The following is a 230,686-nucleotide window of genomic DNA, read 5'->3' as shown; positions in this document are numbered from 1 at the left end:
TTCGGAACCAAAATGTCTATACTACTCATTTTATATCCTTTTAAAAAAATTAATTTAGATTTAATGCATCATCAATTAATTTTTTTTGTTGTTGTTGATGAACTGAAAAATATCCTACTGCAGGCGCAGCAGAATCAGGACGCCCTATGTAATTTAATGTAATATTTGAAGGTATTACGTTATAAAGACAATTTTGTATATAATGCCAAGCTCCTTGATTTTTAGGTTCTTCTTGGCACCAAATAAAATCTTGTACATTGGAATAAGAAGAGAAAATAGCCTGTATATTTGTATAAGGAAAAGGATATAATTGTTCAATACGAATAATGGCTATGTTACATTGTTTATTTTTGCGCCGTTGACTTAACAAATCATAATATACCTTCCCAGAACATATTATCACACGATTGATTTGATTCGAAACAATATTATCATCTATTTCTCTTAAAATAGTTTTAAATGATCCATGTACCAAACTGTCTAATGAAGCAGTTACCATAGGATGCCTTAATAGAGACTTTGGTGATATCACAACTAATGGTTTTTTAAGGTCAGCACTACATGTTGCTTGTTGACGTAATATATGGTATATTTGGTCTGGAGTAGAAGGTATACAGACGCGTATATTATGTTCAGCACATAATTGTAAATATCGTTCTATGCGAGAAGAAGAATGTTCCGGTCCTTGTCCTTCATATCCATGAGGTAAAAGCATTACCAAACCGCATAATTGACCCCATTTTTGTTCGCTAGAACTAATAAATTGATCAATAACGATTTGAGCTCCATTAGAAAAATCCCCAAATTGTGCTTCCCAAATAACTAACATATTGTTCGCTAAAGTGGCATAACCATATTCAAACGCCAAAGTTGCTTCTTCAGATAGCACTGAATCCCAGACAAAAAAAGATCCTTGTTTATTTTCTTTTGTATTAAGGTGCATTAAAGGGGTATACGTCGTGCCATTGTTTTGATCATATATCACAGCATGTCTATGGAAAAACGTTCCTCGAGCGGCATCTTCTCCAGATAAACGGATAGAAATGCCTTGATCTAGCAAAGTTGCGTATGCTAACACCTCTGCAGCCCCCCAATCAAACAATCTATTACCTAGAGCCATCTCCATTCTTTCATGGTAAATCTTTTTTACTCTAGAATGCATGGCGATGCTCGATGGAATATCGTTGATGCAACAGGCTAATTTTTTTAAGTATTGGATACTCATTGTATCAGAATATAGATCGTTTTTATTGAAGTTGTTGGTATATACATGCAAGAGGGATCGAATATGAACTGGTTTCCATTTATGTAGAATGCAACATTCTTTATCTAATTTCTCACGATATGTATTAATCATTTTGTAATTTTCATCTATATTTATTATTCCATTATTACTTAAAATATTAGAATAAATATTAAGTAATGTTGGATGATTACGAATTTTTTTATACATCAGAGGTTGAGTAACACTTGGTTCGTCGGCTTCATTATGTCCATGTCTGCGATAACATATCAAATCAATTATTACGTCACGTTTAAACATTCTACGAAAATTCAATGCGATTCGAGTAACATAAGCTACTGCATCTACATTATCTGCATTAACATGAAATATAGGAGCTTGTATCATTTTTGCAATATCCGTACAATATTGTGTAGAACGCATATCATGAATATTTGATGTTGTAAATCCTACTTGATTATTAATAATAATGTGTACTGTACCCCCTACATCATAAGCATGCGTTTTGGACATATTAAAAGTTTCTTGAACGATTCCTTGGGCGCTAATTGCTGCATCTCCGTGTATTATGATTGGAAGTACTATATTATATTCTTTTTCATCATGATGAATCAATTTCTTAAACAATTGATCCATTCGTGCTCGAGCACATCCCATGACTACTGGACTAACAATTTCGAGATGAGAAGGATTGCATAACAAAGATAAATGTATGATCTCTCCATTAACTGTAATGTCTGAATAAAATCCTTGGTGATATTTTACGTCACCGCTACCACAGGTAGTATGGCGCTTATCAGAAAATTCATTAAATAAATCTTGAGGATTTTTACCTAAAATATTAATTAAAACATTTAGACGACCACGGTGAGCCATGCCTAAAAATATTTCTTTAATATTATGACAACTCACAGAGTAACGTATAATTTCTTTTAGCATAGGAATTAAAACATCGCCACCTTCTAATGAAAATCTTTTAACTCCTGGAAATTTTGTGCCTAAATAACGCTCTATTCCTTCTGCCGCTACTATTTCTTGAAGAAATTGTTTTTTCTCTTCAGCATTAAAATTGAACATTCCTGCTGTGGATTCAAAATTATTTTGAATCCACAGCATTGCATTTACATCAAGAATGTGCATATATTCAATGCCTATGGGTCCACAATAAGTTTTTTTAAGAAATTCATATATTTCCAGCAAAGTCATTGATTCTTTATTTATTCCAAAATGAACCACATCGAATTTTTTTTGAAGATTTTGTAGAGTGAAACTATAACTCTCTAAGTCTAATAGATAGTTTTTAAATGCATTGCTCCATAACTGTAAAGGATCTAGCATAGCATATTGATGCCCATATATTCTGAAAGAATTTATTAATTGCAATATTTGTATATAAGTCACATTACTACAAGTGTCAGTTTTTACGTGTGATTCATTCAATGCAATGCTGTGTTTTAATTGAGATTGAGTGCTATTTTTTAAATTATCAAAAGATTGATTTTCATAACTTTTTTCAAAAGACAATTGTTTAAAAGCCTGAATCCAACTAGAATCTATAAAATGAGGATTTTTTAAAAAATCCTCATAGATTTGTTCTATGTAAGTTTGATTATTTTTTACCAAATAAGAAGAATCTAACCAATTTTTCAGTGTATCACTATACATTGTAAAATCCTTGTATTCTATTATATTTAATTTTTTAAAACATCCAATTCCTAATCAACCGATTTAATAAATTAACATGTATATTGCAAATAAATTAATTGTATGATTTTGTCAGCTATTGTAATCATACATAGATACACACTACAACTTCATCGGACCATCATTCATATATCATTGTCAATTATGTTTTACAATTATTACTTTTGTCTTAAATGTTATCTATACCTATTGCATTTTTTGCTAGTATCCTCTTAATATGGCCTATAGCTTTGGATGGATTTAACTTTTTAGGACATACATTAACGCAATTCATAATATTATGACAACGAAAAATGCTGAAAGAATCTTTCAAATTATTTAATCGCTCTTTACTATTAGTATCACGACTATCCATTAAAAAACGATATAAGACCAATAATCCAGCAGGACCAATGAATTTATCCGGATTCCACCAAAAAGATGGGCAAGAACTAGAGCAACATGCGCACAATATACATTCATAAGATCCATCTAATTTAGAACGTTCTTCTGGAGATTGCAAGTATTCGTGAGACAACTGAGATTGTTGATTAGAATGATCATTAATTAAAAACGGTTTTATCCTTTCATATTGCAGATAAAATTGACTCATGTCCACCACTAAATCTCGGATTATTGGAAATCCAGGTAATGGACGAACTATGATTACATTCTGATGATTTCCATCATATAATTCTGTTACTGAGGTAATACATGCTAGACTATTTGTACCATTTATATTCATTCCATCGGAACCACATACGCCTTCTCTGCAGGAGCGACGAAATGCTAAGGTTGGGTCTTGTTCTTTTAATTTAATTAAAGCATCGAGTAATGTCATATTTTTTGTATGTAATACATTAAGTGTATAATTCTTCATATAAGAACGCTTGTTAACTTCAGGATTATACCGATAGATGGAAAATTTAATTTGCATATTTAAACCCCATTTTTTTAATACGCGCGGGTTTTTGGAGGAAAAGGAGGACGAAATTTTGGCTCTATATTAACATTACGGCAAATCATAATGTCATTTTTTGGTAAATATAACGTATGACATAACCAATTTTTATCATCACGCATGGGAAAATCATAACGACTGTGAGCTCCCCTACTTTCGGTTCTAAAAATCGCAGCCATAGCAGTTACGTAGGCAGTTTCTAATAAATTGTCTAATTCTAAACATTCAACACGTTGTGTATTAAATGTATGCGATTTATCAGATAAAGTAGCACAATTCAGTCGATTACGTATTTCCTTTAGCTCTTTTAAACCTTTTAACATTTTTTGTTTTTCTCTAAACACGGAAAAATTATTTTGCATACACAATTGTAAATCTTGACGTATTGTGACTGGATCTTCCGTTGCGCCCGATTTATTATTGTTCCAGCGAACATAACGGGCTAATGATATTTCTATATCAGAATCAGTAGGACCGCGAACTGGCCATTCTTCTTCTGATAAATATGTTTGTATATACGTTCCTGTTGCACGCCCAAATACGATCAAATCTAATAAAGAATTTCCACCGAGCCGATTAGCGCCGTGTACTGACACGCAAGCAGTTTCTCCAACTGCGAATAAACCTGGTACTATCTTCTCTCTCCTTCCATCTCCATTGTGTATAGTAATCACTTCTCCATGTATTGTTGTAGGAATACCACCCATCATATAATGACAGGTAGGGAATACTGGAATTAACTCTTTTACAGGATCTATATGAGAAAAAGTACGTACCAACTCTAAAATACCAGGTAATCGTAACTCTAATAATTCTTTTCCCAAATGATCTATCTTTAATTTAACGTGAGGACCGCATGTACCTGTATAACCTCGACCTCCTTGAATTTCCAGCATAATTGCTCGAGCCACCACATCACGTCCAGCTAAATCTTTTACATTAGGAGCATATCGTTCCATAAATCTTTCTCCTTTAATATTTAAAAGATATCCTCCTTCACCACGACATCCTTCGCTTACTAAAATTCCAACACCAGCTATACCAGTAGGATGAAATTGCCACATTTCCATATCCTGAGCAGGAATACCTGCACGTAATACCATGCCAATTCCATCGCCAGTATTTATATGAGCGTTAGTAGTAGATTGATAAATACGCCCTCCTCCTCCAGTTGCAAGCACTGTAGCACGTGCTTTAAAATATACTAATTCTCCTGTTTCAATAGAAAAAGCAATACAACCAAGTATTCTTCCATCTTGATTTTGTACTAAATCTAACGCGTACCATTCTGAAAATATAGTTGTTTTGTTTTTCAAATTTTGTTGATATAGAGTATGTAATAGCGCATGTCCAGTGCGATCAGCAGCTGCAGCAGTACGTGCTGCTTGTTTTTTTCCATAATACAAGGTCTGCCCTCCAAATGGTCGTTGGTAAATACGCCCATTTTTTAACCTAGAAAATGGTAAACCCATATGTTCTAATTCTAATACTGCTTGAGGGCCAGTTTTGCACATATATTCAATAGCATTTTGGTCTCCTATATAATCCGATCCTTTGACAGTGTCATACATATGCCATTGCCAATCATCTTCATGATTATTACCAAGAGCAACCGTAATCCCCCCTTGTGCAGATACTGTATGTGAACGTGTAGGAAAGACCTTAGATATTAAAGCGCAGGAAAACCCCATTTTAGAAATTTGCAGTGCAACGCGCATACCTGCACCGCCAGCTCCAATGACAACAGAAAAAAATTCTTTAATTGGTATATGATGCATCTATACGCTCCAAATAATAATCATTCCAAATAATAAGTACATGAATAATATAAAACCAGTTGTCCATATCCCTAATTGTCTTAATGCGGAGAATTTTATGTAATCTTCTAACACATGGCGCATGCCAATCCAAGTATGACTTAAAGCAGATAGCAAGGCCAGGATACTAAATATTTTAGTAGTATTTTTGCTAAAAAAATCATACCATTTGTCATAAGACAGAGCGTGATCAAAAATAATAAAAATAGAGATATACATGATGTACAATAACATCCAAACGGCCGAACAACGTACTAACAACCATTCATATACTCCATGATTTTTCAAGATTGATTTAATAATGGATACCATATCAAAATTCCACTGAAAATAGATAATAAAATAATCAGCATAAACATAACTTTTGCACTAATTTTTCCTACTAATAATGTTTGATGTATACATCCAAAATCCATTAAAATTTGACGGACCCCAGCGACTATATGATAACTAAATACTATTGTAACTATCCAAAACAAACATTGGAAAATATAATGATTCATTAATAAAAAACTACGAATTTTGCAGAATTCATTATTGGAAGATAAAGACAATTTTAATATCCAAAGCATGGGTCCAATTATTATGAATAATAAAATTCCAGATATTCTATGTAAAATAGAAGCAATAGCAGTGATAGGAAACCGTATAGTTCTGATATTTAAATGCGTTGGTCTTCGATTGTCTTTGATCATATAAACACTCTTAAGTTATATAATGACGAACATATGTTGTAGTGACACGTTCTTACATCTTAAAACGTTATACAGCAAAAAATAATTAATAATAAAAAATAATTATTGTTATATTTTATCTCACAAAATGTAATTTTTTTATATGCATTATATTTTCAATTTGATATATATCTGCAGATTACACTAATTTTATCAGCATTATAACAAATGATTAGATCGTATGTAATACCATATCCTGCATATTATTAACAATTTAATAATATTATAAAATTTAGAATTGAATTCAGTTGTTTATAATTTTTTTAAGAAAAATATATATTATGCAATAATAAGGCGGGGTAGATTATAAATCTTTTGTTTTTTATATTACGCAAAATAGATGAAAAATAATGTATTCAACATTAGTAATGTATTATTATCGTCAGTTATTAAAAATTTTTATATTTTTTAACTTAATTTGACGTTAACTAGGTTAAGGTTGTTAACCTTTGTCGGTTGAGGTAGCTATTGTTATAACTGAAGGTGCTGTTAAAATAACATAACACATAGGCAAGAAATAATATAGCATTTGAATAATAAACATTTTGAATCATAAAGGTATTCTTTTTATAAAGAATTAATATCTTTTATTAACATTATTGTAAATTAATTCATCTTATAAAAAATAAGCAAATAGGAGATTATAAATATTTTACTTGTGCTTCTGATGTCACATGTATTATTTTTATAAATCTAAAAAAAATTTTATTGTTTATGACAAAAAGATTGTTACAAAAACGAATATATAACAAGTTAATGTTGTTAGTATTTTTAGTTTTTTTCATAGAGTATTAACATTTGCATTGTGTTTCTGTGTATCATCAATATTCTAGAAATGAATTTTTTATGTATCCTCTATTTATCTTAAAAAAATTGCTTCTACACTGATATCAATCATCATACAATACTTGATTGCTTATAAAATGAATTATCTATACATTTAATTCTAAATTTCAGAAATAAATTCCATATGGTTATTTATGTATATTGTTAATGTGGTTACAAAAAAAGTTTATTATTGTTCGCACAAATGTACAGACAATTATTTAAATATAATTTAGAATATTTAAGTAGTCATTTAATTAAAGTGTTACTAAATCTGGTTAGATATACTACTAACGTTGTTAGTAAAATATATATACTTTCAATATATACATATTCTGGGTATTTTAAAATATAAACAGTTATACATAACGCAATGCGTTGACAATCACATATAAAACTGTGACTTCCTGCGCTGTAATACACCAAGCCTATCATAAAGTACTAATTAATCATATATTTTTCATATAATTTATTAAAAATGACTATCGTATTAAGATACGTCCTTTATATTATTTATATTTTATTAAACACAGCAATTTCTAATGTAGATTGCAGCTAACTAAGCATTATTTAAAAGATATGGAAATTTAAAACATCTATGTTTATTTTTATGAATGCACACATTAATTCTATGATATTTAATACCATGGTAATCAACAGCATTAATAACGATGTATGCAGTTGAATTTTCACTTAAAAAAATGGATGAAAATTTTAACTTAAAATCGTAAATGTCCACACAATAATATAAATACACATATAACGATATATGTAATAAAGATATAATTGTTATTCGTGTCCATAAGATAAATTGTATGTAAAATGTTATTCAGTGATAATGAAGACTAATAAATATAATTATTTGATAACTACTATCTGTAATTTATTATCGTACATATATTGTATTAAGATGTATTCAGTATAGTATTGATAATACCTATTATTTCCTTTTCTATTTTTTTTCTATGCGCAATATTTAAAAAGCTTTCGCAATAAATTTTATATACTAATTCAGTACCCGATAGTCGACACGCTACCCAACCATTACGAGTTACTATTTTTATACCATCCATGGATATTTGATGTCTTAATGGGGCTATATTGAATATTTTAATAATAGGATCATCTGCTAATTCTGTCATATTAATCTGATTAAATAATGTGCTGGAAATCAGGGATTTCTGTGTATCATTAACGGGGAATTGAATACGATTATAACTAGATATATCAAAATTTTGAACTAATTGATCATAATACTGCTGTAAAGATTGATTATTAATAGCAATTATTTCAGCTGCTAATAGACACATAATCAGTCCATCTTTATCAGTAGACCATGGAGAACAATAAAAATCTAAGAAAGATGCTCCTGCGCTTTCTTCGCCTACAAACCCAAAGCAACTATTAAACAATCCTTGCGCAAACCATTTAAAACCTACCGGTACTTCTAATAATTGACGCTTGAGATTGTATGCTACTCGATTTATCATAACACTTGATACATAAGTTTTTCCTAAGGACAATGAATGATTACGCCACAATGGGCGATTATTAAAAAGATAATTCGCTGCTATTACGAGATAATGATTGGGTTTGATTAAACCAAGAGGAGTAATAATTCCATGTCTATCACAATCTGGGTCATTAACTAAAAGCAAATCAAAATTATCATACGATTTTAATACTCCAGTCATTGCGAATTCAGAAGAACAGTCTATTCGGATGCAGCCGTCATAATCAAGATGTATAAAACTAAAAGTTTTATCAATTTCTTCATTGATTAAATTTAAATCTAATTGATAACATTGGGCGATATTTTGCCAATAATCTATACTTGCCCCACTTAAAGGATGTACTCCTAGTTTTAAACCAGATGTTTTTATGGCCTGCATATCGATTATTGTGGATAGTTGTTTTACATAATTTAGAATAAAATCTTGTAGATGTATATAACCACTTTTCCAAGCTTTATTTAATGTCATGCGGCGTACATTTTTTAAATTATTTGCTAAAAAATTATTGGCGGTATGTTCAATTGCACGAGTTATACTAGTAGAAGCTGGGCCGCCATATATTGAATTATATTTTATCCCACCGTCTTCAGGTGGATTATGAGAAGATGTGATAATGATACCATCAGCTTTTTTTGCATGATTATCATATTTGTTTTTATTATATTGAGTGATAGCATGAGAAATAACAGGAGTTGGAGTATAACCATTGTTTCTTTGAACAACGACATCAACAAAATTAGCTGCTAATACTTCAAGTACAGATATGAACGCTGGCTCAGAAAGTACATGTGTATCTTTTCCAATGTAACATGGTCCAGTTATGCCTTGTTGCGCACGTACTTGCGCGATCGATTGGCTAATTGCCAATACGTGTGCTTCGTTGAAACTGTATCTCTGAGAACTACCACGATGACCTGATGTACCAAATATAATATTGTGACCGTCATTACTTGGATCGGGAGACAAGGTATAATATTGTGTTATTAATCGAGACGTGTTGATAATTTCATTATAGGATGCAAGTTGTCCAGAACGAATATGATGCTTCATATAAAGATCTCCTTAAATTAATTATCTTGTGATTTAAGAATATTATTTTACTTTTTTCGTAAAGTCTAATGATATATTTTGGTTTGTAGTTTCGACTATATTCAACAATGATTGCAAAAAGTGATGGTTTCTATCAATTGATAGTATTGTCATTGTTATATATATTAAATATATGTATTATTCAATCATGATAAATAATATCTTGAAAATTACTACAATAGCACTATTATATGCAGCTTAATTACAGATTTCGAATATTTAAAAGTATATGTCGTCAAAGAACCCCAGTAATAATGATCCATGGTCTTTTCGGTGATCTTACTAATCTTGGAATAATTGCTGAAAGCTTGGTTCTATATTGTTATGTCGTGCAAGTTGATTTACGTAATCATGGTCGTTCTCCTCATGAGCAATCTATGACTTATTACATGATGGCAAAAGATATCTTAGATTTATTAGATCAATTATTAATAAAAAAATGTATAGTCATTGGGTATTCAATGGGCGGAAAAGTTGCCATGAAACTATGTACGTTGGCAGCTCATCGTATCAGCAAAGTCGTGGTTATTGACATAGCTCCAATAAAATATAATATGCATAACCATGATAATGTTTTTCGCGCAATTGAACACATTAATACATCTGGAGTAAAAAATAGAAGCGAAGCCGCACGTTTTATGCAACAGTATCGTATTCATCAAGCATTAACATTATTTTTATTAAAATCTTTTCGTCAAGGATCTTGGATTTTTAACTTTGCAGCTATCAAGAGCAATTATACTCATATCAGCGACTGGCACACATATCAAACTTGGTGGGGTCCAGCGTTGTTTATTAGAGGTGCATTATCTTCGTATCTCAATGATCGTTGTTTGCATGATATCTATCATCAATTTCCACAGGCATATATTCGTACGATACCTAACGCAGGACATTGGGTGCATTGGGATAATTCTGCACATGTATTAAGTGCAATTAATAAATTTATTATTTATTAACCTTTATAATGCAACGTTATATTATAACGTCTATTTTATTATTTTTTCAATTTATATCATTCCAAACAAATAATATTGATAATTATTGAATTGCTTAGGTATTGTATAAATGGTATTATGGGACATCATGATATCATTGATATATTGATGGATATCGTGAAATTGAATGTGTTTTAGTTGATAACAAAATATAATTTAAATTTTAAAAATATAAGGTTGGAATACTATGGGAGCAGCGTTAGTAGGTATTTTTTTTAGTAGTGATACAGGTAATACTGAAAAACTTGCTAAAATGATTCGAGCGCAGTTAGGACAAAGTATTGCAGATATTTTTGATATAGCGATGAGTTCTAAAGAAGATATAGAAAATTATGACAATTTATTGTTTGGAATTCCTACCTGGTATTATGGAGAGCCTCAATGCGATTGGGATGCTTTTTTACCCGCATTAAGAAATATCAATTTTTCTGGAAAAAAAGTTGCAATTTTTGGATGTGGAGATCAAGAAGATTATTCAGAATATTTTTGTGACGCAATGAGTATTTTATATGATATTATTTTAAAAAATGGAGCTGTTGTTATAGGATTGTGGCCCGCGACTGGTTATCATTTTGATACATCAAAAAGTTTAATTGAAACCGATAAGTTTGTAGGGTTAGCTATTGATGAAGATCGTCAACCCGAAATGACAGGGATTCGTGTACAGCATTGGGTTAATCAAATTCGCAATGAGATGAATATTAGTAATAAATAAAATAATGATATTGTCACACTGTGCATACGATTGTTATTGTTACAGATTAACTCTGAATTAAATAATGCGAGTACATACTCGCATTATTTAATTCTCTATACAATTAGAATCTATTTATGCTATAATTAATAAATAACAGGATTATTTAAACATGACTGTATAAAATAACTTGGAAATTTATTTATTTAGATTAGAATACTTAGATGTTTTTAAAGTTACTGTTCTATTAAGCACTAAGTAAGATTCTTTAGATCGATGTTTGTCTATAATAAAATATCCTTCTCGCTCGATTTGATAGGGGCCAGAATTATAGGATCGGATTATATTTTCTTCCACAACTCCTTTAGAAATTATTAAAGATTTAGGATTAATATTGGATAACAAATTATCTGTAATAGAAGGATTAGGATGAATAAATAATTTATCATACAAACGAAATTCAGCTGGTACGTTTCTTGTGGCTGATACCCAATGGATAACTCCGGTAATTTTTCTACCATCTGTTGGATTTTTATGTAAAGTATATGGATCATAATTACAATAAACACAAATGATATTCCCATCGTTGTCTTTTTCGGTGCTTATTGCTTTTATAACATAAGCGTACCTTAGTCGTATTTCCTTGCCTAAAGTTAATTTATAACGTTCATTATTATTTAATACTTCACAAAAATCAAAACGATCAATAAAAATTTTTTGACTAAAAACTACATAACGCACTCCCATATCAGAGTTATTAGGATGATTCGGCATTTCAATTTTTTCCTCATATCCTACAGGTAAATTATTAATAATAATTTTTATTGGGTTGATTACTGCCATAAGTCGTGGTGCATATTTGTTTAAATCTGCGCGAATACATGATTCTAAAAGTGACAATTTTATTTGACTTTCTTGTTTGCTAATACCAATGCGATGACAAAATTCACGAATTGATCTGGCTGTATATCCTCTGCGTCGTAATCCAGAAATAGTAGGCATACGAGGATCGTCCCATCCGTCAACTATATTGTTTGTGACTAATATATTAAGTTTACGTTTAGACGTGATTACGTATTCTAAATTAAGACGAGAAAATTCATATTGAGTAGGGTGTGTTTGTATATCAATATTGCTTAATATCCAATAATACAAAACGCGATTATCTTGAAACTCTAAAGTACATAAAGAGTGGGTAATCCCTTCTATCGCATCTGAAATACAATGACTAAAATCATATGTTGGATAAATACACCAATTTTCTCCAATACGATGATGTGGAGTATATTTAATACGATATAATACTGGATCCCGCATTACTATGGAAGAAGAGGCCATATTGATTTTAGCGCGCAAACAAGCGGCGCCTTCTGGAAAGTCTCCAGCTCGCATTTTATAAAAATAAATTAAATTTTCCTTAATACTACGAGATCGGTATGGACTATTTTTTCCGGGATTCGTTAATGTCCCGCGGTATTTTCTAATTTCATCTATAGACAATTCATCTACATACGCTAATCCCTTTTTAATCAATTTAATGGCATAATTATACAACTCTTCGACATAATCTGATGAATAATGCACATCTCCATGCCACATAAAACCTAGCCATCTAATATCATCCTTAATGGCTTCAACGTATTCTTTATGTTCTTTGTCTGGGTTGGTATCATCAAACCGTAAATTACATTGACCCTGATAGTATTGAGCAATACTAAAATTAAGACAAATAGCTTTAGCATGTCCAATATGTAAATACCCATTAGGCTCTGGAGGAAATCGTGTACGTACAATAGTATATTTTCTCGATTCTAAATCCTGATCAATAATATGGTGAATAAAATTAGGTCGATGATCTATGATCATATTCATTTGCTTATTCTTTTGTATAAATATATATTAATCGTCGTTAATATGTAGATATTATGCTATCCATTATTTCAGCAAGAAGGCTTTACTGTAATTATTGTGTAATAATATAAACAAATTTTAAAAACAATCATTTTATATTACAACTATAATATACAATTCCATAATATGTTAATAAATGCATCAAATAAAATTCAACAGCATACAATGCTATAGTAATTGTTATTTTAAATATGTATATATTATTCAGTAGTTAGTACGATAGGAATCAAAGTAATAATAAAAAAAATCTATTTTTATAATTAAAATATATTTTGTTTTTTATCAAATACATAGTATACAAATTATTTTCTTATATATAAATCACATGCAGTATATTATATGCTGACAGTCATAGCAATTACAATGCTATAGATATTTATTTTTTATAAGATTTAGAACATATATAAATTTTACTTTGTTGTTGTAAACCGCACCGTATCTGATACAATTTACTTATGTTAGTTGATTAATCATGTAATCAAATGGCTACAATATAGGTAAATAGATATAGGTGCTGATTAAATTCGGTTGTATAGCGCGAGCATAATCTAAATTATGTTAGAATGAAATATATAAGCAAATTTTGAAATAAAAATAAACACGTACGTTTTAGTAGCTAGAGAAAATAGCTGTCTGAAAAAACTATTTATATGTTGATACGTGTGTTATTTCATAGTTACCGGTTTGTGTAATGAAATGTTTTTCAAATTAAGGACGATTACTTCTCGTTGATTTGTTACTAATTTTAAATGGTACGTTATCAAATGTCTTATTGTTTAACTTTTAAAAATAACTTAAATCACATCTACCATTAAAAGTACATGTATCCATTTTCTGTTTTATTTAGTTCTTTTAAAACACTATATATAATAGAATGCTATAGACCAATTTTATTATTAACTCAATTAAACAAGGATCTACATGAGAGTTATATTTTTAGACACTTCTGACCATGTTGCTCAGTGGGTTGCGTATTACGTTGTGTGCCGTATTAATTCCTTTAATCCTACTGTTGATAATCCATTTATATTAGGCCTACCTGCAGGTAAAACCCCGATAAAAACTTATAAAAATATTATAGATATGTATCAATCTGGTCAAGTAAGTTTTAAACATGTAGTAATATTTACTATGGACGAATATCTTGGTTTGTCTCGTGAAAATCCCAAAAGTTATAATACTTTTATACATACAAATTTTATTGATTATATTGATATCTCTAAAGAAAATGTCTACGTTTTAAATGGAGATACTAATAATATCGAACATGAATGTAAACAATATGAAGAAAAAATCAAATTATATGGAGGTATTAATTTACTGATAGGAGGGGTTGGCAGTGATGGGCACCTTGCTTTCAATGAACCTGGTTCTTCCTTAACATCACGCACTAGAATTAAAAATTTAAGCAAAGAAACTCGCGCATCGAATGCTAAATTTTTTAACAATAATATTAATTCTGTCCCTAAATTTGCATTAACTATTGGGATTGCTACATTACTAGAATCACGGGAAATAATAATAATAGCAACTGGATTAGATAAAGCAGCAGCTGTACAGGCAGCAATTGAAGGTAGCGTTAATCACATGTGGACAATTAGTTGTTTGCAGTTACATTCTAAATCGATATTAGTATGTGATGATTTATCGACTATGGAATTAAAAATAAAAACAGTTAGATATTTTCAAGAATTAGAAATAAATAGTCAAACAATCATAGTGTAGTTTTTAAAAAATGTATGCTTTAATTAACAGCAAAATATATACTGGAAAAGAAATTCTCGATAATCACGCGCTTATAGTCTCCAAGGATATTATCAAAGCTATTTGCTTTACTAATGAGTTACCTAAAAATATAGACATATACGATCTATCAGGATTTTTATTAACACCTGGATTTATAGATTTACAAATTAATGGGTGCGGCGGCGTAAAATTCAATGATCATATCAATGAAATATCAATATGTACATTGAAGACCATGCAGGAAACTAACCAACTTTCAGGTTGTACCAGTTTTCTTCCAACATTGATCACTAGTAGCAATGCTTTAATGCAGCGAGCTGTTGAAGTTATGCGTGCCTTTTTATTTACAAATAAAAATCAGGCTTTAGGATTACATCTAGAAGGTCCATTTATAAATTCTGTAAAAAGAGGTATACACAATCCTATATTAATTCGTTTACCGACAGAAGAGATGATAAGTTATTTATGTGATAATAGTGACGTTATAAAAAAAATAACTCTTGCTCCTGAACAATTGGAGATGACATTTATTCAAAAATTACAAAAATCGGGAATCTGTATCTCAATCGGACATTCTAATGCTACTTACAAACAAACACGATTTAGTTTTTTGAATGGTATTACTTTTGGGACTCATTTGTTTAATGCCATGCCTCCATTAACTGCTCGTGAACCTGGTGTTATTGGAGCTATCTTTGATGCACCAGAAATATATTGCAGCGTTATAGCAGATGGGGTACATGTCCATTGGGCTAATATTAGATATGCTAAAAAAATTAAAGGTGATCGTTTAATTTTAATAACTGATGCTACTAATCCTGCAGGAGTTAATAAAATCATATCTAGTTTTATTTTTTCTAATAAAACTATATATCATAAAAATAATATATGCATGGATGGCAAAGGCGTACTTAGTGGATCTACTTTAACAATGATACAAGCAATAAAAAATACCGTTAAATACACCGGAATACCATTAGATGAAGCTGTACGTATGGCTACTCTATATCCAGCAAAAGCTATAGGAGTAGACCATTATTTAGGTAGTTTAGAGGTAAACAAAATTGCTAATCTAACTGTTTTTAATAAAGATTACCAAATAAAAAAAACCATTGTTAATGGAAGAATAATTAATACATCATTTTTATAATATAAAAATAATAAATGCATTAAATAAATAGTATTTATGAGTAAATATTTTATCGTATTATAATGCATACTTTTAACGTTATCTGCAATTTTAAATTTTTATTGCTGTAGATTATTTGTTATTCTACTGTATCTAAATAGAATGAAATGATTATGCACAACAATTTTCATAATATATGCTTTTACTACAATTATGTTCTTATTTTTTTGTTTATGATTAATCAGATTACGATTACATTGATATAATGTGCAATGTTATAAAGTAAATTTCATAATTTCTATATTTTTACAATAAAAACCACTATTACACAATAGTTGAGAATCTATATATTTAGATAAACGTAAAAGAAAGTTGACGGATATTTTATAATTACTGCATAATGTAACACCGAGTTTGTTGTGTTTAGATGCTTAACCGAGCGCATATAATATAAGACAATTAAAAAATATTGGCTACGTAGCTCAGTCGGTTAGAGCGCAGCACTCATAATGCTGAGGTCACAGGTTCAAGTCCCGTCGTAGCTATCCACACAATCAGATAGCACGCGGGAGTGGCGAAATAGGTAGACGCATCAGAATTAGGATCTGATACTGCGAAGTGTGCGAGTTCAAATCTCGCCTCCCGTATGTTGTAAATTCATATAAACAACATACACGTAATATAAAAAAAGGAAGTATAGTCAATATAAAGTGTATATGAATGAATAAATATATTTCATGATAATGGGGCATAGCCAAACGGTAAGGCAGCGGGTTTTGATCCCGCCATTCCCAGGTTCGAATCCTGGTGCCCCAGCAGATATAGAAATTAAATCATGAAAAGTTTAACAAAATATGAATAACTTCGTATTTAAAATTCAGTGTAATTGATGATTGGCAATTATTTTAAGATAAATAATTAACATATAAGATAACACTAAGCTTGTGCATTGATACGTAAATAATAATAATGTAAAAGTACTTGTTTAATATCAAAATGATTTAAATACCTAAGGCATATTTTAATATTTGTCTTTTTAAATAATAAGAACGCTCGACTGCCATAAATGCAACATTTCTCGCTATCTTTAATGGCAGGTGATCATTGTGAAAAATAACATATAACCAATCTATACATAATTGCATCAGAAAAGAATCATATTTACGGCTATTTTGATAGGATACCAGAATTTCTGAAACACTCGAATTTTCGTCAAAAACGCGTGAATTAATCAATAATTGTGATAAGCTCATAACATCACGAAGTCCTAAATTTATTCCTTGTCCCGCTAAAGGATGCAAGGAATGTGCAGCATCACCAACTAATGCTCCTCCTGGAGTCACATAGTTACGTGCACATTGACGAATCAATGGAACTACGGCTATATTATGTAATTTGATATTGCCTAGTTGTTTTTGAAAATTATTCTCAATTTCTTTTTCCAGAATTGCTGTAGGTAATCGTTGATACCTCTGAATACGTTCAGGGGTATCATACCACATTAAGGAACCCCAATGATTGTGTAAAGGTAAGAAACCTATGGGACCATAAGGAGTAAATACTTGCCAAATTGTTCCACGTTTACATTTTTCTGTTTTAATAGTGAGCAACATACAACATTGATGATATTTCCAACCAATTACTCCAATTCCTAATTTTTTTCGGATCTCAGAATAAATTCCATCAGCTCCTATTAGCAAACGACTAATAATTATGACACCATTATCAAGAATACTTCGCCAAGAAAAACCATCATAATGTGTGGAGATGAGCATAGATGGGCAGTATAGCGTTATTGTGTTAAAGTTTACAAAATTTTCCCAAAGTGCCGATTGTAAACGGTTATTTTCAATGCTACACCCCATTTTAGAGACACCTACAGATATAGCATGAAAAATTACTTTTGATGACGGCCACTCCCACGCCTCTAGATGGTGATATGGAGTACAAAAATCAGAAGGAATTTTTTTCCATACATTAATTTGTTTCAAGAATTTAATTGACGCATAATTAACAGCAGCAACTCGAATATGCGGTTTTTTTTTAATTGGAACGGGATGTTTATGATCTACTATAATTATTTTGATCCCAGACCGAGAAAGACTCAACGCTAAAGATGCGCCTATAATACCGGCGCCAAATATTAACACATCACAGAATAATTTATTCATAATATTTGATGATTTTAAAATAAGAGTTGTTCTATATACACACTTATTCTTAATGAATATGAAAATTTCTGAAAGTAAATATTAATTGTTTAAGTAATAGTATGTAACATATAAAAATGCATATTCTAATGAATATTAAAAAATTTACAGATTTAACTACAATCATATGTCCTTGACATATGATTGTATATGTTTTAACCTCAAATATATTATATATTATGTAATTATAAAAATAATTTGATTTAATTTTTATTCATTATTAATGTTTTTTATACATATCGATTCTTATACTATTATTCATTCTAAAATTGAAAGCATCTGTTTAAAAAATAGATACTTTTGAAACTTTAGCACTATAAATATGAGTCTGTTTGTTTTAAAAAATGATATTTAAATACATAATTGTTGATTTTTTAATTAAATACAATGGTGTTATAAACTATTTTTTCCGAGTAATTAGAGGTAATGTTTGAATTTAGAAACTAAAGAAATTAGATTACAACCAGTAAATAATAAACGCTTGATCAGTCTATGCGGACCTTTTGATGATAATTTAAAACAATTAGAGTCTCAATTGAATATTACCATTAATAGACGCGATAATTTTTTTAGATTAGTAGGAACATCATTATCTATTGATACCGCTGCTAATGTTTTGGTGTCTCTGTATTCAGATACAGAGACTGAATGCGGCACGATTCATGATATTAATCCAGAGCAAGTATATTTAACTATTAAACACATCCAGATATTAAAAAATCAATCAAAATACACAAAATCAGTGCATAATACTCGTATACAAATTGAAACAAAATATGGAATAATAAAACCTCGCACAGAAAATCAAGCACAATACATTTCTAATATTTTTAATCATGATATTACTTTTGGAATAGGACCTGCAGGAACTGGAAAAACATATCTGGCGATAGCTGCTGCAGTAGATTTATTAGAGCGTCAAAAAAATAAACATATTATTTTAACTCGTCCTGCGATTGAAGCTGGAGAAAAATTGGGGTTTTTACCAGGAGATCTTCATCAAAAATCCGATCCCTATGTACGCCCATTGTATGATGCTTTATTTAATATACTTGGGCATGAAAGAGTAGAACAATTAATACAAAAAAATGTAATAGAAGTGGCTCCATTAGCTTATATGCGCGGACGTACATTGAACGACTCTGTCATTATTCTTGATGAAGGGCAAAATACGACTATTACTCAAATGAAAATGTTTCTAACACGCACTGGCTTTCACTCTACAGTGATTGTTACTGGAGATATTACTCAAATTGATTTACCATCTAATCAGTCATCTGGATTAACACATGCTATTAAAGTATTACCCATAATTAAAGATATTAGCTTTAATTTTTTTACTAAAGAAGATTCAGTACGACATGCAATAGTCAGCCGCATAATAGATGCTTACGAAGAATGGAATAAAGATAAAAGCATTTTACATATACATCAAGATCAATATCAACATGGTTACAAATCAAAATTATAAATAAGATAAATAGCAGCGATAATAATATTATAATAAAAGGGATGAATTGATGAAAAATAATCAGGTGACTATTAATTTGCAATTAGCATGTAAAAATTTGCATGGATTACCCAATCGAAAAATGTTTCAATCATGGGTATATGGTATATTTTCTATATATAAAAAAAAAATAGAATTAACCGTTCGTATAGTAGATGTAAAAGAAATGTGTTATTTAAATTGGTATTATTTAAGAAAACATTATCCCACTAATGTTTTGTCGTTTCCTTTTACACCGCCATTAAGAATCAAATCACCATTACTTGGAGATATAGTACTTTGCCGCCAAGTTATAGAATATGAATCTAAACAAAGAAATGTACCTTCTAGATCACATTGGGCACATATGATGATTCATGGTTCATTGCATTTGTTAGGATATAATCATATCCTCGATGAGGATGCAACGTTAATGAAACGAATAGAAATAAGTATACTGCAGCAATGCGGATATCGAACGTGTTGTTATACTACATATAGACAATTCAAATCTTTATAAGATAGATATAATAAATAATATTATGAATAACAATAATTTGGAGGAGAATGTTAATTCTATTCGTAAAAAGAGTTTTTTTACTTTCATATTACATCATCTCTTTCATAGTAGCCCTAAAAATCGCAATGATTTATTAAATTTAATACGTGATTTTGAACAAAATTCTTTGATAGATTCAGACACTCGGGATATGTTAGAAGGAGTCATGGATATTGTTGAACAAAAAGTTAAAGATATTATGGTGCCTAGAGCGCAAATTATTTTTTTAAAAAATACTCAGTCTTGGGATGAACAACTCAATATTATTATAGAATCTGCTCATTCTAGATTCCCAGTATTACATGGCAGTCAAGATAAAATTAAAGGTGTTTTAATTGCTAAAGATTTATTGCCATTTATATTAAAAAAATCTCAATTATGCAGTATTGATAAAATTTTACGTCCAGCAATGGTAGTACCAGAACACAAAGGCGTAGATAGAATGCTGCAAGAATTTCGTCTGCAACGTTGTCATATGGCTATTGTAATAGATGAATTTGGAGGAATGTCTGGACTGATTACTATTGAAGACATATTAGAATTGATTGTTGGTGAAATTGAAGATGAATATGATAATAAAGATAGTTGTAATATTTGTCAAATAAACCAATACACTTTTATTGTTAATGCATTGACCCCTGTTATAGATTTTAATCAAATGTTTAATACTTGTTTTTATAATGAAGAAATAGATACTATTGGGGGTTTTATTATGCAATCCTTTGGGCATTTGCCTGAAAATGGAGAATCTATTAATATTTTAGGTTATAAATTTAAAGTTACACTTACAGATAGTCATCGTATTGTACAATTACTTGTACAAATTCCCAAAAACTCATTATATATACCCAAACAAAATAACCTGCAGACATGATTGCTGTCGTTACCACATATTATAAATATAAACAATATTTATGGTTTTTTATGGTGTTGTTGTTTGGAGCATTTGGTATTTTGGGATTTTCTCCATATAATTTTTGGCCAGCTAGTATTATTTCTTTAACTGTGTTATTGAAAACGATTTTAGATTCTACGTGGAAACAAGCTGCATGGTATACATTTTTTTGGGGTATTGGATTTTTTGGCAGCGGGCTGCAATGGATCTATGTAAGTATGGACCAATTTAGTAGAATGCATTGTTGTATCAATGTTTTACTAATCATTTTTTTAGTATTATACCTAATATTATATCCTGTATTATTTTCTGTGTTATTGGTAATAATTCAATCATACACAAGTATATGGTATGCGGTAAGTGTTTCTCCAATATTATGGTTAATTATTGAATATATTAGAGGACACATATTCACCGGTTTTCCATGGTTACAATTTGGGTATAGTCAAATTGATGGTCCTCTAAAAGGTATTGCCCCTATTTTTGGAGTAGAAGGTATTACGTTTACTCTTATTTTAATCAGTGGATTATTAGCCCTATCCATTAAAAAAGCACAATTATCATCAACTGTTGTATCTTTAGGAATGCTATTATTTTTATGGCCTTTAACATGGATACAATGGTATCGTTTGCAGCCACAACGTGCTGTTCATGTTTCTTTAGTGCAAGGTAATATTGATCAACATATAAAATGGAACTCTAATTATGTAGAAAAAATACTGCAGACATATATAGACCATACTTTACCCTTACTTGGAAAAACAAAAATAGTTATTTGGCCGGAATCGGCTATTCCAGGAAATGAAATAGATTACAATGAGATTTTAACATTATTAGATAAAAAATTCAGACAATACCAAACACATTTAATCACTGGAATTATTGGAGTACGTTACGTTAAAGACTGTTATCATTACTATAATACTGTTATAGTAATTGGAGAATCTAAACCCTATAAATATCCACATAACAATAGGTATGATAAACATCATTTAGTGTTATGTTCTGAAAGGTTTCTATTTCAAGGAATTTTTAAACCGCTGTTGAATTTTTTTAACGTACCTGTGCCTTTCATGCAAAAAGGCTGTTATTTGCAACCACAATTAACTGCGTCATGTATAAAAATGACTACCGCTGTTTGTTATGAAATAATTCTTGGTAAACAAATACGTGATAATTTTAAACCTGATACTGATTTTTTATTAACTGTCGCAAATAATGCATGGTTTGGTCATTCTATTGGACCATGGCAGTATTTTCAAATGGCTCGTATGCGTGCTTTAGAATTAGGAAGGCCTTTATTATGTAGCACGAATAATGGAATTACTGCAATTATTAATGCAGATGGTTCTCTACAAGCACAATTAACTCAATTTATCTCTGCAGTGCTGAGCGATGAAGTTATTCCAACTACAGGTTTGACGCCATATGCGAAATTTGGATCCTGGTTATTTTGGGGTATTGCTATATATGTTGTTCTAATTTTTAAATGTAAAAATTATACGTAATTTTAACAAAAACTGTTATCAAATCTTCAAAGTACTTATCGCTTCTAATTACATGGGAGTTTCAAAGTTACATGTCGTACTCATTTTATTAAGTGATAAACAAACGTTCCCTATAAAGTATACAAAAAAAATAATTAAGTATTATGAATTATGTATAATTATTATTATAATGCCTATTTTATTTTAATAAAAATAATTTCGTTTTAGCAGTATTGATATTTGTAATGAACTAAAATTTTTAATTACTAATTGATAATTTTCATTTAACCCGTTGAGTTTTTATGCGTAAATTATATTCTCCAAGCGAAATTGAAAACATTATTCAAAAATATTGGGATAAAAATAAAACGTTTTCAGTAATAGAAGATAATAATAAAGAAAAATATTATTGCTTATCTATGATTCCATATCCATCTGGAAATTTACATATGGGACATGTGCGTAATTACACAATTGGAGACGTGATCTCCCGATATCAACGTATGCTCGGAAAAAATGTACTACAACCTATAGGATGGGACGCTTTTGGATTGCCTGCAGAACATGCTGCAGTTACAAATAATACAGATCCAGGAATCTGGACGTTCTCTAATATTAGTTATATGAAAAACCAATTACAATCATTAGGTTTTGCTTATGACTGGAGTAGAGAACTGATAACTTGTAAGTCACAATATTATCGATGGGAACAGTGGTTTTTTACGGTATTATATAAAAAAGGTTTGGTATATAAAAAAACAGCATCAGTAAACTGGTGTCCATATCATACAACAGTTTTAGCTAATGAACAGGTTATTAATGATTGCTGTTGGCGTTGTCATACTCGTGTAAAACATAAAAAAATTCCACAATGGTTTCTAAAAATTACTAATTATGCAGATCAATTGTTATATGGGTTAGATCAATTAAAATATTGGCCTAAACAAGTAAAAATCATGCAACGAAATTGGATTGGGCGTTCAGAAGGTGTTAATGTTACTTTCGATATTGAAAATTCTAATGATACATTGATGATATATGTGACACGATTAGATATTTTTATGGGCATTACTTATTTAGTAGTATCGATAGATCATCCAATAGCATTACAAGTAGCAGAAATTGATGTAAATTTAGCTCATTTTATTGAAAAATACGATAAATATGATACTAAATTAAACAAAAACAACGTTTTTTATATTAAAAACGAGGGAATACCTACCAATATTTATGCTATACATCCGATCACTAATAGTAAATTGCCAATTTGGGTCTCTAATTCTGTAATACCTATGGAATCTGATGGAATAGGGGCGGCTATATCCGTCCCAGCTCATAATCAACAAGATTGGGAATTTGCTAATAAATATAATTTGCCAATAAAACCTGTTATAAAAAATCTAGACGAAATTACACCAAGTATTATGATGAAAGCAATGACTTCTGGCGGAATATTATTTAATTCTGGTGAATTTGATGGATTAAATTCTCAAATGGCATCTAGTACTATCGCTAAAGCGTTAATTACACGCGGTATAGCTCAATATAAAATAAATTATCGCCTAAAAGATTGGTGTGTTTCTCGTCAACGTTATTGGGGAGTCCCGGTTCCCATGGTAACATTAAAAAATGGTGCGATCAAGCCAGTACTTTTAGATCAATTACCAGTAATTCTTCCAAAAAATATATTAACTACACAGAGAAATAGCGATGAATATAGCGATAGTTCTTTAAAAATGTATTCTCACTGGATTCAAACTACTTATAAGGGGCAAACAGCTATTCGTGATACCGACACTTTTGATACTTTTATGGAATCTTCTTGGTATTATGCTCGTTATACTTGTCCTCATTATAATGAAGCTATGTTAAATACGCATGCTGCTAATTATTGGTTACCAATTGATCAATACATAGGTGGCATTGAACATGCCACCATGCATTTATTATATTTTCGTTTTTATCACAAATTAATGCGCGATGAAGGACTAGTGCTTTCCGATGAACCTGCAATACGTTTATTATGCCAGGGTATGGTATTAGCAGATTCTTTTTATTATTTATCTCCTAATAACCAACGTATATGGATAGATCCAACTGATGTTAAAGTAAAACGTGATAAAATAGGGAATATTATAAAAGCTATTGATAAAAACGGACACGATTTAATTTATGCCGGAATGTGTAAAATGTCAAAATCAAAAAATAATGGAATAGATCCCAATATAATTATTAAAAAATATGGTGCAGACGCAGTGCGTTTTTTCATAATGTTTGCTGCTCCAATCGAAGCGACATTAGAATGGAAAGAATCTGGCCTAGAAGGCGCCAAGCGTTTTCTCAGACGGATTTGGAACTTAATATATCGACACACCCAAGATGGACCCGTAGATGCATTATGTATTTTAATGCTTGATCGTACTCAAAAACTTATTCGATATAATATACATAAAACCATAGAAAAAGTTACTGATGATATTGATCGTAGGCAATCATTCAACACTGCTTTAGCCGCTATTATGAAATTAGTAAATAAATTACACAACGCTCCTAAAAAAAGTATGCAAGATAGAGCAGTGTTACAAGAGGCTTTGTTAGTGGTAGTGCGATTGTTATATCCATTTACTCCACATATTAGTTTTATTTTATGGAAAGCTTTAGGAGGCTCAGAAGATATTGATAATGTAACGTGGCCTACTGTAGATAGGCAGGCGATACAAAATGAAACAACGCTTGTTTTAGTTCAAATTAACGGAAAGATGCGACATAAAATTTTTGTGCCATTAAATAGTGATAAAAATGTGGTTTATCAACTGTTAGAAAAAGAGAGGACTTTAAATAAATACCTGATTGGAAAAAAAATAAGCAATATAATTTATATTCCAAATAAAGTAATCAATATCATCGTAAAATAAATGTTGGATATTATTTTTTATATAAAAAAAAATATTTTTTTAATGTTGGTAAGTGTTGTAACTATGATTATTTTTACAAGTTGTGGTTATCAATTATGTACAGATATAACGGAAAAAAAATTGCAAACAATTAACAATATAAAATCTATAATATTATGTAGTGATGACCCGTTTGGACCAATAACTCGATCTATAATGACTGAATTATATGCAAATCATATTAATATTTCTAACGATTTAAGTGATAATTTATTATGTAAACAAGAAATACAAATTCCTCTGTTAAAAATCGTCAATACTTCGGAAAAACACATAACCACATCCGTATTTCAGAACGGAAAAGAAGCTGGATATCAATTAATATTGTACATAAAAACTAATTTATTCGTGCCAAACAAAAATTGTTGTCCCATCAATGTTCGGGTATGTCGATCTTTTATAAGAAATCCTGAAAATGCTTTATTTAATGATACACAAGAAAAGAATATACGCAACGAAATGTATCGAGACGCAGCTCAACAATTAATATGCCAATTATTTCTAATATATGAAGATTTTTAACTAAGATATGTTATAAAATTATTTTTTACATTAATTTAAATATAAACCTCTTAATTCATCATTACAATATATCATGATTTGGATATACCCAGAACAATTATTTACAGAATTAAAGAAAGAACTGAAATTTGTTTATTTATTATTAGGAAATGATTCTTATTTTTTGCAAGATAGTTGTCTAAATATTATAAATACAGCTAGAATACTAAATTTTAATGAATTTGTTAATATAGAGTTGAATATATATTCTGATTGGAAGGACATATTTAATTTATTTAAAATGTCGAGTTTATTTACAAAACGAAAAATATTGATATTAAATTTTCCTCGAAATTATCCTATCGCTTATTTTAACAAAAACGTGCCTTTACTATTCTCATTGCTTTATGACGATTTAGTATTAATTTTATACATTCATGAATCAAATCAAATTAATAAAAATAATATTTGGTTACAATGTTCTAACAAAATAGGAACATTCATTGATTGTAGCACTCCTACACATACACGCTTAATGGTATGGATAGAAAATCAAGCTAAACATATGAAACTTGTCATAGAAAATTTAGCTAGTCAACTATTATGCTATTATTACGAAGGTAATTTAACATTATTACATCAAACATTACATAATCTCTCTTTAATCTATCCTGACGGAAATTTAAATTTCATACGTGTCAAAAAAATAGTAACTGATTCAGCATGTTTTAATATAAATCATTGGATAGAAGCAATTTTGATAGGAAACAAACAACGTGCTGATCGTATTTTGCAAAAATTAGAATATACGGGTGTTGATTTAGAAGTATTATTACGCAACATCAAATCTGAAGTATTGATACTAACTAATCTCAAATATAATATGATGCAAGGAAAATCATTATTTAATTTACTAAAACAATATAAAATATATAAAAAATATCATTTCATGTTACTGGCTAGAGCGATAAAACGACTAAGTTTATATCAATTACACCAAGCAGTAGGATTATTATCAGAAATAGAATTAGCATATAAAAAAGATTATGTGCTTTTATCTCGATCAAATTTTGAATTATTATCGCTTATATTATGCTACGATAAAAAAAACGTGCTTGATAATGGTTTTTAATTTAATACGTCGTTGCCATATGTTTCTATGTTTAGTATGTAAATTTTACTTGCTAGAATAAGTCTGATAATTATTATATTAGGTGCCAATCACTTATACATAAGATACACGCGTAAGTTCTTTATTACAATGATTTACAGTAAATATTGTAATAGATTTATGTTATTACACTAATATGTATATAAGTAATTTTTTATTTTTTAACATTAAAATATAGTTATAGGTGTATATGTCTTGATGATTGCTTTATTTAAATTGTTATCATGTCCATTTAAGTTTATGAAAATAAAAAAACACAACAACAAATTAGTAATTTATGTTTATTTTATTTGGAATATCTATAACAAACATAGATCGAACAGTTATTTTTTATTAGATATTAACAATATCTATATAATAGATCTTGTTTATTTTAAAAATTTAAAAAATTAATAAGATAATCATTGTGTTATTTAGTCAAATACCATACATTAATTGTGTAAATATAATAAAAAAGTTATATGTAGTATATATACCTGGGTATTAAATTGTGCGATCCAATACTCTGAAAGAATTTATAATTAATGTTATCAATAACGTACAGGGACAGAATATTATGTGTTTTGATGTGCATAATAAAACTCACATTACAGATATTATGATTATTTGTACTGGTATGTCTAATCGTCATGTAGTTTCTATATCTCAGGATATATTATATCAATCCCGTAATGTGGGGTTAAAACCGTATGGTATAGAAGGTATGAGTATTGGTGAATGGGTGTTAATAGACTTAGGCGATTTGGTTATACATGTAATGCAAAAAGAAATGCGTAAATTGTATGAATTAGAAAAACTTTGGAGCTGATGGAAATAACAGTTCATTTATTAAATAAGTGCATAATTATTTATATCGATTATTCATATCAGATATAAGTAAGTTTTAATTACATGAAGTTAAATGACTATCAAATTTTGCATGATTATTCAGCTGAGTCGTCGTTGTTTACACGTCGTATAACGATCGCATGCGTTTTCATTATGTTAGTCATTAGTATTTTGTTTACTCACTTATACCAGATACAGATAATTAATTTTAATGTGTATACTACTCGTGCCAACGAAAATCGTATTAAGATTATTCCTATCCCACCTAAAAGAGGGATTATTTATGATCGCAACAGAATAGCTTTAGCATTAAATCGGACTGTTTATCAATTAGAAATAATACCAGAAGATACAATTAATTTAAACCAAACGATTCATGAATTGAAATTATTATTAAATTTAAGCGATTATGATATAGCACATTTTGAAAAAGCTCGAAAACGTTCTTCTCAGTGCGTTTCATTACCTATCAAAATTGATTTGACAGAAGAACAACAAGCTCGGTTTGCTGTTAATAAATTTAAGTTTTCCGGAGTAACAATTAGAGGTTATCAGCGTCGTTATTATCCTTATGGATCCGATTTAACTCATGTTATTGGATATGTTTCCAAAATTAATGAAGAAGATATAAAACGATTAAATAAAGAAGGTATTTTGGGTAAGTATATTGCAGCTCCTAACATAGGAAAATTAGGGATTGAACGGTATTACGAAAATATTTTACATGGTACCCCAGGTTACGGAGCTGTAGAAATAAATAATCGTGGAAAAATTATTAGAGAATTATATAAAAAACCTCCAATACCGGGAAAAAATATTGTTTTGACATTAGATTTAAATTTACAACAATACATTATAAAATTATTGGTAGGAAATCGGTCTTCGGTAATAGTTATTGATCCACGAAATGGTGGCATTCAAGCTTTAGTTTCACATCCTAGTTATAATCCCAACCTATTTGTCGATGGTATTTCTAAGACAGAATATAGTATTTTATTAAAAGACAATAATCACCCTCTGCTTAACCGTGCTACCCAAGGGATATACCCTCCTGCATCTACAGTAAAACCTTATATTTCTGTATCTGCTTTAATATTAGGCGTAATTCATCAAAATTTTTTATTTTCTGATCCTGGATGGTGGCAATTACCTGGTTCAGAAAAACGTTTTCGTGATTGGAAACGATGGGGACACGGAGAACTAAATATCACAAAAGCTCTTGAAGAATCTTCTGACACTTTTTTTTATCAAATAGCCCATAAGATGGGAATAGATAACTTGTCAGAATGGATGAACAAATTTGGATATGGCAAATATACGGGTATTGATCTGTTCGAAGAATTAACTGGGATCATGCCAACTAAAGCATGGAAAATACAACGGTTTAATAAACCATGGTACCAAGGAGATACAATACCCGTAGGAATCGGACAAGGATACTGGGCTGCTACTCCGATACAAATGTCTAAAGCTTTAATTACTTTAATTAATGACGGCAACGTGCGTATTCCACATTTACTTGATAGTATTTTATTAGAAAAAGATTATATTCCATATCATCAAACAGAATATAATCAAGTAGGAGATCCGAAATCAAATGTATGGAAAATTGCTAAAGATGGGATGTTCGGAGCAGCTAATCATCCAAATGGCACAGTAAGTAGCAGTTTTTCTGGAGCTTCATATAAGGCAGCGGCAAAGTCTGGTACCGCGCAATTATTTAATTTAAAACACAATCAAAACTATGATCCAACTAAAATTTCTGAATATCTTAGGGATCACAAATTGATGACTGCCTTCGCTCCGTATGAAAATCCTACGGTAGCTGTAGTAATAATTTTAGAAAACGCCGGAATTGGAATATCAATAGGAACAATCACAAGAAAAATATTTGATTATATTTTATTGAAATAGATAAATACTTAATTGGATTATTTTTACTTATTTTATTCTCTAACTAGTTAGAGTGATGTATTCATGGATCAAATTATTAAAAAAAAATCATTATGTAATAAATACCATATTGATTTAACATTATTTTTGCTTATCATTTTTTTATTATTATATGGAACTTTCATAATGTGGAGTGCGTGCGGTCAAAATTTTGAAATAATGCGACTAAAAATATTTCAAATTATGGTAGGATTATTTATTATGTTTTTTTTAGCACAGATCCCACCTAGAGTTTATGAAGTCTGGACGCCTTACATATATTTTTTATGTCTTACATTGTTAGTGTCAGTCAACATGATTGGGCAAATTAGTAAAGGAGCTCAACGTTGGTTAGATTTTGGTATAATACGATTCCAACCATCAGAGATAGTTAAAATCTCTGTCTTGCTTATGGTAACATATTATATTGATAGAGGACAACATCCACCATCCTTAAAAAATGTTGGTATAGCGCTATTATTAACTATAACTCCTACTATACTCATGTTAAATCAACCAGATTTAGGTACAGCGATTCTAACAGTTAGTTCTGGATTTTTTGTATTATTCTTATCTGGAATTAGCTGGAAATTAATTACGTTTACGCTATTATTAATGGCTTCATTTATTCCTGTATTTTGGTTTTTTTGTATGCACGAGTACCAAAGATCTAGAATAACAACGTTATTACACCCAGAAATTGATCCACTAGGTGCTGGATATCATATCATTCAATCAAAAATTGCTATCGGTTCAGGTGGTTTAACTGGAAAAGGATGGCTACACGGGACACAGTCACAATTAGAATTTTTACCAGAATGTCATACTGATTTTATTTTTTCAGTGATAGGAGAAGAACTAGGGTTTTTTGGAATATTAGTATTATTGTTGTTGTATTTAGGGATTATATTGCGTGGACTACTTATTGCTGTTAATACACCACATATGTTTGGGCGTTTAATCATTGGTAGTTTTATGTTAGTATTATTCATGTATATTTTTGTAAATATTGGTATGGTCAGTGGTTTGTTACCGGTAGTAGGTATTCCATTGCCGTTAATAAGTTATGGTGGCTCGTCTTTATTAGTATTAATGGCAGGATTTGGTATTGTTATGTCAATGAATGGACACAAAAAAATGATTTCTAAAATTTTGTAAGTTAATAAAATGTTGCAGAATAAACAATTAATGTATTATTTTCAATAATAACTTATACATTAATAACATACAAGTAAACATAACAAAATAACAAAAAACTTTATGATATTGTTATTCACGATATATACGCAATTGTTTTTATATTACGAAAACAATAGATATAAATTTTATTATTGATAAACAATTTGTTTTGATAAACATCGGCTTTGTTTTCTATAAAATACAATAAATATACAATCGTAAAAGAATATATTTTTTAATTATTTATTTCAAGATCAATAATTTTTAATGTATAAAAAAATTATTTTAGTGTGTGTTTCTACGAATTTGCATGATACATGTAACCCCAGAAATCAATAAAAACATTCCAACTAAAATTAAAGGAGACGGCCACAATTGTCGATGTATAAACGAATATATTAAACCTGCTACAGTTTCTACCACAATCAATGGGCCTATTAATGTTGTTGGTAATCTTTGACTAGCTTCATTCCAACAAAATGTTCCTAACCAAGAGCAACAAAATCCAATTAACACCATTAATAAAATAAAAAAAATCGGTCTGGGCCCAAAGGGTAATACGAATTCGTCTTGCATAAGATCTGAGCAGTAAGTACATGAAAAAACATAAACGAGACATGACAATGGCAATGTAACTACTCCTTGTGCATTAGCCCAAGTCATAGGTTTATTATGTGGATGTGTTTTTAACCAGTATGCATTCCTTAATGCATACCACGCCCAACATAAAACAGAAATAATTGCTAAAATTATTCCGCTTACGTATTGCCATATACTGCATATGGAAAATTCAGATTTTAATTCGGAGATATTTACACATAGTACACCTGTCCCCATCAGACATAATGATATAAGCAAAATATGGTTTGGTAATTTTTGTTCATTACGAGAAATAATATGTGTCGTTATAGTTAACATCAAAGGCAATGTGCCGATAATAGCTGTTGAAATTGGCGCTCCAATTCGTTGAATGGCACTTGTTAAACATGTATAATATACTAAATGTCCTGCTAAAACTAATTTTATTGCTTCTAACCAATCTTTCAATAACAATTTACGCAAACGTGCTCTATCATACCATGATAGCGGTAACGAAATTAATCCAAACGCAATATAACGACCAGATGCTTGTAATACACTAGGATATTCTGGTATTAACAAAGGACCAATAAAGATTAATCCCCACAACAATCCCGAAATTACAGCAAAAGTAATTCCCAATATCATGACATTTTTACTATACTAATAAAATATGCTCGATACTATTATTTAGTAGAAGTCTATTTTTTATTAAATCAAAAGTACGTCTTATTAGTATACACATTTTAATTAAACAATGTTATATGATGTCTTTAATAAGACCTTGTTTATTCCTGTTGATTTAATTAATATAATTGTAGCATTTATCTACGATAATGCGCCCTATAGGATTCGAACCTATAACTTACAGCTTAGAAGGCTGTTACTCTATCCAATTGAGTTAAGGGCGCTGTTACTTATATATATTTACCAAATAATAAAGCTCTTTTTTCGAGATATCCAATTAAATCAAATATTTTCTTTTTAAGAAAGTAGATATTTAAAAGAAATATACAATTTTAGAACTAATAGTAATATATATTAATAAATAACATCATTGTGTTTATACATAACTTGTTGGATGCATTTTAAAATGATCGCTAAAGTAATTGATGGTAAATATGTTTCTGAAGAAATAAAAAAAGAAGTAGCTAAACAAGTGCGTAAAAATATGAATTCTGGAAAACGTGCGCCAGGATTAGCTATGATCCTAATAGGGCATAATCCAATTTCTAATATATATGTAACTAACAAGAAAAAAGCATGTGAACAAGTTGGTTTTATTTCATTTCTCTATACTTTACCTATTACAACAACTGAAAATGAGATTTTTCAATTAATTGAAACCTTAAATAATGATAATCGTATAGATGGCATTTTAATTCAGTTACCATTGCCAAATAAGTTAAATAACATAAATGTTTTAGAGCGTATTTCCCCTGAAAAAGATGTAGATGGTTTTCATCCGTATAATGTTGGACGTTTATGTCAAAGATCTCCTGTATTACGCCCTTGTACCTCTCGAGGTATTATAACTCTGTTGGAATGGTATAACATAGATATGTTTATACTACATGCAGTTGTGGTTGGAGCGTCAAACATTGTGGGTCGTCCTATGACGATGGAATTATTATTAGCAGGATGCACTGTATCTATTACTCACCGTTTTACTCAAAATTTAAAAATTTATATTGAAAATGCTGATTTATTAATCGTGGCAATAGGTCAAGCAAATTTTATTCCTGGTAGTTGGATAAAACGAGGATCTATAGTAATAGACGTCGGCATTAATCGTTTAAACAACGGAAATATAGTAGGCGATGTTCACTTTTCTAGTGCTTACGAACGAGCTGCATATATTACACCTGTTCCCGGTGGAGTAGGCCCAATGACAGTAGCTACGCTTATTCAAAATACTTTACAAGCTTATGAGACACACCATTTTGTGAGATGATTTGCATTTGTGCCACCGTAATTATTTTATTGTATTACTTATATTATTACAATGCCATGTTGTTATTCCTGTGGGACCGTCCTCTAATGTTATTCCCATAACGGTTAGTTTTGTCCGTATTCTATCAGCTAATTCCCATTGGTTATTTTTACGTGCAACTGCACGACGTTGGATTAATTTTTGAACTTTTTCAACATGACAATTTTTATCATTTTTCAATGCTATTTTTTTTAAAAAAATCTCCGGATTTTGATATAATAATCCAATAATATTTGCTAAATATCTTAAGGTGGCAGCTATACCTTGAGTAAGTGAATGACGTTTAATTTTTAAATCATTTAATCTATGTGCTACATCAAATAATACTGAATACGCTTCTGGTGTGTTGAAATCGTCATTCATTTTAGAGATAAATTTTGATATAAAGTATTCCCCCCCATTAGGTTTAGTTGCAGGATTAGTATCTCTCAAAGCGATATAAAGTCGCTTCAAAGAATTTTGTGCGCTTCTAAGATTATTATCGGTATATTTTAGTTGACTGCGATAATGAGCAGACAATAAAAAATATCTTATTGTTTCGGGATCATAATTTTTTAAAATATCACGTATAGTGAAAAAATTATTTAATGATTTTGACATTTTTTCATAGTTTAGTAACAACATACCAGGATGCATCCATATGTTGGCATAAGGAGCATCATTAGCACAAACAGATTGAGCAATTTCGTTGTCATGATGAGGGAAAATTAAATCTGACCCCCCACCATGAATATCTAATTGGTTACCGAAAATAGAATAATTCATAGCAGAACATTCAATATGCCATCCCGGACGTCCTGAGCCCCATGGAGACGACCAATAAGGTTCACCTAGATTAGATGTTTTCTTCCACAGCACAAAATCCATGGGATTTTTTTTTATATTTGATATTTTTAAGATATTGTGTATTTCGGGTAGATTTTTTGGATTAGATAAGATACCGTAATTGCGCATAGTTTTCACAGAAAACATTACATCTCCGTTAGGAGCAATGTATGCATGTTTTTTAGCAATCAGTAAACAAATAAATTTGATAATTATATCAATATGTTCAGTTACTTTTGGTTCATAATTTGGACGTAATATATTTAATGCATCTAAATCTAGATGCATTTCATGAATCATACGATTAGTTAATTGTTTGATAGTTTCGTTATTTTCATATGCTCTCTTTATAATTTTATCATCTATATCTGTAATATTACGAACGTAATCTACTTCATATCCACAATAACGTAAATAGCGAATAATGCTATCAAATGCTATAAATGTCCTAGCATGACCAAGATGGCATAAATCATAAACAGTAACACCACAAACATATATTTTAATTTTACCAGCAACAATAGATGTAAATTTTTCTTTTTTTCTTGTTAAAGTGTTAAAAATTTTAAGCATTTTAATTTATTCTATAATGTTATAATATGTGTTATATCTCGTATGTGATATGTAAGTATTCATAGATTTGTAGAATTCTCACATAACAATATTATATATAACTTAATCACTTAGCATTGGGAGTCATCGTCTTCATGTAAAAATATAATATATGTTATGTTAAGAATAAGTATATGGCAATGGTTATCGCATAACGAGTTTAATAGTTATAGATAATCGTATTATCTGATTGATATATAAATTTTTAATTTATATAAAAAGTTATGTTTATTCATATAAGTATTTTATTTTACCAAAACTAATTTTATTAAATGAATTTTTATTTAGTTTCTAAATTTTAATTGGATGATTTCGGTGTAAAATATCAAAAATATAATAATAACCAGTATTTTAAATTTAAAATATGTATGTCTATTTTATTTGTTTCAGATGTTCATTTATGTGCTCAATCTCCAGATATTACTAATAGATTTTTAAATTTTTTAAATTATCGTGCAATACGTGCTCAAGCTCTTTATATTTTAGGAGACTTGTTTGAAACTTGGTTAGGAGATGATGACTATAATCCGTTACATATCGATATTGCTAAAGCTTTGAAAGCACTAAATCAAAAAAAAATTTCATGTTATTTTATTCATGGAAATCATGATTTTTTATTAGGAAAAAAGTATGCTAATGCCTGCGGAATGACGTTATTATCTTCAAAGCAAGTTCTAAAATTAGCATCAGGAAAAAAAATAATTATTTTACACGGAGACATTCTGTGTGTTAATGATACTTCCTATCAATTATTTAGAAAATGTTTGCATCATATTATAGTACAACGATTATTTTTATCATTACCATTATCTATACGTTCACGTATATTTAAAGTGATACGTTCATACTGCATACAACACAAAAAATATAAGTCAAAAAAAAAATTAGATATCAACTTTAAAATAGCTACAGATATATTGATTCAGAATCATGCAGATATTATGATTCACGGACATACTCATCAACCAGCAATCCATAAAATCTACAGATCCAATAAAAATATTTTTAACATAATGGTGTTAGGATGTTGGAGTAAGTACGATTCAATAATAGAAGTGAACGAAGAGAATAACAATATATTATTTACAGAATTTTCACTAAATAAAACAATTAATTATTAAATTATACTTTTACTTTAATCATTTATATATCTATATGTAACACATATAGATTTTCTTAATAGAAAAATAAAATATTTTTTATTTGAGATAATATTTTTAAGTAATTTTTCAAGTGATGCTAAAAACACATGACTCGTTATTTTTAATATTTCTAATGTACACATAAGATTGAAAGTTTTTTATTTAAACCTATTTATTATGATTGTTTAATATATGAAGGTATAATTTTTTATTACTAAAAATATTTGAGTATAATTACTTTGAAATTTTTTCTTATAGTATTGGTTTGTTTATTTTATAATTTATAATTTTAAGGTTTACATTGTTTATTCAATTAACATTAACATCCACATATCTGTATATATAAACACTTATTTAAATGACAATATCAACTGTTGTGTTGCATAATATCTTCTTATGAAACTAACTATGTTCGTCAAAGCAATAAGTACCGTAAATAATTTTAACATACTCAAATAACTCAATATAAAAAATTAACGTTTTATGATGGGTAATTATAATTAATACCGGTGATTATTATGGGGTATTTTGTCGCTGCTACCGTGTCTACTACTATATACCTATGCAATAAAATTTTTTAGCATACCTCATGAACCAATAATATTGATTAATTCTTTATAGATTTCAAAAATTTCACGATTTCCATCAACTGAAAAATATTGTAATTCTTTATTTTTCGATGCTCGTTGATAATAATCTAACACTGGTCCAGTATGTTTATAGTAATTATTTAATCGTTTACGTATAGCTTCTTCGTGATCATCTTTTCGGATAGTCAATATTTCTCCAGTAACATCATCTAATCCATAATTTTTAGGTGGATTAAATTTAATATGATACGTTCTGCCAGAACGCATATGTATTCGTCTACCTATAATACGATCAATAATTATAGAATCTGATACAACAAATTCTATAATATAATTTATAAAAATTTTATATTGTTCCATAGATTTTACTTGTATAATTGTTCTAGGAAATCCGTCTAATAAAAATCCATTACAGCAATCATTTTGATTAATACGCGTGTTAATTAGTTGCACCATAAATTCATCATTTACTAAATCACCAGTATGCATAACATTTATTACGTTTTTATGAACTTCATAGGATTCACACGAATTTTTAATTAACGATTGACGTAACATCATGCCTGTAGAAATATTTGGGATGTTATACTTATTGGTAATAAGACGAGCTTGTGTTCCTTTTCCAGATCCAGGAGGCCCTAAAAGTACAATACGTATCAAATTTAATTCCTAATAAAATCACATAAACATTAATAGACAACGTTATAACACATCAAATATTATTTATTCAGACATAAGTGGCTATATTTATCTAAATGTATGATCATAAAGTTTCAAAATTTATATTAATCTATTTTTAAAAACTGTCATTATATTATTATATCATATTATAGTTTGTTAACTGACTACTTCATATTATAGTAATAATATTTCTATGATATTTTTTTATATTAATCAATACATATACAAACAAATTACTATTTTTATTTTATAATAAATAATGATTAATAATTAAAGTAAAATGAATAATATGTGATAAATCAAAAAATTATACACGTGTTCTGAATGAATTTTTTGTTTAATATAGCAGCGATCATTGATCGAATATTTTTTCGTGGTTTTATGATCAAATAAAATTTATATCGATTTAATAAATTGAATATCATATATTTTTAATACTTTAATATGTACAACAGTAATTAAATGATGATAGAATTACAAAATTTTATTTAAATAAATCATCATTAAATGTTAATTTTACGTTTGTTATATACAATCGAGATATAACTGAAGATAATGCATTTTATTTACTAATTCTTATAGGTTTTTATTTTAATATCAAAGCACTTGAATATCATTTTCATCTATTTCAGCATCAAAAAAAATTTTTATCATTTTAACATATGGATCATTTGAAAATTCTTCTTTTATTGATGATATTTTTTCTTTATATAAAATATGAAGATATTCCATTGGTGTTTTTATTTCATAATTATCATCTTTTTGTATATGCAATTTTATTGGTATACCCATATCATTACTGAGTGATTCTTGTATTGTATTGCGTAGTACTGTGGAATTTAAATGTTGGTATTTAGATCGAACATGTAGGCATATTGCATCTGAAGAAATTTTTTCTTTCCACGCATTCATAACTAATTTTTTGGCTAGTTTTGGTAATGATAATTGATATATTTGTGATATCCACGAGTCTTCGCTCATTGCTTTTTGGAATATTTCTTTTATGTAATTAGGAGTGTTTTTCTGGTTTTTATGGCAGTCTTCTATATCATTATTGTTATTATTAGATTCTGCATATCTTGATAAATCTTGACTAATTTTGTCAACACGATTAGAAGTATTTCTTAACGTTGTTGTATTAATATTGGAAAATCGCTCTAATATACCTTTTATTTTTTTTTGAGATTCTAAAGTTAAATTTGATCTTTTTTCTGTTGTGTTTAATTTGTTATATTGTTTATATTGTAATAATTTTGAGCGAGCTTCTAATATTTTAGAAGTAGTATCTGTAACTTCAATATTGGAGGAAGATATTGAAATTTTTGATTTGGTATTATTATCCGAACATAATTCAGATTGTTTTAAATTTAAGCGCAGTATATTACTTATATTTTTTGGTTTTTTTGTATTTAATACATTGACATTGCTATCTTGATCATGATGTATTGATTGAGAAAAATCAGTAATAATATGTTGTTTATTATTTCTATCAATCATAGAGTTGTTATCTGATTGCATAACTTTTGAAAGTATATTACCACCATTACCATTTTTTTTATTTGTTGCATCTGTATCTGCTGTATCAGGACAAAAAGCTAACGCTCTTAACATAGTCATTTCTATGCCCATACGATAATTAGGAACGTAAGGTAATTCTCGACGACCTATCAGAAATATTTGATAATATAATTGTACATTTTCTGGAGTAATACGATGATTTAACTTATGTATACGTTGATTGATGTGTTGTGTTGAATTGTTATCTTCTCGTTTTACAGAATTTGATAGAAATTGACTTATAGCTATTTTCTGAAAAATAATAATAATTTCAGTTAAAATGTAATCCCAATTAATTCCCAAAATAGACAAATTTTCAATTTGATGCATAATACTATGTATATCTCCATCAATTAAACTTTCAATTAAACATAATGGATGCTCTACATTTGATATGCCAAACATATTATTAATAACTTTATTAGTTATTTCATTATTTCCTAGAACAATGGCTTGTTCTGTTAAACTAAGCGCATCGCGCATACTTCCTTTTGATGCATAAGCTAATGATTCTACAGCGGAAAGTTCTATTTTTATATTTTCCTTATTAAAGATATATGTTAGTTGAGTTATAATTTGAGAAACATCTAAAGGTTTCAAGTAAAACTGTAAACATCGGGATAATATAGTTTCCGGTAATTTTTGATATTCAGTAGTAATTAAAATGAATTTTACATGTGCGGGTGGTTCCTCTAATGTCTTCAATAAAGCATTGAAACTATGGCGCGATAACATATGCACTTCATCTATAAGGTATACTTTGAAGCGACCTCGAGATGGCATATATTGTACATTATCTAGAAATTCCCTAGTATCTTCTACTTTAGTACGTGATGCCGCGTCTATTTCAATAAGATCAATAAAACAACCTGATTCGATATCTTGGCAACTACTACACTGCCCACACATAGTATATGTTGCGCCTTGATCACAGTTTAATCCTTTTGCAAATAATCGAGCAATAGTAGTTTTTCCTACTCCTCTCGTACCAGCTAATATATAAGCATGGTGAATTTTATTTAATTCAAAACTATGCTTAATTGCTTGGAGGATATGTTCTTGTCCTATAATATCAGAAAATTTTTTTGGACGCCATTTACGGGCAAGTACTCGATAACTCATAAGATACAACTCGTATAGTAATTTTTACAAATAAAAGAATGAATTTTTATTGATTTCGTAAATATATTCTTAATAATCAGAAAACGTTACTAAACTGTAGGAATTTATTCCTACAGTGTTTAATAATGATTTACCGCCTAAATTTTTCAAATCTATTATAAATCCAGCATGATTTACTTCTCCTCCTAATCGTCTAATTAATTTTACCACTGCCGCAATTGTTCCACCTGTTGCAAGTAAATCATCTATAATTAAAACATTATCACCTGGAGTAATAGCATCGGTGTGTATTTCTAGAAATCCACTATCATATTCTAAAATATATGGCTCGCTAATAGTATCACGCGGTAATCTTCCTGATTTACGAGCCGGAATAAAACCTAATTTTAATATTAATGCTAGTGGAGCGCTAAATAAGAATCCCCTAGCTTCTATTCCCACTATTTTAGTTAATGTATGATTTCTGTAATAATGAGCTAAAAGAGTAATACTTGCTGAATATGCTTGAGGATTTTTTAATAATCCGGTAATATCACGAAACAAAATGCCTTTTTTTGGATAATTGGGTACAAATTTAATATTTTTCTTGATCAATTCTAGTTGTTGATCCATAACATTTATCATATTTTTCCCAAAGTATAAACAAATGATTTAATTCGATCTATATACATAAATATATAGAATTGTCTTTTGCACTAAACTTTATAAGATTGATTTAGTAGTAAAATGTATGATACGGTATCTTGTGCAAAGATGTAGTGTATTGTATAAATATTCGTATTTTTAAAAAATTATTTTTCAATATCAAAATCAATATATATATATATGGCTATGTGCTAATAAAATAATTTATTACTATAAATTAGTATATTAATTTGTTAATAGTATAATAAAAATATGGCGTATATGATACATATATATATATTTAGTGAAAATTTCAAGTGTTTATTTTAAATAAATATGAATGTTTATATATGTGATTATAGACTTATTAAATTAAATATTTTAGGACAATGATATTACGAATACAATTAAAAATATATATCTAATTTATTAAATATTGTTGATAGCGTAGTATATTTAACTTTTTTATATTATAGTACGGAATACTAATAAAGTCAGTATGATATATTTTAATTTTAATAATTTATTAAATATGCATAAATTTTAAATACTGTTAAATTAATTAAATTACATTTAATTAATTTAACAACTTATAGTGAATATTTATTCTATATATATATATATGGATACGCTAAAGATTAAGATTATGAATTTTAAATGATTTTAATTTTTTAGTAAAAATGATTAAAATTGAGACTCAATGCATTTTATAAAATACGAAACTATAATTGCAAAATACATAGTTGAAAAGATAAACATTATATGAGATGGTGTATATTTGAGATTTTTTTGCTGTATTACAGCTACTATTGTTTATTCTAAAAGTTTCATAATTGATAATTATGAAAACAAATAATACTAATTCATATCTCTAATGCTATTAGCACAATACTTATTAAATATACTTATGAACTATATGTATCTTCTTAGATACACAATTAGTCAACACAAATACCATCTGTCGGGATGCTAAACAAAAAATACATTACAACTTCTTATTACGGCTGCTTCTTTCCAGATCTGACCGGTTTTTAAAAAATTACCATGAATAATTTGATAGCACCCCTTCTAAAGATTATCTATGATTATTTTAAACTTTTCAAGTAGTAATTAAACATTTAGGTGTAAATCAAAATTTAATTAAAAACATATCCTTTTTATTTGCAGCACATAGTGGCAATATTTATTTGAAATATCAAATTAATTAGTTTGTATCTCCACAAAACAAATTTAACCAGTACATATCTGTTAGATAATATGATTTTTAATATCAGTACTCTTTCTTTTAGAATAAAAGACTCAATTATTTTATAGAATCTTTTTATTAATTATTACTCGAAGCTGATAGCTGATGTTTAACAGTTTTTTATATAAGTCTTTTCTGTTATTACTATGCCTAGTATTCTTATTACCAATATAAATGAATACAATTTATTTAATATGTAATCATAAATATTCACAGTTACAAGCTGCACTATGACTGTGGTATAACCACATTGGTCAATGTTGTTATACAAATGTAGTAATCTCATTAACACAACTGCTCTATTTCTTAATCCTTATAATTGAATCAACAGCAACCTTTAAAAAAATTTTATAAATTTTTATTAAAAATAAAAAATGTTTCTATTTTTTTACCATCCTATATATAATATATTATATATTCCGCGTATTCATGTATGTATGGCGAATGTAATAAGTCCAATATACGCCTGTTCTTTATTTATTTATATATTTAATTATTATTTAAACATACAAATAAATCATGCTAATGTCGCTTTAGATATTATTTCAGAATTAAATGGAATGTTTTGTAACGCTAATATCAATACCTCATCTATTTGTTTTACTGGATAAATATCTAAATTATCAACTACAATAGCAGGCATATCTTCTAAGTCACGCTTATTTTCATATGGTATTAATACTGTTTTAATACCTCCTCGATGCGCTGCTAATAATTTTTCTTTTAATCCACCAATAGGTAATATTTGTCCTCGTAAAGTTATCTCTCCTGTCATAGCTACATTAGCTTTAACAGAATTTCCTGTTAAACAAGAAACTAAAGCAGTACACATAGCAATTCCAGCACTCGGTCCATCTTTTGGTGTAGCTCCTTCTGGTACATGTACATGAATGTCTTTTTTTTCATAAAAATTAGTATTAATACCTAGTTTGTTTGCACGCGCTCGTACTACAGTTAATGCGGCTTGAATAGATTCCTGCATAACCTCACCTAAAGAACCAGTGTAAGTTAATTTTCCTTTTCCAGGAACACAAGCAGTTTCAATAGTTAAAAGATCCCCTCCTACCTCGGTCCAAGCTAACCCAGTAACTTGTCCAACACGGTTTTCTTGATCTGCATGGGTACAATCATAACGTTGCACGCCAAGAAAATCTTTTAAGTTATTTTTATCAATAGTTATATGCTTTATTTTTTTATTCATTAATAGCATTTTTACTGTTTTACGACATAATTTAGAAATTTCGCGTTCTAAATTACGTACTCCAGCTTCACGCGTATAATGTCTAATTATACCTATTACAGCATCATCTTGAATTATTAGTTCTCCTGGTTTTAAAGCATTACGCTCTACTTGTTTAGTGAATAAATGTTGACGCGCTATATTTAATTTTTCATCCTCAGTATAACCGGACAAACGTATCACTTCCATTCGATCTAACAAAGGACTTGGAATATCCATTGAATTAGAAGTAGCCACAAACATGACATCAGATAAATCATAATCTATTTCTAAATAATGATCATTAAAAGTAGTATTTTGTTCTGGATCCAACACTTCTAGCAATGCAGCAGCTGGATCCCCTCGCATGTCTAACGACATCTTATCTATTTCATCTAAAAGGAATAACGGATTCCTTACTCCAACTTTAGACATCTTTTGTATCAGTTTGCCAGGCATAGATCCAATATAAGTACGACGGTGACCTCTAATTTCAGCTTCATCGCGCATACCACCTAAAGCCATGCGTATATATTTACGTCCAGTAGCCTTAGCAATTGATTGCCCAAGTGATGTTTTACCTACTCCAGGTGGGCCTACTAAACATAAAATAGGTCCTTTAATTTTATTTATTCTATTTTGTACTGCTAAATATTCTAAAATACGATCTTTAACACGCTCTAATCCATAATGATCCTTATCCAGACTTTCTTGGGCTTTAAGTAAATCTTTTTTCATTTTACTTCTTGCATGCCAAGGCACTGATAATATCCAATCAATGTATCCACGAACTACGGTAGCTTCAGCAGACATGGGAGACATCATTTTTAATTTTTGCCACTCCGATTCTACTTTGTTTCGTGCTTCTTTAGGCATTCTAGCTGCTTCTATCTTACGTCTAAGGGATTCATTTTCATCAATAACATCGTCTAACTCTCCTAGTTCTTTTTGTATAGCCTTCATTTGTTCGTTTAAATAATATTCACGTTGGCTTTTTTCCATTTGTTTTTTTACACGATTACGAATACGTTTTTCAATTTGCAATAATTCAATTTCTGATTCCATCATAGCCATTAGATATTCTAGCCGTTCTGTCACATTTGACATTTCTAAAATAGATTGTTTATCATTTAACTTGAGTGGCATATGAGCGGCGATAGTATCAGCAAGACGATCTGCATTATCAATATTATTCAAAGATGTTAAAACTTCAGAAGGTATTTTTTTATTAAGTTTAATATATCCTTCAAATTGATTAATAACAGCACGCATTAAAACTGCTTGTTCACGTTCGTTTAATTCTTTAGGATTCAAAAAAGAACTTGCATTCGCTTGAAAGTGGTTTCCAGTATCTGTTAATTCAGTGATACGCGCCCGCGTCAACCCCTCTACTAACACTTTAACTGTACCATCTGGTAATTTGAGCATCTGTAGTATTATAGATATTGTGCCAATTAAAAAAAGATCATTAATGCTCGGTTCATCAGTTGATGCTTCTTTTTGGGCTACTAACATTACTTTTTTATCGCTATTCATAGCAGACTCAAGACACCTAATTGACTTGTCTCGGCCAACGAATAACGGAATCACCATGTGTGGATATACCACTACATCGCGCAGAGGTAATACAGGGATTTCTATGCGCTCAAGTTGCTCAGTATTCATAGAGCTATCTCTCTTGGTTATAGCTTGTCGGATTATAGAACTTCTAATATTCAATTGCGTTATTTTCAAGTAATCAGATATTTAAAGATATGGGGACAAATTAATTATATTCAACGTTGAAAATTACGAAAAGAAAAATAAATAATTATTGATTAGTGAATTTATTTATCACTTAATATTTATTAAATTTAAATGATTTTTAGAAAAAAATATTTTTTTTGAATAAATAAAACTTTTCCTAAAATTTATTTTTTATATTTTAAAAATATTTATTATTTTCAATATTTAAATTTTATTTGAATATTTATATTTTATTTTAATAAATCTATTAACTATTTTTAATTTCTGAATATAATTATTTATTTGATTACAAGTATATTAGCATATGTAAATGTTTGCTATGTATTCAAATTTATATGTATTATATTTTTAGATTAGAATGATTAATTATTATAAAATAATATTTATTTATTAGTTAAAATAAATAACTATTATAATCAACGCTATTTTAATAACAAATAGATAATATAAATCACAGTAATATTTCAATTTGTATTGCAAATATAATGGTATAATAAAATCTGATTAAAAACTATTTTAAATAATTGCAGTCTTACCCACATAGATGTATTTAATATTTAGATTAAATCATAGCATTCATTATTAATTTCAGATATGACTATTTATGTAATAACTATATATTTTATTAAAATTTACAGTTATATATGATTATATGAGTATAAAATGTAGCATGATTTAATGTATCGATTGTAATGATTAATTTACGAGAATCTATTCATATAACCAAATTGCTCTCTACAATAGAAGATATTTCTAAAAATATATAATTACTTGTTTAATTCTGCATTAGAATTAAATAGTATTATATATAGGTCATCAATATCATGCATCTATTATAATATTTCAATATGCTTATGCTATTTATTATATTTTAATGATTCAAAAAACTACTGTGTAGTTAACATTTTTTAAACAAATAGCTTATACTTATAACGAAATATTTAAAAATAATTATTTTTTATTAATATGACATTGTTTTATTTATTACTTACTTAAATTTATAGAATATCAACATTATTATTATTTATTTTTATATAACGTCTAGACATTATTGTCTTTAAATATAAGTTCATCTAATTTGATGATTGATGATATAATAATTATTTGTTGTTTATTAATACTTAAATAACAATAAATATACGAACAGAATGATGTAAATTATTAAAATTTATAATTTACTAGCTCGGCGATATTATAAAATTTGTTTGTTATATATACTGATTTAAAAGTTGTTTTTTTACGCTTTAACATCGTTAAACAATCATTATTATACAATAATAATAATAACTTATTATTGTATATGTCTATACATAACAGAAGTTTTTATAGTTTTAAGAAAAAATATCTTTGTGGTAAATGGTAAAAAAACTTAGTTGTTATTTTACTTTACGTTCCCGCGATCTTCATAGAAGATATTAAAACGGACCCACAATGGATATGGCCTCGTGTTTCAATATCGCATCCAATAGCATCAATGTTATAAAACATTTCTTTTAAATTTCCAGCAATAGCAATTTCATTTACTGGATATTGAATATTACCGTTTTCTACCCAAAAACCAGCTGCCCCACGGGAATAATCTCCAGTGGTAACGTTAATTCCTTGTCCCATTACATTAGTAACAATAAGCCCACGATGCATATTCTTTATTAATTCTATGAAACTTAAATTTTTATAACTAATATACCAATTGTAAATGCCATCAGCGTGTCCAGTGTTTTTCAGTCCTATTTTTCGTGCAGAATAACTATTTAAAACCCAACTGTTTAATATACCATCTTCTACAATAGTGCGATCTAACGTTTGTACTCCTTCGCTATCAAATGGAGCTGATCCCAATCCTTTTAATATATGCGGCCGTTCTTTGATTGACATCCAGGAAGGAAAAATTTTTTTATTCAAATCATTTAATAAAAAAGTAGATTTACGACATACATTATTTCCGTGAATAGCACTGGCTAAGTGGTGAAATAAACTTGCAGCTACTTCAGCAGCAAATAAAACCGGAGATTTCATTGTTTTTAATTTTTTTGAATTTAAATGATCCAGCGTTCGTCGAGCACACTCTTGACCAACCCATTCTGGAGAATGTAAATCATCAAATGAACGACTTAATGTATATGCATAATTTTGTTCCATAATGCCATCACTTTCAGCAACCACACTACAGCATAAAGAATGTTGACTACTGGTATAACTTTGTAACATACCGTGACTATTGCCAAAGACCTTAGTAGTAAAATAGCTATTAAATCTACTACCTTCAGTAGAAATAATACGTTTGTCATATTTTAATGCTGTTTCTTCTGCTGTAGATGCTAAAGTCACGCCTAATTTAGTATCTAAACTAATGGGATGAAATAAGTCAAGATTCATGGAATTGAATGCTAATAACTCTTTATCGGCAATACCAGCATATGGGTCCGGAGAAGTATAAGACGCTATATCCACTGCAGCTTCAACAGTGCGAGTTATTGATCGTTCATGTAAATCATTAGAAAGAGCGTGACCTTTTCGTTGTTGACGAAATATAGTTATATCTAAGACACCGCGATTATTAAATTCTACATTCTCAAGTTTTCCGTAACGAGTGCTGACCGTAATTCCTGTGGTTTTGACCACTGAAACTTCTACTTCATTTGAATATATATGCGCTAAATTTAACGTTTGATTCACTATATTTTCTAAAAAACTAAGTTGTTGTATCATATTATGTATTTCGTTCATACTATGCTCCCGTAATAACAATTCTTATCAAAAACAGATTTGTCTAATATAGTTTATATTAATGATTTATATTACCTTATGTACTTCATTCTACAAAAAAATTAAAAATTCGTTTACATTAATTATGAATTTTCGCTAATAAAATTTCATACCACACTGTTTGTTGTCATTAATAATATGACCAAAAGTAATATTGTCAAAAATTAATATTTCTCTATGTGTAAAAAAATATAACTAAAATACGAATATGTACAATATATGCCTATTCCTGGTGTGAATATATAAAATAGTAAAAATGTTAAGCAAAACCATTACTTTTTTTTAGAAATTAATTGCATTATGTGATACGTACAAATGAGTTAATTAGTACCCCCGACAGTAATATTATTTAATTTTATTGTTGGCTGGCCAACACCAACTGGTATATTCTGACCATTTTTTATGCATGTCCCTATTCCTGTATCTAAGGATAGATCATTGCCAACCATAGAAATACTTTGCATTATTTCGATTCCTGATCCTATTAAGGTAGCTCCTTTTATAGACTTAGTGATACGACCTTTCTCTATTAAAAATGCTTCAGATGCAGAAAAAACAAATTTACCCGATGTAATATCTACTTGGCCCCCGCTAAAATTTGAAGCATACACTCCGTAATCTACGCTGTTAATAATTTCTTCCGGTGTCGATTGACCTGCAAGCATATAAGTGTTAGTCATACGGGGCATAGGCAAGGAAGCATAGGATTCTCGTCTACCGTTTCCTGTTGAAGTAGATCCCATTAGTTTAGCATTTAATTTATCTTGCATGTATCCTACAAGGATGCCATTTTGAATTAAAATATTATATTGACCAGGCATTCCCTCATCATCAATAGTCAATGACCCACGTGATCCCTGTAGTGTAGCATCATCTACTATTGTGCATAATTCAGAAGCTACTAATTTTCCAATTTTGTTAGAAAATATTGAACTACCTCGTCTATTAAAATCTCCTTCTAGACCATGTCCTACCGCTTCATGTAACAAAATACCAGGCCAGCCTGACCCTAAAACTACCGTCATAGTTCCTGCTGGTGCTGCTATAGCTTCAAGATTAATTAAACTCATTCGAACAGCATCTTTAGCCCAATAATCGACTCTTATGTCTCCTTCTATAACAGACTCTAAAAAAAAATCATATCCAAATCGACCACCACCGCCACTTATTCCTTGTTCTCTCTTCCCATGTTGTTCCACCTGTACTAATATAGATAAACGCACCAGCGGTCGAACATCTGCAGTAAAAGTACCATCTGTAGCTGCTACTAAAATTTGTTCATAAACACCCGATAAGTTAGCATTAACTTTTTGTACCCTAGAATCAGTAGTGCGCGCTATTTTATCTATTCTCATTAATAACTCAATTTTTTCTTCTTTAGATACGCTAGTCAGGGGATTCGTATAAGAATACGCAGGAGGATAAGAAGATTGATGAGTAGAATAAGCATGTTTGTGTCTTTTAGGTCCAACTCCCACTGTGGTGTTACAACAACGGCGTTCGTGTGTAATGCTAGTAGCAGCGGTCGTACTACGTATTAACGCGTCTCGGGTTAATTGATCAGTATAGGCAAATCCAGTTTGTTCACCTATGATTACTCGCACACCAGCACCTTGATCTATGGTGTGAGATCCAGATTTTATTATACTATCTTCAAGAACCCATGTTTCACAAAAACATGATTGCATATAAAGATCTGCATAATCTACTTGGAATTTTTCTGTCATATCTAATAAATACAAAAGATCATTATGTTGCAGTTTATTAGGTGTAAGTAATTGTTCACTAACAAAATCTAAGTTCATATAACCTCTATTTAGCTATGATATTAGTATGTTAAATACTATATAATTTATTGATATATTGATATCAATACATTATATATATTCTCGACAAGTTTGTGCATAGAACTTTCTTAAATGTACATTTTTAAGTTTTATACATTTAATTTAGTTGATTTAGTGCTGTTGCAGTGTTTTGATATATCGTTTTATATTAATTTGGAAATACTTAATGTAATTGAAGACACACTAATTTATTTTTAATATATTCTATTATAAATTAAACAATTTCATAACAATCTCATTTTTTTATTATGACCAATAAATACCACATGTATATGCTGATTTTTAATTAATAATTTAATAAGATGATACTTACAATGTGTTAAATCCGCTATCATTATAATATTTATTAACTTTAGAATCTACTTATTTACGGCAAGGATATAATGTAATGCAACTAAATATTAGTTATAACATTACTTCAATAGTATCGTTGATAGTAATTCAATTTATAAAGTTTAATGGATTCAAATTTATTTAATCAAAATGGTTATATAGTATCAACTAAGTCATTAGAATTTTTTACAAATTATCGGTTGCCGCAGCAATTAATTTCTATAAATTTTATGCATTAAAAGAACTAAAAATGGCCATGATCCACCATCTAATAAGCAACTCCAAAATATTTCTGGTGTATACAAAATTTTAGACATTAAAAATTTTAAAAAAAATATAATACTATGATCAATGAACGAAAAAAATGTAATAATAAAAGATTGTTGCCAAATAGGCATGTGTCTAAAAAAATAAATATTGCGTACCGCCAAATAAGCAAGTATGCTAAAGGATAAAGAGTGTGTCCCTAAAGTAGAACCGAGTATAATATCTATTATTACTCCTAAAGTAAAACCAGTGCCTATGTTTACCTGATTTGGAAGCATCGTAATCCAGTAAATCAACACTATCATTATCCAGGATGGATGTACATTCCACGTTCGTGGGAAAAGAGGACCAATCTGTAACATAAGCGCCATCACAAAAGAGCCATATACCATCCATAGATTATAACTATAGAATTTATTATACATTTTATTCAAGTTATTTTTATTTCAATATTTTGATATCAACGATATCATCATCATGTATAGTTATTTTGTTAAAAATAATGTAGCATATAAAAAATTTTTTTAATATTTAATCTTGCTACTATTTTATTCCCAAATTAACACCGCATCACATAAACATTGTAATTCCGCTGTTGGATGCGCTTGAATGATAGTACAATCTTGTTCTGAATCCACCGTTATATGAGACACTGTAGCTACTGGATATCCTTCCGGAAAGCAGCCATCTAACCCAGATGTTAACAATATATCACCGACACATATGTCTAAATATCCTGGATATTCTGCGCGCAAATTTGCATGATATCCACAACCCATCAAAATAAAACGCATATTATTGCGTTTTATTTGCACAGACAAAGCATGTTCAGGATCACAAATTAACATAACACGGCTAGTGAATGTATTAATAGCAATTACTTGTCCTATTATTCCTGCATCAGTAATAACTGGTTGACCAATGTAAACATCATTGTTCTTTCCTTGATTTATTATAACTTTGTTACTATATGGATCCGTGTTAACAAAAAGAATTCTAGCAATCAATTTTCGTTTTTTATGACATAAGGGAGAGTTAAGCAACTTACGTAATTTACAATTTTCGTGTTTATATTGATCTATTAATAATAATTCACTATTTTTTAAAAATAGTTCTTGACGCAATCTATTATTTTCTAACATCAATTTGTTATACCCTTTTAATATTTTTGAAGCATGATCTAATATATAGCACGGTCTATCGCATAAATAATAAAATAAATAAACGTAATTTTCTATATAGCTTCTTAATTGAGGAAGCAGATTCAATTTTCCATCGGCAAAAATCATAATAATGGACATCATTACGGCTAAAAATAAACGTAATTCTAAATGAAGCAATTTACCACTCGCAGCGCTACACATAGGAAGACACCTGAAACTTAATAACATTCGTTAACATGCATATTCAAAAGGAATACATTTTAATTTACGTAACTTTATTAATTAAAATATATAATCATTCTATAGCGCTTAGAAAATTATTCTTCACTAAATAAATCTCGACCATGTACATCAATCATATCAAGAGCCTTGCCTCCACCCCGCGCAACACAAGTAAGTGGGTCCTCTGCAATTGCTACAGGAATACTAGTTTCTTTTATTAATAAACGATCGATATTTTTTAGTAATGCTCCTCCTCCAGTCAATATCATACCATATTCAGAAATATCAGATGCTAATTCTGGTGGGCATTGTTCTAGGGCTGCCATCACTGCACTGACAATACCAGTTAACGGTTCTTGTAATGCTTCTAAGATTTCGTTATTGTTTAATACAAAACTCCGGGGTATTCCTTCTGCTAAATTGCGTCCACGCACCTTCATTTCACGAAGTTCATCATCTAAATACGCAGAACCTATGGTATGTTTGATTCTTTCTGAAGTTACCTCTCCAATTAAGGAACCATAATGACGTCGCACATAACTAATAATAGCTTCATCAAAACGATCTCCTCCAATCCTAACGGATGATGAATACACTACTCCATTAAGTGAAATCACTGCAACTTCAGTAGTACCACCTCCAATATCTACTACCATTGAACCAGTAGCTTCCGATACCGGCAACCCCGCCCCAATAGCTGCTGCCATAGGTTCTTCTATTAAGAAAACCTCACGCGCTCCTGCTCCTTGTGCAGATTCACGTATAGCCCTACGTTCAACTTGTGTAGCGCCCACCGGAACGCATACTAAGACTCTAGGGCTGGGTTTCATGAAACTATTACTGTGTACTTGTTTGATAAAATGTTGTAACATTTTTTCAGTAATAAAAAAATCAGCTATCACTCCGTCTTTCATAGGACGAATAGCTGCAATATTGCCTGGAGTACGTCCTAGCATCTGTTTAGCCGCATATCCAACGGCAGCTACACTTTTGGGCATTCCTCCACGATCCTGTCTAATAGCAACAACAGAGGGTTCATTTAAAACAATACCTTGTCCTTTCAAATAAATAAGAGTATTGGCAGTTCCGAGATCAATAGACAAATCGCTAGAAAATATACCACGAAATTTTTTAAACATAATAATTTAATACAATGTTATTAATTTTTTTAAATTGTCCATTCGTATGAAGTCTCCTGTAAAATAAAAACAAACAATCACACAATATTCACTGAATCTGCTTTTTCAATGTACAGATAGTACATTGCATATTATTAGTTTTTTGTACTTGTTTGATATAAAATTTAAAATAGTAACTATACCAAATCCTTATATTATATAATATAAATGTGTTTGCATGATCAATACCATTACATATGCGTATTGTAAGTTATACTGAATAATATTCACAATAGTGTAAGCTTTGTTTCATATACTTACTATAAGTATAGTAAAACTGAAACTATATATATATTGAAAACATTATAATTTAATATTACAATACTAATCCATGAAACGAAAGAAATTGTTTATTACATTTGATAATTACATAAAAGTTATTTTGATTGATAAGAAAATAAAACTAACAACACCGTGATAATGTTTTGTAAATAAAATAATAACCTACAAAAAAATTTTTTGCTATTATGTTGTGAGCATAACATGAATCAAACATTGAATGAAATATAATATATTATATTATAATGATTGTACAAATTATGATGATGTATTGTATGTTAAACTTTCTGAGGGTATGTGGATATCGTGGTCAATACATTTCGTATTTTATTAATAAATGGTCCTAACTTAAATTTATTAGGCACGCGTGAAACACATATATATGGAAACGAAACCTTATCCGATGTTGTAGAGAGTTTATATAAGACATCTGAGTCTTTGGATATGCATCTGGATTATTTTCAATCCAATGCAGAACATAAGTTAATTAATTGTGTTCACAAAAATTGCAATGATACGGATTTTATCATAATTAACCCCGCGGCTTTCACCCATACTAGCATAGCATTGCGAGATGCGTTTTTAGCTGTGAAAATTTCTTTTATAGAAATTCACCTTTCTAATATATATACAAGGGAAAAATTTAGATATCGTTCATATTTATCTGATATCGCTCTTGGTGTGATCTGTGGATTTGGAATACACGGATACCATTGTGCTTTACATCTAGCGCATAAATATTTATCCGAAAAAAAATTAATGAGTAATAGATAAACATAGGTTTTTGATATGGATATTCGTAAAATAAAAAAATTAATTACATTAGTTGAAGAATCTAATATTTCTAAGTTAGAAATTTCTGAAGGCAATAAAATAGTACGTATTACTCGTTCTGCATATAAACAATCGTCTTCTTCGACATATCCGTCTATAACCAAAGAGTCGGCAATGCCAGTATGTCATTCAAATACAGAAAAAAATTATGACAATACTAAATTAATAGACAGCGGACATGTTATACGATCTCCAATGGTAGGTATTTTTTACCTAGCTCCTAGTTCAGATACTAATCCATTTATATCAATAGGTCAAACAGTTGGAGTTGGAGATACTTTATGTATTGTTGAAGCTATGAAAGTTATGAATCAAATTCAATCAGATAAATCAGGTATAATAAAATCAATTTTACTTGATAACGGCCAACCAGTTGAATTTAACGAGCCGTTAATTATCATCGAATAACGAGAACAAAATGTTAGATAAAATTGTCATCGCAAATCGAGGGGAAATAGCATTGCGTATTTTACGTGCATGTAAAGAATTAGGAATAAAGACAGTTGCTGTGCATTCAACCATAGATCGCGACTTAAAACATGTACTGCTAGCCGATGAAACCGTTTGTATAGGACCTCCACCTGCAATACATAGTTATTTAAATATTCCAGCTATTATCGCAGCTGCAGAAATCACTGGATCATCAGGAATTCATCCTGGTTATGGATTTCTGTCAGAAGATGCTAACTTCGCAGAACAAGTGGAACGTTCTGGTTTTATTTTTATTGGGCCATTTTCAGAAACAATTCGTTTAATGGGAAATAAAATATCTGCTATAGCCGTTATAAAAGATTCAGGAATAATGCCTGTTCCAGGTTGGAATTATGAACTGAATAAAAATATAAATAACAACTTTTGTAATTTTTCATATCAAAATTTACACATTAATTATCCAATTATCATAAAATCTGCTCATGGAGGAGGAGGGCGCGGCATGTGTGTAGTTAAAAAGGAATCAGATTTACAAGATGCTGTACGAACGATGCGATCAGAAGCAAAAAACATATTTAATAATGACACTATTTATATAGAACAATATTTGACAAACCCAAGACATATAGAAGTACAGGTTTTATCTGACGGAAAAGGAAATATAATTTATTTGACAGAACGCGATTGTTCTATACAACGGAGATACCAAAAAATAGTAGAGGAGACTCCTGCGTTAGGTATCAGCTCCGAAATGCGGCGACATATAGGAGAAAGTTGCGTCAAGGTTTGTTATAATATTGGATATCGCGGCGTAGGTACGTTTGAATTTTTATATGAAAATAATGAATTCTTTTTCATAGAAATGAATACTCGGATTCAAGTAGAACATCCGATTACAGAAATGGTTACCGGAATAGATCTCGTTAGAGAACAATTAAGAATTGCTTCCGGATATACGCTAGATATTAAACAAGATTCGGTTAAATCTACAGGACATGCTATAGAATGTCGCATCAATGCTGAGGATTCTCATAATTTTATACCTAGTTCAGGACGTATTACTAGATTTCATGCTCCTGGAGGATTAGGTGTACGTTGGGAATCTCATATTTATTCCGGATATTCGGTACCGCCTTATTATGACGCAATGATAGGAAAATTAATTTGTTTTGGAGAAACACGTGATATAGCTATTGCTCGTATGAAAAACGCATTATCGGAGTTAATCATTGATGGGATTAGTACCAATATTGACTTACAATTAAAAATTGTTACTGATGAAACGTTTCAAACCGGTAATAAAATTAATATTCATTATTTAGAAAATAAACTCAATATGTGACTAACAGAGATACATAATTTAGATTATATTATGTATCTAACTAATATATGGAATTATCATTCTTCGATCAAGAGAGCAACATATATTTTCCTTTAATTATAAAATAATTATTGATTTTATCAGTTAATAGAATAAAACGTTAAGAATAAAAAAAATACACAACATTTGTATACTTTTGTGTAATTATGTATTCTTATCATGTTTGGTAAAAATGCTAAACTTTCTATAATCCAGTTTGCTGTATTTTTAGTTTTTTTTGTGATTTTTTTTCCGCTACATACTAGCACTTTAGTTCCAATACCTGCTGATTGACCTGCTAACATGTCATGTTCGGTATCTCCTACCATATAAGAAGCATCCATGTTAATATTAAAACGTTGTTTTGCATCTAATAACATTCCTGGATTAGGTTTACGGCATAAACAGGTTTGTTGAAATTGTTTCACTGTTCCTTGTATATGATGCGGACAAAAATAAATAGCATCTATATGTACATGACATGATGCTAAATAAGCGATCATCCATTTTGTTAATAACAAAAATTCGTGTTGAGTAAACAAACCCCGTGCTATTCCAGACTGATTGGTAACTATGATCAAAAAAAAATTCATTTTTTTCAAAGCTATCATTGCATCTATAACATTGTCAATGAAAAAAAAATTATCAATATTATATACGTAATTCTTATCTACATTAATAGTACCATCCCGATCTATAAATACAGCATTATTCACACTCATGGCTTGCATTTATTCTTATATTTAAGAAATGTTAATTATCACTTAATAATGTTAATAATAAAATTTTTTATTTTTTCATAAAAATAGAATATAATTGCCGGTTTTGTGTCTACTAATAGATCACATCATGACAAATATATTATTACCAGCAGACTAATTAGTCATATATTAAAAAATAGGAAAATTTTTATAAGCAATTATTATATTACATAAAATAATAATAAACTAAAATTAAAGAATTGTATTATTTTACAAAAAATCAATGTACAGTGTTGAATATAATAAATTTAATTTTTTAATTTCAAATATATATATTAAACAATAAAAATTTTTATAATCATTATTAACTATTCTACCTTTCAGAACGGGCAATAATAATGCGTACCAGTCAATATTTGTTAGCTACCCTTAAAGAGGTGCCTAAGAACTGCAAAGCAATTAGTCATCAACTAATGTTACAGGCTGGTTTAATTCGTCAAGTATCATCTGGTCTTTATATTTGGTTACCAACTGGGCTACGTGTACTACGGAAAATAGAAAATATTATTCGAGAAGAAATGAGTAAAATAGGTGCAATTGAAATATCTATGCCGATAGTTCAACCTGCAAAATTGTGGAAGAAAAGTGGTCGTTGGACAGAATATGGTACAGAATTATTACGTTTTAAAAATCGTAATAATCAAGAATTTGTATTAGGACCAACTCATGAAGAAATAATTTCTGAAATTATTTGTAAAGAAACAATGTTTTATAAACAGTTGCCATTAACTGTGTATCAAATTCATACTAAATATCGTGACGAAGCACGTCCTAGAGCTGGAATAATGCGCGCTAAAGAATTTATCATGAAAGATGGATATTCTTTTCATACAAACCAAGAATCTCTTCAGAATACATATAATAATATGTATCACACATATCATACTATTTTTAATCGCATTGGATTAAATTTTTGTGTTGTTCAGTCTGAACCTGGTAAAATAGGAGGCATATTATCTCATGAGTTTCAAGCATATTCTGAAAATGGTGAGGATAATATCGCAATTCCCATAATACCTAGCAATCATTCAAATAACTTTAAGTTCTTGAATAATACTACTCCCATTAAAATACAACCAAAAATGGCTGCAGAAACTATGCGATTAACAGAGGCTCCTCATGTTAAATCGATAGAAGAATTAATCACCCAATTTAATCTATCTATACATCAAGTTGTAAAAACAATAATTGTACGCGCTAATAATAAATATATAAATAATTCTTATTCTTTATTAGGATTAGTAGTTCGAGCCGATCATCAGATTAGTTTAAAAAAAATTGCGATGATTCCACAAATATACACCCCTTTATCTTATATAGATCCAGAGGAAATACGCATAACTACCGGAGCGCAACCCAATTTGTTGGGTCCTATTAATCTAGCCATACCATTAATTGTGGACTACAATGTAGCTATAATGAATGATTTTGTTGCTGGATCTAATATAAGCAACAAATATTTTTTTGGAGTTAACTGGAACCGCGATATACCGATTTCAAAAATAGCAGATTTACATGAAGTGTTACATCAGAATCTACATCTTCCTAATAATGAAAGTATTTTTTCAATTCATAACTGTATTGAAATAGGACACATATTTCAATTAGGACAAAAATATACAAACTTAAGTAATAATTATATACAAAAAAATAATAATCATAATTTAGTAATAGAAATGGGTTGTTATGGTATAGGTATTACTCGTATTGTTGCAGCTATTATTGAGCAAAATTATGATAAAAATGGCATTTTATGGCCAGATGTGATCGCTCCATTCAAATTAGCTATCATACCGATTGATATGTATCGTTCTATTAACGTAAGAAATATTACAGAAAAGATTTATAAACAACTTCTATCTGTTATAGGTATAGATATATTAATTGATGATCGTAAAGAATATCCAGGCACGATGTTTGCTGACATAGATTTAATCGGAATACCACATGTTCTGATTATTAGTGATCGTAATTTAGCTAACCAAGAGGTAGAGTACAAATATCGCAAAAAAAATAAAATAAAAAAAATAAAACTTAAAATATTAATACGATATTTAGTAAAAAAAATTATTTCCTCATGAGATTTTCTAACTAATTTTAAATAAGAAAATGGTATTAGTTAATATTACAATAATATGGAAGAGACACGTATACGATAATTATCGTTGGTTGTAATTATATCAGATAATCCTTGTTTCTATTAAAAATAGTAAATTTTATATATTACAGTTTAGAGTATAACTATTTTTATTTAATGTTTAATCAAATAAAAAAATCATTTTAAATGATAGCGAACATTATTTTTAAAGATTTTATAAGATAAAATATCTTGTAACCAAGATATTTTCCATGCTGTGTTTTCTTTGTCTATAATTTTACCATTTTGAGTAATGAATACCCCTACAGCAGCAATTAATGTGTTATTATAAAAAAGTAAAGGTATACGACTTCTTAACCACGGAGGTATACTTTGTTCTTGCCAAATTTTTTTTAAATGACGACCACGATTTCTACCTAAAATGTATAATAATCCATCCACGTTCCCAAAAATAATTGATATTTTTTCATCAAATTTTGGGGCTCGCACGAAACAATATGTTAATATATTTTTTGGTTTTTTAAAAAAAATAGGAGACATATTCAATAAAAAATTTATATTTAAGTTTGAAGTCAATAGATCTTCAGATAAAGATTCACTCGTACTTAATGGTTCATACATTAACATTCCTAAATTATACGGTAGCATAATTACGTTGTGTATTATTTCCCAAGATAATTTTGTTCTATTTAAAGAAGATCTCATATTTACAGGTAAAATATACAACTTTTCACGAAAACGACGACATAGACACTTATCTAATTGTAATATTGGAGTAGCATCTTTCCTGCTCAATACTACTTCTTGCCAAATACGATTTATAAGTTGATAAGACGGCATTTTTATAGAAAAGTTAGCTAACCAACGACGTAGTAAAGCCTGTCTTTTTGGTATACTGTATTGGAATAATGGTTTGAATAATAAAGAACCATCGGATGTATCAACTAATTTCTGCAAAGATTCTGACAAACATTCATTTAATAAATTTTCTTGATCTCTGCATAATTGCGCGGTACGCACTACAACTTGATTAAAACAAGGCCAACGTCGACATATTAGTGGTAAAATTTTTATACGTAAAAAATTACGATCAAAACGCATATCTGTATTCGTATCATCTTCAATCCAAGTAAGCTTTTTTTTATGAGCATATATTTCTAATTGTTCTCGCGAACAACCTAATAAAGGCCTTAAAAGCCTATATTTATTAGCATATAGTACATCTTGACCCATTCCAGCTAATCCAGCTGGACCGCTTCCTCTTTTCAAAGCAAGAAATAAACTCTCTACTTGATCCTCCATATGATGAGCAGTCAAAAGTATTTCTTCTGAATTTAAATGATTATATAATCTTTGATAACGAAGCTTTCGTGCTAATGCTTCTACATTACGTAGTTTATTTTCTACGTTATAACAATTAATATAAATTACTGAAAAAGGTATATCTCGCATTTTACATTGATCAGAACAATGATTAGCCCATTGATCAGCACGATTACTTAAACCATGATGTACATAAATCGCACGCAAAATTACTGGAGATGACATTAAATTATTAACGTTACTTCTCAATGTTGTTAAGATATCTAGAAGCACTGTAGAATCAAGTCCCCCACTGAAAGATAGCAGTAATTTTTTGTATCCAACAAGACAATGTGTTACTGTATTATATAAATCTATATTTCCTGATGACATATTGATGGTAATCATGTTTTCAATAATATTAGATAAGTAAAATCCATAATGATTTAATAGCATAGTAATATGGATATATAAATATTTTGTATTTGATTAACGAGTTACACGATTTACATGCCATATCAATTTTTTACAAGTAATGTATACATATTATTTTAAAGTTAACAATACCCATAATGCATCAATCTGTGATACCGCCTATTTAATAAATCTCTTTCATCAAAAGAATCTAATTCTGTTAAATCTAGTAATAACTGTGTTTTTAATGAAATAGATGTAGTTAAAACATCCCTATGCGCCCCTCCTAATGGTTCAGAAATTACACTATCAACTAATCTAAGTTCTTTTAATCGAAAAGCAGTAATACCCATTGCTTCAGCAGCAATAGGAGCCTTTTTAACGCTTTTCCATAAAATCGATGCACATCCTTCTGGAGAAATTACAGAATATGTACTGTACTCCAACATATTGACTTTATCACCAATACTTATAGCTAAAGCTCCTCCAGACCCGCCTTCTCCTATTACAGTACATATAATTGGTATCTTTAATATTGACATTGTACGTAAATTTTTAGCAATCGCTGCAGATTGTCCACGTTTTTCTGCGCCTATCCCAGGATAGGCGCCTGGAGTATCTATAAAAGTAATAAGTGGTATTTTAAATCGTTCTGCCATTTTCATAAGACGCAATGCCTTTCGATACCCTTCTGGCGCAGGCATTCCAAAATTTCTTTTAATTTTTTCCTTAGTGTCACGTCCTTTCTGATGGCCAATAATCATAACTGGACGGGAATTGAGTCTTGCTGTTCCTCCTACAATAGCCTTATCGTCAGCATACATTCGATCACCAAATAATTCGTCAAAATCACTAAATATATGTTCTATATAATCTAAAGTATATGGCCGCCCAGGATGTCGTGCTAATTGAGCGATTTGCCAAGCATTTAAATTAGAAAAAATTTTTTGAGTCAAACTGATGCTTTTCAAACGAAGACGATTAATTTCTTCATTAATACCTGTTTCTAATTCCTTATCTAAGTGCATTATCGATGTTAGAGAATTAATTTTTTCTTCTAAATCTAGAATAGGTTTTTCAAAATCAAGAAAATTTAAACCCATAAAATTCCTGTTATTAAATTAATGCAATTCTAATTTGACCTGTTCATCTCCAACAAGACTACGCAGATTGGTCAATAACTGATCAGTGAGGGTAATATACCATTTTTTTCCGCAATGTAATTTGATTTGCATGCCATTTTTTTGATAAAAAAAATAAACCGGTAAAGTTCCAAGTTGATTTTTTTCTAGAAAAAAACGAATATTAGTTAATAATTGATCATCAATTTTTTTATCATCTAACGTAATAGATAAACTATGTGCGTGTTTTTTATGGATATCGTTTATATCTTTTAATTCTCGTGCAATTATTTTGTAATGTCCGTGTATCTTATCGAGATGAATTATGCCTGTAACAACCACGAAATTATTTTCTCTTAAACAATATTGATATTTATTAAGCAATCTCTCAAAAATCACTATTTCTAATCGACCGGAACAATCTTCTAAAATACAAAATACAATATGTTTCCCTTGTTTGTTTAATTTTGTTCGCAACGACACAATCAAGCCAAAAATGTGTACCACATGATCACTTTTCTCTAGTATAGCATCTTTTATGTTAATGATGTTAGGTATATAGTATTTTATTTTTTTTACATACTGGACAGTAGGATGATTAGTTAAATACAATCCAAGGACTTCTTTTTCTTTTGCTAATAACAGTTGATTAGACCATCGTGGCACGGTGTGATCCCAATCAGGCGCTGCAATAGTGCATGTATCCAAATGCATTTCAAATATATCTGTTTGTTGGCTATATTTATTTTTAATATACTGATTAGCACGTTTTAGTGTATCATCAAGTGATGCTATTAATTTTGCACGATGTATTCCAAATGAATCACAAGCCCCAGAAAGAATTAATTTTGAAATCATACTATAATTAATTTTTGCACTGTCAATGCGAATACAGAAATCAAACAATTCTCTAAAATTACCATCTTGATTACGAGATGCTATTATAGCTTCTATAGAAGTTTTCCCTATTCCTTTTATAGCTCCAAATCCATAAACAATTTCTTTATTTGCATTAACATAAAAATGATATTGGCTAGTGTTAATATTTGGAGATAAAACTGTAAGTTTCATTTTTTGACATTCACCTATTAAGTAGACTACTTTATTTAAATTATCCATATCAGAACTTAAAGCTGCCGCCATAAATTCAGCAGGATAATGCGTTTTTAACCATAATGTTTGATAAGATATTAATGCATATGCAGCAGAATGAGATTTATTAAAACCATAACCGGCAAATTTTTCTACAAGATCAAAAATCTTCATTGATAATGTAGCATCGATCCCATTTTTTATGGAACCTGAATTAAAAAAAGCACGTTGTTTAGCCATGTCTTCTGGTTTTTTTTTGCCGATAGCACGTCTTAATATATCTGCCTGTCCAAGTGTATAACCTGCTAGTACTTGAGCTATTTGCATAACTTGTTCTTGATATAGAATAATTCCATAAGTTGATTCTAATACTGGACGTAAAAATTCGTGCTGCCATTTAGCATCAGGATAAGAAATAATTTCATAACCATGCTTTCTATTAATGAAGTTATCTACCATGCCTGATTGTAACGGTCCAGGACGAAATAACGCAATCAATGCTATCAAATCTTCAAAACAATCTGGTTTTAAACGTTTAATTAATTCCTTTATACCACGTGATTCTAATTGAAATACTGCAGTAGTTTCTGAAGATTGGAGTGCGTGAAAACATTGTTGATCATGTAACGATATAGAGTGTATATCAATAACCGTGGAAGTATGTTTACATAACGTATTGTTAATCATTTTTAATGCACGATTAATAGTAGTCAAAGTACGCAAACCAAGAAAATCAAATTTTATTAAACCAATACGTTCAATATCATCCTTATCAAATTGGGTCATTGAATGGACACTGTCGTTATCATAATACAAAGGAGAAAAATCGGTAATTTTTATAGGCGCAATCACTACTCCTCCTGCATGTTTGCTGACATTTCTCACAATACCTTCCAATTGACGGGCCATATCAATTAATATTGTAATATCTTCATCATTTTTATAAAGTAATTTGAGTTGAGGTTCTATAGAAAAAGCTTTTTCTAATGTTATGCCCAATTCTGATGGAATTAATTTAGCAATACGATTAATGAGTGTATAAGGATGACCTAATGCACGCCCCACATCACGAATTACCGCTTTAGCCGCCATAGTCCCGAATGTAATAATTTGAGATACAGCATCTGACCCGTAAGTTTTAGCGACATGGTTGATTACTAAATCACGTTGCTCCATGCAAAAATCAATATCTAAATCAGGCATAGATATACGCTCTGGATTAAGAAAACGTTCAAATAACAAATCAAATTTCAACGGATCAAGTTCCGTGATTTTTAAAGCATAAGCCACTAGGGAACTGGCGCCAGAACCTCTTCCTGGTCCAACTGGAATGTTATTATTTTTAGCCCATTTAATAAATTCCATAACTATTAAAAAATAACTAGGAAAATTCATGTTGTTGATTACCTGTAATTCATGCTTCAATCGCAAATCATATGGTTTTCGCTTAATAAAACGTTCTGCAGTTTTTGGAAATAAAAAAATTAAGCGCTCTTCTAATCCTTTTTCTGCGCATATAACCAGAAAATCTTTAGCAGACATACACCCAGTAGGAAATTGTGGTAAAAAAGATCCACCTAAATCGATAGTGAGGTTACATCTATAAGCAATTTCTACACTATTTATCAAAGATTCTGGTATATCAGCAAATAATTCACACATTTCTTGTTCGCTTTTCATAAACTGTTGTGAGCTATACTTGCATAATTGTTTAGTATTATTTAGTGTAGTGCCATTATGTATAGCTACACGAACTTCATGTGCTAAAAAATCTGTTTTATTAATAAAACGCACATCGTTGGTAGCTACTACTGGTAATCCTTTGATTATTGATAATTCTATTGCTAATTGTAAATAAGATTCTTCATGTTGACGGCCAGTTCGTATCAATTCTAAATAATATCTATCTGGAAAATATTTTGAATAAAAACATAAACATTGTTCTATTTTTGATTTTTCATTGCTTAGTAAATATCTACCAATATCTCCGTTACGTCCCCCAGAAAGTATAATTAAACCTTTGTTGTATTCCATGAGCCAATGGCGCTGAATCATAGGAACGATATTATTATCTTTATTTTTATATGCTTTTGACATTAACATAATTAAATGATAATAACCTTGTTTATCGGAAACCAGGCATGTTAACTCGCTAGGTTTGTTGCCAACAGCGATATCTTGCACTAAAAAATCTGCCCCAATAATTGGTTTGATTCCCGCTTTATGAGCAGCATCATAAAATTTAATGAATCCAAATAAATTATTAAAATCAGTAAGAGCCAACGCAGGCATTTTAAAAAATGCTGCTCTTTTTATCAATTTATTTACTGTAGCTAATCCATCGATCATGGAGTAATCACTATGTACGTGCAAATGAACAAAATTCGGTTTTTTCATAATTAAAAGAAATTATAACTAATAATATATCCCTGGAAAGATTAATACAGAGCAGAGTTATCTACTGACATCAGAAATTATATGTTTTATGGGAGCAAAGCTTTTTCGATGATGCGAGATAGGACCGTACAATGCTAGTTGTTTTAGGTGAAAAGAGGTAGGGTATCCTTTGTTTTGAGCAAATCCATATTCTGGATGTTGCATGTCTAATATTATCATATCTTGATCACGAGTAACTTTAGCTATAATGGAAGCTGCGCCTATAATCGTTATTCGAGCGTCTCCTTTGATAAAACATTGATAAGGTATTTCTGTAAATCCTGGAGAATGATTTCCATCTATTAAAATTAAATCTGGTGTAACAGATAAATTCTGTACTGCTCGTTGCATTGCTAATAAACGAGCCTGTAAAATATTAAAACGATCAATTTCTGCAACGTTGGCGCAGCCAATACTCCAAGCTAATGCATTTTTAACAATATTTTTATATAAATTAAATCGTTTATTTTTATTTAATGCCTTGGAATCCGCTAAACCACGAATTGATTGTATTGGGTGTAATATCACCGCAGCGGCTACTACTGATCCGGCCAATGATCCACATCCTGCTTCATCTACTCCTGCAATTAACTTTATTTTTTTTGACAAATAATGTTTTTGATGTTTCATTAACTTTATGCCTGCATGATGAATAACATCGCCGTTATCCAATTAACCTTAAAACTGCATGAGCTGCTTGCTCGTTTGCATTACATCGAATACTGCAATGCAACTGTCTAAATTTTTTTTGTAATATTATATGTTGATTGTTGTCATCATTTAGTAAATCAATCAATGTTTTCGCTAAATTTTCAGGACGGCAGTCGTTTTGAATGAATTCTCTTACCAATTCATAGCCTGCTAATAAATTAGGTAACGATATCCAAGAAATATTTATTAAATACTTAGTTAACATAAATGTTAAGGGATGCATGCGGTAAGCCACAACCATCGGACATTTGACTAACATACATTCTAAAGTTGCCGTTCCAGCGGTTATCAAAGCAACATCTGCCGCCATCATTATTTCCCATGCCGCCTGGTTATTTAATATACGATATTTGATTGATGTTGATACAGTACTAATAAATTGTTGTACGGACGTTTGATTAGTTAATGGCACTAAAATTTCAAGATTAGGAAAATTATTTTTTAATAATTCAGCGCATACTAAAAAATCCTGCGCTAACATTTTAATTTCCCTGATTCTGCTTCCTGGTAGTATGGCTAAACAACATACGTTATGCGGGATACCTAATTTCTGGCGAGCAGATGCTTTATCTGGATCAAGTGGTATTTGATCTGCTAACGCATGTCCAATAAATTGACATGGTATATTGAAATGATCGTATATTTTTTTTTCAAAAGGCAAGATTGCCAAAATATTATCAGTGGCTTTTTTAAGCGTAAAAATACGACTTTTTCTCCATGCCCATACTGATGGGCTAACGTAATGAATCGTGCGGATCCCACGCTTTTTCAAACGGTTTTCTAAAGAAATATTAAAATCCGGAGAATCTATACCAATAAAAACATCAGGTTTTAAATTTAAAAATCTACGAGCTAGATTTCTACGAATGTATAATAGTCGTGGTAATTTCATAATAATTTCAGCAAAACCCATAACTGACAATTCTTCTATATTATACCAAGACCTCATATTTTCAGATTGCATATAGGGCCCGCCAATTCCAAAAAAACACACTTTTTTTAAGTATTTTTTTAATTCACGAATTAGTCCTGCGCCTAAAACATCTCCAGAAGCTTCTCCGGCTACTATACCAATAATAATAGTACGATTAACAGACATTTGTTAACGAATAATTCCTCTCTGAGAACATATTAAAAAATCTAAAAATTCATTGATAATCGGATGTTCTACTGCTAATAGTTTTAAAGCTACTTTGGCCGATTCAACAGTTTTGTTGCTACGATATAAGATTTTATAAGCATCTCGAATAGCATGTACGACAGAACGACTAAAACCTCGTCGTTTTAAACCTTCAATATTTAATCCAAACGGTGTCGCGTGATTTCCTTGGGCTATTATGAATGGTGGAATATCTTGAACTACACCAGAACATCCGCCAATCATAACATGCGTTCCAATAAGACAAAATTGGTGAATTGCAGTCATTCCCCCGATAATAGTGTGATCATCTACTCTTACATGCCCGCCTAAAGTAACATTATTAGCCATGACACAATGATCTCCTATTACACAATCATGAGCAATATGCACATTAATCATGAATAAATTGCTATTTCCTATCTTAGTAACTTGCTTGCCTTGCATGGTACCACGATGAATAGTAACACTTTCTCTGATTTGATTATAATGACCAATTTCTATACGCGTAGATTCTCTTGCATATTTTAAATCTTGATTCACTTCGCCAAGAGAAGCAAACTGATAAATTTGATTGTCTTGACCAATTTGAGTAATGCCATTTATTACAATATGAGATTTCAGCAAAGTTCGCGCCCCTATTTCAACTTGTGCTCCAATAAAACAAAATGGTCCGATATATACGTTATCATGAATGATAGCTCCTTCTTCTATTATAGAACTAGGATGTATAATAGCAGATTGATGAATCATCAGTTTAAATTTCCTTTCTACGAGCGCACATCATTGATGCTTCACAAGCCATTTCTTCGTCTACTGTAGCTACTCCCTTAAAGCGCGCGATACCGCGTCTTTCTTTAACGAATTCAACATCAAGTATCATTTGATCACCAGGTTGTACTGGACGCTTGAATCGAGCTGCATCAATAGCAGCAAAATAATATAATTCACCCGGGGCTAATTTTCCTGTACTTTTGAAGGCTAATATACCTGTAGCTTGAGCCATAGCCTCTAAAATTAATACTCCAGGAAAAATAGGTTTCCCTGGAAAATGACCCTGAAAAAATGGTTCATTAAAAGAAACATTCTTTACCGCTCTTAAAAATTTTCCTTTTTCAAAATTTAGTACACGATCAACTAGCAAAAATGGAAATCGATGCGGTAATAGTTCTAAAACTTCCTCAATACGCAAAACACAAGTATTAGTAATCAAAATTTTCTATTCCTATTTAAGATAATAAGTCATTTTAATGACCTTTATCCTATTCATCCTAACAGGATAAAGGATAAACTGTCCTAATTATCTTAAAAATTATAGGCACAGTATTTTTTTTAATTTTTGCTCTATAGTTTTCATACGTTTATTTATACTACTAATTCGCGTGACCAATGCGGCAGTTTTCCACCATACTGTATTTGGTTGCACAGGAATACCTGATGAATAAATACCAGGTTTTGTTATTGGTTTAATTACCATCCCCATTCCCGTTACTGTGACTCTGTCACAAATATTTATGTGACCGTTAATCACACTGGCTCCACCTATCATACAATACTGACCAATAGTTAAACTACCTGCCATGATCACACCACCTGCTATTGCTGTGTGCTCTCCAATTGTGACATTATGTGCAATTTGGCACTGATTATCAATAATTACTCCATTTTCAATTTTAGTATCATCTAATGTTCCGCGATCAATAGTAGTACAAGCACCTATTTCAACATTATCTCCAATTTTTACTGTTCCTAAATGAGGAATTTTGGTCCAAACACCATGGTCATCAACATATCCAAATCCATCAGAACCAATTACAGTTCCAGATTGTATTAAACAGAATTCACCAATTTTTACTTCATGGTGTATAGTGACATTAGCCCATAAACGCGTACCTGTTCCAATTTTTGTTTTTTTTCCTATGAAGCTGCCAGGACCAATTATTACATCATCACCTAAAATTACTTCAGATTCTATAATTGCATTAGCACCAATTCCTACTCTTTGCCCTAATATCGCATCTGGAGCAATTATTGCTCCAGATGCGATATTTTTTTCTGGTTTAGGGGTAGTATCCATTAATCGCGCTGTTTTAACATACGCAACATAAGGATCTTTTACTACTAACGCAGCAGCCCCACAGAAAATTAAATTATTTTGGGATAGAATTACTGCTGAAGCATGACAAGAACTTAGTTGTTTTAAAAATCTCTGGTCTTTTAAAAAAGTAACATGTCCTATTCGCGCGCTATTTATAGAAGCAACACCAGTAATGATAATATTTCCATCGCCATATAATTTAGCATCTAACTGCTGTGCTAAATCAGCTAGCCGCATCGCGCTCATAACTTATCCAACTTGTTTCATTACAGAGTTGGTAATATCCATAATATGAGCGCTGTGATATACTATGGCATTGGCGTCAATTATTATGTCGTAATTTTCTCTTTTAGCGACACTTGCTACCGCATTGTGAATTATATTAAGAATTTTATCTCTTTCTTCTGTTTGACGTGAATGATTCTCTTGTTGAAATTCTTTAGCTTTATTAGAAAAAATCTCACGTTGACTTATGAGTGATTTTTCTAGTTCACTGCGTTCGATTGCTTTCATGGTAGCGCCATCTTGTTGCAATGTTTGTATTTTCATTTGTAGATCATGCTCCATATTTTCTAATTCACTAGCACGATCTTTAAATTCATATTCAAGTTGTTTAATTATTTTTGCGCGTTCTGAAGATTGTTGAAAGATATTGGAAATATTAACTATCGCAATTTTATCCATGGCATCGACAGGGTTGACTTGTATTAACCACATAACTAAGCTCAATATATATGTCCACTTTTTCACTGTAAACCTCTTAATTTAATAAAATGTATTATTTCGATAAGATATTTATTATTCCTGTAAGCATCTAAACTTACCATGTTTTTCCAATACTAAATTGGAATGGTTCTTCTACATCTCCAAGATATTTTTTTATTAATTTCGAATAAGAAAAAATCACTGGTCCAATCGGAGATATCCATTTCAATGCTACACCACTAGATATACGAACATTAGTGGGAACACTATAATCTACAATACCAGCTACTCGTGTCGCTTCAGTATTTTTCCAAAAAGTATCCCATACAGTGCCCGTGTCTAAGAAAAGAGAAATACGTGCAGCATCAGAATATTGTGTTTTCAAATATGTAATAGGAATGATTAACTCGGTTTTAAAAAGAGTTATCGCATTTCCACCAACAGAATATTGAGAGTTTTTTATTGCACATTCAGCATAATCTTGGTTAGAATAATTACAACGATAATAAGCAGCTTTTGGTCCTACGCTATTTAATCTAAATCCACGTATTGTTCCGATACCGCCGGCGTAGAAATTATCATAAAAAGGACTTTCTTTTTTATGTATGCTTCCAGAATAACCGGCATATATGGAGCTCATTAGGATCCAATTATAATGTTGATCCAAAGGTATGTAACTGATACCATTAACTACAATTTTGTAATATTGATTATTAGATCCGGGCAGTGTCAATGTACCTGACACATTAGCATGTACGCCATGTGTAGGAAAAAAAGCATGATTCGAGTTATCAAAGGTCCATCCTGAAACTAATAGAAAATCATTCGCACGAAAATCAATAGCGTTATCAAAAAATTTATTATTAATCAACATTTTTGAATACATACTCTTAGATTCTAGATAACGCCATATCGCCACTTGAGGGACGATTTTACTTAAATAATTAGATACATAATTTAATCCTATATTGAACGTATTATACTCAATAAGTGGATATATATAATTAATATTCATGCCATAATTTTTCAGATTATAATCTGAAAAACTCGTATTATTAGTATTTAAGTCATTAAAAAACACTTTTCCACCTATGCTAACATTATTGATACCACAGTAGGGTTTTATAGCTGATATTTCAGCATAAGTTTGATAATGATTTCTAGTACTAATAATAGATATAGAATTTCCGGAACCTAACACATTCTCCTGATTCATTCCGAATTGCAAATTTATACCACTTTCTGTTCCAAATCCAACGCTCAAATTTAAATTGCCAGTATTGCGTTCTTCAACATTATAAACAATATCAATTTGGTTTAAAGTATCTGATACGTGCTCAATTTGAGCGTTTACAGTTTTAAAATAACAAAGACGTTTAAGTCGGTCTTGATCCTGAATAACACGGATATAATCTAATTGCATTTGTTCTAGTTGATGTATTTCTCTTCGCATTACTTCATCTTTAGTAATATTATTGCCTTCAAATCGTATTTCACGTACATAAAAATGACGTCCTATATCAACATATACATATAATTTTACTGTTTTATTCGTATCATTCATATCAGATTTTATTGATATGACCGGTTGAATATAGCCATTCTTGCTCAACATATATCGTATGTTGTATTCTATTTCTCGAATTTTGTCATTACTATATAATTCTCCAGGAGAAATTTTAACGCATTCCTTAATGTTAGGGAAATAATCTAATACATTCCCATAGAATGCTACAGAATCAAATGCATATTGCATGCCTTCAGTAATATATAAAGAGAGATAAATATATTTTTTATCTGATGTTAAATCAATTTGCGTTTCATTAATATGAAACTTAGCGTAACCACGGTTTAAATAAAAACTACGCAATTTATCTAAATCGTGGAATAATTTTTGTTGTTGATATTGTTGATGAGACAATATATTTCCCCATAAAATTTTTCTATGTAATTTACATTGTGATAATAATTGTTTTGTATGAAATGCATGATTACCAAAAATATTAATTCGTTGTACTTTGGTGGTTTTACCTTCAATAAATATTATTTCCAAATTAACACGATTTCTTGATAACGGCGTAACTACAATATTAATTATAGCTGTGAATTTACCAAAGTTATGGTATAAATTCTCCAATTCTCGTTTTACTTCAAAAATAGAACATTCATTAAATGGTTCACCTGACTTTATTTTTTTTATATTTAATGCGTGTTTTATTTCATCTTCTTTAATTGTTTTATTTCCATGAAAACTAATATTATCAATCACTGGGCGTTCTTTTACCTGAATTATAATAGTCCCTTTCTCATCACTAGATATTGTGATATCTTCAAAATGTCCTGTAGAAAATAACATTTTAATACTATTCGCAATATCCTCATCATTAATAACGGCTCCAATTTGCAACGGTAAATTAAACAGTACTGTATCTACAGAAATTCTTTTTAATCCATCAAAAAAAATTTTGTTTATGATGGTATCATCGCTGTGTGCCATATCGCTAATTATCAATAAGAATGCTATAAATATTCTTTTCATCTCATCGTTATTATTTTAAACTTTTCAGTTGAATTTCATTGTTAATTACCATAGTCTAGATATATCGTTGAAAAGCGTTAAGCACATTATTAACGTCAACATGATAGATCCAATGATATAACCAACACTCTGTATTTCTTTGGATATTGATTTTCCTTTTATTTTTTCTATCATAAGAAAAAACAGGTGCCCCCCATCTAATATTGGAAAAGGTAATAAATTAACAATTCCTAAATTAATACTTATTAAAGATAAAAACATGAGATAGTAAATTACCCCAGATTGAGCTGATTCACCCGCTCCTTGCGCTATTGCAATTGGCCCACCAAGATGAGTCATCCTAATATCTCCGGTAATCAATTTAAATAATGTGTTAGTTGTCAGACATATTAATTTCCAAGTTTTTTCGCAAGCTTTTAGTATAGATGGATATAATCCATATTGACGGATTACATGATGTTCTGTTGGGATACAAACAATCTGAGGTGCAACACCTATGATTCCTTCCACCTTATCGGAATGAATTAAATATTTTTTATTTGGTGTTAAATTTAAATTTAGTATTTTATTATTTCGTTCTACAGTGATTTTAAACGTTTTTTCTGGATTATTTTTAATAGTTTTAACAAATGACTCCCAATTATGTAATAATTGATCGTCAATTGAAATTATTTTATCTCCAATTTTAAAACCAGCTCGTTGTGCAGCAGAATTGGCTTTAATTTCTGATAATATTAACGATACATGTGCGTTAAAAGGAATGATACCCAATGCTATTATAGGATCTTTATTATTAACAGATTGATTAAACCAGTTATGAGATAAATTAATAGTATAAGTTTTTATACATGCGCTATTTATTGGCATTGCAGAAATAATAATTTTTTCTTTACCTATGTTATTAACAATTTCCCAGCGTACTGTATCCCAATCATGGGTTGGAATATTGTTAATTGATTTAATTTCCATGCCAGATGGTATATTTGATTGAGCAATAATAGAATTAGGTATAATGGAATGGATTATTGGTTTGTGAATAGGCACGCCTATCATAAAAACTAACGCATATGATACAATAGAAAAAATAAAATTAAAAATAGGCCCCGAGATGACAATAACACTTTTTTTCCAAATACATTTACTCTCAAATGAACTATTATGTTCTTGATTACAAGATATTATTTGTTCTCGAGTATTAAATAATTTAATGTATCCACCAAAAAGAATCGCGGAAATCACATATTCAGTATCATGTGTATCACGCCAACTCCACAAAACAGGACCGAATCCTATAGAAAACCGCTCCACTTTTACTTTTAAAAAACGTGCTGCTACAAAATGTCCGCATTCATGCACTGTAATGAGTATTCCTAACGCAAAGATAAATGCAGCTAAATTCCAAAGAAAATGTAATGACATGATTTTTATGAATTCTCTATTCTTTCATAATAATAATATTAATATAGACTTAATAATAGTAGGCAAGCAAAAATAGGTACTGCAGCAACTAAGCTATCTATTCGATCTAAGATGCCTCCATGCCCAGGGATTAAACTTCCACTATCCTTAATACCAGCTTCTCGCTTAAACATACTTTCAGTTAAATCTCCTATTATAGAAGCTATAATTGCGATTACAGAATAAATAAATATAACGAATGGATTTATCATGTGTATTGGTATATACTTGCTGAATAGCCATGAAATTCCTGTTGAAATCAATATACCCCCAATAAATCCTTCCCAAGTTTTTCTAGGAGATACATTTTTTAATAATTTACGTCGACCTAATGTTTTACCGATGATATATGCGCTCGAATCATTAACCCAAATTAATGCCACAATGTATAGTAAACACCACGCACCAATGATGTTATCGTTGATGTGATGAAACTGACGCAACGTTAATATCCCCCAAAAAAATGGTAAAATTATTAATATTCCAAAAAAAAACGCAATATATTAGACTTTTTCCAGAAAATAGCAGAATCAGGATAAGATAATATTAACAAACATGCTAATATCCACCATGTTATACTAACGCTACCGAAAACATACCAAAAAATATGCCAATTATTGTAATATAAATAGCTTTGTGATGTAACAATCATCATTGTAATACACAATAACCCAAATATAACGCATATCCACATTCGGTGCATATAAGTGGGAAAATGCATTATTTTCCCCCATTCCCATGCACTAATTAAACAAACGATAAATACAAAAATTGAAAACTGTATGATAGGCAATAAAAATAACATAAAAATGGTAATAGGAATCAAAATAAACACACTAATTAAACGATTTCTTAACACATATTTTCTCCTAATTTGCGTATTTTATTGAAATTAAATAGATGCAGCGCTACTATTCCCAAATCGGCGCTCTCGTTTTATAAAAGTATTTAGTGCGTTTTTAAATATAACATCATTAAAATCAGGCCATAATACATCTGTAAAAAATAATTCAGCATACGCTATTTGCCAAAGCAAAAAATTACTGATACGATGCTCTCCTCCCGTTCGGATAACCAAATCTACTGGAGCTAATTCATTCATACACACGCATTTACATAAAGCATCTTCATCAATTTGGTTAGGGCTTAATGTTCCTTTCTGTACTTGCGTGGCAAGTTGTTTGACTCCTTGGATAATATCCCATCTTCCTCCATAATTTGCAGCAATATTAAGCGTAAGTCCATTATTATTGGAAGTTAATTTTTCAGAACGGCGTATATTTTTTTGTAATTCCATAGAAAATCGATTAATATCCCCGATAATTCTTAGTTTAATATTATACTTGTGTAGTGTATCTATTTCATTATTTAGCGCATGAGAAAACAACTGCATCAAGGAATCAATCTCTTTATCAGGACGTTTCCAGTTTTCACTGCTAAATGCATATAAAGTTAACGCATCAAATCTGTAATTAACAGCGAAATGAACAGCACGTCGAACCGCGTTAAATCCAGCTTGATGTCCAACAATACGTAGCTTCCCTCGTGTTTTTGCCCAACGACCATTACCGTCCATAATAATAGCAACATGGCGTGGTAATAAGTTAGATGAAAAAGTGCTAAGATCTTGATTATGTTGAAATAATATCACACTTATTTATTTTCCAAATTAAATACCTGTATGTTAAGCAAAAAATATTATTTATAATAATTAATACTGTAATTATAAATTAATTAGTTTTTTCTTATAAATTTGATACTATACATGTAACAATGTGATAATTTCTTAAAGGTAACACTATATATATATTAGATAACACATATAGATATTGCTTTATCACGAGCTTTTTGGTCAATACGTAAAATATCTTCTACATCATCAGGGTCATCTAAATTTATTTCATCAAGTACACGACTAATGACATCAGGAATTTCGGTGAAAGAAATCATTCTATGTAAAAACGCTTCTACAGCAACTTCATTTGCCGCGTTTAAAACAATAGTTGCTGCTTGACTACAATTATCAGCGTCTATTGCTAATTGTAAACACGGATAATTTCGACTATCCAATTGATCAAAATGTAATTTATTCAGACAATGTACGTTTATATCAGATAAGATTTTCAATCCAATTCTATCAGGATAAGCCATTGCGTGCGCAATAGGAATTCTCATGTCTGGAGACGCTAAATGCGCTAACATATTTCCATCTTTGTAGTATACCATACCATGGACCATAGACTGAGGATGTAATAAAAGTTCTATCTCATTAGGTGCAGCATTAAATAAATGACGCGCCTCAATATATTCTAATCCTTTATTCATCATGGTAGCAGAATCCACTGATATCTTACGGCCCAAGGACCAATTAGGATGCACACAAGCTTGCTCTGGTGTCATTGCAGTTAATTTTTTTTGTGGTATTTTTAAGAAAATTCCTCCAGATGCTGTTAATACAATACGAGATATCCCGCATTCAGATAAAGAAACATGTCCCAAATTTTTCTGACATGTTATTGGTAAATTTTGAAAAATTGCGTTATGTTCACTGTCTATAGGCAGTATACGGGAACGATATCGTTTGGCTTCGTTCATAAATAATTTTCCACAAGTAACTAAAGTTTCTTTATTTGCCAGCAATATTTTTTTACCAGCACGTAATGCAGAAAAAGTAGGTTTTAATCCAGCAATTCCAACTATAGCAGACATCACCATATCGACATCATCGATTGCTGCTAATTCACAGGCATTTATTACTCCAGATAATACTTCAATATCATATTTTCCAGCTGTTATTAGATTTTTTTTCAATACTCGTGCGGAATATTCACACATCATACAAGCATATTTGGGGTGCATAGTGACGCACTGTTCTGTCATTGCGGAGACATTATTTTTAGCAACTAATGAATGTACAAAAAACTTATCGGGGTGTTGTCGTATTACAGAAAGGGTAGCTTTCCCAATAGTTCCAGTGCTACCTAGAATTGTCACGGATTGCATATGTATAAATCAAATTACTCGCTTAGTTATAGAAATTAAAATTTTGTTGTTTATTGTTAATACGTATATGGATAACATCTATCATGTATATAATTTAATATTCAAAATCTCATTAATTCTGATTCTTTTTCCATTAAAATAATATCAATTTCTTTAATCCAAATATTAGTTAATTTTTGAATTTCATTTTGAAAAAAATGCTCTTCATCTTCACTAATATCTTTGTTTTTAAGTAAAATTTTAGTTTTATCGTTGGCAACACGACGTATATTTCTCACGGCTATTTTACTTTTTTCTGATTCAGCGCGTACCATTTTTATTAAGGTATGACGCCGTTCTTCAGTTAATGAAGGTAAAGTAACTCGAATAATATTTCCATAAGAAACAGGAATTAATCCTAAATCAGACATAAAAATAGCTTTTTCTGTTGATTTGATCATTTGATGATCAAATACTGTAATAGCTAACGTACGCGGATTTTCCACTACAGCATTCGCTAATTGAGACAATGGAGTTGATATTCCATAGTAATCTACTCGAATATTATTTAATATATTTGGAGAAACACGTCCTATATGAATACTATTGATACTCATTTTAAAGTTTTCAATACATTTTTTCATATGTATTTCTGAATCTCTATAAATATTGTTCGTTTTATTAATCACATCATATACCCCTGCTGGTGTTGTTAAATTAAAAAATCAATTTATATAAGTTTATGCATTCATTTTAAGCTTGGAATTTTTTTTAAATTATTTAGTTATTAAAGTCCCTTCTTTATATCCCATTATTATTCTTTTTAATGCTCCAAGTTTATTGATATTAAATATGCGTATTGGTAAATTATGTTCTCGTGCTAACGTAAATGCTGTTAAATCCATAACTTTTAGCTCACGCTCTAATACATCCTGATAACTTAATTGTTCATATAGTGTAGCGTCAGGATGTTGGATTGGATCAGTAGAAAATACACCATCTACTTTAGTTGCTTTAAGTACTACATCTGCTTTGATTTCAATACCACGTAAACAAGCTGCAGAATCAGTAGTAAATAAAGGGTTTCCGGTTCCAGCTGCAAAAATCACTACCCAATTATTAGATAGTAAATTAATAGCTTTTATCCAATTATAATTATCGCATACCCCATTGAGTGGAATAGCTGACATCAAACGGGAATGAACATAAGCGCGATGCAATGCGCTCCTCATAGCTAATCCGTTCATTATAGTAGCTAACATACCTATATGGTCTCCTACTATACGGTTCATACCGGCTTTCACTAATCCAGCGCCACGAAATAAATTGCCACCTCCCATGACTATGCCTATCTGAATGCCTATGTTAACTAATTCTTTAACTTCTATAACCATTCGATTTAATACAGTGGCATCGATTCCAAAACCTTCAGCGCCTTGTAGAGCTTCTCCACTCATTTTAAGTACGATACGCCGATAAATTGGTTTCGTGTAAGTTACCATTAATTATATTCCTCACAAAAAATGGCATAAACAGAAGCAAATACTAACTTAAGCTAAAATATGAAAGTACAATATGCATGTCAATAACTATTCCAATTTAACCAGTATAATTAGTACGGTTTTATTGTTAAAGGATTGAATGTAATTAATATATCACTCAAAAAAACCATGATGATCTGTGTGAAGTGAGTAACGACCATATTAATAATATAAAACATTAATTCACATATCTTCACCTAGTTCAAAACGAACAAAATTATTAATTCTAACGTGATGCTCAGTGAATAATTGTTCCACTGTTTTATTAACGTCCATTATGAAGTTTTGTTTTGTTAATACAATATCATTTATAAATCTATTCATGCGCCCTTCGATTATTTTTTCTGCAATTTTATATGATTTTCCAGATCTCATGGCAATTTCCATTTGAACACGATTTTCACGAATCACTATGTCTTCCGGAATATCATCTACGTTGATATACTTAGGGTTTCTAGCTGCAATATGCATAGCAATATGTTTTATTAAATCTGTAGTTACATGTTCATTAGCAGTCACTATTACACCAATTTTTGATCTATGTACATAACATCCTAAAAAATCGCCCGTTAATGCAATGAATCTGCGAATATTTATGTTTTCCCCGACTTTTGCGATTAAATTAGAACGTTGTTCTTCAAATCTAGTTTTTAATATATCAATATTGCTAATTTCTTCGTTTAATGCTGTAATAGTAACAGTTTTAGCGAACTCTTGAAAAGTACTATCTTTAGCTACAAAATCAGTTTCACAATTTATTTCTATCATGATGCCGTATTGTCTGTTGGATGTAATTTCTACCACGATTAGACCTGACGATGTTGTGCGTCCAGATTTTATGTGAGCAGTTTTTAGACCAGATTTTCTCATGTTATTTATAGCTAATTCAAGATCTCCATTAGCTTTAATTAAAGCTTGTTTACATTCTACAACACCAATGCTAGTACGTTTACGTAATTCTTTAATTAAATCATTATTAATATTAATCATTTTTTCTTTCATAATAATATCGTCGTATTAAGAATATATATATAAGGAATATAATTTCCACATGTTTAACTATTAATACAATTTATATGTAGCATTAATTATGCTGATTACTAAATGCAATTCATATTCATTGTATTAGATATTATATTTAAATATAAATTGATTGCACGTACAGCATCATCGTTTCCTGGAATAACGAAATCTATTCCGTCTGGGTTAGAGTTGGTATCAACTATTGCAAAGACCGGAATCCCTAAACTATTTGCCTCTTTTATGGCAATATGTTCATGTGTTGCTCCAACGGCAAAAATTGCATCTGGAAGTCCACCCATGTTTTTGATACCTCCTAAACTATTTTCTAGATTAATCAGTTCTCGATTCAAGATCAATGCTTCTTTTTTAGTTAATTTCTTAAAGGTACCATCTTGAGATTGAGTTTCTAAATCTTTTAGACGTTTTATAGATTGACGTACTGTTTTCCAATTAGTTAACATCCCACCTAACCAACGGTTATTAACAAAAAATTGATTACAGGCCAATGCTGTTTTTTTTACGGCTTCACTAGCTGCGCGTTTGGTGCCTACAAATAAAATTTTTCCCTTTAGTGAAGCAATTTTATTGAGTTCAATTAAAGCTTTTTTAAACATTAAGATAGTTGTTTCCAAGTCAATAATATGTATTTTGTTTCGAACACCAAAAATAAAAGGTTTCATTTTAGGATTCCAATAACGAGTTTGGTGACCAAAATGAACACCAGCTTGAAGCATATCTCGCATAGAAAGTTTTTCCATTATACACCTCGATTGATTGTTAAATAAATTACTTATAATATTAATAGTTATCGATATCTAAATATAGATAGATTATATAATACATGTTATAATAATTTCGATGAATTAAGCACGAAGAATAGTTTCTACAATAAACTAAAATAAAGAAATAATTAACATATATTTGCAAATAAAATATGCCTATTTACTAACGATACGTATAGATACAAAATTAATGTTCATGTAATTTGTTTCAATTAAACGTAAACATTATGTATGCGTCCATTAAAAAATTATAATATATTATGAAGATTATTATTAAAACACTTACAGATATAGAAAAAATGCGCATTGCTGGAAAACTAGCTGCAGAAGTGTTAGAAATGATTGAATCTTATGTGAAACCTGGAATTAGTACTGGAGAAATAGATACCATCTGTCACAATTATATTACGCAAACGCAACATGCTGTTTCTGCCCCTCTTGGTTATCATGGATTTCCTAAGTCTATTTGCACCTCAATTAACGATGTAGTGTGTCATGGTATTCCAAACAATGCACATAAATTGAAAGAAGGCGATATTATAAATATCGACATCACAGTAATTAAAGACGGATTATATGCCGACACTTCTAAAATGTTCATCGTTGGTCAATCAACAAAGTTAGGGCATCGATTATGTAATATTACTCAAGAAAGTCTTTATTTGGCAATGCGTATGATTAGGCCAGGGATTCGTTTGAGAAAAATAGGTCAATCTATTCAAACATTTGTTGAAGAACAGAATTTTTCAGTAGTAAGAGAATATTGCGGCCACGGCATTGGGAAATTTTTTCATGAGGCTCCCCATGTATTACACTATGATACTGATGATGAAGGAGTTATATTGCAATCCGGGATGACACTAACAATAGAACCTATGATAAACGCAGGTACTCGCCATATTTATACTGATAATGACGGATGGACGGTAAGAACAAAAGATCATAATTTATCTGCTCAATACGAACACACTATTGCGGTTACAAAAAATGGGTGCGAAGTATTAACGCTACGTTCTGATGAATCCTTCCCATCAATTATTTGCCACTGCCATTAATAGTATTTTTTTTACACTAATGCAAATATTTACGTAAATATTTGCATTAGTGTAAAAAAAAATTGTAGTGTTCATCGTTTTAGAACAAACACATTAAAATATCTATTCCTTAACAAAATGCATTACTAATACACATATTCTCATATACATAAACTAATATGATAAAACATTAAAATCTAACACTTAACTATTGGTATGTACTTGCCTTTCAAATATGAATAAATTCTATTTTTAGGACATCAATATTGTCCTTTATCTAGATTGTCACTTTATAACACGAAGATACAATCATCAGTCATAGAATTTTATGATGTAAATTTACTTAAATAAAAAAGTATTTTAAAATTAATAAAAAACAAAATCTTAAATAAACTATATAATTATGGATACAAAACACATGAATCAGCTACAAACAATAATAGAAAGTGCTTTTGAAAAAAAGGAATATATTTCACAAAACAACGTTGATTCTACTATAAATAACGCCATTCAAGAGGTTATGGATAAGTTAGATAACGGGACATTACGTATATCAGAAAAAATTAATAACACATGGGTTACTCACCAATGGCTAAAAAAAGCAATTATGCTTTCATTTTATACTATGGATAATCAATTGATAACTTGGGGAAATGCTCGTTTTTTTGACAAATTTCCTATGAAATTTTCCGGATGGGATGCCACACGTTTTAAAAATAAAAAATTGCGGATCATTCCACCAGCTACCATACGTTATGGGGCTTATATTGCTGATAATACAGTAATTATGCCTTCCTACATAAATATTGGTGCTTATATTGATGTAGGAACAATGATCGATACTTGGGCTACAGTTGGGTCTTGCGCACAAATTGGAAAATATGTGCATTTATCTGGAGGCGTTGGAATTGGAGGAGTCTTAGAGCCCATTCAAACTAATCCAACCATCATTGAAGATAATTGTTTTGTTGGATCTCGTTCTGAAATTGTAGAAGGCGTGATCGTTGAAAAAGGTTCTGTGATTTCCATGGGAGTATTTATAGGTCAAAGCACTAAAATATATGATCGGGATAGCGGGAATATCTACTATGGGCGTATACCGGCTGGTTCAGTTGTAATTCCTGGAAGTCTGCCATCTAAAGATGGTCGTATTAACACTTACTGCGCGGTAATAGTAAAAAAAGTCGATTCTAAAACGAAAAATAAAGTTAAGATAAATGATTTATTACGCGACATATAAAACATTTTTTACTTATTTAAAGTCTTTATTATTCTATAGGATGTTTTATTGTGTCATTTTTAATATTATTATAAATATCATTGATGTTTGTACTTCAGAATAATTTTATTCTTATTCATTAAATTTATATGTATAAATTTAATGAATAATAGTTAATCCATAAATAATAGATAAAGAGATATTTCTTTTATTACCAAGAATAATTAGCTAGTTATTTTATAAGTAAATAATATTTAGTTCTATTATCGCATCATTTTATATATTATTAAAGAGAAAACTATAACGTATAGTTTTTAATAAAAAAATTTATAAATTTGCATGTTTTTGATTGGATATAAACAATAGCCATAATGTACAACTTAAACGTTTTAGAATTACCTTTGTATGGTATTAGTTTAATTGAAGCTTCAGCGGGAACTGGTAAGACATATACTCTTATAATAATTTATCTTAGATTATTGTTATGTTTGGGGAATAAATCAGATTTTTCTCGTCCTTTAACTGTCAAAGAAATCCTCGTAGTGACTTTTACTAAATCTGCAACACAAGAGCTGCGTTATCGTATAAGAGAAAATATCCATCAATTTCGATTAGATTGCATACGTGGATATAGTAATAATTTTTTATTTTCTAAATTGTTATTACAAATAAATAATATAGATCTAGCCATACATCAGTTATTTGAAGCAGAAAAAAAAATAAATCAAGCATCTATATTCACCATTCATAGTTTTTGTCAAAATATTTTAAACCATAATACAATTGAATTGAACATGCTATTTGATATAAATATTATTGAGAATGAAACAACATTATACCAACAAGTGTGTACTGATTTTTGGAGAAGAAACTTTTATTCACTTCCATTGAATATAATCAGCTTAATTCAAGAATATTGGAAAGATCCAAGTGCACTTTTAAATGATATCCTTCCTTATATATGTGGACCTAAGCTTAGTATTGATTATTTCGATACGCATGAAGAAAAAAAAAATATCGTAACTTATTATGAAAAAATTATTAATTATATTAATAATATTAAAAAACAGTGGTATGAAAATAAATGTAATATAATTACTACCATACATTCTTATGACATTAATCGCAGAATATATAATGAAAAAAACTTAACACGTTGGATAGATAGAATTAATCAATGGGTTAATCAGCCAACAATTGATCATACTACACCTAATGATCTAAAACGTTTTAGAACAACAGAATTAAAGATATACAACGATCAAAACTCTGGAGATATGTATGCCTTATTCAATTCGATAGAAAAATTACATTACCAATTATTATCATTTAAAACATTAATATTTGATATCACAATAAATGAAGTACGTAAAAATTTAAGCAGCACTCAACACTTAAGATCAGAAATCACTTTTAATGACCTTGTTGATGTGCTAGCTTATAATTTAACTGAAGATAAAAAAAATAGACTAGCTAGTATTATACGAACATATTATCCAGTAACGATTATTGATGAATTTCAAGATACAGATGAGCAGCAATTTAAAATTTTTCACGCACTCTATAATAATTATTCAGAAAATGGTCTTATTTTAATAGGAGATCCCAAGCAATCAATTTATGCCTTTCGTGGCGCTGATATATTTGCATATATGAAAATACGCCGAACAATACGCAATAAATATAACCTTAATATTAATTGGCGTTCTTCATCAGGTATAGTTAATGCTATTAACCAATTGTTTCAGTTGGTCTCTAATCCATTCATTTTTAAAGACATTCCTTTCATTCCTTCAATAGCTGCCAAAAAAAACAATATGTATCGTTTTTTGATAAATAATAAATTACAAACAGCTATGTGTTTTTGGTTACATCCTGATGATATCGTTACAATAGATGACTATAAAAAAGCAATGGCAAAAGAGTGTGCTAATATTTTATATAATTTATTATATGAAATACGTAATGGGACCGCTTGGTTAGAAGATGAAAAACATAAAAGAAAATTAGAAACATCAGATATAACTATATTAGTACGAAATCATGAAGAAGCGGCACTTATTAGTTCTGCTTTATCCAAAGTAAATATATCAACAGCGTTTTTATCTAATTATAAAAATATTTTTGAAACAACAGAATCTTATGAATTATCGTTACTATTACAAGCAATCTTATTTCCAGAGCGCCGTACAATTTGTACTGCCTTAACAACTGTTTTCTTTGGATTAAATGCCGCTGATATTGCATGTATTAATAATAATGAATGTGAATGGGAACAAACACTTGAAGAATTTTATGAATATTATTCTGTGTGGAAAAAACAAGGTGTGTACCTGATGATACAAAAAATAATTTTTTATTATAAAACACCAGAAAAGTTATTATCTGTACAAACAGGTAAAAATAGTTTAATAAATATTTTACATTTAGCTGAATTATTGCAAAATACTTCAAGACAGTTACAAGATGAGCATGCGCTCATGGAATGGCTAATATTCAAGATAACACAACCCAAAAACAAAAGAATATCCGATCAAACTGTACGATTGGGCAATGACCATCAATTAATAAAAATTAGCACAATACATAAATCTAAAGGATTAGAATTTCCATTAATATTTTTACCATTTGTAGCGGATTTTAATTATAAAAAAAATCCTTTTTTTCATAATAGGAAATCATATAAAACTCATTTAAACTTTAATACATCGGAATCAAATTTAATATTGTCATATGAAGAACGTTTATCAGAAGATTTAAGACTATTATATGTAGCAATAACCCGTAGTATTTATCATTGCTCTATAGGCATTGGACCAGTGGTACGCCGCCGATATAAAAATAAATCTAATACCAACAACGATGTACATCACAGCGCCCTAGGATATTTAATCCAAAACAAAGCTTCTGGAAATGCTGAAACATTAAGGAAACACTTGAAAAAACTCATCATTGATTCAAATGGTGATATTTCTTTTCATATTATTTCACAAACACAGAAGCTGCTTTGTCCTGAACCATCCATTACACCCGATCAGTGCTTATTTGCAAGAAAATGGAAGAAAAGAGCGGCAAATATTATTCCGTGGAGTATAACAAGTTTTAGTGCGCTAAAACATACGAATATAATAACATGTTTGGATTGGAGGAAACGATTAAACATTAATGAAGATATTCAGTGTCAAGAAAGTGATGTTCCATTAACATCGCATACTTTTCCTAAAGGAAAAGTATGCGGAAATTTTTTTCACAGTATCTTTCAAGTTTTAGATTTTAGAAAACTTGTAGATATGAAATGGTTATATCTACACATGGCAAAATATAATATTGATCCTATTTGGGGATTTGTCATTCGAGAGTGGATATATATAGTACTCAATACACCGCTTAATAAGGATAATTTAACTCTTGCTCAGATAATACCTAAAAATAAGAAAACTGAGCTTCAATTTTATTTACCTATTGATACTCATTTAACGTCACAAGAATTAGATCATTTATGTAAAAAATATGATCCTTTGTCATATAAATCTTCATCACTTACTTTTTTAGATATAAAAGGAATGCTACAAGGATTTATTGATTTAGTCTTTCGTTGGAATCAACAGTATTATTTGTTAGACTATAAAACTAATTGGCTAGGAAAAAATAATGATGCTTATGTTTATTCCAAAATGACACAAGAAATGATTCAACATCGTTATGAATTGCAATATCAACTTTATACCTTAGCATTACATCGGTTTTTACGTAATAGACTCGTATCTTATAATTATGAGAAAGACTTCGGAGGAGTGTATTATTTATTTATACGAGGCATGGATGGAACACCAGTCAGTAATGGTATTTATTTCTTTCGTCCATCATCGATATTTATTAATAAATTAGACAATTTATTTTCTAAACAATAACAACACATTTAAATGAAATAGCACAAACGTGATGTAATATGTTAAAGATTAACATGCCTGTTTATTATAAAAAAATAAAACAAAATAAACTATATAATTATGATAAAGTAAATTGTTTATCTTTGATTGGTGTACACATAAGTTATCGTAATAAAATTTAAATAATCAATGATCACTTATTTTTAACTAAAAGTTATGCAGTGTGTTTTATTTTTTTGATACATAATATAATATTTATAATTGTAAAATAGTAAGTACCATGAAAGATGTTGTCAAAAAAATGATAAAATTAGGACTGTGGCATTCATTAGACATACAATTTGCCGATGTGTTGACTCTGCCCATTTCTGATGATCATCGATATCACAAAAAAGAAGCATTAATTTTAGCTAGCGCAACCCTAAGTGCTAACGTTAGATCAGGCCATATTTGTTTGCCTTTATGCTTGCTTACTCCCGATAGATTATTCCAAGGACACTATCCTGAATTAACGTATACGGTATGCAAAAAAATAGGACACATGTCGATAGCCGATTGGCAAGAATTATTACTTTCTTGTCCTGCAGTCAGCAATGGATCACGGATCGCTCCGTTGGTGTTAGAAGACGAGCGTTTGTATTTACATCACATGTGGAAAGATGAATGCGTAGTTGCGCAATTTTTTAGTTGTAAACATCAATCAAATGTTTTTCAAAAAGAAAAAATAATTTATGCATTAAATCAATTATTTCCTACAATTTGTACAGAAATTGATTGGCAAAAAATAGCTACTGCTATCGGAATCACACATCAAAGAGCATTAATTTCTGGGGGGCCTGGGACTGGAAAAACATCGATTATAGCTAAAATAATAGCAGCACTGTTATTATGTAGTGACAATAGTAACTTAAACATCAAGATAACTGCTCCAACGGGAAAAGCTGCAGCTCTCTTAACTGAATCTTTCAAAACAACAATAAGTAATATCCCACAATTAGAAAAGAGTTTCTTATGCAATTTACCAGAAAAAGCAACTACTTTACATAATTTACTAGGAACACGATTACATAGAAAAAACATCCAACACCATTATTTAAATCCTATACATTTAGATCTCCTGGTCATTGATGAAGCTTCTATGGTCAGTCTATCTATGCTAGCTCAATTGGTTTTAATGCTTTCGCCCCAAACAAAAGTTATTTTTTTTGGTGATCAATATCAATTATGTTCGGTAGAACCTGGATCTGTATTTAAAGATGTATGCCGCTTTGCTAACTTTCATTATTCTCGTAAACGTTACCAAGAACTTATAGATCTTACAGGTTACATATTACCTATGTTATGTCCTTCTGAATCATCTCCTACACAGGATAATTATAATAGTATTATTGACGGCACATGTATACTCAAGAAAAATTATCGATTTCATGAAAATTCAGGGATTAACCAACTAGCTGGTGCTATAAATTCAGGAGATTATAATCGTGTATTATCATTATTAAATTCAAACGCATACAAGGATTTATGTTATATCTACTTTACAACAAAAGAAAGCTATATAACTATGATTGTTAATTGTGCGATAGTATATTCAAACTATTTACAAAAATTACAACACACTAAAATAGTGACAACAAATATTTTAAAAATTTTCAATCATTATCGAATATTATGTGCATTACGCGATGGACCATTTGGAGTGATAAAACTTAATTATTATATTGAGCAAATATTAAGTGAACAAGGACTGATACAATTACATAATTCTGGTGACTATATAGGTAGGCCTATTATCATACTACGCAACAAACCATCATTAGGATTATATAATGGGGATGTTGGGGTGTTGTTGTTGAATGATCAAAACAAACTGTCTGCGCACTTTCTGTTACCAGAAAGTGGTATAAAAGTTGTACAAATCTATCAATTGCCAGAATATGAAACTTGTTTCGCTATGACTATACATAAAGCACAAGGATCTGAGTTTCAAGATATCGCAATAGTATTACCTAATAAACATATACCAATACTAACACGAGAATTATTATATACTGCTGTCACTAGAGCTCGTCGATATATTTCTTTATATGCAACAGATCATGTAATAATACGTAGTGTTAATCTACTCACACAACGTTACAGCGGATTATATGATAAAATAAAAAAATTATATAATATCACGTAATTTAATAAACTAAAGTTTTTTATATTTTATATTTACAGTATCTCAATATAGTTTTAAGTTGTTATATATTAACTTAATTTTTTTTAATTAATTTAAATATTAATTATTTCTAAAATTAAATATTTTGAATTATTGTATTATCCTGTATTTCATTACAGGAAAAAGGTAATGTTCTGCAGTATCAATAATTTTTGTAATATTTTCTTCGCTTAAATCAAATGAGATAAGCTTGCGTAAATATGGGTCATGACTTTCTCTGCAAAAGGAATATTTAGTACCCTGCCAAACTTGTATTAATTTTTGGCATGCTTCTTTTCGACAAGACAAATTGGAAGATATCGTTCTAGTATTCCAGTCAAATACGTGATTCATCCAAGCCCCTCCAGACTGATATAATAACAGTACTGGCGTATTTACACCAGTACTGTAACCTAATATTAAAACTAATAATAACTGTTTTGCGTGAAGTTTTGATAAATTAGGAAAATGCCATATATCATTAATGCCAAATAATCGACTATCACCTTTTCCACCCATAGAACAGTATGTTATATGTTCTAACCATAATAAAAATACATCTTTCATGGAAAGATGTTGAGGTTTCCAACGTATTAATCCATTTTCTTGAACTATAGTTAATTGTCCGATTAGTTTAATCTCGTTAAATGTTAAAGAAATATCTAAATTATGTTTTTCAATACAATGATATGTTTTTATTTGATTTGCTAATATTGTCATTTTTTTTTGTTGTTTAATCCAATATAACTTTCCAAATACACCATAAGGCAAAATTCCAGAAGCACATGTACTATAATACAATTCATCAGTATTTTTATTATGGATTAAGTAATCAATCAATTTTATATTTAGCTCATAATGATTTAATCCATCTACAAAAAAAGGTTCATCATTCGATAATCTTAATATATTTTGATCAAAATACACACTTAAACGTTTTTGAAACCACATTCGCACTGGATGGCGATAAAAATTATATAAATCCTGAAATGTTATTGTTTTTATAGGCCAATAAGTAAGCGCAGTATTGAAATTTGGATAGATTGGTAAAACATTATTCGCATGAATATTTATTTTAGGCAACCATTCTTCGGAAAAACTTTGTGTATTACTACTACTACTACTAAGACTAAAATTTTCATGAGAAAAAGGAAACGGATGATGCCATTGGCATAAATGCTGACGTATATATTCTATGTTAATACCTATTTCCACATTTTTATGTTTTTTTAAATAAAAATTTAAAGCAATATATTCAAAAAGTTCACCAATTAATACGGAAGGATAATGCATGATATTGTCATAAATCGAGCGTCCAATAAAACTAACATATATCCGTTCCTGAGCTAACAAAAATGCTAGTAAAAATGAATAACAATCTCTTTCGTGTATATTGTCATCATTTTTACGTGGATTTTTAACCATTAAATTAAAGTCTGGCGATATTTTATTGCGAGGAAAATTATTATCATTCATACCCAAAAAACACACTACTTTGTAAGGAATACAGAAAATTGGAGTAATATTACAAAAATTAATTACATTCGGTAGAAATCGGTACACTATAGTATCTTGAGTTAATCTATGACATAATGTATCGCGTAACGCTTTTATACTTATAGTTTGAGTGTATTCTGATTGTACACCCGACTCTAATATGTCTCTGCAACAATTTTTTAAGAAAAATAAAACTTTACCGTTTTCTGAATCTAAATAATCACAATAAAAAAAATCATCAATTATTTCTTTAAAATAAGGTATCCATTCTGCCAATGTATAAGAGCAACTCAATCGGTCTCTCCATTTTTTTAATGTTTTTAGAAATTCCCCTAATTGACCGATAATATTAATATGTTCTCCGCTCATCATATCATCGTCATATGGTAGGATTTTCTCCCAAGTATCATGTTTATTTTTTATAGCATAACCTATTAGCATTCGAGTTAATCCAAAATTCCAGGTATTTTGATCAGTAATAGGTAAATTAAAGTTACGCATAGTGACGTTATCTAGACCCCATCTAATACCAGATTTAATGGTCCATTGACGTAATAATTTCACTGCTTCTTTGTTCATTTGGAATCGAGAGGCAATAGATGGTACTGTTAATAATGATAAAATTTCTTCAGAAGTAAATCGACTATATGGTATGTTAAGTATATTAATAAAAGCTGATATAATCGGATGTGTGTTTTTTTTACAGTTATCTACTGTAATATTAAAGGGTAAATACCGACCTTGTGTATTGTTGAATATAGTTTGAATAGCTGATGTATAGCAATGTATATCAGGGGTCATAACTATGATATCTCCTGGGGATAACAATGGATCATCCATCATCATGGATAACAAATTGTCATGTAATACCTCTACTTCTCGTTGAATGCTATGACAAACATGACAGGCAATTGATCTATCTTCTGAGGCTAATACACGTCGTTGATTATTTTTGAATGGTGCAGTATTATACTGAGTTTTCACATTTATTGTGAGATCATAATATTCTAAAATGTTTTTTTGTATAATATGAAGTAAAGAATCTTGTTGAGGAATGATAAACGATTTTAGTTCAATTTTATCTTTTAATTGAGCAAACAAAGGTAAAGTGTTGCGTGCGACATCACCCCATGAATTTAATAAAGGATGATTTATATTAGTATGATTATTATTATAACCAGCAAGATAAGTAGAAATATATGAAGATGAACATAATGATGATATATTCTTATTATATGATTGATTTTCTTGTTGTGTTACAACATGCGAATCTTGATCAGGCACATGAATTAAGTCATTATAACAAGGATTTATAAACCATAAATAAATGTCAATGTGATAACTTAATAATTTCAATATATTCCAATGTATAGGAGGTATAGATGTCATGCCTAGAATAAATATTCTACTTGGCAGGTCACAGTTTATATTCTGAGTATTTTTGAGAAAATAAATACAACGTTGCAAAGGATTTACATTGTTATTTAGTTCTGGTTTATTACATCGTATCTTTTCCAAAAAGATGCGCCATATTTTTGATTGCCAGATTTGATGCGGGTCATCTAAATAATTTATTATTTTATTAGATTGCCAACTATTCAACCAATCTGGACGATATATTAAGTATTGAGTAAATAAATTAGCAAGTTGTTCTGAAAATTGGCCTATCTTTTGTTGATTGGTATCATTATTTAAATATTTTTTTATGATAGAGCAATTTTCTAATGTCTGTGTTTGAGATAATATTTCCATAAATTTCCAATACATAATAGAATGAGAAAAATTATTCATAACAGAATTGTTAGATTCCATTTTATTAGAAATATATTGTATAAAATACGATATAGTCATAAATTTAATGTTACATACAATGCCAAAATAATTTGCTAATTCAATTTTTATCCACTGATCTATAATACCATGTTCTGTTAATATTATTTCAGATTGCATTGGATCAGTCAGTGACTTATCCGACATAATACTGATTAACAGTTTTTTGAATGAATTTGCCTGATTGGAATGATAAATAGTAAACATTAATTTAATAAACTATTTAGATAAATAAGATATATTCTTTATTAATTGAATATACGTATAGGTTGATATCGTATAGATTTTAAATTGTATTTATTATAATTTAAACAGAAGTATATATTCTAAGTATACAATATCACTGATTTATAAACACAAACATACTTTATACCATCTATAATTACAAATTCAAAAACTTCATTAGATGATATATTTCGATACATAAAAAAATAAATAATCGCTATTTTAATTGAAAATTAAAATAGTCTATATAACAGAGTTATTATATTAACATTTAAAAAATATGGATAATTATTTATAAGCAATATATAATATGATTATTCCTAATATAATCATAGGACATGATAAAATTTGCCCCATGGTAGCTATGTTATTGATTAATCCCAAATGATTATCAGGTTGACGAAAAAATTCTGCTATAATACGAAACAAACCATAACAAATAAGAAATAACCCAGACACGCTACCCACAGGATGTGGTTTTTGAATGAACTTACTTATAATGATAAATAATATTACTCCTTCTAAAAACATTTCATATAGTTGAGATGGATGACGAGGCAATGCACCATAATTATCAAATAATGGCTGCCATTTAGGATGATCTAGTAGTATTGATAAATCTTGATACACGGCATTAGGAAACAGCACGGCCCAAGGTGTATCAATGGCTATTCGACCCCATAATTCTCCGTTTATAAAATTTCCTAACCTGCCAAGACCTAATCCAAACGGCACTGCTGGAACGATTAAATCTGATGTTTGAAAAAAAGACTGATGTTTTTTATAAACAAACCATTTAATCGATATAATTACACCAATTAAACCTCCATGAAAAGACATACCTCCTTCCCATATATTAAAAACCCACAGTAAATTTTTGGAAAAAAAAGACCACTGATAAAATAATACATACCCAATACGCCCGCCTAATAAAACGCCAAGAAAACACAAACATAATAAATACTCTAAATCTTTATGAGTCCATAAAATCTTATCGGAATGACGTATACGATATGATAATGACCACATAGCATACATAAATCCTAATGCATACATCATTCCATACCAATGTAATGAGATAGGCCCGATTTTAAAAATTACCGGATTACATGCATGATAATAAATATATTGCATAATTTATGTATTACTTGGACATATAGGTATTATTATAATTAGTTATCAACTGAAGTATTGTACTATATTAATTACTCTGTTTAAATCAAACGTTGATATATCAGCGATATTCACAGTAATATCTCCAGTCACAAAGTTACTGGATTTTTCAATTAAATATATTTAACGTTATCTTTATTTCTTAAGAGATGATAACATCGATTACGATGTTATCATCTCAACAAATTCTTGCATAACTTTTCTATACACATTTCTTTTAAAAAACACAACTCGACGTATAGGATACCATAAACTCACCCATTTCCAACTATCAAATGTATAATCTCCATTGCTTCTCATGTTAATTCGTGTATCTTTAGATAAAAGCTTTAATAAAAACCACTTTTGTTTTTGCCCAAAACAAATCGGTCTAATTTTCCAACGAACTAATTGTTTAGGCAACCTATAACGCATCCAGCATTGTGTTGAAGACAAAACACGCACATCTTGATAATTCAATCCTATTTCTTCAAACAGCTCCCTATACATGGCTTGTTCAGGAGTTTCTCCAATGTTAATTCCACCTTGAGGGAATTGCCAGCAATAATGTTGCTTACATTTTCTAGCCCATAGTACTTGTTGACGAGTATTACACAACACAATCCCTACATTTAATCGGTAACCGTCATTGTCAATCACCAGATTTCCTCGGTTTTATTGAAATATTTCATTAAATTTTTAAATATTCATAATAGATATAATTATTTCAGTACAGTTTATACAAAACATAATTAATACTATAAATTACTACGATAATATAAACACACGTTGTATGCTATATTATAATCACATTGAATTCAAGGATTTTTATCCTCATCTTATTTACTTAATTTAATGACTTCCATAGAAATAATCAATTCAAATTTAATTATAATTGTATTATGTCTAGAGTTTAAAATAAATATTGTTAAAGTATTTTATCAAAATTTATAGGTACAATATTATTGTATGAAACCATTATTAAATAATGATTAATCTAGATTTAAATTTAAAACCTAAAAATATATTTTGATTGGTATCGTTCAACTCATAGTTACGTATTTTTTTATTTATAGGAACATACAATAAAAAATTATCAGTAAATAAAACTAAACGACAAGATTAGTAATCTTGTAATATCTATCTAATTTAATTAAAATTTTAAGATATTAAATGTAAGTCATTTTTAATAAATAATTTATACGATAGCATATTTATGCGTTTAAGTAACGCTTAATAAGTTTAACATTTTTATTTATGAAAAATTATTCTGTGGTTTCCAACATAAATAAATCTTCTAATTTTTGTTTTCGACGAATTTGGCGCATTTGTCCATTTTCCAATAAAACTTCTGGTAGTAATGGACGAGTATTATAATTAGAAGACATAGAAGCGCCATATGCACCAGTATCATGAAATATTAAATAATCTCCTACTTTTGCCGAATCAGGCAATTTGCGTGCTAATATTGTTCCATTTGTATTTTGTGTAAAAACATCTCCAGATTCACATAATGGACCACCAACAACAGTATCACGTAATGTTTCTAAAGTAGTGCTGCGATTATCTCCAGGAACTAATGAAATATGATGGTAACTACCGTACATTACTGGACGCATTAAATCATTATATCCTGCATCTATTAATATAAAATGACGACGACCCATGTTTTTTACTGCTCTAATTTGGGTAATTAATACTCCTGATTCAGCCACAAGAAAACGACCAGGCTCTATTTCTAAGCTTACTGTATGATCCAAATATTGACCAATGTATTTTCTTGCGTCATTCCACAAATGAAAATAACGATTGACATCTAAAACCAGATCATTGTGTTGATACGGTATTGTTAACCCTCCTCCAGCAGAAATGACTTGTACATCTATTTTGTATTTCAAAATTTGTTGGACCATTGCATTACATACTTTAGATAAATGATCATACTTTACTCCAGAACCAATATGCATATGCAGCCCAATTAGCTGTAGATCATAATGACGAATGTAAGATAAAGCTGTTGGTATATCTTCATGCCAAATACCATGTTTACTGTTTTCTCCTCCAGTATTAGTTTTTTGATTATGTCCATATCCAAATCCAGGATTAATACGTAACCATATTTTATGTCCAGGAGAACAAGCACCTAATTGTGCTAACATATCTATCGACCCTGCATTAACAATAATATTTAGTTCTGATATTCTTAATAATGTTGCTTCTTCTAAAATATCTGCGGTGAAAACTATTTCATTACTTTGATTTCCCGTTTTAAAACCAGCTAATAACGCTCGTTCAATTTCTCCTAAAGAAACAGCATCTACCTTAACCCCATGATTATGCATTAATCGTAAAATATGAATATTAGAGCAAGATTTTTGAGCGTATCGTATAACGTCAAATTGTTGTAATTGTGTAATACGATTAATTATAACTGATGCATCATATACCCATACTGGACCTTGATATTTGTGATGTAATTGTTTTAATCTTGCATAGGTAAACGCATTTGTTTGAGTAAAAACATTATGTATCATGCTATATTCCTATTATTCTTACTGAGATATATCTTAATATCAAAATTTTTCGGATTATATCACTGATGTACAGTTGAAAATTATCGATATAAATTCACGTTATTTAAAAAATAATTGCCAATATTAGTTTTTAATATTTATTAAAAGATTACTACACCGTATAGTATTATAGTCACTTGCCGAATATACTTAAAAACATAAAAAATTTTATTTTGGGCGAAGTGTGGGAAACAAAATTACATCACGAATAGTATGTTTGTCGGTTAGCAGCATTATCAAACGATCAATCCCTATCCCAATTCCCGCTGTAGGAGGCAGTCCATATTCTAATGCAATTAAATAATCTTCATCGTAATTTACATAAGCATCGTTATTTTTTTTATCTTTTTTTTCATCTACTTGTTTTAAAAAACGTTCTTTTTGATCTTCTGGATCATTTAATTCCGAAAAACCATTTCCTATTTCTCGCCCAGCAATGAAAAGTTCAAAACGATCAGCAAACTTTAGATTATTATCACTACGACGTGCCAATGGGGATATTTCTATCGGATAAGAAGTTACACAAGTTGGTTGAATTATTTTTTTTTCTACCTCCTCTTCAAAAATAACCATATGTATTTTGTTTAAAGTCCAACAACTTTTGACTTTAATTCCAAATGATTTTGCAACAGAAATAGCAGTATGTATATCATCTATATTTTGAGATCTAGTTTCTGGTAGATAATAAAAGATAGCTTCTTTTATACTTATTTGAGTAAAAGGATGTTTAAAATCTAATGCATAATTTCCATAATGTACGATATTGCTACCCAATACTCGGCGTGTTACTGAGCGTAATAAATTTTGTATTAAAACAATTATATCACGATAATCAGCATAAGCCATGTATACCTCCATCATTGTAAATTCAGGATTATGATAGGAAGATATTCCTTCATTACGAAAACTACGATTTATTTCAAATATTCGCTCAAAACCACCGACCACTAGTTTTTTTAGATATAATTCTGGGGCAATACGTAGATACATATCTATTCCTAATTTATTATGATGCGTAACAAAAGGATGTGCTATAGCCCCTCCCGCAATTGTATGCATCATTGGCGTCTCTACTTCTATAAAATTATGCTTTTTCATGAATTGACGTATTTCAGAAATAATTAAAGCACGTACTTCAAATGTTTTTTTTGCGTGTTCATTGATAATTAAGTCCAAATATCTTTGACGATATTTTGTTTCTTGATTATTTAAACCATGAAATTTATCTGGCAATGGGCGTAATGATTTAGTTAACAATCGGATTTCTTTACAATGTATCGATAATTCCCCCGTACGTGTTCTAAACAACGTACCACATGCTCCTACGATATCTCCTTGATCCCATTGTTTTATACTTTCCTTATATAAATTTACTGATAATGAATTAGCAGTAATATATAACTGTATGCAACCTTCAGCATCTCGTAAAGTTATAAAAGATGCTTTTCCCATGACACGTCGACTCATTATGCGTCCCGCTACGCTTACTTTAATATTTAATTGTATCAATTCTGCATGAGATTTATGAGCATATTTTTTATGTAATTGATTAGAAATAGAATCACGACGAAAATCATTTGGAAATGCTGCACCTTTTTCACGGAGTTTTAATAGTTTTTTTCGACGAATATTTAATTCATCATCAATATTAAATTTTTGGTATGACCGATCTTTTGAACATGCGTATTTAATCATTATAAGTCTCGCTTAAAGTATTTTTTTGATACTAACTTTTATAAAATCATCTAGATCTCCATCTAAAACAGCTTTGATGTTACGTTTTTCAAAGCCAGTACGTAAATCTTTAACTCTAGAATTATCTAAAATATAAGATCGGATTTGATTGCCCCAAGTAATATTTACTTTATCGTTTTCTCTCATTTTTTTTTCATAATTTTTCTTTTGTAGTTCGAGTTCATATAACTTAGCCTGTAATTGTTTCATTGCTTGATTTTTATTTTTATGCTGCGAGCGATCACTTTGGCATTGAGTAACGATATTTGTTGGTATATGCGTTATGCGCACTGCAGACTCTGTACGATTAACATGTTGACCTCCCGCTCCGGAAGCTCGATAGACATCACAACGTAAATCTTCTGGACGAATGTGAATATTTATACTATCATCTAATTCTGGGTATACGAATACTGAAGCAAATGAAGTATGACGTCTTTTAGCTGAATCAAAAGGACTTTTTCGTACTAGTCTATGCACACCAGATTCAGTTCGTAACCAACCATATGCATAAGGACCAATAACTTGAATAGTGGCAGACTTTATCCCAGTAATCTCTCCTGTCGATTCTTCAGTAATGTCAGTCATAAAACCTTTATGTTCCATCCAACGCAAATACATACGCAACAACATACCTGCCCAATCTTGTGCTTCTATGCCTCCAGATCCTGATTGAATGTCAACATAACAATTAGAATCATCATGTTTTCCTATAAACATACGACTAATTTCTAATTGAGATAGTGTACGTTCTAAATCAATTAATTGACCATGAATTTCAGAAAGCAAGATGTTGTCATATTCCTCCGTTAGTTCTAATAAATCATTTAAATCCACTAAGTTTTTATTCAGCTGATCAACAATGTTAATAAAAATTTTTAAAGAAGTGGATTTTTGGCTAAGAATTTTTGCAGTTTTAGGATTTTTCCAAATATCAGGTGATTTTAGTTCGTTGCTAATTATTTTTAAATGTTTTTTCTTGAAATTGTAGTCAAAAATCATCCTTAAACTTAAATACTCTATTTAACATGAGTTGAATATGTTGCTTAATAAAGTTAATATCTATCATTAAAATTTTGTTCCTTAAGATGTATATTTGAATTCGTATTATTTCATGTATTATATATGCTCGAATATAATATAATACAATCGAATAAAAATTCTTATATAATATATAATATGAGAATACACATTTTTCTTATAAATATTTAAATATGTAATATTATATAATCTTTGGTCCCATATTATTTAAATGTGTTATTAATTGTTAATAAATATAAACCATCTATACGGTTATTATATATTTCGCTTCAAGTACATCGAAAAACGATGATATATGATAAAATAAAATAAGCATTATTCCTTAAGAATTATTATACTCCGATATATATTCTTCATTAACGAAACTTCTATCAAGCGACAAAACTGATAAATTGTTTAATTATGAAATTTGTAATATTAAATGTTAATAATAATGTAATTTTGTTATATCGAAGCATTTACAATTTAATTAATAGGATTAAATGAGATATATTACGTAATGTTCATTTAGGGTTATTGTACTCATAAGGAGAGATACGGTGTCACCTCGTATAGTTTTTTCGGGACAACTCCCTGTACACTCAACAGATTTACCATTAACATTCATCTCCTTAGAGGAATGGACAGTAGTAAAATTACATGGACCGGATGTTATACAATATCTACACAATCAACTTACTTGTGATATTAAAAATTTAGATAAAAACAAATATAGTTTTGCAGCTCATTGTAATCCAAAAGGAAAAACTATCAGCAATATGTATGTTTTCCATTTTAAAGACCAAGAAATGGGATTTATCGAACGTTTAGATGTACACAAGAAACAAATCGCAGAAATGAAAAAATATATGATGTTTTCTAAAGTTACTGCCGTTTCTGATTATGACCCAATACTTATTGGAATTGCCGGGAGAAATGCAAGAAATTATTTAAGCATGTTTTTTTCAGTTCTACCAAATAATATACATACAGTAGTGCATGATAAAGATGTCACTTTTCTTTATTTTAGTTCTCCAGCTGAACGATTTTTATTGATAATAAATAACAAATCGATATTAAATTATTTGTTAAGTAAATCACAATCTTATGTTCAATTTAATAATAGTCGCCAATGGGTATCGTTGGATATGGAAGCAGGCTATCCGATTATTGAATCGATAACTAGTGAATTATTTATCCCTCAATCTATTAATATGGACACATTACAAGGCATTAGTTTTAATAAAGGCTGCTATATTGGACAAGAATCTATTGCGCGTATCAAGTACCGTGGACATAACAAACAAGCATTATATCGGTTAACCGGTGTCATTGATGATCATGGGAATAGTTATAAATTACCAGTAGCTGGCGATCAAGTGGAACTAAAAATAAATAATCAACACTGGAAAAATGTCGGTATTGTTTTACAATCTTGTCACATTAAAAAAAGTAATATATGTATACAAGTAGTCTCAAGTAGATCTATTGTAGATACTTCAGAACTGAAAATTAAAAATATTCAAACTAATAATAGTCTCATGTTTATTGTTATTAATACTTAATAAATTTAAATAATTTTTTGAATGTTACAAATATGACTTTTTAATCATAACGATCTTGTAGTAACCATTTTGGCATGTTATCTAAACCCATGATACGGTGTAATATATGTATTTTTAAATTAGGCACAGTGTTGATTAGATGAAAAATAAAATATTGTATGTACTTTGAAAAATGATTTTTATTATAAAGTAACATATGAATGTATGGAATGTTTATGAAATTTTTGGCTATTCTGTATTTTCTATTACGCTCGTAACATTTTAAATAAGCATCATGTCCAATGTCTTTGTTATTTTCTTTCAGTTGTTGTAGATGATGTGCTAGAACTGCTGCATCTATCAGTTCTGAATTAATATTTTGAAAAAATAAAGGACATATGATGTATGCAGCTTTTCCTAACAATACTAAACGATGATTTGTTAAATTGTGTGCATATTGCATTCTCAATAAGAAAATTTTATATTTTGTATTATCGCATGCAACACAATGACCGAACATATTGCAGATTTCAATTAAATCATAATTAATAGATTGGGGGGAAGTAGAAATATATAGATACTTTTTAGCCGTATATGGCGGTAATAACCAAAAAGCAACAGAAAGGTGTGCGTTTTTTAATGGTAATAACATTAATAAACCATCATTGTGAATAATGCAACGAAGAGTGTTGTTATGATTTTTTTCAGTACGGATAATAGTAGTTAGCCCATAATATTCAGTATCTCTAAATATTAACGAGATATTTGCAGCGTTTCTTACCCAAGAATTAATTCCATCTGCACCTATTATTAACTTAGCTTTGAATGTATAATTATTGTCGACTGTAATAAATACTGCATCTTCATGATAATTTATCACGTCGGGTAAATGTGAATCCATAAGCGTAATATTTCTTGATTGTCGCGCTCGATTAATTAAAGCTTGATATATTAAACAGTCATCCACAATATATCCCAATTCAGAATATCCTAAGTAACCAGATTTAAAAACAATTTTTTTCATACTGTTTTTTTTAAGGATTTCTAATTGGTGTAATAAAATAGAAAAATGTGATATGTTTTGATTCCAAACTTTTAAATACTGCAGTACTTTTGAGCTAGTTATATTAATTAAGGATGTTTTCATATCCCATTGATCCATTGAAAAAATATTCGCATGTACCTTATGTTCTATGATTGCAATACGAAAACGATCACTTAATCCGCAGGCTAATGCTAGCCCGGAAATTCCTTGATTTACAATTAATAGATCAAAACTTTCCATACTATTATTTATTTAAATAAAAGTCAGTCCGTGTTCCAATTTAGTATCTCATTTACTAAAAGACGTTGTAAATAAGTACTATAACTAACAAAAAATAAACCCATGTTGCGAGCAATAATCAATGGTAAATAACGATTACTGAATAAACGCACTAATCCATCAGTAATTTTAATAGTTCTATATTGATCTAAATACCTGCGTTTCTGGTATGTATTTAACACAGAATAATCTCCAATGTCTAAGTTTTGATATAGTGCTTGTGTAATTATTTTTGATAACACTACAATATCACGTAATCCAAGATTAAACCCTTGTCCAGCAATAGGATGTAAACTTTGTGCTGCATTACCGACTAATGCCAACCTATGACTAATGTGGCTCTTAGCACGTGTTAACCAAAGATTGTAAAAATATCGTTTTTCTATATTTAAAATTTTTCCTAATTTCCATCCAAATATACTTTGCAATTCTTGAGAAAATTTACCCTTGCTCCATGTAGATACTTCTTTTTGTTGTTTATTAGAAATGCACCAAATTAAAAAACTACAATCGTTAGACATAGGTAATATAGCTAATGGTCCATGTTCTGTAAATTTTTCAAAAGCCCTACCATAATGAGGTACTTCAGTAGTAATTTTAGAGACTACAGCAATTTGTTGATAATTCCATCTAAACCATTGCATACCACAATCAGCAGCTAATGTTGAATGAGCACCGTCTGCTGCTACCATTAATTTTGAAACTATTTGATGATCATTATTTAAAATAACTATATTTTTTTTTTTTCGCGTTTAATCTCTTTTAGAGTTGCAGGGCAATATACGGCTACAGTGGATTTATTATGTAAAAAATCAAATACTTTCTTTCTAAGAATGTTTATTTCTATAACATAACCTAATTCTGACAATTGATAATCTTGAGCATTAATGAATATTTTATGTAGTCGATGATATTCACTAACTTCTATTTGTCTTATAATAGTAGCACAAGAAGATAAAATTGGCTCCATATTAATTCGTATTAATTCAGAGTAAGCTCCTCGGGATAACGCTATTACATGAGGAGGGTATATATTTAAAGATAATTGTGTATCACAACGATAAGGAGAATGTTTTTCTATTAAGGATATTTCTAAATCTCCTTTAGTTAATTTAAATAACATTAACGCTAATATTGCGCCTGTTATTCCCCCACCGTTTATAATAATAGACATAGATTATTATCTAACATATGAATATAAAATCTTAATATTGAATAAAAACTACATGTATGCGTCGATATAATTAAACTCAATCTGACAAATATTAATATATTTATAATATTATATATAGCACAACTTATTTCAATATGATACTTATATACGCTATATAACCGTATATAACAACAAACAAACTCAATACACAAGTATATTTTCAATGAACTGAAAATATACATTAAATTTAATTTGTAAATAGAATTTATTTGGTATAACATGTAGAATGTGTTGATGTTGTCATGTAGCGATTACATGATATGTAATAATTTATTATAATTTAAATATTTATTATAAGTTTACATAGAAAATACACTTATATCTGTAGCAACAGATGCACAAGTTATTATTTGTAATAACAAAATTAAGCAGTGTTTCTAGCATATTTGTAGTATGTATAATTACATATGTTATTAATATTTGTTTTTTGAAATAGTTAGCTAAATAAATATAATGCTATTGATTTATACTTTATATAGTATAAAGTATAAATTCAATTATCTTTATAAATTTCATCATATTAATAATTAATTAGTGAATGCATAGAAAATTATATTAAATACTATTATTTTTTAATTAAATATTCATTTATACGAAAAATTTTTTGTAATATACAACTACATAATAATTGTCATGATGCTACATAATCATTGACAACTTAAATAATTAAAATAACCAGGAAAAGAATATGCCTGAACAACCAATAGATATTCAAATTTTTGGCCGAACATTACGGATTAATTGTCCATCTCAACAGAAAGATGCTTTAAATAAGGCAGTAGCAGATTTAACTCAACGTCTACAAAATTTAAAAATTAGAACAAAAGTAACTAATGCTGAACAATTGGTGTTTATAGCTGCTTTAAATGTATGCCATGAATTAGCTCAAGAAAAATTAAAAACACGTGAATATGCATCTAACATTGAGCAACATATTTTGTTATTACAACAAACAATCGACAAAGCCTTAATAGCACATACCCATATTACCGAGCATGCCAATAGGTCACTGGAATGCTCTTCTGAACACGTATAAATTATTGTATATATTATTATTATTTTAATATTAAACTAAATAACGAAAAAATTATCAGAATAATAAAGTATAACCATTATGGTTGAATGCTATTTTTTAAGATAAAAAACATATAAATATGTTTGCATGAATTCAGTAATATAATTGCTATGCATATTAATGATAAAAAATCATACAGAAAATCTATCCGCATGTATATACGCACTGTACGTCGTTCTGTAACATTTCAAGAAAAACATACAGCAGCCCAATTAATAACTAATAAGATTATAACTATAGATCATATATATAGATCAAAATATATAGCAATATTTATTGCTTTTGACGGAGAAATAGATACTGCTTTACTTATTAGAACTTTGTTATTTATGCGCAAACAAATATATTTGCCAGTTTTACCTGATTCAGAATCGGAATGTTTATTATTTTCACAGTATACATTTTCAACGCCTCTGATATGTAACCGCCTAAATATATACGAACCTAAGTGTAATGCTAGTTCTGTGATGCCTATAGAAAAACTAGACGTTATATTTGTTCCATTAGTCGCATTTGATACTTACGGAAACCGATTAGGTATGGGTGGTGGTTTTTATGATAGAACTTTACAAAATTGGCAACATCAAAGTAACTATGTACCTATAGGATTAGCATATGATTTTCAAAGGATACCTACCCAATTACTTCCTATAGAAACATGGGATATAAAATTACCAGAAATTATCACTCCATCTCACCATTTGACTGCGGGAAAATGTTAATTAATTTCTATTTATTATCAAACTGTTTTCATAAAAATCATACTAAAACATGCGCAATTTATATTAATAAGCTGTAAATTTTATAAGTTTTATATTACTTCAAATTTAATTTTTGTATATAGGAAAAGAAATTATGTAATTGTTTTTATGCCTTCTTTTGTTCCAACTAATACTATATCTGCTCGTCTTTGCGCAAATATACCAACGCTTACCACTCCTGGAATATTATTAATTTTTGATTCTAATAGCGATGCATTTACAATCTTCATATTATATACATCTAAAATATCATTACCATTATCAGTAATTACATTCTGTCGATATTCTGGTAAGCCACCTAAACGAACTAATTCTCTTGCTACTAGTGATCGGGCTATAGGAATAACTTCTACTGGAAGTGGGCCACGTCCTAATATATTTACTTGTTTGCTGCTATCGACTATACAAATAAATTTTTTAGCTGCAGCAGCAATAATTTTTTCTTTAGTTAAAGCTCCGCCCCCGCCTTTGATCATTTGCATATGCGGATCAATTTCATCTGCGCTATCAACATATACATCTAATTCGTGCAAACTATTAAGATTATATAGAGGAATACCTAATTTTTTTAATTGATTAGATGAATGATTTGAACTAGAAACTACGCCTTCTATTTTTTGTCTTATACTGTTTAGTGCTTCAATAAAATATGTAACGGTAGAGCCCGTTCCTACGCCTATGACGCCGCTAGACTGAATATATTTTAAAGCCGCCCAACCTACCGATTTTTTTAATTTTTCTTTTACCATATTGCACCTATATGTGATGCATATTATATATTTAGTTCATACTAATTTTGATTTATCACTCTTGATATCTAATAATAATTTTTCAATTTATATAAATTAAAATGATATTTAATGATAATTAAAAACCATACCATATGTTGAATAGTTGTTATAATCGTATGTACAGTATGTTATATTACGGATAATAGACTTTACGATTTACATCAAAATTTAAAATTCAATCTTATTTGTAAGCATGATTGATAGTATTTTATAAATTTTCACTCAATATAATTCTGATGTTATTGATATATGAATCTAGTCTAACGTATTATAAATTGCTTGTTAGGAGAAATTGTTTACAAAATGTTGATAGCATTTAAGATAGAAAATTGTTTTTCCAAATACTTAACCATTGATTTTTGTCCTGCACGAATCCAAACACGTGGGTCATAAAATTTTTTATTTGGCTGCTCGCAGCCAAATGGATTACCTAATTGAGTTTGAAGAAAATTTTTATTGTTTTGATAATATTTTAAAATTCCTTCCCAAGTAGCCCACTGTATATCAGTATCAATGTTCATTTTGACGACACCATAACTGATAGCTTCTTGAATTTCTTCTGCTGTAGACCCAGATCCCCCATGAAATACTAAATTCAAAAAATTATTAGGTAATCCAAATTTGTCAGAAACATATTTTTGTGATTTCTGAAGAATTTGCGGATCTAATCGTACGTTACCTGGTTTGTATACACCATGTACATTTCCAAACGATGCAGCTATAATGAATCGTGGGCTAATGACATGAAATTTTTCATAAGCATAAGCTATATCTTCTGGATTTGTATACAAAAGCGCATGATCCAGATGATGGTGATCTATGCCATCTTCTTCTCCTCCGGTACAGCCCAATTCTATCTCTAAGGTCATATTCAATTTATCCATACGACTTAAATATTTTGAACTAATTTCTATGTTGTCTTTTAAGGGTTCTTCGGATAAATCTATCATATGAGATGAAAATAATGGACTACCAGTTGCAGAAAAATGTTTCGCGCTTACATCCAACAAAGCATCAATCCAGGGCAATTTTTTTTTACTACAATGATCCGTATGTAAAATAACAGGAATACCATAGTGACTAGAAATATTATGTACATGTAGACTTCCAGAAATTGCTCCTAATACTGCAGCAGAATAATTATTTTGATCACTATGTAAACCGTATCCTGCCATAAAAGCTGATCCTTTTTCAGAAAACTGTAAAATAATTGGAGACTGCATATTAGCTGCAGCTTCTAACGCAGCATTAATTGAATCCATACCTATACAGTTCACTGCCGGCAAAGCAAAATTATTTTCTTTCGCAAAATTAAACATTTTCTGTACATCGTCTCCAGTAACTACACCTGGTTTTATAATATTAAGAATCTTATTCATTTACTTTCTTCTGTTTGTCAATGCATACATTTATATAAAAAAATTATTTTAAAAGCATATCATATATATTCTCACGCATAATGTTTATTAAATCAATAACATATATACTTCTAATTGTTAAAAGCATGTTTTTCGAGCATTTTTAACGATGGAAACGTTTTACCTTCAATAAATTCTAAAAAAGCGCCACCTCCAGTAGAAATATAAGAAATTTGATCAGAAATATCAAATAAATCAATAGCCATTAAAGTATCACCGCCTCCAACAATAGAAAAAGCATTACTTTTAGCAATAGCATGAGATACCATTTCGGTACCTTTTCTGAAATTTGGAAATTCAAACACTCCAATAGGACCGTTCCAAAGAATAGTCTTAGCGCAATTTAAAATATCTAATATTCGGGCAATAGATTCATCACCTAAATCAAGAATTTGTTCATTATCTTTAATATCAACTACGGCTTTCATAGTTACTTGGGCAGTTTCAGAAAACTCTGTGCTTACTCGTACATCAGTAAGAATAGGTATATCGCAATCTTCTAAAAGACGCTTTGCCGTAGGTATAAGTTCTGCTTCATATAAAGATTTACCTACTTTTTTCCCTTGAGCCGCTAAAAAGGTATTTGCGATACCTCCTCCTACTACAAGATAATCTGCAATTTTTGACAAAGAATCTAAAACAATTAATTTAGTGGATACTTTAGATCCTCCAACTATAGCAACCATTGGTCTCATAGGATTATGTAAGGCCTTTCTTAAAGCTTGTAATTCTTTTTGTAATAAGAGTCCAGAACAAGCGGAAGACACAAATTTACCTATACCATGTGTGGAAGCCTGTGTACGATGAGCACTGCCAAATGCGTCCATGATAAATATATCGCACAACATAGCATATTTTTTTGATAGAATCTCATCATCCTTTTTTTCTCCTTTATTAAATCGTACGTTTTCTAACACTAAAAGCTCCCCTTCCGTGAAGTTAACTCCCTCTAAATAATCTTTAACCAACCGCACTGTTTTGATATTTTGATGGACCAATTGTTTTTTTAAATATTCAACTACAGGTTGTAAAGAAAATTCCACATTATAATCTCCTTCTGTTGGTCGACCCAGATGCGAAGTTACCATAACATGTTTGCTTTGGTTTAAAGCCAATTCAATAGTAGGTAATGATGCATGAATTTTTCTATTAGAAGTAATGACTCCATTTTTAACAGGTACGTTTAAATCGGAACGAATTAAAACACGTTTACCTGTTAAGTCCAAATCACTCATTTTTATTATAGTCATGATGGGCAACCTTTTATGCGTGAAACGATATAGAATTATATGTTAATAGTTAAAATATTCTTTTATTTTGCTACATATTGTGCTGAATAGTTTAGTGTATTAGTAGTGAGTAACTAATATATAACGATATATAGCTTAAAAATAAATTCAAATTTTCATTAATTAATAATATGGAAACTCTAAAAAATTAACATATTATAAACCACTACGATATACCGACAGTGTTTATATTTATATAAAAATATATAACATGTCTTATAGGAATATAAGGTCGCTGATTTACTCAATATAAGTTCAATTTATAAATTCTTTATGAATACAATGTTGTATTCATATATATATATATCCATTCGACGTATCACTTAATTGATGTTATATAATATTGACTGGATGTCAGCATCAAATATTTTAAATACAGCGTCATCTTTTAATTCAATATTGTTTTTATACAATTGATAAAAAATTTAAGTAAAAAACAACATACGAAATTGATTTTCAACTCTTCCTTAATTTCACCTGAGTATAAAGCATTTCTAATCCTAGTGTAGCAGCCGCTAAAGCAGTAATTTGTGCACAATCGTAAGCTGGAGCTACTTCTACTAAATCAATACCTATGATATTCAAGTTACGAAAACCTCGTATTAATTTCAACGTACGGTAACTTGTTAATCCTCCAATTACTGGAGTTCCAGTTCCAGGCGCTATAGCTGGATCTAAGCAATCAATATCGAAAGTCAAATATACTGGAAAGGATTTAACAACCGATGTTATCTTATTTATAATAATATCTATGTTAGTGTCGTTAACATATTCTACGTCTAATACTGTGAATCCATAACGCTGATTGTATTCAGTACGAATACCAATTTGTATGGAATGAGCAGGATCTATTAATCCTTCGTTAAGCGCATGTAGCATAACAACACCATGATCATATTTGCTATTATTATCATAGTAATCTGCATGCGCATCAAAATGTATCATTGCCATTTTTCCAAAAATCTTTGCATATGCACGTAATATAGGTAACGTGATGTAATGATCACCTCCAAACGATAACATTTTTTTTTCAGAAGTTAGTAATTGCTCAGCATGATTTTGTAGAGAGTTTGTAAAATCTTGTATGTCTCCAGATTTATATACTAAATCTCCGCAATCAACCACGTGCAAATTTTCACATATATTAAAACCCCAAGGCCAACGCAAATGTTCCCAGGCTAAATTAATAGATGCTTGTCGAATAGCAGTTGGACCAAATCTGCTTCCTGCGCGTCCAGAAGTAGCCATATCAAAAGGGACTCCAGTAATTACCCAATCACTATTACTCTTATAGGGATCAAATTCTAATGGAAATCGTAAAAACCCAAAGGCATTTGAAAATAAGGAGTTGTCATTTTTATAATTTAAAGTATACATGTATTTCCTTTACTGAGCTTAGTATTACAAGCAGTTTATTATATATAAAATATAATTTAAGTAAAATTAAATAAAACATTTGTACAAGCTAAAATTTTAAAAATATTATGCAGCCTGTAGATATAATCTACATATATAAAATCTAATATCAGATAAATTTTAAAAATTTTAGAACTATACCCAAATTAATCTGTGCTAAAACGCACAATTAAATCTATACAGTAGATCATAATAATGCTTATAAATAAGATTTATTTTTTAATTATCTTGTAATTTAATTATTTTTAAAAATAAAAATTCTAAACATCTCATTGTAACTAATAAACAAAATATGTGATTTGTGTCAATATAAGATATCTATCAGAATTTAATTAATTTATTTAAACATGATATTGAGAAAATAATTTTTAGACGCTATTAATAAACCAATTAAAACATATAATAGATAATAGCAATGATATAGATATTTTAAAAAATTAAATTAATATATAAATTTACATAAATAACAGATGAAAAATACTAGAAACTAGAATGTATGTATAAAATTTTTATCGTAATTTATTCATAAATCACGCAGATATTGCATCAACATCTGATATTTGTAAATCTAATAATATTTAAATATTATTAAATGAAAAAAATTGTAGTATTTTAATATTCATATAAAATAGCTTTATGCATATGGTTGCCCAGATATATCTGCTATATCTACATTGGGTTATACTACTAGTAAGCTTTAAACTCTGTATTAAAAGGATATAACAAATGTCGCAATATTTATTTACATCTGAATCCGTATCAGCAGGGCATCCAGATAAAATTGCAGACCAAATCTCTGATGCTGTATTAGATTCTATTTTATCGCAGGATCCAAGAGCTCGTGTTGCGTGCGAAACTTATGTTAAGACAGGGATAGTGTTAATGGGCGGAGAAATTACTACCACTGCTTGGGTGAATATGGAAGAAATTGCTAGAAATACTATTCGTGATATTGGCTATGTCCATTCAGATATGGGGTTTGATGCAAATTCTTGTGCAATATTGAGTATAATTAATAGACAATCTTCAGAAATTCAATACAGTATCAATCACGACGGTAATATGTTACAACAAGGAGCTAGTGATCAGGGATTAATGTTTGGATACGCTACTAACGAAACTAACGTTTTAATGCCTGCTCCGATAACATACGCACATCGTTTAATTAAAAGAAAAGCCCAAATGAGGGAAAATGGCGTGTTACCCTGGTTGGGATTAGATGCGAAAAGTCAAGTGACTGTTGCTTATGAAGACGGAAAGATAATTGGTATTACTACAGTTGTATTGTCTATTCAGCATGCTGATAACATAAAGCTAAGGGATTTGCAAGAAGCTGCTATGGAAGAAATCATTAAACCAGTACTACCTAAAAAATGGTTGTCTAATAGCACTAAATTTTTTATTAATCCCAGCGGACGCTTTGTTATTGGTGGGCCTATTAGTGACTGTGGTCTAACTGGAAGAAAAATTATTGTAGATACTTACGGAGGCATGGCTCGGCATGGCGGTGGGTCTTTCTCTGGAAAAGATCCATCAAAAGTAGATCGCTCAGCTGCTTACGGCGCAAGATACGTTGCTAAAAATATTGTGGCTGCTGGATTAGCAGATCGTTGTGAACTTCAAGTGTCATATGCAATTGGTGTGCCAAACCCAGTTTCAATTAGCATTGAAACTTTTGGAACAGAAAAAACTTCACATGACATCCTAATGCAATTGATAAATAACTTTTTTGATTTTAGTCCTTATGGTTTAATCACTATGTTAGATTTATTAAAACCAATTTATAAAGAAACAGCTGTTTATGGGCATTTTGGTCGTGAATGTTTCCCTTGGGAAAAAATTGATAAAGCAGAACTTCTTCGTGATGCAGCTGGTTTAAAATTTACATCTTTATAACATTTTCCATTTTGTTTTTTAACTGATATATAATTATTATGAATATAAAAATTTTCATTCACTAACTAAATGAACATAAAAAATAAAATTCTATAGATTTAGAATAAGTTTAAACGAAAATGTATATGTTGTTTATAAAAAAATTAATTTTTTATATAAAATTACGTAATAAATAACAAATGCAATAAATGTGAAATATGACACCTGAAATTAAATTATATATAATTTGACTAATTTAAAAAATTTATGCTAGTAATATGCGCAATAAATTTATATTTAAATATATTGATATATATTTATATATATATCAATATAGTAGTTTCAATTAATCGAAATACTTTTTAAAAAATACAAATACAAACACATACTGCTTTGAGAATCTACATACATAATAAATTATATAGTTAATTATGATTTTTTAAAACTTTAAATGTTATTAGTTCAACTAAAAACTAATTAAAATATTCAATTGCAAGTATTACATTAACAGAAAATTCGAATCATTTTTTTATAATGAATTTAAAATTATTTTAATGCTTAAACTAAATTGAAGTTTATACAGAAAATAATCAGTAACAATAATCATAATAAAGTGTGGACTATTTAAAAAAAATGATTAACTATGATTTTTCGACTTTGTATTTTAATAAATAGATGTATAAATTAATTTATGCTAATACATGAGATAACAAATTTACAAAATCATTTTCTAATAGCTATGCCTGCCCTACAAGACCCATTATTTAAACAATCGGTGGTATATATTTGCGAGCATAATGATACAGGTGCTATGGGTATTGTCATTAATAAATTAGTTGAACGATGTACGGTAGAGACTATATTAAACAACCTGAAAATTGTATCTCCTATACGAGATCCATCTATTCGATTAGACAATCCAGTATTTTCTGGAGGCCCCTTATTAGACGACCGAGGTTTTATTTTACATACTCCTAAAGAAGGTTTCGGGTCCAGTGTTAACATTTCCTCACAAGCTATGATTACCACATCTAAAGATATCTTAGAAACCTTAGGCACCCCTAATCAACCGAAAGATGTGTTGGTGGCGCTTGGCTATTCTGGATGGTCTAAAGGTCAATTAGAGCATGAATTAATGGAAAATACTTGGCTTACTGCTCCGGCTAATGAAACAATTTTATTTCATACTCCTATTGTTGCTCGTTGGCGCGAAGCAGCAAAAATATTAGGCATTGATATTTGTAATATCACTGATCAAACAGGTCATTCATGATGCCAATTAATATCATTATAGGGTTTGATTTTGGCACTAAACACATAGGGGTGGCTATTGGTCAAAAATTGACACGTACCGTGTGGCCTCTTACTGTATTACAGTCGCAATCTGGCGTGCCTAATTGGCAGTATATCAAAAATATTTATAATACGTGGAAACCAATGATATTAATAGTGGGATTACCTTTAAATACAGATGGAAACGAACAACCTATTACTATTTTAGCAAAAAGATTTGCTAAACAACTAAAAGAACAGCTTCCTGTCATGGTTAAAATGCATGATGAACGTTTTAGCACTAGTGAGGCACGTTTAGATTATCTTAAATATCATCACGATCGTTCATACGTTAAGCAACATGTTAAACTCAATGCAATTGCAGCTGGAGTGATTTTAAAAAGTTGGTTGAATAAGTCTTAAGTATGAAAAAAAAATCATGTTTTTTACATATAAACATAAATCAAAGAATAATTTGAGTACTTTACTCTTATTAGTTTCTTAATAAATGATACATATTATTATATATAAGTAAAATATAAGTTTTTAATGAGATATATTAACTAATTGCAACTATCATAATTACTTAAAAGTAAGTATTGTTTTTTTTGGTTTAAGTACTGATTGTCATTTTTAAGAAACATAGTTTTAGGTAACAGTAAAATCTGAAATTTATCTATTTTTATATAATTTAATTAAAATTAAAAGATCTATTGAATTTTAAATGCAATGAATTTTATTGTATGTATAAATTTTAATCTCAATTAAACAAGTAATATTAAGAAATACATTTTTTGTTACGATACTGCTTTTAAATAAATATCAATATAAATAAAATAAATTCGAAATTATAACAACGAATACAAACTAATCTAATCCTTCTTATATTAACTGAAACGTAAATTAGCACAACACGTAATGCCCTGCATTAATAGCTGTATGTGTATTAGTTAGTTTCAGTAAATATTTATAATAATGTCAATGATTTTTATAAAATATGTGTAGTTATTGATTATTAAAGAATATATACTAATCTATAGATATTATATTTTTAGTAATTATTAAAAATATATAATTGTTAAATTTATTCCCAAAAGTAGTTTGTTGTATATTGATATGTCTGTTTTTAAAAATATATAGACATGAGATAAAATATCTAAATTTTGAATTAAATTGTATATTTTATTTTTCGTTAAAAACATTTATTATTACTTTTAAAAAGATATCAGACACTATTTTAGTTTTACATAAAAAAAATCATTTTTAAAATCTTAAGAAATACTTTGAACGAGTTTAATGTAATTATAAAAACATACAAATTATATTTTATTACACTTTGCTTATACATAGTACAAAAATAACATGGCTCAAAATTTAATTTTTTCAAATAAAATATTACTTTGGTATCAAAAATATAGAACACAAGATTTACCGTGGCAACTGAATAAAACAATGTATAAAACTTGGTTATCTGAAATTATGCTACAACAAACACAAGTAAAAACCGTAATTTGGTATTATGAACGATTTATTACAAGATTTCCAACAATTAAACAATTGGCGGCGGCAGAATTAGACGAAGTATTATTCTTGTGGAGCGGATTAGGGTATTATGCACGAGCTAGAAACCTACATAAAACAGCCAAAATTATCGTTAATCATTATTGCGGTAATTTTCCAAAAGATTTTGATACACTTGTCTCTTTTCCTGGTATCGGAAAATCCACCGCGGGAGCTATATTATCATTAGCATTAAATCAACGTTATCCTATTCTTGATGGAAACATAAAACGAATACTAATTAGATATTATGCTCTTGATTATTATTTATCAGGAAGCAAATCTAAGATAAATGATGAGCTATGGTTGTTAATCGAGCAACTGCTACCTAATATAGGACCAGCAGTTTTTAATCAAGCTATGATGGATCTTGGAAGATTAATATGCACTAATACGTATCCAGTTTGCGAAAACTGCCCTCTTCAGGAAAGTTGTCAAGCCTTTTTAACTAATCGTATTAATCAATATCCCAAAAAGAAACCTCAAAAAAGATTGCTTAAAAAAACTATCTGGTTGCTGATACTCTCGCTACAACAGCGTCAGATGAAAATGATCTGGCTTGAAAAACGATCATACCAAGGAATATGGGGAGGATTGTTTTGCTTTCCTGAGTTTTCTAGCCCTAAAATGTTAAATACATGGTTGTTACATTATCATCTCGATAATAATCAATGCATCAACCTGTCTGGTTTAAAACATAAATTAAGTAATCTTGATCTAGAAATTAAACCGATATTACTTAATATCAACAAAAAATTAAATTATAAAGAAGATGGGATCTGGTATGATTTAATGAATCCTCCAATCATCGGGCTCCCTAAACCAATTTCTATAGTATTACAGAAATTACAGTCATAACCTAATAAGAACGTTGAAGAACTCACCTCCCCCACAAAAATGATTGTTGAATGAGAGAACCTTAATAATGCCAAAAATAATCTATTGTGTTTTTTTAAAAAAATACGCTGAAGGATTAGATGCTCCATGTTATCCAGGAATATTAGGACAACATATTTATGAACATATTTCCAAGATTGCATGGATGCAATGGCAAAACAAACAAACTATTTTAATCAATGAAAATAAACTCAATATGATGAATATTGACGATCGTATGATTCTTGAAAAAGAAATGAAAATTTTTCTGTTCGGAAAAAATTCCAAATAAACGGGTAACCAACTACTAAAGTCTCATTTCATTTGAATTATACATTATTATAATTATATAATGTTTTATAAGTAATAATTATAAATATGTGCGTATATTTTACCAAATTTTATGTTAATATAAACACAGTTATCATGGTAGTTGATTATAACGAACTATTTTGAAATTTATAATAAATAAGACAACATATTATACATTCTCTCACTTCATAACGAAAATGTAATTAATATAGTTTAGTGTTAAGATAATTAAGCTAATTTATTATGTTTACTATAGATTAATAGTGGTTTTGAGCATCCACACACTACTGATTCATCAATTATTACTCTATCTATATTATTTTGAGAAGGTAATTTATACATTATATCTAGCAAAATATCCTCTAAAATAGCCCTAAGTCCACGAGCCCCGATTTTTCTTTTCATAGCATTTTTAACTATAGCAGTCAATGATGTTTCGGAAAATTCTAATTTCACTCCATCTATACGAAATAATGTTTCATATTGTTTTATTAAAGCGTTCTTTGGTTCTTTTAAGATTTTAATTAATTCCTCCTCTCCCAGTTCATCTAAAGTAGAAATTATTGGAAGTCGACCCACAAATTCAGGAATCAAACCGAATTTAATTAAATCTTCCGGCTCAATTTGTGTTAATAATGAACGTTCAGTATTTTGTGGTGCTATATCATTGTTCTCGAAAACCTGAAAGCCAATTGTACGTTTGTTAGTAGTACGCTGTTGGGTAATTTGGTTTAAACCAAAAAAAGAGCCTCCACAAATAAAAAGAATATTAGTAGTATCTACTTGTATAAATTCCTGCTGAGGGTGTTTACGACCTCCTTGTGGTGGCACAGCAGCTATAGTGCCCTCAATCAACTTCAACAAAGCTTGTTGCACCCCTTCCCCCGAAACATCTCGGGTAATAGAAGGGTTTTCTGATTTTCTAGAAATTTTATCTATTTCATCTATGTAAATGATACCTTGTTGTGCTTTATTCACATCATAATTGCATCGTTGTAATAATTTCTGTACAATATTTTCTACATCCTCACCTACGTATCCCGCTTCCGTTAAGGTAGTGGCATCTGATATAGAAAATGGGACATTAAGAAAACGAGCTAATGTTTCTGCTAATAACGTTTTACCACTTCCTGTCGGACCAATTAATAAAATATTGCTTTTACATAATTTTACGCTGTTACTATTGTTCGTATGTGTTTTTGCATTACGTAAACGTTTGTAATGATTATATACTGCTACTGCAAGTACTTTTTTAGTATGTTCTTGCCCAATAACATAGTCATCTAAATGATTTTTAATTTCATGGGGTGTAGGAAATGTAATCAATTTTTCGTTGATAATTTTGTCTTTAAGCTCTTGATTAATTATATCTTTACATAAACTAACACATGTATCACAAATATGTGCTGATAGCCCGGCAATTAATTTTAATACTCGATTTTGGTCTTTTCCACAAAATGAACAATACAACGTATTTTCTGAATGATCTCGATGATTATCGCTCACAATCTAATATCCTTTCCTTTATCTTTATCAACATAAACAAACTACAAACTACCTGAGAAATGAACAATAAATTTAGACATAAATTATTTTATAGATAACGGTAATAATAAAACACAAAATAATTACTAGCTCAAATTTATATTCGTTTGGATAATACACAATCTACTAATCCATACTTCATAGCTTCATCAGCAGATAGAAAGCAATCTCGTTCTGTATCTTTATTAATTATATCAATAGATTGTCCTGTATGTTTCGCCATAAGCTCATTTATATTACTTTTAATTTTTAATATCTCTCTAGTATGAATGGCAATGTCAGTAGCTTGACCCTGAAAACATCCTAATGGCTGATGAATCATTATTCGAGCATTCGGTAAACAAAATCGTTTACCTTTAGTACCAGAGGCTAATAAGAAAGCACTCATGGATGCAGCTTGTCCCATGCAAAATGTGCTAACATCAGGTTTTACAAATTGTATAGTATCGTATATCGACATTCCTGCGGTTATCACTCCCCCCGGAGAATTAATATACAAATTTATGTCTTTTTCTGAATTTTCTGATTCTAAAAACATCATTTGCGCAACAATCAAATTAGCTATACTATCTTCAATAGTGCCTGTCATAAAAATAATTCTTTCTTTTAGCAACAAAGAAAATATATCGTATACACGATCTCCGCGAATAGTCTGCTCTATTACTGTTGGTACTACCACCATACGATGATAGTAAGGTTCTTTAAAATTATTTAAATATTGCATAACATGTACTATATCTTCCTTTATTATATATCTGTTATATATAAATATTGTTTAACTTGTTGATATAATACAGTTTTTAAAAAAAATTCAAACTAAATTTAAAATAATATTTAATTAATTAAAGTAACTATTAAAGATTGCAACTTCTAATAGTTCGTATTTAATCAAATAATTAAGGATCATAATAGAAAATTATAATATATATATATATCACTTAATTTTTAATCATATAATACATATGAACCTCTTATTTTATAGCTATAAATATATACTATAAATATTGCAAATTAATTATTATCTTTTCTAAAAATAAGATTTTTCGAATATATCTCATAGTTGTCGTATTATTTTAAATGATTGTATTTTTTCTGACACCCCAAATGTACCCTACCATATTATTAGTAATTTATGAGCAGAAAATAATCAATATCAATTTTGTTTTTTAAATAATTTCACTGAATAGTAATGAAATTGAACAGATGTTTAACTTGAGCCACAAAATTAAATTTTACTAAAAGTAAATCAAACGATGATTTTATTTTATTTGGTCCGTTATCAATATTGTATACTTTATTGACTTATTACTTTAAACCATCAACTTCATATGCTATATGCGTCAAAAGAAATGAAACATCATTAAAACGTAATATGCTATTTGTTATTTAATTTTTTTTATTTTTATTTCTGATGATATTGTTTAGATGATGTTTAATATGTTCACTAATTTTTTGCGTATACACTTATGTTTTTTCGTGTTGTTATATGGGTCAAAAATATTCAATATAATTCTATCTAATTTTAAAAACTAAAATTTCTACCTTTTTTAAAACAACAGCGAAATTCATGTGGTTTCCTTTAAAATATTCTTAGTGAGAACCCATATTTAAACAATCTCCTGTATTACAAATAAATATCTCTTTATCAATCAAATAAAATTAATTGTTTTTATCAGCTATCATAATAATGTCCTAATATGATTATAGGATACTGCAACAAAATCTAAGGCAACACGACTCTTATACTAATTTCATTACTACATTCGTTCCCATATGTATATAGGTGTTTATATCTTTTTAAAATTCATATCAACATAATTTTCATAATCTCTGTTACTAGTGGTTTTTTAGTTGTTTAATACTAGCTCATCCTGTACAATTTTACATTTGGATATACTTCTACTGTGCAGTGTATATAAAAATTTTTACCATTATTATAAACATGTATAATATTGCGTTGATTCATTTATCAGATTTATTTTTTGGTAATAAAATCCACAAAATTTTGATTTATCAATTTTATCATTGTTTCTTAAGAGAGAAATGGTCCATAATTTTATTTTTTAAACAAAAAATAGTACTTTTCTAACACAATACTATCAATATACATAGATTTTAGCAGGCGTACTAATTTGTCATAATTGCTATATTCACAATATTACAGGATAAAGTAAATAATAAATAGGGCTGCCTTCATAAACTCTGAATATTTCCAATAACTTTCAATAACTAAGTGTATCTCATTTATTTCCCCTAACCGTACAGATTGAAAACAACAATAAAACATATAAGATTAAGCAGCATCATACAACATGTATGATAAATGTATTATAGATATAATCTATACATGTATTTAATGAATAATTATTCTGCTTAAATTATATTCTTAAACTATCAATTCGCTGAAGTTTTGAATAATATTGGCAGCATTAATATCGTAATGATTTTATTAATTAAACAAGTAAATAATAAATGGAAATTAATTCGTTTGAAGCGATTTAGTATAAAAACTAGAATCAAATATATCTTGAAATATAAATATTTCAATAAATTATTAAATAATTAAATATTTAAGTTTTATTTCTATATTATAAAATGGAGTCAATTTTTACACAAATACATCAACTATATTTAATATTTATTCATAAATAATAATTGTGAATAATTTTTAGAGATATATATTAATCTATTTACATTAATGCCAGTTTGCGGTAGGATACTTACTTCAAAACTAAATATACACTCGTGTCAAAATTTGTTGAATGAAATTCAGCGTATACAAATATAAAAAGATATATATTTTATTATTACTGTGTAGTTTAATAACTGTATTAAATGGATGCAACGATATAGTTTTATTACATCCCAAAGGACAAATTGGAATAGAGGAACGTTCTCTCATATTAACCGCATTTGTATTAATGCTAAGTATAGTCGTTCCAGTAATTGTAATGACAATTTTTTTTGTCATCAAATATAGAGCATCTAATTATAAAAATATACAATATAATCCTAATTGGGTAAACTCCGAAAAAATAGAATTTATAGTATGGTCTGTACCAATTTTAATCATTATCTTTTTAGGGATTTTAACTTGGCAATCTACTCATAAATTAGACCCTAAAAACCCCATTACATCTTCTGCTGCGCAACCAATAATTATTAATGTTATATCATTAGATTGGAAATGGCTTTTTATTTATCCGAAAGAAAATATAGCAGTTACTAACGAGGTTGTTTTTCCAGCGTATGCGCCAATAAAGTTCAATGTCACTTCTAATTCAGTTATGAATTCTTTTTTTATTCCTCAATTAGGAGGGCAAATTTATGCAATGGCTGGAATGCGCACAGAACTACATTTAATAGCCAACGAAGCAGGTAAATACAAAGGTATTTCATCAAATTTTAGTGGTCAAGGATTTTCTGATATGAAATTTACTGTTATTGCTACGCAAACTAAAAAAGAATTTAAGCAATGGATACAAAAAGTTCAACAATCACCTCATCACATTGATAGTATGGTAATCTACGAAGAGTTGGCTCAACCCAGTGAATGTCATCCGGTAATTTATTTTTCCAATGTACAACCCAACTTATTTTATAATGTGATTAATAAATTTACACACCAAAATACACAACATTTTTAACTATAATGATAGTTCCTCAGTATACAACACAATTGTTGTTAATAAATATTATTAAATATGTAAGGATGACCAAGTAATGTTTGGAAAATTAACAATACATTCTATTCCATATGAAGATCCAGTTATTATGTCCACGATCATTATAATTCTTTTTATTGGAATTATAATTGCCAGCACAATTACATATTACAATAAATGGAAATATCTTTGGGATGAATGGTTGACTTCTGTAGATCATAAAAAAATTGGAATCATGTATATTATAGTTTCATGTATTATGTTTTTACGTGGATTTGCTGATGCAATCATGATGAGAGCACAACAAGCTTTATCTTCCTCTGGATCATATGAATTTCTTTCAGCTCATCATTATAATCAAATAATTACGGCTCATGGTGTAATCATGATTATATTTATGGCTACTCCGTTCGTAGTAGGATTAATGAATTTAATAGTTCCATTACAAATTGGAGCACGAGATGTCGCTTTTCCTTTTTTGAATTCTTTAAGTTTTTGGTTGTTTATGGTAGGTGTAATTTTAATAAATCTTTCTTTAGGAATAGGAGAATTCGCACAAACAGGATGGGCAGGTTACCCGCCATTATCAAGTAAAGAATATAGTCCTGGTGTCGGTGTCGATTATTGGATATGGAGTATACAAATTTCCGGAATAGGAACTACTTTAACTGGTATAAACTTTTTTACCACAATTTTATATATGCGAGCTCCAGGATTATCAATGATGAAAATGCCAGTATTTACTTGGACTGCTTTATGTACGAATACGTTAATCATTGCAGCCTTTCCAATTTTAACAGTTACTGTCGCCCTATTAACGTTAGATCGTTATCTGGGAACCCACTTTTTTACTAATGACTTGGGGGGGAATATGATGATGTACATAAATTTGTTTTGGGCTTGGGGGCATCCAGAAGTATATATTTTAGTGCTACCTGTATTTGGTGTATTTTCAGAAATTGTTTCCACTTTTTCACAAAAGAAATTATTTGGGTATACTTCATTAGTATGGGCTACTATCGCTATTACCGTATTATCTTTTTGTGTATGGTTACATCATTTTTTTACTATGGGAGCAGGTGCTAATGTTAATGCATTTTTTGGAATCATGACCATGGTAATCGCTATTCCAACCGGGGTAAAAGTCTTCAATTGGTTATTTACTATGTATCGAGGAAAAATTATTTTTACTTCTCCGATGCTGTGGACTATTGGATTTATCATTACATTTTCTATAGGAGGTATGACTGGAGTATTATTAGCTGTACCTGGCGCTGATTTCGTATTACATAACAGTTTATTTTTAATCGCTCATTTTCATAATGTTATTATTGGGGGCGTGTTATTTGGTTGTTTTGCTGGTGCTACTTATTGGTTTCCTAAAGCCTTTGGTTATCTTTTAAATGAGCAATGGGGAAAACGTGCTTTTTGGTTTTGGATCGTCGGATTTTATGTAGCATTTATGCCGTTGTATATTTTAGGATTCATGGGTATGACTCGCCGATTAAGTCAACACATTGATCCAATATTTTCGTCAATGTTAATAACAGCATCAATGGGTACTATATTGATTGGATTGGGTATCATATGTCAATGCATCCAAATAATAGTCAGTGTTGTAAATCGTAATAAATATTTAGATTTAACTGGAAATCCATGGAACGCTTCCACTTTAGAATGGGCTGTTTCTTCTCCTCCACCATTTTATAATTTTGCAATTATTCCTGTCATCAACGATGATCGTGATTTTTTTTGGTATGTACAAAATAATAGAAATACATATTCTTCTCTTGAACAATATCAATCTATACATATGCCTAAAAATACTTATTCTGGAATTTTGATATCTTTTTTTAGTTTAGCATTTGGATTTGGTATGATTTGGTATATATGGTGGCTCGTTATTTTTAGTATTTTTGGAATAATAGCAACGTGGATTATCCACACATTTAATGATGATACAGAATATTACGTATCGGTAGAGAAAATTAAAGAAATTGAATATGCCAACAATGTATCAACACAATAATGTAAATACAAAAACAATATTTGGTTTTTGGTTATACATAATGAGTGATTGTATTTTATTTGCAAGTTTATTTGCAATATATGCAGTATTAGACAACAATACAGCAAATTGTTCTTCAGGCAAAGATATATTTACATTACCTTTTGTATTTGTAGAAACTTGTTGTTTATTATTAAGTAGTCTAACTTACAGTCAAGTCATGATATATGCAGAAAAATCATATACGAAACAAGTAAATATTTGGATGGGGATAACTTTTTTATTAGGACTATGTTTTGTTAGTATGGAGATTTATGAATTTTATCATTTAATTAAATCAGGAAATAATCCATGCCGAAGTGCGTTTCTGTCTTCTTTTTTTACTTTGGTAGGGACTCATGGTCTACATATAATAGCGGGACTTATTTGGATTGTAGTAATGATTATACATATTATGTATCAAGGATTAACACATACCAACCACATACGACTACAATGTTTAAGTTTATTTTGGCATTTTCTTGATATTATATGGATATGCGTATTTACTGAAGTATATTTAATGGGAGTGCTATGATTAATGAAACATAATCATACACATAAACATAAATCACATTTGATTGGATTTATATTGTCTGTAATTTTGACAATTATTCCATTTTTTATGGTCACATGTAACACAATAAATAGAAAAATATTAACAAATATTATGGTATTTTGTGCAATAATTCAGATTTTTATTCATTTAATCTTCTTCTTACATTTAGGAAATACATCTCATCAAGCATGGAATTTAATATCTTTAATATTCACAGTATTTATCGTGTTTATTCTTGTATTAGGTAGTATATGGATTATGACGCATTTACATCACAATTTGATGATTTGAACGAGACAATTTAATTAATTTATATGATTAAACGTTATTTACATCTCATAAAGCCAAGAATTGTTGCAGGTAATTTAATGTCTTCTATAGGAGGCTTTTTAATAGCATCACGAAGTTATGTGTATTATCCTTTGTTTATCAAAATGGCTATAGGGATAACATTAGTTATAGCTGCGGGCTGTGTGTTAAATAACATTATTGATCGAGATATTGATGCAGTTATGGAAAGAACTAAAAACAGAGTGTTAGTAAAGCACTATAGTAAATCCTTTTTAAATCAAAGTATATTATATGCAATAATCTTAAGTGTATTTGGGTTTTTATTTTTGAGCCTTACTAAAAATTTTTTGGCAGTATATCTAGCAGCAATAGGTTTATTTATATATGTCGGTGTATATAGTTTATGGATGAAACGTAGATCTGTGTATAGTGTAATAGTTGGGAGTATATCAGGAGCGATGCCCCCAATAATTGGATATTGTACTGTCACAAACCGATTTGATACAGGAGCATTAATATTACTAATAATTTTCAGTTTATGGCAAATCCCGCATTCTTATTCCATTGCTATTTTGCGATTACATGATTACAAGGTAGCTTGCATTCCAACTTTTCCTATTAAAAAAGGAGTAAAGCTGACTAAGAACCATATGGTTATGTATATCATTGGATTTATTATAGCAACTATATTGTTTACTGCTGCAGGATACGCTAGTTATATTTTTTTACTTATAATCAGTATTATGAACTTATGGTGGTTATATATGGGATTCCATGGTTATAAAGTAATTAATAATGATAGTTTGTGGGCAAAAAAAATGTTTTTATTGTCTGTTATTGTCGTAGTATCATTAAATTTTCTTTTATCTTTAGATCATATTTTATTTTCTGTATAAGCATTTATCATGATAAATAAATTTCTTAACAATTTATAAATTTCTATTTAAATATACATATACATTGATACTTTTAAAATATTATACTCAGATATATTTTCAAAATATTTAGGTATTATAATACTGTAATGACTAAAAAAGAACTGTGTACTATACTGGGTTTAAACATGGTGTTTGCATTCCGCATGGCAGGAATATTTATGATTCTACCTGTTTTAACTATTCATGCTACTTCCCTACAAGGAGTAAATGGCAGTTTAATAGGTATAGCTATTGGAATATATGGTTTAATGCAAATAATTTTTCAATTACCTTTTGGATTAATATCTGATAAAATTGGTCACAAATTCGTCATCATTGGAGGTTTAATTTTATTTGCTTTTGGTAGTGAAATAGCAGCAACTACCAATAATATTTGGGGGCTTATTTTCGGACGCGCGTTACAAGGATCAGGAGCTATTAGCAGCTCACTTATAGCATTATTATTAAATTCAGTGCAAGAAAAACATCACACAAAAGCTATGGCTTCAGTTGGAATGAGTGTTGGTATAACATTTGCTGCTTCTATGATTTTTGGTCCGATTATTACTAATACATTTGGATTACACGGGTTATTTCATAGTATTACTGTATTAACTATGTTAGCTATATTTCTAACTTATATAATGATACCACCTATTTCTCCTAATCTTGAAAAACATGATGAAAATTTATTTATCATGTTGAATAACATTAAACAAATACTAACTCACTCTCAACTAATAAAATTGAATATTAGTATATTTTTTGTGCATACTATTTTAATGCTAAACTTTATTGCCCTACCTAAAGCAATAATAAATTTAGGGTTTCCCCTAGCCATACATTGGAAAATTTATAGTATTATTATGATAATATCCGCAATTACAGTATTGACATGTATTATTTATTCCGAGAATAGAAACTATACAAAAAAAATATTAATTATTTGTATGAACATTTTATTTTTATCTGAATTAATTATAATAACAAACATGTATTACTATCAAATATTTTTGTTTGGAATGCAACTATTTTTTATAGCATTTAGTTTAATAGAAACAATATTGCCTACTTTGATAAGCAAAGAATCACCAAAAAAATACAAAGGCACTACCATTAGTATGTATTCTATTAGCCAATTCTTAGGAATAGGATTCGGAGGAATTTTAGGTGGATTTTTGTTAGAAATAAAAGGAATATGGCTGGTTCTAATTTTTGCGTTAATTATATCTTTTCTATGTATGACAGTAAGTAACACTTTACATTAATCACAGTTTATTAATACGGCAACCGAAAATGATATGAGAATTTAATCCTTATACCTATAGTCATATTAGAATTGCATACATAAAATATTAGAATATATTTTAAATAAATCTGATTGTGTTCTTGTAAACCATTATGATTACTCTAATTTATTAATTACAGTTTAATACAGTATTAAAAACATCTTAAACTGATTATTATAATATTTTACTATAAAATAGTACTTTTATTTTGCTACGATTTATTTTTCACTAAATAATGAAAACTCTCCTTATTAATTTAAATTTTCAACACAACATTTATATATTATGTATAATATATTATTGAGATGGTCTATAAATCTTTACGTTGTAGAATCCCTGTTTATGCAAATACATTGCCTGCAACTTACTCATTATACCATGATCGCAATATAATAAATATACTTTATTTGGATCTAATTGAGCAAATTGATCCACTAATTTATAAAAAGGTATTTTTTTTATTTCTATGTCAGTTAAATAAAGAGGATTTCTTTCTTGCTCAATTTCTGTACGTATATCCAATACTATATCATTGCAAGTTAATATGTTTTTAGTTTCTACCTCAAACATATGCTGATTAATTATTTGTTCAGGAATATCTTGTACTTCTATCATATAAGATTGAGACACTGCACGTTCTAATATAGTGAAATCGAAGTTACTTTCTTCAGATTCAATGCATTGTTTTGTTGTTTTTATAGTTGATTTTTTTGATATTACTCCACAATATTCTGGAACAACTTTTGAATATATCTCTGTACCTATTTTTCGCGCCAAATCGATAATTTTTTCTTTGTCATAAGAAATTAAAGGACGAAATATTACATGATCAGACACACTGTCAATAAGTATTAGATTACTTAAGGTTTGACTAGATACTTGTCCTAACACTTCTCCTGTTATTAATGCAGTAATTTTCCAACGATTGGCTATCAATGATGCACAACGTATCATCATACGTTTTAAGACCACTCCTATTTGGTTGTCTTTTATTTTAGAAATAATTTCTTTAATTACTTCTGAAAAATCAATAGAAATAAATTTTATTTTATGAGAACTACTAAATTTGTTCCATAAAAAATATATTATTTTACATACTTCAACAGCATGCACAGTTCCGCCTAAATTAAAAAAACAATAATTAACCTTACATCCTCGACGAATTAACATATAGCTAGCAACAGCTGAATCAAATCCTCCTGAAATCAATGACAAAAGTTCTGGTTGCGTGCCTATAGGCAATCCTCCTAATCCCTCGTAACGCTTAATAATTATAAAAAGTTTATTATCTTTAATTTCTAAATACACGATTGTGTCAGGTTTTGTTAAATTCACCCTGGCATTACTTATATGTTGGCACAGTTTATTGCCTAAATAATGTTCAGCTTCCTGAGAAGTAAAATGATGTTTACCGCGACGTTTAACTCGTACGCAAAAGTTTTTTCCTGATAATTTAATGTCATGATTCAGCCTAAGTATAATTTTTTCATAAATATCTTGCAAGGAATTAAACATATCCTCTTTAACTAATAAAAAATGATGAATACCAGGAACATTCATTAAAATAATGTTTATTTTTTGGGTATTGTTACATATTATTTCAAGATAATCCCAATTATGTATAATTGATGCTAATTCATTATTTCTTTTAAAAATAGTTTTAATATTCGTAATAAGAATTTTTATAAAAAAAACTCGTACAGCGCGACTTTTTATTGTAATTTCTGGTGAAAATTTAATAATTATTTTCATGTAATTATCTTAAATACTAAAAAAGTACATTATGCATATAATGTATTAGATATGTAATTTTGAACTAAATAAATATTATTATTATTATTATTATTATAGTCCGCTTTCTTTCATATTGACGCACAAAAATTGCAATAAGCTGTTATTTGTTTTATTTATAAAATATATACAATCAGCATATAAATTTTTGAAATAGTTATAGTTATAATAACATATAGATATTTTTATCGTATAATATTATTTATGAGTATACATGTCATTCAAATACACATTACTACTAATAGTGCTTGTGTTTATGGCATAATAGAATGCTATGCTTATGATTGATTTTGTTAGTGCGTTACGTGACAGTCATCAACAAGTAGACAACGCTATTAGACGTTATCTTCTTGCGTTTCTTAAACAAGATGTATCCCTGCTTATGCAAGCGATACGTTATAGTGTCTTGTTGGGAGGGAAACGATTACGTCCTTTTTTAGTCTATCAAACGGGGAAATTATTTGGTATTAGATCGTCAAATCTTAATGCTCCGGCAGCAGCCATTGAATGCATGCATGCTTATTCTTTAATTCATGATGATTTACCTATTATGGATAACGATAAACTGCGTAGAGGACAACCAACATGTCATGTTAAATTTGGTGAAGCTATTGCTGTGTTAGCAGGAGACGCTCTACATACATTAGCTTTTACTATTCTTACAGAAGCACAGATGCCGACTATCACAGATAAAAATCGTTTAAAAATGATAGCTACATTAGCTGCTGCCAGCGGAGCTAATGGTATGTGCCTGGGCCAATCTCTGGATCTGATTAATAAAAATAATACAAATATATCAGCTACACAATTAGAAACTATATACCGGTACAAAACAGGTTCGTTAATTCGAGCTGCAGTTCGTATCGGAGCTTTAGCAGCAGGACATAAAAGCTATAACATATTGGCATTTTTAGATCATTATGCTACAACTATAGGTTTAGCTTTTCAAATACAAGATGATATTATAGATATTTCCCACTCATATAATAAAAAAGAAAAAAAAACACACAGTGTACAATCAGAACATGACGACGCGAATACCTATCCAAAAGCATTAGGATTAAGCACGGCTCGTGCTAAAGCTCAAGATTTATATTGTGAGTCATTAGCATCTTTAAAATATATTGCGAAATTAGGCTACAACGTTAATACTTTATCCGAATTTTCACGTTATATCATTAAACGTAGAAATTAATATATATATATATTACGTACACAATATTAAACAAATTTAATATGAACTGCAATTTAGACGAATACCCCGTATTAGGTTTAATCAATACTCCCAAAGAATTGAGACAATTATCTGAGGATAATTTAACAACATTATGTAATGAATTACGTCGATATCTTTTGACTAGTGTTAGTAGATCTAGTGGACATTTTGCATCTGGATTAGGGACTATAGAACTTACTGTAGCACTGCATTATGTATATAATACTCCATTTGATTATTTGATTTGGGATGTTGGACATCAAGCATATCCACATAAAATTCTCACAGGTCGGCGCGAACGCATTTTTAGCATTAGAAAACGAAATGGATTACATCCATTCCCCTGTCGCGATGAAAGCGAATATGATGTATTATCAGTAGGACATTCTTCTACTTCTATCAGCGCAGGGTTAGGGTTAGCAGTAGCCGCAGAACGAGAAATGTTGGGGCGTCGTACAGTATGTGTTATAGGAGACGGAGCAATAACTGCTGGTATGGCTTTTGAAGCTATGAATCATGCTGGGTCTATAAAATCTGATTTATTAATTATTTTAAATGATAATGAAATGTCGATTTCAGAAAATGTAGGAGCGTTAAATAATCATCATGCCCATATTTTCTCAGAAAAAGTATATTCGGTTTCAAAATTAAATAATAATAATAATAAAATACCATCTGATGTTTTTTCAACTAAAAAATTAATTAAGCATACTGATAATAAAATCAAAAATTTTAGTACATCAAGCTCACTATTTTCACAACTTGGTTTTAATTATGTTGGACCTATCAACGGACATGATGTATTAAAATTAGTATATACTTTAAGAAACATGCGCAATATGAGAGGCCCGCAATTTTTACATGTTATTACCAAAAAAGGTTGTGGATATAAACCTGCAGAAAAAGATCCTATTAAGTGGCATGCGGTACCAAAATTTGATCCTGAAAGCGGATCATTACCTATAGAGAATCCTAAAAATATAACTTATTCTGCAATTTTTGGCGATTGGTTATGCCAAGTTGCAGCGCGTGATAATAAAATTATCGGGATTACGCCTGCGATGCGAGAAGGTTCCGGAATGAGTATGTTTTCTCAGAAAAATCCAAAACAATATTTTGATGTTGCAATTGCTGAACAACATGCTGTAACATTTGCTGCCGGACTAGCTATAGCAGGTTATAAACCCGTTGTCGCTATTTACTCAACATTTTTACAACGCGCATATGATCAAGTAATTCATGACATAGCAATGCAAAATTTACCTGTGCTATTTGCTGTCGATCGAGGAGGTATTGTTGGAGCAGATGGACAAACTCACCAAGGTGCTTTTGATTTATCATATTTGCGTTGTATTCCAAATATGATAATAATGACTCCAAGCGATGCATGTGAATGCAAACTGATGTTATATACAGGATATCATTATCGATATGGACCTAGTGTTGTGCGTTATCCCAAAGGATATGCTGTACCCGGTAATTTAGATATGACTAAATTATACGATTTGCCATTAAGTAAAGGGGTGATACGTCGCCAGGGAAATTATATCGCTATTCTGAATTTTGGAACTTTATTACAGTCGGCTTATAACGTTGCATCCAAATTAGATGCAACGTTAGTAGATATGAGATTTGTAAAACCATTGGATGAGAAATTAATAAAAACCCTCGCTAAAAATCATCAAGTTTTTATTACATTAGAAGAGAATACAATAATAGGTGGAGCAGGAAGCGGAGTAAATGAATTCATTATGCGAAATAAATTATCAATTCCAGTCTTAAATATTGGTTTGCCCGATTTTTTCATTTCTCAGGGGTCACAATCAGAAATACTTTCTGAGCTTGGATTAGACAGTATAGGTATTTATAGAAAAATTATAAAATGGATACATTAAAACACTATAGTTATAAATATAAATACGAAGTGTTAATGCTTATAATATATAAACATTATGTAAGTTATCGATATATATATATTTAATGATATAACTTCATCAATAATAAAATAATACAAGCTGACACAATACCTGCTAATATATCATCAATGACAATTCCAAATCCACCCTTTATTTCACGATCACACCAAGAAATTGGCCAAGGTTTTGTTATATCTAATATTCTAAATAACAAAAATGCGATAATCGTCCACAAGTAACTATGATGTACTGGCGCTATAATTAATGTAGTCCACATACCAACAAATTCGTCCCACACGATTGATTTATGATCATGAACACCAATTATTTTAGAAGTTTTATCACAAAAAAATACACCTATTCCTATTCCAACAATTAGGAACAATAAATAAAACTGATACGGAAATAAATATATTAATATCCACCATATTGGTATTGCTAATAATGACGCTACAGTTCCTACCGGTAGCCAAGAAATCGTACCTAAACCAAAACCAGTAGCGAATAAATACCATATCGGAGATAATTTCATGTTTCTAATCATATTTAAAAGCATATTAGTACGTATCTATAAGATTCTCGATTAACAAAATAATTATTGTGTTTTTAAATTTAGTTTTTTGTTATATAAATAATATATTATTTATATAACAGTATTATTATTTTTATCAAAATAAATTTGCGCAGCTATTTTATCTAAAACTCCATTAACAAATTTATGACTTTTTTCAGCTCCAAAAATCTTGACAAGCTCAATTGCTTCATTAATAGCAACTTTATATGGTATATCATTACATTTAGTAAGTTCAAACAATGCAATACGTAACACCGAATGTTCAATATAACTTAGTTTTTCTAAGCTTCTGGACAGATATGGTATCATTAATTTATCCAATTCTTCAGCACAACTTATTACTCCAACATATAATTCATGAAAATAAGCAATATTGTAACCTTGAATATCTTGTTCTATTATAATGTAACGTTCTATTTCTTTAGTATTGTTTTTAGATAACTGCCAGGAATATAATGCTTGTAATGCATATTTACGAGCACACCTTCGACTAATTGTTTTCACATAATTCCTTTTATAAACTTGTATATATAATGTAATAAGAAGTATTACTTAATCATGTGTAATATGTTAATCACCTCTAAAACAGCTAAAGCGGCTTCTGATCCTTTATTATTCGATTTAACACCTGAACGTTCTATAGCTTGACTAATATCATCCGTAGTAAGTAATCCAAATCCAACAGGTAATGTATGTTTTATAGAAATATTAGACAAACCAGAGCTACATTCTTTTGCAATAAATTCAAAATGCACAGTAAGTCCACGAATCACTGTACCTAAAGCTATTATTCCGTCATATTTGCGACTAACAGCTAATGCTTTTGCAATTAATGGCAATTCATAAGCTCCTGGGACCCAAATTATAGTTATATTTTCATCTTTTACGTGCCCAATTCTTTTTAAAGTATCCAAAGCTCCTTCAAGTAAATTATTATTAATAAAACGATTAAATCGAGAAACAGCAATAGCAATTTTAGCCGTATTTGCCATGATATCACTCTCAATAACATTCATAATAATTCCTATTATTTAGCTGCCATAAAATTTACCATTTATATTTACAAATAAATTTATTATAACATAATATTAAAATTTACCAATAAATAAAATTTATTATATGTTCTTTGGTATTAATCTTAAACGAATGTCTGGTCCAATATTTGTTATATCAAGTAATTTAAAAGATTTAATATCATTAAGACATTTAATATTTGGTAACAAGCATAAAGGTCGCGCATCAGATCCTAAAAATTTTGTAGCCTGATATAGAATAAGCTCATCTACCAATCCAATCTCTAATAATACCCCTGAAAAAGTAGCACCTGCTTCTACCCAAATATTATTAATTTCACGAGATGCAAGATACTGCATCAGTTCTGTTAAATTAATTCGACGATGCCCATGATCATTAATTGACGATAATAATAGTTGTTCTACTGATGAAGGCCAATTTCGGCGGTCTTTTATTAAACGAACAAGTAAAATTCTTCCTGCGTATCGTATAATACGATGTGTTGGAAGCACTCTATTTGTACTATCAATAATGACGCGTAGTGGTTGTCTAATTTGATTGTTCGCATAAATACGTTTCGTTTCATCTGAAAAACACGCCCAACGTACATTTAATTTTGGATCATCTGCTAAAACGGTACCGGCAGTAGAAAGAATAACGTCACTTTCTGCACGAAAATGTTGCACATCTTGACGGGATTGAATAGATGTAATCCATTTACTTTCTCCAGAAGACATAGCCGTCCTGCCGTCTAGTGATGCAGCTAATTTTAATTTAACCCATGGAAATCCAGTACGTATACGCTTTATAAATCCTCGATTTATTGATTCAGCTTCAGGTAACATCAGACTATGTTGTACTTCGATACCCGCTTGTCGCAACACATGCAATCCACGTCCTCTTGCATAACAATGAGGATCTAACATAGCTACAACAACACGTTTAATGCCTGCATTAATTAATGCAGTCGTACAAGGAGGAGTACGTCCATAATGACTACATGGTTCTAAAGTAATATAGGCAGTTGCTCCTTGCGCTAAATTTCCAGCAACACGCAACGCGTGTACCTCAGCATGTGCTTCTCCAGCGCGTATGTGATATCCTTCCCCAACAATTTTGTTATTATAAACAATAACACATCCTACATTAGGATTAGGCATCGTAGTAAAACGTCCTTTCCATGCCAATTTCAATGCCCGTGTTAAAAATTTTTTGTCATGTGGTATGATATTATCTGTCATAGTATCATAAGTTTGTAAAACTGCATATATTTTTATATGATATTGATTTCTATTAATAACAACTATTTAAATTTGATATTATGAAAGCGCTACTATTTGAATATTTCAATCACACTACGATATTATAAATTGTTTCAATGAATATTGAAATTACAATTGTACATGTGATATTTATATATTTATTACACAAGTATCGCAACCAATTATTGATTACATCATAATATATTAGAATCATTCTTTATATGTTGTTATAATAATATTCATCAATGACACATCTATATATATATATATATATATATATATTTAATATACAATACCTACATAATATTATTAAAAATACAATTCATATTTAAGATATAATCATATATATTAATTATCAGCTATATTCCAAAACGTTTATATGAACAAATAGTCTAATCGAGATTACTATAGCAATAAAAGTTGCTATTATATTTTTAATGTTTATTGACTTAAAATATATAAAATATTAATAGTAAAACATTTTATTTGGTTTATTTTTTTTTATAAAATGATCACGTGCAGTGCCAAGTTGAAACGCTAAAGTCGAGGCTATATATATAGAAGATACTGTGCCAATGATAGATCCAAGTAATAAAGTTACCGCAAATCCATGTAACATAGTTCCTCCAAAAACTAATAATATCAGCAATACCATAACAGTTGTGACTGAAGTTATAATAGTTCTACTTAATACCTGACTCAATGAAATATTAAATATATCTATAGATTTTTCTACAGATATACGATAAAAATTTTCTCGAATTCTATCAAAAATAACAATTTTATCGTTAATAGAATAACCAATCGCCGACATTAGGGCAGCAATAATAGTCGAATCTATTTTAATAGAGAGCAAAGATAACATACCCAAAATAATTATTATATCATACATTAAAGATATAATCACTCCAGTTGCTAACCTCCATTCAAAACGAAGCGTTATATATATTAAAATACATATTAACGCGACTAATACAGCTATTATTCCTGTATTTATTAGGTGATTGCTAACACTCGGTCCAATCCAATTTACCTGTTTAATAAAAAAATTCTGGACAATACCTTGTCGTAGAATATGTAGAACATTACTGATAATATTTTGATTAATCTTGTTTTCATTTGGATCTAATGGTAATTGGATTATTATATCTTGAGAGGAACCAAAATGTTGTACTATAGATTGTTTAAACCCCGATTGTACTAAAATATTTCGAATATTAATGAGATCTATATCTTTTTCTAAAGTAATTTCAACTAATACCCCTCCAGTGAATTCCAATCCCCAATTAAAACCACGTGTTATCATAATACAACATGAGATAAAAAATAATAATGTCGATAAAAATAACACTACACGTTTCCAAGAAAGAAAATCATAAATTTTATAATAAGTATCGTTCATTTTAATAAATTTAATTAAAATGTATCAATTACATATATAGTTTAAAAATTGAAAATTAAATAGATAGCTTATTCATACGTCTTTTCCCATAAACTAAATTAACAATAGCACGAGTTCCAATAATAGATGTAAACATTGATGTCCCCACTCCAATAATAGTAGTAATAGCGAAGCCTTTAATTGGTCCTGTACCAATCAGATATAATATAATAGAAGTAATAATAGTGGTAATATTTGCATCTACAATACTAGTAAATGCTTTACGGTATCCAGTATATATTGCATACTGTATTGGTTTACCTTGTTTTATTTCTTCTTTGATTCTTTCGTTAATTAATACATTGGCATCCACAGCTACAGATAAAGTTAATATTATTCCCGCTATACTTGACATAGTTAATACTATTCCTGGAATCACAGATATTATGCTTATAATGAGTATTAAATTAGCAATGAGGGCGATACTAGCGATTAATCCAAAGTAATGGTACCACAAAATCATAAAACATATAGAAGTTAATACTCCTAAAATACATGCGGTGAATCCTTGCGAAATATTTTGTTTGCCAAGGGTGGGTCCGATAACTCGTTCTTCTTCAACATAAATAGGTGTCGCTAAAGTTCCCATACGTAATAATACAGAAAGATGACGCGCTTCATTTAAATTGTTAATTCCAATAATACGGAAATTATTATTTAATTGAGAGTGGATAGTAGCAATATTAATAATTTTTTCATGCTTAATAAAGATAGTACGGCCTTCAGTATCTTTTTTTCCGCTATCTTTATATTCTACGAATAAAGTAGCTATTACTTTTCCAATATTATCTTTGGTAAAATTAGAAATTATGATGCTACCCGTTTTATCTAAAGTAATATTTACTTGAGGACGATTGTATTCATCTAAACTAACATGAGAATTAACAATATTATCTCCTGATAAAACTATTTGTTTATATAACGGCACTAAATAACCTTTGTCACTTAATTTTATTTCAGAATCTTCTGGAATTAAGTTATTACTCACTTCAAATTCGCTGATTGCTGTATTAACTAAACGAAACTCCAGACTTGCAGTTGCACTAAGTATTTCTTTAATTTTTTCAATATCTTGAAAACCAGGTAATTCTATAATAATACGATCAGTTCCATGACGTTGTACTAATGGCTCAGCAATACCTAACTGGTGTATACGATGATGTAAAACAATATAGTTTTTCTGTATTGCATGCTCACAAATTGCATATTTTTTTCTTTCAGAAAAAATCACATGTAATTTATTAGTTTCTATTTCATGCAATATTAGGTCATCATCTATCTTAGATAGAGATATAATTGCTTTATTTTTATAATTAGAATTTTTGAAATTAATTTCAATTCCATGATTTTTGATTTTGTGTATTGCCACATAAGGAATTTTTTTTTCAAATAAAGTAGTTCTTAAAGTATCGATATATTGCGCTTGTAATTTATCTAATACGGTTTCTGTATTTACGTGTATTACAAAATATACCCCACCACATAAATCTAATCCTAATTTTATAGGCTTAGCTTTTATTGCAGATAACCAATATGGTACAGCCGGAGTAGTACAAAGAAATATCTGATATTTTTTTGAAAAAATAGTTGATAATTTTTGATAAGCCCGGAGTTGATCTTTCTCATAAAAAAATTGTATCAGGATTTTATTTGCTTGTAATGAAATAGATTTATTAATTATTTCTTCGTTTGATAATATCTTTTTTATTTGACATAATAAAACGTTATCAAGTTTTCGATGGGCTGTTTCTGGAATGCATTGCGTGATATATATTGTAGGATTATCTCCATATAGACTGGGTAGAGCATAAATTATACTAGTAGTGAATACTATCATAACTGTAATATACTTCCATAACGGATAATTATTTAACACAAGATTTATTTCACGCTATATAAAATTGTAAATTATAATGCTTTCATAGTACCTTTAGGTAAAATAGCAGTAATACAATCACGCTTAATCAATACCTCATTACCACTAGTATCATTTTTCTCATTAAGAATAATAAAAATATAACCTGTTTCTGTAACTTTAACTACAAGACCTACTAACCCTCCATTAGTTAAGATTTCATCTCCTCTGGAGATAGAATTTAATAATTCTTTATGCATTTTATTACGTTTTTGTTGCGGTCTAAAGATCATAAAATAAAAAATTCCAGCAAATACTGCCAACATGATGATTAAAGAATACGGATTACCTTGCGAATTAGAATTGACGCTCGCCCAAGCAGTATTAATAAATATATTCATTTCTATTTCCTATTTATAGAATATTTTGTTATTAGTTTAATACAAAAAATATTAAATTTTTATAATTGGTATTATATACGACTAACACGCTTATAAAAGACATCAATGAAGTTTTGCAATGATTTCGTTTTTATAGCTCGACGTAATTCCTCCATTAAACGTTGGTAATATCTTAAGTTGTGGATGGTATTTAAACGCACACCTAGAATTTCTCTGCAACGATCTAAATGATGTAAATACGAACGACTATAATGTTGACAAGTATAACAATCGCAGTTCTTGTCTACCGGAGAAGTATCTTGTTTATATTGTGTATTGCGAATTTTAACTACTCCATCAGAAATAAATAAATATCCATTACGAGCATTGCGAGTTGGTATAACACAATCAAACATATCAATACCTTGTCGTACGGCCTCCAACAGATCTTCTGGTTTTCCAGCACCCATTAAGTAACGTGGTTTATTCTCCGGAATCATTTCACATGCATGCGATAAAATACGATACATTTCTGTTTTTGGCTCACCGACTGACAAACCCCCTATCGCATATCCGTCAAAACCAATATTTATTAATTCTTTAGCTGATATATCTCTTAAATTTTCATACATACCTCCTTGAATGATAGCAAACAACATATTTGAATTATGTAATGTATCAAAATGCAAACGACTACGTTCGGCCCAATGTAAAGATATGTTTACTGATTTTTTTACATAATCCCAATTATTAGGATAGGATACACATTCATCAAATATCATAACTATATCAGATCTTAAATCATGTTGAATTTCTATAGATTTTTCTGGAGTTAAAAACACAATACGACCATCAATAGGGTTTTTGAAATAAACTCCTTCTTTTGTAACCGTACATATTTTACTCAAACTAAATACTTGAAATCCTCCAGAATCTGTAATTATAGGACCCCTCCAATTCATGAATTCATGTAAACCGCCATGTAATCTTATAACATTTAATCCAGGTCGTAACCATAAATGAAAAGTATTGCTTAAAATAATTTGTGTTCCACTTTCTTCAATTTCTTCTGAAGTTAATGTTTTTATAGATCCATAAGTCCCTACTGGCATAAAAGTAGGCGTATCTACTATTCCTCGGTTACAAATAAGTTTACCGAGACGAGCGTGACCATCTGTTTGTAACAATTGAAATGTCATAATTTTATTTTAATTTAACAAATGTGTATTGATCAATTAGAAGTATAATAAAAATCTAACTATAAACTTTATATTTATTATAATCTGTATTTATATATATTACGAATAATAAACCTAGCATTTTCATAACTGCCAATTTAGATCTATATGATATAGTTTATGATCCTCAGTAAATATATGACAACATCTGTATGTTTTAATGATAATTAATATTGATGCTAACAAATGACAATTAAATCCATGTCGTTAAGGTATACAACATAACATTGATAAAATACAAAATTTGTTATTTTTATCAAAAAAATAAGTTCAATAATTATGCTATTTTATATATATTGAGCAATATATAATGATATTTATAGTAATTTTTACAAATTTATTATTTGCATATCTATTGTTTGACTTTTAATGCAACTTATTTGTGAGTATTACAGATACTTATACACGTTGGGTTATGTAATATAATTCCTTATCTCTACAATTTGTATTGGTTTAAAAATTAGCTGATCTATTGTAAAGTTGTGGAAGTCATTGTTTTATTATTATTATTACATAATTCACTCAATGAAATATTACCTAAGGTATCATTCAGGTTATTAAAATATTTATTTACATCTAGATATGCGTCACAATCATTTGGAGTATTATTCATAATTTGTTTTTACTTAAAAATTATACATAGTATTTGTTTGCATAAACACAATTTAAACAGTAGAATAAAGTGTTGATTATTGATATAACTGTTTATAATATTTAATCTGTTACTATATTAGATGAATATATTGAAACAAGGGTTAAGGAACCAATATGGTATTAGTCAGTCGCTGTGCTCCCGATTTTACTTCCTCTGCCGTATTAAGCAATGGTGAAATCGTAGACAATTTTAATTTATTAAATTATATTAATAAAAAAGAAGCAATAATATTTTTCTGGCCTATGGATTTTACTTTTGTTTGTCCCTCAGAGTTAATCGCATGTGATAAACGTTATGTTGAGTTTCAGAAAAGAAATGTGGAAGTTATTGGGATTTCTATAGATTCAGTTTTCGTACACAATGCTTGGAAACAAATTCCTGTGAATCAGGGTGGGGTTGGGTTATTGAAGTACGTCATGGTTTCTGATATAAAACATGAAATTATCAAAAAATATGGTATTGAGCATTCAGATAAAGGAATTGCTTTACGCGCTTCTTTTTTAATAGACAAATTAGGAATTATACGACATCAGGTAGTTAATGATTTACCTTTTGGTAGAAATTTTGATGAGATGATTCGTATGGTAGATGCATTGCAGTTTCATGAAGTTCATGGCCTTCTATGTCCTGCTCAATGGAATAAAAATAAAAAGGGACTAGAAGCATCTCAGCAAGGGGTCAAAGACTACCTTTCTGATAATTTTTCTCAATTATAAAATAAAATATAAATATTTATCATATCGAGTTTTTTTATTTTAGTATGGGTTTACTGCATGTTTATAATTTTGAAAAAATTACAAATAAATCACTGTGAATTATATGATTATGCCGATAATAGGATTTGAACCTATGTCCTTCGCATTACGAATGCGCTGCTCTACCTGTATGAGCTACATCGGCATATTTTGTTGAAACATACATAATGAAAGAATAATTTATATAGCCTATATATATATCTATACTTTAGTCATTGTAACATAATATAGTTTCAAGTGTATCTAAGTTTGTATAAAAAAATCAGCAATATATTTTGTTTTTTTATGTTTTATGTGATTAAAATAGCTCATACATGTATGTTAAACATTAGTATTCATCATTTTCTAAACAATAGATCTCATTTCTTTCTCTATAATAAGAATAAGCAAATGGATTATTTTAATATGAATTTCTTGAATATGATCAGGATAACTCGAATATGGCGCACAAATCTCTATATCTATATAATTAGATAATTTGTTTTCTTTTTTTTCTCCCGTTAAAAAAATTACTTTCATGCTTCGTTTGTACGCTGCTTCTATAGCATATAAAATATTAGTTGATTCTCCAGAAGTAGATATAGCAAACAGCAGATCTTTCTCGTTTCCAACAGATTCAATATAGCGGGAAAAAACATATTCGTACCCAAAATCATTACTAACACATGATAAGTATGATGGATCAGAAATAGCTATCGCTGCATAGCCTACTCGGTTGTTTCTATAACGTCCAGCTAATTCTTCTGAAAAGTGCATAGCATTGCAATGTGAACCACCATTGCCACAGGACAGCACTTTTCCTCCTGTTTTGAAAGTATTAACAATAAGTTTTGAAGATGATTCAATAACATTAACATTGTGCTTTTCACGAGAAAATGCCTCCATCATTTTTATAGTTTCATTAAATTCACTATAAATTAAATCATGATACATAATTACTCCTCCGAAATAATAAAACTAAACATATGCATATAAATATGCTATAATACCATTATGACAATATGTATTGTTTTATACAAATAATTCAAGATATATTAAATCATTTAATAATTATTCATGATGAGTACATTTATTTGTATTTTAACCGATTTTCAACATAATATATTTATATACATCAGCACATTACCATATCATTTTTTTATAGAAATAAGTTAAAAAATTAGTGTTTTTTCATCATTATTGCCGCCATATACAGTGTTTGTTTATTTGTTGTATGTGATCTAAATATTTTTCATGAGCTAATTTTTCTTGTTCATTAGCATAAATAATTTTTAATGATGCTACATTCGTATATTTCATACTATTTAATCGTTTTATACTATTAATTTGATTATCTGATATATTTGAATTCGTTATTTTCATAAATTCCATTCTTGTCTGTCCTCCACTCATAGACAAAAATACATTAGCTAATAATCGTGCATCGATAAGCGCGCTATGTAGATTTCGTCGTTTATCGTTATTAATAGAATAACGCTCACATAACGCATCTAAATTATTACGTTGTCCTGGAAATTTTTTTCGAGCTAATCTTAAACTATCAATTATAGTACAATAAGATTCTATTTGTTTTGAGTTCAAATTGCACATCCGTAGTTCTTGATTAAGAAAACCTAGATCGAACGGAGCGTTGTGAATAATTAATTCACTACCGCGAATAAATGTTAAAAATTTATCTACTATTTCTGAAAAAGTTGGTTTATCTTTTAAAAACTGATCGCTAATTCCATGTATCTGGAAAGCCTCAATATCAACCATACGATTTGGTTTTAAATAAACATGGAATTTATTGTCAGTTAAATAACGGTTTATTATTTCTACTGCACCAATTTCAATAACCCTATGTCCTTGATAGTGAATTCCAAATTTGTTCATCCCAGTAGTTTCTGTATCTAAGACAATTTGCCGTACAATATTAGTGCTCATAACTTCTCATTTGTGTCACACTAGTTACCTTAATTGATATTATAATATACCTGATAATATGTATAAAAAAATAGAAATTTTCACCGATGGATCATGTCTTGGTAACCCAGGTCCAGGTGGCTGTGCTGCAATACTACGGTATAAACAATATAAGAAAGAGTTCAGCGCTGGATACCACTTAACTACTAACAATCGTATGGAACTGATGGCAGCTATTATCGCATTAGAATCACTTAAAAATCCATGTCAAATCACTTTAAATACTGATAGCCAATATTTATTAAATGGGATCACTCAATGGATTCATGTATGGAAAAAACATCATTGGAAAACTTCTGAAGAAAAATTAGTAAAAAACATTGATTTATGGCAACGTCTAGATACAGTAATACAAACCCATAGTATTATGCATTGGAATTGGCTAAAAAGCCACACTGGACATCCAGATAACGAACGATGCGATCAATTAGCTCGACTAGCTGCTAAATATCCTATAAATGAAGATTTTTATTAATGACAGTAATATTTTTCGGAATCTATTCATTATATAAATTATATAACTTATAGATTAATGATATCTAATAATCATTGTTATATGCAAAATATATATTATTTTCATAAATATCAGTGATACTAATATAATTAGTATATATATATATATAAATTTTTTTGTAAATCAATTTATATCTATTATTTTAATTTTGTAGCGACACAATACTATTTACAATAATTATTCGAAATTTCCGCTGAATTTACATTTATACTTAAAAAATTAATTTAAGTACTAAAAATAATAATTTTTTTTCGTCCATTGTGGATTATTGAAAAAAAAATTAAAATAAATACTTTAAATTATTACAAGCATAACCAATCATGAATATAATTAGAATTCCAGTATTAAGAACGAATTATATTTGGCTTTTATATAATTATAGAAATGAATGTATAATTGTTGATCCTGGAGAAACAACAGAGACACTAAATATTTTAAAAAAATTTCAATTTAAATTACGAGCAATTTTATTAACTCACAATCATGCTGATCATGTTAATGGAGTAAACACGTTAATACAATATTCTCCAAAAACGATTGTTTATGGCCCCACAGAAACTAAAAATAAAGGCGTTAACTTTTTAGTATCAGAAGGAGATGATTTTGTATTATTACAGAAAAAATTTAGGGTGCTGCATTTGCCCGGACATACATTAGGACACATCGGTTTCTATAGCGCGCCTTGGTTGTTTTGCGGAGACACTGTATTTTCTGCAGGTTGTGGTAAGATCTACACAGGATGTGCTCAACACATGCACACATCTTTTATAAAAATTAAGCAGCTACCCCGAAATACTTTAATTTTCAGTGGACACGAATATACCCTACCTAATCTTAACTTTGCTATTTCTATCCTACCCCAAGATCAATTCATTATCAACTATCGTAATAATATTGTTAAATTACGCCAACACAACCAACCCACTGTACCGACAACAATAAATTTAGAACTAAAAATTAACCCTTTCTTTCGCTGTAATAGTTTAGATGTAAAAAAATCACTAAATTTATCCCCTAATATTCAAGAAGAATGGCAATTTTTTTCTGAATTACGCAAAAGAAAAGATTCATTTTAATTTCTATTTTTGTATATTCTTATACAATTCAACAATATTTATATTTTTATTTCGTAGCTAAAAATTGGTAGTTGGGACTTTAGAGACAATTTTTTATTTTATAAAATTTATCACATTGATCATTAAAGCTTTTTCTAAATTTTATTTTTTTCATGTAAAATATAATCTCCAATCTTAGTCGTAAATGTTTTAAACACGACATGACGATATAACTTCTAAAATTAGCGTAATATTATGTTTAAACCTAAAACACAATACACTTTTTATAAGTATTCAAACTCACGACTACCATAATAATTAATTAACTTTTAGTAATTGAATTAATTTATCTATGCTGTTGATTTAATTATTTTATAATCTCAACAAATAAATAAAATCCAATTAAAACACTTGGCAGCCCCCTACTCTCGCATGAGGAAACCCCACACTACCATTGGTACCACGACATTTCACTTCTGAGTTCGGAATGGAATCAGGTGGTTCTATCGCGCTAATGCCGCCAAGTACAATCTTATTATTAAGATAATAATACATGAATATCAAAAAATATAATCAATACTCTTATACTGTCTTAAATTTTTACAAACAAAATAAATTCAAAAAGTTTGCCATATATTATACACAATGCATTTGTAATGTGAAACAAATTTTTATAGTTACGTTATAACCTGTATTTCTAGTTTTAGAAAATCAATATTATTTTACATATAAAGCGTAGATCTTAAATGATTTAGCACAGGATCAACGGAAGGTAACAAATTATGCCATAAGCAAAATGCATGAGCTGCCTGTCCTATTAACATACCTAATCCATCTGCACAATAATTTGATCCATTTTTTTTACACCATGCTATAAATGATGTGTCCTGTTTTTGATAAAACAAATCATAACATTTAGTTACAGGAGTAACAAGAGACGATGGTATTTCAGGGATAGCATTATACATACTGCTGTTTGTAGCATTAATAATTAAACTGTATTTATTGGTATCATTATGTAATTTACATAAAGGCATACACGATACATTTTGATATCCCATTTTATGGTAATATTCTGTCAATTCTTGTGCTTTATAGAACGTTCTATTCACTACGTGAATAGAACAGTCTTTTATAGTAGTTAATAATATAGGAACAATTCCTTTTGAAGCGCCTCCAGCCCCAATTAATAAAATATTTGTTATCACAGATTCGTTGGGGACAGTCGTAGTCATGTTATTATTGGGATCTATCCAGCTAAGACGTTTTAAATCATTAATAAATCCTATACCATCAGTATTATCTCCCAGTAAAATACCATTTTTTAGTTTTTTTATCGTATTAACTGAACGAGCTCTTTTGGCTCGTTCAGTTAATTGGTTGCACAAAAAATATGCGTTTTCTTTAAACGGAGAAGTAATATTTGCTCCTAATCCACCTAACTCAAAAAAATTATTTAATAAATAACTAAAATTATCTTTTAATGCTAATTTCAGATCATATTCTTCTGGTATTCCAATTTCATTTGCAAATAACGCGTAAATTTCTGCCGATTTACTATGTTTAATCGGATTACCAAAAACAGCAAAATAACTCATCTATTTATCTCCTTTAATAACAAAAATCATTTACGAATTAGTTTACCAGTTATAACATCTCTAATTTCTGAAGGATTAAGTCTTCCAAGTACATCTTCATTCATGATGGATATATTATGTCCAAATTGCTTGTATACTTCTGCAATAGTACGCGCAGGAGGTTGTCCAGATAAATTGGCGCTAGTGGACACCAAAGGTTTTCCAAAGGCCAAACAAAGGCGTTGAACTGGTTCAAAATTACTGATTCGTACTGCTAAGGAAGAAAATTGACCTGTTAACCAATATGGAGTGTTTATTTTTGTTGGAAATACCCACGTTATTGGTCCAGGCCAAGAAGAAAAAGCTCGTGATTGTTGTTTTTTATTTAAGCGACTATCGTCAATGTACTTAAATAACTGTGTATAGTTAGCAGCAATTAAAATTAAACCTTTTTTCCATGATCTATTTTTTATTTTTAATAAAGTATATATTGCATTTTTATTATCAGGATCACATCCCAATCCAAACACTGATTCTGTTGGATAAACAATCACCTTACCTTGATATAATCGTATCAGTAAGTTTTTTAAATTTGACGAAGGGAATATCCTTACCATAAATTGCTATCCAATTAATTATCTAATACAAACAACATACAATATTCTTTTATTTAAATCGATGTTTAAAAAATTAAAAATTTGTTTAAAATTATTGATTAAGTAATTTTTAAATTGATATGTAAGATACAGGATATTTCAAGTTGTAATATATAAATCATTTTGATCACAAAATGTAATTAAATATTTTTGTCAAATATTTTGTATGCAAAATATATCTGATATTCTGTATCTGTGCAACACACGTTCTATTTTATCTAATTATTTAATTAGATAAAAAATTTTAGAAACTAAAGATAATTAAAAAATGTTATTCATTTTTAATGACTTTTTAATAACATCATCAGTATACGCATAAAACACGTGCATATTATCTGATAACTTATAGGTATAAGTTATCAGATAATATATAATTTATTTTTTTAAATTTTAATTTAATGATATTGTATTTTATGTCGATATTAAAAGTATTATATTACCCTGACAAACGTCTTAGAAAAATTGCTGATCCTGTTATTGCAGTATCTAATGATACTAGACAGATTATAAGTGATATGTTTGATACCATGTATTTTAAAAAAGGTATTGGGTTAGCTGCAACACAAGTTGATATTCACCAACAAATTATTGTTATTGACCTTGGCATGAAAAACAAACAGCGTTTAGTTTTTATTAACCCTGTTATTACAAAAAAAACAGGTACCATTAGTATCACTGAAAGTTGTCTATCTATTCCTCAAATACACGAGACTATTCCGCGTTCAGAAAAGATTACCATTGAATCATTAGATCACAATGGTAATAGATTCGAGATGGAAGCAAATAATTTATTAGCAATTTGCATTCAACACGAAGTAGATCATTTATTTGGTAAACTTTTTATTGATTATTTATCCCCACTAGAAATTAAAAGAATTCATAAAAAAATAAAAAAATTATCCAAAACGTTTAAAAACAATCAATTTCCTATTTAATATATACATTATGACACACTCACAATCATTACGTATTGCCTTCTTTGGAAGTACAAGTTTTTCGGCATGGCATTTATATACATTGACGCAATTATCTACACACAAAATAATAGCAGTTTTTGCCCAAGGAATACAACAACTACCTCAATATAATTTCTCTATGTCTTTATATGACATAGCCAAAAAATACAGCATATCGTTGTTCCAATCCAGTATTTTATCTATTTCTGATATTATTGATCTTGTTAAGAAACTTGATGTAGATCTAATAGTAGTTGTATCTTATGGATTAATTTTACCACAAGAATTATTGAATATACCGCGATTCGGGTGCATTAATGTACATGGTTCATTATTACCTCGTTGGCGCGGCCCAGCACCAATTCAACGTGCATTAGAACATGGCGATTCCATTACGGGAATAACCATAATCCAAATGGATTCAGGGATTGATACCGGAGATATTTTGCATATTATGCCTTGCAAAATTTTTCCGAAAGACACTAGTCATACTCTTACTAATAGATTAGCAAATATTGGGTCTAGCATGCTATCCCAAGTACTGGATCAGCTTATATTAGGTATATATACTCCTATACTTCAAGATGCGACTTATGCTACATATGCATATAAATTAAATAAACAAGAAGCACGTATTAATTGGAATTTATCAGCAATACAGCTAGAGCGATCTATCCGAGCTTTTAATCCATGGCCAATCAGTTATTTTCGAATAAAAAATCATCTTATTAAAGTATGGGCTGCTGAGGTAAGTGATCAAGATACAACTAATTATTCCTCATCGTCTATATTACCTGGTACCATATTAACAATTAATCCACATGGTATTTATGTTGTCACTGGTTCTGGGATATTAGTACTTACTGTGTTACAAATTTCAGGTAAAAAAAGAACATCTGTACGCGATGTTCTGAATGCTTACAAAGAATGGTTTATACCTCACTCTATATTAGAATAAAGACGAACCCAATACATAAAACAGTTATTAACTAGTTTTGTTGCTTAAACTTACAAAACCTGATTAATTTTTATATTTTTATTTTATTTTATTTTAGATCGATCAACCAATTCTATATATGCCATTGAGGCTTTGTCTCCTTTACGTAACCCACATTTTAGTATACGGGTGTATCCTCCAGGACGATTAAAAAAATGCGGACTGATTTGTGTAAATAATTTTGTAACAATATTATTGTTTCTAATTTTAGAGAAAACTAAACGACGATTTGCAACGGTATCTACTTTGCAACGCGTAATCAATGGTTCAATAATACGACGCAACGCTTTAGCTTTAGACACAGTGGTTTTTATAATTTGATAAGTTGCCAATGAAACCACCATATTTCTAAACATAGCTTGACGATGAGTACTGGTTCGATTTAATTTAAAACCACTCTTTCTATGACGCATAATAAAATACCTTCATGTTTATACTAAATCATAAATACATTAATTATCTAAAATATTTTCCGGAGGCCAATTTTCTAAGTGTGTTCCTAAAGATAATCCACGAGATGCTAATACATCCTTTATTTCTGTCAAAGATTTTTTCCCTAAATTAGGAGTTTTTAATAGTTCTACTTCCGTTCGTTGTACTAAATCTCCAATATAGTGAATAGATTCCGCTTTTAAACAATTAGCAGAACGTACAGTCAGTTCTAAATCATCAACAAGACGTAACAAAATTGGATCAAATTCCGGTCTTTCTTCTTTATGTTCTGGTTGATGTATATCCCTTAAATCAATAAAAGCCTCAAGTTGTTCAGATAAAATTGTTGCTGCACGCCGAATTGCTTCTTCTGGGTCTATGGTGCCATCGGTTTCCATATCAATAATTAGCTTGTCTAAATCTGTACGTTGCTCGACACGAGCAGCTTCCACGTTATAAGAAATTCTTTCTACTGGACTATAACATGCATCCAATAATAATCGACCAATTGGTAAGATATCTGCTTCGGGATTAAACCTAGAAGAAGCCGGAATGTATCCACGTCCACGCTGTACTTTAATGCGCATGCTAATAGATGCATTTTTGTCGGTGATGTGACAGATCACATGATCTGGTGTAATAATTTTTACACTATTACTATCGCGTAAAATATCATTTGCAATTACAGGCCCGATACCAGATTTTTTTAAAGTTAAAGTAATATGATCCTTTCCTTCAATTCTGATAGCTAATTTCTTTAAATTGAGTAAAATTTCTAACACGTCTTCTTGTATACCCTCTTTTGTACTATATTCGTGTAGTACCCCATCAATTTCAACTTCTGTTATAGCATATCCAGGCATTGAAGAAAGCAAGATTCGACGTAAAGCATTTCCCAAAGTATGACCAAATCCTCGTTCTAATGGCTCCAGAGTAACTTTAGCATGTTTTTCAGTAATTTGTTCAATATCTACTAAACGTGGTCTTAAAAATTCTATTACAGAACTCTGCATCATTACCTCTCTTTTTATTATTCCACAACTTCACTTATTTTGAATACAATTCAACAATCAAGTGTTCATCGATATTTGCAGATAACTCATCACGTTCTGGATGACGTTTAAATAAACCTTGCAGTCTAATAGGATCAACTTCAATCCATGCTAATTTTTCTCTTTGCTGCTCGGCGAGTTCTAAAGCAGCACGAATCCTAGATTGTTTATGTGACCCTTTATGTATCTTAATAATAGTATTAGGAACAACTTGATATGAAGCTACATTAACAATACTATCGTCAACAACAATAGACTTATGGCTTACTAATTGCCGGGCTTCAGCACGTGTCGCTCCGAATCCCATACGATATACAATATTATCTAACCTACTTTCCAATAATTTTAATAAATTTTCACCAGTGTTACCTTTAATACGTGTGGCTTTCTTATAATAGTTAGAGAACTGACGTTCCAAGATGCCATATATACGTCTAACTTTTTGCTTTTCTCGTAGCTGTATTCCGTAATCTGAAAATCGAGATTTACGCATACTATGTTGCCCTGGAGGCTGTTCAAGTTTACATTTAGAATCAATCGAGCGAATTCCAGATTTTAAAAAAAGGTCTGTACCTTCACGACGACTGAGCTTGAGTTTAGGTCCTAAATATTTTGCCATATACTTTATTTCCTTAAAAATAACCAGTTGATATTATTTAGACACGGCGCTTTTTAGAAGGACGACAACCATTATGCGGAATCGGAGTAACATCAGTAATGCTAGTAATGTGGAATCCTACTGTGTTTAACGCTCGTACTGCAGATTCACGTCCTGGACCCGGCCCTTTTACCATAACTTCCAAATTTTTTATTCCATATTCTTGAACTATTTCAGCGCAACGTTCTGCTGCTACTTGCGCAGCAAATGGTGTAGATTTGCGAGATCCTCGAAAACCAGAACCTCCGGCTGTAGCCCATCCTAAAGTATTACCTTGTCTATCACTAATAGTGATTATAGTATTATTAAAAGATGCATGTATATGTGCTACACCATCTAAAATTTGTTTTTTGAGCCGCCTGCGTGCTCTAAAATTGGATGATTTGATCATTTTATATTCATACTTTCTTTGTTTATTAATACTTATTACTTAAGTTATTTGTTAATGGACTTACGAGGACCCTTACGGGTTCTTGCGTTTGTTCTTGTTCTTTGTCCACGTACTGGTAAATTACGACGATGACGCAATCCTCGGTAAGTACCAAGATCCACCAAACGTTTGATGTTTAAAGTTACTTCACGGCGTAAATCCCCCTCTACAATATATTTAGCAACTGCATCACGTAATTTGTCTATATGGATTTCAGATAATTTACAAAGTTGTATATGTTCATTTATACCTATATTCAAACAAATTGAGCGAGCACGAGATTTTCCGATACCATAAATAGACATTAAAGCAATGACAGCATGTTTTCTATCAGGGACATTAACACCTGCTATACGTACCACTATTTTATACTCCTAAAAAGTTTATTGTTCCATATTCAGTACAATTATCCTTGTCTCTGTTTATGTTTTGGATCTACACGACAAACCACACGAATAACATTGTGTCTTTTTATAATTTCACAATAACGACATAATTTTTTCACTGATGTACGTACTTTCATAATTTTTCCTATATAAAATATGATATTTTAATCAGTGATTAAGATGTTTTAAATTTGCTTTTTTTAATACAGATTCATACTGACTAGACATCATTAAAGTTTGTATTTGAGCCATAAAATCCATAATTACTACAACCACAATCAGTAGAGATGTTCCTCCAAAGTAAAAAGGGACCTTCATAGCAATTCTCATAAACTCTGGTACTAAGCAAATAAACGTAACATATATTGCACCAATGAAAGTCAAACGAATCATAATTTTATTAATATATTTAGCAGTTTGCTCTCCCGGTCTAATTCCAGGGACAAATGCTCCAGATTTTTTTAAATTATCAGCTGTTTCTCGAGGATTGAAGACTAAAGATGTGTAAAAAAAACAAAAAAATATAATAGCCGACGCGTAAATCAAAATATATAATGGTTGACCTGGTTGTAGATACAAAGAAAGCACAGTTAACCATTTGCAACTAATGCTATTGCTAAACCAAGAAACAACAGTGCCTGGGAACAAGATTACACTAGAAGCAAAAATAGCAGGAATGACTCCAGCCATATTTACTTTAAGTGGTAAGTGTGTATTTTGAGCAGCATAAATGCGACGACCTTGCTGTCGTTGAGCATAATGCACTAAAATACAACGTTGGCCTCTCTCTATAAATACCACAAAAAAGGTAATACCAAAAACTAGACAAATAACTAAAATTAATATAAAAAAATGCAATTCATCTTGTTTTACTTGTTCTATAGTATGTCCTATAGACACTGGCAACCCAGCTATTATCCCTGAAAAAATAATAATCGAAATACCATTTCCTATTCCTCTATTAGTGATTTGATCACCTAACCACATTAAAAAAATAGTGCCACAAACAAGACTAATAATTGCTGTACAATAGAAAGAAAATCCTGGATTAATAACTAGTCCCGATATACTAGGTAAACTAGTAACAATGCCTACAGATTGCAATACTCCTAGTATCAAAGTTCCATAACGAATATATTGATTGATTATTCTCCTTCCACTTTCTCCTTCTTTTTTCATTTCTATTAAAACAGGATGTACTGCAGTTAATAGTTGCACAATAATTGAAGCTGAAATATATGGCATAATTCCTAAACTAAAGATAGAAGCACGACTTAAAGCCCCCCCAGAAAACATGTTAAACATTTCAATAATAGTACCACGTTGTTGCTCAAGAATCTTTGCTAAAATAATTAAATCTACTCCTGGGATTGGAATAAAGGATCCTATACGAAAAATAATTAAAGCGCCAATCACGAATATCATTCTACGTTTCAACTCATTTAAACCACCTTTGACACTGTGAAAAGTAGACGTAAGTCGTCGCTTATTAGTAACTGTCATCATTTTAATTCAATCATCCTCTATTTGTCCGCCTATAGCTTGAATTGAAGTTCGTGCGCCTTTGCTTACGCGCAATCTACGTATTGTAATAGGATGTTTAATTTCTCCTGACATTATAATTTTAACAAACTTAATTTTACGCTTAATAATATTATATGTTTTTAAAATATTTAAATCTATTACTTTATCCGAAATACAAGATAAATCAGACAATCTAACTGCTTGGGTAACCATAGCTTTGTGAGATATGAATCCAAATTTTGGTAATCTACGGTATAAAGGAGTCTGTCCTCCTTCAAATCCAAGACGTACCTTACCTCCAGAACGTGATTTTTGTCCTTTATGTCCACGACCTCCTGTTTTCCCTAATCCAGATCCGATACCTCGGCCTACTCGTTTACTAAAATGTTTAGATCCTTTAGACGGAGAGAAAGTATTGAGATACATAATTTACTACTCCACTTTAACCATATAAGCTACTAAGTTAATCATACCACGGATAGCAGGGGTATCAATTCTTTCGACCGTATCCCTGATACGACGCAGTCCCAACCCATATAAAGTTGCCTTATGTTTTGGTATACACCCAATAGAACTTTTAATCTGAGTAAGTTTAATAATTTTTAACATAATTATAATAACCTAAAATTTCTCTAATAGATTTACCTCGTTTTTCTGCAACCATTTCGGGAGATTTCATGCTTTGTAACGCATTCATAGTTGCACGTACTATATTAATAGGATTTGTGGACCCATAAGCTTTTGCTAATACATTATGTATTCCAACTACCTCTAAGATAGCACGCATTGTAGTTCCGGCAATGATACCAGTTCCTTCGGACGCAGGTTGCATATAAATACGAGAACCTGTATATACCCCTCGAACTGCATGCTGTAAAGTGCCTTTGTATACAGAAATAATTACCATATTACGACGAGCCTTTTCCATTGATTTTTGAATCGCTGCAGGAACTTCACGAGCTTTACCATAACCAAATCCTACACGCCCATTTGTATCTCCTACCACAGTTAATGCTGTAAAACTAAATACACGTCCGCCCTTAACTGTTTTGGATACCCGATTTACTGTAATCAATTTCTCTTGCAATTCACCAGGCTGTTTATTGATATATTTCATGTCATTTACCTTGTTTTAAAAACTTAAACCAGATTGCCTAGCGCTATCAGCTAACATTTTCACTCTGCCATGATATTTAAATCCAGAGCGATCAAAAGACACACTTATAATACCTTTTTTTATTGCACGTTCTGCAATAATTTTTCCTACTATAGCTGCAGCTCTTTTATTACTAGTTATTTTTAATTGACTAGAAATCAATTTCTCCGTCGTAGAAGCTGTAATTAAGACATCAGAATTATCCTGTGAAATTATTTGCGCATAAATATGCTGACAAGTCCGGTGTACCACTAATCTAATAGCACCTAATTTATATAACTTTTTTCGTGATTTCATAGCTCTTCTGATACGAGCGTCTTTTTTATTCATGTACATTATTCTCTGTAGGATTGATAACAATTATCTTTTCTTGGTACTTTTGTTGCACACTATTTCATCGATATAACGAATACCCTTGCCCTTAAAAGGCTCAGGAGGGCGAAGTGCTCTCAAATCTGATGCAACTTGACCAACAAGTTGTTTATTTATCCCTGTTACGATGATTTCAGTCTGACTTGGACACGTTGCTGTAATTTCCATAGGTAATATATAATTAATAGAATGAGACAACCCTATGATTAGGGTGATTATATTGTCTTGAACAGATACACGATAACCAATTCCTATGAGTTGCAGCTTCTTAGTGAAACCTGTTGTAACACCAATGATCATACCGTTAATTAATGCACGTGTCGTTCCTATTAAGGCTTTATTTTTGACATTAGAACTGTTGGTATATATCAATAACCATGATGCATTATTCAATTGCACGTTAACTAATTCGTGTAATACAAAAGTTAGTCTACCAAGCACACCTGTGACGGAAATGTCATGGTTTTTGATTTTTATCGTTATTACGTTAGGAATAGGAATCATTGTTTTACATACATGACTCGACAATATTTTAGTATTAAGACACATAACATATAATCTCCCCGCCAACATTAAGCTGACGAGCTTTATCATCCGTAATTACACCTTTAGAAGTAGAAATTATAACAATACCCATACCAGACATCACCTGAGGCAATTCCTTTCTCTTTTTATAGATACGTAATCCAGGTCGACTAATGCGCTTTATGGTATCTATGACGGGCTTTCTTTTTTGATAATATTTTAGAAATACTTCTAGAATAGGTTTAACACTATCTTTAATATCATATCTTGTTATAAATCCTTCTTCTACTAATACCTTAACAATTGCCACTTTCATTGTAGAAGATGGAGTGCAAATTTTTTCTTTTTTAGAAATTTGCCCGTTACGTATAGTAGTTAACATCGCTGCGATTGAATCTTGCATACTCATTTGTAGCTCCAGCAATAAAATATTATTGTTACAATTACCAACTAGCTTTTCTTAAACCAGGTATCTCGCCACGCATGGCAGCTTCACGTACCTTCATGCGGCTCAATCCGAATTTTCTTAAAAAAGCGTGAGGTCGTCCAGTATGACGACAACGATTACGGCGTCTAGATGGGCTAGAATCACGCGGTAAAGTCTGTAATTTTAAAACAGCATTCCAACGTTCGTCATTAGGAATACGTTTGTTAATAATAATTTTTTTAAGAGAAATACGTTGCGTATAATATTTGTTAACCAATTTTAAACGCTTTATTTCACGTGCTTTCACAGATTCCTTAGTCATGATTACACGCTCCTCCTATTTGAAGTAATACGATTATTTTCTAAATGGAAAGCGAAAAGCAGTTAATAACGCATGCGCTTCATCATCAGATATAGCGCTAGTAGTGATGGTAATATCCATACCTCGCATATCATCAACAGTATCATAATCGATCTCTGGAAAGATAATTTGCTCTCGAATTCCGATACTATAATTACCATGACCATCAAAAGACCTAATAGACAATCCACGAAAATCACGAATACGGGGCATAGCAATAGAGAGAAATCTTTCCAGAAATTCCCACATGCGCGTACCTCGTAAAGTTACCTTACATCCAATCGGCTGACCTTGACGAATTTTAAAGCTAGAGATAGATTTACGTGCTTTGGTAACTACTGGTTTTTGCCCCGAAATTACCATTAAATCTTCTGTTGCTTTCTCCAACAACTTTTTATCAGTGACAGATTTACCTACTCCCATATTAATAGTAATTTTTTTAATTTTAGGAACTTGCATAACAGATCGATACTGAAATTTATGTATTAAATCCGGTATTATATTATTTTTATAATAATCATATAAATTAGCCATATATTATTCCGATCATTTGACTATATCCCCGTTAGACTTAAAGATACGTATTTTTTTACCATTTTGTACTTTAAATCCTACACGATCCGCTTTCTTTAAAGTAGTATTAAATATCGCGATATTGGATAAATCAACAGATGCTTCTTTTTCAATAACACCTCCTGGTTGATTTTTATTAGGAATAGGTTTTTGATGTTTTTTTACCAAATTTATTCCTGTTACTATAACTCTACCTTTATCGTAAAAAACACGCTTTACTTTTCCTTTTTTGCCCTTATCTTTTCCGCTTAATACAATAACTTCATCATTACGTTTAATTTTAGCTGCTGACATGTATAATAATCTCCATCACAGTACTTCGGGAGCTAAAGAAATAATCCTCATAAATTTTTCATCGCGTAATTCACGGGTTACTGGCCCAAAAATACGAGTACCCACAGGTTGGATATTAGCGTCATTTAATAGTACACAAGCATTATTATCAAATCTAATAATTGATCCATCTGGGCGACGTACACCTTTTTTTGTACGTACTACAACAGCTTTTAACACATCGCCTTTTTTCACTTTAGCACGTGGTATCGCCTCTTTGATAGCAACCTTAATTACGTCTCCTATATTAGCATAACGACGACCAGAACCTCCTAAGACCTTAATGCACATCGCGTATCGCGCGCCAGAATTATCGGCAACATTTAAAATAGTGCGTTCTTGAATCACATAACACTCCATAATGGTAATTAGTTTAAATTATTAAAAAATATATTTATATATGTTATATATTTTGATTGATTAATTATTGTCAATAATAATCTATTATTTATTTATATGATTATTATTATTAGAAAAATGTGATTTTTTGATGATAGAAGTTAATATCCAAGATTTTGTTTTAGAAATAGGACGACACTCTTGTACCTCAACAAGGTCGCCAACATTAGTCTCACTATTAGGGTCATGCACATGCAGTTTAGTAGTACGTTTAATAAACTTTTCATATGTTACGTGCTTAATCAATCGTTCTATAGAAACCACAACAGATTTGTTCATTTTTTTGCTAACTACACGACCTAGTAAGATACGAATCCTATCACCCATGAAATGCTCTCCTTTTATATTTTTTTATTGTTAGATAAATAGTTTTTGATAGATGCTATATTACGACGTACTTTTTTTAATAAATGCAACTGCTTCAACTGACCTGATTTTAATTGCACACGTAAATTGAAATATTCACGCAATACGTTTATTAATTCTGATTGAAGTGACGCAACAGTAATGCTATCGTTTTTTTTATTTAATGATTTTATAATGTTATTCATTATCTTCCTATTAAAGTGGTTTTAACTGGTAACTTTGATGCGCCTAATTTAAAAGCATTATATGCTAGTTCTTTTGGGACTCCATTTATTTCGTATAATATTTTTCCTGGTTGTATCAATGCTACCCAATACTCTACATTACCTTTTCCTTTACCCATTCGTACTTCGAGGGGTTTTTTTGTAATAGGTTTATCCGGGAACACGCGGATCCATATTTTTCCTTGACGCTTTATAGCACGACTTATAGCGCGCCTTGCCGCTTCAATTTGACAAGATTTTAACCTTCCACGACTAGTTGCTTTTAAAGCAAACTCACCGAAACTAATATTGTCGTTTACTTTTATTCCTCGATTACGCCCTTTATGCATTTTACGAAATTTTGTGCGCTTTGGTTGCAGCAACATCGTATTATCCCTTATATGCGAGTTTTATGTTTTTTTTGAGTAGAATTATTAATCGATTGATCTAATACATAACCTGCTGCACTAGGTAATACATCTCCTAAAATTTCACCTTTAAATACCCATACTTTAATACCAATTACACCGTACGTAGTATGTGCTTCTGAAAGACTATAATCAATATCGGCACGCAAAGTATGTAATGGAACACGTCCTTCTCTATGCCATTCAGTACGAGCGATTTCGGCTCCACTTAATCTCCCGCTTACTTCCACTTTAATGCCTTTAGCGCCTAAACGCATAGCACTTTGTACAACACGTTTCATTGCTCGCCTAAACATTATTCTACGTTCTAATTGAGATGCAATATTGTCAGCTAACAACTTAGCATCTAATTCCGGCTTACGAACTTCAGCAATATTGAGTTGAGTTGGAACGCCAGAAATTTTTGCTATACTTTTACGTAATTTTTCAATATCTTCCCCTTTTTTACCAATAATAACACCAGGCCTAGCTGTATAAACAGTTACCCTGATACTTTTAGCGGGACGTTCAATAATTATACGAGATACTAAAGCTTTTGAAAGTTTTTGCATCAAAAACTGACGTACTTTAAAATCACTACCTAAATTATTAGAAAAATCTTTATTGTTTGCATACCAGGTAGAATGCCACGTCTTGGTGATACCCAAACGCACACCATTCGGATGTACCTTTTGACCCATTTTTATAATACTCCGGCTGTCTAAGTCTAAATATAAGTTTTTTTAATTAGAGACCACTATAGTAAGATGACTCGTTCGTTTCATAATTTTATCTGATCGTCCCTTAGCACGCGGCATAACTCTTTTAATAGTAGGACCGTTATCAACAAAAATTTTCATAATTTTTAAACTATTAATGTTTAAACCGTCGTTATGTTCCGCGTTAGCAATAGCAGATTCTAAAGTTTTTTTCACTAATTCAGCGGATTTTTTGTTGGTATACCTTAAAATATCTAGTGCCTGTGATACTTTTCTTCCCCGCACCGTATTAATTACTAAACGAAGTTTTTGGGCAGAAGAACGAATATAACGACATCTAGCAATTGTTTCCATACCAAAAAGATCCTCCTCTCTATAGTACATCTTATGTTAAAATTACAATCAATAATGTTTTTTTATTTTCTTATCAACCGAATGGCCACGATACGTACGGGTTGGAGCAAATTCACCTAGTTTGTGCCCAACCATTTCATCTACAATGAATATGGGTATATGTTGGCGTCCATTATGTACTGAGACAGTTAATCCGATCATTCTGGGAAATATTGTTGATCGCCGTGACCAAGTTTTAATAGGTTTTTTATCACCTATTTCTATTGCTTTTTCTACTTTTTTCAGAAGATGCAGATCAATAAATGGTCCTTTTTTAATAGAACGAGACATAACTTCCTTCCTAATACCTCAAAATTTTATTTGTTACGATGAGACAATATAAACTTATTAGTACGCTTATTGCTTCGTGTCTTTTTTCCTTTGGTTTGTATTCCCCAAGGAGAAACAGGATGTTTCCCAAAATTTTTACCTTCTCCGCCTCCATGAGGATGATCTATTGGATTCATAGCTGTACCACGTACAGTAGGACGAGTTCCACGCCATCTATTAGCCCCGGCTTTACCTAACATACGCAACATATGTTCAGAATTACCAACTTCTCCTATAGTTGCTCGGCACTCACAACGAATTTTTCGTATTTCACCAGATCGTAGACGAAGTATCATATATGCTCCATCGCGAGCTACAATTTGTATGTAAGATCCTGCAGAACGGGCTAATTGCCCGCCTTTTCCTAATTTCATTTCTACATTATGAATAGCAGATCCTATCGGAATATTACTCATAGGTAAAGCATTTCCTGGCTTTATTGGAACATTTACTCCAGAGCTGATAACATCTCCTATTTTTACATCTTTCGGAGCTAATATATAACGATACTCTCCGTCTCTATATGAAAGCAATGCTATGTTTGCTGAACGATTTGGATCATATTCTAAACGTTTTATGACAGCTGAAACCCCGTCTTTATTGCGTTTAAAATCAATTATTCGATAACGTTTTTTGTGTCCCCCTCCAATATGTCGTACAGTAATACGGCCGTAATTATTACGTCCGCCTGATTTATTAATTTTATTAGATAACAATGCAGCACAAGGATTTCCTTTATGTAACCCAAAATTAACTAATTTAATTACATGCCGTCTCCCCGGAGAAGTCGGATTGCATTTAATAATCGGCATTTCTTTTAATCTTCCGTATGTATTTTTACTCTACTGTATTAATAAAATCTATTTTTTGGTCTTTTCCTAAAACAATATACGCTTTTTTCCAGTTACTACGGCGACCATGTTTATTAGCCGTACTTTTACGTTTTCCTGAGACTACTATAGTATTTACAGTATCTACTTTTACAGAAAACAACATATTTATAGCGTTTTTAATATCTGTTTTAGTTGCATATTTTGCTACTTTAAAAGAAACAGTATTGCATCGTTCTGATTTAATAGATGCTTTTTCAGAAACATGTACAGATCTCAATATTTTTAATAAACGTTCTTGATAAATCATATTAATTTATGCTCAATTTTTTTTATAACGTTATCAGCAATTAAAGTAATATTAAAATTTACTAAACTTACTGGATCTATATGCACTGCAGTGCGTACCTCTATTTTGTAAATATTACGCGATGCTAAAAACAATTTTTTATCCAAAAAATCAGTAAAAATCAATATACTGTTGTTGTTGGATGTTATTGCTTGTAATTTTTTTAATAATAATTTAGTTTTTGGTTCTTCTATAAATAAATTTTTTACTAAAAATAAACGATTGTCACAAACTAATTTAGATAAAATGCTTTTTATTGCTCCCTTATACATTTTTTTATTTATTTTTTGGTTATATAATTTAGGTTTAGCTGCAAAAGTTACTCCTCCAGAACGCCAAATAGGGCTTTTTACTGATCCAGAACGTGCTCGACCGGTACCTTTTTGACGCCAAGGTTTTTTATTAGAACCTGAAACTTCTGCTCGACTTTTTTGAGATCGAGTGCCCTGACGAGAATTAGTCAAGTAAGCAGAAATGACTTGATGTATCAATTTTGGATTAAAAGGACACCTAAAAACTTCATCAGATACAGAAAATTTAGTAGATTCTGCCGCATTTATTTCTGATGCAAAATCCCTGACTTCTAATTCCATTGATATTTCATCTCTAATTGTTTATCTTAACAGATCTTTTAATAACTAAATTACCACCAATTGTTCCCGGAACAGCACCTTTAACTAACAATAAATTACGTTTTACATCGACATTAATAACATCTAAATTTTGTACTGTAACTTTATAATTTCCTAATTGTCCTGCCATCTTCTTACCTTTAAATACTTTACCAGGAGTTTGATTCTGACCAATAGACCCAGGAGCTCTATGTGATAGAGAATTACCATGACTTGCATCTTGCATGTGAAAGTTCCAGCGTTTTATTGTACCTGCGAAACCCTTTCCTTTCGAGGTACCTGTAATATCAACTTTTTTAACATTTGTAAAAATATGTATAGTGACTATATCTCCCACTAATACCTTTGTTTCGTCTTCATAACGAAACTCCCACAAACCACGGCCGGCGTCAGTTCCTGATTTTATCATATGCCCCGATTCTGGTTTATTGATACTCTTAAAATTTTTTACGCCAGTAGTCACTTGAATAGCACAATATCCATCGTTTTCAATACTTTTTACTTGTGTCACACGATTTGGTGTTATCTCAATCATAGTTACAGGAACAGACACACCATCTTTATCAAACAATCGAGTCATACCCAATTTTCGACCAATTAGCCCTTGCATAATTGTAGATATAACCTCTCTTGCTCTTTTGACATATAAAATGTTTTATTTATTTTCTATATACACATCACAATCTATGTGCTCAGCCTAGACTAATTTGCACATCTACTCCTGCTGCTAAATCTAATCGCATTAAGGCATCTACCGTTTTATCAGTAGGTTCAACAATGTCTATTAAACGTTTGTGAGTTCGTATTTCATACTGATCTCTCGCATCTTTATTAACATGAGGAGAAATTAAAACAGTAAATCGTTCTTTTTTAGTAGGCAACGGAATAGGGCCATGTACCTGAGCGCCGGTACGCTTAGCAGTTTCCACAATTTCTACAGTTGACTTATCTATCAACCGATGATCGAATGCTTTTAAACGAATTCGAATCCTTTGATTCTGCATATCTAAATATAGCGCTCCAAAATTAAAATTAAAAAACAGCCACACATACTATCTTTGTATTTTTAAAATTAAATAACACAAAATTAATATCTAAAACACTCCCGTATTACTCATGCTCATACATAAAAACTTATTTTTTCACCCTGAACGCAATATACCAATTAATTTTTATCTATTTCTATATACAAACACTTTACACTCAAGCATAGTGTATCAGTAAGCAAATAAAAAACAAGATCTATTTAAAATAAAATTTGCAGATACTCCTATGGGTTTAACATCAAAAACTATAAAATAACTTATAATATTTTGATAATATAAAAAAATCATTCTTTCAATTGTGATTGTATATAATTATTCATACCAATTTTTGTCATAAGATTTAACTCTGTTTTTAAAAAATCAATATGTTTTTCTTCGTCTTTAAGAATTTGTATCATTATATCCTTAGATGTATAGTCTTGTATCGAATCAGCGTATTTTATACCTTTTCGTAAATTTTCAATGCTATGATATTCTAGACTCAAATCAGTACGTAAGATATCTTCAATATTTTTTTTAATGTTTAATGAATCAAATTTTCTCAAAGTAGGCATACCTTCTAAAAATAAAATGCGGTTTGCATACAGATCTGCATGATCTAATTCATCCATACATTCTTGATATTCTATGTTATTCAGGCGTTCTAACCCCCAATTTTTAAAAATCTTAGCATGCAAAAAATATTGGTTTACAGCAATCAACTCATCGCTCAATAAATTATTAAGATGAGTAATAATATGATCATCTCCTTTCATAAAATCTCCTAGATTGTGTTTTGCGCATTTATATCTATTAATTTTAAAATTAACATTTATCATGACCTTGTTGTACTATCGTACTATCATACGCTTAATGTCATTTTTATAAAATTAAGCGTATGATGCTTGCTGATAAGCAGATTCGAACTGCTGACCTCACCCTTACCAAGGATGTGCTCTGCCTACTGAGCTATATCAGCATAATGCGGCCGTATTATATCAGCGGACAGTGGGAATCGAACCCACATCATCAACTTGGAAGGTTGAGGTAATAACCATTATACGATGCCCACTACATAATAAAAAAATCATGAAATTTCTAATGTTATAATATATATATCGTATTTGTTACGCGTTATTAAAATGATGGGGGAAGGATTTGAACCTTCGAAGTCTACGACGACAGATTTACAGTCTGCTCCCTTTAGCCACTCGGGAACCCCATCAAAAAAATTATAGATGCCGGCAAAAGGATTCGAACCTTTGATCTACTGATTACAAATCAGTTGCTCTTCCTATTGAGCTACACCGGCACCACATTAATGTAATTAAAAAGGATAACCTATTTTGTTTGATGAACACATATATTTGAAGCAATTTCTTCTAAAACTATTGTAGTTAAGATCATAAAATTATTCAAAACATTTGTATAAAAAATTAATCTTATTTTTTAATAAAACTAAAATTATTACTCGTTTCGTGACACTTATTACTATAATGCATAATTATAATTAAATCCTTTATTTTGATCAAGTATTTACATAAAAATTATAATCTTATAAAAGTATTTATCTAACGATAATAGACCAATATGCTACATGCTTCATCTATGCCATTTTTGACTTTCAGTCGTAAAGAATGGGCATCTCTCCGAGATAATGTGCCACTAACATTATCTCGGAGAGAAATTATAAATTTAAGGGGAATAAATGATAATCTTTCTATGAATGAAGTAATAGAAATTTACTTGCCGTTATCTAGATTGCTTAATTTATATATTTGTTCAAATATAAGACGACAAAATGTTTTAGAACAATTTTTAAATACTCAAGAACAACATATACCATATATTATTGGTATTGCTGGCAGTGTCGCTGTAGGAAAAAGTACTACGGCCAGAGTGTTGCAAGCGCTGCTTAGTAGATGGCCTGACCATCGTATTGTAGAGCTAGTAGCAACTGATGGTTTCTTATATTCTAACAAAATATTAAAGAAACGACATTTAATGAAAAAAAAAGGTTTCCCTCAATCCTATGACATCACCAGTCTAGTGAATTTTATCTCTAAAATTAAATCTGGAGTTAAATCAACGACCATTCCTGTATACTCTCATGTAATATATGATATTCTTCCTAATGTTCAACAAGTAATTTACAAGCCAGATATTCTAATTTTAGAAGGATTAAATGTCTTACAAACTAATCACGATTATCATTATGATTCGCCTTGTATTTTTGTATCTGATTTTGTTGATTTTTCTATTTATGTTGATGCTCCAGAATATTTACTACGAGAATGGTATATCAATAGATTTTTAAAATTATGTTACACTACTTTTTCTTATCCTAATTCCTACTTTTATCATTATGCTCAATTATCCAAAAAAAAGGTCATTGCTATAGCTTCACAATTATGGACCGAAATAAATGGACTTAATTTACAAGAAAATATCTTGCCTACTCGGGAACGTGCAAATTTAATTTTAAAAAAAGGCACGAATCACACAATAGATAATGTGCGGTTAAGAAAATAATAATAACTACAAAATAATAACTTTATTTTCTATAAATTCCCATTCATACCAAACTTTCCATTACTAAAAATAGTATACCCAAATCACGTTGCCCCAACACATTGATTATATAATAATCAATGTGTTGGGGTGATCTATTTTAGATGCTCATTAAAAATATTCTTATACTAAAAAATTTAATGAAATCATATGTTTAAGAAGATACACAAACAGAAACATTATCCCCTAAGTAATAAAAAACTGAATCTGCTTGCTCTACTATTAATGCTCCATGCATGTTTATTCCAAGAGCTGTCCCATATATTGGATGATCATCAATTAATAATGTGACTGGTTTATTATATAAACAGTCAAAAACCTTCCAATAATAGATGAATGGTGCAAATCCGAAACACATAAAATATTTTAATTTCTTACGTAATACATCAATAAGTGTTGCCACTAAAATGTTACGATCGAGTATGACCCCAATATCTTTTAAATTAATCCAATTTTTACCAATTTTAGCGCTTAATGTTGCATTCCTACGCATAGATAAATTAATCCCAATACCTATTATTATATGAGTTATATTATTAGTTCTTGTGATGATTTCAATTAAAATTCCTGCTAATTTTCGTCCATAAATATATAAATCATTAGGCCATTTAATTTTAATTTGAGATGCACCTAAATCCTTTAATATTCTCGCTACAATAATACTTATCATTAAACTAAATTCAATTATCGTTGGAGGAGTCTTACTTAATTTCCAATACATGGATAAGCAAATACCTTCTCCAACAGGCGTAACCCAAATTTTATCACGTCTTCCTCTTCCTAATGTCTGACATTCAGTAACGCAAGCATCGCCTGATTTTATATATGGAATATGATCTATTATATATTGATTAGTTGATTTAACTTCATTTAACACCACTACCCTGCCTTCGGGCAATTCTGTTAAAATCTTAGATTCATTTAAGCAAGGAGAGTATATTTCAAAATTACAATTCTTATCATACCTTAACAAGATTTTCAAATCTCCAAAAAAAAATAAATCGATATTTGTATTGCGATCCCATCCAAATATTTATAAATTACGACTAATTTACAAACTATTTTATATAAAAAGCACGAGAAATACATCTAATTTTAAGTTTGTTCAATAACGTATACATACTGACTATTTACTATATAACTATATAAATAATTTTCGTGGATTTATTTCTCCGTAATTACCAATTAATCTAACTTCAGGTTGTAAATAAATATTAAACTTATCCGCAACCTTATTATATATAAAAAGAGCTAATGCTGCAATTTCAGTACCAGTAGCTATTTTTCTGCTATTAACTAATACTAATGCCTGCTTAGGATACACTGCTGCCTCCCCAAACACACAACCTTTTAATTGACAATATTCTATTAACCATCCCGCTGATAATTTTATGCTGCCATCTTTTTGATAATAATAAGGCATATTTGGATAAATTTGAAATAAACAATGTGCTGTTTTAGTATCTATTATTGGATTTTTAAAAAAACTACCAGCATTTCCTATCAAAACAGGATCTGGTAATTTTTTACGCCTAATCATATAGATAAAATTAAAAATTTGACGAGGTGTGATATAACGTTTATTTAGATGAGTTAACTCATAATAATTTAATATAGGTTTCCATTTTTTATGCAATCTCAATCCTACAAAAACAATAGCATATTTCTCTAAGCAATTTCTAAAAATACTATCTCTATATTGAAAATCACATTCAGCACAAGTAAAGCGAATTTTTTTTCCATCATGCAAATCTATTGCATCTACATACTCGCATACATGAGACAATTCAATTCCATAAGCCCCAATATTTTGAATTGGAGCAGCCCCCACATATCCTGGAATCCACGCTAAATTTTCTAAACCCGGTATATTTTTATTGATAGTATAAACCACTAATTCATCCCATTTTTCTCCAGCTCCAACATGTAGTCGCCATGCTATTTTATTTTCGGTAATAAAAATACCTTTTATCCTATTTAATAATATTGTGCCAGTGTAATTTTCTAAAAATAAAATATTACTACCCCCTCCTAAAATGAGAACAGGGTTTCCTTTATTATAAGCTTCCCTCCAAAATTTTAACAATGTATGTTCATTATGTGCTGTTACTATATGTTTAGCAAATACGTTAATTGAAAAAGTATTTAAAGATTTTAATCGAATATGATGCTGCATATAATTTATTTATTTTTAACAAAAAAATAGATACACATTCTATGATCAATGCTAAATTCTATTTTTATATGTAAACCGAAAAAATCAAGTTATACGTAAAAATACGTTACGTGTTATTTTATTTTTAAATGTTATATAATATCTATTTCTGTTTTTATAATTGTAAAAAAAATTATTTAATACACAACTTTTGACGTACAGCATAAACGTAAACACACATTACACTATATAGTATTATGAAAAATAAGTATAATAAATTTGCACATATATAATACTTCGTGGATATCAACAAAAAAAATTAAACGCTAATAATTTCATTATTAACATTTAATAATAAAACAATTTAATTTTTCAGCAACTTCTATTATTAATTCACTGAGTAAAAACGATTGTATTATTTACAACATCTAAAGTAATTTTTTTACCTGGCAGTAACTCTCCAGATATTATCTTTTGAGATAATGAGTTTTCAACGTGTTGTTGTATAGCGCGCTTTAACGGACGCGCCCCATATACCGGATCAAATCCAACTTTTGATAAAAATACTAAGACTTTATTAGTAACGTTGGTATTCGGGTATCCTTTTTCTGCTAAACGATCACATAACTGCTGTAATTGAATGTTAGCTATCTTAATAAGATGCTCAGTACTAAGGGGATGAAATACCACTATTTCATCTATCCTATTAACAAATTCTGGACGAAAATGTTTATTAACTATATCTAATACCATAACTTTAACTTCTTGATAATCTACTGTTCCAAAGCGTTTTTGAATCAAATCTGACCCTAAATTAGACGTCATAATGATAACAGTATTATTGAAACTTACTGTACGTCCATGCCCGTCTGTCAACCTCCCGTCATCTAAAACTTGCAATAATACATTAAAAATTTCCGAATGTGCTTTTTCTATTTCATCTAATAAAATAACCGAATATGGTCGACGACGTATTGATTCAGTCAAATATCCTCCTGATTCATATCCAACATAACCAGGAGGAGCTCCTAATAATCTTGACACAGAATGTTTCTCCATAAATTCAGACATATCAATACGAACCATTGTATTATTAGCATCGAAAAGAAACACAGATAACGCCTTACACAACTCAGTTTTACCTACTCCAGTAGGCCCTAAAAACATAAAGGAGCCAATTGGGCGTTTAAGATCAGATAGTCCAGAGCGACTGCGACGAATAGCATTCGATATTGCTTTCACTGCTTCATCTTGCCCAACAACTAATTGATGTAAAGCATTTTCCATATGTAATAATTTATCTTTTTCACTAGCTAGCATGCGGGACACAGGAATACCAGTCCAACGAGACAATACTTCAGCAATTTCTATATCAGTAACACAGTTACGTAAAAGACGTATTTTTTTATTATTCGATTGTAACATTATGGATAGTTTTTTTTCTAATTCTGGAATTTTACCATATTGTAATTCAGACATACGAGCTAAATCACCAATACGGCGTGCTTGATCAATAGCAATTTTTGCCTGTTCTAAATCAGACTTAATGCTTTGAGCGTTAGATAGAGAAACTTTTTCGTTTTGCCATTCTTTTTCAACCTTGAAATAATCTTGTTCTTTTTGCATCAATTCAGTAGTTAATGCTTCTAACCGTTTCATACTAGCATCATCTGATTCTTTTTTTAATGCTTGTTGTTCTAATTTCAACTGTATGATACGCCGTTCTAATCTATCTAACGTTTCTGGCTTAGAATCTATTTGTATACGAATACTAGAAGCAGCCTCGTCAATCAAATCAATAGCTTTATCTGGTAGCTGACGATCAGAAATATACCTATATGACAAAGTTGCAGCAGCCACTATTGCTGGATCAGTGATATGAACGTTATGATGTAATTCATAACGTTCTTTTAATCCTCGAAGAATGGCTATGGTATCTTCAACGTTAGGCTCAGCAATAAATATTTTTTGAAAACGTCTTTCTAAAGCTGCATCCTTTTCAATGTATTTACTATATTCGTCCAGTGTCGTCGCTCCTACGCAATGCAATTCACCTCTAGCTAATCTTGGTTTAAGCATATTACTTGCATCCATTGCTCCATCGGTTTTACCAGCTCCAATCATAATATGCAATTCATCAATAAACAAAATAATATTACTATCTTCTTTAGATACATCATTTAATACACTTTTTAAGCGCTCTTCAAATTCCCCTCTATATTTTGATCCTGCTAATAATGCTCCTATATCTAAAGCTAATATGCGACTATTTTTCAGTCCTTCCGGGACTTCCCCATTAATGATGCGTTGCGCTAATCCTTCTACGATAGCGGTCTTTCCTACTCCAGGTTGCCCTATAAGAACAGGATTATTTTTAGTGCGTCTCTGTAATACTTGAATAGTACGACGAATTTCTTCATCTCGGCCAATAACAGGATCAAGATTACCTTGTTCTGCGAATTTAGTGATATCCACAGTAAATTTTTGTAATGCTTGACGTTGAGATTCTGATGTTGGATTATTAACTGAGCGGTTATTACGTATATAGTCTATTGATTTTTTTATGTTTTCTGGAGTGACTCCAGATTTTTTTAACAAATCGTTTAATGTTCCATGAGATTCTATAGCCGCTAAAATAAACATTTCTGATGCAATAAAAGTATCATTGTATTTTTGCGCTAATTTATCGCATAAATTTAACGTTCTAATTAAATCATGAGAACATTGAATATCTCCACCAGTGCCTTCTACTTTTGGTAAACAATCACATGCCTGTTCGATAGATATAGTTAAATGAGGTACATTAATTCCAGCATGCGTCAATATCTGATATACTGACCCACTTTCTTCTTTCAGAAAAGCGAGCATCACATGGATAGGTTCAATAAACTGATTATCTTTCCTAAGCGCTATGGATTGAGCATCAGAGATAGCCAATTGAAAATTATGAGTAAAATGATCTAATCGCATAATATTCATTTTCCTCTTATAGTAAGATAAAATATCAACTGCTGCGTACAGCCAACATATATCTACTGATATGGAGATTAAGCGCTTAAAATTCAAGCATCTAAAACTACTGGAACATAAAGTATATTTTTATATACCTCAATATTAATTACAATATAAATTATTGATACATTACATGTAATCACAATTAGTATATGACATTATATTCGTTCTTAACGAGGTGCAAATAAGCGGCTATATTTTGTAATGGTTATTTTAAAAATAATCAATCTTCATTGCAGTAACATGTTATTTGAAATATCTTTCATTTTTTCTCAATATACCGATTAATTTTGTTATATCCTGTGGTAAAGGTATATCCCATTTCATTTTTATATTGGTAATAGGGTGATATAATTGTAATGTACTCGCATGCAATGCTTGACGATTAAAAACACATAAATAATCATTCAGTTCATCGGATGCACCTTTAATAAAACAAGTGAGTTTTCCGTATTTCTGGTCTCCTAACAATGGATGATTAATATAAGCCATATGCACTCGAATTTGATGAGTCCTCCCAGTTTCAAGGCGTACACGAATTCTGGTATGCATTCTAAATGATTCTGTAATACAATAATGAGTTATAGCTGATTTTCCCATAGGATGTACTGTCATACAAGTACGATGAATAGCATGTCTTCGAATGGGTTCATTTATTGTCCCCTCCTTATGTAAAAAATTTCCAAAAACTACCGCTTCGTATTCCCTAATAATTTTTCTTTTTTTGAACAGTTGTAATAAGCGATGATATGCGATAACACTTTTAGCAACAACCATTAAACCAGTGGTGTCTTTGTCTAAACGTTGAACAATACCTGCTCGCAATACTTCCATAATAAATGGGTATCTGTATAACAAAGCATTTAATATAGTACCTGAGTAATTTCCAGCACCAGGGTGCACTACCATATTTTTCGCTTTGTTTATCACCGCAATATCATCATCCTCATATACAATCTCAAGAGGAATATCTTGAGGAACCATACTACTATTAATATGAACAATATCTTTTATTGTAATAAATTCACCACCCATCATTTTTTTTTTAGGAATAATGACTATCTGATTATTAACGTTCACTTTTTTAGAAAGTATCCAACATTTTATTTTAGAACGGGAATAATTTGGCAGTAATTCAGAAAGAACACAATCTAATCGTTTTCCAGATTGCGATGCCTGTACTATCATAGGTTTTATAACATAATACTTGGGTGTCATCATATTGATTCTGTCGGATATAATATTCATAAAATATTATATCCGACACGGAGTATTAATAAAGTTTTATGAGACGTATTACACACTATATAATGACTATATTAATTGTTAGTATCATTATAATTTCCTATGCCCCTGTCTCTGCTCACACTTTAAATTATTCTGCCTATAATCTCTATAAATCTGCCCAAAATAAATTATATAACTCTGATTATAAAGGAGCTATACAAGATTTAATAAATTTACAAAATTTACATTTATTTAATCCATGTCCGCAACAAATTTATTTAAATTTAATTTATGCCTATTACAAATCAAACGATTTAAAATCAGCAAATAATTATATAAAACTTTTTTTTACATCATACCCTAATCATAAACATTTTGATTATGTATTATATATGCATGGTGTAATAAACATGCACCTAGACGAAGACAATAAAACATTGATAAAATATTTACATATAAACTGGTTCGATCGCAACCCAATGTATGCACGCATAGCATTTTATAGTTTTGTACAACTTATACGTAAATACCCAAATAGCCAATATTCTGCAGATGCTCACAAACGTTTAATTTTTTTAAAAAATAGAATAGCTGAATATGAACTCTCTATTGTAAAATTTTATACAAAAAAAGATGCTTATATATCAGTAATCACTCGTGTAGAAAAAATGTTATATCACTTTCCAGATACTCAAGCAACTCATCAAGCACTATATCATATGCAAGAAGCTTATCAAAATATACATTTGCCAGATCAAGCAGACAAAATAGCAAAAATTATCGCTATCAATTCAATATATTGAATTTAATATACTTTTATAAAATATATTAACCGAATGTAGATATCATATTACAAAGCAATGTTTAAAAACATGTTGATACGAAATATCGTATACTATACATAAAGTATGATGTATATGCAATTATCCTTGTAAATAATAAATATTAATTTCAATGATGCATCAGCATTACAATGACAGCAATTGTCATGCAAACATTGTATTAAATATTACTAAAAATGAGTTTTATTATGATTTCTAAATCTATAGTGCATATAGCGTTTTTAGGTCCTAAAGGCTCGTATTCTCATATTGCTGCTATACAGTACGCTAGTCGTCATTTTGATCAAATAATAGAGTGTAGTTGTCAAGAATTTAATGACATTTTTACTTTAGTAGAATGCCATCGCGCAGAATATGGCGTAGTTCCCATCGAAAACTCTAATTCTGGATTAATTGATGAAGTATGCGATTTATTACTAAATACTCGATTGTTGTTAGTAGATGAAATTACTATCCCTATAAAACATTGTATTCTAGTTAAGAATCATACTGATATCGATCAAATTCAAATTATATATAGTCATCCTCAACCTGTTCAACAATGCAGTAAATTTATAAAACATTTTTCTACATGGAAAATTATATTCTGTGCAAGCAGCGCAGTTGCTATGGAAATAGTAGCTAAATTAAATCAATCTAATTTAGCAGCTTTAGGAAGCATACAAGGAGGCAAATTATATGGATTACATTCATTGTTAGCATGCAATCTATCTGATTCTTATGAAAACACAACTAGATTTATTGTATTAAAAAATACAAATATTGAAGTTATTGATAACTCCGTAGCCATAAAAACTACGTTTATTATCTCAATTGATCAACAACCAGAAAAATTACGTGAAATCCTAAAAATATTGCAATTTTACGATATTAAAACAACTTATTTAAAACCACGTTTATTATCGTATAGCAAATCAAACAACATAATTATTATTATTGAAATGATGGCGCATATAAACGATATATATATACAACAGGTTCTAATAGAATTACAAAAGATCTCTCACTCATTAAAAATATTAGGTTGTTATCGCATGACACCAACTACTAATGTAGTTAGTACACATAATAAAACACAATCTATATTGTTATCTCAATAACATATAATTAATATTTTTAAATTATGACAATAAATGTGTCATTTTCATAATTAAATACGACAAACAATGGATAATTGTATATGTGCTATTCAATAATAGCAAAAAATAAAAAGAACACATATTGGTGTTCAAAATAATACGCAACTTAAAAAATAAATGTTATAAAAACTATTGGATCTAAATAAACATAATTTTTGATAAAAAAAGTTAGATGAATTTGAATATTATTCAAGTCATTATTCGCGTTATACATTATTTTTATAATTGTTAATTTGACGCAATATCTTACGACTTTCTTTAAAAAAAAGATCGGTATATAGACCAAACCAATTTTGAATTTTTTTAAATTGATCAATAAGTTCTTGTTTTTTATCGCGTTCTAATAACATCAAAATCCTGCCTAATCTTCTATAATAACGTTTAATTAATACGAGATTATCTTTGGAAGTCATGATGATATCTACGTATAATTGAGGATCCTGCGCAAATAATCTCCCCATTGTTATTAATTTTAATCTAAATGTTGGTGAAGCAAGAAACAGCATTTTTTTTAAATTAATATTTTCCTTTGATAAATGATATCCAGTGATAAAAGTAATAAAATGACATAATCCTTGCATGAAATTCATATATCTATCATGTTCTGTTGTATTGCAGAAATATAACTTTGCACCCCATAATCGTATTTGTTCTAATAACCATCGATATGCTTCTGGATAACGTCCTTCACAACAAATCACTACTTGTTTCACCATACTCCCATGATCTGGATTAAACATAGGATATAAGCCTAATACTGGACCGCGATGTGCTGCTAATATAGCATTTAAAGATATTTTTTTTATAGATGATAAATCTACTATAATGCAGTTATGCGGTAAATATGATAATTGTGAAACCACATCAGTAACGGAATGAATAGGAACGCTGATTACTACCATGCCAGCATCTGTTAATATTGATTCTGCACACGTCCAGTCATTTTTATCTAAAATTCGTACTTTATATCCTGATAAAGTTAGCATTTTATAAAAAAATTGACCCATTTGTCCTTTTCCCCCAATTATAATAATTGCACCTAAATTCGGACACAACGTTTTAAATCCTTTTTCATTCTCGTTATTATAGGATTCACTTATAATACGACGTAATACATCTTCTACTAAATCTGGAGATATGCCCAATTCTACTGCTTCTCGTCTCCTAGAAGCTACTAATATTTCTTCTCTATCTGGTGCATAAATAAATAATCCATAACGACTTTTTATTTCTCCTACTTCGGAGACTAAAGCAAGTCGTTGGGATAATAATTTTAATAAATCCTGATCTATTTTATCAATTTTTCTTCGTAAATCATTTAGTGCCTCTATCATGCCATTCCAGCTCCTGATATACGATTAACAAGAAATGGTTTTAGTTCCTTATGCAAATCATATAATAAGTGTTGAGTTGTTTTCCAATCTATACACGCATCAGTGACTGATACCCCATATTGTGGGGTAGAAGACGATAAATTTATAGATTGATTACCAGGATAAATATAACTTTCAATCATCAAGCCAATAATAGAACGGTTTCCGTATTTAATTTGATGTAAAATAGATTGCACTACATCAACTTGACGACGATAATCTTTACTAGAATTACCATGACTACAATCTACCATTAATGCCAGTGGTAATCCTGCTTCTATTATTTTTTTTTCACAACGAATAATATCTTCCGGATAGTAATTAGGATTTTTCCCTCCTCGTAAAATTATATGAGCATTCAGATTACCTGTAGTATGTAATAAACATACTTGACCTAATTGGTTAATACCAATATAACAATGGGGTAGCATTGCAGCATGTATTGCGTTAATTGCATTAAAAAAATTACCGTTAGTGCTATTTTTAAATCCTATAGGGGTGCACAATCCGGAAGCTATTTCTCGATGCGTTTGAGATTCTGTAGTACGTGCTCCAATGGATGACCAACTGAAGAGTTCTCCAATATATTGTGGAATATATGGATTCAATACTTCAGTGGCAAGCGGTAATCCAATTTTTATTAATTCTACCAACATGTGTCGAGCGATTTTTAATCCTGATTCAATGTCGTTGGAACCATTCATATGTGGATCATTAATTAAGCCTTTCCAACCAATACTAGTGCGAGGTTTTTCTAGATATACGCGCATAACAATATATAGTTGATCCTGTAATTCTGTTGACAAGGTTTTCAATTTATTAGCATAATCAAAAGTAGCATTAACATCATGAATAGAACAAGGACCACATATCACCAACAGACGCGGGTCACGTCTGTGAATAATATTCATAATTATATTTTGAGAATCTGTAACAATCTGTTCCTCTGAATATGTTACGGGAAATTGAGTTTTTAATTGCTTAGGAGTAATAATTGGATACGTATTGTGTATATGGATACTATTACGCTCATTTTTCTGCATATTATTTAGCCTTAATATAATTAAGCATCATATAATAAATTTATGACACTAAAATGATCATAAAAAAAATGATAATATATAATCATATTATGATACACATATAAAACTAATGTAAACATAGTTTTATATTATTATTGTCAATAAATTATTATTAAATTGATTACTAAAGGATATCTAATTTTTTAATTTATATAAGGTTTAATCAACAACACACTATTATATGCACGTGAAAATATCATGACTCATATTAATATAAATTTTTGTTAAGTATCTTGATACTATATCAAAGCATATATTTCATTATTTTAATATGAATTGTATTGAATAACTTCTATGAAAAATACGAATATTAATATTTTATAGGTATAGTAAAACTATACTATGAAAATAAAAAATTTTTTAACAATTGTACAAAACTAGTATTACTATAAACAATAATTATAAAATTATGAACGAACTGTTAGTATACTAACCTACATAGATACGCTATAATAAAAAATATTTTATGGATTCACACGTACTTTAATACGCGCAGATTTTCCGCTAAGACCGCGTAAATAATATAACTTAGCACGACGAACCACACCAAACCGTTTAATTTTAATTTCTTCAATAACAGGAGAGTGTGTTTGAAACACACGTTCTACACCTTCTCCACTAGAAATTTTCCTTACAGTAAATGCAGAATGCAATCCACGATTTTTAATAGAAATAACTACACCTTCAAAAATTTGTAGACGTTTTTTATTACCTTCAATTACCCATGTCTTGACTTCTATTGTATCACCTGAATGTAAATGCGGTATATTTTTTTTCATTTGTTTTGTTTCAAAATTATTTATTAATTCATACATATATATTATTTCCTTAATTTTTTTTATTTAATGACAACAAATATTCATTTTTAAATTCAATAAGCAACTTCTTTTCTTCATCAGTTAATCGTATATCTTTAAGCAAATCCGGTCTTTTAATCCAAGTGCGGCCCAATGCTTGTTTTTGTCGCCAACGATTAATATTACTATGATTTCCTGATAATAATACTGATGGCACTTTTATTCCTTCAAAAATTTCTGGTCGCGTATAATGTGGACAATCTAATATTCCCTTAGAAAAAGAATCAAATTCTTTTGAATCTTGATTACCTAGTACACCAGGAAGAACTCTAGATATAGTATCTATTAATACCATTGCTGCTAATTCTCCTCCACTAAGTATATAATCTCCTATAGACCACTCTTCATCAATTTCTGTTTGAATTAACCTTTCGTCAATGCCTTGATATCTACCACACACCAAAATTAATTTCTGATAATTATATGCTAACTTACGTACATACTTTTGATTAAGCTGTTTTCCTTGAGGAGAAAGATAAATTACTTTAATATTATTTCCTAATTCATTTTTTGCTTGATTAATTGCATTTTTCAGAGGTTCAACCATCATTAACATACCAGCCCCCCCTCCATAAGGACGAGCATCTACACTATGGTGTTGATCGTCTGTAAACACGCGAGGATTCCACAGTTTTATGGAAATAATACCACTTCGAATCGATCGCCCTACTATTCCATAACGAACGACAGCCTGAAACATTTCCGGGAATAAAGTAATCACACCTAACCGCATATATTTTGTATAATTTTATTTTAATAAACTATTAAAAATTAGGATCCCAATCCACGATAACAGTATGCGTGACAAGATTAATATTTTTTATTACTCTCTTGATAATAAAAGGAATAAGACAATCCTTAGTTCCATGCAAATTATATTGATTCTTTTTAACTACTAAAACATCATTTGCTGCAGTTTCTATGATACTGATAATATTTCCTAACAAGATATCCTTGACAGTAATTACTACGCATCCTATTAAGTCTTTCCAATAATATTCACCATCATTCATACGTGGTAATCGCGTTTCATCTATAATCATCTCACAATGATTTAATAATTGAGCAGCGTCTCTATTTGAGATTCCTCGTATTTTAGCGATATAACGTTTCCCGATCAATTTCCATTGATCCAAGTAAATCGATTTCCATTTAGATTGTATGATAATAAAATATGGACTATAATTAAATATGTTGTCATTTTTTTCAGTAAATGATACTATTCGTACCCATCCTAATATACCATACGCACCTATTATCCTTCCTATTGTCACAGGATAAAGAGGTAGGTTTATGCTGTACTTATCGTCACACTGCATACTTATAATTCTTCATACAATTCTTTATTAACTTTAAAACACACACAGACGGACGCGCCCCTTTGTGTAACCAATATTTTACACGTTCTGAATGTATGCGTAACTCTTCTTTTTTGTTCCCAAGAGGAATTGGGCTAAAAAATCCAATGCGTTCAATGAAACGACCATCTCGCGCGTTTCTACTATCAGTAACAACTATGTGATAAAAAGGAGTTTTTTTACAACCTCCTCGTGCTAATCTAATTCTTACCATAAGTATACCCCTTAACCTTAACTGAAAACCAATAACATATAGACTCATAACAAATAATATCAATATATTATACTAATTTAGTTCAAAAAATATTTTTTAACCAATTGGAAATTTAGACGATATTTTATTTTTTAATGTACGTATCATGCGGAATATTTCGTTTTTATTTATTTTCTGTATCATAACACGCATATGGTTAAATGTATTTAATACCTTAGTCACATCTTGTACATGTACACCAGATCCATTAGCGATACGTTTCTTTCTAGATCCTTTAATTATATCTGGATTCATACGTTCTTCGAAGGTCATAGAGTTAATTATAGCTTCCATATGTATAAACGTATTATCATGAGTGTATGATCGCACGCTATCTAAATTCATCCCTAAATTAAGAGGTAACTTACTTATTATTTTATTAATTCCTCCCATACTGCGTATTTGTCGTATATAACCTAAGAAATCACATAAATTAAAGTCTACATTACTTTTATTAAAATGTTTTTTTTCTTTAACCCATTCTGCTTTGTTATCAATATCTTCAATTAACGAAAGTATGTCACCCATGCCGAGTATACGCCCAGCTATTCTGGGTGGATTGAAAAACTCTAATGCATCAATATTTTCACCTGTTCCTATAAATTTTATAGGTTTGCCAGTAAGATATTTAATAGATAAAGCTACACCTCCACGTGTATCGCTATCTAATTTAGTAAGAATAATCCCAGTCAACGGTAAAGTTTTATTAAACACATTTATGCTATTAATAGCTACTTGTCCGATCATAGAATCTACAACAAATAAAGTTTCTACAGGATCAATAACATTATGAATCTCAGCTAATTCTGCAAGTAAAACATCATCCGTATCTAAACACCCAGCAGTATCTATTAATAAAACATCATAACACAATAATTTAGATTTAATAACTGCTGCTTTTACTACATCAATTGGTTTATTCCCAATATCGTAATCTGAAAAAAAATCGATATCTTCAAAACTTATCAGTGATTTTAATTGCTGTGCGCCTGCTGGCCTATATACATCAATTGATGCCACCAGTATTTTTTTATTTTTTTTAATTTTTAAAAATCTAGCAAGTTTTCCAATAGTAGTAGTTTTACCAGAACCTTGTGTGCCTACTATTAGTATTATTGATGGCATTTGAGTATTTAAATTTAAATCACTAGATCCTTCTCCCATAATTTTTACTAAAGAGGCATGCATTATTTTAATAAATTCTTGACCGGGAGTTAAATGTTGGTTTATATCTTTTCCAAGTATGCCTTCTTTAACCTTGTCAACAAAACTGTGTACTACAGGTAACGCTACATCTCCTTCCAATAAAGAAAACTTAACTGTATTTAAGGTTTCTTTAATATTCTTTTCTGTTAAACGTCCAGAACCAATGATGCTACGTATTGATTGTGATATTTTATTGGATAAGTTTTTAAACATTTCTATCGCTCAAAATCAAAGTAAATATTGTAATAAATTTATTGTCAAATCATACAAAATAATCATAAAATACAGTCTTGAATGCTTTACGTTGCTTCATTGTAATGAAATAAAAACGTTGATACAATCAAAAATCAATTTTTTTTACTATTCAATGATTTAAAATAACACACAATACACCCGAGAGGATTCGAACCTCCGATCGCTCGGTTCGTAGCCGAGTGCTCTATCCAATTGAGCTACGGGTGCATCGTTGTTACTAACAGTGAGGGAGGGATTCGAACCCTCGACACAGTATAAAACTATATACTCCCTTAGCAGGGGAGTGCCTTTAACCACTCGGCCACCTCACTGAATATTTTATCTATTTTAATTTGATTTATTTTATTTTCTTTCTCAGACCAGAAAAATTTCTGTTACATTACGTTGTTTTTACGTAATTTACAACTAAATTTTATGTTATAAAACTACTATTGTCAGAAATTTATTTTAAATAATAACAAATTTAGCACAAATTCTGTTCTGATTTTTCAGCTTTAATACGTTGATAAATTTCTTCTCGGTGTATAGATATCTCCTTGGGAGCATTTACACCAATACGGACCTGGTTCCCTTTAATACCTAATACAGTTACTGTCACCTCATCTCCAATGACGAGAGTTTCACCAACTCGTCGAGTCAGAATAAGCATTCTTTACTCCTTGAAAAATTCAAATAACCGAACCTCTTAAAATTTTACTGTTTTTAATTTTTAATAACATGAAATAGATATCTTCATATCTGATACTTTGATTCTTATATTGATTCTTAGCGCACTACTTTCAAAATATACTAACAATTTTTACTTTAAAGCAACTTCTAGTATACTTATAATTATCTACAATATATTATGTAATAAGGAATCTACTTCAATAGACACTTTAGATGTAGTTGTCATTTTGTTAATGCCTGCTTGCGCAAAATCAGGTTTACCCCCACCTTTTCCGCCAAAAGTATTCATTATACAATTCATTAAATCTAGAGCATTTATACGATTATGCTCTATTAAATCTTTAGTAACAGCTGCTACTAAATTAATTTTGTTATTTTTATTAACATTAATAAGAACAATTACTCCTGATTTTAATTGATTTTTAAGACAATCTACTATATTAAGTAACGTCTTTGGTGTCATATTGATAACTTGTTTTATTAAAACTCGTACATCTTTAATATAATAGATATCCTTGATGAAGGACAAACTTTGTTGTAAGACTTCTTTATTTCTTAAACGCTCTATTTCTTTTTCAAGTTTTCGACAACGAGATTTAAATTCATATATTTTATTTAATATATTTTCATTATCACTTTGAGTCGATTGCAAAATATTTTGAAGTAGCATTTTATGTTGATGTATTACAGATAATGCTGTATTACTAGTCACCGCTTCAACACGTCTAACTCCAGAAGCAATACTAAATTCTTTAGTAATTACAAATAAACCAATTTCCCCGGTACGTGTAGCATGCGTTCCTCCACATAATTCGATAGAAAAATTTCCTATTCTTAGAACACGAACCGTATGATCATATTGTTTATTTATCAACCTTATAGCTCCGCTATTTTTAGCTGCTTCTATTGACATAACATCAACTGTAATAGGAAAATTCTCCCAAATTTGTTGATTTACAATATTTTCTATCGTATTCATTTGTATCGCCGTTGTCGTTTCATGATGATAAAAATCAAAACGTAAATATCGATCGTTTACCAAAGATCCCTTTTGTATTACGTGGGAACCTAGAACTTGAAATAATGCAGCGTGTAACAAATGCGTAGCGGAATGATTGAAAGAAATACATTTCCTTTTATGCCGATCTACTTGAGCAACTATCTCCTCTCCCACACTAATAGTTCCAGCTTTCACTGTTCCTAAATGACCTATTGTTCGTCCATATTTTTTAGTATTAATAACTTTAAAAAAACCAGATATAGTATTTAATTGACCGCAATCTCCTATTTGACCTCCAGATTCTCCATAAAAAGGAGTATTATTTAGAATCACTGTTCCTTCTTCTTCTTCATAAATTTTGTTTATTGATTTATTTTTTTGGAATAATGCTATTACTCGAGCTTTACAAGTAAATTCATTATATCCAACAAATATATTTGATAGATTACAAAGTGATACATTTGTGTTAGTTATATCAAATCTATTTGATTCTTTTGTATCTTTTTTTTGTATCAACATGGCTTGATCAAAACCCACTTGATCCACGTGTATGTCACGTTTTAAACAAACATCTTGAGTCAATTCTAAAGGAAACCCATAAGTATCATATAAATAAAATGCTATTTCCCCGTTTAAAACATTGCCTTTTAATCCTACCAATTGTTTTTCTAATATTTCTAGGCCTCTTTTTAAAGTATCTTGGAATAATTTTTCTTCACTAAATAAAATTTTTTCTATAAAGTCTTTTTTTTCATATAATGTATCAGCCATATGTTGCATACATTTGATAAGAGGAGGCACTAATTTATAAAAAAAAATGTCATTTATACCCAATCTTTTCCCATGAAGAATAGCCCTACGAATAATACGACGTAATACATAGCCGCGTCCTTCATTGGAAGGCAGGACTCCGTCTTGAATTAAAAACGAACATGTACGAATATGATCAGCTATTACATATACAGATCTATTCGTATTAATATTATTGATATGAATAATTTGAGATATAGAAAATATCAATTTTTTAAATACATCAATAAAATAATTACTATGTACTCCCTGTAATATTGCAGTAACACGCTCTAAACCCATTCCAGTATCTACTGACAACATAGGAAGTGATGAAAGATGACCATTTTTTTGACGATTAAATTGTATAAATACCAAATTCCAAATTTCGACATATCTTTCTCCAAGTGCTTCTAAACTTCCAGGGGGTCCTCCTTTAAACCGGTCTCCACGATCATAGAATATTTCTGAACAAGGTCCACAAGGCCCAACGTTGCCCATTTGCCAAAAATTATCAGAATCACAAAAATCGTTTGTATTACTACCAATTTTTACAATATGTTCATTGGGGATATCTGTTTGTTTTGTCCAAATATCGTAGGATTCACAATCATAAATATGCACTGTTACCCATAGTTTATCTTTAGATAGATTGAACCAATTAGCGTCAGTCAATAACTCCCAAGCAAATTGGATAGTTTCGTGTTTAAAATAATCTCCAAAACTAAAATTACCTAACATCTCAAAAAATGTTAAATGTCGTTCAGTATATCCAACATTATCTAAATCATTATGCTTGCCTCCAGCACGTACACAACGTTGCACAGTTACGACGCGCCTAAATAACGGCTTATCTATACCTAAAAATATATTTTTAAACTGATTCATACCAGAATTAGTAAATAATAATGTTTGATCATTATCAGGGACTAAAGTGCTACTTGAAACAATTTTATGTTCTTTTTTTTTAAAAAAATTAAGAAACTCTTGACGAATATCGTCAATGTCTTTGTACATACAGGATTCCATCATGAAATAAAAATCCCACACACATGTATATAATTCATACAATTATATACTATAAACAACTTTAAAAAAGATAGAAATAAAAAATCACAAAATATTATTTAAATTTATGTGTATAAAATTCACGTTATTCATATATAAACTATTAATTATTACTAGAAATACAATAATTAATTATGTTAAAAACAAATTTTAAAATATAAAGTATAAAATACATTAATTAATCTTATATTACTATTAGCAATAAGGATAGTATATTTAAGTAATTTATAAAAATTATTTTTACATGGTTATGCATAATCATAGATATAACATTTATCATTAATAATGCATATTATTGTATTTTTATACATAAATATACAGCATATTAAAATCTATATTTATTGAATAATATCCTCGATTTTAAATGCTAGTAATTATCAAATTAGCAGAAAATATTAATTTCAATATAAACACGTAGTATGAATATTCATCTATTTCTATAGACTAATGTACTGATTTATTAAACATTGTTAACAACAATGTTGTACTAAAATATATACACAACATATATTCTAATTATGCATTTTAAAAATTAACAAGAATACATTGAAGTATATTGTTATTGATGATATGATGATTCATTGCATATTTTTTATTGTCAACTTTTTTAGATACAATATATGATAAATATCATGTGATCTTTCTGAATTAAACATAATTCACTTATCATGATCAAAATACAACCAAAATTGTTGTTTTTATCATAATAACTAATTATACTTTCATTAAAATATTATCACTATATATGCATTATGCTTACCATTGTATAAGCAGTTGCTATAACCTAATGCGTAGAATCAGATATAAATGTTACGCATATATGTATTTTGGAATGTATAGCTACTCAGAAGCATTAAAAATGAAGATATTAATAGATAATCCATACAAATTAAAAATTATAAATAATATTTATTTTCATGAATATATGTTGTATATGTTTGAAACGAAATGCTAATTTATAAGTAATTTAAATTATCTATTTTCGGAGATAACATAAGGGATCTACAGATTTTCCTTTATATCTAATTTCAAAATGTAATTTTACTTCATTAGTTCCGCTATTACCCATAGTAGCAATCTTGTCGCCCATTTTAACCGTTTGTTGTTCAGAAACTAATATCTTATCGTTGTGTGCGTAAGCACTAAGATAATGATTATCATGTTTAATGATAATCAAATTACCATATCCCTGCAACGTATTACCAATGTATACTACCTTTCCATTTGCAGCAGCTAATATAGGTTGACCTAAAGCTCCGGATATATCAATTCCTTTGTTACCTCTTTCAGCATCAGAAAAAGTATTAATAATTGTACCATTTGCTGGCCAGTACCAATCCTTAACTACTACTAATTCTGACATGTTTGACGAAGAAACAATATTATGGTATCTATTTATATCCGAATAAGTATTTTTATTCGTTTTATTAAAAAACAATTGTTTTTTAATAAAAAAAAATATTTTCTTTAAAATATTGTCACTATTATTAAAAGAAATAAAAATTCTTCCTGACAATTGTTCAAAATATGACCATATTGTATTATGGTGTACTCGTAAGACTTGTCCTGCTTTTAATACATTTATATCTTTAATATTGTTCATTTTTGCCAAATTTAAACAATTGTTGCCTGTAATCCAAGCGATATAAAATAAAGTATCACCAGATTTTACCGTATACATAGACTTATTATAAAAACCGTGAGTCATATTATTGTATGTATGAACACTAGTAGTGGAGATTTTTTGTGAATACCATATATTTGTTTTCTTATCTTGAGGTATGTGTATTGTAACATCAGAATTTATAGATCGTGATGCATATTTATTACGGTATCTATGGATATTGTCATTAGAACATCCTTCCAGAAATACAAGAATCACTATTATATAAATTATCGATGTGCTATCTACTAGCATAACAGATATACTAAACTCCTTGGATCCTTGCTATTTCTATTAATAATCTATCTATTTCAAAAATCACAAACTATAAATAACTGTACGCGCAAAACGTACATATTCAATACTGATATCAAATGTATATTATATACTTTCAGTATAAATAAATCACTTATAGACTTAAATATAGAAACATGTATATCATACATGGTACACCATGTATGATATACATGTTTTGTAATATACAATAATAGAACCTTTTAGTAATTTTTGTAAGTATCTATAATATTTATAATAACTATATATGTAAATATATTTTTGTTTATAGACAAGGTCCACCAAACCTGTTATTTTATGATTACTTAAATAACAGGTTCTTTATAAAATTTAACAATTTCGTGTTTGTGTATAAATCATTGATGTTATTTCCTCATGAGGAAATATTAAAATAAATAAAATACAAACATATGTATCCGCTTATATGTACAACATACTACTAGTGATCTCAGTAGTATACTAATAACGATAGTAATATTTTCGCTAAATAGAAAACCATCGTGTTTGGTAAATGTATATGTGTTAACTATAAAATAAAAATTGCAATTTTTATACTTTAATAAATATTAACGCGTTAACAAGACCACCGCTACACACGCAATACCTTCAGAGCGACCAATACATCCTAATGTATCAGTGGTAGTCGCTTTTATATTAATGTTAGTTACTGAACAATTTACGTCATTGGACAGATGATGTCGCATCTGATAAATATATGTGTTTATTTTTGGGACTTGTAGGATCACAGTAATATCTATATTTCCTAATAAGTACCCTTGCATGATAATTTTTTCCCAAGTAATTCGTAATAATTTTCGACTATCTATATTGTTATATTTAGCGTCAGTATCTGGAAACATTGAACCAATATCACCATAGCAAGCAGCTCCCAATAAAGCATCAATTAGCGCATGAACCATGACATCGCCATCGGAATGTGCTCGTATTCCTGTCATATAGGGAATGATCACTCCTCCGATAATAAGCGGTCGACATCCTCCAAATTGATGCATATCAAAACCATAGCCAATACGTAACATACTTTAACTATCCTGTTAAGTTTTTTTATATAATTTAGACAAATAAAAACTAACTAACCTTAAATCATCCTGATGAGTAACTTTTATATTATCTGCACGACCTTGTATCAAAATGGACGTGTACCCACAATATTCTACAGCTGATGCTTCATCAGTAATACTAATTTTATTTTTTAAAGCTTTTTTGAGACAACATTTTAAAAGATCACAATTAAATAACTGTGGGGTCAAAGCATGCCATAAATTTTCACGATCTACAGTATATCTTATAAAATTAGTCCCATGATAAGTTCTTTTGATAGTATTACAGATTGGTATTGCTAAAATTCCACCTACTTGAGAAAATTTTGTGATTTCAAATAACCTCAATAAATCTTCATGATGTAAACAAGGACGCACCGCGTCATGTACTATAACCCAAACTGATTTGTTTACATGTTGCAACCCAGCCATGACTGAATCAGCGCGCGTTTGTCCTCCAACAACCACACTAATTCTAGGATCACAAGAAATAGATAATTGACGAAACCAACGATCACGTGCATTAATTACTACTATACAATGACGAATACATGATTGACATAATAGGGCGTTAATAGAATATTCAAGCAAAGTTTTATCGCCTATTGTATAATATTGTTTCGGCAATACACTTTTCATACGTTTTCCAGTTCCTGCCGCTGGAAGAATAGCAGTGATATCCGGAAAATTGTTTTCAACACATTTAGCATGCGAAATCATATACACCAATATCATTAAACCAAAGCATTGATGTTTATTTAATTAATATTGTTATCACAATTTTATTAGATAAAAAGTCTCATCGAGTTTAATCATACCAAGATCATATCTTGATCGCTCTTCAATTGCTTCATATCCATGAATCAATTCATAAATTTCATATAACAATTGATTATTACGAGCCTTCATTTGATCAATATTATTTATACTCTTATATAATTTAATTGTATTATGGATGTATATCAAATCATACAGGCCATTTTTACCCAACCAAAGTGAATATTGTAACCAAACAAACAACACCAACAACAGACAACTCAACTTGTTCATATGTTTACACTGTCAATTCATTATATTTAGTAATAATATATCAATTGCATTCACCGTATCCATTAATTTGCTGTCATTGACAATAAATAAAACATCTATTAAATAAGTAACGACAACCATTAAAGACATAATAATATGTAGTTGTTGATATGGCGCATAATATATACTAGAATTAATGAATTAATTCGGAATAATTATACATCATTTGCTTATTGCAGAATATCTCTTTTTACAAAGATTTATTTCAGGTTATTATACAAAATAATTGCTGCTAGCAGGAACAGTGTTTTCCATACATCATCTATCCCATTGTAAAAAATAACTATTCATAAAATTACTAAACATATAAATCCATGTTGTGTATTATCTAGTATGATGATCTATTTTACACAAAGATTCAATAAATGATGAACGCAATATTTGATCGATTAATTCTATTATCGATTTTTGACCATCTAAGCATAGATCTGGTTTTTTTGGTCTTTCATAAAGAGAGCTTATACCAGTAAAATCTTCTATTTCTCCAGATCTAGCTTTTTTATACAAACCTTTTGGATCGCGTTTTTCGCAAACATATAACGGAGTATCAACAAATATTTCAATAAAACAATTAACAGGAAACATACTACGTACCATTTTACGCTCAGAATGATAGGGAGAAATAAATGTCGCTAATACTACCACACCAGCATCAACCATCAATCGTGCTGTCTCTCCTACCCGACGTATATTTTCATAGCGATCATGATTGCTAAATCCTAAATCACGACATAATCCATGTCGTATATTATCTCCGTCCAATATATACGTGCTGATATTTCTATCATGTAACTTTTTTTCCAAAATACTAGCTAAAATTGATTTCCCAGATCCTGATAGCCCTGTAAACCATAGTAATATAGCACGATGTTTATGTAAAAGCTCACGATCTCGTTGTTTTATACAATAAGTGTGCCAGAAAATATTTCTGTTAGAGATACGATTAATGTTATTATTAGTCATTATATAATAATCGTTATGATAAATCTTGGATATTCCAATGAGGAAAATGAAGACGAATAAATCTATGTAATGCTAATTCGAATTCACTATAATTTTTGTTGCGTTCGCGATTACAGTGTACGATAGGCGCACGAACCATTCCAGCTCCTACAGTCTCATTCGTGAATAAATCAATAAATATCATGCTACCAGTTGTTGGGTAACGAGAATACTGATCTAATATCAATGGTTCATCAAATGACAATTTGATCAACCCAATTCCGTTGAATGGTATCGTATTTGTTGGTTGGGATTGTAAGGTATGTACATCTATTTGATGTTCTATACTTCTTACTTGCGCTCTTATAATTTTAGTAGCAATCTTAATATTAAAATATTGATTTTCTTTTAACGCTTCCTTCTTCATCCATACTACATCCACTAATGCACTTTGAACGGGCGTAACAGTAGCATAAGAATCAATTATCATATCTCCTCTATTAATATCAAGGTCATCTTCTAAGGTTACAATAACTGCTTCTCCAGCCCAAGCATGTGTTTGGTCTGCATTAAATGTGATAATACGTTTAATAGTAGAAGTAGTATTTGATGGAAAAATGTTAATACGTTGTCCAATATGCATACTGCCAGCAGCGATAGTACCAGAATAACCCCTAAAATCTGAATTATGACGAATTACATACTGTATCGGGAAACGCAATTCTTGTCCCTCAAAGTATGCAGAACTATTTATATGAATATCTTCCAATATATCCAACAATGTTGGACCATCGTACCACTTCATATTTGTTGATAATGTTGTAACGTTATCTCCATCTAAAGCAGATATTGGAACAAATTTGGTATTTATCTTAGTAGATAACTGCTGAGTAAACTGTAAATATTCTTTGCTAATTTTTTGAAATATCTTTTGATTGTAATTTATTAAATCCATTTTATTAATTGCTACTATGAGATATCGAATACCTAAAAGCATAGTGATAAACCAATGTCTTCTAGTTTGATTCTGTATGCCTTTACGAGCATCAACTAATAAAATAGCTAATTCACTAGTAGAGGCCCCAGTAACCATATTTTTTGTATATTCTGCATGTCCTGGAGTATCAGCAATGATAAATTTACGTTTTCTAGTAAAAAAATAACGGTAAGCAACATCTATAGTAATGCCTTGCGCACGTTCTGATTGTAATCCATCTACCAACAATGCTAAATCTAATTTATTGTTTTGAGTGCCAATTTTTTTACTATCCGCATGAAGAATAGATAGTTGATCATCATAAATCTGATAAGAGTCATGCAATAATCGTCCTATTAAAGTGCTTTTTCCATCATCTACGCTACCGCATGTAATAAAACGTAACAACATTTTATTTTGTTGTGCATATAAATAATTTTCAATCCCTCCGTGACTGACAATTTCTTGTTCTATTCCTCTAATCATAATGGTTCCCTAAAAATACCCTTGACGTTTTTTGCTTTCCATAGATCCGGATTGATCAAAATCTATGATTCGCCCTTGGCGCTCACTTTTTTTAGATATTAACATTTCTTCAATTATTTTAGGTAATGTCTCTGCTTGAGATTCTATCGCTCCGGTCAATGGCCAACATCCCAACGTACGAAATCGTATCATACGTTTTTCTATAAATTCCCCAGGCTTAAGATTAATACGATTGTCATCTACCATAATTAAATTGCCGTCTCTGCATATCACAGGTCTATTTTTTGCTAAATATAGCGGCACTATGTCAATTTTTTCAAAGAAAATATACTGCCAAATATCCAACTCTGTCCAATTAGATAATGGAAATACACGAATACTTTCTCCTTTATTAATTTTACTATTATAATTATACCATAATTCCGGACGTTGCTTTCTAGGATTCCAGGAATGAAATTTATCTCGAAACGAATAAATCCGCTCTTTAGCTCTAACTTTTTCTTCATCACGACGAGCGCCTCCAAAAGCAGCATCAAATCCATACTGATTCAACGCTTGTTTAAGTGCTTCTGTTTTCATGATATCTGTATATTTGGCGCTACCATGAACAAATGGATCAATTCCCATAGAGATACCTTCTAGATTTTTATGAACTAATAACTCAAAACCATACGACTTAGCGGTATTGTCACGAAATACATACATTTCATGAAATTTCCAGCCAGTATCAATATGTAACAAAGGAAAAGGTAATGTGCTAGGATGAAATGCTTTTCGTGCTAAATGCAACATCACCGAAGAATCTTTACCAACAGAATACAACATAACTGGTTTGCAAAATTCAGCAACTACTTCGCGAATAATATAGATACTTTCTGATTCTAATCTATGCAAATAAGTAACATGTTTTTTATTTTGAATCATATATTACCCTTTTTAATTTATATCAAATTAATAATTGAATTAATAGAATAGTAATTCAGCGCTTTCTGACCAAACCAATTTATTTTATCATGTAACGATACAACATCACCAATAACTAACAAGGTGGGATAATCAGCCATTTTTGCCAATTTTTCTAATTCCATTAAGGTACCAATTAAAATTTTTTGATTTTGATATGTTCCCCGACTGATTACAGCTACCGGGGTATGCATATTTCGTCCATGAATGATTAGATTCTTACTAATGTTTACAGCATTCATCTTACCCATATAAATTACTAACGTCTGTTTATTATTTGATAAAAAATTCCAGTTAAATTGATTATCACTGTTTGCATTATGCCCGGTAATGAAAACAACACTATGAGCATACTTTCTATGAGTTAATGGAATACCAGCGTACGCTGTAACACCGATACCTGCTGTAATACCAGGAACTACTTGAAAAGGAATGCCTGCTTCCGATACTGTTTGTAATTCCTCTCCACCCCGACCAAAAATAAATGAATCTCCTCCCTTAAGCCTGACAACTTTATTTCCTTTTTGCGCTAATTGCACTATGAATTGATTGAGTTCTTTTTGAGAAATTGAATGATTCCCAACATGTTTTCCGACGCAAATTTTATCAGCATCTCGACGAGCTAAATCTAGAACAGCTGAACTTACCAAGTGATCATATAGTATTACATCTGCTTGTTGCATTGCTTGCAGCCCCCTAATAGTTAACAATCCTATATCTCCGGGACCTGCTCCTACTAACGTTACATTGCCTTTTTTGTTATTATTATTATCGCCTTCGATATTACTAAGCGCATATTTAAAAGCTTCATTGGCTTCTTTAGGCCTACCCTGTTCAATTAACGTAACAATATGATCATTATAAAATATTTTTTCCCAAAAACAACGTCTGCATGCTGGATCTACAATACGTTGTTTTACTCGATTACGCCATGTTCCAGCCAATTTTGCTAAAAACCCGAGAGACTTTGGTAATAACAATTCTAGTTTTTCACGTAAAATACGCACTAGTGTAGGTGCTTTGCCGCAAGAAGAAATTCCTATTAACACAGGATCTCGATCAACAATAGCAGGAAAAATACACGAACATTTATTCTTGTCGTCCACAGTATTTATTAAAATATTTCGTTTTTCAGCACTTTGGTATATTAAAGTATTTAATTTAGAATCATTGGTGGCCACAATTACTAAAATTACTTGATTTAACATAATAGGGTGAAAATTTTCATTGATCCAACTAATATTTTGTACAAGTAAAACTTTTTTTAATTCTGGACAAAGAGTGGGCGCTACTATTGTGATAGTAGCGCCCACTCTTTGTAGCATTTGTATTTTACGCGCAGCAACAGCACCCCCTCCAACTACTAACACTGGCCTATTTTTAAGATCAACAAAGAGCGGTAAATATTCCACAGAATTATGTTTATGATTAAATGTGATAAGTATTAACAAATATTTAACATATATGTAATATTTTTTATAGATATTCTCATATCTAGTATATGCATTTTTAGAAATTTAATATTTTACTTTCATACAATAATATATATATGATCATATATTTTGTATAATCAGAAAAATATGACTACTCATACTTTAATCTAATTATTGTTAACAACATATATTATTACTGACGTATTTATCATATATGTATAAATAAAGTATATCAAATAACCATTTCATATAAATAATAAATTTCAATCAATAATATGTAAACCACATTCACGTTGTAACCCAAAGAAACGTGTATCTTCTTCTTTCATACCTGGTTCCCATTTTCTGCTAGTATGCACATCTCCTATAGACACATACCCTTGTTTCCACAATGGATGATATTCTAAAGAATGTTTTTTAATGTATTTATGAATCTGAGGCGTATCCCAATCAATTATAGGTAGAAACTTAAAAACTCCATTCTGAATAGTTATTATTGGCAAATTTTTACGACTATCTGATTGATTCCTTCTTAGTCCTGCAAACCATGTTTTCACTTTAAGTATTCTTAAAGCACGATGCATAGGTTCGACTTTATTGATAGCATTGTATTGTTTGATTCCTTTTATTCCCTGCTCCCATAATTTACCATATCGTGCTTCTTGCCATGCTGCAGATTGCTTTGGAGAAAATACATGTAAATTTAATTGCATTTTTTCTGTCAGTCGATCTACAAATCGATATGTTTCTGGAAATAAATAGCCAGTATCAATTAAAACAATCGGAATGTTAGGATAATGATGAGTAGTTAAATGTAAACTGACTGATGACTGAATACCAAAGCTTGAAGATAATATTGCTTGTTTAGGCAGGTGTTCTATAGCCCACATAAATCTGTCTTCCGTCTTCAAAGATTCCAAATATTGATTTATTTGCATTAATATCAAACGCTGTTCATTTATATCCAGTGAATTGAGTTCTGTAGAGGTCCAATAATGATTGACCACATTGAATAGTTTATTCATAAAAATCTTTTTCAGAATTTAAAACAGCCTTAACTATCCCAGACCTTACTACATAATCTCCGTAAGATTCTTGATGATTTCTTTCTTGAGACCAACGTCTAATAGTTGTGTCAAGAATATTTAAAATATCACCTTCTGTAATATTTTCTTTGTACAATCTAGGAATGCGCGTGCCGATATTATTACCCCCTAAATAAAGGTTATAACGCCCAATTGATCTTCCTGTTAATCCAATTTCTGATAACATTGCACGAGCACAACCGTTTGGACAACCTGTTACCCGTAAAATAATAGCATCTTTTCCTAGTTTATACTTTGACATGATATTTTCTATTTTAGTAACAAATTCTGGTAAAAATCGTTCTGCTTCTGCCATAGCTAATGGACAAGTAGGAAAAGCTACACATGCCATAGATGCTTTTCGTTGCGGCGTGATATGATCATTAATCACGCCATACTTTTTCAATGTGCTTTCTATAATGAATTTATTATCCTTGGATACTCCTGAAATAATCAAATTTTGATTTGCAGTTAATCTAAAGGATCCTAAATGTATTCGTGCAACTTCTGCGATTCCACGTTTTAATAATTTACGGGGATCATGATTTGATATTCTTCCGTTTTCTATAAATACAGTAAGATGCCAACAACTATCAATACCCTGTACCCACCCAAATCGGTCTCCTCTATCTGTAAATACGTAAGGATGAATTAGACGGAATCTTATTCCAGAACGACGTTCAACTTCTGCTTTAAATGTATTTACTCCAACTCGAGCTAAAGTATACTTTGTTTTAGCATGTTTACGATTAGATCTATCCCCCCAATCTCTTTGTGTGGTGACCACAGCTTCTGCAATCTTTAAAATATCTTTTGTATCAATATATCCAAATTCACTAGCTTTACGAGGATATGTAGTGATATCTCCGTAATTCATCGCCAGTCCCCCGCCGACTAATACATTAAAACCAATTATCTGATCAGTTTTATCACCCTTGATAGCAATAAAACTAAGATCATTAGCATGAACATCCACATCATTTATCGGCGGTATCGCAATTGCTATTTTAAATTTACGAGGCAAATAAGTAGCACTTAAAATTGGCTCAGAATCTGTAGATTCTGTTTTTTTTGCATCTAGCCAAATTTCTGCATATGCATGAGATTTCGGTAACAAATGTGCAGAAATACTTTTTGCTAATTCCCATACTTGACAGTGTAATGTTGATTCCATCGGATTAGCTGTGCATATTACATTGCGATTTACATCTCCAGCGGTAGCTATAGAATCCAATCCCAATTTATTTAACAAACGATGCATATTTTTTAAGTTAGGTTTCAGCAAACCATGTAGTTGAAAGGTTTGTCGAGTAGTAAGACGTATTGTTCCATATAAGGTATATTTTTCTGAAAAGTCATCGATAGCTAGCCATTGTTGTGGGGTAATTACACCACCCGGTAAACGACAACGTAGCATCATATTAATTAATGGTTCTAATTTTTGATTTGCTCGCTCTATGCGTACATCACGATCATCTTGTTGATACATACCGTGAAATCTAATTAATTGAGAATCTTCTGCATTAAAACCGCCAGTTAAATTATTGTCTAAATTTTGAGCAATAGTACCTCTTAAAAAATTGCTTGTTCGTTTTATTCGCTCATTATCAGATAATAAGCTTATATTTTTGTCATCATTATTATATTTTTTATTCATTAGTAAATATCTCTCTGATAACGATGTTGTATTCGCATATCATGCCAAAATTCATTCGCTTTATCCAAATTCATACCCCCATGTTTAGATACCAACATAACTAAAGCTTTATCTACATCTCGAGCCATATATTTAGCATCGCCACATACATAAACATGAGCTCCTTCTTGAATCCATGACCAAAGTTCAACACTATTTTTTAATAATTTGTTTTGCACATAGATCTTAACATCTTGATCTCTAGACCAAGCTGTATCAATTTTGGTCAATAAACCATCCCTAACATAACGTTGCCATTCAATTTGATAAAGAAAATCATCTATAAATCTTAAATTCCCAAAAAATAACCAGTTTTTTCCTGATGCACCATCTGCAGCTCGTTGTTGCATAAAAGCACGAAACGGAGCAATACCTGTCCCAGCTCCAATCATAATTACTGGAGCATTGAGATTGTTTGGCAACCTAAAATTATTATTAGATTCAATAAAAATACGTATTTTTTCATTTTCTTTTATACGATCTACTAAATAACTGCTAGCACCACCTGTTCTCAAACGTTCATTTACTTTGTAACGGATCACACTCACAGTAATATGCACTTCCTCTCCCACTTCTGATTGAGAAGAAGAAATAGAATAAAATCGGGGTTGCATAGGACGTAATATTTGCAATAACTCTTGAGGACTTATTGTAATTGACACATGATGCATCATTTCAATAATAGGTGTAGTTAAAATGAATTTATTTAATTTTTCTTGATCGTTAAATAAATCAAGCAACATTTTATCTTGAGCGATAGTAGCTACATTTTTTACAAAAACAGGAGTATTATGTGTTAATTCATAATTTTTTTTCAATGCCTCCGTAAGAAGCATTGATTTTTCTTTAATCTGTACCCGCTCAGTTCCTTTTAAGCTTAATAAATCTAATAATTCATTAATAAGATTTGGATCGTTTTCATACCAGACCCCTAATGCATCTCCTGGTTGGTAATGTAAATTAGAATCAGTAATATCAATTTCTAAATGATGCACATCTTTAAATGAATTACGACTAGTAATTTTATATCTTGTTGATAAATGAGCAACTAATGGATTGTCTTTATTATATACAGTATTATTTGCTCGTTCAATATCATAAATTCTATTATTTTTATTAAATATAGGAGTAGATATTATCTTGTTTTTTAACAAAAGGACTATTTTTTTTCTCCATATTTTAGTTTCTTGTTTAAAATCAATATCGACATCGACTCGATCGCATAACCGATGCGCTCCAAGTTCTTCTAATCGCAGATCAAAATCTTTTCCAGCTTTAGCAAAATATTCATAGGATTGATCCCCAAAACTGAATACAGCAAAATACGTATTTTCCATTTTAGTTGCTTTATTAGAAAATAAATATCTGTGCAACGCAATCGCTTCTTCTGGAGGCTCTCCCTCTCCATATGTAGAAGTAATAATAATTAACAATGTTTCTTGAGAAATTCGTTTAAATTTATAATCTCCAGCGTTGAACAATACTACGTCCAAATTAGCCGCAGTAATATCACCAAGTAATTGCTCAGCTAATCGACGCGCATTGCCAGTTTGAGAAGCAGATATTAAGGTGATTTTTTTATTAAGATAAACATCAGTAATTTTAGTTTTTTTAGAAATATCTGCAGTATTATCAGATTTCATAACACCTGTTAATCCCCACAAATACCCTGATATCCAAATCAGTTGAGCACTAGATAAAGTATCAAAAAATGATTGAATATAATCTAATTGTTCTGAAGTTAACGGTGTTATTTCGTTATATGCATTTTTTTTCATCGTTAAACCAAACTACTTAATATTGTCTTATAGATAACAAAACTTATGAATTAAGCCACGCACATCTTGCTAAAATACTTACATATCCACGTAATCTAATTTAATTTAGCTAAGTATCAAACAATATGGATTATTAACATACATAAATACACTAAATATGAACAAAAAATTCATATTTAATTAATAAATATTATTCAAAATTATGTGTTATTATTATTTTTCAAATAATATAAATCTAAATGAAATATAACAACGTACGATATTATTGACCACTGCTATTATAGTGGTGTAGTAATGCAAATTAATTTATATTATCAATAATAGTTTTTTTGAACTAACAAGAAATAATTTATTACACAAGTATAACAAACACATATTAAAAAATTAACCCATATCGATACATATACATATTTATATACCTAATATGATTAGCACCTCTAGTTTAATAATAATCATTATTATATGTTTATTTAGATCAAAATCACGTAAATTAATTATTTTTACTTAACACTCTTCTATTATCAAGTAATAAGAAAACTGTCGCATTCTGGTTGCTCTATAAACAACATTTGTTTATTTAGTTTTATGTAGATTTGCAAACATAATTAATTGCAAATCAGTTACAACATGGTTGTATCTTTTTAAATCTATGAAGCACTCCTTTTTTGCCTAAAATTTCTTCTATACGTATTAGTTGATTGTATTTAGCTACACGTTCAGAACAACGAACAGGTCCAGTCTTAATCTGACCCGCAGAAGTGCCCACTGCTATATCAGCAATACTTGTATCTTCAGTTTCTCCAGAACGGTGCGAAATAATTGTGGTATATCCTGCGTTTTTAGCCATTCTAATAGTATCTAATGTTTCAGTTAATGATCCTATTTGATTACATTTAATTAAAATAGAATTTGCGATATTTCGATTAATACCTATTTGTAACAGATTTAAGTTAGTTACGAACAAGTCGTCTCCTATTAATTGAATTTTATTACCAAGAACTTTGGTTTGATAAGCAAAACCATCCCAATCATATTCACTCTGTCCATCTTCAATAGAAACTATTGAGTGTTCTTGTGCTAATAATGACAAATAATGAGTAAACTCTTCAGAAGTAAAAAATTTTTTTTCACTTTTTATGTTATATTTAGCAATAGATGTATCAAATAATTCAGATGCAGCGCAATCTATTGCTAGCACGACATCTTCTCCTAAGACATAATGGGACTGTTCTACAGACTCTTTTATTAACTCTAACGCAATAGTATGAGAACTAATATTAGGAGCATACCCCCCCTCATCGCCTAACTGTGTAGATATTCTTTTTTTCTTTAATATTATCCCTAAAGTATGCGATATTTCAGATCCCATCTGAATTGCTGCCTTGATTGTTTTTGCTCCAACCGGTACAATCATAAACTCCTGAATATCTAAATCATTATCAGCGTGCCTGCCTCCATTAATAATGTTCATCATAGGAAGTGGCATGATAAATGCATTCGTTGGCGCATCATATAAATCAGCAATATGATGATATAATGGAACATTTTTAAATGCCGAAGCCGCTTTCGCCGCTGCCAAAGAAACACTCAAGATAGCATTAGAACCAAATTTTGATTTATTACGAGTGCCATCTAGATCAATCATAATGGCGTCAATAACGCGTTGTTGTGTCACATCTATACCCATTAATGCCTGGTGAATAGGTCCATTTACAGCATTTACCGCTTTTATTACCCCTTTTCCAAAAAACCGATTTTTATCATTATCTCGCAATTCTAAAGCTTCCTGGGAACCAACAGATGCTCCAGATGGTACAGATGCTAATCTAGAACCACCGTTAATATATACTTCAGCTTCCACTGTTGGATTACCACGAGAATCAATAACTTCACGTCCAGTAATGTGCAAAATCTTAGGCATATACATTTCCTTTGTTAATTAATTTATATTTTTAATTACAAACTAAAAAATAATACCATAAACATTAACTCGTATATACTAAATTAATTTATTATGACGATGTTGATATTCTATTGCAGCTTTTATAAAACCTATGAATAAAGGATGACCATCACGAGGTGTAGAATTAAATTCAGGGTGAAACTGACTACCTATGAACCATGGATGCTTCGAGTACTCAATTACTTCTACTAAACGATTCTTTTCAGAAAAACCAACACAACTTAACCCCGCATGTTTTATGTTGTTTAACAACATATTGTTTACTTCGTAACGATGGCGATGACGTTCTAATATAGTACTTTTACCATACATTTGATGCGTTAGACTGTCTTTAATTAAATAACATGCTTGATTGCCCAAACGCATAGTCCCACCCAAGTTAATATTATTATTACGCATTATTGTAACACCATTTTCATCTCTACACTCAGTTATTAGAGCTACTACCGGATATTTACAATTAGCTACAAATTCTGTAGAATTAGCATCTGGCATTCCGGCGACATGACGAGCAAATTCGATCAGTGCTACTTGCATACCCAAACAGATCCCAAAATACGGTATATTATTTTCTCTGGCATATTGTGCGGACAAAATCTTTCCTTCCACTCCACGATAACCAAAGCCTCCAGGAACTAAGATAGCATTTAAACCCTTCAATGTTTTCTCTATCCCTAATTTTTCCACATCTTGGGAATTAATAAGACGAATATTAACGACAACACGATTTTTTATTCCAGCATGTTTTAATGCTTCTGTCACTGATTTGTAAGCATCCACCAATTCAATATATTTACCTACCACACCCACAGTTACTTCTCCTATCGGATGTTCTTGATAATAAATTACTTCCTCCCAATCCGATAGATTTGCCTCAGGACAATTTAAATTAAAACGTTTACAAATATAATCATCTAATCCTTGCGATTTGAGTAAAGCGGGTATCTTATAAATTGAATCTACATCTTGCAGAGAAACTATCGCTTGTTTAGGTACATTGCAAAATAAAGAAATTTTTTTTCGTTCATTATTGCTTATTACTCGATCAGATCTACAAATTAAAATATCAGGTTGAATGCCAATAGAAAGTAGCTCTTTTACTGAATGTTGTGTTGGCTTGGTTTTTAGCTCTCCAGATACTGCAATAAAAGGCACTAATGTCAAATGTATATATAAAGTTTGCTCTCTACTTACTTCGATCACCATTTGCCTAATAGCTTCTAAAAAAGGTAATGATTCAATATCGCCTACTGTTCCACCTATTTCCACTAACAAAACATCATAGCCTAAAGCACCTGCTATAAGCCATTTTTTTATGGTATCGGTAACGTGAGGAATAATCTGTATCGTAGCGCCCAAATAATCTCCCCGACGTTCTTTACGCAAAACGTCAGCATAAATTCTACCAGCAGTGAAATTATTTTGATGCCTCATTTTAGTACGAATAAAGCGCTCATAATGTCCTAGATCTAAATCGGTCTCCGCTCCATCTTCAGTGATAAACACCTCTCCATGTTGCACAGGACTAATGGTACCAGGATCTACATTGATATACGGATCTAATTTAATTATGGTGACACCTAAACCACGAGCCTCTAAAACTGCAGCTAAAGATGCTGTAGCAATACCTTTGCCTAAAGATGATACAACTCCACCAGTTACAAAAATATAATTAACTCTCACATATCAACCCAAATTATACATTTAATTTTTCATGATTTATTTTTTTTCTATGAATTATGGCGAATTATTTAGTAAATATTAATTATTACATATTTACCTATATTTTAAAACAACACTCAATTGTCCCTAGACATGCTTCAACCTTTAATCGTTAATCATGAATTTATTTAATTGCAAATACAACATCTCATATTACATTAATTGGTTATCTTAAAATAAATAACATTTCCTGATAATATATAATCATCTGATGTAATTGTTTTGCTAAAACAATTACATCAGATGATATGCAGTAATCACGTCAACAATTTTAATACCTGAAGTTTATACTATACAAAACAAGATGTATACACGACACAATCAATATCATGGATATTTAATAAACATAATTAAGGTAAACATACATGTTTATCTATTTTGGTGAACGTATTGTTATACATAACATATGTTTATATACTGAAAGAAGAGCCGCAACTGCAAGTATTCTTAGCGTTTGGATTTATTACAACAAATCGAGACCCTTCTAAACCTTCATAATAATCTACAATACCACCAAACAAATATTGCAAACTCATAGGATCTATCACTAAAGCAGCGCCATTATTTTCTATAATACAATCATCATCAGTAATTTTATCATCTAAAGTGAATCCATATTGAAACCCGCCGCAGCCTCCTCCTATAATATATACACGCAGTTTTAAATTTGAATTGTTTATTATTTTATTTTTAATAAAAAACCTTACTTTACTGGCTGCAAAATCAGTCAATTGTACAGGGAATTTTGCATCATTATTCATAATTCTTAACCTTTTACATCGTAAATAATACTATCATTAGTCTTGCTATAATTAATTGGATCAATTTAGATCTTGTATATTTGATTTGATAAAACAGTTTCTTGACTAAGCAAACTATTTCTACAATATACGCTTTATATAAACAATTTCCATGCTATATTAGAATAATATTTCAATATTGTATTGTTAATTGACAAAATAAAGACAGAATTAAAGTTACTTAAAGTATAATTATATATTGTTACGTAAACTCACCGTTACTTTAGAAAATAAACAATCAACAACGATTAATAAATAAACATTATTTATTCATTGATTTATATTATAAATATCCTGTTATTCTACGATATTCATCGATTTTTGATTGTATGAGATGATTTTTGATTGTGCGAGTGACTGCAGCAATACTTGCTCATCATTTACCCACATTGGCAATACCTGACAGCAAGTACTTTTACTATCATGTAATATACAATTACCACAATTATCCACAAGTACATTCTTAATACCACTAGGTGGTATTAAGTGTAGAGGAGTAGGTTTTTTATTATCTAAATAAAGAGTATATAAAGTTAATGCGCCATTAGTACCCGTTAATTTAGCCTCCCCATTATTATCACGTCCTATCCAAATCACAGTTACTTCTGTACCGTCAATCCCAACAAACCAACTATCTCTCAGATCATTAGTAGTTCCAGTTTTTGCGGCTAATTGAGAATAAGGAAATTTCAAAGATAAAACACAAGAAGTTCCTCGTGCTACTACTTGTTGCATTGCATATAATACTAAATAAGCTGCTTGAGGAAAAATAACACGCTCTGTCTTAGTAAAATGTCGATATAATACTGTATTTTCTTCATTCATAATACAACGAATAGATGATAAAGTAGAATATTGACCGCCGCTAGCAATAGTTTGAAATTTTTGCGCGACTTCTATAGGCGTCAAATTAATGGATCCTAAAAGGATAGATGGAAAAGAAGGAATAAAATCAGGCGAAATACCCAATTTTATTAAAACATCAGAAACAGTATCCAACCCTATTGTCATGCCCAAATTAACAGTAGGCACATTAAGAGACTTAGTAAAAGCATCGATAAGTGTCACCTTACCTCGAAATTTTCGATCATAATTTTTAGGAGACCAAATTACTCCATTTGGTTGTCTCAAATTAATAGGTTCATCAGCGATCCACGTATTAAGGTGGTATTTATTAGGATCACTCAAGGCTGCTAAATAAGTTGCTGGCTTTGCTAACGAACCAATAGAACGACGAGCATGCATAGCACGATTAAATCCATAAAAACGGGGCTCAGATCCGCCTACCATAGCCCGCACTTTTCCATTGAAGCGATCTAATATAACTATGGCACCTTCTAGATCTTTTACATTATAATAACGTCTGAGTCTATGGATTCCTAATTCCATCGCCTTTTCTGCTGCTTTTTGAGAAATAGGATCCAACGTAGTAAATATTTTTATTCCAGAAAAATCGTGAATTTGATCAATATTTTGTATTTCTTCATTCACCATTTGTATAAAAGCAGGCTGTAAAATCAATACCTCATCTTTTAATTGTGTTCCTAACGGGCGTGCACTAAGAATAGCGCATACTTTTTTGTCAATAATATTTCTATGTGCTAACAATTTGAGTATTAAATTTCGACGTTCCAGTGTTATCTGTGGATTTTTCCAAGGATTATATAAAGACGCCCCTTTTATCATTCCTACTAACATTGCTTGCTGATCTATACTCAGTTCATTTATTGGTCGACCAAAATAGTAAAAGCTAGCCAAAGGAAATCCACGGATCTGATCGTTTCCGTTTTGACCAAAATATATTTCATTCAAATATAATTCAAGAATGTGATCCTTGCTATATCGATAATCACAAATTAAAGCCATACAAACTTCGTTAAATTTCCGCCATAATGATCGTGTATTATTTAAAAATAAATTTTTTACTAATTGTTGTGTTAAAGTACTCCCACCTTGTATAGTACGCCCGGAAACTATATTAGCTAAAAAAGCGCGACCAATAGAAGATATTTGAATACCATCATGCTTATAAAAATCACGATCTTCAACAGCTAATAACATATCTATTAATATATCTGGAAAGCCCGATCTTGGTATGAATAATCTTTGTTGTCCATTGGGAGCATATAGAATAGATATGATTTTGGGATCCAATCGAAATAATCCTAAATTATTGTTTGTGTCTTGATTATAAATACGGAGTAACTTTTCTTGATTAAAAAAAAAGGATACATGTATTTCTCCCTCTTCTCCGCTTGGAAAATTAAAAGATCTACGCAACAACTCAATATTATTATTATGTACAACAAACTCTCCTGAATGAGTAATTTTAAATACTTGACGATACCGTAAAGCCTCTAATAAATTAATTATATCATTTTTATTATATGACGTATTAGGTTCTATATTAATCGTACGACTGTAAATAACAGTAGGTAACCTCCAAACTTTACCACCAATACGGCTTTGTATCGTTTTATCTAAAAATGCGCTATATACTACAATCAAAATTATAATAAATAAAAAAACGCATGTTACAGTATACGAAAAGCGTAATATTTGTTGCATAATGATAAAATGATATTGATGCGGCAATTGATCCATAAACATTATATTTTTAATATACGTTACGATGTTCAGGTAGGTTAACAATTAGTTTATGATGTTCTCTTTATATTGCATACAGTGACATAAACATAATGTCACATCAATTTATAATAATTTATATCTGTTTGAAATAAAAAACTACATTTTTTAAAATAGAGCAAACATTATTCTCAATTCTGAGTAATTAATCAAACATAAATAAGTTTAAAGCACATATATATTTCCTACAAACAAGCTATATCACTAATAGTTAATTTTTTTTTAAATAAATTGAACAAAATAGTGTCAATTGAATATTATTAAAATTTGTAAAACGTTTTAAATTCTAATCCATACCCATCGATATTGGTATATTCACAATTATAATCTACTAAGATATAACAACATTTATATCTTATATTTCTATAAATAAATATGTCTTTTATAAAAGACGACTAATTTTCTGTTAAATCAATTGCAAGCATACTGTTGCATTAATTACTAGGTTTGAGTTTATCCATCAGTTAAAAATTTTTTATAAATTTTTTTAATACAAACATAATCTGAAAAGATTTCTACGTCTAATAATATTTGATTAAAAATAGCAAATAATTTTTATATAACATTTTTTACATCTTATATATATGGATGGAATAAAATTTATACACAAACATTATAAATACACTAAAATAGCTACAATATATGTGTGAAGCAGCGATATGTGTATTAGTTAAACTGCTACGGCAACATTAAAGCTAAGGGTTTTAAACAAATTCATTATATTTAATTGCTTTAAATCTAATAAATTATTAAAAACTTATAAAATCACTATGGCAAATAGCAACACGGTATATATAGGTATATTTATTTTAGAAAAAAAATTAAATTTTTTTCTTGTATTAAAAAAATGGTTATTAACAATATTAGAAATGACTAAACTATGCATAAAATTACACAAAATATTAATATTAATAATTAAAAAATTCAGTATCTAAAATATAAAATTTTTTTATAATTATAACTGCATAAGAAAACAACATATTGATTCATCCAATATTTGCGTTAAACTAACATGAATACATTTTCACATATTTGTATATACATCAAATAATCTGTAATACCACAGTACATATTTCCACAAATATCAGAAATAATTCGTTTGATCTATAATAAATTTAAAACATTTGTAATTATATTTTAAATTCATCTGAACTTTTAAATGACTTTGCGTTTATATTAGTTTCGAGCTATAACTAACATTATGTAAAAAACTATCATACATAAATTTACATAGTTTTCATAAAGTATAATTATTATAATCTATTGTACATTTAATGATACATAATAGATAGAAATTGAACACTATTGCATCGACCTATTATGGCTGTAATACCACGTTAAAAAATAGATGATAGTATACATACAATAAATCTGAAAACCCCACCTAATTTATAATTATCAATATTTAAATTTTATCTATCATATTCGAATATGTAACCAAAACATTGATGTCACATATAAATTATATTACGATTAAGAAACAATACGACGTAAATAAACACATACTTTTAGTGTATCATGATTAAAACTCTAAAATACAATTCAATTGTGTGATGATATGTTATGAAATTATTTAATAAAAGCAACATTATTAATTTTATATATATGATATAACACATAAAAGTAAAACATTGGCATCTAAAATAAGTCTCTTATATATTTTATTGTAATCATTAAATCAAATAATATTTGATACAGAATTAGTACAAAAAAGTTAAGAAATAATATTTTTAAATATTATATTTTAAATTATTCACTTCACTATTTTTACTCTTAAAGAGAAGATCATAGAAGTCATAGAGATATCATACATTCATTAAATTACTAAATGTTGTTTTTCTGTAGCAAATATTTTTGATTTTTAAAACGATGAACCAATACACTTTTAAAATTATTTTATTCGTATAAATACAAACGCGCGTTAATATTTTATACGATACAAATATTAACATTTATAAAATCAACATATACATACATATATTTTAAATAAATTAAGGAAACGCTGCAATGTTAGAACATTTATCTAATGATGTAGATCCAATAGAAACAGAAGATTGGTTGCAATCCATCTCTTCGGTTATTCAAAGAGAAGGAGTTGAAAGAGCCAAATTTTTAATAAATCAAATCATACATGAAGCTCGTAGTAATGGAGTTATAATTGCTAACAATGGAACAACAAATGACTATGTAAATACTATTCCAGTTAAAGATGAACCAGAATATCCCGGAAATCTAGAAATAGAAGAACACATATGCGCAGTTGTTCGTTGGAATGCTATTATGATAGTATTACATGCATCAAAAAAAAACCTGGATTTAGGAGGACATATTGCTTCATTCCAATCTGCAGCTACATTGTATGAAGTATGTTTTAATCATTTTTTTCGCGCACGTAATAAACATGATGGAGGTGATTTAATATATTTTCAAGGACATATTTCACCTGGTATATATGCCCGTGCTTTTCTTGAAGGACGATTGCATGAAAATCAAATAAATAATTTTCGTCAAGAAATAAAAAATTTGGGACTTCCCTCATATCCTCATCCAAAATTAATGCCAGAATTTTGGCAGTTTCCTACAGTTTCTATGGGTCTTACTTCAATTAGCGCAATTTACCAAGCGAAATTTTTAAAATACTTAAAAAACAGAGATTTAAAAGACACCACTTTGCAAACAGTGTACGCTTTTTTAGGAGACGGAGAGATGGATGAACCTGAATCTAAAGGGGCGTTGAATATTGCTGCTAGAGAAAAATTAGATAATTTAATTTTTATTGTGAATTGTAATTTACAGCGATTAGACGGTCCAGTAGTAGGAAATGGAAAAATTATTAATGACTTAGAAAATATATTTAAAGGATCAGGTTGGGAAGTAATTAAAGTTATTTGGGGAAGCAAATGGGATGCATTGTTACACAAGGATACTAGTGGTAAACTAATTCAACTTATGAATGAAACTGTTGATGGAGATTATCAAACATTTAAATCTAAAAATGGTGCTTATATACGTAAACACTTTTTTGGTAAATATCCAGAAACTAGCACGTTAGTAAATGACATGAGTGACTCTGAAATTTGGGAGTTGGATCGCGGTGGACATGACCCTAAAAAAATATTTGCTGCTTTAGAAAAAGCTAAGAATAGTTTTGGAAAACCTGTTGTAATATTAGCGCATACTGTAAAAGGGTATGGAATGGGTTCTAGCGCAGAAGGAATGAATATTGCACATCAAATAAAAAACATTAATATAAAAGAGATACGTTATTTTAGAGATAGATTTAACTTAAATCTTATCAAAAATGATCAAATTGAATCTTTACCCTATTTAACGTTTAAAAAAGATTCTAAGGAACACATATACTTACATGCACGACGCAAAACATTGTTTGGATACGTTCCAAGTAGGTTGCAACATTCCACTAATTCGCTAGAACTACCAACATTAGAACATTTTTATCCATTACTCATACAACAAAATAAAGATATCTCTACTACTCTTGCGTTTGTACGCGTATTAAATATACTATTAAAACATGTACCCATCAAAAATAGACTAGTACCCATAATTGCTGATGAAGCCCGAACTTTTGGGATGGAGGGATTGTTTCGTCAAATCGGTATTTATAGTCCCATGGGACAACAATACACTCCTCAAGATCATGATTTACTTGCATATTATCGTGAAGATAAACAAGGTCAAATTTTACAAGAAGGTATAAATGAATTAGGGGCAGCGGCATCGTGGTTAGCAGCTGCTACTTCATATAGTACTAATGACTTACCTATGGTACCATTTTATATTTATTACTCAATATTTGGTTTTCAAAGAATCGGAGATTTTTTTTGGGCCGCTGCTGATCAACACGCTCGTGGATTTTTAATCGGAGGGACATCTGGTCGCACTACTTTAAATGGTGAAGGATTACAACATGCTGATGGACACAGTCACATTCAGTCATTAACAATCCCTAATTGCATTTCTTATGATCCAGCATATGCATATGAAATCGCTGTTATCATACAAGACGGTCTAATGCGAATGTATGGAAGCAATCCAGAAAATATATATTATTACATCACTACATTAAACGAAAAATATCATATGCCAGCTATGCCAACAGGGGTCGAAGAAGGTATCCGAAAAGGAATTTATAAATTAGAATCTTTATCTGGAAAAAATGGGAAAGTTCAATTAATGGGATCTGGCGCTATTTTGCGTCTTGTTCGTGAAGCGGCACGAATCCTGTCTCAAGAGTATAATGTAAGTTCTGATGTATACAGTGTTACGTCTTTTACTGAATTAGCACGAGACGGACAAGATTGCGAACGTTGGAACATGTTGCATCCTATGGACATACCTAGAATACCGTATATTACTACTATATTAAGTGATTTTCCCACTATAGCTGCTACTGATTATATGAAATTATTTGCAGAACAAATTCGATGTTTTGTCCCAGGTAATCATTTTTTTGTTTTAGGTACAGATGGATTTGGTCGTTCCGACAGTCGAGAAAATTTGAGATATCATTTTGAGATAAACACAGGTTATGTGGTGACTGCTGCGTTAGCCCAATTAGTAAAAAAAGGCCATATTCGTACTGATGTTGTCCTGAACGCCATTAAAATATTCAACATTGATCCTGATAAAATTAATCCACGCCTAATATAAGAGAATAACATCATGACAATCGAAATTAATGTGCCAAATATTGGTGAGGATGAATTAGAAGTTACAGAAGTAATAGTAAAAATTGGAGAATATATTAATACTAATCAGTCACTTATTATAATTGAAGGTGATAAATCATCTATGGAGATACCAGCTCCTTGTTCTGGTATCGTTACTAAAATTCATGTTCACATTGGAGATAAAGTACATACAGGATCTTTGATTTTACTACTTGATACACAAAATCATACTAATACTCCTGCTCTTAATGAGCAAAACGATATTAAATCTTCCTCTCATGCTCATGTATTAACAAACAATGATACAACAAAAAAAGTGATACGTAGCGATATACATCACAGTAATCATCCCAAACTCGATCTCACAACACATCATGCTACACCATTAGTGCGTCATATGGCTCGTGCATTCGGAATAGATTTATCAAAAGTAAAAGGTAGCGGTCGTAAAGGACGTATTCTAAAAGAAGACATTCAAAATTATATAAACAATCTTTCAATATATCATACAACTCATATGTCATCTATTCAATCTCATCAACTACTACCTATCTTATCTTGGCCGAAAATAAATTTCAGTAAATTTGGGGATATTAAAACTGTGATGTTAAGCAAAATACAAAAAATCTCTGGTTCAAATTTACAGAGAAATTGGATAATGCTTCCCCATGTAACACAATTTGATGAAGCTGATATTACCGATTTAGAGAATTTTAGAAAACAGCAAAATATTGATATTAAAAGTAAAAAAATAAATTGTAAGATTACGCTTTTAGTTTTTGTTATGAAAGCAGTTGCAAAAGCATTAGAAGAATTACCACGATTTAATAGTTCCCTGTCCCAAGATGGTCAAACACTAGTTTTAAAAAAATATATTAATATTGGTATAGCAGTAGATACTCCTAAAGGTTTATTAGTACCTGTCTTGAACGATGTGAATAAAAAAGGTATTATTTTATTATCGCAAGAATTAGCAGAGCTTTCAAAGAAAGCACGTTCTGGAAATCAATTGACTCCTTCTAATATGCAAGGAGGAAGTTTTACTATATCCAATTTAGGAGGTATAGGAGGTACAGCTTTTACCCCAATTGTTAACGTCCCGGAAGTAGCTATTTTAGGCATATCTAAATCTTTTATAAAACCAGTTTGGAACGGAAAAGAATTTATGCCACGTTTAATGTTGCCTTTATCATTATCATATGATCATCGTGTTATTGATGGAGCCGATGGAGCTCGATTCATGACACTTATTACTCAAATAATTTCCGACACACGACTATTATCTATGTAAATTCAATTAATTATATAAGAAATAAGTTTTAAAAAATTTACGTTTTTAAAATTGTTTTCAGTCCTAATATCATAAAGATAGTATCACCTAAATCATAGGTGCATATGCATTATTCGGTATAAATTGTGTATAATACAGAAATACATATCCGATTAAATTGGATATAATAAATAACAATTTCGATTAAAAATATGAGAGGCACCATATATATTATGCATATGCAAATAAAAACTCAAGTTCTTGTTTTAGGCGCAGGACCTGGAGGTTATTCTGCAGCTTTTCGCTGCGCTGATTTAGGAATGGATACTACAATAGTAGAACGTTATCCTGCTTTAGGTGGAGTATGTCTTAACGTTGGTTGCATTCCTTCGAAAACACTGTTACATATTGCCAAACTAATTGAAACACAAAAGAAATTAGATAAGTATGGTATTCTTTTGGAAGCAACACACATTGATATTAATAAAACACGCTCTTGGAAAGATAAAATTATCACTCAACTATCAAATAATTTGAGCGCTATGGCAAGAACACGGAAAGTTAAAGTAATCGATGGAGTTGGAAAATTCCTTAATAGTCATACTATTCAAGTTGAAAATAATCAAATGACCTTAGAAATAGCATTTAATTACGCTATTATAGCGGCCGGATCGCATGCTGTATCTTTACCATGTATTCCTAATGATCCACGTATTTGGAATTCAACCGATGCTCTATCTTTACAATCCGTACCTAAACATTTGCTAATTATAGGCTCCGGAGCTATAGGATTAGAGATGGCAACAATATATCATGCTTTCGGCTCAGAAATTGATATAGTAGAAATGTGTAATCAAATTATGCCAATTTTAGATGAAGATATTATTAATTTTTTTACTAAAATAATTAGTAGAAATGTTAATTTAATTTTGAACACTAAAGTTAATGCAGTAGAAGCTAAAAAAGATGGTATTTATGTAACTATGGAAAATAAACAAACTGCATTACAAAACACTCGACGTTATGATGCATTATTGGTAGCAATTGGACGCGCTCCAAATGGTAATATGTTGAATATCGAACATACAGAAATAAATGTAGACAAACATGGTTTTATTCCTGTAGATCAGCAAATGCGTACTAATATACCACACATTTTTGCCATCGGAGATATCATAGGATATCCAATGTTAGCCCATAAAAGTATTCATGAAGGACATGTGGCCGCAGAAGTTATTTCTGGTAAAAAACGTTGTTTTGATCCAACAATAATTCCATCCATTATATATACTGATCCAGAAATAGCGTGGGTTGGATATACTGAAAAAGATGCCCAAGAAAAAAATATAGATTACGAAGTTACAACCTTCCCTTGGATGGCTTCAGGTCGAGCAATTACTGAAGATTGTAAAGAAGGTATAACCAAATTAATTTTTGATAAAAAAACAAACAGAATTATCGGGGGTTCAATTTTAGGTACACATGCTAGCGAAATATTAGGAGAAATTGCATTGGCTATTGAAATGGGGTGTGATGTAGAAGATATCACTCTGACTATTCATGCTCATCCAACCCTATATGAATCAATAGCATTAGCAGCATCTATTTATAATGGATCAATTACTGATTTGCCTAATATAAAAAAACAAACATAATAAATTTCATATGATTCTTAAAATTTTAAATAAATTAACTTAAAGATAGTACCATATCAGTATATAGCCTGCATAAATTACAAGGTGTAGATATGCTAATTTTTAATTAGTATATATAAGTATAAATAAATATAACTATTTATTTATTTGTAAAATTCAAAATATAAATATTTTCCAAAATATGTACATATAATTATAATTTAAAGGACATCAGCAAGATGCTGTTACACATTTCGAACAAAATATTTCCTAATTTACTAAAATATACATAAACAAATGATACATATGATTAAATTAATGTAAAAATCCTACTATCAATAAAAAACATAAGTATTAATAATTAATGTAAAATCATTTCATATGATTGAACATTAGTTGCAGTATAGTAATATGTATTGAGTTTGTGTTCTAACATTAATCATTGGGAAATGATTAATGTTATGTCGTTTAAGTAATTAGTATTAAAAAATTTTTTAACATTTTTACTGTTTAGATTATTTAATTAAATATATAAAAATAAATACTTATTTCTATAATATTATTAATAATAACCGTAATGACGATAGCATATACCGTTATAAATCGATCTAAAGTAATATTATAATATTACAAATAAAACCAAAATTTACAATAAATAGAAATAATGATCACACTACTTACATCTATTACATTACAAAAAAATAAGTTAAAAGATTAAATAAATCTAGATTTTTATTGATTTTTTAATGATCTAGCCCACTCAAAATAATTCTATATTTCAAATAAATACATATGAATGTTGACTATTTTGATTTTTTACCGAACATAAAAGAATACATCACTATCGTTGTAACTTGAAGATATAATATTATTTATTCTTCAATTTCAAATAGAATACTTTTGAAGATACTGTGTATGAACTAGCTTCCACTCTTCTCTTATATTTATGACAACGTCCTGTTCTGCGGACATTTCTTCCAATATAAAACGAAATAAACGATATTACTAATACATTCTCTTGCAGTCTCAATGCACTATACTATAGTAATAAATAACTAATACACGCGTATTCATACCAAATAAAAAATCTACTAACAATAGACTATAAAAATTAATCTAACCGTTCATTATTGAACTCATTTCCTTTTCATTATAATAATTAAAATGCTAGCTCTTTATGAAAATTAAAAAATTAAACTTTTCTCAATTGAGATTTTAAAACATATAAAATTATGAAATATCACAATAAACAAGCACTCCAAATTCAAATATATGAAAATAATTTTCAACTCAATAATAATATTCTTAAATAATCCCATCAAATAGTTTTAACATTTAATAAATAATATGAAATTTATGAAAATAAATTACTTTCTGTTAATTACTAATACTAATATATCTCAATATAACTATTATATACCAACAAATAAATCAGCTGTGACAGCTATCAACAAATGATCAAAAAACTGCATACGTTTAGAATAATAAACATAAATTGATTTCAAATGAAATCACAAATTATCTTGCACATCAAATAATATTGATAGCATATGTTATTTTATTATCAATAAATTGATCTGATAGCAATGTGCACGATATTATACATATGATATATAGCTAAATACTGAAATTATTTTCACAATTTTAAATATTTTTACTAATTATATTCTATAATAATCAACTAATGAATTATCAAAATATACATTTTTATTAAACGAACAAATGCTTTAAATAACAGAAAGAAAATATTACAATATATTATTACATATAACACTTATGTATAAAAACCCAAATTATTTGTTATATATTGAATCCAACATATACCGTACTATACATACTATAGTTATTTTATTTAAATATTAATTATTGATTTTTTTTACCAATTAATTCAAGAACTATAGCATCAAGTTTTTATTAAAGCTAAAATAATTTCTATAAATTACAACGATTCCTAAATACTATTAATAGTAACAACATATTTGTAATACAGATTTACATTACGATAATAAAACAATCACAATAGAAAACTTATTATAATTAAATTTTCAATAATTATATGAACATACTTATAGCATTAAATATAAACATGATTGATGTCATCAATCATGTTTGCTTCATTAAATATATACCATCTAATTTGTTTTTTAGAATAAAACACAACTCATACAACATGATATATAGCCATAACTAACATATATTTTAGTTGTTGTTTATTCCCTCCAAAAATCTAAACCATTCTTAGGCACAGTCTTAACAATATCTGTTATAATTTTGCCATTAGGAAAAATTATATGATTATCTAATTCAATCAATGGGTAGATTACAAATTCTCGATTAAGTATGCCATGATGTGGTATTGTTAATTCAGAAGTATATGCAATATACTTTCCAAATAATAAAATGTCTAAATCTAATGTACGTGATTGCCATACAGGAGAATTATGTACTCGTATACGTCCTTGTTTCTGCTCAATGTATTGCGTACGACTTAACAATGCTTTTGGAGATAAATTAGTATCTAATATTATTATTGCGTTCAGAAAATCAGGCTGTTTTTTCTGCCCTAATGGCCGACTACGATAATAAGAGGAGACAGCCATTAACTTAGTCATTGGAAGCTTAGAAAGAGAGTGTATGGCACGATCTATTTGTTTCTTTGGGTTTAACATATTACTACCAAGTCCTATCCAAACTCGTTCCATTATTATACATCCCAACCGATTATCAAGTTGTCAATCCTTTTATTTTTGTGAAAGTTTAAATAATCATCAAAATTAGTAAAATTAATAAACATTTATATAAAAATTTTTAATATAAAACATAATTAATAAAATTGAATCAATTTCCATAGCAAAAAACTACATGCAAAATATTAAAAATTATACTTCATACACATATGCTATGTGTATGAAGTATCGAAAATTAATTGTTACTGTAGCAATCTATCCGGTCATTTGTTTTTCTTTAATTTCTTCTAAAGTTTTACAATCAATGCATAAATCAGCTGTTGGGCGAGCTTCTAATCTGCGAATACCGATTTCTACATCACATGCAGCACAAAATCCAAACTCATTCGTATCTATTTTTTTTAAGGTTTTTTCAATTTTTTTAATAAGTTTGTGTTCTCTATCACGATTACGTAATTTTATATTAAATTCTTCCTCCTGAACCGCTCTATCTACTGGATCTGGAAAATTAACAGACGTTTGATCTTGCGCGCATAATGTGGAATATCCTAAATCGCTTTTAAGCTGATTTCTCCATGCTTCAAGAATACGTTTAAAATGTAAAAGTTGATCATAGCTCATATATTCTTCATTAGGTCTGCGTTGATATGGTGTTACTCCAGCAATTATTAATACATTCAAAGAAGAATGCTTACGACTACTCGATGACTTTGTTGACATATATTTATTCCTGTGTGTATATATTCAATTAACTCATATCAATGCTTTATTAAATATAACTGTTTATATATAGAATCTGCTAATGTCATAAACACATAGTGAATATAATTTTTTAAAATAATTATTTTATGTAAATAAATATAATAAGATATATACATAACTACTCTTTATCAATTATATATTGCCTATGTAATAATAATGCTTGCATTGTTTATAATAAAAGACTATAAACGACTTTTCATATCATTATAATGTTTTTAATAAAGCATTATGCTAATTATAAAAAATCTTTTACTATTTCGACAATATCATCAATTTTATTGATGTCTGACATGTTCGAATCTTGCGAATAATGTTATTAAAATATTTATGAAACACTATAATATCTTCACTATAAAATAGTGGTGCCATTATACATAGTTTAACAAATATTATTCCAAAAAATTTCTATTAGTTTTGTAGTACTTAAGAAAACACATTTTTATAAAAGCATTTTATTTAATTAATTAATAATAAAAAATAAAATTATGTCTTATATTGTTGCGCTCACCGGTGGTATTTGTTCCGGAAAAAGTGTTGTGGCTAAAAAATTTTCTAATTTATCAGGGGGGGTATCTGTAATAGATTCTGATATGATTTCTAGAAAAGTCACACAACCTGGAAGCATTGCTTTATCTATGATAACCAAATACTTCGGACGCCGTATATTATTTCCTAATGGCTCATTAAATAGATCTATGTTAAAAAAAATTATTTTTTTTAATTCTAAAGATAAGGAATGGCTTGAAAAACTATTACATCCGCTTATTAGAAAAGAAACACAAAAAACAATAAATATATTATCTAATAGATCATCTTACATTTTATGGGTTGTTCCATTATTAATGGAACATAACTTACAAAAATACGCAGATCATATATTAGTTATAGATGTACATGTTGACATCCAGTTAGCTCGAATTATTAATAGAGATAAGATAAGCAAACAATACGCTGGAAATATTTTATTCTCGCAGGTATCTCGTCAATATAGATGCAGCTTTGCCGATAATATTATTGAAAATAACAAAAGTCTTGATAAAATTACACAATGCATTTATGAGTTACATCAATATTATCTCAATATAAAAAATTAATAGTTATTAACAATACTATTTTAAGCAAATAAAAAAAACCTTGAAAGACTATACTTCTCTATTTTCACAACACGTAAATTAATTTTTTTAATAATAATAATAATAAGACAGAAATGTATATAAATTACTTTTATACATCACTATTCATTCTGCATTCCATACAACCTATGATCATACATAATCATTAAATAACAAAAACTAATATTAAACATGCTAATACTAAATTTTTATCATGAACTACAATAAAAAATTATTAGTATTCAACAATATTAGTTTATCTAATTTTATTTAAATAAACTAAATATAAAACAAGAATTTTTTATTTAAATTTACATTTATAACATTCATCACTTCAAAGCTACAATCAAAGATAATACTTAAAAAATACCGTCAATCATATTATTAGTAGTAGTATACCAACTAAAACAATATCAATATTATTATACATCATGATACTGATATGTAATTTTACCATGACATTCTTTAAATTTCTTATTAGATCCACAAGGACAAGAACCGTTGCGACCCACTACTTTATTTTGAGTTAATTTATGTTTGCGCAAACAATAATTTACCGATAACAATTTAGCATTGATTGCTTGTATATTCATAGACTGTCTATCACAACACTCATTAGTTTCGTCTAGACCAGATTTTTTTTTGTTAAATAACTCTACTGCCAATCTGCTAATTTCGCTTATTACTTCATATTTTAAATGCTCTAACATTTTAGTAAACATAGCAAATGATTCTCTTTTATATTCTTGCTTAGGATCTTTTTGCGCATATCCTCTTAAATGAATGCCTTGGCGTAAATAGTCCATTGATGCTAAATGTTCTTTCCATAGCAAATCAAATGTTCTCAACATAATTCCTTTTTCAAAAGAACGTACTATATTTATTCCAATTATTTTCCGAATATGTTCATATTGCTGTACCATATTTTCCAATACACGCTGACGTAATCTTTCTTTTTCTTCATATAACCTAGGATCTACCTCTATCCATTCTACAATAGGTAACGTTAAACAAAAATCATTTTTTAAACATTCTTCTAATTTTATTAGATCCCTTTTATCTTCTATAATATTTAAAGGAATATAAATATTCAACAATTTATCAACAACATCACAACGAATATTACTGATAACATCACCGATATCTGACATATTTAATAATTTATCGCGTTGTTCATAAATAACACGACGCTGATCGTTAGCTACATCATCATATTCTAATAATTGCTTTCTAATATCAAAATTACGATTTTCTACTTTTTTTTGAGCATGAGCGATAGCTTTAGTAATCCACGGATGTTCAATTGATTCCCCTGATTTCATACCTAATTTCTTCATCATGCTTATCAAGCTATTAGAAGCAAAAATACGTATTAATGAATCTTCCATTGACAAATAAAATCTAGATGAACCTATATCTCCTTGTCGTCCAGATCGTCCACGAAGTTGATTATCAATACGGCGAGACTCATGCCGTTCAGTACCAATGACATGTAATCCACCAGATTTTAATACTGCATCGTGGCGCTTTTTCCAATGTGATTTAATTTTTAAAATTTTACACGTACTTGATTTATGCACCGAAGTAATTTCCGTACGCCAATTGCCTCCTAGCATAATATCAGTTCCACGACCGGCCATATTTGTAGCAATGGTTACTGCACCAGGATATCCTGCTTGCGCTATAATATCTGCTTCTGCGGCATGAAATTTAGCATTTAAAACTTTATGAACAATCCCAATCTGACTTAAAGCGCGAGAAATAATTTCAGACTTATCAATCGATATAGTTCCAACTAATACTGGTTGATTCCGATGAACACAATCTTTAATATCATTAATGATAGCATTAATTTTTTCATGTTCCGTCATATAAATTACATCCGGGAAATCATTACGAATCATAGGGCGATTAGTCGGTATAACGATAGTATCTAATTTATAGATAGATTGAAATTCAAATGCTTCAGTATTAGCTGTACCTGTCATACCAGATAGTTTTTCATATAAACGAAAGTAATTTTGAAATGTAATTGAAGCTAATGTTTGATTTTCATTTTGAATCGTTACATGTTCTTTAGCTTCTATTGCTTGATGTAATCCATCTGACCATCGACGTCCAGGCATAACACGTCCTGTATGTTCATCAATGATAAGTATTTCACCATTTTTAACGAGATAATCCACATCACATGAAAATAAAATATGCGCACGAAATGCTGCATTAACATGATGCATCAATATAATATTGTCTGATGAATATAATGATTCACCTTGACTCATAATTCCAGATTTAATCAATAATTGTTCTATTAATACCAATCCATTCTCAGTGAGTATAACTTGTCTAGATTTTTCATCGACTGTGAAATATTCTTCTTGTAAATCATGTATATTTTTTGTATTTTCTTGAATTATACTAGAAACTAATTCGTTGATCTTTAAATATAATAAAGAGGTGTCATCTGATGACCCAGAAATAACTAATGGAGTACGAGCTTCATCGATCAAAATAGAATCTACTTCATCTACCAACGCGTAATATAACCCTCGTTGTACCCGGTCTTCTGGAGCAAAAACCATATTATCTCTCAAATAATCAAAACCATATTCATTGTTTGTTCCATAAGTAATATCTGCTGCATACGCAGCACGTTTCATAGATGCTGATAGCCCCGGTAAATTAATTCCAACAGTTAATCCTAAAAATTCAAACAACGGTCTATTATTTACTGCATCTCTATTCGCTAAATAATTATTGACTGTAACGATATGCACGCCTTGCCCGATTAATGCGTTCAAATAAGCAGGTAAAGTAGCAGCTAAAGTTTTTCCCTCTCCGGTCTTCATTTCTGCAATACAACGATTGTTAAGAACTATTCCCCCCAATAATTGAGCATCAAAAAGACGTATATTCAATATTCTCTTGATAGCTTCTCGTACTACAGCAAACGCTTGTGGTAATAGCTCCTCAAGATTTGCGCCTGATTCAATAAATACACGAAACTCATTAGTTTTAGAAGAAAGTTGACTATCATTTAATTTTTCTATATCTTTTTCCATATGATTTATAATATCCACCACTTTTTTCATACGATTCAATGCTCGCTCATTTCTATTTTTAAAAACTTTAGTAAACAATTTAAATGGTGTTATCATGACAATTTATATCTCATTACAATGACAGCGCATTATTAGAATAACAAACACAAATAATCATATATTTTATTTGTAATATATGATATTATAAATACATATATCAAACAACATTAATAATAATCATTAAAATAATATTAATTACAATTTAGTGAAATAGATGTTAATATATTGAAATAAAAAATATAGTATTACGTTGTATTATAAACCATGTTTATATCTGTCTTCAATATATCGTTTAATATGTCATTATTGTTAATTATTAATTAGAACATATATAATGTTCTAATCTGAAATACCTTAAACAAATTAAAAATTTTTTACAGTAATTGCTAACTAAATACAAAAATTATCATGTATCGTATACAATCATGAAGATATATGTATATATGAGAGTATATCTTAATTTGACAATACCAGAATTTCTATAAGTATGAATAAAAGAATAAAATATTAAAGATATTAATTTTATGATTGCTATAAGCCTAACAATATATAAATATGATATAATAGATATTTATTTATCCCCTTATTAACCTTATAAGATATAATCCATTATTATAAGTATATCCAAACAATTTTAAATTTTTTATTCAAATGAACTTATAGATAAAATCTACAAATTAACATTTAGTTATACATAGATTTGTTTTAAGAAAAATGCAATTAATGATGACTTATTATAAATAACTGTAAGAAAATCATATACTAAACTTTATTATGGTATTTACTGAATTCTATATTCGAATATATGATAGACCTTAAAATACTAAAGGAAAATCAGCTACATTAGAAAAAGTAGCAATTTCCCATGCTTCTTGGCATGATAAAACGGTTTTTAATAACTTATTATTTAAAGTATGTCCAGACTTGAAAGCAATAAAAGCACCGATAAGGTTATGTCCACACATAAATAAATCCCCAATAGCATCGAGCATTTTATGGCGAACAAATTCATCATCAAAACGCAAACCATCTTTATTAAGTACACGATAATCATCAATTACTATAGCAGAATTAAAGCTTCCTCCCAAAGCAAATCCACGAGATTGTAAATCCCTTATATCACGCATAAAACCAAAAGTACGTGCACGACTGATATTCTGAACAAAAGATGCTGAGGAAAAATTAAAAAAACAATGTTGGGTATTAACATTAATAGCTGGATGATTAAAATCAATAGTAAAATCAACCGTAAAACCGTTAAATGGTCTTAATTCAGCCCATTTTTCTCCATCTTCAACACGTACAGTTTGTTTTAATCGAAGAAATTTTTTTGCGCTATTAAGTTCTTCTATACCAGCATCTAATAACAAACATACAAAAGGACTAGCGCTACCATCCATAATTGGAACCTCAGGAGCATTAAGTTCTATAATAATATTATCGATACCCAATCCTGCTTGAGCAGCACTTAAGTGTTCAACAGTAAAAATCTGAACACCATATTCATTCATCAAACATGTACATAATACAGTGCTGCCCACCGACTTAACATTAACTTGAAAATCTACAGGAGGATGTAAGTCAGTACGACGATAAATGATCCCAGTATTTGCTGAAGTAGGGTGCAGTGTTAATGTAACTTCTTTACCAGTATGTAAACCTATACCAGTAGTTTGCACAACGCGTTTTAGTGTTCGTTGTTTTATCATTATATCATATAACTATTAACTAGCATATTATTTTATTTTATTAATAAATCACTAAATACATGTTTATATACATTACTTATTTGAATTATATTTAGTTTAATCTGCTTGTTTTCGTAAAAAAGCTGGAATATCTAAATAATCTATATCTTTATCAAGAGTTGTGCTTTGATGATTTACCGTATTAGATGGTGTATGTCTTGATTCCTTAAAAAATGTGGATACTCTTTGAGGAACATGATTATGATAATGATTATCCCGTATTATCTTTTTTTCTTCTTTAGTACTAGATAAAATAACATCTGAGCGTTTATCAGCACCAATTCCCGTTGCTACTACAGTGACACGTAATTCATTGTTTATATCTGGATCTAAAGCAGTCCCAATTACTACTGTTGCATTGTCAGAAGCAAAAGAACGTATAGTATTACCTACGGTTTCAAATTCATCTAAGCGTAAATCTAAACCAGAAGTAATATTCACTAAAACACCACGAGCACCAGATAAATCAATATCTTCTAATAAAGGACTAGCAATCGCTAATTCCGACGCTTCTTCTGCTCTATCATCACCACATCCCACTCCAGCTCCCATCATAGCATATCCCATTTCTGACATAACTGTACGTACATCTGCAAAATCTACATTCATTAAACCTGGTCGAGTAATTAATTCCGCAATACCTTGCACCGCTCCCTTTAGCACATCATTAGCAGCGCTAAAGGCATCTAATAATGACACACCACGTCCTAAAACCTTTAATAATTTATCATTTGGAATGGTTATTAATGAATCTACATATTTAGATAATTCAGAAATTCCTTGTTCAGCAAATGTCATACGTTTTTTCCCTTCAAAATTAAAAGGCTTAGTAACTACAGCTACAGTCAAAATTCCTAAATCTTTGGCTATTTCTGCTATTATCGGGGCAGCACCTGTGCCAGTACCACCACCCATTCCTGCGGCAATAAATACCATATCTGCGCCTTCTATAGTAGCCCTTAATATATCACGATCTTCCTCTGCAGAATTTCGACCAATTTCTGGATTAGCTCCTGCTCCCAATCCTTTAGTAATAGAACTCCCAATTTGAATAGTTTGATCTACTGTCATTTTCCTTAAAGCTTGAGCATCAGTATTAACAGCGAAAAAATCTACACCTTCAATACGTTCACGCAACATATGCTCAACCGCATTGCTACCACCCCCGCCAATACCAACAACTTTAATTACCGCATCACTAGTTAGTTCCATTGGTTCAAACATAGTTTTCTCCGTATTCCCCAGTTATTTTAAAAATTAATTTTTTGAACGGATTCAGCATATTTCAGACTCATAAACAACTTAAAATTCTTTTTTTAACCAATTATTCATCTTTCTTATCCAACCTTTAATTGTTATCCCTTTTTCTATATCTAACTCATTGTTCAAATGAGATTCTTTTCCGTAATGTAATAAACCGATAACGGTAGAATACTGTGGTTTTTTTGTATCATCTGTTATCCCGTTTGTATTTATAGAAGACGCAATACGAATTTGTGTATGAAACACTTTTTGTGCACAAGCTGATAATCCGTCTATAAGAGATGCTCCCCCAGTTAATACAATACCTGCTGCAAGATGATGTTTAATGTTAAGTTGATGAAGTTGTGATTGTAATTGCAATATTTCTTTATTAACCAGCATCATTAGTTCAATGTATCGAGGCTCAATGATTTCTGCTAACATATGACGTTGTAAAATCCGGGGTGGTCTACCCCCGACACTTGGAACTTCTATATTTTCTCCTTTACTAATTAAAGATTCTAAAGCACAACCGTAACGTACCTTAATTATTTCTGCTTCAGACAATGGTGTCCCAAAAGCATAAGCAATATCGCTAGTAACTACATTTCCAGCATATGGGATAACCTTAGTGTGACGCAAAGCTCCATCAGTGTATATTGCTATATCCATGGTACCACCACCAAGATCTACAACGCAGACACCTAACTCACGTTCATCTTCTGTTAACACAGCATGACTTGAAGCCAATCCAGAAAATATCAATTGATCTACTTGCAATCCACATCGTTCTACCGCCTTAACAATATTTTTGGCCATATCATTATGGCAAGTAATCAAATGGACTTTAGCCTGCATTCTAACTCCAGATAATCCGACCGGATTTTTTATACCTTCTTGATAATCAATAGCATAATCCTGTGGGATTACATGTAGTATTCGATGTTCATCACGTACTCTAACTGACTTAGCTATATGTACTACATTATCTACATCTGATTGTTTCACCTCTTCTTCTGAAATAGGTACCATACCTATTTCATTTTTACAACTAATATGTTTTCCAGACAAAGAAAGATAAACAGATGAAATTTGACATCCAGCCATTAATTCTGCTTGGTTAATAGAATATTGTACACATTTTATTACTGATTCCAAATTGTTCACTCCTCCTTTGTCCATACCACGTGACGGACAATGTCCTAATCCAATAATGTTTACTATTCCATCAGGCAAAACTTCACCTACCATCGTGGCAACCTTGGCTGTACCAATTTCTAATCCTACTAATAATTTCTTATCTGAAGCTTTGATCATATTCGCGATTGCCTTTATTTATTTATTCTCTTTTATTTATTACAAAGCTCAGGAGTAGCCGAGCTGGAAGTCCACCTTACAGCAAATCCTGAGCGATAACGTAAATCTATATAATCAATATATTTATTATCGTCGTTAATTTTCTGAAGAAGAATAGGATAAATTTTAATAAAATAATATAATCGTTCTATTATATTATTTCTACCTAATTTTAGATGAATATTATCTTGTACAATTAGTTTCCACGAATAACGTATATCCAGTTGTACTGATTTTATTTGAAATTTGTTAGATTTTAATATCTCATTAAACACATAATAATTGTCTAATACAGCTTGTTCACTACCTTTTGGTCCATACAAATATGGAATATCGATGTCATCATCGTTATCTCGATATTCTTTAGGTATGCTAAATATAGTCCCTGTTGTGCTAATCGTTTCTAAATCATTCCAATATGCTATAGGAATATGTTCCACTATATGAATCTTTAGTGTGTCTGGCCATTGTTTCCTAACACTAACTTGCTTAATCCATGGTAAACATTCAATTTGTTTTTGAATAACGTTAACATCTTGTGTTACAAATGTACCTAATACACCTAATTTTACTATTAACTTATTAATCTCAGTGTCAGTAGTATAATGACGCTTACCAGTTACTATCATGTAAGATACAGGACAACAACAAGAATGATAAATCCATTCTCTTATTTTATAAGTCCCCCATACAACAATACCAATTGTAACAACGGATATTAGTATCCAATTTAATAATTGATGAAGAAATTTATGTTCTGGCTTTAAAACATGTCGAACTATCGCGTGATTACGTGTACTCAATGCTGCTTGAGGTGTATTAGTAATCCACTCCTTGCTGCATATTTTTATTTTCACAAAAACTCATTATTACGCTGATCATGCTGACGATATCATCATTTCGTATAATTAAGAGTTATAAGAATCACATATGTATATTATCATGTCTAATGATTAGCCCCCGCACAACCTCCCCTATTGTACCAGCTCCTTGAACTAGAAGCAAATCGTTATTCTTTAAGAATTGGGCTAATATTCTTGACAACATTTGTGTATCTGATATAAATACTGGGTTAATCTTACCATATTTACGAATTGTATGACATAAAGATTGACTATCTGCACCTAAAATAGGTGTTTCCCCGGCAGAATAAACACTTAACATTAAAAGAATATCCACATTAGAAAGTACATCAACAAAATTGTGGTATAACTCTTTTACACGTGTGTATCGATGTGGTTGAAATACCATAATTAACCGTCTATTAGGCCATCCGATCCGAACTGCTGCAATGGTAGCATATAACTCAGCAGGATGATGTCCATAATCATCTATTAACAAAATTTTCCCTGTTTGACCATTTATTTTATTCAAAGAATAATGACCTAAATTTTCAAAACGGCGATGTGTTCCTTGAAAATCTAACATAGCTTTAAGAATACTTTTATCACTAACTCCTCCTTCAGTTGCTACAGCAATAGCAGCTGTAGCATTAAGTGCATTATGATAACCAGGAGCATTTAAAGTTACCTGTAATTTTGTTTTATCTGGGCGCAACACAGTAAAAATGCTTTTTTCTATATGTTGATGGTAATTAAAGATATGCAAATCAGCATTTTTATTAAAACCATAAGTGATTATTTTTCTGTTAATTTTAGGTAAAATCTCGCAAATGATCGGATCATCAATGCACACTATAGCATGCCCATAAAATGGTAGATTGTGTAAAAAATTAATAAATCCTTTTTTAAGACATTCAAAATTTCCTTGATACGCATTTATATGATCAACATCAATATTAGTAATTACCTCTACTATGGGATGTAAATGCAAAAACGAACCATCGCTTTCATCTGCCTCTACTATTAAATAACGACTGTATCCAAGGCGAGCGCACACACCTTCTGATTTTACTATACCGCCATTTATAAACGTTGGATCTAATCCTGCCTCAATATAAATATTAGCTATCATTGTAGTAGTAGTAGTTTTTCCATGTGTGCCAGAAATAGCTATCCCATATCTAAATCTCATGAGTTCGGATAACATTTCTGCGCGTTTAATAATAGGAATTTGAGCTTGTTTGGCTGCCAAAACTTCAGGATTATTTAAAGTAATAGCGCTAGATACTACAACAACATTAGCGTTATCTATATTACTGTGTTTATGACCAAAATAAACTTTAACTCCTAATTCAAGTAAGTGGCGTATCGTATTATTATGCACAATATCAGAACCAGTAATACAATAGCCCTCATGAACCAATACTTCTGCAATACCACACATACCAGTTCCACCTATACCAACAAAATGTATTTGTTTAACACAATTCATCATTGGTACAGCATCTCCCAGTCTAGATAACATATATTTGACATATCTATTCGATACACTTCACTTTCAAGATTTTCTATACATCAATATCAAAACTATTAATGTTACTTATTTATTTAGGTATTCAGTTATTGTTTGAGAAACTTGTTGAGTTGCATTAGGTATAGCTATACTTCTAGCGCGTTGAGCCATGCTACATAATATTTGTCTATCCCAAGATTCTAACACTGTACTAACAGAATCCCCTGTAAAGTTTTGTTGTTCAATAATTTTTGCTGCTCCTACTTGCACTAATGGTATAGCATTCCAATATTGCTGACGATCCTTATGATGTATAAAAGGTACAAATATTGCTGGTAACCCTACAACAGATACTTCACTCACCGTTAATGCCCCAGCACGAGATATAAGAATATCTGCCCAAGCGTATGCTTGGGCCATATCATCAATAAATTTTACAATCCTATGATAGCTTTGTTTTATTTTTTGATAAGCCCGTATTACTTTATTGAAATCTTGTTCTCCAACTTGGTGCCATATGATCAATTTATTGGATAATTTTTCAGCTATGTTTGGAATAATTTTATTTAAGACATGCGCACCTTGGCTGCCCCCAATCACTAAAACACGAATAGGCCCAACACGACCTTTCCATCGTTTAACTGGATTTGGAATAGCTAATATTGTTCGTCTTATTGGATTTCCTACCATTTTTGCATTAGGAAAAGTACCGGGAAATCCTTGCAATACTTTTTTAGCAAAAATTGACAAAAACCGATTAGTTAAACCTATAATTCTATTTTGTTCATGTATTATTAATGGAATGCCACATGTCCATGCTGCTAATCCACTGGGGCCAGACACATATCCGCCCATACCTAATACTATATCAGGTTTCCAATATTTTATAATTTTTCGTGCTTGACATACTGCTAAATAAATAAATAATGGCGCTATGCATTTAATATGCAATTTTTCACCATACCACTTTTTAATATGAATAAATTTAATATCAATCCCATATTTCGGAACTAGATTAGCTTCAATACGATCCTCAGTACCTAACCAAACAACCTGATACCCATTATTAATCAAATAATGCGCCACTGACAGTCCTGGAAACACATGCCCCCCGCTACCACCCGCTGCAATCATAATTCTCTTTTTTTGATTCATTTTATAGTTCGCTTCAAAAAAGCTTGATCTTTAGATAAACGTGTCTCAAAATCTATCCTTAATAACAGTATACTCGCTATTACTGTAATTAAAAAACTAGATCCTCCGTAACTAATAAATGGCAGAGTCAACCCCTTTGTAGGTAATATTCCACTAACAGCGCCTATATTAATAAATATCTGCAATCCAAACCAAATACTGATAGAACAAGCTAAAATGCCGGAAAATCTATGATTAATATTCAAAGCACGATGACCAATAGTCATAGCTCGAAATACCATTATAAATAACATGGATAATACCAAAATCGCTCCAAAATATCCTAATTCTTCCGCAAGAATAGAAAAAATAAAATCAGTATGAGCTTCAGGCAAATATTCTAATTTCAGTACAGAATTCCCTAGTCCCTCTCCAAAACATTTCCCACGACCAAAAGCTATCAATGATTGAGTTAATTGATACCCATTACCAAATGGGTCTTTCCATGGATCCCAAAAGGTAAATATACGTTGCATACGATAAGGTTTGATCACAATTGATAACGCAATTAAAAATATATTAAACATAAAAATCAATATCAACTGCCACAATTTAGCACCAAAAAGAAATAATATGGACAAGGTAACAATAAAAAGAATAATAATACTACCAAAATCAGGTTGCATTAATAACAATACCGCTAATACCATCATTATCCCTATGGGTTTACATATACCCCAAAAACTGGCACATACTTCTTTTGATTTACGTACTAAATAGTTAGCAAGGTAGCAAATAAAAGATAATTTTGATAATTCTGCAGGCTGCATACATAATGAACCCCACATTATCCAACGTGACGCCCCATGAGTGGAATTGTTCAGAATTAACGCGGCTATCAACATTACGAAACTACATAACAACATAATAACGCTACAATTCTTCCAAACTATTATAGGTATTTTTAAAGTTATTACAGATAGCAAGAATGTTATACTGTAATAAACAATCATACGCTTTATAAAAAATAATGGGTCATTCGCTAATCGCATTCCAATAGGAATTGATACTGAACTAATGATAATAAAACCAATGCCAATTAGTCCTAATAATAACCAAAAAAACATACGATCATATAATACACTAATATCTAACGATCTTTTTTTATACAATTTTAATGATTGATTGATGATTTTTGTTATAAAAATCCTCATTATCCAAATTCTCGCGCAAAATAGGTAAATACAGATCCACGCGCTTCAAATGATTTAAATTGATCTAAACTAGAACAAGCAGGAGATAACAATACTATGTCCTTTTCTTTTGTACGACGACTCACAATACGCATTGATTGCACCATTGTATTGGTGCAAATAACATTACCACACCCTAATTCTGTTAATAATAAGCCATCTTTTCCAAAACAATACAGATGTATCTCATATTGTTTAATCAAATGTTTCAACGAAGAAAAATCAGCTAATTTTCCATCGCCTCCTAACATTAAATGTAATGTACCAGATAACGTTAAATTGTTAATCGCTTCTTGAGTAGCACGGACATTAGTAGCTTTGGAATCATTAATCCAATTTACTCCATGATGTTTGTAAATCAATTGACAACGATGTGTTAATCCAGAGAATTGACGCAATACCTTTAAGGAAACAGAGCGAGGAATATTAATGATGTCTGATAACGCTAAAGCAGATAATGCATTGATATAATTAATACGATTATTAACTTTCATTGTAGAACAATTAAGTACACATTCGTGATATGCAACTATCCAAGTATGTCCTTTATAAGATTTAAGATAATAATCTGCAGAATCTTCTTCATTTTCACTAAAACTCACACGATCCTCATAATCATCAGATATGGGCTCTGTTAAAGGATCTACAGCATTCATTACACAGATTTTAGCATTTTTATAAATCTTTTGCTTAGAAAAACAATATTGTTTTAACCCACCAGAATAACGATCCATATGATCTTCACTAATGTTTAAAATTATAGCTGCTAATGCTTGTAAACTATAAGTTGTATCTAGTTGAAAACTTGAAATCTCCAACACATATAATTGGTACGATTTACTTAATAAAGACAGCACAGGCACGCCTATATTTCCTGCAACACCAATATTCCAGCCAACACTCTTAGCCATATTAGCAACTAATTGGGTTACTGTGCTTTTTCCGTTAGATCCAGTAATAGCTATTATTGGTGCGGTTACCTCACGAACAAATAACTCAATATCACCAATAATTTCCACTCCTAATTTTAAAGCTTCAATTAAAATTGGATGGTCCAACCGCACTCCAGGACTAACTACAATTAACGTAGCACTTAACAACCATATATCATTCAATGCGCCCAAATAACATTTTACGATATGTGGTAATTTTTTTATTCCTGGAGGACATACACGAGTATCTATTACTTTTGGTATTACACCGCGATCTAAAAAAAAATTAACGCAAGACAAACCTGTAATCCCTAAACCAATAATTACCACTTGTGATCCTCGATAATTAATCATATTTTTATTACCGCATCTTCAAAGTAATTAATCCACAAAAAACTAATATTAACGATATAATCCAAAATCGCACTATAATCCTAGGTTCTGGGTAACCTTTTAATTCAAAATGATGATGAATTGGTGCCATTTTAAATATTCGTTGTCTAAATAACTTAAAATAACCTATTTGCAAGATCACAGATAATGTTTCTATTACAAACATGCCACCCATAATTAACAATAAACATTCTTGATGTAACAACACTGCAATTACTCCAAGAGCACCTCCAAGCGACAGAGAACCCACATCACCCATAAATATCTGAGCTGGGTAAGTATTAAACCATAAAAACCCAAGACCAGCTCCAATAATAGCTGCACATACAATTATTAATTCTCCAGTAAAACAAAGATAAGGAATATGTAGGTGTTTAGACAAGTGGAAATTACTGGTTACCCATGTAACTACAGCTAACCCGGCTGTAATCAATATTACAGGCATAATCGCCAATCCATCTAAACCATCAGATAAATTAACCGAATTACTTGTACCGACAACAACAACATATGCTAATATAATATACCAAACACCTAATTGTGGTTCGAAATTTTTAAAAAATGGTACCACTAATTGTGTAGATACGGGGCTATGATCTAATATAAAAATAATAATAATTAACATCAAAGCAATTAACGATTGCCAAAAATATTTATGTAATGCGCTCAAACCTGTAGAACTTTTCCTTTTTATTTTTAAAAAGTCATCAATTAAACCTAATATTCCATATGTTATTAGTATAAACAATACATACCACACATATAAATTTGATAAATCGGCCCACACCACTACTGATATGACAATAGACAGAATCATCACGATACCACCCATAGTAGGTGTACTGTTCTTTTGAGCATGTGTTTTTGGCCCATCATAACGTACTATTTGAAAAAAACACAAATCACGAAACCACGCAATTACATAGTAACCTATCCCCAAAGAAATAAATAATGCTGACAAAAAACTCACAATAGCCCTAAAACTTAAATAATAAATAATATTAAATTTCAATGAATATAGTACTAATACATTTTCTGTTAACCAAAATAACATTTTGATCCATCCTGAATAGCATCGATTACTTGCTCCATTTTAAAATCACGAGATCCTTTCACTAACACACTAATTGCTTTATAGCTAGATAGCATCTGTTTGATATAAATAATTAATTTATTTTTATTTTGAAAATGTTCTCCTTTGCTACACATTTTAGAAATAAAATAACTAGCGCTACCTATGGTGATAATTTTATTAATATTTGTCGTTGCGATTAATTTTCCAATGTAACAATGATATTTAATTGATTTATATTGTCCTAATTCTAACATATCACTAACTACCAATATACGATAACCTGGCATTGTAGTTAGCACATGAATAGCAGATATCATAGACCCAACATTTGAATTATAAGTATCATCTAGTAATAACTTACCTTCACCTAAAACAATAGGAAACAATCTACCAGGTAACATTTTTATGCTTGCTAATCCAGAAACTACCTCTGATAAATTTGCTCCTACAGAAAATGCAAGAGCACTAGCAGCTAAAGCATTAGCTACGTTATGTCTTCCTAGCATTGATAAAAATACTGGAACAGTGCCGTACGGACTATGCAAAATAAACTGTGTTCCATTTTTTTTAGCAACAATATTACTTGCAAAAAAATCTACACCTACGTAGGTACGTAAAGAAAAAACCCATACAGATTTTCCTTGCAATGCTTTATGCCATAAAGACAAAGCATGGCTGTCACCGTTTATAATACCTGTTCCTCCCGAATTTAATGCAGAAAAAATCTCTCCTTTTTCTTTTCTTATTTTAGCTAATGACCCAAAACCTGATAAATGAGATGGAAAAATATTATTTACTAAAGCTACATTAGCAGCAACTATTTTACTCAATTGAGCAAGTTCTCCAGGACGACTGGTTCCTAATTCAATAATTGCAAAATTGTTGTGTTTTGTTAAACGTAATAAAGTAATTGGCACCCCAACCATATTATTAAAGTTACCTTGTGTTGCTATTATATGCCCACTATACTTTAATATAGACGCGGTCATTTCTTTTACTGATG

189 protein-coding genes, 11 tRNA genes, 1 rRNA gene and 1 pseudogene (2 of these 202 cut by a window edge) are annotated in these 230,686 nt (G+C 29.9%); 55 read left to right on the top strand and 147 right to left on the bottom strand.

Translation table 11 applies throughout. From position 1 onward, the window contains the following. The 7 genes from odhB to CBquer539_RS01680 all read right to left on the bottom strand — a co-directional run. A protein-coding gene (gene odhB / locus CBquer539_RS01710; RefSeq protein WP_500836167.1) for a 2-oxoglutarate dehydrogenase complex dihydrolipoyllysine-residue succinyltransferase crosses the window boundary here: on the bottom strand, nt 1-29 show its beginning. Its footprint begins 1,219 nt before the window's first position; the window shows 29 of its 1,248 coding nt (coding positions 1-29); the start codon lies at nt 27-29; the stop codon falls past the left edge of the window. A gap of 20 nt (nt 30-49) precedes the next feature. After that, complete coding sequence (locus tag CBquer539_RS01705; protein ID WP_500836166.1) at nt 50-2,908, bottom strand: 2-oxoglutarate dehydrogenase E1 component; 2,859 nt, start codon at nt 2,906-2,908, stop codon at nt 50-52. A 208-nt stretch (nt 2,909-3,116) separates the two neighbouring features. Next, on the bottom strand, nt 3,117-3,863 hold the full coding sequence (locus CBquer539_RS01700) for a succinate dehydrogenase iron-sulfur subunit (protein WP_500836165.1): 747 nt from the start codon (nt 3,861-3,863) through the stop codon (nt 3,117-3,119). Between the two features lie 17 nt (nt 3,864-3,880). Then, entirely contained in the window at nt 3,881-5,665 is a 1,785-nt protein-coding gene (gene sdhA, locus CBquer539_RS01695) for a succinate dehydrogenase flavoprotein subunit (protein WP_500836164.1), read from the bottom strand. Further along, nucleotides 5,666-6,016 (bottom strand): succinate dehydrogenase, hydrophobic membrane anchor protein, encoded by a 351-nt coding sequence (gene sdhD / locus CBquer539_RS01690; protein ID WP_500836163.1) that lies wholly within the window; start codon nt 6,014-6,016, stop codon nt 5,666-5,668. After that, a complete protein-coding gene (gene sdhC / locus CBquer539_RS01685) occupies nt 5,989-6,399 on the bottom strand; it encodes a succinate dehydrogenase, cytochrome b556 subunit (protein WP_500836162.1) in 411 nt (136 codons plus the stop codon). The genes sdhD and sdhC overlap by 28 nt, the downstream gene beginning before the upstream one ends. A gap of 1,769 nt (nt 6,400-8,168) precedes the next feature. Continuing rightward, complete coding sequence (locus CBquer539_RS01680; protein WP_500836725.1) at nt 8,169-9,827, bottom strand: phosphoglucomutase; 1,659 nt, start codon at nt 9,825-9,827, stop codon at nt 8,169-8,171. Between the two features lie 293 nt (nt 9,828-10,120). On the opposite strand from CBquer539_RS01680, the gene CBquer539_RS01675 reads away from it, so the two are divergent. Further along, nucleotides 10,121-10,825, top strand: a complete 705-nt coding sequence (locus tag CBquer539_RS01675; protein ID WP_500836724.1) for an alpha/beta fold hydrolase — start codon at nt 10,121-10,123, stop codon at nt 10,823-10,825. Between the two features lie 226 nt (nt 10,826-11,051). Then, entirely contained in the window at nt 11,052-11,579 is a 528-nt protein-coding gene (gene fldA / locus CBquer539_RS01670) for a flavodoxin FldA (RefSeq protein ID WP_500836723.1), read from the top strand. A 177-nt stretch (nt 11,580-11,756) separates the two neighbouring features. Here fldA and glnS read toward each other — a convergent pair whose 3' ends face one another. After that, nucleotides 11,757-13,430, bottom strand: a complete 1,674-nt coding sequence (glnS, locus tag CBquer539_RS01665; protein ID WP_500836722.1) for a glutamine--tRNA ligase — start codon at nt 13,428-13,430, stop codon at nt 11,757-11,759. A 960-nt stretch (nt 13,431-14,390) separates the two neighbouring features. Between glnS and nagB the strand changes: the two genes are divergently transcribed. The 5 genes from nagB to CBquer539_RS01640 all read left to right on the top strand — a co-directional run bounded on the left by nagB (nt 14,391) and on the right by CBquer539_RS01640 (nt 17,160). Continuing rightward, the gene (nagB, locus tag CBquer539_RS01660) at nt 14,391-15,194 is read left to right on the top strand and encodes a glucosamine-6-phosphate deaminase (RefSeq protein WP_500836721.1); all 804 of its coding nucleotides are present in this window, start codon (nt 14,391-14,393) and stop codon (nt 15,192-15,194) included. 10 nt (nt 15,195-15,204) lie between these two features. After that, nucleotides 15,205-16,365, top strand: a complete 1,161-nt coding sequence (gene nagA, locus CBquer539_RS01655) for an N-acetylglucosamine-6-phosphate deacetylase (protein WP_500836720.1) — start codon at nt 15,205-15,207, stop codon at nt 16,363-16,365. Between the two features lie 450 nt (nt 16,366-16,815). Further along, a tRNA-Met gene (locus CBquer539_RS01650) sits at nt 16,816-16,889 on the top strand. A 20-nt stretch (nt 16,890-16,909) separates the two neighbouring features. After that, a tRNA-Leu gene (locus tag CBquer539_RS01645) sits at nt 16,910-16,991 on the top strand. A gap of 97 nt (nt 16,992-17,088) precedes the next feature. Then, nucleotides 17,089-17,160, top strand: a tRNA-Gln gene (locus CBquer539_RS01640). Nucleotides 17,161-17,345: 185 nt separating this feature from the next. Here CBquer539_RS01640 and CBquer539_RS01635 read toward each other — a convergent pair. Next, entirely contained in the window at nt 17,346-18,515 is a 1,170-nt protein-coding gene (locus CBquer539_RS01635; RefSeq protein ID WP_500836719.1) for an FAD-dependent monooxygenase, read from the bottom strand. A gap of 469 nt (nt 18,516-18,984) precedes the next feature. Between CBquer539_RS01635 and CBquer539_RS01630 the strand changes: the two genes are divergently transcribed. From CBquer539_RS01630 to rodA, 10 genes are all read left to right on the top strand, one after another. After that, complete coding sequence (locus CBquer539_RS01630) at nt 18,985-20,025, top strand: PhoH family protein (protein WP_500836718.1); 1,041 nt, start codon at nt 18,985-18,987, stop codon at nt 20,023-20,025. 49 nt (nt 20,026-20,074) lie between these two features. Next, nucleotides 20,075-20,563, top strand: coding sequence for an rRNA maturation RNase YbeY (gene ybeY / locus CBquer539_RS01625; protein ID WP_500836717.1), 489 nt, complete (start codon nt 20,075-20,077; stop codon nt 20,561-20,563). 22 nt (nt 20,564-20,585) lie between these two features. Next, nucleotides 20,586-21,476 (top strand): CNNM family magnesium/cobalt transport protein CorC, encoded by an 891-nt coding sequence (gene corC / locus CBquer539_RS01620; protein WP_500836716.1) that lies wholly within the window; start codon nt 20,586-20,588, stop codon nt 21,474-21,476. Beyond that, nucleotides 21,473-23,005, top strand: coding sequence for an apolipoprotein N-acyltransferase (gene lnt / locus CBquer539_RS01615; RefSeq protein WP_500836715.1), 1,533 nt, complete (start codon nt 21,473-21,475; stop codon nt 23,003-23,005). The genes corC and lnt overlap by 4 nt, the downstream gene beginning before the upstream one ends. A 281-nt stretch (nt 23,006-23,286) precedes the next feature. Then, nucleotides 23,287-25,899 carry a leucine--tRNA ligase gene (leuS, locus tag CBquer539_RS01610; RefSeq protein WP_500836714.1) on the top strand — a complete coding sequence of 871 codons (2,613 nt, stop codon included), beginning with the start codon at nt 23,287-23,289 and terminating at the stop codon, nt 25,897-25,899. A 63-nt stretch (nt 25,900-25,962) separates the two neighbouring features. Continuing rightward, nucleotides 25,963-26,460: an LPS assembly lipoprotein LptE gene (gene lptE, locus CBquer539_RS01605; protein ID WP_500836713.1), complete on the top strand. Its 498-nt coding sequence runs from the start codon at nt 25,963-25,965 to the stop codon at nt 26,458-26,460. Between the two features lie 73 nt (nt 26,461-26,533). Then, nucleotides 26,534-27,571, top strand: a complete 1,038-nt coding sequence (gene holA, locus CBquer539_RS01600) for a DNA polymerase III subunit delta (RefSeq protein ID WP_500836712.1) — start codon at nt 26,534-26,536, stop codon at nt 27,569-27,571. 529 nt (nt 27,572-28,100) lie between these two features. Next, nucleotides 28,101-28,418 (top strand): ribosome silencing factor, encoded by a 318-nt coding sequence (gene rsfS / locus CBquer539_RS01595; RefSeq protein ID WP_500836711.1) that lies wholly within the window; start codon nt 28,101-28,103, stop codon nt 28,416-28,418. 83 nt (nt 28,419-28,501) lie between these two features. After that, nucleotides 28,502-30,352, top strand: coding sequence for a peptidoglycan DD-transpeptidase MrdA (mrdA, locus tag CBquer539_RS01590; RefSeq protein WP_500836710.1), 1,851 nt, complete (start codon nt 28,502-28,504; stop codon nt 30,350-30,352). Nucleotides 30,353-30,415: 63 nt separating this feature from the next. Continuing rightward, complete coding sequence (gene rodA, locus CBquer539_RS01585) at nt 30,416-31,528, top strand: rod shape-determining protein RodA (protein WP_500836709.1); 1,113 nt, start codon at nt 30,416-30,418, stop codon at nt 31,526-31,528. Between the two features lie 306 nt (nt 31,529-31,834). On the opposite strand, the gene CBquer539_RS01580 is transcribed toward rodA, so the two are convergent. Then, nucleotides 31,835-32,776: a DMT family transporter gene (locus tag CBquer539_RS01580; RefSeq protein WP_500836708.1), complete on the bottom strand. Its 942-nt coding sequence runs from the start codon at nt 32,774-32,776 to the stop codon at nt 31,835-31,837. Nucleotides 32,777-32,965: 189 nt separating this feature from the next. Continuing rightward, nucleotides 32,966-33,039, bottom strand: a tRNA-Arg gene (locus CBquer539_RS01575). A gap of 182 nt (nt 33,040-33,221) precedes the next feature. On the opposite strand from CBquer539_RS01575, the gene folD reads away from it, so the two are divergent. Beyond that, the gene (gene folD / locus CBquer539_RS01570; RefSeq protein ID WP_500836707.1) at nt 33,222-34,082 is read left to right on the top strand and encodes a bifunctional methylenetetrahydrofolate dehydrogenase/methenyltetrahydrofolate cyclohydrolase FolD; all 861 of its coding nucleotides are present in this window, start codon (nt 33,222-33,224) and stop codon (nt 34,080-34,082) included. A 21-nt stretch (nt 34,083-34,103) separates the two neighbouring features. Here the strand turns inward: folD and cysS are convergent, their stop codons facing one another. Beyond that, a complete protein-coding gene (cysS, locus tag CBquer539_RS01565) occupies nt 34,104-35,519 on the bottom strand; it encodes a cysteine--tRNA ligase (RefSeq protein ID WP_500836706.1) in 1,416 nt (471 codons plus the stop codon). A 407-nt stretch (nt 35,520-35,926) separates the two neighbouring features. Between cysS and CBquer539_RS01560 the strand changes: the two genes are divergently transcribed. Next, nucleotides 35,927-36,679 carry a UDP-2,3-diacylglucosamine diphosphatase gene (locus tag CBquer539_RS01560; protein WP_500836705.1) on the top strand — a complete coding sequence of 251 codons (753 nt, stop codon included), beginning with the start codon at nt 35,927-35,929 and terminating at the stop codon, nt 36,677-36,679. Nucleotides 36,680-37,287: 608 nt separating this feature from the next. Here the strand turns inward: CBquer539_RS01560 and adk are convergent. The 9 genes from adk to CBquer539_RS01515 all read right to left on the bottom strand — a co-directional run bounded on the left by adk (nt 37,288) and on the right by CBquer539_RS01515 (nt 53,222). Then, complete coding sequence (gene adk / locus CBquer539_RS01555; RefSeq protein ID WP_500836740.1) at nt 37,288-37,947, bottom strand: adenylate kinase; 660 nt, start codon at nt 37,945-37,947, stop codon at nt 37,288-37,290. Nucleotides 37,948-38,568: 621 nt separating this feature from the next. Continuing rightward, on the bottom strand, nt 38,569-40,650 hold the full coding sequence (dnaX, locus tag CBquer539_RS01550; RefSeq protein ID WP_500836704.1) for a DNA polymerase III subunit gamma/tau: 2,082 nt from the start codon (nt 40,648-40,650) through the stop codon (nt 38,569-38,571). A gap of 69 nt (nt 40,651-40,719) precedes the next feature. Next, a complete protein-coding gene (gene apt / locus CBquer539_RS01545) occupies nt 40,720-41,274 on the bottom strand; it encodes an adenine phosphoribosyltransferase (RefSeq protein ID WP_500836703.1) in 555 nt (184 codons plus the stop codon). A 1,763-nt stretch (nt 41,275-43,037) separates the two neighbouring features. After that, nucleotides 43,038-45,404, bottom strand: a complete 2,367-nt coding sequence (gene lon, locus CBquer539_RS01540; protein ID WP_500836702.1) for an endopeptidase La — start codon at nt 45,402-45,404, stop codon at nt 43,038-43,040. 1,467 nt (nt 45,405-46,871) lie between these two features. Then, nucleotides 46,872-48,212 carry a metalloprotease PmbA gene (pmbA, locus tag CBquer539_RS01535; RefSeq protein WP_500836701.1) on the bottom strand — a complete coding sequence of 447 codons (1,341 nt, stop codon included), beginning with the start codon at nt 48,210-48,212 and terminating at the stop codon, nt 46,872-46,874. A 359-nt stretch (nt 48,213-48,571) separates the two neighbouring features. Beyond that, nucleotides 48,572-50,056: a metalloprotease TldD gene (gene tldD / locus CBquer539_RS01530; RefSeq protein WP_500836700.1), complete on the bottom strand. Its 1,485-nt coding sequence runs from the start codon at nt 50,054-50,056 to the stop codon at nt 48,572-48,574. A 587-nt stretch (nt 50,057-50,643) separates the two neighbouring features. Beyond that, nucleotides 50,644-51,090 carry a rod shape-determining protein MreD gene (gene mreD / locus CBquer539_RS01525; protein WP_500836699.1) on the bottom strand — a complete coding sequence of 149 codons (447 nt, stop codon included), beginning with the start codon at nt 51,088-51,090 and terminating at the stop codon, nt 50,644-50,646. A 156-nt stretch (nt 51,091-51,246) separates the two neighbouring features. Beyond that, nucleotides 51,247-52,062, bottom strand: coding sequence for a rod shape-determining protein MreC (gene mreC / locus CBquer539_RS01520; protein ID WP_500836698.1), 816 nt, complete (start codon nt 52,060-52,062; stop codon nt 51,247-51,249). A 116-nt stretch (nt 52,063-52,178) separates the two neighbouring features. Then, a complete protein-coding gene (locus tag CBquer539_RS01515; RefSeq protein ID WP_500836697.1) occupies nt 52,179-53,222 on the bottom strand; it encodes a rod shape-determining protein in 1,044 nt (347 codons plus the stop codon). Nucleotides 53,223-53,846: 624 nt separating this feature from the next. Between CBquer539_RS01515 and aroQ the strand changes: the two genes are divergently transcribed. Genes aroQ through accC form a run of 3 tightly spaced genes read left to right on the top strand, consistent with a single transcriptional unit; the run spans nt 53,847 to nt 56,148 of the window. Continuing rightward, nucleotides 53,847-54,314 carry a type II 3-dehydroquinate dehydratase gene (gene aroQ / locus CBquer539_RS01510; RefSeq protein ID WP_500836696.1) on the top strand — a complete coding sequence of 156 codons (468 nt, stop codon included), beginning with the start codon at nt 53,847-53,849 and terminating at the stop codon, nt 54,312-54,314. A 15-nt stretch (nt 54,315-54,329) separates the two neighbouring features. Beyond that, a complete protein-coding gene (gene accB / locus CBquer539_RS01505) occupies nt 54,330-54,782 on the top strand; it encodes an acetyl-CoA carboxylase biotin carboxyl carrier protein (protein WP_500836695.1) in 453 nt (150 codons plus the stop codon). A 10-nt stretch (nt 54,783-54,792) separates the two neighbouring features. Continuing rightward, nucleotides 54,793-56,148, top strand: a complete 1,356-nt coding sequence (gene accC / locus CBquer539_RS01500; protein WP_500836694.1) for an acetyl-CoA carboxylase biotin carboxylase subunit — start codon at nt 54,793-54,795, stop codon at nt 56,146-56,148. A gap of 119 nt (nt 56,149-56,267) precedes the next feature. On the opposite strand, the gene gmhB is transcribed toward accC, so the two are convergent. Then, nucleotides 56,268-56,888 (bottom strand): D-glycero-beta-D-manno-heptose 1,7-bisphosphate 7-phosphatase, encoded by a 621-nt coding sequence (gmhB, locus tag CBquer539_RS01495; RefSeq protein WP_500836739.1) that lies wholly within the window; start codon nt 56,886-56,888, stop codon nt 56,268-56,270. Nucleotides 56,889-57,265: 377 nt separating this feature from the next. Here gmhB and CBquer539_RS01490 point away from each other — a divergent pair, with 377 nt between their 5' ends. Then, on the top strand, nt 57,266-59,008 hold the full coding sequence (locus CBquer539_RS01490) for a proline--tRNA ligase (protein WP_500836693.1): 1,743 nt from the start codon (nt 57,266-57,268) through the stop codon (nt 59,006-59,008). Nucleotides 59,009-59,202: 194 nt separating this feature from the next. On the opposite strand, the gene tilS is transcribed toward CBquer539_RS01490, so the two are convergent. From tilS to rpsB, 18 genes and pseudogenes are all read right to left on the bottom strand, one after another. Beyond that, nucleotides 59,203-60,783 (bottom strand): tRNA lysidine(34) synthetase TilS, encoded by a 1,581-nt coding sequence (tilS, locus tag CBquer539_RS01485; RefSeq protein ID WP_500836692.1) that lies wholly within the window; start codon nt 60,781-60,783, stop codon nt 59,203-59,205. A 101-nt stretch (nt 60,784-60,884) separates the two neighbouring features. After that, a complete protein-coding gene (accA, locus tag CBquer539_RS01480) occupies nt 60,885-61,844 on the bottom strand; it encodes an acetyl-CoA carboxylase carboxyl transferase subunit alpha (RefSeq protein ID WP_500836691.1) in 960 nt (319 codons plus the stop codon). Between the two features lie 18 nt (nt 61,845-61,862). Beyond that, nucleotides 61,863-65,351, bottom strand: a complete 3,489-nt coding sequence (gene dnaE, locus CBquer539_RS01475; RefSeq protein ID WP_500836690.1) for a DNA polymerase III subunit alpha — start codon at nt 65,349-65,351, stop codon at nt 61,863-61,865. Between the two features lie 57 nt (nt 65,352-65,408). Continuing rightward, complete coding sequence (gene rnhB / locus CBquer539_RS01470) at nt 65,409-66,020, bottom strand: ribonuclease HII (RefSeq protein ID WP_500836689.1); 612 nt, start codon at nt 66,018-66,020, stop codon at nt 65,409-65,411. Between the two features lie 34 nt (nt 66,021-66,054). Beyond that, a complete protein-coding gene (gene lpxB / locus CBquer539_RS01465) occupies nt 66,055-67,200 on the bottom strand; it encodes a lipid-A-disaccharide synthase (protein WP_500836688.1) in 1,146 nt (381 codons plus the stop codon). Nucleotides 67,201-67,203: 3 nt separating this feature from the next. After that, nucleotides 67,204-67,992, bottom strand: a complete 789-nt coding sequence (gene lpxA / locus CBquer539_RS01460; protein WP_500836687.1) for an acyl-ACP--UDP-N-acetylglucosamine O-acyltransferase — start codon at nt 67,990-67,992, stop codon at nt 67,204-67,206. 4 nt (nt 67,993-67,996) lie between these two features. Beyond that, the gene (gene fabZ / locus CBquer539_RS01455; RefSeq protein WP_500836686.1) at nt 67,997-68,452 is read right to left on the bottom strand and encodes a 3-hydroxyacyl-ACP dehydratase FabZ; all 456 of its coding nucleotides are present in this window, start codon (nt 68,450-68,452) and stop codon (nt 67,997-67,999) included. A 99-nt stretch (nt 68,453-68,551) separates the two neighbouring features. After that, nucleotides 68,552-69,583: a UDP-3-O-(3-hydroxymyristoyl)glucosamine N-acyltransferase gene (gene lpxD, locus CBquer539_RS01450; protein WP_500836685.1), complete on the bottom strand. Its 1,032-nt coding sequence runs from the start codon at nt 69,581-69,583 to the stop codon at nt 68,552-68,554. 3 nt (nt 69,584-69,586) lie between these two features. Beyond that, nucleotides 69,587-70,087, bottom strand: a complete 501-nt coding sequence (locus tag CBquer539_RS01445; protein WP_500836684.1) for an OmpH family outer membrane protein — start codon at nt 70,085-70,087, stop codon at nt 69,587-69,589. A gap of 70 nt (nt 70,088-70,157) precedes the next feature. Beyond that, on the bottom strand, nt 70,158-72,539 hold the full coding sequence (gene bamA, locus CBquer539_RS01440; protein WP_500836683.1) for an outer membrane protein assembly factor BamA: 2,382 nt from the start codon (nt 72,537-72,539) through the stop codon (nt 70,158-70,160). An 87-nt stretch (nt 72,540-72,626) separates the two neighbouring features. Further along, the gene (gene rseP, locus CBquer539_RS01435; protein ID WP_500836682.1) at nt 72,627-74,000 is read right to left on the bottom strand and encodes a sigma E protease regulator RseP; all 1,374 of its coding nucleotides are present in this window, start codon (nt 73,998-74,000) and stop codon (nt 72,627-72,629) included. 38 nt (nt 74,001-74,038) lie between these two features. Continuing rightward, nucleotides 74,039-74,898: pseudogene (locus CBquer539_RS01430) on the bottom strand (phosphatidate cytidylyltransferase). 33 nt (nt 74,899-74,931) lie between these two features. Further along, nucleotides 74,932-75,690 (bottom strand): polyprenyl diphosphate synthase, encoded by a 759-nt coding sequence (gene uppS / locus CBquer539_RS01425; RefSeq protein WP_500836681.1) that lies wholly within the window; start codon nt 75,688-75,690, stop codon nt 74,932-74,934. 158 nt (nt 75,691-75,848) lie between these two features. Beyond that, nucleotides 75,849-77,042, bottom strand: a complete 1,194-nt coding sequence (gene ispC, locus CBquer539_RS01420) for a 1-deoxy-D-xylulose-5-phosphate reductoisomerase (protein ID WP_500836680.1) — start codon at nt 77,040-77,042, stop codon at nt 75,849-75,851. Nucleotides 77,043-77,143: 101 nt separating this feature from the next. Beyond that, the gene (gene frr / locus CBquer539_RS01415) at nt 77,144-77,710 is read right to left on the bottom strand and encodes a ribosome recycling factor (RefSeq protein WP_500836679.1); all 567 of its coding nucleotides are present in this window, start codon (nt 77,708-77,710) and stop codon (nt 77,144-77,146) included. Nucleotides 77,711-77,797: 87 nt separating this feature from the next. Beyond that, nucleotides 77,798-78,523: a UMP kinase gene (gene pyrH / locus CBquer539_RS01410; RefSeq protein WP_500836678.1), complete on the bottom strand. Its 726-nt coding sequence runs from the start codon at nt 78,521-78,523 to the stop codon at nt 77,798-77,800. 222 nt (nt 78,524-78,745) lie between these two features. Next, complete coding sequence (tsf, locus tag CBquer539_RS01405) at nt 78,746-79,552, bottom strand: translation elongation factor Ts (protein WP_500836677.1); 807 nt, start codon at nt 79,550-79,552, stop codon at nt 78,746-78,748. 110 nt (nt 79,553-79,662) lie between these two features. After that, complete coding sequence (rpsB, locus tag CBquer539_RS01400; RefSeq protein WP_500836676.1) at nt 79,663-80,343, bottom strand: 30S ribosomal protein S2; 681 nt, start codon at nt 80,341-80,343, stop codon at nt 79,663-79,665. Between the two features lie 284 nt (nt 80,344-80,627). Here rpsB and map point away from each other — a divergent pair, with 284 nt between their 5' ends. The 4 genes from map (at nt 80,628) to recD (ending at nt 88,695) form a co-directional block, all read left to right on the top strand. Beyond that, nucleotides 80,628-81,422, top strand: a complete 795-nt coding sequence (gene map / locus CBquer539_RS01395; RefSeq protein WP_500836675.1) for a type I methionyl aminopeptidase — start codon at nt 80,628-80,630, stop codon at nt 81,420-81,422. Between the two features lie 397 nt (nt 81,423-81,819). Continuing rightward, a complete protein-coding gene (gene dapD / locus CBquer539_RS01390) occupies nt 81,820-82,641 on the top strand; it encodes a 2,3,4,5-tetrahydropyridine-2,6-dicarboxylate N-succinyltransferase (RefSeq protein WP_500836674.1) in 822 nt (273 codons plus the stop codon). Between the two features lie 350 nt (nt 82,642-82,991). Beyond that, nucleotides 82,992-86,531, top strand: a complete 3,540-nt coding sequence (recB, locus tag CBquer539_RS01385) for an exodeoxyribonuclease V subunit beta (protein WP_500836673.1) — start codon at nt 82,992-82,994, stop codon at nt 86,529-86,531. Nucleotides 86,532-86,790: 259 nt separating this feature from the next. Beyond that, complete coding sequence (gene recD, locus CBquer539_RS01380; RefSeq protein ID WP_500836672.1) at nt 86,791-88,695, top strand: exodeoxyribonuclease V subunit alpha; 1,905 nt, start codon at nt 86,791-86,793, stop codon at nt 88,693-88,695. A gap of 129 nt (nt 88,696-88,824) precedes the next feature. Here the strand turns inward: recD and recC are convergent, their stop codons facing one another. From recC to prfB, 6 genes are all read right to left on the bottom strand, one after another. Then, nucleotides 88,825-92,247, bottom strand: coding sequence for an exodeoxyribonuclease V subunit gamma (recC, locus tag CBquer539_RS01375; protein ID WP_500836671.1), 3,423 nt, complete (start codon nt 92,245-92,247; stop codon nt 88,825-88,827). Between the two features lie 306 nt (nt 92,248-92,553). Further along, nucleotides 92,554-93,399 (bottom strand): prolipoprotein diacylglyceryl transferase, encoded by an 846-nt coding sequence (gene lgt / locus CBquer539_RS01370; protein WP_500836670.1) that lies wholly within the window; start codon nt 93,397-93,399, stop codon nt 92,554-92,556. A gap of 201 nt (nt 93,400-93,600) precedes the next feature. Then, nucleotides 93,601-94,077: an RNA pyrophosphohydrolase gene (gene rppH, locus CBquer539_RS01365; RefSeq protein ID WP_500836669.1), complete on the bottom strand. Its 477-nt coding sequence runs from the start codon at nt 94,075-94,077 to the stop codon at nt 93,601-93,603. Nucleotides 94,078-94,682: 605 nt separating this feature from the next. Beyond that, the gene (gene lysA / locus CBquer539_RS01360) at nt 94,683-95,951 is read right to left on the bottom strand and encodes a diaminopimelate decarboxylase (protein ID WP_500836668.1); all 1,269 of its coding nucleotides are present in this window, start codon (nt 95,949-95,951) and stop codon (nt 94,683-94,685) included. A gap of 207 nt (nt 95,952-96,158) precedes the next feature. Beyond that, nucleotides 96,159-97,685 (bottom strand): lysine--tRNA ligase, encoded by a 1,527-nt coding sequence (lysS, locus tag CBquer539_RS01355; RefSeq protein WP_500836667.1) that lies wholly within the window; start codon nt 97,683-97,685, stop codon nt 96,159-96,161. A 12-nt stretch (nt 97,686-97,697) separates the two neighbouring features. Beyond that, nucleotides 97,698-98,793 (bottom strand): peptide chain release factor 2 gene (gene prfB, locus CBquer539_RS01350; protein WP_500836666.1). Its coding sequence is split into 2 segments (ribosomal slippage): nt 97,698-98,735 and nt 98,737-98,793, totalling 1,095 coding nucleotides; the frame shifts between segments, so codons are not numbered across the junction. Nucleotides 98,794-99,304: 511 nt separating this feature from the next. Here prfB and ygfZ point away from each other — a divergent pair. After that, complete coding sequence (gene ygfZ / locus CBquer539_RS01345; RefSeq protein WP_500836665.1) at nt 99,305-100,309, top strand: tRNA-modifying protein YgfZ; 1,005 nt, start codon at nt 99,305-99,307, stop codon at nt 100,307-100,309. A gap of 40 nt (nt 100,310-100,349) precedes the next feature. Here ygfZ and CBquer539_RS01340 read toward each other — a convergent pair whose 3' ends face one another. From CBquer539_RS01340 to CBquer539_RS01330, 3 genes are read right to left on the bottom strand one after another with little or no spacing between them, the layout of a single operon-like run. Then, nucleotides 100,350-101,573 (bottom strand): FAD-dependent monooxygenase, encoded by a 1,224-nt coding sequence (locus tag CBquer539_RS01340; protein WP_500836664.1) that lies wholly within the window; start codon nt 101,571-101,573, stop codon nt 100,350-100,352. Nucleotides 101,574-101,596: 23 nt separating this feature from the next. Next, nucleotides 101,597-102,304: an FAD-dependent monooxygenase gene (locus CBquer539_RS01335; RefSeq protein WP_500836663.1), complete on the bottom strand. Its 708-nt coding sequence runs from the start codon at nt 102,302-102,304 to the stop codon at nt 101,597-101,599. Between the two features lie 38 nt (nt 102,305-102,342). Next, complete coding sequence (locus tag CBquer539_RS01330) at nt 102,343-102,786, bottom strand: hypothetical protein (RefSeq protein ID WP_500836662.1); 444 nt, start codon at nt 102,784-102,786, stop codon at nt 102,343-102,345. A 727-nt stretch (nt 102,787-103,513) separates the two neighbouring features. Between CBquer539_RS01330 and zapA the strand changes: the two genes are divergently transcribed. Together zapA and CBquer539_RS01320 are read left to right on the top strand one after the other, a co-directional pair. Continuing rightward, nucleotides 103,514-103,861, top strand: a complete 348-nt coding sequence (gene zapA / locus CBquer539_RS01325; protein WP_500836661.1) for a cell division protein ZapA — start codon at nt 103,514-103,516, stop codon at nt 103,859-103,861. 149 nt (nt 103,862-104,010) lie between these two features. Then, the gene (locus CBquer539_RS01320; RefSeq protein ID WP_500836660.1) at nt 104,011-104,622 is read left to right on the top strand and encodes a 5-formyltetrahydrofolate cyclo-ligase; all 612 of its coding nucleotides are present in this window, start codon (nt 104,011-104,013) and stop codon (nt 104,620-104,622) included. Between the two features lie 131 nt (nt 104,623-104,753). On the opposite strand, the gene rpiA is transcribed toward CBquer539_RS01320, so the two are convergent. The 4 genes from rpiA to speB all read right to left on the bottom strand — a co-directional run bounded on the left by rpiA (nt 104,754) and on the right by speB (nt 109,536). Further along, entirely contained in the window at nt 104,754-105,410 is a 657-nt protein-coding gene (gene rpiA, locus CBquer539_RS01315) for a ribose-5-phosphate isomerase RpiA (RefSeq protein ID WP_500836659.1), read from the bottom strand. Between the two features lie 338 nt (nt 105,411-105,748). Beyond that, a complete protein-coding gene (gene fbaA, locus CBquer539_RS01310; protein WP_500836658.1) occupies nt 105,749-106,831 on the bottom strand; it encodes a class II fructose-bisphosphate aldolase in 1,083 nt (360 codons plus the stop codon). A 110-nt stretch (nt 106,832-106,941) separates the two neighbouring features. Next, nucleotides 106,942-108,120 (bottom strand): phosphoglycerate kinase, encoded by a 1,179-nt coding sequence (locus CBquer539_RS01305; RefSeq protein ID WP_500836657.1) that lies wholly within the window; start codon nt 108,118-108,120, stop codon nt 106,942-106,944. Between the two features lie 495 nt (nt 108,121-108,615). Then, nucleotides 108,616-109,536: an agmatinase gene (speB, locus tag CBquer539_RS01300; RefSeq protein WP_500836656.1), complete on the bottom strand. Its 921-nt coding sequence runs from the start codon at nt 109,534-109,536 to the stop codon at nt 108,616-108,618. 765 nt (nt 109,537-110,301) lie between these two features. Between speB and metK the strand changes: the two genes are divergently transcribed. From metK to CBquer539_RS01275, 5 genes are all read left to right on the top strand, one after another. Continuing rightward, nucleotides 110,302-111,471, top strand: coding sequence for a methionine adenosyltransferase (metK, locus tag CBquer539_RS01295; RefSeq protein WP_500836655.1), 1,170 nt, complete (start codon nt 110,302-110,304; stop codon nt 111,469-111,471). Nucleotides 111,472-112,141: 670 nt separating this feature from the next. After that, nucleotides 112,142-112,723, top strand: a complete 582-nt coding sequence (locus tag CBquer539_RS01290; protein WP_500836654.1) for a YqgE/AlgH family protein — start codon at nt 112,142-112,144, stop codon at nt 112,721-112,723. After that, nucleotides 112,720-113,145, top strand: a complete 426-nt coding sequence (gene ruvX, locus CBquer539_RS01285; protein WP_500836653.1) for a Holliday junction resolvase RuvX — start codon at nt 112,720-112,722, stop codon at nt 113,143-113,145. Before CBquer539_RS01290 ends, ruvX begins: the two co-directional genes overlap by 4 nt. A gap of 939 nt (nt 113,146-114,084) precedes the next feature. Then, complete coding sequence (mutY, locus tag CBquer539_RS01280) at nt 114,085-115,140, top strand: A/G-specific adenine glycosylase (protein ID WP_500836652.1); 1,056 nt, start codon at nt 114,085-114,087, stop codon at nt 115,138-115,140. 67 nt (nt 115,141-115,207) lie between these two features. Beyond that, a complete protein-coding gene (locus CBquer539_RS01275; protein WP_500836651.1) occupies nt 115,208-115,450 on the top strand; it encodes an oxidative damage protection protein in 243 nt (80 codons plus the stop codon). A 248-nt stretch (nt 115,451-115,698) separates the two neighbouring features. On the opposite strand, the gene clpX is transcribed toward CBquer539_RS01275, so the two are convergent. Next, nucleotides 115,699-116,976 (bottom strand): ATP-dependent Clp protease ATP-binding subunit ClpX, encoded by a 1,278-nt coding sequence (gene clpX, locus CBquer539_RS01270; RefSeq protein ID WP_500836650.1) that lies wholly within the window; start codon nt 116,974-116,976, stop codon nt 115,699-115,701. Between the two features lie 136 nt (nt 116,977-117,112). Continuing rightward, entirely contained in the window at nt 117,113-117,739 is a 627-nt protein-coding gene (clpP, locus tag CBquer539_RS01265) for an ATP-dependent Clp endopeptidase proteolytic subunit ClpP (protein WP_500836649.1), read from the bottom strand. A gap of 2,038 nt (nt 117,740-119,777) precedes the next feature. Between clpP and cyoA the strand changes: the two genes are divergently transcribed. The 6 genes from cyoA to CBquer539_RS01235 all read left to right on the top strand — a co-directional run bounded on the left by cyoA (nt 119,778) and on the right by CBquer539_RS01235 (nt 125,762). Beyond that, complete coding sequence (gene cyoA / locus CBquer539_RS01260; RefSeq protein WP_500836648.1) at nt 119,778-120,662, top strand: ubiquinol oxidase subunit II; 885 nt, start codon at nt 119,778-119,780, stop codon at nt 120,660-120,662. Nucleotides 120,663-120,738: 76 nt separating this feature from the next. Beyond that, nucleotides 120,739-122,709: a cytochrome o ubiquinol oxidase subunit I gene (cyoB, locus tag CBquer539_RS01255; protein WP_500836647.1), complete on the top strand. Its 1,971-nt coding sequence runs from the start codon at nt 120,739-120,741 to the stop codon at nt 122,707-122,709. Further along, on the top strand, nt 122,684-123,265 hold the full coding sequence (gene cyoC, locus CBquer539_RS01250) for a cytochrome o ubiquinol oxidase subunit III (protein WP_500836646.1): 582 nt from the start codon (nt 122,684-122,686) through the stop codon (nt 123,263-123,265). The genes cyoB and cyoC overlap by 26 nt, the downstream gene beginning before the upstream one ends. Before the next feature lie 3 nt (nt 123,266-123,268). After that, nucleotides 123,269-123,577, top strand: a complete 309-nt coding sequence (gene cyoD, locus CBquer539_RS01245) for a cytochrome o ubiquinol oxidase subunit IV (RefSeq protein ID WP_500836645.1) — start codon at nt 123,269-123,271, stop codon at nt 123,575-123,577. Between the two features lie 23 nt (nt 123,578-123,600). Next, a complete protein-coding gene (gene cyoE, locus CBquer539_RS01240) occupies nt 123,601-124,473 on the top strand; it encodes a heme o synthase (RefSeq protein ID WP_500836644.1) in 873 nt (290 codons plus the stop codon). A 167-nt stretch (nt 124,474-124,640) separates the two neighbouring features. Next, complete coding sequence (locus CBquer539_RS01235; protein ID WP_500836643.1) at nt 124,641-125,762, top strand: MFS transporter; 1,122 nt, start codon at nt 124,641-124,643, stop codon at nt 125,760-125,762. A 318-nt stretch (nt 125,763-126,080) separates the two neighbouring features. Here the strand turns inward: CBquer539_RS01235 and thiI are convergent, their stop codons facing one another. Further along, entirely contained in the window at nt 126,081-127,535 is a 1,455-nt protein-coding gene (gene thiI / locus CBquer539_RS01230; RefSeq protein ID WP_500836642.1) for a tRNA uracil 4-sulfurtransferase ThiI, read from the bottom strand. Nucleotides 127,536-127,848: 313 nt separating this feature from the next. On the opposite strand from thiI, the gene ispA reads away from it, so the two are divergent. Together ispA and dxs are read left to right on the top strand one after the other, a co-directional pair. Then, complete coding sequence (gene ispA, locus CBquer539_RS01225) at nt 127,849-128,769, top strand: (2E,6E)-farnesyl diphosphate synthase (protein ID WP_500836641.1); 921 nt, start codon at nt 127,849-127,851, stop codon at nt 128,767-128,769. Nucleotides 128,770-128,810: 41 nt separating this feature from the next. Continuing rightward, nucleotides 128,811-130,685 (top strand): 1-deoxy-D-xylulose-5-phosphate synthase, encoded by a 1,875-nt coding sequence (dxs, locus tag CBquer539_RS01220; protein WP_500836640.1) that lies wholly within the window; start codon nt 128,811-128,813, stop codon nt 130,683-130,685. Between the two features lie 82 nt (nt 130,686-130,767). Here the strand turns inward: dxs and CBquer539_RS01215 are convergent, their stop codons facing one another. The 9 genes from CBquer539_RS01215 to CBquer539_RS01175 all read right to left on the bottom strand — a co-directional run bounded on the left by CBquer539_RS01215 (nt 130,768) and on the right by CBquer539_RS01175 (nt 139,083). Next, nucleotides 130,768-131,262 carry a phosphatidylglycerophosphatase A family protein gene (locus tag CBquer539_RS01215; RefSeq protein ID WP_500836639.1) on the bottom strand — a complete coding sequence of 165 codons (495 nt, stop codon included), beginning with the start codon at nt 131,260-131,262 and terminating at the stop codon, nt 130,768-130,770. 87 nt (nt 131,263-131,349) lie between these two features. Continuing rightward, complete coding sequence (gene nusB / locus CBquer539_RS01210; RefSeq protein WP_500836638.1) at nt 131,350-131,784, bottom strand: transcription antitermination factor NusB; 435 nt, start codon at nt 131,782-131,784, stop codon at nt 131,350-131,352. 44 nt (nt 131,785-131,828) lie between these two features. Continuing rightward, nucleotides 131,829-132,296, bottom strand: a complete 468-nt coding sequence (gene ribH, locus CBquer539_RS01205; protein ID WP_500836637.1) for a 6,7-dimethyl-8-ribityllumazine synthase — start codon at nt 132,294-132,296, stop codon at nt 131,829-131,831. 99 nt (nt 132,297-132,395) lie between these two features. Then, on the bottom strand, nt 132,396-133,535 hold the full coding sequence (ribD, locus tag CBquer539_RS01200; protein WP_500836636.1) for a bifunctional diaminohydroxyphosphoribosylaminopyrimidine deaminase/5-amino-6-(5-phosphoribosylamino)uracil reductase RibD: 1,140 nt from the start codon (nt 133,533-133,535) through the stop codon (nt 132,396-132,398). Nucleotides 133,536-134,022: 487 nt separating this feature from the next. Further along, complete coding sequence (gene secF, locus CBquer539_RS01195; RefSeq protein WP_500836635.1) at nt 134,023-134,958, bottom strand: protein translocase subunit SecF; 936 nt, start codon at nt 134,956-134,958, stop codon at nt 134,023-134,025. Nucleotides 134,959-135,013: 55 nt separating this feature from the next. Continuing rightward, nucleotides 135,014-136,873, bottom strand: coding sequence for a protein translocase subunit SecD (secD, locus tag CBquer539_RS01190; RefSeq protein WP_500836634.1), 1,860 nt, complete (start codon nt 136,871-136,873; stop codon nt 135,014-135,016). 32 nt (nt 136,874-136,905) lie between these two features. Further along, nucleotides 136,906-137,253: a preprotein translocase subunit YajC gene (yajC, locus tag CBquer539_RS01185; RefSeq protein ID WP_500836633.1), complete on the bottom strand. Its 348-nt coding sequence runs from the start codon at nt 137,251-137,253 to the stop codon at nt 136,906-136,908. Between the two features lie 71 nt (nt 137,254-137,324). Next, complete coding sequence (tgt, locus tag CBquer539_RS01180) at nt 137,325-138,431, bottom strand: tRNA guanosine(34) transglycosylase Tgt (RefSeq protein ID WP_500836632.1); 1,107 nt, start codon at nt 138,429-138,431, stop codon at nt 137,325-137,327. A 508-nt stretch (nt 138,432-138,939) separates the two neighbouring features. Beyond that, nucleotides 138,940-139,083, bottom strand: coding sequence for a hypothetical protein (locus CBquer539_RS01175; RefSeq protein WP_500836631.1), 144 nt, complete (start codon nt 139,081-139,083; stop codon nt 138,940-138,942). A gap of 155 nt (nt 139,084-139,238) precedes the next feature. Here CBquer539_RS01175 and CBquer539_RS01170 point away from each other — a divergent pair, with 155 nt between their 5' ends. Next, nucleotides 139,239-139,841 carry a peroxiredoxin C gene (locus CBquer539_RS01170; protein WP_500836630.1) on the top strand — a complete coding sequence of 201 codons (603 nt, stop codon included), beginning with the start codon at nt 139,239-139,241 and terminating at the stop codon, nt 139,839-139,841. A gap of 110 nt (nt 139,842-139,951) precedes the next feature. Here CBquer539_RS01170 and CBquer539_RS01165 read toward each other — a convergent pair. The 3 genes from CBquer539_RS01165 to dnaQ all read right to left on the bottom strand — a co-directional run bounded on the left by CBquer539_RS01165 (nt 139,952) and on the right by dnaQ (nt 141,806). Next, nucleotides 139,952-140,025 (bottom strand) — tRNA-Thr (locus tag CBquer539_RS01165). 200 nt (nt 140,026-140,225) lie between these two features. Beyond that, nucleotides 140,226-140,813, bottom strand: coding sequence for a D-sedoheptulose 7-phosphate isomerase (lpcA, locus tag CBquer539_RS01160; protein WP_500836629.1), 588 nt, complete (start codon nt 140,811-140,813; stop codon nt 140,226-140,228). 243 nt (nt 140,814-141,056) lie between these two features. Then, a complete protein-coding gene (gene dnaQ / locus CBquer539_RS01155) occupies nt 141,057-141,806 on the bottom strand; it encodes a DNA polymerase III subunit epsilon (RefSeq protein ID WP_500836628.1) in 750 nt (249 codons plus the stop codon). Nucleotides 141,807-141,864: 58 nt separating this feature from the next. Here dnaQ and rnhA point away from each other — a divergent pair, with 58 nt between their 5' ends. Together rnhA and gloB are read left to right on the top strand one after the other, a co-directional pair. Beyond that, entirely contained in the window at nt 141,865-142,320 is a 456-nt protein-coding gene (gene rnhA, locus CBquer539_RS01150; protein ID WP_500836627.1) for a ribonuclease HI, read from the top strand. A gap of 359 nt (nt 142,321-142,679) precedes the next feature. Beyond that, nucleotides 142,680-143,435: a hydroxyacylglutathione hydrolase gene (gloB, locus tag CBquer539_RS01145; RefSeq protein WP_500836626.1), complete on the top strand. Its 756-nt coding sequence runs from the start codon at nt 142,680-142,682 to the stop codon at nt 143,433-143,435. A gap of 388 nt (nt 143,436-143,823) precedes the next feature. Here the strand turns inward: gloB and rrf are convergent. The 3 genes from rrf to tsaC all read right to left on the bottom strand — a co-directional run bounded on the left by rrf (nt 143,824) and on the right by tsaC (nt 145,608). Next, nucleotides 143,824-143,939, bottom strand: a 5S ribosomal RNA gene (gene rrf / locus CBquer539_RS01140). Between the two features lie 197 nt (nt 143,940-144,136). Continuing rightward, the gene (aroE, locus tag CBquer539_RS01135) at nt 144,137-145,012 is read right to left on the bottom strand and encodes a shikimate dehydrogenase (protein WP_500836625.1); all 876 of its coding nucleotides are present in this window, start codon (nt 145,010-145,012) and stop codon (nt 144,137-144,139) included. A gap of 26 nt (nt 145,013-145,038) precedes the next feature. Next, nucleotides 145,039-145,608, bottom strand: a complete 570-nt coding sequence (gene tsaC / locus CBquer539_RS01130) for an L-threonylcarbamoyladenylate synthase type 1 TsaC (RefSeq protein WP_500836624.1) — start codon at nt 145,606-145,608, stop codon at nt 145,039-145,041. 452 nt (nt 145,609-146,060) lie between these two features. Between tsaC and def the strand changes: the two genes are divergently transcribed. Further along, nucleotides 146,061-146,582, top strand: coding sequence for a peptide deformylase (def, locus tag CBquer539_RS01125; protein WP_500836623.1), 522 nt, complete (start codon nt 146,061-146,063; stop codon nt 146,580-146,582). A 10-nt stretch (nt 146,583-146,592) separates the two neighbouring features. Next, nucleotides 146,593-147,561, top strand: a complete 969-nt coding sequence (fmt, locus tag CBquer539_RS01120; protein WP_500836622.1) for a methionyl-tRNA formyltransferase — start codon at nt 146,593-146,595, stop codon at nt 147,559-147,561. An 83-nt stretch (nt 147,562-147,644) separates the two neighbouring features. Here fmt and rplQ read toward each other — a convergent pair whose 3' ends face one another. The 33 genes from rplQ to CBquer539_RS00955 all read right to left on the bottom strand — a co-directional run bounded on the left by rplQ (nt 147,645) and on the right by CBquer539_RS00955 (nt 162,794). Then, nucleotides 147,645-148,013, bottom strand: a complete 369-nt coding sequence (gene rplQ, locus CBquer539_RS01115; RefSeq protein ID WP_500836621.1) for a 50S ribosomal protein L17 — start codon at nt 148,011-148,013, stop codon at nt 147,645-147,647. 39 nt (nt 148,014-148,052) lie between these two features. Next, a complete protein-coding gene (locus CBquer539_RS01110; RefSeq protein ID WP_500836738.1) occupies nt 148,053-149,045 on the bottom strand; it encodes a DNA-directed RNA polymerase subunit alpha in 993 nt (330 codons plus the stop codon). A 34-nt stretch (nt 149,046-149,079) separates the two neighbouring features. Then, the gene (gene rpsD, locus CBquer539_RS01105) at nt 149,080-149,703 is read right to left on the bottom strand and encodes a 30S ribosomal protein S4 (protein ID WP_500836620.1); all 624 of its coding nucleotides are present in this window, start codon (nt 149,701-149,703) and stop codon (nt 149,080-149,082) included. 37 nt (nt 149,704-149,740) lie between these two features. After that, a complete protein-coding gene (gene rpsK / locus CBquer539_RS01100; protein WP_500836619.1) occupies nt 149,741-150,133 on the bottom strand; it encodes a 30S ribosomal protein S11 in 393 nt (130 codons plus the stop codon). Between the two features lie 44 nt (nt 150,134-150,177). Next, nucleotides 150,178-150,534, bottom strand: a complete 357-nt coding sequence (rpsM, locus tag CBquer539_RS01095) for a 30S ribosomal protein S13 (protein ID WP_500836618.1) — start codon at nt 150,532-150,534, stop codon at nt 150,178-150,180. Nucleotides 150,535-150,578: 44 nt separating this feature from the next. After that, nucleotides 150,579-150,695, bottom strand: coding sequence for a 50S ribosomal protein L36 (rpmJ, locus tag CBquer539_RS01090; RefSeq protein WP_500836617.1), 117 nt, complete (start codon nt 150,693-150,695; stop codon nt 150,579-150,581). A gap of 31 nt (nt 150,696-150,726) precedes the next feature. Then, nucleotides 150,727-152,061 carry a preprotein translocase subunit SecY gene (gene secY, locus CBquer539_RS01085; RefSeq protein ID WP_500836737.1) on the bottom strand — a complete coding sequence of 445 codons (1,335 nt, stop codon included), beginning with the start codon at nt 152,059-152,061 and terminating at the stop codon, nt 150,727-150,729. Between the two features lie 9 nt (nt 152,062-152,070). After that, entirely contained in the window at nt 152,071-152,508 is a 438-nt protein-coding gene (gene rplO, locus CBquer539_RS01080) for a 50S ribosomal protein L15 (protein ID WP_500836616.1), read from the bottom strand. A 6-nt stretch (nt 152,509-152,514) separates the two neighbouring features. Continuing rightward, on the bottom strand, nt 152,515-152,691 hold the full coding sequence (rpmD, locus tag CBquer539_RS01075) for a 50S ribosomal protein L30 (protein ID WP_500836615.1): 177 nt from the start codon (nt 152,689-152,691) through the stop codon (nt 152,515-152,517). Then, the gene (gene rpsE, locus CBquer539_RS01070; protein WP_500836614.1) at nt 152,675-153,199 is read right to left on the bottom strand and encodes a 30S ribosomal protein S5; all 525 of its coding nucleotides are present in this window, start codon (nt 153,197-153,199) and stop codon (nt 152,675-152,677) included. Before rpsE ends, rpmD begins: the two co-directional genes overlap by 17 nt. Before the next feature lie 15 nt (nt 153,200-153,214). Then, the gene (gene rplR / locus CBquer539_RS01065; RefSeq protein WP_500836613.1) at nt 153,215-153,568 is read right to left on the bottom strand and encodes a 50S ribosomal protein L18; all 354 of its coding nucleotides are present in this window, start codon (nt 153,566-153,568) and stop codon (nt 153,215-153,217) included. 30 nt (nt 153,569-153,598) lie between these two features. Then, complete coding sequence (rplF, locus tag CBquer539_RS01060) at nt 153,599-154,159, bottom strand: 50S ribosomal protein L6 (protein ID WP_500836612.1); 561 nt, start codon at nt 154,157-154,159, stop codon at nt 153,599-153,601. Continuing rightward, nucleotides 154,149-154,544 carry a 30S ribosomal protein S8 gene (rpsH, locus tag CBquer539_RS01055; RefSeq protein WP_500836611.1) on the bottom strand — a complete coding sequence of 132 codons (396 nt, stop codon included), beginning with the start codon at nt 154,542-154,544 and terminating at the stop codon, nt 154,149-154,151. Before rpsH ends, rplF begins: the two co-directional genes overlap by 11 nt. Nucleotides 154,545-154,578: 34 nt before the next feature. Continuing rightward, entirely contained in the window at nt 154,579-154,884 is a 306-nt protein-coding gene (rpsN, locus tag CBquer539_RS01050; RefSeq protein WP_500836610.1) for a 30S ribosomal protein S14, read from the bottom strand. Between the two features lie 33 nt (nt 154,885-154,917). Beyond that, entirely contained in the window at nt 154,918-155,457 is a 540-nt protein-coding gene (gene rplE / locus CBquer539_RS01045; protein ID WP_500836609.1) for a 50S ribosomal protein L5, read from the bottom strand. Between the two features lie 12 nt (nt 155,458-155,469). Then, nucleotides 155,470-155,790 (bottom strand): 50S ribosomal protein L24, encoded by a 321-nt coding sequence (gene rplX / locus CBquer539_RS01040; protein ID WP_500836608.1) that lies wholly within the window; start codon nt 155,788-155,790, stop codon nt 155,470-155,472. Between the two features lie 15 nt (nt 155,791-155,805). Continuing rightward, nucleotides 155,806-156,177, bottom strand: coding sequence for a 50S ribosomal protein L14 (gene rplN / locus CBquer539_RS01035; protein WP_500836607.1), 372 nt, complete (start codon nt 156,175-156,177; stop codon nt 155,806-155,808). A 96-nt stretch (nt 156,178-156,273) separates the two neighbouring features. After that, complete coding sequence (gene rpsQ / locus CBquer539_RS01030) at nt 156,274-156,555, bottom strand: 30S ribosomal protein S17 (protein WP_500836606.1); 282 nt, start codon at nt 156,553-156,555, stop codon at nt 156,274-156,276. A gap of 14 nt (nt 156,556-156,569) precedes the next feature. Then, nucleotides 156,570-156,779: a 50S ribosomal protein L29 gene (gene rpmC, locus CBquer539_RS01025; RefSeq protein ID WP_500836605.1), complete on the bottom strand. Its 210-nt coding sequence runs from the start codon at nt 156,777-156,779 to the stop codon at nt 156,570-156,572. Then, a complete protein-coding gene (rplP, locus tag CBquer539_RS01020) occupies nt 156,779-157,180 on the bottom strand; it encodes a 50S ribosomal protein L16 (RefSeq protein WP_500836736.1) in 402 nt (133 codons plus the stop codon). The genes rpmC and rplP overlap by 1 nt, the downstream gene beginning before the upstream one ends. A gap of 14 nt (nt 157,181-157,194) precedes the next feature. Beyond that, on the bottom strand, nt 157,195-157,905 hold the full coding sequence (gene rpsC, locus CBquer539_RS01015) for a 30S ribosomal protein S3 (protein WP_500836604.1): 711 nt from the start codon (nt 157,903-157,905) through the stop codon (nt 157,195-157,197). Between the two features lie 42 nt (nt 157,906-157,947). After that, entirely contained in the window at nt 157,948-158,277 is a 330-nt protein-coding gene (gene rplV, locus CBquer539_RS01010; RefSeq protein WP_500836603.1) for a 50S ribosomal protein L22, read from the bottom strand. Nucleotides 158,278-158,325: 48 nt separating this feature from the next. Continuing rightward, entirely contained in the window at nt 158,326-158,607 is a 282-nt protein-coding gene (gene rpsS, locus CBquer539_RS01005) for a 30S ribosomal protein S19 (RefSeq protein WP_500836602.1), read from the bottom strand. 26 nt (nt 158,608-158,633) lie between these two features. Beyond that, on the bottom strand, nt 158,634-159,458 hold the full coding sequence (gene rplB / locus CBquer539_RS01000) for a 50S ribosomal protein L2 (protein ID WP_500836601.1): 825 nt from the start codon (nt 159,456-159,458) through the stop codon (nt 158,634-158,636). A 25-nt stretch (nt 159,459-159,483) separates the two neighbouring features. After that, nucleotides 159,484-159,786 (bottom strand): 50S ribosomal protein L23, encoded by a 303-nt coding sequence (gene rplW, locus CBquer539_RS00995; RefSeq protein ID WP_500836600.1) that lies wholly within the window; start codon nt 159,784-159,786, stop codon nt 159,484-159,486. Next, nucleotides 159,783-160,418: a 50S ribosomal protein L4 gene (gene rplD / locus CBquer539_RS00990; RefSeq protein WP_500836599.1), complete on the bottom strand. Its 636-nt coding sequence runs from the start codon at nt 160,416-160,418 to the stop codon at nt 159,783-159,785. The genes rplW and rplD overlap by 4 nt, the downstream gene beginning before the upstream one ends. A gap of 13 nt (nt 160,419-160,431) precedes the next feature. Then, nucleotides 160,432-161,067 (bottom strand): 50S ribosomal protein L3, encoded by a 636-nt coding sequence (gene rplC / locus CBquer539_RS00985; protein ID WP_500836598.1) that lies wholly within the window; start codon nt 161,065-161,067, stop codon nt 160,432-160,434. A gap of 82 nt (nt 161,068-161,149) precedes the next feature. After that, nucleotides 161,150-161,461: a 30S ribosomal protein S10 gene (gene rpsJ / locus CBquer539_RS00980; protein WP_500836735.1), complete on the bottom strand. Its 312-nt coding sequence runs from the start codon at nt 161,459-161,461 to the stop codon at nt 161,150-161,152. A 326-nt stretch (nt 161,462-161,787) separates the two neighbouring features. Then, a complete protein-coding gene (bfr, locus tag CBquer539_RS00975) occupies nt 161,788-162,258 on the bottom strand; it encodes a bacterioferritin (protein WP_500836597.1) in 471 nt (156 codons plus the stop codon). A gap of 130 nt (nt 162,259-162,388) precedes the next feature. Further along, nucleotides 162,389-162,461, bottom strand: a tRNA-Thr gene (locus CBquer539_RS00970). Nucleotides 162,462-162,482: 21 nt separating this feature from the next. Then, nucleotides 162,483-162,554 (bottom strand) — tRNA-Gly (locus tag CBquer539_RS00965). A 71-nt stretch (nt 162,555-162,625) separates the two neighbouring features. Then, a tRNA-Tyr gene (locus CBquer539_RS00960) sits at nt 162,626-162,707 on the bottom strand. Nucleotides 162,708-162,721: 14 nt separating this feature from the next. Then, nucleotides 162,722-162,794: transfer RNA gene (locus CBquer539_RS00955), tRNA-Thr, on the bottom strand. 278 nt (nt 162,795-163,072) lie between these two features. On the opposite strand from CBquer539_RS00955, the gene coaA reads away from it, so the two are divergent. Then, nucleotides 163,073-164,014, top strand: a complete 942-nt coding sequence (coaA, locus tag CBquer539_RS00950) for a type I pantothenate kinase (protein ID WP_500836596.1) — start codon at nt 163,073-163,075, stop codon at nt 164,012-164,014. 193 nt (nt 164,015-164,207) lie between these two features. Here the strand turns inward: coaA and CBquer539_RS00945 are convergent, their stop codons facing one another. From CBquer539_RS00945 to rluD, 4 genes are all read right to left on the bottom strand, one after another. Further along, the gene (locus tag CBquer539_RS00945) at nt 164,208-165,026 is read right to left on the bottom strand and encodes a biotin--[acetyl-CoA-carboxylase] ligase (RefSeq protein ID WP_500836595.1); all 819 of its coding nucleotides are present in this window, start codon (nt 165,024-165,026) and stop codon (nt 164,208-164,210) included. A 168-nt stretch (nt 165,027-165,194) separates the two neighbouring features. Further along, nucleotides 165,195-166,229: a UDP-N-acetylmuramate dehydrogenase gene (murB, locus tag CBquer539_RS00940; protein WP_500836594.1), complete on the bottom strand. Its 1,035-nt coding sequence runs from the start codon at nt 166,227-166,229 to the stop codon at nt 165,195-165,197. Nucleotides 166,230-166,601: 372 nt separating this feature from the next. Beyond that, on the bottom strand, nt 166,602-169,178 hold the full coding sequence (gene clpB, locus CBquer539_RS00935; RefSeq protein WP_500836593.1) for an ATP-dependent chaperone ClpB: 2,577 nt from the start codon (nt 169,176-169,178) through the stop codon (nt 166,602-166,604). A 288-nt stretch (nt 169,179-169,466) separates the two neighbouring features. Next, on the bottom strand, nt 169,467-170,441 hold the full coding sequence (gene rluD / locus CBquer539_RS00930; RefSeq protein WP_500836734.1) for a 23S rRNA pseudouridine(1911/1915/1917) synthase RluD: 975 nt from the start codon (nt 170,439-170,441) through the stop codon (nt 169,467-169,469). An 89-nt stretch (nt 170,442-170,530) separates the two neighbouring features. Between rluD and bamD the strand changes: the two genes are divergently transcribed. Together bamD and CBquer539_RS00920 are read left to right on the top strand one after the other, a co-directional pair. Next, nucleotides 170,531-171,250 (top strand): outer membrane protein assembly factor BamD, encoded by a 720-nt coding sequence (bamD, locus tag CBquer539_RS00925; protein ID WP_500836592.1) that lies wholly within the window; start codon nt 170,531-170,533, stop codon nt 171,248-171,250. A 227-nt stretch (nt 171,251-171,477) separates the two neighbouring features. Further along, nucleotides 171,478-172,389, top strand: a complete 912-nt coding sequence (locus tag CBquer539_RS00920) for a prephenate dehydratase domain-containing protein (protein ID WP_500836591.1) — start codon at nt 171,478-171,480, stop codon at nt 172,387-172,389. 245 nt (nt 172,390-172,634) lie between these two features. Here the strand turns inward: CBquer539_RS00920 and tyrA are convergent, their stop codons facing one another. From tyrA to mrcB, 26 genes are all read right to left on the bottom strand, one after another. Next, nucleotides 172,635-173,762, bottom strand: a complete 1,128-nt coding sequence (gene tyrA, locus CBquer539_RS00915; protein WP_500836590.1) for a bifunctional chorismate mutase/prephenate dehydrogenase — start codon at nt 173,760-173,762, stop codon at nt 172,635-172,637. Then, on the bottom strand, nt 173,759-174,844 hold the full coding sequence (locus tag CBquer539_RS00910; RefSeq protein ID WP_500836589.1) for a 3-deoxy-7-phosphoheptulonate synthase: 1,086 nt from the start codon (nt 174,842-174,844) through the stop codon (nt 173,759-173,761). The genes tyrA and CBquer539_RS00910 overlap by 4 nt, the downstream gene beginning before the upstream one ends. A gap of 503 nt (nt 174,845-175,347) precedes the next feature. Then, nucleotides 175,348-175,698, bottom strand: coding sequence for a 50S ribosomal protein L19 (gene rplS, locus CBquer539_RS00905; protein WP_500836588.1), 351 nt, complete (start codon nt 175,696-175,698; stop codon nt 175,348-175,350). Between the two features lie 13 nt (nt 175,699-175,711). Further along, nucleotides 175,712-176,473: a tRNA (guanosine(37)-N1)-methyltransferase TrmD gene (gene trmD / locus CBquer539_RS00900; protein WP_500836587.1), complete on the bottom strand. Its 762-nt coding sequence runs from the start codon at nt 176,471-176,473 to the stop codon at nt 175,712-175,714. A 31-nt stretch (nt 176,474-176,504) separates the two neighbouring features. Next, nucleotides 176,505-177,059 carry a ribosome maturation factor RimM gene (gene rimM / locus CBquer539_RS00895; protein ID WP_500836586.1) on the bottom strand — a complete coding sequence of 185 codons (555 nt, stop codon included), beginning with the start codon at nt 177,057-177,059 and terminating at the stop codon, nt 176,505-176,507. After that, nucleotides 177,049-177,312, bottom strand: a complete 264-nt coding sequence (gene rpsP / locus CBquer539_RS00890) for a 30S ribosomal protein S16 (RefSeq protein ID WP_500836585.1) — start codon at nt 177,310-177,312, stop codon at nt 177,049-177,051. The genes rimM and rpsP overlap by 11 nt, the downstream gene beginning before the upstream one ends. 96 nt (nt 177,313-177,408) lie before the next feature. After that, complete coding sequence (ffh, locus tag CBquer539_RS00885; protein WP_500836584.1) at nt 177,409-178,770, bottom strand: signal recognition particle protein; 1,362 nt, start codon at nt 178,768-178,770, stop codon at nt 177,409-177,411. A 175-nt stretch (nt 178,771-178,945) separates the two neighbouring features. Next, nucleotides 178,946-179,019, bottom strand: a tRNA-Arg gene (locus CBquer539_RS00880). A gap of 14 nt (nt 179,020-179,033) precedes the next feature. Continuing rightward, nucleotides 179,034-179,123: transfer RNA gene (locus CBquer539_RS00875), tRNA-Ser, on the bottom strand. A 152-nt stretch (nt 179,124-179,275) separates the two neighbouring features. Next, nucleotides 179,276-179,461 carry a carbon storage regulator CsrA gene (gene csrA, locus CBquer539_RS00870; protein ID WP_250256021.1) on the bottom strand — a complete coding sequence of 62 codons (186 nt, stop codon included), beginning with the start codon at nt 179,459-179,461 and terminating at the stop codon, nt 179,276-179,278. A 186-nt stretch (nt 179,462-179,647) separates the two neighbouring features. Next, entirely contained in the window at nt 179,648-182,287 is a 2,640-nt protein-coding gene (alaS, locus tag CBquer539_RS00865; RefSeq protein ID WP_500836583.1) for an alanine--tRNA ligase, read from the bottom strand. Nucleotides 182,288-183,314: 1,027 nt separating this feature from the next. Continuing rightward, nucleotides 183,315-184,256 carry a peptidoglycan DD-metalloendopeptidase family protein gene (locus CBquer539_RS00860; RefSeq protein ID WP_500836582.1) on the bottom strand — a complete coding sequence of 314 codons (942 nt, stop codon included), beginning with the start codon at nt 184,254-184,256 and terminating at the stop codon, nt 183,315-183,317. A 605-nt stretch (nt 184,257-184,861) separates the two neighbouring features. Continuing rightward, entirely contained in the window at nt 184,862-185,335 is a 474-nt protein-coding gene (ispF, locus tag CBquer539_RS00855) for a 2-C-methyl-D-erythritol 2,4-cyclodiphosphate synthase (protein ID WP_500836581.1), read from the bottom strand. A gap of 15 nt (nt 185,336-185,350) precedes the next feature. Next, entirely contained in the window at nt 185,351-186,076 is a 726-nt protein-coding gene (gene ispD, locus CBquer539_RS00850) for a 2-C-methyl-D-erythritol 4-phosphate cytidylyltransferase (protein ID WP_500836580.1), read from the bottom strand. Between the two features lie 54 nt (nt 186,077-186,130). Continuing rightward, complete coding sequence (locus tag CBquer539_RS00845; protein WP_500836579.1) at nt 186,131-186,406, bottom strand: septum formation initiator family protein; 276 nt, start codon at nt 186,404-186,406, stop codon at nt 186,131-186,133. A 363-nt stretch (nt 186,407-186,769) separates the two neighbouring features. Continuing rightward, nucleotides 186,770-187,408: an adenylyl-sulfate kinase gene (gene cysC, locus CBquer539_RS00840; protein WP_500836578.1), complete on the bottom strand. Its 639-nt coding sequence runs from the start codon at nt 187,406-187,408 to the stop codon at nt 186,770-186,772. 13 nt (nt 187,409-187,421) lie between these two features. Then, on the bottom strand, nt 187,422-188,849 hold the full coding sequence (gene cysN, locus CBquer539_RS00835; protein ID WP_500836577.1) for a sulfate adenylyltransferase subunit CysN: 1,428 nt from the start codon (nt 188,847-188,849) through the stop codon (nt 187,422-187,424). A gap of 9 nt (nt 188,850-188,858) precedes the next feature. Next, nucleotides 188,859-189,773 carry a sulfate adenylyltransferase subunit CysD gene (gene cysD / locus CBquer539_RS00830; protein WP_500836576.1) on the bottom strand — a complete coding sequence of 305 codons (915 nt, stop codon included), beginning with the start codon at nt 189,771-189,773 and terminating at the stop codon, nt 188,859-188,861. Between the two features lie 17 nt (nt 189,774-189,790). Beyond that, nucleotides 189,791-191,224, bottom strand: coding sequence for a siroheme synthase CysG (cysG, locus tag CBquer539_RS00825; RefSeq protein WP_500836575.1), 1,434 nt, complete (start codon nt 191,222-191,224; stop codon nt 189,791-189,793). Between the two features lie 284 nt (nt 191,225-191,508). After that, entirely contained in the window at nt 191,509-192,270 is a 762-nt protein-coding gene (locus tag CBquer539_RS00820; RefSeq protein ID WP_500836574.1) for a phosphoadenylyl-sulfate reductase, read from the bottom strand. Beyond that, the gene (gene cysI / locus CBquer539_RS00815) at nt 192,263-193,987 is read right to left on the bottom strand and encodes an assimilatory sulfite reductase (NADPH) hemoprotein subunit (RefSeq protein WP_500836573.1); all 1,725 of its coding nucleotides are present in this window, start codon (nt 193,985-193,987) and stop codon (nt 192,263-192,265) included. Before cysI ends, CBquer539_RS00820 begins: the two co-directional genes overlap by 8 nt. Continuing rightward, nucleotides 193,987-195,804, bottom strand: a complete 1,818-nt coding sequence (gene cysJ, locus CBquer539_RS00810; protein ID WP_500836572.1) for an NADPH-dependent assimilatory sulfite reductase flavoprotein subunit — start codon at nt 195,802-195,804, stop codon at nt 193,987-193,989. The genes cysI and cysJ overlap by 1 nt, the downstream gene beginning before the upstream one ends. Before the next feature lie 616 nt (nt 195,805-196,420). Continuing rightward, complete coding sequence (gene eno / locus CBquer539_RS00805) at nt 196,421-197,725, bottom strand: phosphopyruvate hydratase (protein WP_500836571.1); 1,305 nt, start codon at nt 197,723-197,725, stop codon at nt 196,421-196,423. A gap of 78 nt (nt 197,726-197,803) precedes the next feature. Then, entirely contained in the window at nt 197,804-199,450 is a 1,647-nt protein-coding gene (gene pyrG, locus CBquer539_RS00800) for a CTP synthase (protein ID WP_500836570.1), read from the bottom strand. Between the two features lie 449 nt (nt 199,451-199,899). Beyond that, nucleotides 199,900-200,250: an iron-sulfur cluster insertion protein ErpA gene (erpA, locus tag CBquer539_RS00795; RefSeq protein WP_500836569.1), complete on the bottom strand. Its 351-nt coding sequence runs from the start codon at nt 200,248-200,250 to the stop codon at nt 199,900-199,902. Between the two features lie 336 nt (nt 200,251-200,586). Further along, a complete protein-coding gene (mrcB, locus tag CBquer539_RS00790) occupies nt 200,587-202,857 on the bottom strand; it encodes a bifunctional glycosyl transferase/transpeptidase (protein ID WP_500836733.1) in 2,271 nt (756 codons plus the stop codon). A 2,085-nt stretch (nt 202,858-204,942) separates the two neighbouring features. On the opposite strand from mrcB, the gene aceE reads away from it, so the two are divergent. The 3 genes from aceE to lpdA all read left to right on the top strand — a co-directional run bounded on the left by aceE (nt 204,943) and on the right by lpdA (nt 210,554). Next, nucleotides 204,943-207,609, top strand: coding sequence for a pyruvate dehydrogenase (acetyl-transferring), homodimeric type (gene aceE, locus CBquer539_RS00785; RefSeq protein ID WP_500836568.1), 2,667 nt, complete (start codon nt 204,943-204,945; stop codon nt 207,607-207,609). Nucleotides 207,610-207,621: 12 nt separating this feature from the next. After that, entirely contained in the window at nt 207,622-208,920 is a 1,299-nt protein-coding gene (gene aceF / locus CBquer539_RS00780) for a dihydrolipoyllysine-residue acetyltransferase (protein ID WP_500836567.1), read from the top strand. A 209-nt stretch (nt 208,921-209,129) separates the two neighbouring features. Then, complete coding sequence (gene lpdA / locus CBquer539_RS00775; protein ID WP_500836732.1) at nt 209,130-210,554, top strand: dihydrolipoyl dehydrogenase; 1,425 nt, start codon at nt 209,130-209,132, stop codon at nt 210,552-210,554. Between the two features lie 2,189 nt (nt 210,555-212,743). Here lpdA and folK read toward each other — a convergent pair. Both folK and dksA read right to left on the bottom strand, forming a co-directional pair. After that, nucleotides 212,744-213,235, bottom strand: coding sequence for a 2-amino-4-hydroxy-6-hydroxymethyldihydropteridine diphosphokinase (folK, locus tag CBquer539_RS00770; RefSeq protein WP_500836566.1), 492 nt, complete (start codon nt 213,233-213,235; stop codon nt 212,744-212,746). Nucleotides 213,236-213,475: 240 nt separating this feature from the next. Further along, nucleotides 213,476-213,940, bottom strand: coding sequence for an RNA polymerase-binding protein DksA (dksA, locus tag CBquer539_RS00765; RefSeq protein WP_500836565.1), 465 nt, complete (start codon nt 213,938-213,940; stop codon nt 213,476-213,478). A 527-nt stretch (nt 213,941-214,467) separates the two neighbouring features. On the opposite strand from dksA, the gene coaE reads away from it, so the two are divergent. After that, on the top strand, nt 214,468-215,076 hold the full coding sequence (coaE, locus tag CBquer539_RS00760) for a dephospho-CoA kinase (RefSeq protein WP_500836564.1): 609 nt from the start codon (nt 214,468-214,470) through the stop codon (nt 215,074-215,076). 440 nt (nt 215,077-215,516) lie between these two features. Here the strand turns inward: coaE and secA are convergent, their stop codons facing one another. From secA to murF, 11 genes are all read right to left on the bottom strand, one after another. Beyond that, a complete protein-coding gene (secA, locus tag CBquer539_RS00755; RefSeq protein WP_500836563.1) occupies nt 215,517-218,252 on the bottom strand; it encodes a preprotein translocase subunit SecA in 2,736 nt (911 codons plus the stop codon). A gap of 758 nt (nt 218,253-219,010) precedes the next feature. Then, nucleotides 219,011-219,904 (bottom strand): UDP-3-O-acyl-N-acetylglucosamine deacetylase, encoded by an 894-nt coding sequence (lpxC, locus tag CBquer539_RS00750; protein WP_500836562.1) that lies wholly within the window; start codon nt 219,902-219,904, stop codon nt 219,011-219,013. 96 nt (nt 219,905-220,000) lie between these two features. Then, nucleotides 220,001-221,167 (bottom strand): cell division protein FtsZ, encoded by a 1,167-nt coding sequence (gene ftsZ, locus CBquer539_RS00745; protein WP_500836561.1) that lies wholly within the window; start codon nt 221,165-221,167, stop codon nt 220,001-220,003. A 78-nt stretch (nt 221,168-221,245) separates the two neighbouring features. Next, the gene (gene ftsA / locus CBquer539_RS00740; RefSeq protein WP_500836560.1) at nt 221,246-222,502 is read right to left on the bottom strand and encodes a cell division protein FtsA; all 1,257 of its coding nucleotides are present in this window, start codon (nt 222,500-222,502) and stop codon (nt 221,246-221,248) included. A gap of 32 nt (nt 222,503-222,534) precedes the next feature. Continuing rightward, nucleotides 222,535-223,398 carry a cell division protein FtsQ/DivIB gene (locus CBquer539_RS00735; RefSeq protein ID WP_500836559.1) on the bottom strand — a complete coding sequence of 288 codons (864 nt, stop codon included), beginning with the start codon at nt 223,396-223,398 and terminating at the stop codon, nt 222,535-222,537. Nucleotides 223,399-223,465: 67 nt separating this feature from the next. Then, entirely contained in the window at nt 223,466-224,908 is a 1,443-nt protein-coding gene (gene murC, locus CBquer539_RS00730) for a UDP-N-acetylmuramate--L-alanine ligase (RefSeq protein ID WP_500836558.1), read from the bottom strand. A 75-nt stretch (nt 224,909-224,983) separates the two neighbouring features. Next, nucleotides 224,984-226,051, bottom strand: a complete 1,068-nt coding sequence (gene murG, locus CBquer539_RS00725) for an undecaprenyldiphospho-muramoylpentapeptide beta-N-acetylglucosaminyltransferase (RefSeq protein WP_500836557.1) — start codon at nt 226,049-226,051, stop codon at nt 224,984-224,986. Continuing rightward, nucleotides 226,048-227,244, bottom strand: coding sequence for a cell division protein FtsW (gene ftsW, locus CBquer539_RS00720; protein ID WP_500836556.1), 1,197 nt, complete (start codon nt 227,242-227,244; stop codon nt 226,048-226,050). The genes murG and ftsW overlap by 4 nt, the downstream gene beginning before the upstream one ends. Beyond that, nucleotides 227,244-228,569 carry a UDP-N-acetylmuramoyl-L-alanine--D-glutamate ligase gene (murD, locus tag CBquer539_RS00715; protein WP_500836555.1) on the bottom strand — a complete coding sequence of 442 codons (1,326 nt, stop codon included), beginning with the start codon at nt 228,567-228,569 and terminating at the stop codon, nt 227,244-227,246. Before murD ends, ftsW begins: the two co-directional genes overlap by 1 nt. Nucleotides 228,570-228,576: 7 nt before the next feature. Beyond that, the gene (mraY, locus tag CBquer539_RS00710) at nt 228,577-229,662 is read right to left on the bottom strand and encodes a phospho-N-acetylmuramoyl-pentapeptide-transferase (protein WP_500836554.1); all 1,086 of its coding nucleotides are present in this window, start codon (nt 229,660-229,662) and stop codon (nt 228,577-228,579) included. After that, nucleotides 229,647-230,686: the 3' portion of a UDP-N-acetylmuramoyl-tripeptide--D-alanyl-D-alanine ligase gene (murF, locus tag CBquer539_RS00705; protein ID WP_500836553.1), read on the bottom strand. It continues 334 nt past the right edge of the window; 1,040 of the gene's 1,374 nt are visible here — the last part of the coding sequence; its start codon lies off the right edge, out of view; the stop codon is at nt 229,647-229,649. Before murF ends, mraY begins: the two co-directional genes overlap by 16 nt.

It is taken from the genome of Blochmannia endosymbiont of Camponotus quercicola (assembly GCF_059935335.1).
Note: the sequence above shows the minus strand (reverse complement) of the source record. Positions and strands in the feature narration are given on the sequence as shown.

What these genes read in the sequence shown, in the direction of transcription:
- ispD (WP_500836580.1), bottom strand. Translation starts at nt 186,076, where the DNA reads ATGATTTCGCATGCTAAATGTGTTGAAAACAATTTTCCGGATATCACT.
- rimM (WP_500836586.1), bottom strand. Translation starts at nt 177,059, where the DNA reads ATGCAGTGTGACGATAAGTACAGCATAAACCTACCTCTTTATCCTGTG.
- nagB (WP_500836721.1), top strand. Translation starts at nt 14,391, where the DNA reads ATGAGAGTTATATTTTTAGACACTTCTGACCATGTTGCTCAGTGGGTT.
- sdhA (WP_500836164.1), bottom strand. Translation starts at nt 5,665, where the DNA reads ATGCATCATATACCAATTAAAGAATTTTTTTCTGTTGTCATTGGAGCT.
- clpP (WP_500836649.1), bottom strand. Translation starts at nt 117,739, where the DNA reads ATGCAATATTTAAATAATTTTAAAGAACCTTACTATCATCGTATGGTG.
- mrcB (WP_500836733.1), bottom strand. Translation starts at nt 202,857, where the DNA reads ATGCAACAAATATTACGCTTTTCGTATACTGTAACATGCGTTTTTTTA.
- dnaQ (WP_500836628.1), bottom strand. Translation starts at nt 141,806, where the DNA reads ATGAGCACTAATATTGTACGGCAAATTGTCTTAGATACAGAAACTACT.
- CBquer539_RS01675 (WP_500836724.1), top strand. Translation starts at nt 10,121, where the DNA reads ATGATCCATGGTCTTTTCGGTGATCTTACTAATCTTGGAATAATTGCT.
- ftsZ (WP_500836561.1), bottom strand. Translation starts at nt 221,167, where the DNA reads ATGTTTGAACCAATGGAACTAACTAGTGATGCGGTAATTAAAGTTGTT.
- cyoE (WP_500836644.1), top strand. Translation starts at nt 123,601, where the DNA reads ATGATTAAACGTTATTTACATCTCATAAAGCCAAGAATTGTTGCAGGT.
- CBquer539_RS01580 (WP_500836708.1), bottom strand. Translation starts at nt 32,776, where the DNA reads ATGATATTGGGAATTACTTTTGCTGTAATTTCGGGATTGTTGTGGGGA.
- lpxD (WP_500836685.1), bottom strand. Translation starts at nt 69,583, where the DNA reads ATGAGCGCGATGCGGCTAGCTGATTTAGCACAGCAGTTAGATGCTAAA.
- leuS (WP_500836714.1), top strand. Translation starts at nt 23,287, where the DNA reads ATGCGTAAATTATATTCTCCAAGCGAAATTGAAAACATTATTCAAAAA.
- csrA (WP_250256021.1), bottom strand. Translation starts at nt 179,461, where the DNA reads ATGCTTATTCTGACTCGACGAGTTGGTGAAACTCTCGTCATTGGAGAT.
- secF (WP_500836635.1), bottom strand. Translation starts at nt 134,958, where the DNA reads ATGAACGATACTTATTATAAAATTTATGATTTTCTTTCTTGGAAACGT.
- CBquer539_RS00910 (WP_500836589.1), bottom strand. Translation starts at nt 174,844, where the DNA reads ATGCAGAAAAATGAGCGTAATAGTATCCATATACACAATACGTATCCA.
- tgt (WP_500836632.1), bottom strand. Translation starts at nt 138,431, where the DNA reads ATGACATTTCAATTGTTACAAACAGATGGTCACGCTCGTCTCGGTAAA.
- dxs (WP_500836640.1), top strand. Translation starts at nt 128,811, where the DNA reads ATGAACTGCAATTTAGACGAATACCCCGTATTAGGTTTAATCAATACT.
- rpmC (WP_500836605.1), bottom strand. Translation starts at nt 156,779, where the DNA reads ATGAATAACATTATAAAATCATTAAATAAAAAAAACGATAGCATTACT.
- rpsE (WP_500836614.1), bottom strand. Translation starts at nt 153,199, where the DNA reads ATGAAATATATCAATAAACAGCCTGGTGAATTGCAAGAGAAATTGATT.
- rplR (WP_500836613.1), bottom strand. Translation starts at nt 153,568, where the DNA reads ATGAATAAAAAAGACGCTCGTATCAGAAGAGCTATGAAATCACGAAAA.
- tldD (WP_500836700.1), bottom strand. Translation starts at nt 50,056, where the DNA reads ATGAACTTAGATTTTGTTAGTGAACAATTACTTACACCTAATAAACTG.
- fmt (WP_500836622.1), top strand. Translation starts at nt 146,593, where the DNA reads ATGACACACTCACAATCATTACGTATTGCCTTCTTTGGAAGTACAAGT.
- cyoB (WP_500836647.1), top strand. Translation starts at nt 120,739, where the DNA reads ATGTTTGGAAAATTAACAATACATTCTATTCCATATGAAGATCCAGTT.
- cyoD (WP_500836645.1), top strand. Translation starts at nt 123,269, where the DNA reads ATGAAACATAATCATACACATAAACATAAATCACATTTGATTGGATTT.
- rplD (WP_500836599.1), bottom strand. Translation starts at nt 160,418, where the DNA reads ATGGAATTAGAAGTCAGGGATTTTGCATCAGAAATAAATGCGGCAGAA.
- rplO (WP_500836616.1), bottom strand. Translation starts at nt 152,508, where the DNA reads ATGTATCTCAATACTTTCTCTCCGTCTAAAGGATCTAAACATTTTAGT.
- CBquer539_RS01275 (WP_500836651.1), top strand. Translation starts at nt 115,208, where the DNA reads ATGCCAAAAATAATCTATTGTGTTTTTTTAAAAAAATACGCTGAAGGA.
- rnhA (WP_500836627.1), top strand. Translation starts at nt 141,865, where the DNA reads ATGTATAAAAAAATAGAAATTTTCACCGATGGATCATGTCTTGGTAAC.
- cyoC (WP_500836646.1), top strand. Translation starts at nt 122,684, where the DNA reads ATGCCAACAATGTATCAACACAATAATGTAAATACAAAAACAATATTT.
- yajC (WP_500836633.1), bottom strand. Translation starts at nt 137,253, where the DNA reads ATGAATATATTTATTAATACTGCTTGGGCGAGCGTCAATTCTAATTCG.
- murD (WP_500836555.1), bottom strand. Translation starts at nt 228,569, where the DNA reads ATGATTAATTATCGAGGATCACAAGTGGTAATTATTGGTTTAGGGATT.
- lysS (WP_500836667.1), bottom strand. Translation starts at nt 97,685, where the DNA reads ATGATTAAATACGCATGTTCAAAAGATCGGTCATACCAAAAATTTAAT.
- CBquer539_RS01320 (WP_500836660.1), top strand. Translation starts at nt 104,011, where the DNA reads ATGCATATTAATGATAAAAAATCATACAGAAAATCTATCCGCATGTAT.
- rplS (WP_500836588.1), bottom strand. Translation starts at nt 175,698, where the DNA reads ATGTATGAATTAATAAATAATTTTGAAACAAAACAAATGAAAAAAAAT.
- cysD (WP_500836576.1), bottom strand. Translation starts at nt 189,773, where the DNA reads ATGATTCAAAATAAAAAACATGTTACTTATTTGCATAGATTAGAATCA.
- sdhD (WP_500836163.1), bottom strand. Translation starts at nt 6,016, where the DNA reads ATGGTATCCATTATTAAATCAATCTTGAAAAATCATGGAGTATATGAA.
- map (WP_500836675.1), top strand. Translation starts at nt 80,628, where the DNA reads ATGAAGATTATTATTAAAACACTTACAGATATAGAAAAAATGCGCATT.
- lptE (WP_500836713.1), top strand. Translation starts at nt 25,963, where the DNA reads ATGATTATTTTTACAAGTTGTGGTTATCAATTATGTACAGATATAACG.
- CBquer539_RS01330 (WP_500836662.1), bottom strand. Translation starts at nt 102,786, where the DNA reads ATGTCTATTATTATAAACGGTGGGGGAATAACAGGCGCAATATTAGCG.
- rplW (WP_500836600.1), bottom strand. Translation starts at nt 159,786, where the DNA reads ATGATTTATCAAGAACGTTTATTAAAAATATTGAGATCTGTACATGTT.
- rpsS (WP_500836602.1), bottom strand. Translation starts at nt 158,607, where the DNA reads ATGTCTCGTTCTATTAAAAAAGGACCATTTATTGATCTGCATCTTCTG.
- mutY (WP_500836652.1), top strand. Translation starts at nt 114,085, where the DNA reads ATGGCTCAAAATTTAATTTTTTCAAATAAAATATTACTTTGGTATCAA.
- lnt (WP_500836715.1), top strand. Translation starts at nt 21,473, where the DNA reads ATGATTGCTGTCGTTACCACATATTATAAATATAAACAATATTTATGG.
- rpiA (WP_500836659.1), bottom strand. Translation starts at nt 105,410, where the DNA reads ATGGTAAAAGAAAAATTAAAAAAATCGGTAGGTTGGGCGGCTTTAAAA.
- rpsK (WP_500836619.1), bottom strand. Translation starts at nt 150,133, where the DNA reads ATGATCAAATCATCCAATTTTAGAGCACGCAGGCGGCTCAAAAAACAA.
- CBquer539_RS01515 (WP_500836697.1), bottom strand. Translation starts at nt 53,222, where the DNA reads ATGTTTAAAAAATTTCGTGGTATATTTTCTAGCGATTTGTCTATTGAT.
- CBquer539_RS00845 (WP_500836579.1), bottom strand. Translation starts at nt 186,406, where the DNA reads ATGAACAAGTTGAGTTGTCTGTTGTTGGTGTTGTTTGTTTGGTTACAA.
- pyrH (WP_500836678.1), bottom strand. Translation starts at nt 78,523, where the DNA reads ATGGTAACTTACACGAAACCAATTTATCGGCGTATCGTACTTAAAATG.
- ispF (WP_500836581.1), bottom strand. Translation starts at nt 185,335, where the DNA reads ATGTTACGTATTGGCTATGGTTTTGATATGCATCAATTTGGAGGATGT.
- rseP (WP_500836682.1), bottom strand. Translation starts at nt 74,000, where the DNA reads ATGTCATTACATTTTCTTTGGAATTTAGCTGCATTTATCTTTGCGTTA.
- recB (WP_500836673.1), top strand. Translation starts at nt 82,992, where the DNA reads ATGTACAACTTAAACGTTTTAGAATTACCTTTGTATGGTATTAGTTTA.
- ffh (WP_500836584.1), bottom strand. Translation starts at nt 178,770, where the DNA reads ATGTTTAAAAACTTATCCAATAAAATATCACAATCAATACGTAGCATC.
- CBquer539_RS01290 (WP_500836654.1), top strand. Translation starts at nt 112,142, where the DNA reads ATGCTAATACATGAGATAACAAATTTACAAAATCATTTTCTAATAGCT.
- ybeY (WP_500836717.1), top strand. Translation starts at nt 20,075, where the DNA reads ATGAAAAATAATCAGGTGACTATTAATTTGCAATTAGCATGTAAAAAT.
- CBquer539_RS01340 (WP_500836664.1), bottom strand. Translation starts at nt 101,573, where the DNA reads ATGGAAAGTTTTGATCTATTAATTGTAAATCAAGGAATTTCCGGGCTA.
- accC (WP_500836694.1), top strand. Translation starts at nt 54,793, where the DNA reads ATGTTAGATAAAATTGTCATCGCAAATCGAGGGGAAATAGCATTGCGT.
- CBquer539_RS01305 (WP_500836657.1), bottom strand. Translation starts at nt 108,120, where the DNA reads ATGACTATAATAAAAATGAGTGATTTGGACTTAACAGGTAAACGTGTT.
- rnhB (WP_500836689.1), bottom strand. Translation starts at nt 66,020, where the DNA reads ATGAAACATCAAAAACATTATTTGTCAAAAAAAATAAAGTTAATTGCA.
- bamA (WP_500836683.1), bottom strand. Translation starts at nt 72,539, where the DNA reads ATGGCACACAGCGATGATACCATCATAAACAAAATTTTTTTTGATGGA.
- rplV (WP_500836603.1), bottom strand. Translation starts at nt 158,277, where the DNA reads ATGGAAACAATTGCTAGATGTCGTTATATTCGTTCTTCTGCCCAAAAA.
- rplQ (WP_500836621.1), bottom strand. Translation starts at nt 148,013, where the DNA reads ATGCGTCATAGAAAGAGTGGTTTTAAATTAAATCGAACCAGTACTCAT.
- speB (WP_500836656.1), bottom strand. Translation starts at nt 109,536, where the DNA reads ATGTATACTTTAAATTATAAAAATGACAACTCCTTATTTTCAAATGCC.
- rpmJ (WP_500836617.1), bottom strand. Translation starts at nt 150,695, where the DNA reads ATGAAAGTACGTACATCAGTGAAAAAATTATGTCGTTATTGTGAAATT.
- nagA (WP_500836720.1), top strand. Translation starts at nt 15,205, where the DNA reads ATGTATGCTTTAATTAACAGCAAAATATATACTGGAAAAGAAATTCTC.
- dksA (WP_500836565.1), bottom strand. Translation starts at nt 213,940, where the DNA reads ATGTCAACAAAGTCATCGAGTAGTCGTAAGCATTCTTCTTTGAATGTA.
- rluD (WP_500836734.1), bottom strand. Translation starts at nt 170,441, where the DNA reads ATGATGACACCCAAGTATTATGTTATAAAACCTATGATAGTACAGGCA.
- CBquer539_RS01680 (WP_500836725.1), bottom strand. Translation starts at nt 9,827, where the DNA reads ATGAAGCATCATATTCGTTCTGGACAACTTGCATCCTATAATGAAATT.
- pmbA (WP_500836701.1), bottom strand. Translation starts at nt 48,212, where the DNA reads ATGAACGAAATACATAATATGATACAACAACTTAGTTTTTTAGAAAAT.
- lgt (WP_500836670.1), bottom strand. Translation starts at nt 93,399, where the DNA reads ATGCAATATATTTATTATCATGCATGTAATCCGGTAATTTTTAAAATC.
- CBquer539_RS01700 (WP_500836165.1), bottom strand. Translation starts at nt 3,863, where the DNA reads ATGCAAATTAAATTTTCCATCTATCGGTATAATCCTGAAGTTAACAAG.
- aroE (WP_500836625.1), bottom strand. Translation starts at nt 145,012, where the DNA reads ATGAGTTATTTTGCTGTTTTTGGTAATCCGATTAAACATAGTAAATCG.
- ispA (WP_500836641.1), top strand. Translation starts at nt 127,849, where the DNA reads ATGCTTATGATTGATTTTGTTAGTGCGTTACGTGACAGTCATCAACAA.
- CBquer539_RS01175 (WP_500836631.1), bottom strand. Translation starts at nt 139,083, where the DNA reads ATGAATAATACTCCAAATGATTGTGACGCATATCTAGATGTAAATAAA.
- tsaC (WP_500836624.1), bottom strand. Translation starts at nt 145,608, where the DNA reads ATGGTAAGGATATTCCCTTCGTCAAATTTAAAAAACTTACTGATACGA.
- zapA (WP_500836661.1), top strand. Translation starts at nt 103,514, where the DNA reads ATGCCTGAACAACCAATAGATATTCAAATTTTTGGCCGAACATTACGG.
- alaS (WP_500836583.1), bottom strand. Translation starts at nt 182,287, where the DNA reads ATGTACAAAGACATTGACGATATTCGTCAAGAGTTTCTTAATTTTTTT.
- metK (WP_500836655.1), top strand. Translation starts at nt 110,302, where the DNA reads ATGTCGCAATATTTATTTACATCTGAATCCGTATCAGCAGGGCATCCA.
- murC (WP_500836558.1), bottom strand. Translation starts at nt 224,908, where the DNA reads ATGTTATCTAGACTGGGAGATGCTGTACCAATGATGAATTGTGTTAAA.
- ispC (WP_500836680.1), bottom strand. Translation starts at nt 77,042, where the DNA reads ATGCAATCCGTGACAATTCTAGGTAGCACTGGAACTATTGGGAAAGCT.
- rplB (WP_500836601.1), bottom strand. Translation starts at nt 159,458, where the DNA reads ATGCCGATTATTAAATGCAATCCGACTTCTCCGGGGAGACGGCATGTA.
- accA (WP_500836691.1), bottom strand. Translation starts at nt 61,844, where the DNA reads ATGGGTTTAAATTTTCTTGATTTTGAAAAACCTATTCTAGATTTAGAA.
- recC (WP_500836671.1), bottom strand. Translation starts at nt 92,247, where the DNA reads ATGTTTACTATTTATCATTCCAATCAGGCAAATTCATTCAAAAAACTG.
- cysI (WP_500836573.1), bottom strand. Translation starts at nt 193,987, where the DNA reads ATGAATAAAAAATATAATAATGATGACAAAAATATAAGCTTATTATCT.
- mraY (WP_500836554.1), bottom strand. Translation starts at nt 229,662, where the DNA reads ATGTTATTTTGGTTAACAGAAAATGTATTAGTACTATATTCATTGAAA.
- murG (WP_500836557.1), bottom strand. Translation starts at nt 226,051, where the DNA reads ATGAATCAAAAAAAGAGAATTATGATTGCAGCGGGTGGTAGCGGGGGG.
- rpsC (WP_500836604.1), bottom strand. Translation starts at nt 157,905, where the DNA reads ATGGGTCAAAAGGTACATCCGAATGGTGTGCGTTTGGGTATCACCAAG.
- aceE (WP_500836568.1), top strand. Translation starts at nt 204,943, where the DNA reads ATGTTAGAACATTTATCTAATGATGTAGATCCAATAGAAACAGAAGAT.
- CBquer539_RS01490 (WP_500836693.1), top strand. Translation starts at nt 57,266, where the DNA reads ATGCGTACCAGTCAATATTTGTTAGCTACCCTTAAAGAGGTGCCTAAG.
- sdhC (WP_500836162.1), bottom strand. Translation starts at nt 6,399, where the DNA reads ATGATCAAAGACAATCGAAGACCAACGCATTTAAATATCAGAACTATA.
- CBquer539_RS01110 (WP_500836738.1), bottom strand. Translation starts at nt 149,045, where the DNA reads ATGCAGAGTTCTGTAATAGAATTTTTAAGACCACGTTTAGTAGATATT.
- gmhB (WP_500836739.1), bottom strand. Translation starts at nt 56,888, where the DNA reads ATGAGTGTGAATAATGCTGTATTTATAGATCGGGATGGTACTATTAAT.
- mreC (WP_500836698.1), bottom strand. Translation starts at nt 52,062, where the DNA reads ATGTGTAGCGCTGCGAGTGGTAAATTGCTTCATTTAGAATTACGTTTA.
- eno (WP_500836571.1), bottom strand. Translation starts at nt 197,725, where the DNA reads ATGCCTAAGATTTTGCACATTACTGGACGTGAAGTTATTGATTCTCGT.
- mreD (WP_500836699.1), bottom strand. Translation starts at nt 51,090, where the DNA reads ATGGTATATGGCTCTTTTGTGATGGCGCTTATGTTACAGATTGGTCCT.
- rpsD (WP_500836620.1), bottom strand. Translation starts at nt 149,703, where the DNA reads ATGGCAAAATATTTAGGACCTAAACTCAAGCTCAGTCGTCGTGAAGGT.
- rplX (WP_500836608.1), bottom strand. Translation starts at nt 155,790, where the DNA reads ATGTCAGCAGCTAAAATTAAACGTAATGATGAAGTTATTGTATTAAGC.
- lysA (WP_500836668.1), bottom strand. Translation starts at nt 95,951, where the DNA reads ATGATACATAATGTTTTTACTCAAACAAATGCGTTTACCTATGCAAGA.
- gloB (WP_500836626.1), top strand. Translation starts at nt 142,680, where the DNA reads ATGAATATAATTAGAATTCCAGTATTAAGAACGAATTATATTTGGCTT.
- rpsJ (WP_500836735.1), bottom strand. Translation starts at nt 161,461, where the DNA reads ATGCAGAATCAAAGGATTCGAATTCGTTTAAAAGCATTCGATCATCGG.
- rplC (WP_500836598.1), bottom strand. Translation starts at nt 161,067, where the DNA reads ATGCAAGGGCTAATTGGTCGAAAATTGGGTATGACTCGATTGTTTGAT.
- cysC (WP_500836578.1), bottom strand. Translation starts at nt 187,408, where the DNA reads ATGACTAATAATAACATTAATCGTATCTCTAACAGAAATATTTTCTGG.
- glnS (WP_500836722.1), bottom strand. Translation starts at nt 13,430, where the DNA reads ATGAATATGATCATAGATCATCGACCTAATTTTATTCACCATATTATT.
- recD (WP_500836672.1), top strand. Translation starts at nt 86,791, where the DNA reads ATGAAAGATGTTGTCAAAAAAATGATAAAATTAGGACTGTGGCATTCA.
- lpcA (WP_500836629.1), bottom strand. Translation starts at nt 140,813, where the DNA reads ATGTATCATGATTTAATTTATAGTGAATTTAATGAAACTATAAAAATG.
- def (WP_500836623.1), top strand. Translation starts at nt 146,061, where the DNA reads ATGTCGATATTAAAAGTATTATATTACCCTGACAAACGTCTTAGAAAA.
- lpxA (WP_500836687.1), bottom strand. Translation starts at nt 67,992, where the DNA reads ATGATTCATCAATCTGCTATTATACATCCTAGTTCTATAATAGAAGAA.
- bamD (WP_500836592.1), top strand. Translation starts at nt 170,531, where the DNA reads ATGACTATATTAATTGTTAGTATCATTATAATTTCCTATGCCCCTGTC.
- secA (WP_500836563.1), bottom strand. Translation starts at nt 218,252, where the DNA reads ATGATAACACCATTTAAATTGTTTACTAAAGTTTTTAAAAATAGAAAT.
- rpsN (WP_500836610.1), bottom strand. Translation starts at nt 154,884, where the DNA reads ATGACTAAGGAATCTGTGAAAGCACGTGAAATAAAGCGTTTAAAATTG.
- erpA (WP_500836569.1), bottom strand. Translation starts at nt 200,250, where the DNA reads ATGAATAATGATGCAAAATTCCCTGTACAATTGACTGATTTTGCAGCC.
- rplE (WP_500836609.1), bottom strand. Translation starts at nt 155,457, where the DNA reads ATGGCTAATTTATATGATTATTATAAAAATAATATAATACCGGATTTA.
- ribH (WP_500836637.1), bottom strand. Translation starts at nt 132,296, where the DNA reads ATGAATGTTATTGAGAGTGATATCATGGCAAATACGGCTAAAATTGCT.
- cyoA (WP_500836648.1), top strand. Translation starts at nt 119,778, where the DNA reads ATGAAATTCAGCGTATACAAATATAAAAAGATATATATTTTATTATTA.
- murB (WP_500836594.1), bottom strand. Translation starts at nt 166,229, where the DNA reads ATGCAGCATCATATTCGATTAAAATCTTTAAATACTTTTTCAATTAAC.
- fldA (WP_500836723.1), top strand. Translation starts at nt 11,052, where the DNA reads ATGGGAGCAGCGTTAGTAGGTATTTTTTTTAGTAGTGATACAGGTAAT.
- aceF (WP_500836567.1), top strand. Translation starts at nt 207,622, where the DNA reads ATGACAATCGAAATTAATGTGCCAAATATTGGTGAGGATGAATTAGAA.
- mrdA (WP_500836710.1), top strand. Translation starts at nt 28,502, where the DNA reads ATGAAGTTAAATGACTATCAAATTTTGCATGATTATTCAGCTGAGTCG.
- rpsH (WP_500836611.1), bottom strand. Translation starts at nt 154,544, where the DNA reads ATGAGTATGCAAGATTCAATCGCAGCGATGTTAACTACTATACGTAAC.
- dapD (WP_500836674.1), top strand. Translation starts at nt 81,820, where the DNA reads ATGAATCAGCTACAAACAATAATAGAAAGTGCTTTTGAAAAAAAGGAA.
- fbaA (WP_500836658.1), bottom strand. Translation starts at nt 106,831, where the DNA reads ATGAATAAGATTCTTAATATTATAAAACCAGGTGTAGTTACTGGAGAC.
- CBquer539_RS00920 (WP_500836591.1), top strand. Translation starts at nt 171,478, where the DNA reads ATGATTTCTAAATCTATAGTGCATATAGCGTTTTTAGGTCCTAAAGGC.
- tsf (WP_500836677.1), bottom strand. Translation starts at nt 79,552, where the DNA reads ATGATTAATATTAATAATGATTTAATTAAAGAATTACGTAAACGTACT.
- cysS (WP_500836706.1), bottom strand. Translation starts at nt 35,519, where the DNA reads ATGCTTAAAATTTTTAACACTTTAACAAGAAAAAAAGAAAAATTTACA.
- ftsA (WP_500836560.1), bottom strand. Translation starts at nt 222,502, where the DNA reads ATGATCAAAGCTTCAGATAAGAAATTATTAGTAGGATTAGAAATTGGT.
- clpB (WP_500836593.1), bottom strand. Translation starts at nt 169,178, where the DNA reads ATGCGATTAGATCATTTTACTCATAATTTTCAATTGGCTATCTCTGAT.
- folD (WP_500836707.1), top strand. Translation starts at nt 33,222, where the DNA reads ATGATCGCTAAAGTAATTGATGGTAAATATGTTTCTGAAGAAATAAAA.
- CBquer539_RS01635 (WP_500836719.1), bottom strand. Translation starts at nt 18,515, where the DNA reads ATGAATAAATTATTCTGTGATGTGTTAATATTTGGCGCCGGTATTATA.
- CBquer539_RS01560 (WP_500836705.1), top strand. Translation starts at nt 35,927, where the DNA reads ATGTCTATTTTATTTGTTTCAGATGTTCATTTATGTGCTCAATCTCCA.
- cysN (WP_500836577.1), bottom strand. Translation starts at nt 188,849, where the DNA reads ATGATTAGAGGAATAGAACAAGAAATTGTCAGTCACGGAGGGATTGAA.
- CBquer539_RS01235 (WP_500836643.1), top strand. Translation starts at nt 124,641, where the DNA reads ATGGTGTTTGCATTCCGCATGGCAGGAATATTTATGATTCTACCTGTT.
- CBquer539_RS01705 (WP_500836166.1), bottom strand. Translation starts at nt 2,908, where the DNA reads ATGTATAGTGATACACTGAAAAATTGGTTAGATTCTTCTTATTTGGTA.
- CBquer539_RS00860 (WP_500836582.1), bottom strand. Translation starts at nt 184,256, where the DNA reads ATGCTAGTAGATAGCACATCGATAATTTATATAATAGTGATTCTTGTA.
- bfr (WP_500836597.1), bottom strand. Translation starts at nt 162,258, where the DNA reads ATGAAAGGAGATGATCATATTATTACTCATCTTAATAATTTATTGAGC.
- rodA (WP_500836709.1), top strand. Translation starts at nt 30,416, where the DNA reads ATGGATCAAATTATTAAAAAAAAATCATTATGTAATAAATACCATATT.
- rpsQ (WP_500836606.1), bottom strand. Translation starts at nt 156,555, where the DNA reads ATGGGTGATAGGATTCGTATCTTACTAGGTCGTGTAGTTAGCAAAAAA.
- rpmD (WP_500836615.1), bottom strand. Translation starts at nt 152,691, where the DNA reads ATGTTAAAAATTATTAAACTTACTCAGATTAAAAGTTCTATTGGGTGT.
- CBquer539_RS01335 (WP_500836663.1), bottom strand. Translation starts at nt 102,304, where the DNA reads ATGGTAGCAGCAGACGGTGCTCATTCAACATTAGCTGCTGATTGTGGT.
- CBquer539_RS01170 (WP_500836630.1), top strand. Translation starts at nt 139,239, where the DNA reads ATGGTATTAGTCAGTCGCTGTGCTCCCGATTTTACTTCCTCTGCCGTA.
- ftsW (WP_500836556.1), bottom strand. Translation starts at nt 227,244, where the DNA reads ATGAGGATTTTTATAACAAAAATCATCAATCAATCATTAAAATTGTAT.
- coaA (WP_500836596.1), top strand. Translation starts at nt 163,073, where the DNA reads ATGCTACATGCTTCATCTATGCCATTTTTGACTTTCAGTCGTAAAGAA.
- CBquer539_RS00820 (WP_500836574.1), bottom strand. Translation starts at nt 192,270, where the DNA reads ATGAATAAACTATTCAATGTGGTCAATCATTATTGGACCTCTACAGAA.
- folK (WP_500836566.1), bottom strand. Translation starts at nt 213,235, where the DNA reads ATGGAACGAGTTTGGATAGGACTTGGTAGTAATATGTTAAACCCAAAG.
- accB (WP_500836695.1), top strand. Translation starts at nt 54,330, where the DNA reads ATGGATATTCGTAAAATAAAAAAATTAATTACATTAGTTGAAGAATCT.
- cysJ (WP_500836572.1), bottom strand. Translation starts at nt 195,804, where the DNA reads ATGAAAAAAAATGCATATAACGAAATAACACCGTTAACTTCAGAACAA.
- rplF (WP_500836612.1), bottom strand. Translation starts at nt 154,159, where the DNA reads ATGTGTCTTAATACTAAAATATTGTCGAGTCATGTATGTAAAACAATG.
- ruvX (WP_500836653.1), top strand. Translation starts at nt 112,720, where the DNA reads ATGATGCCAATTAATATCATTATAGGGTTTGATTTTGGCACTAAACAC.
- CBquer539_RS01215 (WP_500836639.1), bottom strand. Translation starts at nt 131,262, where the DNA reads ATGCTTTTAAATATGATTAGAAACATGAAATTATCTCCGATATGGTAT.
- dnaX (WP_500836704.1), bottom strand. Translation starts at nt 40,650, where the DNA reads ATGAGTTATCGAGTACTTGCCCGTAAATGGCGTCCAAAAAAATTTTCT.
- rpsP (WP_500836585.1), bottom strand. Translation starts at nt 177,312, where the DNA reads ATGGTAAGAATTAGATTAGCACGAGGAGGTTGTAAAAAAACTCCTTTT.
- lpxB (WP_500836688.1), bottom strand. Translation starts at nt 67,200, where the DNA reads ATGTCTGTTAATCGTACTATTATTATTGGTATAGTAGCCGGAGAAGCT.
- dnaE (WP_500836690.1), bottom strand. Translation starts at nt 65,351, where the DNA reads ATGAAAAAACCGAATTTTGTTCATTTGCACGTACATAGTGATTACTCC.
- trmD (WP_500836587.1), bottom strand. Translation starts at nt 176,473, where the DNA reads ATGCGGTTAGGTGTGATTACTTTATTCCCGGAAATGTTTCAGGCTGTC.
- apt (WP_500836703.1), bottom strand. Translation starts at nt 41,274, where the DNA reads ATGATAAATGTTATGGATCAACAACTAGAATTGATCAAGAAAAATATT.
- holA (WP_500836712.1), top strand. Translation starts at nt 26,534, where the DNA reads ATGATTTGGATATACCCAGAACAATTATTTACAGAATTAAAGAAAGAA.
- lon (WP_500836702.1), bottom strand. Translation starts at nt 45,404, where the DNA reads ATGAATACTGAGCAACTTGAGCGCATAGAAATCCCTGTATTACCTCTG.
- secY (WP_500836737.1), bottom strand. Translation starts at nt 152,061, where the DNA reads ATGACAGTTACTAATAAGCGACGACTTACGTCTACTTTTCACAGTGTC.
- rpsB (WP_500836676.1), bottom strand. Translation starts at nt 80,343, where the DNA reads ATGGAAAAACTTTCTATGCGAGATATGCTTCAAGCTGGTGTTCATTTT.
- thiI (WP_500836642.1), bottom strand. Translation starts at nt 127,535, where the DNA reads ATGAAAATAATTATTAAATTTTCACCAGAAATTACAATAAAAAGTCGC.
- lpxC (WP_500836562.1), bottom strand. Translation starts at nt 219,904, where the DNA reads ATGATAAAACAACGAACACTAAAACGCGTTGTGCAAACTACTGGTATA.
- corC (WP_500836716.1), top strand. Translation starts at nt 20,586, where the DNA reads ATGAATAACAATAATTTGGAGGAGAATGTTAATTCTATTCGTAAAAAG.
- coaE (WP_500836564.1), top strand. Translation starts at nt 214,468, where the DNA reads ATGTCTTATATTGTTGCGCTCACCGGTGGTATTTGTTCCGGAAAAAGT.
- ribD (WP_500836636.1), bottom strand. Translation starts at nt 133,535, where the DNA reads ATGACAGATAATATCATACCACATGACAAAAAATTTTTAACACGGGCA.
- tyrA (WP_500836590.1), bottom strand. Translation starts at nt 173,762, where the DNA reads ATGATAGAGGCACTAAATGATTTACGAAGAAAAATTGATAAAATAGAT.
- tilS (WP_500836692.1), bottom strand. Translation starts at nt 60,783, where the DNA reads ATGCTATTAAATCATTATGGATTTTACTTATCTAATATTATTGAAAAC.